The following is a 230,686-nucleotide window of genomic DNA, read 5'->3' as shown; positions in this document are numbered from 1 at the left end:
GCATTCTAACCAACTGAACTACCGGACCATATTGCGGGGGCAGGATTTGAACCTGCGACCTTCGGGTTATGAGCCCGACGAGCTACCGAACTGCTCCACCCCGCGATAATAAAAATAATACTAAGTCACTATGCTCCATATTTGCATGGACTGTATCAATCTCAGTAAGCATATTCAAGCAGCGGTTCGATTGATACAACTCGCAGTTTTTTCATTGAAGCAACGCTCGTTGCTCCACCCCGCGATAATAAAATAAAAAGTATAAAAATTATGGAGGAGGAAGAGGGATTCGAACCCCCGCGCGGTGTTACCCGCCTGTCGGTTTTCAAGACCGATCCCTTCAGCCAGACTTGGGTATTCCTCCAATATTACAAACAATAATATATTTTTGGTAGCGGCGGAGGGGATCGAACCCCCGACCTTACGGGTATGAACCGTACGCTCTAGCCAGCTGAGCTACACCGCCAAAATGAATATTATTGTATTTTCTTAAAAATGGTCGGGAAGACAGGATTCGAACCTGCGACCCCTTGGTCCCAAACCAAGTGCTCTACCAAGCTGAGCTACTTCCCGTAAAATGCGCCCTGAGAGATTCGAACTCCCGACCTTTTGATTCGTAGTCAAACACTCTATCCAGCTGAGCTAAGGGCGCAAAATAACTTAATTAATATGGTGGAGGATGACGGGATCGAACCGCCGACCCTCTGCTTGTAAGGCAGATGCTCTCCCAGCTGAGCTAATCCTCCATATGGTGACCCCTACGGGACTCGAACCCGTGTTACCTCCGTGAAAGGGAGGTGTCTTAACCGCTTGACCAAGGGGCCGTCATTTAATTTCGGCAAAATAATAGCCCCATAGGGGCTTAGCCTGGCAACGTCCTACTCTCACAGGGACGCGTGTCCCAACTACCATCGGCGCTGAGAAGCTTAACTTCCGTGTTCGGTATGGGAACGGGTGTGACCTTCTCGCCTTAATTACCAGACTATTTAATTAGAGGTTCATTCCCTCAAAACTAGATAATGCAGAAGAAGTTTTAAAAAATCGAGTTCACCTAATATAAATGGTTAAGTCCTCGAACGATTAGTATCAGTCAGCTCCACATGTCGCCACGCTTCCACCTCTGACCTATCAACCTGATCATCTTTCAGGGTTCTTACTAGCTTGACGCTATGGGAAATCTCATCTTGAGGGGGGCTTCATGCTTAGATGCTTTCAGCACTTATCCCGTCCGCACATAGCTACCCAGCGATGCCTTTGGCAAGACAACTGGTACACCAGCGGTGCGTCCATCCCGGTCCTCTCGTACTAAGGACAGCTCCTCTCAAATTTCCTGCGCCCACGACGGATAGGGACCGAACTGTCTCACGACGTTCTGAACCCAGCTCGCGTACCGCTTTAATGGGCGAACAGCCCAACCCTTGGGACCGACTACAGCCCCAGGATGCGATGAGCCGACATCGAGGTGCCAAACCTCCCCGTCGATGTGGACTCTTGGGGGAGATAAGCCTGTTATCCCCGGGGTAGCTTTTATCCGTTGAGCGATGGCCCTTCCATGCGGAACCACCGGATCACTAAGCCCGACTTTCGTCCCTGCTCGACTTGTAGGTCTCGCAGTCAAGCTCCCTTGTGCCTTTACACTCTACGAATGATTTCCAACCATTCTGAGGGAACCTTTGGGCGCCTCCGTTACTCTTTAGGAGGCGACCGCCCCAGTCAAACTGCCCACCTGACACTGTCTCCCACCCCGATAAGGGGTGCGGGTTAGAATTTCAATACAGCCAGGGTAGTATCCCACCGACGCCTCCACCGAAGCTAGCGCTCCGGCTTCTCAGGCTCCTACCTATCCTGTACAAGCTGTACCAAAATTCAATATCAGGCTACAGTAAAGCTCCACGGGGTCTTTCCGTCCTGTCGCGGGTAACCTGCATCTTCACAGGTACTATAATTTCACCGAGTCTCTCGTTGAGACAGTGCCCAGATCGTTACGCCTTTCGTGCGGGTCGGAACTTACCCGACAAGGAATTTCGCTACCTTAGGACCGTTATAGTTACGGCCGCCGTTTACTGGGGCTTCGATTCAGAGCTTCGCTTGCGCTAACCCCTCCTCTTAACCTTCCAGCACCGGGCAGGCGTCAGCCCCTATACTTCGCCTTGCGGCTTCGCAGAGACCTGTGTTTTTGCTAAACAGTCGCCTGGGCCTATTCACTGCGGCTCTTCGAGGCTATGAACCTCAAAGAGCACCCCTTCTCCCGAAGTTACGGGGTCATTTTGCCGAGTTCCTTAACGAGAGTTCTCTCGCTCACCTTAGGATTCTCTCCTCGCCTACCTGTGTCGGTTTGCGGTACGGGCACCTTTTATCTCGCTAGAGGCTTTTCTTGGCAGTGTGGAATCAGGAACTTCGGTACTAAATTTCCCTCGCTGTCACAGCTCAGCCTTCACGGTGAACGGATTTTCCTATTCACCAGCCTAACTGCTTAGACGCGCATATCCAACAGCGCGCTTACCCTATCCTCCTGCGTCCCCCCATCACTCAAACGATAAAGAGGTGGTACAGGAATATCAACCTGTTGTCCATCGCCTACGCCTTTCGGCCTCGGCTTAGGTCCCGACTAACCCTGAGCGGACGAGCCTTCCTCAGGAAACCTTAGGCATTCGGTGGATGAGATTCTCACTCATCTTTCGCTACTCATACCGGCATTCTCACTTCTAAGCGCTCCACCAGTCCTTACGGTCTAGCTTCAACGCCCTTAGAACGCTCTCCTACCACTGACACCTGATGGTGTCAATCCACAGCTTCGGTGATACGTTTAGCCCCGGTACATTTTCGGCGCAGAGTCACTCGACCAGTGAGCTATTACGCACTCTTTAAATGGTGGCTGCTTCTAAGCCAACATCCTGGTTGTCTAAGCAACTCCACATCCTTTTCCACTTAACGTATACTTTGGGACCTTAGCTGGTGGTCTGGGCTGTTTCCCTTTTGACTACGGATCTTATCACTCGCAGTCTGACTCCCACGGATAAGTCTTTGGCATTCGGAGTTTGTCTGAATTCGGTAACCCGATGAGGGCCCCTAGTCCAAACAGTGCTCTACCTCCAAGACTCTTACTACGTGAGGCTAGCCCTAAAGCTATTTCGGAGAGAACCAGCTATCTCCAAGTTCGATTGGAATTTCTCCGCTACCCACACCTCATCCCCGCACTTTTCAACGTGCGTGGGTTCGGGCCTCCATCCAGTGTTACCTGGACTTCACCCTGGACATGGGTAGATCACCTGGTTTCGGGTCTACGACCACATACTCAATTCGCCCTATTCAGACTCGCTTTCGCTGCGGCTCCGTCTTTTCAACTTAACCTTGCATGGGATCGTAACTCGCCGGTTCATTCTACAAAAGGCACGCTATCACCCATTAACGGGCTCTAACTACTTGTAGGCACACGGTTTCAGGAACTATTTCACTCCCCTTCCGGGGTGCTTTTCACCTTTCCCTCACGGTACTGGTTCACTATCGGTCACTAGGGAGTATTTAGCCTTGGGAGATGGTCCTCCCTGCTTCCGACCGGATTTCTCGTGTCCGGCCGTACTCAGGATCCACTCAGGAGGGAACGAAGTTTCAACTACAGGGTTTTTACCTTCTATGACGGACCTTTCCAGATCGCTTCATTTACCCCGTTCCTTTGTAACTCCATGTTGAGTGTCCTACAACCCCAAGAGGCAAGCCTCTTGGTTTGGGCTATGTCCCGTTTCGCTCGCCGCTACTCAGGGAATCGCGTTTGCTTTCTCTTCCTCCGGGTACTTAGATGTTTCAGTTCCCCGGGTATGCCATCAATACCCTATGTATTCAGGTAAAGATACTGCTCCATTACGAGCAGTGGGTTCCCCCATTCGGAAATCTCCGGATCAAAGCTTACTTACAGCTCCCCGAAGCATATCGGTGTTAGTCCCGTCCTTCATCGGCTCCTAGTGCCAAGGCATTCACCGTGCGCCCTTTCTAACTTAACCTAAAAGGTTATTTCTCTTAATTACTTAAGAGAGAAAACTAAAATGGCGATTACTCGATGTTTTCTTGCTTCTTCTTACGATTATCTAGTTTTCAAAGAACGAATGTTGTGCATTGAGAGAATTGCTCCCTCAAAACTAAACAAACAAAAAGCGGTCAACTTTTATCAGTCCACAAGGACTGCATATTCCTTAGAAAGGAGGTGATCCAGCCGCACCTTCCGATACGGCTACCTTGTTACGACTTCACCCCAATCATCTGTCCCACCTTAGGCGGCTGGCTCCTTACGGTTACCCCACCGACTTCGGGTGTTACAAACTCTCGTGGTGTGACGGGCGGTGTGTACAAGGCCCGGGAACGTATTCACCGCGGCATGCTGATCCGCGATTACTAGCGATTCCGGCTTCATGTAGGCGAGTTGCAGCCTACAATCCGAACTGAGAATGGTTTTATGGGATTGGCTAGGCCTCGCGGCTTTGCTGCCCTTTGTACCATCCATTGTAGCACGTGTGTAGCCCAGGTCATAAGGGGCATGATGATTTGACGTCATCCCCACCTTCCTCCGGTTTGTCACCGGCAGTCTCCTTAGAGTGCCCAACTGAATGCTGGCAACTAAGAACAAGGGTTGCGCTCGTTGCGGGACTTAACCCAACATCTCACGACACGAGCTGACGACAACCATGCACCACCTGTCACTCTGTCCCCCGAAGGGGAACGTCCTATCTCTAGGAGTGTCAGAGGATGTCAAGACCTGGTAAGGTTCTTCGCGTTGCTTCGAATTAAACCACATGCTCCACCGCTTGTGCGGGCCCCCGTCAATTCCTTTGAGTTTCAGCCTTGCGGCCGTACTCCCCAGGCGGAGTGCTTAATGCGTTAGCTGCAGCACTAAGGGGCGGAAACCCCCTAACACTTAGCACTCATCGTTTACGGCGTGGACTACCAGGGTATCTAATCCTGTTTGCTCCCCACGCTTTCGCGCCTCAGCGTCAGTTACAGACCAGAAAGCCGCCTTCGCCACTGGTGTTCCTCCACATCTCTACGCATTTCACCGCTACACGTGGAATTCCGCTTTCCTCTTCTGCACTCAAGTCCCCCAGTTTCCAATGACCCTCCACGGTTGAGCCGTGGGCTTTCACATCAGACTTAAAGGACCGCCTGCGCGCGCTTTACGCCCAATAATTCCGGACAACGCTTGCCACCTACGTATTACCGCGGCTGCTGGCACGTAGTTAGCCGTGGCTTTCTGGTTAGGTACCGTCAAGGTACCGGCAGTTACTCCGGTACTTGTTCTTCCCTAACAACAGAGCTTTACGACCCGAAGGCCTTCATCGCTCACGCGGCGTTGCTCCATCAGACTTTCGTCCATTGTGGAAGATTCCCTACTGCTGCCTCCCGTAGGAGTCTGGGCCGTGTCTCAGTCCCAGTGTGGCCGATCACCCTCTCAGGTCGGCTACGCATCGTCGCCTTGGTGAGCCGTTACCTCACCAACTAGCTAATGCGCCGCGGGCCCATCTGTAAGTGTCAGCGTAAACCGACTTTCAGCTTTTCCTCATGAGAGGAAAAGGATTATCCGGTATTAGCATCGGTTTCCCGATGTTATCCCAGTCTTACAGGCAGGTTGCCCACGTGTTACTCACCCGTCCGCCGCTAACTCTCAAAAGCAAGCTTTTGAAAGTCCGCTCGACTTGCATGTATTAGGCACGCCGCCAGCGTTCGTCCTGAGCCAGGATCAAACTCTCCGAGAAAGTTGATTTAGCTCATTTTGTTACGTTGGCTTAGTTTCATACGAAACTAATATTATTGTTTGTTGACGTTTTTGTTTGTTTAGTTTTCAAAGAACAATTTTTCAATCGCTCAAAAGCGACTTTATTAATATACCATCTCAACACTAGAAAGTCAAACATTATTTTAAAATATTTTATTTCGTTTGAGACGAGAATATTAGTCTATCATATAAAATGATTTCTGTAAATCACTTCATATGATATTCCTAGTTTTGGAGATGCATTTTTCATCATCTCCCTCACCAGGATTATTATATTACTATTATATTTTCAACTTGTCAACACTTTAAATCATTCCCTTAAAGTATTGGCACCTTAACCGTAAAAGTACTTCCTTTTCCCAATACACTTGATACTTGTATCGTTCCTTTATGGGTTTCAACAATCCATTTAGCAATAGACAATCCTAAGCCATGCCCTCCCATTTGCCGCGATCGAGATTTATCAGCCCGATAAAAGCGCTCAAAAATCTGTTGAAAATCCTCTTTTTTAATTCCAATCCCCGTGTCTTGAACCATTATTTTGATCAAGTGTGCTTCTTTAGAAAGGGATAACTTAACCTCTCCGCCGTTTGGAGTATATTTAATCGCATTATCTAAAAGGATATATACTAACTGAGCCAGCCTTTGAGAATCGCCCATAACGATTAGGCTGGCAGGCGCAATTAATTCTAGCGATATTTGTTTAGTTGCTGCAAGAGGATGTAGTGAATCAATCGTTTTTTCTGCTAATGGCCGGAAGTCAAATCGTTCATTTCTCAGTTCAATCGTATTCGAATCTGATCGAGCCAATGTTAACAAATCGCTGACCAAATGGGTCATTCGCTTTACTTCTTCTCTCATATTAGAGAGTAATTTTCCTGCCATATCTTCCTTTTCTGTATCGATGGTCATTTCCAGTGCATCCACAGACGATAACAAGACACTTAATGGCGTCCGCAATTCATGTGAAGCATCTCCAACAAATTCACGCTGTCTTGTAAAGGCAGCGCTAATCGGAACCATGGCCCTTTTCGACATGCCCATGCTAATAAACAAAGCGACACCGACAAATACAATGCCTAAAATAATGAGGATGATCAGAATCCAATGAAATAATTGATAAGTAAATGTGACATCTTTGCCGACATATAGTTGACCAATGAATTGACCATTATTATAAATTGACTGGCCGGCTATCATCAGATGAATATCTTGGGAAACACCGGGAGGACGAAATTCCCCCTTTTTCCCTCTGCCCTTTACATTTTCATCCATTCGTAATGTTTCTTTACCTATATTTCTACTATATTGTCCTCTGCCCTTCACGAGATTCAGCAAATTCATCCGTAAACGAGGATTGGTTTCATACCCCATCAGCACTTCACCATTAGGACCTATCACATAATAAAAAAATTGGTTAACACCAGCAAATACCACTTCTTGATTCTGGATTCTCTGTAAATCACTTTGGCCATTTTTTATCATATAATTCTCTATAAAACCAGCCTCTTGATTGACGAGTGTTTGCAGTTCCCGTTCTTGATTATTGAGGATAACAAAATAAAGAACAGAATACACAATGATAATAAACAAACTGAGAAAGAGGATCAGAAGTCCAGTAAAGTTACGGGTCAATCGGTTTTGGGTATTTTTAAAAACATCCTTCTCGAAGGGATTCGTAAAAAAATGAAAAAATGGAACAAGTTTAGAGTTCAAATTTATAACCTACCCCCCTGATGCTTTGCAGGCTTTCTTGTTTTTTTAATAATTGTAATTTCTTACGTATTAATTTAATCGTTGCATCGATTGTTTTTAACGCGACATCGGTTTCAAGGCCCCATACCCGTTCAAGTATAACTTCTCTTGGCAATACCTGCCCTTTATTTTTCACGAGTAAATCTAATAATTGAAATTCCCGCGGGCTTAATTGAATTTCTACTTTCCCCGCGCGGACCACATGACTCATTCGATTCAAAATGAGATCATCTATCTCAATTTCCTCTTCTAAAATAGGGGCATAGTTGCGACGGGAAAGTGCCCGCAGCCGCGCTAATAGTTCGTCTATTTCGAACGGTTTTACAAGATAATCATCCGCTCCGGAATCGAGACCTTCAATTCGGTCTATTACCGTATCTTTAGCTGTTAACATCAGGATGGCGCCTGAATACCCTTGTTTTCTTAATCGACGGCATACATCGACCCCACTTCCATTGGGCATCATCCAGTCCATGATGATCACATCATAGTGAGCAGAGTTTGCATAGTAGTAGGCATCTTCGCCTTCCATTACCCATTCTACATTGCAGCCGCCTTTCTTCTTTAACATGTATACGATTAAATCACCCAGACGGGAATCATCTTCAGCTAGTAGGATATTCATTCATCATGAGCTCCTTTAGATTAAATTCTTTTTGTACAATCATTTACCTACTTGATCCTACCAGCTGATTCTTAAAATTTACTTAAATACAAAAAAGAAGCACCCAAACGTTTGAAGGTGTGCTTCCTTATAAAATGATTCTCTAAATTAGCAAATACCTTTATGCGATTTCCCTTTCCATTTTGCCTTTTTTCCTCATTTTACCCGCAAATAGTACCTTCAACGATAAATAGATTCCTGAACCCGTTAAGAAAATCATGGCAATGGCGGTAAGGTCGATTAACCACTTAACATTCGTGGTGCCTATTCTACCCTCATGAAGCCCTTTAATAATACTCATAAAAGAACCTTGTGAGGCTCCCTCACCACCGAAGCCTCCTTGTCCCCTTTGAAATCCTTGACTTGGAACTTGCCCATTTGGGTTGGTTCCATTTGGGCCTTGGTTTTGATTGCTCGGGTTCGCTTGATTGTTTGACTGACTTTGTTCGCCCACCTGCCCTTGAACCTGTCCCGCTGTTTGGCTTGGGTCGGTTGTAGTTCCTTGCTGTTGTCCAGGCCCCATGCCCATTTGCCTTGGCTGAAAGTTCCCTTTTTGTACCATCTGTGATTGCCCAATAAGCCATGGTTCATTCATGATTAACCCTGTAATGGACTCCATTAAGATAAAAATAGAGCAAATTAGCCCAATCCATAAGTGTGCTTTCCTTGTTTTCTTCATATTAAGATTCTCCTCTACTTTTTTTAATTTCCGGTTTTACCACTCGGGGCTCCTTGTCCACCACCGTTTGGAGGCATACCTCCGCCAGTCATTCCGCCGCCCATCCCTTGCATCATCCTGCCTTGTTGAGATGAGGAGGAGCTCCCCGAAGTTAGCTGCGGTAATTGGATCGTTTCCCCTTCTGTTACGCCTTCGGTTATCTCCACATATTCATCAGTTGATAGACCTGTTTTCACCGTTTTTTGCTCTGTAGTACCAGTGGAAGATTCTCCATTTGCAGCAGTGGCAATTACATATTTTTCAGTATTGTTTGTGTAGATGGCATCCACTGGAACATAGAGTGCCTCATCCTTGCTAGCCGTTAGAATACTTGCTTCTGTACTCATCCCCACTTTTAGGCTGGTCGGCTTGTCGATATGAATCGTTACCGCAAACGTTGATGATCCACTTTCTGACGATCCTTCTTCGGCAACTTCCGTTACTTTTCCTGAATAGGTTTGATCAGGATAGGCACTGACAGTTAAGCTTACTGTCTGGTCCTTTTTAACTTGAGGAATGTCTAATTCTTCCACTTGAACGACTGTTTGTAAATCTTCATAATTGGTCAAATGAGCCACAACCATTCCATTTGTTACACGTTCCCCAGCTTTCACTTCTATAGTTGTAATCGTTCCATCATAAGCTGCTCTAATCGGGTCACTATCATCGGTAAAAGTGACTAATTCGTCCCCCTCACTTACTTTGTCACCGACAGCCACTAACACTTCATCGATTTCGTTATTGTCATCGGTTGCTTTAATATCTTCGCTTATGACTGGTTCGATGGTTCCTGAACCACTAATTTTTACTTCTAACTTTCCTTTTTGTACCGTCGCTGTTCTAACTTGTGAGGAAACCTCAGTAGTACTGTAATTGGCGTTATACCACTGATATCCGACAAATCCTACAACGGCCACAATAATCAGCACCCAAATCCACTTTTTCATTTGTTCAAACTCCTTTTGTCCCATAGAATAGTCCGGACCTATACCATGGTGTTTTTTCTTCCTTGAGCCTATTATCATGTGGAACCCTTAACTTATCCTTAAAATGAATAAAAAAAGTGCCTGACACCCGATGCGGTTAAGCATCGGGTGTCAGGCACCAATATTACATATAAGACGTTAGTTAATTTATATAGTGTTTTAACTTTGCTTTTGTCTCTTCATCCGCAAAGGCCGCTTCTACACTATTAAGATAAATTTGTTTATAATCCGCTTCAATGATCGGAAATTCCTCAGAAACAATGGCACATTCCTTGGTCATCGTGGTATCAGAGACCGTTCGATTGTCCGTGTTGACCGTTACCTTTATCCCATCTTGATGAAATTGATAGATAGGATGCTCACCCAAACCGCTTACTGCTTTTGTTTGAACATTACTTGTTGGACACATTTCAAGGACGATTTGCTTATCTTTCACGATTTTATATGCCTCTGGACAATCCTTAATAAACACCCCATGCCCAATTCTTTCAGCACCCAACAGTTCGACCGCTTCCAGCACATTTTTCCCGATTCCGGTTTCACCTGCATGAATGGTGACTCTGTAGCCATACTCTCTTGCAAGCCTAATCGGTTCAACGTATTTGTGAGAAAAACCTTCTGCTTCAGAGGCACATAAATCGATTGCGACCACTCCTTTACCAAGGAATTCTCTCCCTTTTTCGACCACAACAAAAGCATTTTCTGCTGACATCGTTCGCATACATGACAAGATAATATTCCCTTTTATATCGAACGCCGCCTCCGCTTCCTTCATTCCATCAATCACACTTTGGATCACTTCTTCGATGGTTAAGCCCTTGGCCACATGGAGTAACGGGGCAAAGCGAACCTCCATATACTTTACTTGTTCCTTAGCAGCATCTTCAAAAAGTTCAAAGGAGATTCTTTTTAAATTCTCTTTTGATTGCATAACGAGATTTGGCAGCGCAAAACGTTGCAAATATTCATCCAGGGATTCACATTCTGCTGGCGCAATCAATTCTTTTAGTAATTCTTCCTTATCCATCGAGGGTATGGAAATTCCCTCTCTCTTTGCGATATCGATAATTGTTTCTGGTCTAAGGCTTCCGTCTAAATGGCAGTGCAGTTCAATTTTCGGTAGTCCCGTAAAATTCATTGTTGTCATCCCCCATTCAAGTAAATTTAATAAAAAAAAATTCCTGATTACGAAGAAAATACACATCAAATGTACCTTCTTCGTAATCAGGAATTATAGGTTCCTGGTAGAGACCTCCAAACCATATCTTTGGAGTTATACGAATACGCTTTTATTACTATGCTATTGATAAATAGGATAGTAAAATTTACTCTTTTTGTCAATAGAGGTCTGACAACTGAACCAGTCTCTATACTTTTAAAGAGGAACTATTATACAATTAGTGTAGGATTTTCAAAAAAGTGTGGTGAATCAATTGTTTAAATTATTATTAATTGAAGATGATGTCACGTTGTTTAACGAAGTGAAGGATCGGTTAACTGGGTGGTCTTATGATGTTTATGGGATAAAGGATTTTAGCCAGGTCATGCAGGAATTCACGGCAATAAAACCCGATTTAGTCCTAATTGATATCCAACTGCCCAAATTTGACGGCTTTCATTGGTGCCGGATGATCCGTTCTCATTCCAATGTTCCGATTCTTTTTTTATCATCACGTGATCATCCTACAGATATGGTGATGTCAATGCAGCTTGGAGCGGATGATTTTATTCAAAAGCCGTTTCATTTTGATGTATTAATTGCCAAAATCCAAGCAATCCTCCGCCGTGTTTATAACTACAACACCGAGCAAATCACCCTTAAAACGTGGTGCGGGGCGACAGTGGATTATGAAAAAAATACCGTCAGCCATTCAGCTGGCACCGTTGACCTTACCAAAAACGAAACGTTTATTTTAAAAAAGCTGATTGAGCAAAAAAACAAGATTGTCAGCCGCGAAGATTTAATCAAAAGTCTGTGGGAAGATGAACGATTTGTCAGCGATAACACCTTAACAGTCAACGTGAATCGTTTGCGAAAAAAGCTGGACGAGCTTGGCTTAGGAAGCTATATCGAAACAAAGGTAGGGCAAGGATACATCGCTATTGAAGAGGCGAATGAGTATGATTAAAGCCTATATAATAGAAAGGCGCAGTTGGATTGGTTTGTTCATCTTTTTGCAGGCGCTTATCTTATTTGTCTCGTTTATTGATTCGGCCATCCCATTCCTGCCGCTCCTTTATATTGTATTCTTATCGACCCTAATCTTTATCATTTTTTTCATATTTCGTTATCATCGAGAGACGAAATTCTTTACTAGTTTAAATGAACGTGAAAACAATCTAGATTTATCCACTCTTATCGAAGCAGATCGTCCCTTTGAAAAAATAGTCGAGAATAGCATGGTGAGCCAAACGGAGCTGCTGAAGCAAACGTTTACGAAAAATCTGGTGGACCTGGAGCAGGAAAAAGATGATTTATTAGCGTGGATTCACGAAGTCAAAACACCTTTGACGGCCATGCATTTAATGATTGATCGCTTAGAGGATGGAGTCACGAAAGCACAATTAGAGCACGAATGGCTAAGAATCCACCTACTGCTTGATACACAGCTTCACCAAAAGCGAATTCCCTTTATCGAGAATGATTTATATATAGAAGAAACGGATGTAAAATCTCTACTTTTTAAAGAAATTAAGACCTTACAATCTTGGTGTATGCAAAAAGGAATTGGCTTTGATATTGATTTAGAAGTGGCCACCGTTTTAACAGATGCCAAATGGCTCGCCTTTATGATCAGGCAGCTATTAACGAATGCGGTGAAATACAGCGAAGCCTCGGATATTATTATTCATTCTTATCATCATGGGGGTCGGACCAAATTGAGTGTACAGGATTTTGGGCGGGGAATTGACCCTAAGGATCTACCCCGCATTTTTGAAAAAGGCTTTACCTCCACAACCACACACCATGACAACGCCGCGACAGGGATGGGATTATATTTAACTAAAAAAATTGCTAAGCCACTCTTCATTCATATCGACGTGTGCTCGGAACTGGGATCTGGCACAAGGTTTACATTAACCTTTCCAAAACATAATGAGTTTGGCCGAATTACAGGCATGTGACAACATTGTCACATGCTTTTGCTATTTGTTAGACTAATCGAAGGAAAGGACTTCCAGAGGCTTTTATAATGAAGGTATCGAAATAAGGAGTGTGGATGGTCATGACGATATTAGCAGCCCATAAAATTCATAAAAGCTTTGGAAACAAGTTAAATAAACAAGAAGTTTTAAAAGGAATCGACCTTACTGTAGAGGAAGGGGAATTCGTGAGTATCATGGGGGCATCCGGTTCTGGAAAAACAACCTTACTCAATGTTCTTTCTTCTATTGATAAAGTTAGCGGTGGAACCATTTCAATTGAAGGCAAGGAAATGACAGCGATGAAGGATCGTCAGCTCGCGGAATTCCGCAAGCAGCATCTCGGATTTATTTTTCAAGATTATAACCTCTTAGATACATTAACCGTCAAAGAAAATATCCTCTTGCCATTATCGATTACCAAGGTTTCTAAAAAGGAAGCCGATGAAAAATTTCGAGCCGTGGCGGATGAGCTTGGGATTTATGAAATAAAGGATAAGTATCCAAATGAAATTTCTGGCGGACAAAAACAGCGAACCTCTGCGGCACGAGCATTTATTCATGGACCAAGTATCATTTTCGCTGATGAGCCGACTGGTGCACTCGATTCAAAATCGGCCTCTGATTTGTTAAACAAATTAAGCGAATTAAATCAAAATCGAAAAGCCACGATCGTGATGGTGACACATGATCCCGTGGCAGCAAGCTTTAGCAGCAGAGTGGTCTTTATTAAAGATGGGCAAGTTTATACGCAACTAAATAAAGGCGAGCAATCCAGACAGATCTTTTTTAAGGACATTATGAAAACGCAAGGTGTATTAGGTGGTGTTCCTTATGAGCATTAACCAACTGATTTTTCGAAACTTGAAAAAGAATATAAAAAACTATTATCTTTATGTGTTTGCGCTCATCTTTAGTGCTGCCCTTTACTTCGCCTTTGTCACCTTGCAATATGACCCGGCAATGGAGGAAACAAAGGATGGAATAAAAGGTGCGGCGTCCATTCGGGCGGCATCTGTCCTGCTTGTTGCGATTGTATCGATCTTTTTGCTCTATGCTAACAGCATTTTTATTAAACGACGCAGCAAGGAAATCGGCTTATTTCAATTAATCGGGATGACCAAGAATCGAATTTTCAATATCCTAACTGCTGAGAATTTTATTCTCTATTTTGGTTCTTTAGTAATCGGGATATTGATTGGCTTTTCTGTATCGCGATTGATTATAATGATTCTCTTTAAAATTACTGGGATTGATGCGATTGCCGGCCTGCACTTTTCTACAACAGCCCTTGTTCAGACGCTGATTGTTTTTAGTGTCATCTACTTGTTGATTATGCTAATGAACTTTATGTTTATCAAAAGGCAAACGATTCTTTCTTTATTTAGAGTCGTTTCCTCAACAGAAGAAAAAGTCAAAAAAATGTCTGTGGTTGAAATCATTATCGGGATTATTGGATTAATATTGATTGTTTCAGGCTATTATATTTCATCTAAATTATTCGAGGGTTCCTTTACATCAATGGCAGAACTGTTTCTAGCGATGATCTTTATTCTTGCTTCTGTCATTATCGGCACCTACCTATTTTATAAAGGGTCTGTTAGTTTCATTTTCAACATCATTCGGAAAAAGAAGGATGGGTATTTATCCATTAACCAGGTTTTATCCCTGTCTTCAATCATGTTTCGGATGAAATCAAATGCCTTATTATTAACCATTATTACAACCATATCAGCATTGGCGATTGGTTTATTGTCCTTAAGCTATATCTCCTATTATTCAGCTGAAAAGATGGCTGAAAATCAGGTGGCTGCAGATTTTTCGATAAACAATGAAGATGATGCAACAAAATTCACGAAAGCATTAGCGGCGAATAGTATTGCTTTTAATGAGAAAAGGATTGAGGTCATTCAAGTAGCTGCAAATCTTAAAAATATTTTAGATACAAACCTAGAGGGGGTCATGGTTGACCCTAAGGCGCTAACCCTGCCAATGGTTAGTGACCGCGATATTAAGAATATGGATGTGTCAGCAGAGGATACCGTGTTTACTGGTTACAATGATCTGCTGCAGAAGTTTATGAAACTTAAAGATTCTGGTGAGATTGAACTAAAAGGTAAACACGAAACAATCCCCCTCGCTTACTTAGGGCTGAAAAAGGATTTCGTCATTTCCGGTAATTTCACTAACGGCGGCCAGCCGATTGCGATTGTTGATGAGACTGTATTTGAGCGGTTAAAAAAGGATATTAATCCGGCTATTCAGAAGGACACCTCTCTCTTTATTGGGATAACGTTAAAAGATGACTCCCAACTTGAAAAGGCAGATCACCTTTTTAACGAATTGACCCTAAATGAAAAGGAACAGAATGCGTCTCGTTTAGACATCAGCAGTCACCAGAAAAAAACGATGGGGCTCATCATGTTCATCGTCGGCTTTTTAGGACTTACCTTTTTGATTACATCAGGCTGTATTCTTTATTTTAAGCAAATGGGTGAGAGTGAAGAAGAAAAGCCCAATTATACGATTTTACGAAAGCTTGGGTTTACCCAGAGTGATCTGTTAAAAGGCATCCAGGCCAAACAGTTATTCAACTTCGGTATCCCCTTAGTGGTTGGACTATTCCACAGTTATTTCGCCGTTCAGTCAGGATGGTTCCTATTCGGGACAGAAGTATGGACCCCTATGATTCTTGTCATGGTCATCTATACAGGATTGTATTCTATCTTCGGAATCCTCTCTGTTCTTTACTATAAAAAGGTAATAAAAGCGGCATTATAACACTATAGAACAAAAAGAAGCAGCCGTTTTTCACGGCTGCTTCTTTTCGTTTCTTTTCTTTTCTACTCACCATATAGTAATAATGGTGCCTGACACCCTTACTACTATATTAGACTTAGTTATGCTTCTTTTGAGATTTCTTGCCCCGCCTGCCCTATTTGCTTTGAGTCTTGTTTCCTTACAAGATGGACTAGCCCATAGACTAGTGGCGTTGTTAGAATTGAGGCAAGAAACTTAAATATATATTGAGTCAGAATGAGGCTGCCTAGGATAGCCAGTGGCATGGTTCCGTAGAAAGCAATTGTAATAAAGATGGTGGTATCAATTAATTGGCTCAGCATGGTGGACGCATTGTTACGTAACCACAGCTTTTTTGACCCATGAACACTCTTTAATTTATTAAACACAAACACATCCAAGTTTTGACTAACAGCATAGGATATTAAACTTGCAATAATAACACGGAAACTTCCATTTAAGATGGTTTCGAATGCCTTTTGCTCTTGGAAGACTGGCGCTGCCGGTAAATGAATCGAAATCGTAATGAAGATGAGAGCAAGGACTTGGGTAACCAGCCCTGCATTCACTGTTCTGCGCCCTTCCTTTTTTCCATAAACCTCTACAATGACATCAATTAGCGGATATGTAAAAATATAAACAACCACCGCAGCCGGAAGCATCGCCCATTCCCCAATGCTAAATAACTTAACAGCTACGATATTAGCTAAAATTAATAACCCTACAAAAATTCCATTCAAATAAAATATCATTTCTTTCTTCCTTCCCCTAACATTTATCGATTGTCGACCTTTTCTGGATAAAGGTCATGGTTCATCAAGCGATAATGAGCCATTTCCTCGTATTTGGTACCTGGCTTCCCGTAATTGCACCAAGGGTCAATCGAAATTCCGCCACGCGGTGTGAATTTTCCCCAAACCTCAATATAGCGGGGATCGAGCAAGTTAATTAAGTCATTCATGATGATATTCACACAATCCTCATGGAAATCTCCATGATTCCTAAAGCTAAACAAATATAATTTTAACGATTTGCTTTCTACAATCTTTTGATTCGGGACATATGAAATATACATCGTCGCAAAATCAGGCTGACGGGTCAGCGGGCACAAACTCGTAAACTCCGGACAATTAAATTTTACAAAATAATCTCGTTCCGGATGGAGGTTATCCACTGCCTCCAATACCTCCGGTGCATATTCAAATGAATAGGTCGTCCCTTGATTACCTAAAAGTGTTAAATCCTTTAATCCTTCTGTAGGCTTACGGCCAGACATAAAAAAACCCCCTGTAAAATGTGTCCCCACACTTTTTTCAAGAGAGTCTCTACTGATAATTCTATACAAACATTAGGGATAAAAAACAAAAAGGCCACGTCCAATATGGACATGGCCGACTAGTCATGTATCCATAGTTTTTTATAGAGGGTATCAGCTATGAACCTCTCCCGTTCAAGTACGGGTATGATTTTCTTCTTCCTATCTTAAAGAACTGATTGAAAAACGTCAAATAAAAGTTTTAGGTATTTTCATTTAAGCTGTTCGTTTAAAACATTTTCTTCTAAGACAGAAAATTTATCGCCATATACTTTGGTGATATGGTTTTCTCCCCAGGTACATAATGCACTTAATATACTTTCTAGGCTCCACCCATAGTCACTTAATTCATACTCTACTTTCGGCGGGACTTGATTGTATACAATTCTATTTATAACACCATCTTCCTCTAATTCCCGTAATTGCTGGGTTAACATCTTTTGAGTGATGTCTGGCATGAGGCGTTTTAATTCGCTTGTCCGTTTTTTGCCATGCGTCAAATGACAGAGAATCACGCATTTCCACTTTCCTCCGATTACCTCAAGTGTAGCCTCTACCGATATATTGTATTTCTTTTTTTTCATATGAACTCCTCCATTTTTGAAGGCACAAAAAAGTAACTATATAACTTATAGGTACCTATATCACTTTAAAGTGCGTACTTCCTATTTAATTACCTATATCCCATAATAACATTTGCCGGTTGGAATTTCTTGTATTTAATAGTCTGTTATAAATCACGCCCCTTCATTCAAGGGACAATATTTAGGAGGAGATAATCAAATGTCAATAGATCAACGTAGAAGTACCTTCGCGCTGCTCGCGTTAGCCGTGAGTGCGTTTGCCATTGGAACCACTGAATTTATCAGTGTCGGATTATTACCGCTAATAGCGGGAGATTTACACATATCTGTAACAACAGCCGGCTTAACGGTTTCTTTATATGCTTTAGGAGTAACATTTGGGGCGCCAATTTTAACAGCTGTTACATCCCGGATGTCCCGAAAGGCCTTATTACTTTGGATTATGGTTATTTTTATCATCGGAAACAGTCTTGCAGCTAGTGCAGGAAGCATTGGGGTTTTATTAGCCGCCCGAGTGATTTCTGCCTTTTCACATGGTGTCTTTATGTCAATCGGCTCGACGATTGCGGCAGATTTAGTGCCCGAAAACAAGAGAGCTAGTGCAATCTCCATTATGTTTTCAGGATTAACGGTTGCGACTGTGACAGGAGTACCTTTTGGTACCTTCATTGGACAGCAATTCGGCTGGAGAATGGCATTTATCATCATTATTATTATTGGAGTTATCGCTTTTTTTGCCAACAGCATCCTTGTTCCCTCTGATTTACAAAAAGCGAATCGAGCCACGTTTCGTGATCAAGTGAAGTTGGTAACGAATGGACGGTTATTACTTTTATTTATTATTACTGCGTTGGGTTATGGAGGGACGTTTGTGGTCTTCACTTATTTGTCGCCGATCCTGCAGGATGTAACAGGATTTAAAGAAGGAACTGTGGCCTTGATTCTGCTTGTTTACGGCATTGCCATTGCCATTGGGAATATGGTTGGCGGAAAGCTGTCAAATCATAATCCAATTAGAGCATTGTTTTATATGTTCATAGTCCAAGCAGTTGTCTTATTTGTCCTGCAATTTACCGCTCCCTTTAAAATCGCAGGATTAATCACGATTATCTTTATGGGTCTCTTGGCGTTTATGAATGTTCCTGGACTGCAGGTGTATGTCGTCATGTTAGCAGAGCGGTTTGTGCCTACGGCGGTGGATGTAGCTTCCGCTATTAATATTGCTGCCTTTAATGCTGGTATTGCGATTGGCTCCTACTTAGGCGGCATCATCACGAATTCTATTGGACTGATTCACACTACTTGGATTGGGGCATTGATGGTTCTAGGTGCGGTCATCCTTACAGGCTGGAGTCGGATTCTTGAAAGATCGGATTCTCGAAAGAAAAGACAGTAATTAGGTGGTGTCAGGCACCAATAAATGGGTTATCACGGTGGCAGAGTTACGAAGGGTGTCAGGCACCAATAAAGGCACCAGTAAGTAAGATTGCAAAGGGTGGAACCCTTTGCAATCAATTATTTATTTCCTTACTTACCTTGTTACTTCCTTTAATTTATCCCTTTTAAAAAAAGGAAGCTTTGTTTCTGATATGATAATAGCACTTAGAATGAGGATGGCACCAAATAGCATTTTGATGGTCAGCACTTCGTGTAAAATAATAACGGAAAATACCATGCCCCAAAATGATTCTGTTGAAAGAATAATGGCAGCCTTTGTTTCTGAAATCCATTTTTGCGCAACGGATTGCAACAAAAAGGCAATCGTTGTCGAAAAGATCCCAAGGTATAGTAGTGACAACATCCCATCCATCTCGACTGCATGGAAGGTTTCTCCTTTGAAAAAGACAACCACAAATCCAATGACAGCCGCGGTCATCATTTGGATAAGCGTTAAAAGAATCGGATCTGAATCTTTCACAAATTTGGCCGTATAGAATATGTGGAAGGCAAAGCCTACCGCACAGCCTAATGTCAGCAAATCCCCCATATTGATTTCAGAGGATAGTTTCAGTGATAACACACCGACGCCAACCATTGCCAATATTGCCCCTGTCAGTTCGTAGTAGTCCATTTTTCTTTTATACAATAGCAAGCCAATCAGCGGAACAATGACGACATTTACAGCTGTTAAAAAAGCATTTTTAGATGGCGTCGTAAATTGAAGTCCGACTGTTTGCAGTGCAAACGCCAAATATAAAAAGATCCCCAATATCGATCCTTTGATGATTGTACTTTTATTAATCACTTTTAATCTTTTATGAAAAATAATGCTTAAAATGACAGCTCCAACTAAAAATCTTCCAGCTAAAATCTGATATGGAGTAAAGTACTCCAATGAGATGGCGCTCGCTACAAAGCCGCTTCCCCAAATAATTGCTGTAATCGTAAGAGCAAGTTCCCCCATGTACTTGCGCATTTAATCCCCCCTGATATTACACATAAACTCATTTTAATCTATACCTATTCTAAATGTAATCATTTTTTCTTTAACCGCTTATTATTGGAAAGGGCAGGCTGAGACAGTGTAACTTGGCCGCATAGAAATAGCTGACTTAAAAAGCTTTAATGTGAAAAATAAATGAAGAAAAGTCCTTTTTAATAAGCGGCATGGATAATCCAATCTTCATTAATTCGTCTCCCACGTACGGATTCTGACTGCTGTTTATTTTGTAATTAACGTTTGGATTCAGCCCGCGTAGTTTAAGACGTAGAAAAGGCGGATTGGGTGTTGCCAGTGTCTTGTAGTAAAAAACAACCGCCTGCTCTTGATTTTCCGCTACATACATCCAGGCCGTGTCCATTCCGTCAAATGGACTTAGCAGCCTATACTGGTCACCAAACAGCACAATATTCTTTATGTTATGATAAAGACTGATTTGCTGGCGCACAACTGTTTTATCATCAATACTGAGTTTATCGACATTTAGTTCGAATCCTAAATTGGCTGCCATCGCCACATGACACCTCATTTGAAGAGGTGTTATTCTTCCTGTCTGATGGTTCGGCACAGCTGAAACATGCGCCCCCATCGTGATCGCCGGATAAACAAGGCTTGTTCCATATTGGATTTTCAGCCTCTCAACAGCATCTGTATTATCACTCGTCCACGTTTGAGGCATGTAATAAAGCATCCCTGGATCAAATCGGCCGCCACCGCCCGAGCAGCTTTCAAACAAAATCTTAGGAAAGCACTGGGTTACTTTTTCTAAAACTCGATACAGACCCAGCATATAGCGATGTGCAGTTTCCTTTTGCCTTTCTGGTGGCAGTGCTGCAGATCCCACCTCTGTCATATTTCGGTTCATATCCCATTTCACATAGCTAATCGGAGCACTCTGGAAGAGATTTATCAGCGTTTCGATAAGCCATTCACACACGTCCTCCCGACTTAAATCCAGGACGAGCTGGTTCCGCGATAAGGTCCGATTTCTCCCCTTCACATGAAGACACCAATCAGGATGCTTGCGGTACAATTCACTGTCGGGGGAAACCATTTCCGGTTCGACCCACAGTCCAAATCGCATCCCCTTCTGGTTGACGTAATCAGCTAATCCCTTTAAGCCGTGCGGCAGTTTGGTTCGATTAACAACCCAATCACCTAGGGAGCTTTTATCATTATCGCGATGCCCGAACCAGCCGTCATCCAGAACAAAAAGCTCAATCCCCAGGCCTTTCGCTGCATCAGCGATGTCTTTTAATTTTTTTTCATTAAAATTAAAGTAGGTTGCTTCCCAATTATTAATAAGAACGGGACGTGCTTGGTCACGAAAGGGGCCCCGGCACACTCTTTTCCGCAATAGTTGATGAAACGTTCTCGACATTCCGCCAAGCCCTTCAGCAGAATACACCATGATGGCTTCAGGTGTCTGGAACGTTTCCCTGGGCAGAAGCAGCCAGGCAAAGTCAAATGGATTCAGTCCGATACTGAGTCTTGCTGTGTCAAAAGGATCCACCTCGATGGATGCTTGGAAATTCCCACTATAGACAAGACTAATGCCATAAACATCGCCATACTCTTCGTTAGCAGCTTTTGACAGCAAGGCTATAAAGGGATTATGCTGATGGCTGCTAGCCCCTCTAGCAGAGGAAATCATTTGAACTCCATGCTGTAAGGATGACCGTTCCATATGGCGCTCTCGTGCCCACGCACCGTGGAGATGGAGCCAGTCCCAATGGGAACTATGGAAATCAACCGACATGCTCATGCATTTTTGAATTTCTACTTTATGACTGCCAAGGTTCTCAACCTGAACTGATCTAGTAATTACCGCAAAGTCGCGAAATATCGTATAACTTAGATTCAGTCCCACGCCAAGAAGTGAGTCTACTAATGTGATTACAAGTGTATCTGCTTCTGCCTCATCTTCCACATAGGCCGATGGCAGTCCCTGTAACGGACGTTTTCCTTTATATATTTCATAGGAATCATACACAAACTCTGTAATAGTCGATCCATCATCTGATCGCAGCTGATAGGCAGGAGCACGAAAATCTCCGTTTCCAAAAGCAGGGTATTCCTGCGGTAGTGTATCTAGCGAGAACTGGGGGTCGGCTGCTAGATTGGAAGGCGAAAAAGCTCTTCCCTTAAATGCTAGAATCTTTGATGGCTGGAGAACGTGCACCCGCTCCCCCCAATATAAATGGGCCAAATACTTCCCATGAACAAGCTGAATCATATAACTCATCGTATGGTTATATAAATGAAAAACCTGATCTGCCACATTAAACTCAATCGGCATAAATATCCCCCTCCAACCTCCTAAAGACCTCTTTCCACTATATTCACACCCAATATAAAAAATGGGTGTCAGGCACCGAATAAAGTTATCAAATATGTAAATGATAACAATGAAAAATTTTCTTTCTGGTTTTTCCAGATTTGATGAGGGTGTACGGTAATGGATCATTTGAATCAGTTGATTGAGCAGTTTGGTTATCTGGGCATTACGTTGGCTTTAATGGGCGGGATTATTGGATTACCGATTCCAGATGAGTTCATGCTCACCTATGTGGGCTATACGGTTTTTGCAGGTAATCTGGCATACTTTCCTTCTCTTTTATGTGCCTATATCGGGTCAAGTATTGGTATAACCGTCAGCTTTATATTAGGTCTTAAATTAGGCATACCGTTTTTACATAAGTTTGGTCCCAAATTGCACATTAGTGTAGCAAGGATTGAACAAACTAGGAAATTATTTAACAAATTCGGTCCATTTCTTCTTGTCATCGGCTTTTTTATTCCTGGTGTCCGGCACATCACAGCGTATCTTGCCGGCATCAACAATTATTCCTATAAAAAGTTTGCCTTATTTGCCTATGTTGGAGCAACGATCTGGTGTTTTACGTTTATCACGTTGGGAAGAGTGCTTGGAGGAAATTGGGTGTATGTTGGCAGTTATCTTTCAAGGTACAGTGTTTATTTCATCCTTCTATTTCTATTTGGAATTATTTTTTATTTTTCCTATCGCAGGAAAAGACGAGTGGTGAAAGACATTTCTTAATGAGCAGAAAAAAGATGCCCTCCACATGAGAGCATCTTTCTTATTTGAGTCCCGATAACCCATTTTACCAGCCGCGGCTGGCACCGCCTCCGCCAGACGAGCCGCCTCCGCCTCCACGAGAACCACCGCCTCCGCCTCTGCCGCCGCCACGGCCAATGATGGAGAGAAGCAGATAGGTAAGAGTTCCGCCAAAAAACTTAAAGTCTAGAAAGACCACTACGAGGACCACAATAATCAAGAGCCAAGAAGGAATCCCTATTCCTTCATCCGACGGCACAGCTTGATTAGGGGCTGGGGCTGGTGTTGTTTCCTGGCCGCCCTCGATTCCATATTCGGCGAATACTTCATTAGACAATGCTTTAAAGGTCTCTGTGACTGCTTTATTCGGCTGTTGGTTTTTCAAATAGGGAATAGCATATTCATCCAAAATCCGGCCCGCTTTGGCATCAGGAATTCTCCCCTCAAGCCCATAGCCAACCTCGATTCTCACCTTACGTTCATTCATGGCTAAAACGAGCAAGACCCCGTTATCTTTCTCTTTGCTGCCAATTCCATATTGCCGAAATGCCTTATTGGCATAGTCTTCGATTGCTTGGTCACCAATGGTTGGTACGGTTAAAACAGCCACTTGCGCTGTTGTTTGATCTTCAATGCTTCTGCCTAGGTTGATTAGTTCAGCTTTTTCTGTTTCAGTTAAAACATTGGCAAAATCCTGTACATAAATATCTCCCACTGGAGCAGGAATTTTGATATCCTCAGCCAGTGCATTTGCTGCACCCAGAAAAAAAGTGAAAAACATCAATAAGGAGCTGAAGACCTTCTTAGCGTCCATTACCCGTTGCCCCCAAAATCAACTTTTGGAGCTTGTTGGGCTTGAGGATCCGCTTTGAAATATTCCTTTTGATCAAAACCGCCAATACCGGCAATAATGGAACCTGGAAATCTCTTTACCTTTTTATTAAAGACTGCAACCTGTTCGTTGTAATCCTTTCGCGCGACAGCGATTCTATTTTCTGTTCCCGCCAGTTCATCCATTAATTGGGTAAATTGTTGGTCTGCTTTAAGGTTTGGGTAATTTTCCACCACCACGAGTAATCGGCTTAATGCACCAGACAATTCAGCGTTAGCCGTTGCTTCCTCCTCAGGCGTTTTCGCACCAGCTAACCGTGCTCGCGCATCTGATATAGAAGCAATGACTTCCTTTTCATGTGAAGCATAACCTTTTACGGTGTTTACTAAGTTCGGGATTAAATCCAGCCTTCTTTGCAGCTGATTTTCAATTTGAGCATGTGACTGGTTCACGTCTTCTTCGAGATTAACAAAACCGTTATAGCTGGACATGAACATGAGGCCGAAAATAACAATGATGGCGACCACAATTCCTATTCCTAACCACCCTTTTTTCATTCTAACCACGCTCCTTTCTCACCTTATAGTATATATCACTTGATATATAAGTTCCCATTATCAGCAATAAAAAAACAACAGCGAGTTAATCAAACGTTTGATTAGTTTTTTCCTGAAGTATAATTCCGTTGAAAACCTTATCTATCAACGGTTAAGCCCTATTTAATCAAACGTTTAATTAGTTTTTCACCCACGATGATTTTTTTAATCAAACGTTTGGTTAGTTTTTGAAAGTCAGTCTCAGCATACTCTCATGCTCATTTAATCAAACGTTTGATTAGTTTTTTTGTAAAAAAACTCCATAATTATAACTTAATCATATATTGTTGTTCTTTGACCCCTTCACTTGAAAAGACCCGTTCCATATATTTGATTTCTTTATCTGACATCAATAAGACAGTGGAGCTTCTCGTTCCATAATCCTTACTCTTGATAAACAGTGGGGAAAGCATCCTTTCCACATCTAGAGAAACTCCCGTGTTCGGAAGCAAATCATCTGGGGCTGGGTCAGCCTGTTGAAGAAGTGCAAATAGCTCTTCCGCTAGATTCTCCTGTTTCCCGCTTATTATCGTTAAAATACCCTCCTTACCTTTTTGTACCTTTGGCCAACTGGTATTTAATAAATGATTGCTGACACCGTGAATTCCCGGTCCAATCTTTACTAATTCCTGGCCGATATTTGAAACATAATATAACTCTTTAGCGTCGCCTGCTAAAAGATTATAACCAGGGTATAAATCCTTACAACTCCCCAGTCGTTCCATATAATTCTTTATATCCCCCTTATATGTAAGGGCACCAGCCACTAACTCTCCGCGTGATTGTTTTCCAACAGATGTCTCTTTAGGGTTTCGATAATTAGTCAATGCAGCAAATCGTCCACCCGTCGTCACACCCATCCAAGTTCCCATTTTTTCTAAATCACGTCCCGCTAATATGTTGGGCTGGTCATCCCAATAATGAACAGGAGCAGTTGGCCGTTGATAGGCCTCATCACGATTTGCAGCTACGATGAGCTTATATTCTTTATGAACTTGGTGGGCAAACAGGATTAAACACACGAAAAATCACGACCTTTAGTTAAAATTTAAAGCAGGGGTTCTCCTATTTTACTGGAAAAGCCTTCCTCCCATATTCTTTATTCGGCACATTCTTAACAAAACCTCTATTAAACAATACGTAAGACGTAATATTGGTGTCAGGCACCCGAATTATTTTCCCCGTTTCGAAGAAAATAATATTGTTGTTATTTTTACCTTGCAGTTTGTTATGTGGTAGGCATGATTTTATGATTTATCTGACGACTGGTTGGGATTTATGGTAAACTAGGCCACGACTTGTATTAGAATTTAGAATCATAATGGAGTGGTTGTATGGGTAATGCTAAAGGGAAAAGTGGAACAGGCAGAGGAACTGGAAAGAAGGGGTGGAATCGCTGGAAAGCTAGTGCCAATAAAGCAAAAAGTGCGAAACCCTATGTCAGTAAGAGTGGGAAAAAACCAGCTGCATCTGACAACAACGAATAATGAACAGAAACACCATAGCGAGATGTAGTTTAAGATGGCAAACATTATAATGAGGAGGTCCTCTCATGTCAGAATTAGAGCCTTTAGAATATGAAACGGGTACTGCTATTCGTGATTATGACATTATTTCGATTAATCAAACCACAGATGGTTACGAAGTACTTCTGGATGTAAATCTTGACAGTGGCTACTCTCTTGCAAGAACAAAGTTAGAAATTTCAAACGAGGACTTAACAGGTTATGAAACCAATGAAATAGAAGAAGGTATTAAGTTTGCCTTGGGTTTTTTTTAACTAATACCCGTAATAGGATTGCATGCGTAAGGCCCCAAACCCTGTGAATGGATTTGAGGCCTTTTTCTGTCACCTAACATCTTATAAAACCACTAAACGGATTTGATTGCCTGATGGATCATTGGTTACGTAAAACTCTGCTTCCTGGCTAACCGGCGCCCCTAATTGCTCTAGTTGTTTAATAACACTCTCTCTTGCTGCTTGATCTGGGAACACAAGTGTATACCAATTTAGCCCTACACTATTTTTCGGTGGAACCGGTGCTCCCACTCCCTGCCATGTATTGATGGCAATATGGTGATGATATCCTCCAGTAGATAGAAACGCCGCCTGAGGATAGTAGCTAACTACGTCAAAGCCAAGCCCTTTTGTGTAAAATTCTTCTGCTTTTTTTAGATCCCCTACGTGAAGATGAATATGCCCCATTACTGTCCCAGCTGGCAGCCCGGTCCATTCGGCATTACTTTCCGCAAGAATTCCTTCTGCATCAATCTGTTCCGTTGCCATGTCCACTAAACCGTTTTTCCATGTCCACTCTGAAGATGGCCGGTCACGATAAACTTCAATCCCATTCCCATCAGGATCATTAAGGTATAAGGCCTCACTCACATAATGATCCCCCGCTCCTAATGGATAACCTGTTTGAAGGATATGCCGTAAAAATACCGATAAATCTGCGCGGGATGGCAGCAAAATAGCAAAGTGGTACAACCCTGATGTTTTTTCTGTCTTAGGAATCACATCAATCGGCTCATCAATCGTTAATAATGGTGTTTTTCCATCCGTAGTTAGTACAGCTTTCCGCTCCGTTTTTTCCAATAATTTAAGACCAAGGATTTGTTGATAAAAAGTTAGTGAATACTCCAGATTTTTTACCTTAATATTTACCTCACCGACATACACATTTGGTTCCTGATGAAATTTTTCCATACCTCTCACTACCCTTCTTATATTCTTAATATGGTTAGATTTTTTAAAATCATTTATGTTAAAAAGCGAATTCCAAATTCACCTGCGACTGATTTGCTATGTTTAGAGTGTAACTTATTTTTATCTCGAATTCAAGTATTTTAAATTTAAAGTATTTTTACAAAGACTCTCATGATTATAACTACACACAGTCTTTACACTCTCTTTACACCAGGTTAAGAAAAAATCCATCAATAACTAATACAATGAAAGTAACAAACACACTGGAGGGATTGGATGAAGGTAACTGTTGCTGGAGCAGGATATGTAGGAGTGGTTACAAGTGCTTGTTTAGCAGAATTAGGGCATCAGGTGACGTGTATTGACATTCAACAAGAGAAAATAAACCTGCTTCAATCTGGCCATTCTACGATTTATGAACCAGGCCTAGATACTCTTTTAGAAAAAAATCTACGAAAAAAACAGTTACATTTTACCACCAATCCGCATCACGCCTACGCGGAGGCTGAACTAATTTTCATTGCTGTAGGAACACCCGCAACGCACGATGGATCAGCGGACTTAAAATACATACATGTGGCTGCCCACACCATCGCCAACTACATTCAGCGAGATGTGATTATCTGTACAAAAAGTACAGTGCCGGTCGGTACGAATGACCTCATTCAACAAATCATTGACAGTAGGAAACCTCCAAATCTGCAGGCAGAAGTGGCGGCCAATCCTGAATTTCTGCGGGAGGGCCGGGCTGTTCTTGATTTTTTCCATGGAGACCGAATTGTGATTGGAACCAGCTCACCTGAAACAGCTGCCTTTTTGGAACAATTTTATCAGCCTCTGGAAATCCCAATTATGAAAACCGACATTAGAAGTGCAGAAATGATTAAATACGCAGCAAATGCATTTTTAGCAACAAAAATTAGTTTTATCAATGAGATTGCAAATATTTGTGAAACGGTGGGAGCAAACATAGATGAAGTGGCCTTTGGCATTGGACAGGATAAACGGATTGGACCGCACTTCCTCAAAGCTGGCATTGGTTATGGCGGCTCCTGTTTTCCAAAGGATACAAAGGCACTAGTACAGCTCGGAGGAAATAAAAAGAAGTCCTTGCGCTTGCTTGAAGCCGTCATTGAAGTAAATAATCTTCAGCAATCACTGCCCGTTTTAATGGCACGGGAAACGGTTGGCACGTTAGAAGGGAAAAAAATTGCCTTACTCGGTTTAGCTTTTAAAGCTGATACAGATGACGTCAGGGAGTCAGCCGCACTAACCATTGTAAAAGATTTATTGGATGAAGGAGCAGTTGTTACCGCCTATGACCCCATTGCCATTCCGAACGCCAGGAAAATCTTAGGAAACACAATAGAATACACAGAAGATCTCAGACAGGCACTCTTTGATGCAGACCTTGCCATTATCGCAACGGAGTGGGATCAAATTAAGTATCTTCCATTGGGGGAATACGTTAATCAAATGAAGCGCCCCATTGTCATTGACGGACGAAATTGTTACTCACCTACCGAGATGCGTAATTTTCCTATTACGTATCGGTCGGTAGGCAGACCCATTTTTGTTCATGAATATATTTAAAGGGGGACAGGACAATGATGAGATTCATTCATGCGTTTTATGGATTCGATTGCCGGTTGCTGCAACAGGTGAATCGTCATTTTGACAAGAAGTTATTAAATTTCTTTTTCCGAACTGTCACACATTTGGGCGGAGCAGACATTACCATCGCTGCTTCTTTTCTCCTGATTGTCTTATCTTCAGGAGAGCCAAAATTGACAGCCATTGCGAGTGGCCTCGCCTTATCAGCCAGTCATTTACCTGTCCATGTTTTAAAGCAGCTGTTTCCACGAAAAAGGCCTTATTTGATGATTGAAGAAACTAAGTTTCCTGCTAATCCATTACAAGATTATTCTTTTCCATCTGGCCATACAACCGCTATTTTCGCCGTTGTGACCCCTTATATTTTGTTTATCCCGCAGCTTTCATTTGTTCTTATTCCTTTAGGACTGTTGGTGGGAATTTCAAGAATTTATTTAGGGCTACACTATCCTTCAGACGTCCTTGCGGGAGGAATACTGGGCTCCATTACTGGAATTTTATGTTTCATTTTATTATGCATATAAGTAATTTGTTAGGAGGGATCGATCATATGCGGATTGCTATTTTCACTGACACCTTTTATCCTGACATCAACGGTGTTGCTCGAACACTCAAACGATTAACGAATTTTTTAGAGGGTCAAAGTATTACTTATAAACTATTTATTCCAGACACAGAGGCAAGTGATTATGCTTCTAGCCATATGTACAGATTTAAGAGTCTTCCTTTTTTCTTATATCCAGAATGCCGGTTAGCCTTACCAAACCTTCAGCAGACCAAAGCAGAGTTACGGCGTTTTTCACCAGATTTAATCCATGTGGCTACCCCTTTTAATGTCGGCCTTTGTGGTGTGTACTTTTCAAAAAAGCTAAACATCCCGCTAGTTGCATCGTATCACACCAATTTTGATGATTATCTTCACTACTATAATCTTCCTTTTCTTTCAAAGATGCATTGGAAATACATGCACTGGTTCCATCGGACCTGTAAGAAAATTTTTGTTCCTTCCCCAGCAACATACCACTTATTAAAACAGCACGGATTTACTAATCTTGAACTTTGGCCAAGAGGCGTGGATTGTCAGCTGTTCCATCCTTTTTATGATCAGGCAGCAGTAAAAAAACAATATTGCCAACCCCAGGAAACGTATCTGTTAACATACGTCGGCAGATTGGCGCCCGAGAAGGACTTACACACCCTTCTAGCTGCGGCCCGGTCCTTGCCACCCGAACTAAATAAACAAATACAGTGGTTAATCATTGGTGACGGTCCATTGCGTGCAGAACTGGAAGCGCAAGCGCCTGTTAATATGACCTTTTCCGGCTATTTAAGCGGGCTTCCATTAGCGGAGGCATATGCGGCGTCTGATTTATTTGTTTTTCCCTCACCAACTGAAACATTTGGAAACGTTGTCCTTGAAGCTCTTGCCAGCGGGACTCCTGTGATTGGGGCAAGAGCTGGCGGAGTTCAGAATATTATTAAACCGGAGTCCACGGGATTATTGTGTAAACCCGGAAATGTAGAGGAATTTTCGGAAGCTATTCAGCACCTGTTAACCCATGAGCCATTACGGAAACAAATGGGAATGGCCGGCAGGGAATATGCGTTAACACAAAGTTGGAACCATAAATTAGAAAACCTAGTCTGCCACTACACCCATGTAGTAGAGGAAAAAAATCAGCAAAAATACGCTTAAATAGATGGTAAAGTTAAAAAGGGTGTCAGGCACCAGCCGTGGACAAAGTCCACGGCTGGTGCCTGACACCCTTATGACTAATCCAAACTTGCTAATGGGAGCAAAATCTCGACGGTTGTTCCTTCTTTAGGTTTACTTTTATAGGTGATGCTTCCATGATGGAGCTTAAGGATTTTATTACAGATCATGATGCCTAATCCTGTGCCTTTTTCTTTCAAGCTATAAAAGGGCTCGCCTAGACGTGGAAGTACTTCTTCCGGAATGCCGCACCCTTGATCTTGAAACGTAATCACGCATTCATCATTTAAACTCTTGCTAAGGTTAATGTTAATGTCCCCGCCATGCGGCATTGCCTCAATTGCATTTTTCACCACATTAAGAAATACTTGTTTTAATTGATTTCGCTCACCAATAATGACGAAAGGTGTCTCTACTTTCTCAAACTCAAGTATAAATTGCACATTTTTCATAAGTGCCTGTGGAGCCAATATTTCCAACGTATTTTCAATTAACTCTCTTACATTAATTTGATTCAGTGTAACCGCTTGTGGTTTCCCCAATGTGAGAAGCTCACTCGTAATGGTTTCAATCCGCTCTAATTCACTTAAAAGTAAATCATTATATTTAACCGTGCTATATTCAGCCTTATAAAGTTGAACAAAGCCCTTAATGGTAGTAAGCGGGTTACGGATTTCATGTGCTACCCCTGCCGCCAATTCTCCGACAATGGAAAGCTTTTCTGATTGCAGCAATAGTTCTTCTGACTTCTTCCGCTCCGAAATATCACGGCTAATAATAACAATATTCTCAATAAGATCATCATCGCCGCGCACCGGCATACTTCGGGATTCAAATTCAATCCACTTGCCTTCCTTATGTTTTAATCGAAATTCCATGGTTTGGGACTCTTTCAATTCATACATTTTTGTTATATTATTTTTAAACATTACTTCATCGTCCGGATGAAGTAAGTTAAGTAATTTACCCTTTTCAAGCTCACAGCAGTCATATCCTAACACAAGCTCATGTGATGGAGAGAAATAAATAACGGACTCGACTTGATCCGCCACTAATATAAGATCTGAGGTATTCTCAGCAATAAGACGATATTTTGATTCACTAGCTTCCACTCTTTGATACATGTCAATTAACCGTTGATTTAAGCGATGAAGTTTAAAATAGGATTCAATCAGAAGAACACCAATAGTAACACCTAACATCACAAATATTAGGTATTGAAGATGAAAGAAGGGCCGGTCTCTAAACGCATGGAAAATGATTGGAACCATGACCACGTAGATGACTAAATAGGCACTAAAAAAAATAACACACCTTTTCACAGGAGTAAGCATTTTTGTATACAAATGGATGAGAGAAAAACCAATCATAATCACAGACCAGCCAATAATAGCTGGAGGCCATTGACCACTGTTAATCAATCTAATTATCAAGGCGAATCCGCCCGTAATCAAGCCTGGACCTGGTCCCAGATAAGCAAACATCAAAATAATGGGTGCATAGCGAATATCATAGGAATATCCTTGCTGCTGAAAAGATAACTCAACTAGGACCACAGATACTAATCCCCCATATATTCCAACCCAATATTTTACCTGTCGCAACGGCTTTTTGTTGAAAAAAGATCCAATCACTAACGGTGTACTAACCAATAGTGAAAAAATTGAGAGATTTATAATGTAGTCTAAAAGAACCAATGGACTCCCACCCAAACGTTGTTAAATTTTCAATATTCCCTCTTATATTAAACTAGAGTCATCACTTTTACCACAAGAAAAATAGACTTTTAAGCGGTACTTTCGTCCAATAGATTAGAGCCATTTTGCGAGGGATGATTACTGCTTAGTAGTAGCTATCCTTTATAAAAAAAACCTATTCGAAATCGAATAGGTTTTTTTGAAGAAATACTTATTGGGCTGTATAACCGCCATCAAGAATAACAGCTTGACCTGTAATCCCTCTTCCTTTATCACTTGCCAAGAAGACCGCATAATCAGCAATTTCCGAAACAGATAAAAGCCGTTTTTGCGGAACGAGCGATAGCAGCACATCATCTATTACACTATCTAAGCTAACATTTCTTGTTTCTGCTAAATCTTTTAATTGGTTTCTAACGAGCGGAGTATCCACGTAGCCAGGACATAACGCGTTGACAGTGATTCCACTTGTTGCTCCTTCCAAGGCAGCAACCTTCGTTAATCCGATCACGCCATGTTTTGCACTGTTATAAGCTGCTTTTCCAGCAAAGCCAATCACACCATTAATGGAAGCCATATTAATAACGCGGCCAAAGCCTTGTTCCTTCATGATTGGGAATACCGTTTTAATTCCGATAAACGGTGCGGTTAACATGATTTTTACGAGCAATTCAAATTTTTCCGTAGGGAATTCTTCAATAGGTGAAACATATTGCATTCCTGCATTGTTAACAAGTATATCGAGACTTCCAAATGTATCACGAGCTTGATGAAGACTGTTCTTGAAGGCTTCCTCATTTGTTACGTCACATGGAGCTGAAATGGCTTCAAATCCTTGCTCTCTTAATTCTAAAGCCACTTGATCACTTTTCTCCGCGTTTAAATCGGAAATAACCACCTTTGCCCCTTCAAGCGCGAAAGTCTTTGCGATTTCTAAGCCAATCCCACTGGCAGACCCTGTAATAAATGCTGTTTTTCCTTCTAATGCTTTATTCATGTTAGTACCTCCTAATAGTGAAGACAATTTTACTGATAGACTCGCAATTAAATTATTCCAAAGAATGTGTAAAGAGCAATGACAACAAATACTGCAGCTGTTTTAATTAACGTCACCATAAAGATATCTTTGTAAGACTGCTTGTGCGTTAAGCCGGTAACTGCAAGCAGCGTAATAACGGCTCCGTTGTGCGGAAGTGTATCCATACCGCCTGACGCCATTGCGACAACACGGTGCATGACTTCTGGTGGAATATTTGCTGCAGCAATTGCTTGATTATATTTATCTGCCATCGCACCTAAAGCAATCCCCATACCGCCTGAAGCAGAACCCGTCATCCCCGCAAGTGCACTTGTTGTCACCGCACCGTTTACGAGCGGATTCGTGAAGGTGCCGGAAATTCCATCACTGATTTTTGCGAATCCTGGAAGGGCTGCGATAATCCCGCCAAATCCATACTCAGCACCAGTGTTCATGGTTGCAAGCAGTGACCCGCCAATCGCAGTATTCAGACCTTCTTTAAAGCCCTTTGTTACTCGTTTCCAATCGTATAAAAATGATGCAATGATTCCCACGACAAGGGCCATAATAATTGCCCAAATAGATGCAACAGCAGTTACGTCGACTGTATAGGCTTTCAAACCAATTGCTGAAAAATCAAAGCCGTTGGGATACCATTTAGGAATATTGGTGATAAATATTTTATTCGCTACTCCTACAAGAATAAGCGGCACAAAAGCAAAGATCTGTCTCACAATTGTTTGCTCTGAAGTTAAATCAGGCCCTGCAACGGTACTCTCTTCAAGACGAGCCTTTTCAAGTGCAGCTGCATTTTCAGCGCCAAACCCGTAATACCCTTCACCAGCTTTTTCTGCTTTCTTTCTTCTTGTTTCTAAGTAAAATAAACCTGCTCCTAAGACAATGACCGCGCCGATAATACCAAGCGTTGGAGCCGCATAAATATCAGTTTTAAAGAAGGCAATCGGTATAACATTTTGAATTTGCGGTGTACCTGGCAGTGCATCCATTGTGAATGTGAACGCACCGAGTGCAATCGTACCCGGAATTAGACGTTTAGGAATATTTGCCTGTCTAAACATTTGAGCAGCAAATGGATAAATGGCAAATACGGCAACGAATAAGCTAACTCCGCTATAAGTTAAAATGGCACCAAGTAAAACAATCGTTAACATCGCACGTTTTGCACCAAGCAATTTAACAATTGTCTTGGCAATCGATTCGGCAATCCCTGACATTTCAACTACTTTACCGAAAATAGCACCTAGTAAAAAGACGGCGAAATAAGATTTAATGAATCCAACCATCTTTTCCATGAATACCCCGGAAAAGAAGGGTAAAACATGACTTGGATCAATTAACAATACGGCTAAGAGTGCGCAGATTGGCGCGAATAAAATAACTGAGAAGCCGCGGTAAGCTACAAATATTAATAGCCCTAATGCAAATAAAATAACTAATAATTCCATGTAAATCCCCCTTATTATTTTTTGTGCTCTAGCCTACCCCCCGACAGGTAAGCGTTTGCAAAAATAAACTTACACTTTTATAGTTGCAAGGATCGTGCCAAAACTATTAATTATTGGACAAAACTAATCATTTTTTTACTAGCCTCATAAATACTAAAGTTGAACATTCTATGACAATATAAACATTATATCATTCTAGTAGTTTGGAAATTGTCTATTCCGCAATTCTGGAAAAATCACCATGAAAACGTTTCCGCAAAAACGGAATTTTCCGTTTTTGCGGAATAATCATTTCTAGATTGCAATTATTTTTCCATTTCCACTACTGTAGCAATTCCCATACCGCCGCCGATACAAAGGGTGGCTAATCCGTACCGCGAACCTTGGCGCTGCATTTCATGTAATAAGGTAACAAGAATTCGTGCGCCGCTGGCCCCAATTGGATGACCAAGGGCAACCGCACCGCCATTAACATTTAGTTTTTCTCTTGGAACATGTAAATCACGACCAACAGCAAGAGATTGCGCCGCAAACGCTTCATTTGCTTCAACAAGATCCATATCTTCAATCGTTAATCCTGATTTTTCGAACGCCTTCTTCGTTGCTGGAACAGGACCAATCCCCATGATACTCGGATCCACACCAGCCGTTCCGTTGCCACGTATTACGGCCATCGGCTTAATGCCTAATTCGTCAGCCTTTTCTCTGCTCATAAGGACAAGGGCAGCAGCACCATCATTAATACCAGAAGCATTGCCTGCAGTAACGGTCCCATCCTTTTTAAATGCCGGCTTTAATTTACTAAGTTTTTCTGCTGTCACGCCTGCACGCGGGAATTCATCTGTATCAAAAATGATTGGCTCGCCTTTCCGCTGCGGAATGATAACCGGAACGATCTCTTCTTTAAACTTTCCTTCTTTGATGGCAGTTTCAGCCTTCTGCTGACTCCAAGCAGAAAACTCGTCTTGTTCTTCGCGTGTTAATCCATATTTTTCAGCCACATTTTCAGCTGTTACCCCCATATGGTAAGAATTAATGGCACATTGCAGGCCATCTTCAATCATACTGTCGATAATTTTCCCATCGCCCATTCGGTAACCTGTACGGCCCTTTGGTAACAAATAAGGTGCTAGACTCATATTTTCCATTCCACCAGCAACAACAATCTCCGCTTCCCCTGTTTGAATCGCTTGTGCAGCAAGGTGAACGGCTTTTAGTCCCGAGCCGCATAGTTTATTTATGGCCATGGATGGAACTTCAATCGGTAAGCCTGCTTGCAGCGCTGCTTGACGTGCAGGGCCTTGGCCTAGTCCTGCTTGAAGAACATTCCCCATAATTACTTCATCTATTTGATCTCCTGTAATTCCGGCACGGTTTACTGCTTCCTTAATGACAATGGCCCCTAATTCGGTTGCCGGAGTGTTGCTTAAAGTCCCCATGAAACTACCAATTGCTGTACGTACAGCACTTACAATGACTACATCACGCATGTATTTTTCCTCCAATTTAATTATTGTTTACAAGCATGCTAATTTCCTATAAAAGTGCAGGGTTAACCGTGTAGAACGCCTCTGTTTTTGCCTTCACTGTCTCTAAATCAACGCCATCTTGCAGTTCTTCTAACACTAAGCCTTGATTCGTTACATGGAAAACCGCCAGGTCCGTAACGATGACGTCCACTACCCCTTTACCTGTCAATGGCAGACGGCATTGTTCTAGAATTTTTGATGATCCATTTTTGGCAACATGCTCCATGGCCACAATAACTTTCTTGGCGCCTGTTACTAAATCCATGGCACCGCCCATACCAGGTACCATTTTTCCCGGAACCATCCAGTTGGCTAGATTTCCTTCGACATCCACTTCTAATCCGCCAAGAACCGTTACATCCACATGGCCGCCACGGATTAACTCGAATGAAAATAAGCTGTCAAAGAAGGCACCGCCAGGGATAATTCCGGCAGGCTGTCCTCCTGCATTAACGAGGTCTGGATCCACTTCCCCATTCACTGGCCCGAGTCCAATGTAGCCATTTTCAGATTGCAGGATAACGTTGACTCCTTCAGGCAAATAGTTAGGTACCATCGTTGGGAGACCAATACCCAAATTTACCACGTCTCCATCTTTCATTTCCTTTGCTACTCGAGCTGCGATAATTTGTTTTGGATTCATTAGTGTTGTAGTCATTATTAACAGCCTCCTTGAACGTAAATTTTATCTACGAGGATTCCAGGAGTCATTACTTCATCTGGATCAATGTCCCCGACTTCCACGATTTCCTCTACTTGAACAATAACTGTATCAGCCGCCAATGCCATTAAGGGATTAAAGTTCCGTGCCGAGCGGTGATAAATTAAATTTCCTGCTTTATCAGCTTTATATGCCTTAAGAAGTGCAACTTCGGCACGCAGCGGTTTTTCAAGCAAATATTCGCGGCCGTCCACCGTAATCTTCTCTTTTCCTTCTTCTACAACTGTTCCTACACCTGTTGGCGTCAATACTCCACCCAGACCTGATCCGCCGGCACGGACACGTTCAGCAAGTGTTCCTTGAGGAACTAGTTCTACGTCCATTTCACCCGCAATCATTTGTCTGCCTGTTTCCGGGTTAGTCCCAATATGGGAAGCGATAACCTTTTTGACTCGTTTATTTACAATTAATGGCCCTACGCCAGTTTCAATGAAAGCGGTATCATTTGCTATCAGGGTAATATCCTTTACCTTTGCTTCTAACATTGCGGAAACAAGCTCTTGTGGTGTACCTACACCCATAAATCCCCCTGCCATTACGGTCATCCCATCTGTGAAAAATGATGAAACTTCTTCTCTTGAAATTAATTTATTCACTTAAACGCACCTCCCAAAAATATAAGTGAAGTTATTTGTCCTCACACTTATTTAATATGCAAGATTCGTGCCAACACAAAAAGGAGTCTGGCTCCTCCCGCTTTAAAGCTTTACAGCGGTGGCGAGCTGACCCCTTTTTGGCACTTATTCAACTGCTTTTATGTAGCCTATCTTTTCAACCAATTGCTGGCCTTGTGGGCCGCGCATCCATTCTAAAAAAGGCTGAATGGTCTGTTTCGGGTTATCTTTTATTGTGATCGCATATAAGGATGCCGTGAAAGGGTATTTGCCGCTGGCAATATTTTCAGGATTAGGTTCGATTCCGTTAATCTTTAGTAGTTTAATATCTGGATTTGCTTTCATGCCAGTGGCAAAAAATCGGAACGAAAAGCCAATTGAATTGTCATAATTTCGGTAGTCGGCCACCTGTTCAATAATTCCGCCCATTCCCTCCGGAACATCCTCCTTAAGCGGCTTCATGATGGGTGTTCCACCCATGATTTTTTCCAAAAGAGTTTGACTTCCGGAATTTTCTGGTCTCTGGAAGGCGATGATTCTTTCATTGCTTCCATTAAGTTCAGACCATCTTTTCACTTTGCCTGAATAGATGCTTTTAATCTCATCAACTGTTAAGCTATCCACTTTATTGCTAGGATTAACAAAGAAAACAAATGCTTCCTTACCAATCGGCGTCATGACTAGTTCTTTTCCTTCTGAAGCTGCCATAGCCTGTTGCTCCTTCGATGGCTCTGCTCCAAAATAAATATCCACTTCCCCTGACAGGAGGCGTTCATAGGCATAAATGGTGTTGGTAAAGGTGACCACTTCTTTCGTTTCTCCCATTACTTTTTGAATATTTTCATAAACTGTATTAGCAAAGGCTGAATAAACTGGATATGCCGCCTCTGCACCATCTAATACGGGCATCTCACTGGGGTTCTCAATCGTATACGTTGGGGTTGTCTTCAATTGTGGCAGTTTATTATCTGGATTGGTAACTTCGTAGGGGGATAAATCCGTGCTAGAGTATCCGCCCCCATACTCAAAACCATAAGATGGCAGCACTGTTTTACTTCTGTTCCATTGAACGGCCAGACCGGTACCCATTCCAAGAACAAATATAATCAAAATAGATGACAGCTGCTTTTTATTTAAACTTGGTCGTACGTTTCTAATTAAAACTGTAATAATGGCACCTAAAACAACCGACAACTCATAGGTTAAAGGAGCCCATAAAAAAACTCTCCCCTCTCCTATAAACATCGCCAAAAAGTATAAGGGTGCGAGTCCTATATGAAAAATGCCATAATACATCCATCCTTCAGCACCATAAAATCCGCCAGTGATTAGCATAAATATGGCCCATAGTACTGCGGTATAGGCAATAGGGAAAATGATGAGGATGATTAGGCCATTCAGATTATCGGGTTGTTTAAGTTTCTTTATGATTAAAAAGCCAACAAAACACCCTCCAACTAGCAGGGGAAGCAGCGTAACAATCATTGTATCGTCGATCTTCTCCATTAAAGGAAATGAGAGAAAGGAAATCCCGAACGGTATCAAACAAAAATAGACGAATAAAAACCCCAGTTTTTTGCTCAAGTTAATAACCCCCTTTTAAGTAATAAAATTCCCACTTTTTAGATTTAGTGTAATTTTACACTTTTATTGCCGTTTTTTCAATTGTCTTTTAGCTAGCTCCACGCAAAAAACTTTTTCTCCATATGAAGGAGAAAAAGTTTTGGATTTATCTGCTTATTTCGTTTTTGTAGAATAACTCTAATATTTGTAGAATCCGTTCCTGTTTTTGTAGAATAACTCTAATATTTGTAGAATCCGTTCCTGTTTTTGTAGAATAACTCTAATATTTGTAGAATCCGTTCCTGTTTTTGTAGAATTTCTTCCCATGAAAACAAGTTTATTTTGCTAATAAAGTAAGCACCGTATCTAAAATTACGTTGACCCCTTTTTCACAGTCCTCCCATGTGGTTAGTTCTTCTTCACAATGACTTTTTCCGTTAATGCTTGGGACAAACAGCATTGCGGTCGGAACATAGGTGGCAATAAATTGCGCATCATGACCTGCGCCACTGACCATTCTCTTATGGGAATATCCGAAGGACTGAGCAGACTCTTCTAAATGCTGACAAAGCTCTTGTTCAAACCAAACGGTATCCCGGTCCCATAATTTAGTGGTCTTCACTTCACATCCTTCGCTGACCCCTAAGTATGGAAGTCCTTGAATGAAGTCTTTGACAGCATTGACTATGTCCATATCTTTATGCCGTGCCTCTAGGGTAAAGACCACCTTATTTGGAATAACCGTGTGAATGCTCGGATACACATTCACCCTGCCGATGGTAAAGACTAACTCCTCGTCTAACGCACCCAGGTGTTTTCGAATTTCGTTGATTAAGTTATTAGTTGTAAACAAGGCATCCTTTCTCATCTTCATCGGTGTCGTACCGGCATGATCGGATTCACCAGTCACTTCAATTTCATAACAAGCCATCCCGACCACACATTCAACCACGCCAATGGTAAGTGCCTCTTTTTCGAGGATAGGTCCTTGCTCAATATGCAATTCTAGAAAGGCTGTTGCTTCTTTTAAACGATTCTCTACTTCCCCTTCATAGCCACTCGCCTTTAAGGCCTCCTCAAAAGTAACTCCCTCTGAATCTACCTTTTTCAACATTACCGATTTATCAAATTTCCCCGAAAGAACACCGGAAGCCATCATTGACGGCTCAAATCTAGCGCCTTCTTCATTTGTAAAATTAACGATCGTAATGGGAATTTGCGGTTTAATTTTGTTCTCCACTAATGTCCGCACCACTTCCAACCCAGTTAAAACTCCTAGAACGCCATCAAATCGGCCGCCCTTTTTAACAGAATCCAGATGTGAGCCAATTAATATCGGTGGTTTATTTTCAACGCCGGCTAGCGTAGCATACATACAGCCCATATCATCTACCTTAACCGTCATTCCTAATTCTTCGCAGCAGGTTCGAAAATAATCTCTGACCCGGCAGTCTTCCTTAGATAAGGACAAACGGGTAACCCCATTGTTTTCCGTCCGTCCATATTCAGCAAATCGCTCTAATTCCTGTTTCAATCTTTCTCCATTAATTACTAACTTTTGCCGTTGCTGCATGATTAAACACTCCCCTTTTAAAAAACTACCTTTAATAAGTACGTTTTCTTAAATGTTGAATGCATTTATTACTATAGTTATACGAATATTCTGTTAACACCTTAATTATACACCCCTGCTTAGGCCTGTCATTAGACAGAACATAAAATCTTCCATACAAATTGTTTTATAGTTTGTATGATTATTAGAAAAGCGGAAGCGCCCTGGTCAGCGGCGTATGGCCAGGATCGCTCCAACTGAGATAAGGTGAAACTTCAAGCAGCGTGCGTTTTTCTCGCTGGTTGTTAGTTGAACCCATCGGGTTCTTACGGGCAGTTGAGAATCTACTGCCCGTTAAACGCGATAAAGGAAACACGAAGAGCCAGAGGCGATTCGATGTTGACTTATCGTAGGGCGGAGAGCGAAGGACACTAGCCGCTTGGGCGCTGGAGCTGGACATTTCTCAAAGATAAAATTAATTAATTTTTATAAAGAAAAAAAGGTAAAATGTCAGGAACAGCCCTGACATTTTACCTTTAATTTGTTCTTACTTACGGATTAACTTTAGTGTTAAATACTTGCTTACCGTCTTTATATTCTAAAACAGTGGCAGATTTAATCGGGTTGTGGTCTTTGTCAACCGTTACAATACCTGTAACAAGCGACAAATCTTTCGTTTTCTCTAAGGCTTCTTTTATTTTAGTTGAATCCGTACTGCCAGCACGCTTGATGGCATCGGCTAATAGGTAAACTGTATCATAGCCAAGTGCATTAAAAGCGTTTGGTGAGTTTCCATCGTTCTTTTCCTTAAATGTGCTTACAAACGTTTGAATCTTTTTATCTGGGTCTTCAGAAGAATAGTGATTGGTGATAAAGGTATTATTTAACGCATCTGCACCAGCTAATTCTACTAATTTTGGTGAATCCCAGCCATCTGCACCCATTAATGGAGCTGTTATGCCTAATTCACGAGCTTGTTTGACAATTAAACCAACTTCTTCGTAGTATCCCGGGATAAAAATGAACTCTGGATTTTTAGATTTGATTCTTGTTAAGGTAGCACGGAAATCCGTATCCTTCCCTACATAGGCTTCTTCGGCAATAACTTTTCCTCCAGCCTTTTCAAATGTTTCCTTAAAGGAAGCAGCTAAACCTTTGGCATAATCACTGGCACTGTCTGCAAAAATGGCCACATTTTTTACTTTTAGTTCTTTAGCCGCGAAATTGGCAGCAACCGTTCCTTGGAATGGATCAATGAAGGATGTACGGAAAACATACTCGTTCAATTTCCCCTTATCATTGACGGTTACATTTGGAGCCGTTCCTGATGGAGTTAACAAGACAGTTTTATTGCCATCTGCGATTTCAACCTGTGCCACCGTATCCCCACTAGTGGCTGCACCTATAATGGCGGTTACCTTATCTTGGCTTGTTAACTTAATGGCACCATTGGTAGCCTCGGCTGCCTCTGACTTGTTATCTACCTTCACAAGTTCAAACTTCTTACCATCCACTCCACCCTTTTTATTAATCTCGTCAACTGCAAGATTAACGCCTGCGGCAAGTGACTCCCCATAAGAAGCGACACTACCCGATAGTTCTAAGTTAACCCCTACTTTAATGGTATCACTGCTGCTGCCTGAACTTTCTTTTGCCCCTCCGCATCCAGCTAATACGCCGGCTAATAATGTCGACGCCATAAACATTTTCGCAAAATTTTTCTTCTTCATCATGGTAACTCCTCTATTATTTGATTTTTCTGATATCAACAAACATGAATTAAGATCTTTGCCTAGCAAGAATGGGTATTTGTCGAATTGTCGAAATCTTTGATAAATAGTATTCTAATACTATTTTTATCTTTCGTCTAGTATATTTTTTATTAATTTTAATATTTCTGAAATCATTGACTTTTCAACAGTTAAACTTCACCACCACGAAAGATTAAATAATAACTTTTGTTCATATTATTATTCAAAACCATAACCTTATATAAAACCACAGCGAAAACAAAAAAGGCAGCCCACTAGAGGTGACTGCCCTTTTGCTTGAACTAGGTTTTTATTTTTTCTTTGCATGTTTGCGCATGTCGAAGGCTACAGCAACGATAATGATTAAGCCTTTTACGATGAACTGAATATAGGGGCTTACGCCTAGGAAAGCTAGACCATAGTTGATTACTTGAAAAATTAATACCCCCGTGACAACACCAGGCACTGTTCCGATACCACCTGATAATGAAACACCACCGACTACGCAGGCAGCGATCGCATCTAATTCGTACATGTTTCCTGTGTTATTGGTTGCACTACCAACACGTCCTGCTTCAAGTGTACCGGTTAATCCATAAAGAAGACCTGCAATCGTGTAAATGATGATAAGATTTCTTGCGACGTTTACACCTGAAACTTTTGCAGCTTCTGGGTTTCCACCAATGGCATACATATTTTTACCCAGTTGTGTTTTATTCCAGATTACCCAAATGATAAGTGAAACGATAATTGCATAGAAAATAAGATATGGAAATTCATATTGGCCAATTTTTATTCCACGCTGTGCAAAAGTTGTAAAAGCATGGCTTAATCCACCAATTGGCTGAGCTCCATATGGCGGGCGGTCAAAGTAAATCGATGTTAATCCGTACACGCCAATCATCATCCCTAAAGTAGCAATGAATGGAGGAACGTGTAATTTGGCCACAATCACACCGTTTAGGGCAGCAATTAGACCGGTTGCCAACATCGCAATAACAATTGGAACAAAAAGCGGCAGCTCCGGCAGGTTGGGATACATACGATAAGCATAATCCCCTGCTTGAAGCATGGATGCGGAGATGACGGCTGCCAGTCCGACCATCCGTCCAGCAGAAAGGTCTGTCCCCGCTGTAATTAAGATCCCAGCAACCCCAAGGGCAATAATAATCCGGGATGAGGATTGACTTAAGATATTAATTAAGTTTGTTATAGATAAAAAGTCCGGTGAAGCAGCAACGATCCCAACAACAAGAAGAATTAAAACAACATAAATGACGTTATCAACTAGCCATTTTGATACGTTTGATTTTTTTGAAGCCTTAGAATTCATATTTATTCCTCCTAATACAAAGCTGCTAATTTCATTATTTCTTCTTGCGAGGTTGTTTGGGTTTCAACAATTCCCGCTGCCTTTCCATTACTCATTACTAAAATTCGATCAGTTACTCCCAAAAGTTCTGGCATTTCAGAAGAAATCATGATAATTCCCTTTCCATCAGCAGCTAATTGGTTGATAAGTTGATAGATTTCAAACTTTGCCCCTACATCAATACCCCTAGTTGGTTCATCCAGCAATAAAATATCTGGTTTTGTTAACAACCAACGGCCAATGATAACCTTCTGTTGATTACCACCTGATAAACTACCAATAGATGTTTTTTGGGAAGGAGTTTTTACTTTCATCGAATCGATAACCCACTGAGTATCGTCAGCTACTTTGGTGTTTGATAAGAATCCACCTTTTGTTTTATACTGCTTCATGTTAGAAATAATAGAGTTAAAGCTAATGCTTAGTGATGGGAAAATGCCAGTTGATCTTCTTTCTTCCGTAACAAGAGCAAAGCCATTTTTAATGGCATGCTGCGGCGAATGGTTTTGAACCACCTTGCTGTTTAATTCAATAGTTCCAGATGATAACGCTCTAATACCAAATAATGCTTCCACCACCTCAGTGCGCTTCGAACCAACCAGTCCAGCAATGCCAAGGATTTCCCCTTTTCTTAACTCAAAACTCACATTTGAAAAAGAAGGTTGAGATTCTGCAGTTAAGTCAGATACTTTCAATATTAATTCTCCTGGCTTATTTATTTTTTCAGGGAATCGTTGAGAAAGATCACGGCCTACCATCAACTTGATAATTTCATCTGTTGTTAATTCCTTTGAGCATTTTGTGGCAATATATTGACCATCACGCATAATCGTTACTTCATCGGAAATTTTCAGGATTTCCTCCATTTTGTGCGAAATATAGATAATAGCCACATTTTCACTTTGAAGCCTTTTAATGATTTTGAACAGATGATTTACTTCTGTCTCTGTTAGAGAGGATGTTGGTTCATCCATTACAATAATTTTAGAATGGTAGGAAACAGCTTTTGCAATTTCTACCATCTGCATTTCGGAAACAGATAGCGTACTAACTTTACTGCGTGGATCAATACCTATATCCAAGCTTTTAAAAATAGCTGTTGTATCTTCATACATTTTCTTTTCATCGATGAAAATGCCTTTTTTCGGATATCGCCCCAGCCAGATATTATCCATAACATTCTGTTGACGAACCTGATTGAGTTCTTGGTGAACCATTGAAACTCCGTTTTCAAGTGCTTGCTTAGAATTGGAAAAGGAAACCTCTTTTCCGTTAAAAAGAATTTTCCCTTCATCCATCGAATAAATACCGAACAAACATTTCATTAACGTCGATTTTCCGGCACCGTTTTCACCCATTAAGGCGTGGACCGAGCCAGGCTTTACTTTAAGGGAAACATTGTCTAATGCTAGTACACCAGGAAACCTTTTTGTTATATTAAGCATTTCGAGCAAATTTGTAGTACTTGCTTCTGACATCTAGCAAACCTCCTCTTTAAACCATTTAAAAAAATATGAGTTGCTCGTTTAGATACTACTCATATTTTTAAAGAGAGTAATTATTTTTTTGCGGTATCCAGCTCCAACTAGTTGAAGTCTTGCCCCGAACGAAGGAAAAGCAGCTGCTTTCCCTTTGTTCGAGGAGCGCCATGGGGGCTTAAGAACTTCCCCCTGGATTGGCGCTGCTGTTTTTCTTACTTATAAGCGTCTCTACCAACTTGGATATTGTCTTTTGTTACTTCGATGTAAGGAACACGAACGGCCTTTTTATCATCAAGTTTCCACTCTGTTCCATCTAATACGTCTTTACCATTTGCTGCATTTGCAGAAAGTTCAATCGTTGCTTTTCCTTGGTTTTTCGCATCATTTAAAATGGATCCAACCATCTTACCTTTTTCAATCATTTCAAGTGCCTCTGGGATTGCGTCAACTCCTACTACCGGAACGAATTTGTCGCCAGAGAAGTAACCTGCTTTTTCAAGCGAGGAAATTGCACCTAATGCCATTCCATCATTGTTAGCAATAACGAATTCAATTTTGTCGTTGTATTTAGAAACCCAAGCATCCATTTTTTCTGTTGCTTTGGTTGCATCCCACATAGCTGTATCCATTGCTAATTCTTCTACTTGGATACCTTTTTCCTTTACAGTCTCAATAGCATATTTAGTACGCGCTTCTGCATCCGGATGTCCTGGTTCACCTTTAAGTAATACATATTGAAGCTTGCCATCTTTATTTTTATCATATTTATCTTTGTTCGCTTCCCAAGCCTTAGCAATTAATTCACCTTGCAGGATTCCTGATTCTGAAGATGTTGTTCCCACGTAATAAGCTTTATCGTAGCCTTTTAATACGCTTTCATCTGGCTCTTTGTTAAAGAAGATAACCGGAATATTTTTTGCTTTCGCTTTGTCGACAATTGTTTGTGCTGCTTTTGGGTCAACAAGGTTGATGGCTAGAGACTTTGCCCCTTTAGCGATAAGGGTATCAACCTGTTCAATTTGTTTTGCCTGGTCATTTTGTGAGTCATTCAACATAAGGTTAACCTTTCCTTTTGCTGAAGTTTCCATCGCACGACGCACATATGACATGAAGTTATCATCAAACTTGTAAATGGTTGCACCTACAGCTGGAAGGTCCCCGCCCTTGCTTTTTCCAGAATCCCCAGACCCGCTTGTGGAGCTAGAGCTGCTGCAGCCTGCTGCCAATAGAATACTAGAAGCAATTGTTAAAGATAGAATCATGCCTTTTTTCTTTTTCACCATGTCATCAATCTCCCTTTCATTTTGTAAAGACTCTGGTAAGTTGCTGTATATCCCATCTACTCACCCTTATGTAAGCCCTTACAAATATGTTAGCATTGTGACACCGTTTTCAATAGGTCAAAAGTATAGCACTAATTTGTGATTTTCTAGATTATCTTGCAATTTTTGTAATAACTATGTGATATTCCTACTAATTTACCAATTAAAAAAGACCAATTCGAATGAAAATTGGTCGTATGCTAACACTTTATTCACTTGCTGTTACCTTTCGAAACTCTGTTGGAGATTGTCCAGTCATCTTTTTAAATACCCGGCTGAAATAGTTGGGATCTTTATAGCCGACAGAATAGCATATTTCCTTTAAGCTTTTTCCTTGATCGACCATTTCCACTTTCGCCTTTTTAATTCTAATCTCCGTTAAGTAGTCAATAAACGTCATTCCAAACCGATCTTTAAATAATTTACTAAAATAAAAGGGGCTTAGTTCAACAAAGTCAGCAACTTGTTCTAATGTTAGGGATTCAGAAAAGTGATTTTCAATATACTCTTTCGCCTGATGAAGCAATCCTTTAGCATGATGGTTACGCCAAACTTGAACCTGCTGGACAATCGATAATAGATGGGATTTTCCCTTTTCTACTATATCAATGACTTCTTCTGAATCGTCAATAACCATTGTTGGCTGTGTGCCGATCCCTAGATCATGAAGCATCCGCGAAATAAGGATTAACAACTCATCCAATGACTTTTTTAGATTAGGTGCTTTCATATCATTACTATCCACAAGAATCTTTATGTATGATTCGAAAATCAATAGAACTTGATTAACATCCCCTTGTCGAATTGCATCTAGAAGCATTTTTTCAACTTCAATGACCTCCGTTGGGGTGGGGATTTCAGGGACGCTTTGTTTGTCTGCTATTAAGGCGCGTTGATTGTGAGTTTTGGCAAGTTTCTCTAACGATCTAAATGCTTCATGATACGATTGATTTAATTCATAAGCATGATGGTAGGGAAGACCAACCCCAACACGTAGTTCGCAAGCAAAGGTTTCTTTTTGAAAAAGTTTAAACAGACTATCCAGATTGGCTTGGACACTTGTTTTAAAATGAATCCTTTCCGATGTTTTTTGGCATAGGATTAACACGGGGACATGGTTTTCCGTCATAGGCCCCATCATAATTTCCTTCTTTTTCACTACTGATTTAAGGGCATTTTTAAGCCACACCACCCATTCTTGCTTTTCACTAGCGGAGGGGATGGTTTCACTTTTAGGCAAAAAAGAAAAAAGAACGATATATCCAGAAGTAATTTCAACACCTAGCAGCTGTCCCCATTCATCAAAGGTGATATCTTGAACTTGGTTTACTAATAGGGAGGATACCCATTCCTTTTGGGCTATCGAAATGGCTCGGCTATAGTTTTCCTTTAAGTTTTGGTGTTCCTCTTGCTGCTTTCGTTCTTCTCTAATTTCAGCTGTTACTCTCTGTAAACCTGCTAATATATCTTGTTTCCTGCTTGGCTTTAGGATATACTCCTTTACTCCCTGCTGCATCACTTCTTTTGCATATTCGAATGTATTAAACGCTGAAACCATAATAAATCGAATTCCTGGGTTAACTCTTTTAATTTCCTTTACAGCCTGAACACCATCAATACCAGGCATTTTTATATCCATAAAAATAATATCTGGCCGATGTTCTTTTGCCATTTCAATCGCTATTCTGCCATTTGGGGCCTCGCCAATCACCTTAACATGTTCTGCAGAGCTGTTTATGATCTTAGTTAATGCCTTTCGTTCTAAAACCTCATCATCTACAACTAATATTTTCATAAAATGACACTCCCCTCTTTTGAAGCGACAGGAATAATGAGCCTGAAATTGGTACCCTTTTGTAACCCTGATTCAATTTCCACAATATCATTCCGATGATAATAGAGTTGCAGTCTTCTAATCACATTTTTAACCCCTATGCCGTTTGATTGACTCTTTATTTTTTCAGGGCGGAATGCCTCTTCGTTGTGGTCAACTTTATCTAAATAATGTAGGAGCCTTTTCTTCGTAATCTCATCCATTCCAACACCATTATCGATGACTTCTACATGGATACGGTCAAAGTGCCGATAAATCCGCAGGCGTATTTCCCCATTTTCTTCAAAGGACTCAACCCCATGAATGAAGGCGTTCTCAATTAGTGGCTGCAAAATTAAACAAGGTATTTTGACATCCAAACAATCTTCCTCAATGTCTGTTATGAATTGAATTCTCTCTCCAAATCTTGTTTTCTGTATAAAAAAGTACTCTTTCACAATTCTCACTTCATCCCTTAAGGTGGATGCTTGATTAATATCACCGAGATTGTAGCGCAGCAGTGCTGCAACTGCCTCAATTAATCGGGAAGTTTGATCCGCTTCTTCTAAATAGGCCATTTTGGAAACCGTATTTAATGTATTAAATAGGAAATGGGGATTCATTTGATTTTGTAGACTCTTCAACTCTAATTCTTTTAGTAATTGATCTAATTCGGACTTCTGCTTTATTTCTGTTACCAATTGCCTTAGGTTGGCGCGCATTTGATTAAAGGTTTCCGTTAACGGCTTTAATTCGTCTTTAGTTGTGATTCTAATATCTTCTCCTTCTAGGTTTCCTTTTGAGATTTGCTCTGCTGCTTCTGATAACCTTCGGATTGGTTTAGTAATGCCTCCTGATATCCATAATGCTAGTAAGGTGCTAAGGAAAAAAGCCGCAGCAAAAAGAAAAATAGACATTAGTTTATAATAATAGTTTTGTTGTTCCATTTGACCATAGAATTTTTGATAGGCGGTCAGCTTATTATTTAATTGCGCCAGTGTACTTTCTTGGATAAATCCGTTGATCTTCAATACCTCATTAAAATGATTAGAATATTGATTTATTTCGTCTTTGCTAAAAGCTCCAAGTGTTGCATCACACTCATCTAAAAAGCTGTCTATCATATATTTATAATTAATTAGATTAATATCATTTTTGTTTAGAACAGGATAAAGTTTGCTTTGATCCCGAATCAACTTTATTTTTTCCTTTTTATAGTCTTGTAGATCTGTTTCATCCTTATCTAAGATATAGGCATGAAGCTTTTCCGTCATTAGATTCGTTCTTTGTGAGATATCATTTAGTAATAGAAAACGTTCAAAACTATCATCATACTCCGTTACGAGTTTTTCACTGCTGTTATAAAAAAAGAAGCCAACAGATGTCAATAGAACCACAAGGACAATGAAATAGAGAAGCAATTTGGATCTAATCCGAAACAACATCACTGGCTCTCCTCCATCCCCGCTAGTTTGCTAACAGGCAAATCTCCTACTCTCAAAATTCGTGTATTTGTATGAACGATTGGCGGAACTTTGTTCCCTTCAATGAGATCAATCATCATTTTTACTGCTCCATAACCCATTTCATAAGGTTCCTGAACGACCGTTGCTTTAATCGTTCCCTTCCGAATATAATTCAGTGTTTCTGGTAATGTATCAAATCCGACAATGTATATTTGATTTTGTTTATGATATTTTTCAACCACTTGGGCAATTTCAATTCCATCTAAAGCACTTGTCCCAAAAAACGCATTTACTTCTGGATGTTCTTGGATGATTTGATTGGCCTTTTCTGCAGCTTTTACGCGGCTGATTTCAGATTCTTCTACGGCTACAATGTGAATTCCTTTTTCTGCTTTTACAGCATCCTGAAATCCCTTCACCCGTTGGACCTGATGGTTATTTTTGAAACTCCCGGTAATTATGGCTACATTTGCTTGGCCCTTTGTGTCAGTGATCAGAGCTTTTCCCGCCAAATATCCCGAGTAATAATTATCTGTACCAATATAGGCAAGCCGTCTGCTATTGGCAGCATCTGTATCGACAGTAATCACAGGTATTCCTTTTTCCACGACCCGGTTGATGAGCGGAGTAAATTGTTCATCGCTTAACCCCTGTGTCATGATGCCGTCCGCTTTTGAGGCAACGGACATTTCAATTGTTTTTACATGATCATCAATATTCGCTTGTTTAGGGCCGACATATTCGAGCAGGACACCATACTTTTTCGCTGCTGCCCTTGCCCCTTTTTCGACGAGTCTCCAATACTCATTATCTTGCTCTTCTGGAACTAGGACAAAATGGTAGTTATACTTTTCTACTGTTTTTACTTCTCTAGGTAAATCATGGGTAATAACCTGATATCCATAAAATATTGAGAATGTAAAGCTAACTAAAAAAAGCATGATGCCTAATGTATACGCGGTGATAGAAAGCTTACTCATGATACATCTCCATTCCTAACCCACCACCATGTAACCGTTATCATGGTTGATAAAAACATTATACGTAACATTGTAATATTCGACAACGACCTTTTGGTGTCAGGCACCAAAATAAAAAAGGCTCACCAAGTTTGGTGAGCTTAACTAAAGACTGCTATTTCGAATGATTAGTTTGGTAGCAATGAAGATTTTCTTTGCTGTCTTTCTACCTTCGATTCGTTCCAAAAGGGTATCTACTGCTGTCTCCCCCATCAGTTCCGTATATACTTTAACCGTGCTTAAGCTTGGAAAAACATATTTCGAAATGCTGATATCATTGACCCCGATAATGTTAACCCGGTCAGGCACAGCGATGCCTTCCTCCAGTAAGGCCCTTAAAGCCCCGATGGCAATCGAATCATTTCCAGCAAAAAAGGCTGTAGGCAAATGGGCGCCATGATCACGAATAGCCTGCTTCATTAACGCATGGCCATCTTCCGACGAAAATTTCCCATTATACATAAAGTCCTTATTAAATATCCCTTTTTCAGTTAAATAGCGCTTAAAGGTTTCTTCTCTTGCATCCTCGATAGCAGCGGTTTTATCTGTAAATTCCTCTTTGCCGCCAATGTAGCCAATCTGATTATGGCCCTTAACCATAAAATGATCCAGCACCTTTTTCGTTGCCTTCTCAAAATCGATGACAATTGAATCAAACTGTTCTTCATCTGGTGAAGTGTCCACAAACACAATACTCTTAGTAATCGACCTTAGTTCCTTTACTTGCTTACGGCTAAACTTGCCAATCGCAATCAGCCCTTGCAGTTCTTCCTCTTCTTTCAGTTCTTCATAGTTATCCTGAAAATACTTTACAAGTTGAAGGCCTTGTTGTCGGCAGCGATTTTCAACCCCGAGCCTTATCGACATATAATAAAGATCTTCAAGTTCTTCCTTTTCGGTATACCACTGGAGGACGGCAATTCTTCCTGAATTCTGTCGACGGGCTGGTTTCTTCTTGTAGGACAGCTCCTCCGCCGCCTCAAAAATCTTCTTTTTCGTTTCATCACTGACAGAAAGCGTTGTATCATAATTCAATACCCGCGAAACCGTCGCAATTGAAACGCCTGCTAACTGAGCAATATCTTTGATTGTAGCCATCGTTATTCACCTATCATCTGGGTCAAGAAACGATACGAGGTCGAAGTACGGTAAACATCCTCTGGATTTAACGTGACCTGCGGAAAGTTCGGATGATGGATGGCATCCGGCAGCCCCTGCGTTTCTAAACAAACACCCAAATAATTTCTAGCCTGCACTCCAGAAATCTCAAACGAACCAGCTAATTGATTGGATGTATAAAGAACCACGCAGGGCTGATCTGTTGTCATTTCCAACACCCGGCCGCTTTTTTCCTCACTTAGGATAATCTTATTTTCCCCTTTTTTTGTAAAAACAAGCGGGTGGTCATATCCATTTCCAACTAAAACATTTTGTGGATAGGAAGACTCCATTCCGTCCTTTAATCTTCTTGCCTTTGAAAAATCAAATGGGGTGTTCACGGACGAAAGGATCTCCCCCGTCGGTATAAGATTTGGAGCCAATTCTAAAAAGCGGTCACTATTCACTTGAAGTTTATGTTCCGAACAATCACGCTTGGCATTCCCGCTTAAATTAAAATAAGTGTGATTCGTTAAGTTTACTAATGTCTTTTTATCCGTTCTTGCTTCATAGGTTAATTTCAGCTCATTCTCATTAGTAAGCAAATAAGTCACCGTTGTTTCCAAATTTCCTGGATAGCCTTCTTCTCCATCCACACTGCGATAAACGAATTTCAACCCAACAGCGCATTCCGCTTCGATCTTTTCTGCTTTCCAAATAACGGCGTTAAATCCCTTAACACCCCCATGTAGATGATGGGGTGCCTCATTTTGCTTAAGAACATATTCCTGTCCATCAAGCTCAAAACTCGCACCTTTAATTCTTCCCGCGACCCGGCCGCAAACAGCCCCAAAATACGGTGACCATTTCAGATAATCTTCAAACTTGTCAAAACCAAGAACCACATTTTCTACCTTTCCCTCGCGGTCAGGTACCAATATTTTAGTGATCACACAACCGAAATTCAAAGCAGTGACCCTCATACTAGAATCATTGCTAAGCGTATACTCAATCACATCTGTGCCTTCATAACGGCCAACTACTCGTTCCTCTATCTGCATGCATTTCCACTTCCCTTTTACCAGTAAAGGTCTTATTATAAACTATCGATAAATCGCCAGAATCCTGCTTTTCCGGCTTCATTCCGCTTAAACACCCCAGCATCTTCTAATACTCTTAAAAACTTTTTGCCTACTTCTTCTCTAACCAGCTTTTCCACATTGTCTACATTAGCAGCCGTTCCATAACGGACCTTTAATTCCTTTGCCCATTCCAGATGATAGTCCGCCACCGTATCTGTTTGACTAAGGAGGAAATCCTCTACCTCTTCTAACTCTCCCTTAAGACGTGCAGGCAGTACCGCCAAACCCATCACCTCGATCAGACCGATGTTTTCCTTCTTAATATGATGAACGTCTGCATGCGGATGAAAAATGCCTAGTGGATGCTCTTCACTCGTCCGGTTATTGCGAAGAACCAAGTCTAGCTCGAACAAGTCACCATTTTTGCGGGCAATCGGGGTAACCGTGTTATGCGGTGTTTCACCTGTCCGTGCCAAAATTCCAGCCTCTTCATCACTGTAAGCCTTCCACTTCTCAAGAATATGGGCTCCCGCTTCCACAAGCGCACCTGTATTTACAGACCGTAACCGAATAACTGACAAAGGCCATTTGACAACGGAACATTCCACATCCGAAAAACTTTCTATTGCAAAAGTCCAATCAGGCTCTGCCTTTGCCATCGCAAATTGATAATTTCCGCCTTGATAATGCTCATGTGATAAAATCGAGCCGCCCACAATGGGAATATCCGCATTGGATCCTAAAAAGTAATGCGGAAATTGTTCAACAAATCTAAAAAGACGTTTGAACGTCAGCGGACTGATTTTCATATCGGTATGCGTTTCGGATAATACAATACAATGCTCGTTATAGTACACATAAGGGGAATATTGCAGATACCAATTTTCATTCGCCAAGTTCATGCGGATCATTCGATGATTGGAGCGGGCCGGATGCCCAATTCTGCCGGCATACCCTTCATTCTCAATACAGAGCAGGCATTTAGGATAACTTGATTTTGGGGCTGATTTTTCAAGCTCAATACTTTTTGGATCCTTTTCCGGCTTTGATAAGTTTATCGTTATATCCAACTCACCATATTCTGTCGGGACCTTATACTCGATATTTTGACGGATTCGCTTCATTTGGATATAGTTACTGTTTTTACTTAAATCATAGAAATATTGTGTTGCCTGTTGAGGACTTTGGTTGTAGTATTCATTAAACTGTGCATTAATGCTCGATGGCCGCGCAATAAAGCAATTCATGATGTTAGTTGAAAAGATATCTTTTACATCAAAAATATCTTCGATTATTCCTTGTTCAACGGCATATTTAACAATCAATTCAAGTAAGTCCGGAATTTCTGGAATGCTATCCTGTATCTCAGGTTCCTGATAGTCCTCTACTTGCAGAAGTGCAAGAACTTGATTTCGTGCATATAGTACATCTTCCTGCTCGATTAGTTGAGTGGAAAGTGCTTGATGGACTAATTGTTGGACTAGTTGAAAAATCATATTCATCCCCACCTGTTCTTCTTCACTATTTGGTTGTTGCAAACCCCAACTCCTTTGCCCCGTCACCAATGCTGGCAACGTAAAAATCAGCTTCATAGCCAATCTTGTCAGCATATGCGGCGCCAACATTCTTAATAAAATCTTCAACCTGGTCATTTTCAACAATGGCAATCGCACAGCCGCCAAAGCCTGCTCCTGTCATTCTTGCACCTAAGACACCTGGCTGATTCCAAGCAGCTTCTACTAAACTATCAAGCTCTACTCCGGTCACTTCATAATCCTCTTTTAGTGAGATATGCGATTGGTTTATTAATTGCCCAAATACCTCTAAATTTCCAGCCCTTAATTCATCCAGTGCCTTCACTGTTCTAGCATTTTCATAGACGGCATGTTTTGCCCGTCTACGCACTATTTCATTAGTAATCAAGAATTGGTTTTTATCAAACTCTGCTTCGGATAACTGGCCAAGCGCCTCGATTGGAAGCTTTTTCTGCAGTTGTGCCAGCGCCTCTTCACATTCCCCTCTGCGCTCGTTATATTTAGAGTCTGCTAACTCTCTGCGTTTGTTTGTATTCATAATGATAATTTTGTGATTTTCAAGTTCAATGGGTGCATATTCATATTGAAGCGTTTGGCAATCAAGTAAAATACCCGCATCTTTCCTCCCCATCCCAATCGCAAATTGATCCATAATCCCGCTGTTCACACCAATAAATTGATTTTCGACTTGCTTGCCAATTTTAATGAGTTCAAGCCGGGGTATATCTAAGCTGAACAAACTGGCGGCCAGAACCCCTGTTAAAAGTTCAATCGAAGCGGAAGATGAAAGCCCTGCGCCGTTTGGGATATTTCCTTCGATGACACATTCAAATCCACTACGGATCTGGTAACCTGCCTCGATGATGTAGCGGATCATCCCTTTTGGGTAATTAGCCCAATTGTGTTCTTTATCATAGTCTAGTTGATTTAAAGTAAATTCAATTATTCCTTTTTCAGGGAAGTTCATGGAATACAAACGAACTAGATTGTCGTCCCGCTTTCTTGCTGCCGCATACGTTCCATATGTGATGGCACAGGGAAACACATGACCGCCATTATAATCCGTATGTTCACCAATTAAATTAATCCTGCCTGGAGCAAAAAACAATTTTTCAGGTAACACCTGATATAATTCCTCGAATATTGATTGTAATTTTGTTTCAATCATTAAACTTCCTCCGCCCATAGGGATTATTATAAAACGCTTACAAGTGTATTTTATTATGAAGAGTAAAACTTTTCAAATGTTTTACTAAAAATTTTACTTAAGTTTAGTAAAAAAATATTCTATACGCCTTCATCTTTCTGAGCAAACGTTTAAATTCTATTAACCATAAACTCAAATTGCCTATCCAAATCAGCTGGAAAGTTATATAGTCTATTAAAACGTTTTCAATCCCCAGTTAGTTAAAGCCTGTTTGTGCAAAAATAAGAGCACCCACATTCTAAAAAAAGTAGTCGTTTTATTAAAAAAAGTTATGTAAAATAGATATAACATTCATTGGAAACTCAGAAACTATAATAGATTAGCGCTTGGATTTAACTTGTTATTTTTCAAGAAGGGATTTAACTATGATGCTAAAAGCAAGGTTATACGATATTTCACTTTTTCTCATTGCCTTGGTACTAGCTTTTGGTTCATCAAGGTTAATGGTGGATCACACCACTTATATCAAAGCTTTAATTGTGTTCTGGTTTTTTGCAAGTCTATATTTTCGACTAAGAGTATTCTACAAAAACGGCAGTACGAATATTGAATATGGAATTAGTTATGATTTAGCCATGGTTCTTTTTGCTGGACCAATGGGGTTATTTTTATATGAAACGATTTATCGATTTTCTATTTATGTTTATCGAAAATGGACCCGGGCAGCTGATCCCACCGAGTTTACAGATACTCTCTATAATATCGGCTGTTTTGTTATTACTAACTCGCTTGCCTATTTTTTGTACCAAATCCTTTCTCCCATTTTTCAGCCGTTCCCTTTAGGTTACTGGATTCTGTTATTCTTATTGATTTGTTTTACCTCTTATTTATCTGGTACGTTCATGGTTATTGTCTTTATGATTTTAGGAGAGCTAAAATCATTTAAAGAAGCAAATGAGTTTATTTTTAAAGGCATCAGTCTACTTGATTATGGAAAAGTAGCTATTACGAACGGTCTCTTGCTTATTTTCCTCCAAAATGGAAAATGGGATATGTTGTTGAGCGTTTTCCTTTTAAACTATATTGTTAGCCGTTCGTTCTATTCAAAGTCGCAAAGTATTCAAAATAAGCTTGAACGGGATAAGTTTGAGCAATTGGCCTATACCGATTTTCTGACCGGTGTTTTTAATCGTACCTTTATGGATAAAAAATTGAGCGAGCTCAATCAATCGAATGAATACATTGGAATTGTTGTTTGTGACATTGATAAATTTAAAAGAATTAATGACAGCTACAATCATGCCGTGGGTGATAAGGTCATTCAACACTTTGCCGCAACATTAAAAAGCTACCTTGAACAAGAGGACTATTTGTTTCGAAGTGGCGGGGAGGAATTCACCCTTTATCTAAGGAAAAGAAGCTTTGAGGAAACAGCGGCTTTAATAAACAGGATTGCAAAGGGCATTGAAAACCATTCGGTTTCAGCCGAATTCCAAGGTGACGTCATTTCCATTTCCTACACCGCCTCATTTGGGCTTTACTTCTACAAAGTAAATGAACACGTATCAATGGAAAAAGCTTATATCATAGCGGACCAGCTCATGTTCCAATCCAAGCAGCTCGGCAAGAACAGAGTATCCATCATAAACGGCTTATTAAACAAAGAAATCGTCTGATTGATGATAATGGTGTTATTGGTGTCAGGCACCACAAAAAGACACTGTCCACGATAGGTGGACAGTGTCTTTTTATGGCCTTTTATGATTTTATGAAACACGTTTTATATTTTTGAATTGGCCTTTTGATAATACTGATTTTTCAAGGCGATGGGCCATCATTCCGGCCAGTACCGCTAAGATGATATCTTTTGGCAGTGGAGCGGCCATCCACAGCCAAGCCATTTTATAGGTAAATCCTTCTGGCGCAGCTGCCCAAAGTTTATAAGCAAAATACATCCAGTTCGTTCCGAAAAGATAGTTGACTGCCATTCCAATAATAGAGGCAACAATAAAGGTCGTCATACTTTTGTTTTTCTCGATTATTTTCCCAATAATATAGGCTGTAAAGATATAGGAAATAATAAAGCCGAAGGTTGGTCTGATAATGATCGAGACCCCTCCATAAAAATCAGCAAAGACGGGAACCCCCACTAATCCAACTAACATATAAACCACCATGGCGATTGACCCTAAACGACTTCCCAAAATAGCGCCTGCTAAAATAGCAAAAAAAGTCTGTAAGGTAATGGGAACTCCGCCAACATGCATAAACGGTGCAATTGAAGTAATATTGGCGCCGATTGCCATAAGTGCAACAAACATCCCCGCTAATGTTATATCCAGTGCCGTAAACTTCCTCATTATAATTCTCCCATCCCATCCATATAAATGTTCTTATTATTAAGATAATGGGTGTAGGTATTTATTGTCAACCTAAAAATAAATCAGGTTAACAATAAAATTTAATTATTGGTGTCAGGCACCATTGGAGGACATAGGAGATTTATTTATCCCGACAGTTTTTGCAGACTTTGATGGTTTGGTTGGCTTCAGTCTTATGTGAATAGAGCAGCTTTATACCTGTTCGTTTGCATAGAGGGCATGTCCCCCGTCCATTGGAAGGCAGGCTGCTGATCGTTTTCCCGCGGTTTCTTTTTGCCATTCTCATCATTCCTTCATAAAGTAATCTTGTTGTTTTATTTAATGATGGACTGGCACAAATATTGTTAGGCATTTAATTGTTTTTTACATACTTATTCAAAAAATTTTGACAATCTAACAGGTTCTAAACCACGTTATTCCTCGCTGCTAGTTCATCATCCAAACTAGCTTCATTCTCCAGCAGACGGCGAACCTCATCAGGTACCGTGACTTTTTTTCTTGTCTGACGGTTGATGGTTGTAAAAACAACCTCAGCCGATACCATCAGTTCCTCATCCACATTAGTCATCATTTGCTTCAGAGTAAAGCTCGTGTTCCCCACCCGATCAAGTGTGGTACGAATCAATAATCTGTCATTATTGAAAACTTCCTTTTTATAATCAACACCAATATGTACAGCGACAGCTTCAACGCCTTGCAAGATGCAATAGCGATACCAGACGCTTCTTCCCTGGTCTAAATAATCAAATAGCTTCACATTGCTTACATGTCCTTTATTGGTTTCTGCCACAATAGAATATTCCGAATATGTCATGCTTTTAAATCCTCCCACCTTTGCAAAGTTCCATAGAATATACATAGGTATTCGCTATTCACTTAATTGATACCTTCACAACAAAGCAGCCTGGCTCAAATAGTTGAACCAGGCTGCTTGTTTGTTTTATTTTTCAAAAATAGTATTGGATAACAGTCGGAACAGGTAATCCGTATGGTCACGGAAGCCAGCTTCTAAGCCGATTAAGGTCACATCCTTATCCTGCTCTTTGACGATTACCGCCTGTCCCTTCGCGCTGCTGTTATTTCTCCAATGGCCTGCCACAAAGAAGTCAGCCGAATCTGCTAGACTTGCCACTACCTCATCATTTTCTGTACCGGTATACCAAACTGGGCGGTACACAAAACCTAGGTCATCCGAGTCATAACCTGCCGTTAATCCGGTTCCTTCATAGTTTACTTTCACAATTCCATTACTGTTAGAACCACCCGTATTAATAGTATCATCCGTTAGGCCAAGTGTTTTCGTGGCTCGTGAAGAACCAGCACCTACCGCAATATACTTGCCGCCTTTGCTGACAAAACTCGTCACATTCGCCTTGAATGCAGCAAACTGGTCAGCAGTTTGGAAACCAAACTCTTTATTTGCGGCAGATAGATTAGTAGAAATCAGACTTTCCGTCGCGCTGTAAACGAACACATCAAAACCATTCAATCCCTTTTCAGCGACTTCTACAGGCGTTACTTCCTTTACCTCAAAACCTAGCCGTTTCAAGGCTAGCTTTGTACCACTATGAGACTGTACTTTGCCCATACCGCCGTCCTTCAAAATGGCCACTTTCAAGCTGGATAAGGCCACTGCCTCTTCAGGTATTTTAGCAGTTGAAGTAACCTGCAACCCTGAGGCTTTCACAGCTGCTGAAATGGCAGCCGCTGGAGCTTCTGTGTAGAAGTTACCTTCCTCATCCCGCTTTATTTGTACACCTTGTTGTAACAAAGTATTTACTAGATTCACAGCTTTAACAGAACTGTTTGGGATCAAAAATGGTCCTTTTCCAGTTACCGCCCCTTGCTCCATTACTTTGTTTACCTTTGTAGTCGTCACTTCAACCGGACTTTGCGTAGCTACTGCTTCAAAGCCCCAAAGCTCCGGAAGACTCCATGCTGAAATATCATACATGGAAGATGTATCGTTAGAAATGTCCTCCCCATCCCACAGCATCGTGTTAGCTAATCCAGCCTTCGCTTGGTCCATGTTGACCAAATAGGTTCCTTTTGGATACGACTTTCCATCGACAGTAAATGCTTTTGCTGCCTGCACCACATCAATATCATTATTAAGTAAATGATTGACCGCTTTATCTGTTACCGTTGGATCCTGTTGATTAACCGGAAGGATATAGGCTTTCGGGAAAAATCCGTCCTGGTGGAATGGATGATCAAAGTTAATGCCGCGTTTAAACATTTCAATTTGGTCCGTAATCATCGATTGTTTATTCTCTGTAGCAAAGTTTAATGCACCAATAATGGCGTTATACATCCAACGAACGCCATCCCAATCATTCGTTGGGGTTTCAAGCGTGTGTCCATAAGCTCCATGGTACATGGCATACATTGGCGTGAAAATTGGCGGATAATCATCCCATCCTTCTGCATCATTGCGTTGTGGAATATAGACGCCTTCCATATTCTGATACAGACCGCCGGAGAAATTTGCTTTATCTTTCATGATGCTTGCTTCCATCGCTTCTGCCTGCTTATAGGCCCATTTATTATAAAGGTCGTATTCATAGTTCGGATTATGCGGCGGTGTACATGGTTCAATTAAGCCTTGGCGGTTAGGAGCATAATTTTTCACATATCCATGGGTATCAAGAAATATCATCGGATTCCACTCTTTAAGAAGCTCCACCGTTTCTTTAGTTTCTGGCTGCGATTGCGTAATAAAATCACGGTTTAAGTCGATTCCTTCTCCATTGAAACGGGTAGCATTTACACGTCCGTCCGGGTTTTGTACAACATTAAAAATAAGAATATTATTCGCTAAAATGTTCTTCGTCTCAGCGTCATTTTGGGTCGCAAATCTTTCAATCAATTGAAGTACCGCATCACTTCCTGCAAATTCTGTACCATGAATGGAACCGTTAATCATAATCGGCACCTTAAAATCAGGGTTCTCGGCAATCCAATCCTGAGCCTTTTGTGGATTTTTAAACATCTGCTTCCGCAGTGATTGGATTTTACCAAATTTCCCTTGTGTCGTTGGATCCGCAACGGTGACAACATAAAGAGGATTTCCATCTGCAGATGTTCCGCGGACTTCCACTTTAATTCGATTAGATTGCTTTTCAATTGCTTTTAACTTTGTACCTATTTGCGAGAACTTCACAAAGTCGTAGTTTTCACTATTAAACTTGCTTCCATCTTGCTCCTCAAATACATTGACGTTTGTCCATTTTGGTCCTTCTGCAAACCCAACTGACCATGGCAGTGCCGTTAGCAGACTTACAGACAAAATACCAGCAGCCGCCGCTTTGGTTTTCTTTTTCTTCATTATTCCCACTCCCTTTTATGCATTTTTATTAAAAAATATGTATTTTTATTAACTAAGGTTAGTTTATTATGAATTCTTCTAAATTACTATCCTACCTTTCACCCAAAGCATCTAGGTAAATAAAATTCCTACTAGGACAATGGTAATAATACCCAATATCCCACCTTGTCATTACTAGACATGCACGCTGCATTTTTTCTATGTTTTTCTCATACACTTTAAAAAATCAAATACCATCACAGGCGGCACGACTATAAGCCATTTTCCATAAGATATGAATAAGAAGTGAGACTAACCTTCTGATGGAAGGGAAAGATGTGGTGCTTCAAAATGAAAAACTACCCAGCCTATCACCATTCATTTCAAAATCTTCAGGAGAATGGACTTTCGTTCGAGCAGGTCTTTGAGCGAATTGTGGCATTCATGAACATACATCCCAATGGCAACTACCGCCTTATGGTGGGGACAGATTCACAAGTACACAAATCCCATACTGTTTTTATTACTGGAATTGTCATTCAAAACGAGGGAAATGGCGTGTGGGCCTGTATAAGGAAAGTAACAATTCCTAGGAAAATGATCCAGTTACATGAGCGAATTTCATTAGAATTGTCCTTAACTGAGGAAATTGTTTCGATGTTCACAGAAGAGAGAAAGAATGAATTAATTTCGATTGTTCTTCCCCATTTATACAAAGGTGCCACCTTCACGATGGAAGGTCACATTGATATTGGGGCAGGTAAACGAAATAAAACTAGGGAGTTCGTCCAAGAAATGGTCACCCGAATGGAATCAATGGGAGTGGAACCTAAAATCAAACCAGATGCCTTCGTTGCCTCGAGTTATGCCAATCGATACACAAAATAAAAGGATGTCCCAACATAGAGTCAGCTCCTCGACTAAGTATGTAGTAATAATAAGCAGCTACATGACATTGAGCGAGGTATCAAACCCTAGTGGGACATCCTATTATATACAAGCTAACTCAACCTTTACGGTGGTTCCTTTTCCGAGTTGGCTTTCAATTTTCATAGTTCCATTATGTTCTTGGATAATTTTGTTACTAACCGTTAAACCCAGCCCAATGCCTTTATCTTTCGTGGTGTAAAAGGGAGTTCCGAGTAAATCCATCACCTTTGAGTCTATTCCGAATCCTTCGTCAGAAAAACTAATCTCGACCCTATTCCCCTCTAGTTCATGAACCTCAATATGGACAATGCCGCCGTCCTGCATCGCTTCAATGGCATTTTTTATGAAATTGACAAACACTTGTTTTAATTGATTGGGGCTGCACAATAAGGTGATATCATTTGATTGATAATGGGTGACGATTTGTACATTATGTAATAAGGCTTGCGGGTGAAGAATGTTTACTGTACTTTCTAGAATGTTCTTTAAGCTTTCTCGCTCAAATTGAATAGCTTGCGGTTTCGCTAACGACATAAATTCATTGACAATCCTATCAATCCGGTCCAGCTCATCCATGATGATGGAAAGGTAATTCCCCTGTCGATCATGGTCTGTTGTACCTTTTAGCAGCTTGGTGAATCCTTTTAGTGAGGTTAACGGATTTCTAATTTCATGAGCAACACCCGCTGCTAATTGTCCAATAATCGATAGGCGATCTAAATTACGAAGGGCATCATCATTTTTTATTCGATCTGTTATATTTCTGCCAACCGTTACATAGGACTCCACCTCATTTTGATCATTAAAGATAGGCGTAATGGTTGTCTCAGATTCTATCGTCTCATGATTACCGCATACCACTTTGGTTTGAAACAATTGGGGCTCTCCCGTTTCTACTAGTGTTTGATAGACTTTCTCAAGTTTTTCATGGTCTTCTAAATCGATCACATCATAAGCCGTTTTTCCTATTAATTGCTCTGGAGTTAACCCAATTCCATTTTTATGTGATGGGGAAGCATAGATGATAGTCTTGTCTTTCGAATAAAGCTTTATCATATCTGTTGTATTTTCGGTAATTAACTTATACAACTCTTGGGTCTTTTTTAATTCTCGCTCAGTATTTTTATATTGAGTAATATTACGATAAATCGCGATCATGGCGATAATTTCTCCTGCCTTGTTTCGAAAAGGAGAATAAGAGACCGCAATATCTAGCAGATTCCCATTTTTATGATAACGTTGTGTCACAATATCATGGAAAAATTCCCCTTCTTTAATTGCCTGCAAAACCCCAATCAATTGATCTGGATTAGGAAATTTTTCGTATATCTTTCCCAAAACATCTTCTTCCGTATAGCCAAAAATTTCCGTAAACATATGATTGATCCGAATGACCCGATCTTCCACATCGATTATACATATTCCATCTGCTGTGCAGTCAAGGAATAGATTGATAAATTCATGATCATAAAAGGCAGACTCAGATTCATTATTAAAAGCAGGGAAGCCCTTCGCCATAGTATTCTCTCCAAACACTTTAGACTCTTACTCCTTATTTTACAGAATCTTACGATAAAAGGAAGCGAAATTTTCACTGGTGTCAGGCACCAAAAACGCTTGGTCACATAAAGTGGCCAAGCGTTTTTTCAAGTTAATAGATTATAAGGCTGCCTCAATTTCTTTTGCCATGGATTTAATAGATTTTAAACCGCCGCCGCTCAAATACCAAGTATCGGAATTAAGGTAGACAACTTTATCATTTTTGTAGGCATTCGTTTTTTGAACGAGTTCGTTTTCAACGATTTCTTTCGCGCCAATTTCTCCGCCCACTGCAGTAGCACGGTCAATGACAAATAATACGTCAGGGTTTTTCTCCATAATATATTCAAACGTAATACTTTGACCATGTGTGGATACCTCAATATCCTTATCCGCAGCACCAAAGCCAAACACATCATGGATTAAACCAAAGCGGGAATTAGGTCCGTATGCACTCACCTTGCCCTCATTTGCTAAGATAATCAGGCCTTTACTATCAAGAGCAGACGCCTTTTTGTGCACTTCTTCGACATTTGCTTTAACGTCCTTTAACTCGCTGGCAATTTGATCTTCTTTGCCAAAGATTTCACCAATGAGATTCATATTTTTCTCAAACGATTCCATGTACTTTGTATAATCAAAGTCTATGTAAACGGTTGGCGCGATTTCAGCGAATTGATCATATAATTCGGCTTGACGGGCTGAAATGAAAATTACATCGGGGTTCATCGCATGAATGGCTTCAAAGTCAGGTTCTTTTAAGCTGCCGACATTTGTATATTTTTTATCTTCATATTTCTTCAAATAAGAAGGTACCACTGTTTGTGGAACACCTGTTACTTCAATACCTAACTCATCTAAGGTATCTAAAACACCAAAATCAAATACGACTATTTTTTTAGGGTTCTTTTCCAGCTCTGTTTTACCATATTTATGTTCAATCGTTATTTTCTCTGTTGTTGTCTTACTAGTAGATGCTGTTTTCGATTGACCTTCTTCCTTGGAGGTTCCTCCACAAGCAGCTAAAACAAGAATTATTGAAAAAATTAAACCAAATAGACTCCACTTTTTCATCATGATCTCTCCCTTTTAAGAATTAAAATAAACACAAATTCTGCAGTTGTTCATTTCTTGAATCGGTATATCCATATCATAAATTTCATTTAATGCTTCGGATTGGATAATCTCTTCTGTTGGTCCATCTTTGACCACTCTGCCATCCTTCATGGCCACGATCCAATCGGAATAAACAGAAGCAAAGTTAATATCATGAAGCACAATAACAACGGTTTTTCCAAGTTCATCGACCAAACGGCGCAATATTTTCATGATCTGAACGGAATGTTTCATATCCAAATTGTTCAGTGGTTCATCGAGCAAAATATACTCGGTGTCTTGAGCAATGACCATCGCAATAAAGGCACGCTGCCGTTGTCCTCCGGATAATTCATCTAAAAATTGGTCCTCCATTTCAGTTAGATGCATGTACGCTAGAGATTGGTCAACAATCCGCTCATCTTCATCCGTTAACCGCCCTTTGGAGTAAGGAAACCGGCCAAACGAAACCAGTTCACGGATCGTGAGCCTTACATTCATGTAATTCGACTGTTTTAAAATCGAGACACATTTAGCAAAATCATTCGATTTCATTTTGCGGACATCCGACTGATCGACGAGCACTTCACCTGTATCAGCATCAAGCAGACGGCTGACCATGGACAACAGTGTTGATTTCCCCGCACCATTCGGCCCAATAAAAGAAGTGATTTTACCGCGTTGAATATTGACAGTTACATCCTCCACAACCGCTTTCTTACCATAAAATTTCGATAAAGACTTGACCTGGATCATGCTGATTTCCTCTCCTTCAGTAATAAATAGATGAAATAAACACCGCCGATAAAGTTAATAATCACACTCAGTGTGGTCGAGAAGGTAAAGACTCGTTCGACTACCCATTGCCCGCCGACTAGAGCGATCACACTCATCGTCATCGCACCGCTTATCAAAACCTTATGTTTGTAGGTTTTAAAAAATTGATAGGAAAGATTAGCCACAATTAAGCCGAAAAAGGTAATCGGGCCAACCAGCGCAGTGGAGATCGATATAAAAACCGCTACAATGACCAGCATCTGTTTCACGACGGAATCGTAAGGGACGCCTAGATTAATAGCCACCTCTCGGCCGAGCGATAAAACATCGAGATATTTCACAAAGCGCCAGGCATATACCATCACGATAGCGACAATAATCAGTGCCAGCCACACTAAGTCGGAATTGACATTATTAAAACTAGCAAACATCCGGTCTTGAACAATTTGAAATTCATTCGGATCAATTAACACTTGAAAAAAGGTAGAGATACTTGAGAAAAAAGTACCGACAATAATTCCAACCAACAGTAAAAAGTAAACCGACTGACCGCCTTTTTTAAAAAGAAATTTATAAAGTAACAGGGCAAATAGGATCATAACAGCGACTGAAAGTAGAAAGTTTACTTGTTTATCCACAACAATCATATGGTCAGATCCCAAAAAGAAGATTATGACCGTTTGTAAGAGCAAATAAAGAGCATCGAGCCCCATAATGCTTGGTGTCAAAATACGATTATGGGTGATAGTTTGAAATACAACGGTTGCATAGGCAATCGTGAACCCTGTAATGACCATGGCAATCACTTTAATGGCCCGGCGTGGCAAGGCATAATCAAAACTTCCATTTAAATCATGGAATAAATAGGCTGCACAGCAGACCGCTGCAAGCAGGACAAGGATAGTCATTCTTATGGAGTTACGCATAGGTCTTCCTCCCAAACAAAAGGTATAGGAAAATCCCGCTGCCGATCACGCCAACCATGAGACTAATGGAAATCTCATATGGATAAATAATTAACCTTCCTAAAATATCGCAAACCAGCAAAAAGTTAGCGCCTAATAGGGCTGTATGCGGCAATGTTTTTTGTAAATGATCCCCTTTAAAAATAGAAATGATATTAGGAATAATCAGACCTAGGAAGGGAATCATGCCGACGGTCAGGACGACTGTTGCCGTAATTAGCGCAACAAGGATCAGACCAATATTGACGACCCTGCGATAAGACAAGCCTAAATTTTTCGAAAAATCTTCACCCATTCCGGCTACGGTAAATCGATTTGCATAGAAATAGGCGATAATCAAGATTGGAATGCTTATGTATAGGAGTTCATACCGTCCTTTCATAATCATTGAAAAATCACCTTGCAGCCAAGCTGACATATTTTGAATGACATCTGCTCTATAGGCAAAAAAGGTGGTCACGGAAGATAAAATATTCCCGAACATTAAGCCTACAAGCGGAATGAAAATAGCATCCTTAAATTTAATTCGATCTAGTATTTGCATGAACAAAAATGTCCCGGCCAGTGCAAAAGCAAAGGCAACAGCCATTTTCTCCAGCATAGAGGCGTTTGCAAACACTAACATTGACACCAAAATCCCAAGCCTGGTTGCATCCAAAGTCCCCGCCGTAGTTGGCGAGACAAACTTATTTCGGCTAAGCTGCTGCATGATGAGGCCGGCGATACTCATCCCTGCCCCTGCTAATAAAATCGCTACTAACCGCGGAACTCGACTGATCAAGAAAATCTGCGTTTCTTCAGAATCGAAGTTTAATAGGTCCATCGGTGAAAGATTACTAACACCCACAAACAATGACACTCCAGATAAAATAATTAAAGCCAAACCTAAATATCGTTTTTTCATCGCTGTCCCCTACAGTTCAATTAATAGGTGATATTGAAAATCATTATCATTTGTTTATATGTTCAATTATAACATTGCATGCTGCTAGGCTGTCAATTAGTAAATGAGAATTTCTATCAATTATGTAGAGGAAAATTTTTGCTTTTCGCCACTGAAGACCGTTTTTTAAATGTGATGGGAATATAACTCTTTTTTTCCATCCTCTAACATAATGGACTTCCACTCTCACATAAATTGTGCTTAGGAGGTGATGGTTTGAAAAAAAGGCTGTTTGCATTGATAATCCCGTTCATTTTTTTATTGTCAGGCTGCTTTGGCGATCCAATCCAAGATGACCTGCTGAATTATTTAAACAAGGAAATGAAGGATGCGGGTAAATTAGAGGCTGCGGCTGTTTCTGCCTATGAAGGTGTATCTGGGGCAAATTATAAAGATGACCAAACCATGTACGATGCCTTAACCACAGATGTGATCCCAAATTATAATGAATTTATTCAAGAATTAGATTCAGTCCAGATTGAGACAGAGGAATTACAGAAAATTCACGAGATCTATATCGAAGGTGCTGACATTCAATACAATGCCTTTGTGAAAATTAAGCAGGCTTTAGAAGATCAGGATGCGGGGTTAATACAGGAAGCGAACGATATGCTGGCAGATGCTAGAAAACATATTCGTGATTATAAATCTAAGCTGAACAAACTTGCCAAAGAACATGATGTGAAAATTGAACAGGAATAATGATATGAGAAGAGTAGTGACAGTCCCGTTACAGGCTGTCACTGTTTCTTTATAGTGAGGATTGATGCTTCCGTACGATTTTCCTTTTTTCGCATCGGCGGTACTTGTAAGTAGGTCAAGGCCCGCCACACCCACTCTAAAGGGCCATAATGAAAAAAGTGCAGCCAAATGGAACTGAACGTCAATTGGATGATGTAAATGGATACACATACAGCTAGTGATTGGATATAGGTGATGTGATTCGTTACATCCCATATCCTGCCGGTCAGCAGGATTAAGGCTGTTTGAGCAAGATAATTGGTGCAGGCCATCCTGCCATACCTTTTTAAAGGAGATAATATTTTACGAATAAAGGGTAGTTGCAAAAGTAAAATCATACTCCCTGCATAAAAGGCAGAAACAATTGGGCCAATTGCGATGCCAATTGTAATAAACCGATGAATCTTCAAGTAACTGGCACTTGGCACCTCGCCAAATATAAATGGTACAAATTGATATTGATAGATAAGGCCAGCAATACTCAGGATCAACATAAGGACTGTAAAAACGATGATTTTTTTGATGTGGTCGGTGGTATGTTCAAATATCCGATATTGACCCGCCGCGATTCCTAGTAACATAAGTGGAATTACCATCAATATTTTAACTGCAAAGATACTCAAAACAATTAACAGGGCGATGCCAGCCACTAGGTTAACTATTTTATTTACTTTATAAAATGGCAGGAGAATCAACCCAGCAATCGCATAAACGGTTAATGCCTCACCTGGATGAAACCTCATATGGACTAAACCGAAGATAAATAGGACGAGCAATCTCCGCAAAAATAACACATAACCATTTTTTCCCTTCGCGTTGGCACGAGTAATGAAAATATAAAACCCAACACCAAACAAGAAGGTGAAAATCGTATAAAAGCGCCCTTCCACAAATAAGTATAAAAACCGCCAGTAAGAGGCATCCAGCGAATTGGGCTGTGGCGGGACAGCCATCAACAATGGACCAATGTTAACCAATATAATTCCAAGCAGCGCAAAACCGCGCAAATAATCCAGCGTCTCAATTCGTTCTGTTACCTCTACTGATTTCATTGCAATCTCCTTACTGGTACTGTCACCCATTTTACTATTATCTTTATTATATACTGTAAACCAATACCATGAAGCATCCTTTACATTGTCCATCAATGGTGGAAACCTGTCCACGTTTAGTGCCTGACACCCTTAGAAATTTATTGATAGTTATGAACATAGTTACACTTTCAATCATAATTTATATATATAAGGTTATGTAAATGAACCGTGGCTTCCCATAAACCACGGCTTGATAAATTTGATAGGCAATCGACTTACTAATCCATCCTTTGTCGGCCAAACAAGGTTGGATTGTTTTTTTGCTGTTTGTTTCTGTCCATTCGGAACACCTTTCTTATTAGAAATCCTCAGGGCAAACTTACTCGTTATGGTACATAAATGGTTTTAACATGCTCGAGATTTTGATAGACGATGTCCCCCATTGCGGTGATGACTGTCAGCTGGTTGTCTTGTACATCTCCTAGAACCCCGATTTTCTGACTGCTCTCTCCCCCATCAATGATCACAAATTGATTGATTACCTTTTTACATTGCTCCGTAAAGGATCGGGCCAATGGAACTGTACTTGTTTTTAGAAGCAGTGACTCACTACTTTGAGAAAAAGGGGTAACATTATCTGGATAAGGAATTAACCATTTTACATGGTGCATTGAAATATACATTGATTTGTATACTGGTGAGTTAAAAACAAGGTAATCATTCATGATACTCGTTACATAGCCATGGATGGGTTTATTTCCTGTTACATAGAGTTCAACAAATCGTCCTCGGGCGTTAGTAAGAATCTTTCGAAATGAAATGGTCATAGAATCCGATTTAATAGGCTTTTCACCAGGTAAATCATATACTTCATCATCCTCTAGCGTTATTTCTTTCCACCATTGAATGTGGACTGCCGGAATATATAGGAAGGATTGGGTCTTCCCCACATACAAAACCACAATGTCCAGCCCAAAATCAACTAAGATTCCTTTATAATAGTGTCCTCCTGAAATCTCAAGCTCAACATTTTTTCCCACTAAGTCTTGAAAATGATTCATGTTAACCTCTCCTTACCTTCTTTTTATTGAAGTACTCCACCAAAAATTCCTGAAACCCAATAATATAAAACGACTAACGTAAACAAGGTAGCCGGCGGTATCACCACAGCTGTAATTTTCACATACTCCCACCACGAAAATTTGACTTTCCCTTTCCTGATAATATGCATCCACATCAAGGTTGCCAATGTTCCCATTGGAAGCAGGAGCGAGCCCATGTCACTGCCGATAACGTTAGCTAAATAAGCTACTTTTAAGGTAAGCAGTGGTAAATCCATATTTGTTAATGTCAGAGTTCCCACCATGAGGGCCGGGTGATTGTTAAAGATATTGGAGAGAACCGATAATAGTGCCCCCATCAACACACTCGCATTGAGCAAGCTGCCCGATACCATCGGCCGCATGAATCCGATTAACCAGTGGGTTAGTCCAATATTATTCAGACCATAAATAATGACATACATACTAAACGCGAAGACGAGAATATACCATGGAGTCTTTTTGATCATATCGGTTGGCGGTATTTTTAAATAAGCCCATCTCCAGCCTAAAAGGACAAGAGAACCAAATACAGCCATCGCTGAAACGGGAATCCCTATATAGGAAGCAACAAACAGGCTGACACGGACAGCGAAGACAAACAGCAGGACATTGCGCATAAACTTGGATCGTTCTTTTTCAGAGGAATACTGTGGTTTTAGTGGATGATAGGATGAGAATGATAATCCAGCTACTTTAGTTGGTATTGTCTTTGGTAAAACCTTTTTAAAGCGCAAATAGAGTAGAAAAACTAAGAACAGAAGCCCGAGGGTTGCTGGAACGAACATCATCGCTGTATGCAAATACAAACTCATATGAACGATTTTCAAAGCGATAAGGTTTACAATATTACTTACTCCAATTGGTGCACTTGAAGCTGTGGCGATTAATCCCCCTGACAATAAATAGGGAATCTTTTGGTGATTTTTTAACCCCATGTTGTTAAGCAGCATGACCAATATAGGGGTTGTAATCAAAATACTTCCATCATTATTAAAAAACAGGGTCATGAGAAAGCATAGTAGATTGACATACCAGAATAAGCGAATTCCCGATCCCTTTGCCTTAGCTGCCAGCTTTTCTGCCACCCAGTTAAAGAATCCAAAACTTTCTAAGACAATCGCCATAACGATGGTGGCAATTATCGTAATCGCGGCACCACTTATCGTTTCCGTAATGACCCCGAGGTCGGACAGTGAAACGCTGCCGCTTAGTAAAACAAAGATGGCACCAATTGTTGCAGGAATTGCTTCGTTTACTCCTCTTGGCCTCCAAAGAATAAAAATGAGTGTAGCGACAAAAGACAATATGGTAATCCAAACCATTGGTTGTAAAGACATGTTGATCTCCTTTCAATCTAGGTAGTGATTCATGATGTAATCATGAGACGACACTGCCTCCTCCACCGAGTTTGTCCGCTCCTGTCCCCCCCTTCCATTTATCTCTCTGTATGGTTGTACTTCATTTATATGTAACCCAAATCAGACAGGCTCTAGGTTTGTACCCTTTTCCCGATAAATCCACAATCATCTAGATAATAAAAAGGGTGACAGGCACCACGGATGGACAAATGTCCATCCATGGTGCCTGTCACCCTTACTCCTCTTAGCACAATGTATATAATTTCATTAATGTATTCCCTAATGATAGGTATTTGTAGTTTCCACCTAACACTCAATCGAATAGATCAAAAACCGTTCATTGGGATTATGCTCCGAAACAAATGGGACGAGCACTTCCTTTTTTAACCTAAAAGCAGTGTCATTTTCTAAGAAGAAGATATACTCCGGGGACGGGTAGTACAAAACAAGCTCAGCCTCCCGCGGTGATTTTTCTAAGGAAAGCAATATATTGTTAATAATTTTCCGGAAGATTTGAATAGAAAAGGGATTGAAAAAGTAAAAACGATTATCTAGTTCCCCTATCTTATAGTCTTCTGCCAAGCAGCAAAGAAACTGAATTTTATCTTTATAATTCTTTTTTGCATACGTCTGTTGATTATGGAGTGCCTCTTTATAGAGAGATTCATTCATCTCAATCCCTACTACATTTGCATCATAATAATAATGAAGATAAAAGTTCAGCCGCCCTTTCCCGCATCCAAAGTCAACAATATGATCACTGCTTTTCACCTCATAATGATGAAATAACTCTTCCAGTGCACTATAGGGTGTGGGCTCATAGCGATGATAGTGCAGAGACTTGTTAAAGCCTTGCTGGTCACCACGGGTTTTAATGTTAAGTAATTTATCAAACTGATATTCTTTCATCGATAACTCCTTCATGATAATCAAAGTTACCTCTATTATGACATTATTTTAAAAAAACTGGAGCCTCTGCCCCCATAGTAAACTAAACAACAATAAAAAAACACTTAGACTACTAAATCGGCCTAAGTGTTTCCTTTGTTCTTATTTTTTATTACGAATTTTCTTGACCTCATCCGCTACAAATTGAACATTGGTCCCTACAATGACCTGAATGCTTTGTGGCCCAACGATGTTAATCCCTGGTACACCAGTAGATTTGATTTTCTTCTGGTCGACCGCATTCATATCTTTCACTTCAAGTCTTAACCGTGTGACACAGTTATCAACGGAAACCACATTTGCGTCGCCGCCTAACCCTTCATAGATTGTGGCTGCCATTGAAGCAAATTTACTGTCTCCTTTGGCACCTTCAACCTCTTCATCTTCATCATCTTCTTCACGACCTGGAGTCATTAAGTTAAACTTCACAATAATGAAACGGAATAAGAAATAATAAATCACTGCAAACACTAACCCTTGGACAATTAACATGTATGGCTGATTCGCAATTGGATTTCGCAAACTTAGGAAAAAGTCAATAAATCCTCCGCTGAAAGCGAATCCAGCCGTCCAATGGAAAAGTGAGGCAATCATCAATGAAAGGCCTGTTAAGATAGCATGAACAAGATAAAGCATTGGAGCCAAGAACATGAAAGCGAATTCAATTGGTTCTGTAACTCCTGTAAAAAACGCCGCGAAACCTGCTGCTAACATTAAGGAAGCGACTTGTTTTTTCTTCTTCGTTTTTGCTGTATGCACCATGGCCAATGCCGCTGCAGGTAATCCGAACATCATAATCGGGAAGAATCCAGCCTGATACATACCTGTAACGCCCTTTTCTCCCTTACCGGCCAAGAAGTTACCAATATCATTGATACCTGCAACATCAAACCAAAACACCGAGTTTAAGGCGTGGTGTAATCCTGTTGGAATTAATAATCGATTGAAGAAACCGTATAGGCCAGCACCTAAAGCACCTAAATCACTGATTGTTTTACCAAATGCAACTAATGCTGTATAGATTACAGGCCAGAGAAAGAATAATATGCCGGATACTACCAGCATGGACAATGCCGTCATAATCGGTACTGATCGTTTCCCACTAAAGAAGGCCAGTGCATCATGTAATTTCACATGTGAGAAGCGGTTGTACATCATAGAAGCTATAATACCAGAAATGATCCCGACAAAGGCATTATCGATTTTCCCAAACGCTGGGTCCACCTTGGCAGGGTCAATACCTTCTAGTAAGGAAACCGTGCCCGTTGAAAGCAATGTAGTCACAACGAGGAAGGCAACCAATCCACTCAAAGCTGCTGAACCGTCTTTCTCTTTCGCCATCCCTAAGGCGACCCCTACGGCAAAAAGAACCGGGATATGATCAATAATGGATGATCCTGCTTTAATTAAAAAGGCTGCTAATGGACTGTCCGCCCCCCAGCCTGTTGGGTCAATCCAATAACCTATACCCATCAAAATGGCAGCAGCCGGCAATACCGCTACTGGTAACATTAAGGATGTTCCAAGTCTCTGAAAATACTTCTTCATGGTCCTACCTCCAATTTAAGTTATATTCTTGCAAGCAAAACAACAATTTTCTAAAAAACAACGATAAAATAATTTCTATAAACATTGCTGTTTTGCATGTCTTCGTTTAAATGTACACCTCCTTAAGATGTAACTTAGTATTATCATACGGTCTTGTACCTGTTACTATTACATTATCTTATATTAAAATTAGAGATACTAGGGTAAATTGTCGGTTTTTTACATAAAAAGAAAAAAACAGATGGAATACCAGGATTAGTTTAATCCCAGGTATACCATCTGCTTTTTAATGTGAATATTTTTCCCCTCTACTTTTCCGAATAGAATGGATAATAAATGTAATAACAAAGGCAAGGATCATCACGATAATAAAAATCTCATTTGGAATTTCGATATCGATGAGTGTCAGCCCCATTTTAAAAGCAATAAAAGTAATTAAAACATAAGCCGTTGTTTCAAGCTCGGGAACTCTGTTCATTAAACTAATAAAGAATGTCGCGACTCCCCGCATTAACAGAATTCCAATCATACCGCCCAGTAAGACCACCCAGACTTCATCTGAAACCGCTAAAGCAGTCAGAATACTATCAACTGAAAAGGCTAAGTCCATTAGCTCGACACTGATAACTGTTGCCCAGAATACACCAAAAGTTGTTGTTAACCAACCCGTTGGCTTACGTTCTTCTTCCTCTTCTTCGCCTTCTTTACTTTTATACTTGTCAATAAAGAACTTGACGGACAAATAGAGCAAATAGAGCGCCCCAATTAATTTAATAAACCAAAGTTTAATCAAGAATGTCCCGAGGCCAATAAAAATAAATCGGAATACATACGCACCCCATAATCCATAGACCAATGCCTTCTTTTGCTGTTTCTTCGGCAATGGTTTGACAAACGCAGATAAAACCAAGGCATTATCTGCAGAAAGAATACATTCTAGTACTGCCAATGATAAAATGAGTCCCCACGATTTTGGGTCGCTCAACACTTCTGCCCACATATGCCAATCCAGCATCGAAGCAAAGGTCGATGAAATCTCTTGTAACATGATCATGTCTCCTTTAATATTACACGCTTGTTTCTAAGTTAGCTTGAAATGATTTATTCTATACTAAAACAGTATAGTATTTTCATCTTATTTTCAAATATCCTGCTAGACTGATCAATTTTCATTAGCATAAAAATAGCCGGCTCTAGTGGAAACATCCACTTAAGCCGGCTTGGCATCATACTTATTCCTTTGCTTTCCCACCATAATACTGTTCCAACCGGGCAGGAATCGTTAACATAGTCACATCTAAAATTTGAACTAAGTAAAAGTGTTGTTTTAGCGGCAGGGTGGCGGCCGAAAACTCCCGCATTAAGATCTGAATAAAACCTTGGGCCATGATTAACCAAAAGCACCGCAGGTCAACCCGATTGGATGGAGCTACGGTGCTTTTTAACGCGTCTATATAGAACACTTATTTATTACCAAAAGAAGAACGGAAAAAAACCAAATCCAACAAACGGGAAAAATACTGGCCCTCTAAAAAACGGCCTCGGCCCCCAAAAACCATACCCGTAACCGCTACTAGAGCCGGATGGGCTTAATTCCTCAATCTCAAGACCCTCTTTTGTAACCTTAGTCACTTTACCAATTGCCCATTCTCCTTGCTTATTTTTGAACTGAATCATCTTACCCTTTAAACGCAGTGCTTGATTATAATCTAATTGCATGTAAAATCTTCCTCTCATAATGGACTTACTTTAAAATATGGAGAGAGGTCTTTTTGTGGAAAGGCTAGCAACCCAACATGTCCTATTATTTTTTAAGAACATCAAAAAAACTGCGAACAACGTGTTTATACTACCGACGACCACAGTAAAAAGTTGTATCAAGATTTAAAAATATTTTTCATTCCAGTACAATGAACATGATAATAGGAGTTAATCTGCAAGATCTGATTGAAGTGAAGAAAACAAAACATGAATGGTGTGCTGTTATCTTGTAATTAAGGAGGTTTACCTAATGACATTAGGCTATAAGCCAGCTGTCCATTTTAACCATGTCAATTATTCAGTTGATGGTACCCATATATTAAGAAATATTACCGGGTCCTTTCCGGAAGGCTTTATCACCACTTTAGTCGGCCCCTCAGGAGCTGGAAAAACAACCTTGCTTAAATTATGCAATGGACTGCACTCGCCACATTCAGGAGAGATTTCAATTAAAGGGAAACTGATTAATGATTATGAACCGGTGGATCTGCGCCGGCTGGTGGGAATTGCCCTTCAAAGTGCACCCATGATAAGCGGAAGTGTTTTAAAAAATCTCAACCTACCATTAGCCTTGCAAGGAAAGCAACTAGCCGAACATGATGCTAACCATTTACTGCAAGATGTGGGCTTGGGAGAGGAATATTTGCATCGGCCGATCCGAGATTTATCAGGCGGACAACGTCAAAAGGTATCAATTGCTCGGACATTGGTCAATCATCCACAAATTTTATTGTTGGATGAAATCACTTCTTCGCTTGACCGTGTGTCCCAGCAAGAAATTGAAGAACTGATTGTAAAAATTAATCAAAAATACGGGACCACGATTATCTGGATTACTCATAATTTACAGCAGGCCATGACGATTGGTCACTATACATGGGTCATGATGCATGGAGAATTGATTGAAACCGGAAAAAGCGAGCTGCTTCGCTCACCAGTTCATGAGAAAGTGCGGCTCTTCGTAAAGGGGGAAGTGGAATGAGTTTTCTCCAACTAGCAATCGCTCTTATTTTTGTTATCCTTCCGCTCATTTTATCTAAAACGCTTCACCTAGGGCTGGAAAAGGACACGTTTATCGCCGTAGTCCGTTCGATCATTCAATTACTGGTCGTAGGCTATATTCTTAAATTTGTGTTTGATTCTGAACATATCTTGTATATTTTTTTAATGGTGACGATTATGATTGCGGCGGCCACGCAAAATGCCCGTAAAAAGGGCGTTTCAATTAAAGGGATTACATGGAAAGTAACGGTCACATTGGTCGTGATTGAGGTACTGACGCAGAGTATTTTACTTGGATTTCAAATCACACCTGCAACCGCCCAATATATCATCCCAATTAGCGGCATGGTGATTGGAAATTCAATGGTGCTGGCGATTCTCTTTCTCAACCGATTCACTTCGGAGGTAGAAACACATCAGGATGAAACCGAGCTCATTCTATCCCTGGGTGGAACACCTAAACAAGCGATACATAGCCAGCTTATTACCTCTATCAAGGCAAGCATGATTCCAACCATCGAAAGCCAAAAAACCATCGGTCTTGTCCAGCTGCCGGGAATGATGAGCGGCCAAATTATTGCAGGAGCCGATCCCTTGCAAGCGGTGCAATTTCAATTGCTCATCCTTTTTCTATTGCTAACAACGGCTGCTGTTACAAGCGCTATGCTTGGATATTTATCGTATCCAACACTTTTCAATCAGCGGATGCAGCTTGTAAGGACAAAAGCGGGGAATTAAAAAATGAGGAGCTAATCCGGGAGAGTAATTCCCCTTATTAGCTCCTCATTCTTTTTCTATAAAGCTTTTGCGGGTATCGAGGAGAGTTTCATGGATAACGGAAAGGCGATTAGCAGTAAACAAAAAATTAAGCCAATGACGCCACCCCAGCCAAAATGTGACCAAAAGAAGCCGCCTGCTGTCCCTGCCACGCTTGATCCAGAGTAATAAAAAAACAAGTACAACGAAGATGCCTGAGCCTTTGCTGTTTGCGCTCTTCTCCCCACCCAGCTTGAGGCGATGGAATGAGCCCCAAAAAAGCCAAAGGTGAAAATGGCGATACCGATTATTTTTAAAACTAACGGTTCAACAAGTGTGGTCAACGCTCCCGTTAACATAATTAGCAAACCAATCCATAAAACCTTTCTGCGTCCTAGTTTATCGGAGAGCTTTCCCATCCAGGTTGAACTAAAGGTACCCGTAATGTACACGATAAAGATCCAGCCGACAATCGTCTGACTTAAATGATATGGCGGGGCCAGCAATTGAAAGCCGATATAATTATATAAAGTGACAAAGCTTCCCATTAAAATAAAGGCAATACAGAACAAACATAATAGGGCCGGGTCTTTTAGATGACCTAGCAAGGATTTTAATAAACTTTTTAGGTTCAAGGGCTTCGGTGTGAAATAGTTGGAGTTCGGCAGATGGAACCAAAACCAAAGACTCAGCAGTAAGCTGATTACACCAATACTCCCCATAGCAATACGCCAAGAAAAAAGATCCGTAATGGAACCGGTTATAATTCTTCCCGCCATGCCGCCAATCGAATTCCCACTAATATAAATCCCCATCGCGATCCCGAGGCTGTTCGGTTCCACCTCTTCCCCGAGATAAGCCATAGCGATCGCGGGAAGACCTGCTAATACAAGACCCTGCAGAACACGGAAGATGATCAACGACCCAAAAGTCGGACTAAAAGCGGTTAACATGACAATAAGGGAAGAAAGAATTAACGAAACGGCCATGATTGGTTTCCGTCCCCATGCTTCAGACAAAGAACTGGTAAACAGCATCGCAACGGCCAACGTGAACGTCGTTACTGATAAGGTTAAACTACCCGTTGCCGCCGTAACATGAAACTCTTGGGTGAAAATAGGCATTAACGGCTGTACATCGTAAAGAATCGAAAACGTAATAAATCCCCCAGCAAAAAGGGCAAAATTAGCCTTACGAAAGGCAGATGTTCCTTGCTGCAGCTTACTCAACGAAAAAACCTTCTCTCCTCTTTCATTCTTACTTTTTTATTATACTACTGTACCGCTCTACTCCAGGAAACTCAAATAAAAAATGGTGTCAGGCACCACGAAAGGACATTTGTCCATTTGTGGTGCCTGACACCAATAACTACTTATTTATCGTACTTAGATAACTTTGATGTTATGGATCCTGATTTTCTTTCTTGTGGCCGAGCTTTTAGGTTGGAGGCCCAGGAGATTTTGGATTCATATTTTTGGGTATGTTCCTTTTTGACCAGGTTTTGTAATCTTTCTTTGTTCTTCTCAAGGGTTTCCTCTAACGCATGCAGGCGCCGTGAAGGAAAGGCAAGCCCTGCCAGAATCGTCGTGATGGTAGGATCTGATTCTGAGATATAGGTTCCCTCGAATAGTTCTAAAGGTTCGCCCACTCTCTCAAAAATGGATGGGACATTAATTAATTTTGCCATATTCTCCGGACCATCATAAATTAATCCCGCCCGAATGACGCCTGTCGATTCAATTGGGCAGAAGATAGATTTCACCCATGATTGTTGGATTTTGCTTGCTACATCTGTAGTGGTCTTCGCATCTGTGATCGCGGTTGATGATATTATCGTGACACCTCTTGTCCCGAGAATATTCATTAAATCGGTTTCATCAAAATTCCCATAAAATGAACTCTTTTTCGTTACTTGCAGCACACTTTTAATAGCTTCCATGACTTGATGATTGGAAGAAAGGTATATTTGGTGCTTGCTGGATTGCGGGTTTAACTTACGCATCTGATCATTGTCCACCAGGAACACAGAGGAAAGTGAATCTATTTTGGAAATTTGCTCAATACACTCCGCCGCATTGATGCGATTCCCTGCCAATACATTGCGATCTGGTACAACCGCAATCGCACCAATGCTGATACCAGGCAGTTGGTCTAATAATAGGTCCATGATCAGAGGACTCATCCCTGACCCCGTGCCACCGTCAGTAGAGAAAGCCACTAATAACAGTCTTATGTTTTTAAAGGAACGCTGAACAAAGTCAATTATCTCCCGATAATGTTCATTAACAGCTCGTAATCCTATCGACCTGTCCTGACCGGCACCATTATATCCTGGAATAAAGAACTTCTTTTCCACCTTTGTATTCACTAAACCATCACGCTGATTTGTATTGATCAGCGCAGCTTGGAAACCCATCGTCGCTGCAATTTCTGCGATATTGCCCCCTGCTTGACCTACCCCTAATATCCCAACAGATTTCATCACATCGCCTCCTTCTCTTTCTAAAATCATACTCCCATTTTTAAAAATTAGACTTTTCCATTTTAAAATGTTTAAAAAATTGGTGAAAAAGGAAAGATTATCTTGTCACTAGTATTAAAAAATTTATTTGAAAAAATTTCTATATTATACTAGATAATAGGACGAAATAAGGAGTGGATATGGTTGGATATTGAAATCGATGCTGGGGCAAAAGATTGGTTAGAATCTAAAGGAAATCAGTTAACAGTAAAAACACTAGACGTTAAAGCTTGCTGCGGCCCTGGCGTACAGGAACTGGTTGCCGTACCGGGAAAGCCGAAGGCTTTGACCCACTATCATGAAATTTCAATCGATAATCTCTATATATATGTACAAAAAAATATCAGAGCAAAAGAAAAACTCATTTTAAAGCTATCGGGGTTTAGTTTTTTAAAATCAATCTCCGCAAAAATTAGTTAAATGAACACTTGATTTTTATCTATTAGTGACAGCCATTCATCTTTTTCCAAGTAACTTTCATTTGCATCATTAATTCTCAATTAATATTAAAAAACATTACGGAATTCTTTTTTAACAGAGTCTAACTCAAAAAGGCATAATCCTAGAAAAAATGTAATCATTCCTATACAATTAATATGTACTGTAAATAATCAATGTTTAATTATAATAATTATTATATAGTTGTTGACAAAAATAATAACTCCTATATAATAATTAATATAAATAAGTAAAAATTATAGATAACTTATTAAATAGTAAAAATTGGACAAGCTATCTATGGTTTAATAAAACATATCTTAGGAGGAATTTTATAATGTCTTTAATTGGAAAAGAAGTACAACCATTCACAGCCCAAGCTTTCAAAAATGGAGAATTCATCGAAGTTTCAGATCAAGATTTCAGAGGTCATTGGACTGTTGTTTGCTTCTACCCAGCAGACTTTACATTCGTTTGCCCAACTGAGTTAGAGGATCTTCAAGACCAGTATCCAACTCTACAACAATTAGGAGTTGAAGTGTTCTCTGTTTCTAGAGATTCTCATTTCACACACAAAGCATGGCACGAAACTTCAGAAGCAATTGGAAAAGTTACCTACGGCATGATTGGTGACCCTGCACACGTTCTTTCTCGTCAGTTTGACGTATTAAGAGAAGAAGAAGGTGCTGCTGACCGTGGTACATTTATCATCGATCCAGACGGAATCATCCAAGCTGTTGAAATTAATGCAGACGGTATTGGCCGTGATGCAAGCCAGTTGATTGACAAAATTAAAGCAGCACAATATGTTCGTACAAATCCAGGTGAAGTTTGCCCAGCAAAATGGAAAGAAGGCGCTGCAACACTTAAGCCAAGCCTTGATCTTGTAGGAAAAATCTAAGGAGCACGATTCAAATGATACTAGATGCAGATATAAAAGCACAATTAGCCCAGTACCTTCAACTATTAGAAGGTGATGTGCTGCTCAAAGTTAGTGCAGGTTCAGATGAAGTTTCTCGTGACATGGTGGCTCTAGTGGATGAATTAGCCACCATGTCATCCAAAATAAAAGTTGAAAAAACAGAATTACAGAGAACACCAAGTTTTAGTGTCAATCGTATCGGTGAAGACACTGGGGTAACCTTTGCTGGGATCCCTCTTGGACACGAATTTACTTCATTCGTGCTGGCTCTCTTACAGGTAAGCGGAAGACCTCCAAAAGTCGATCAAAAGGTAATTGATCAGGTGAGAAGTATTAAGGGTGAATACCATTTTGAAACATACGTATCCCTAACTTGTCATAACTGTCCTGATGTTGTACAGGCATTGAACATCATGAGTGTTCTTAACCCTAATATTACCCATACGATGATTGAAGGCGGCGCTTATAAAGAAGAAGTAGAAAGCAAAGGGATCATGGCAGTTCCAACTGCTTTTCTAAATGGAGAACCATTTGGAAGCGGCCGTATGACCTTGGAAGAAATCCTTGGTAAGATGGGTAGTGCTCCTGATGCCTCTGAGCTTTCTAATAAGGAACCTTATGATGTACTTGTGGTCGGCGGCGGCCCTGCTGGTGCCAGTGCAGCGATTTATGCTGCCCGCAAAGGCATTCGTACGGGTATTGTGGCCGAACGCTTTGGTGGTCAAATTCTTGATACACTAGGCATTGAAAACTTTATTGGTACGAAATATACAGAAGGTCCTAAGCTAGCAGCAAGTCTTGAAGAGCATGTCAAAGAATATAATGTTGATATCATGAATTCCCAGCGTGCGAAATACCTGGAAAAGAAAGACTTTGTTGAAGTTGAATTGGAAAGCGGTGCTGTTCTAAAGAGCAAGACTGTCATTCTATCAACTGGTGCCCGCTGGCGCAATGTCGGCGTCCCTGGCGAAGAAGAGTTCAAGAACAAGGGTGTGGCATACTGCCCGCACTGTGATGGTCCATTATTTGCAGGAAAAGACGTAGCTGTTATTGGCGGCGGTAATTCCGGTATTGAAGCAGCCATTGACCTTGCAGGGATTGTGAAACATGTAACGGTTATTGAGTTTGCACCAGAGTTAAAAGCTGATTCTGTTCTGCAAGACCGTCTTTACAGTCTTCCCAATGTAACGGTTGTAATGAACGCTCAAACAAAAGAAATTACCGGTACCGATAAAGTAAACGGTATTACCTACGTAGACCGCGACACACAAGAAGAACATCATATTGAATTACAAGGTGTGTTTGTTCAGATTGGTCTTGTTCCAAATACGGATTGGTTAGATGGAACAGTTGAAAAGACAAGAATGGGCGAAATCATCATCGATAATCATGGGGCAACCACTATTCCTGGTGTGTTTGCTGCTGGTGACTGTACAAATAGTCCATATAAACAAATCATTATCTCTATGGGATCAGGGGCAACTGCAGCTCTAGGTGCATTTGATTACCTAATCCGCAACTAATGATCTTCATATAAGTAAAACAGCACCCATTCAATTTAATGAATGGGTGCTGTTTATGTTAAGCCACTTCTTTTTCAGAATTCTTCACTAAGACATCTTGAGGAATTTTCCATAACTTCGTCCATTTAGCAATCGATGTAACCATGATGACAATTCCAAGGACTAACATAATAATAGAAAGTACTCCATTTAATACGTTATAACCAGGATTAGCTGCATTCCAGTACACATTTTTCACCATCCAATATCCTGCTACCATGACGGTTACAAATAGGTAGGCAAGCGGCACTAGACATGTCAGCATGTACCAACGCTTTTCGGAAATTTTAAGCACAACAGTGGCACCCACAATAAGTCCGATTGACGCCATCAATTGATTGGATACACCAAACAATGCCCAGACGGAACTAATGTCACCAGAGAACAACAGATATCCCCAGACGAAGCAGGCTAATGCACTGGCCACGATATTGGCTCCTACAGAATCTGTCCGTTTTAACGGTTTAATAAAATCTCCTAAGAAATCTTGAATAAGGTAACGAGCTACCCGTGTTCCTGAGTCGATCGCTGTTAAGATAAACACAGCTTCAAATAGAATAACAAATTGATAGAAATAAGATGCTAACTTTGCAAAGAATGGCACGGCCGCAAAGATGTAAGTCATTCCGACCGCAAGTGTAACCGCTCCACCCGTTCTTCCCTCAAGGTCCATTCCAACTTCTTTACTTAATTCATCTAAGTGAACCGTTTCCATTCCAAGTGCGGCAAATTTCTCTGGTGTTGAGTTGATAGCAAAATAATCACCAGGCTGCAGTGATACCGCAGCAATCAATGCCATAATCGCTACTAAACATTCAACAAGCATTGCTCCGAAAGCTACCCCTTTTACATCGCTCCACCGGTTGATCATCTTCGGTGTCGTACCTGATCCTACGAATGCGTGGAAACCTGAAATGGCACCGCATGCAATGGTAATCGAGATAAATGGCCAAACTGGACCTGCTATGACTGGACCCCCGCCATTCAAGAATTCTGTAAATGCTGGAAATTGAACTTCAGGGTTAACAATAAATACCCCAATAATTAACGCTGCAAATACCCCAATTTTCATAAACGTACTTAAATAATCTCGCGGTGCCAATAACAGCCAAACTGGCAATGCCGCTGCAAAAAATGCATAGATTGGAAGAATAAGTGCTAATGTGCTTTTTTCAAGTGTTAAGGCATCACCCAACCATGTTCCTTGGATGCTTGGTCCTAAGAGGATTGCAGCCATAATTAACGCAAAGCCAACAATCGTTGCTAATTTTAAGTTTCCAGTCTTTTTATGATATAATCCTACTCCCATTGCGATTGGAATGGTAATTCCCACCGCAAAAGTACCCCATGGATTTCTTTCAAGTGCACCAAGAACAACCATTGATAATCCGGCCATGGTAATCGTAATAATAAATAACATCGCTAAACCTGTACAGAAGCCTGCCACCGGTCCAAGTTCTTCCTTTGCTACTTCTGATAACGATTTCCCATCTCTGCGCATGGAAGCAAATAGAACAACCGTATCATGGACGGCTCCGCCAATGACGGCACCGATTAATAGCCAAAGCAGTCCAGGTAAATATCCAAATTGAGCTGCCAGAATAGGACCAACTAATGGGCCTGCTGCGGCAATCGCTGCAAAGTGGTGACCAAAGACTACCCATTTGTTGGTTGGGACATAATCCCGTCCATCTTCAAACTTTTGAGCGGGCGTTGGTTTTGAATCATTAAGCTTCAAAACTTTCGCTGCCATGAACGTACCATATAAACGATAAACAATTAAAAGAATACAGATCGATCCGATAACAATTGTAATCGCATTCATTTTTTATTTCCCCCTCTACCTTCTATCTACATCCTTCATCTTACAGAATGAAAGTCAATTTATTTTATTTTCAAAATAAAATGCACAAATAGAAGGTTGAGTTGCAGAAATGGTGATATGAAATGCAACTGATTTTAAAAGCCGAGTTGCTGCTTCAATTCCTTTACATAGGTTCGGCTCACAGGAACTTGAGAGCCATCTTTCATATGTAAATTATAGGTGGAATTAAACCATGGTTCTATTTCTGTAATATGATTCACGTTCACGATAAAACTCCGGTGAACACGTAAAAATTTTGCTTGTGACAGTTTTTTCTCTAAAACAACAAGTGCTTCTGCCACCTTGTAAGTTTGATTCGTGGTAACAATATGGCACTTCCCTTCACTCGATTCTAAATAAAGAATATCTGCCAAGGTGAGGAGAATTATTTTTTCATCAACGACAACTGCTATTTTTCCATTACTGTTTTGGTTCATGATGGAATGTTTAGGGCTAGGCTCATTCCCCAGATTTTGCATCTTTTTAATTTTTTCCAACGTCTTTTGTATTCGTCCTTCATCAAACGGTTTTAGGATATAGTCCACTGCATTTAATTCAAAGGCCTGCATTGCATACTCATCATAAGCAGTGGCAAAGACAATCGCTGGAGGCTGCTCTAATGCCTCTAATTGTCTCGCCAAATTCAACCCATTATCGTCTGTCAATTCAATATCCAAGAAGACTAAATCTGGTTTTAAAACAGGGATGGCTGTAACTGCATCCTCGACACAATCACCTTCTCCGACTATTTTCACTTGTTCACTTCGAATCAGCAGATATTTTAATTCATCACGTGCTAATGGTTCATCATCCAATATATAGGCCTTCAACATTTTGATTTAAAACTCCTTTATGATCAAGCGGAATAGAAATGTTTATCGTTGCACCCTTGTCGACTTTACTTGATAAGGTGAAACTGGCTTGTCCATTATAGATTCCTTTTAGACGTTCACTAATATTAAAAAGGGCCGTGCCATTTCCTTTTTTAGACTCCACAACTTGTTTGCCGAGCACATTCATTTGGTCTTCAGGTATTCCTTTGCCATTATCGGCCACCATAATTTGCAATTGATTATTAATCGAACAAATCGATATTGTAATTTCCCCAACTGCTTTGCTTCGAGGAAACCCATAATGAATAGCATTTTCAACTAATGGCTGCAAGATAAAGGGCGGAATGAGTACCTCCTCGAGGTCTGGTTCTATTTGAAAAATGATGTTGTATTTGTTAGGAAAACGAGTCTGTTCCAATGAAAGGTAAGCCCTCACATTGGCTAATTCTTTTTCCAATGGGATAAGCATCTGTCTCGCTCCTTGGAGGTTGCCACGGAAAAAGGCACTTAGTTCCAATAGTAGTTTTCTAGCTTTATCTGCATCTGTCCGGCACAGTGCTGAAATGGTGTTAATACTATTAAATAAAAAATGCGGATGAATCTGTGCCTGCAATGCTTTAATTTCGGCATCCTTAAGCAGCTTTGTCTGTGTCTCAGCCTCGGCAAGCTCGAGCTGCGTCGAAAAGAGATTGGCCAGCCCTTCCGCTAATTCCTGCTGAACCGTATCCAATTTATCAGGCTTCGTATAGTACATTTTTAATGTACCTGTGGTTTTGTTCTTTACCTTTAATGGTAGAACAATCGCTGCTGATAATGGACAAGGGTGATGGATACAGGAGATTTCTTCCTTCGATCGTGCAATTGAAATCCTGCCGTTTTCGAGTACTTTTCTCGTCAAGCCTGTCTCAGGTTTAATCATAGGGACATGGTGGTCTGAAGCGGCACCAACATGTGCTAAAACCTGTTCGTTATCCGTAATGGCTACTGCATCAGCATTTGTCAGTTTCAACATAATCGCTGCTATCTCTTTACTAGAATGAATGTTTAGACCTTGACGGAAATATGGCAGGGTTTGATCAGCAATGTGAAAGGCAAGATTTGTTTGATTAGCACGTGCACGTTCTTCATCCCTTTTGATGATTTGAATAATCAGCATAAACAGCAATGTACCTAACCCATTACCGAAAATCATCGGAAAGCCAATCAGCTGAACGAGTTCCCATGCATAGTTAAACGGTTTTGCCACAAATAATATGATTACCATTTGAACCGTCTCTAAGGCCATTCCGATAAGGACAGCAAAGCCGGGGGTAATTTGTTTCCCCTTCAGTTTTTGTTTTTTACCAAAGTATCCAGCGACCATACCAGCTAGAATAGTAGAAAGAGCACACGAAAGAGCCGTAAAACCGCCAAGAGTATAGCGATGAATTCCGGCAATGATTCCGGCACCGATCCCTACCACTGGTCCTCCTAATAACCCGCCAATCACAATCCCCATTACTCGTGTATTGGCTAGAGCACTCTCCTGGTCCATTTCTGAAAGCCATTCCGGTCTGCCAATGGTATGATGATGGACTTCAATACCTGTATAGTTACTAATAATACCAAAGGTACCAAAAAGGATAATAAGCATGATTTTTTCATTTGTACTATGTTTCTCATGAATAACCTGGCGAAAAGATCGTATTTGCGAAAGTAAAAATGCGACAATGACAATGATTCCAACCTTTTCAAGCATCAATGGTGCTAAATCGAGCATTGTCCTCCTCCTTAAAAATACTTGTTGCAATAGAGATATAAACTACTACTTCCTATAATAATTTTATCATAGAAAACGATTACACGTTTAAATTATGGTAGAGAAACGATAGAGAAGGAGCACCACGCCTAGTGGTGCTCCCCTCCTACTGAATTATACTACAGCTACTTTTTCACTCTTCAACTTTTCTATTTCCTTATTTAACTCTTCTTCGCTCACATAGCTATCGTACGAAGCATCAAACTGAGCTAACGGAGCCGCAAACTGATTGCCGGCTTGAGCTTCAGCCTCCATCATTAAAATCCTTTCCTCCGCACGGGCTACTCCTCTTGCAATATCATTCGTATCGAAGGAAATGGTTGCTTTCTGTACTTGTTTGATCGTTTGAGCCACGTTCGCACGGGACGCTAACAACACTTTCCTTTGCAGTAGTTGGTTATACGTTTCCTTTAGCTCGTCCAATTTTTCGCTCAGAATTTGAGTTTGTTCCTTAACAGCCTTTAATTGCTCCTGATAAAGTTGTAACTGCTTTTCTTGGTTGAGCTTTTCTTGCACAGCCAATTTTGCGATTGCCTCATCACCTTGTTCAATCGCCAGTTTAGCCTGTCGGATACGCTTGTCCACCAATGATTTGGTTTGAGAGATCAGTCCCTCTTGTTTTTTCTCTACAAAAATCTGACGGGCTAACGCTTTCTGTCCTTTTACAATTTCTTGTTCCATTTCCCTTGAATACTCATTTAACATCGCAATTGGATCTTCAATACCATCTAATAGCCCATTAATATCCGCTTTTGCAATTGTCTTTACTCTTTTAAATATACCCATTTTATTCATTCTCCTTTTTCGTTAATAGATTTTTTTCCCATTGATCCAAAACGTTAGCATTTTGGTTAGTTACCGGTAAATGTGTACCTGCTAGAGTGGTGTCAATAAACTGGTTCATAAAGGAAGCCTTTGATTTCTTTCTTAGCCATCTCACTACTAGAACTAGAACTGCTAGTCCAATAATAAGGAAAAGCCACGGAAATCCTCCGTCATGATGAGGACCATTCATCATTTGGCGGCCCCAAAGTCCGCCGCCATGGCCCATACCACCAGGACCATGACCACCATGTGGACCTCTGGCAAATGCGCTGCCGCCTCCTAATAACAAGTGGAGTACGTTAATAACTACTACAGTAGAAGCAACGATGACTCCCCAGAAAATACTCTTTTTCACTTTTGTATTCATTTCTTTATCTCCTTTCTTTACTTGATGTAATGAATATTAATAGAGAATGGTGAAAACTTGGTGAAAGGAAAGATATATTTTCTAATAAATTTTAAATGTAATCACGGTCACAAGCAGGAGGCGCATCCGTGGGATGTAAGAAGAAAAGAAAGCGCATTAATGAAGAAAGTATGTTATAATTTGCCGAGAGATATATCTATATGAAAATAACAAATATCCTAAAGAAGTAACCGAAAATTTAAACGGGAAGGTACGTGATAGAATGAGCAACGGAATTTTCAAAATCCCAACACCTACAAATGAGCCTGGCCATACCTATGCGCCAGGTACAAAAGAACGGGAAACATTAAAAGCAGAATTAAAGCGCCAATCTGATATCGTAGTTGATATTCCTGTGATAATTAATGGAGAAAATATTAAGACAGATACAGTAAAGCAAGTGGTGATGCCGCATGATCATCACCATGTGTTAGCAAACTATTCCGAGGCTTCCGAAAAAGAGCTGCGTGAGTCGATTGAAGCGGCGATGGCGGCAAAAGAGGCATGGGCAAACATGCCATGGGAACACCGTGCATCTATTTTCTTAAAGGCTGCTGACTTAATCTCTGGTCCATACCGTGATGTCATCAATGCTTCTACTATGTTAGGACAATCTAAAACAGCTTATCAATCAGAAATTGATGCTGCACAAGAATTAGTGGATTTCTTGCGATATGACGTGGATTGCGCTAATCAAATCTATCAAATTCAACCAAGCAGTATGAAGAATATCTGGAACCGGACCGATTACCGTCCATTAGATGGCTTTGTGTTAGCCATTTCTCCATTTAACTTCACTTCAATTGGGGGAAATTTACCTGTAGCTCCTGCCATTATGGGGAACGTAGTCGTATGGAAACCTGCAACCACTTCTCTTCTATCAAACTATTACTTTATGCGTGTCTTAGAAGAAGCAGGATTACCAAAAGGGGTCATTAACTTTGTACCTTCTCGCGGTTCACAAGTATCCGAAGTAGTATTAACAGACCCTCGTATGTCTGGATTCCACTTTACTGGATCGACAAATACGTTCCAAACCATTTGGAAAACAGTCGGGGAAAACATTGCAAACTATAAATCCTATCCTCGTTTAATTGGGGAAACAGGCGGTAAGGACTTTGTATTTGTTCACGAAACTGCACAAGCAGACAAAGTCGTAGCGGGCCTCGTTCGTGGTGCTTTTGAATACCAAGGACAAAAATGTTCTGCGGCCTCTCGTGCTTACATTCCAGCCAGCATATGGGAATCAGTAAAGGCTGGTTTAATGGTAGAAACTGCGAAGCTTAAAGTAGGCGATATTCAAGACTTTACAAACTTTATGGGTGCTGTCATTGATCAAGCTGCTTTTGATTCAATTACAAGTTATATCGATTATGCTGCTGCTTCTGAAGAAGCGGAAATTATTGCTGGTGGTACTTATGATGATTCAGTCGGCTATTTTGTTCAACCGACCATCATAGTGACAACCAATCCAAACTTCAAAACAATGGTAGAAGAAATATTCGGACCAGTATTAACGATTTATGTATATGAAAATGATAAATTAGAAGAAACGCTGGATGCAGTCGATACAGCGTCCATCTATGCCTTAACTGGCGCTATCTTTGCTCAAGATCGTGAAGCCATTATTCACTTAGAACAAAGGCTTTCTGGCGCAGCTGGAAACTTCTATATCAATGATAAACCAACTGGTGCCATGATTGACCAGCAGCCATTTGGCGGTTCTCGTGGTTCTGGTACAAACGATAAAGCAGGTTCTGTCTTTAACATGATTCGTTGGACCAGTCCTCGTGTAATCAAAGAAAACTTTGCACCAACTGCAGATATTGCTTATCCATTTATGGATGCTGAATAAAAAGTAAAAAGTGCCTGTCACCGCCCGAATTATGTCGAGTTGAATTCGACAAATGCCGGGTAGTGACAGGCACGGTTTTTATTTCAAGGAAATCCTTATAACATTATCCAAGTATTTTGTTGTATTGTATCCAAAAATATCCAGCCTTTTAGGAATTCCTTTTTCTCCCGTGTTAATACTCTGTAACTTCATCCTTTGAACTGTAACAAAATAACGAGGCTGCTCGATTTTGTCATATGCGGCAGCGGCTTCATTCATACCGTATTCAACTCCATTTTTATCAACAATCACTCCTTCAGAATCCATCTCCGCTGAAATCGGGTCATTTTCATCCTCCCCTACAAAATTAAGTTGAAGCATCTCATATGCTCGATCCTTAACTTCATGATTACTTATAACAATGTTGGTAGTCTGTCCCACTTCCAGGTTATCAATCGATATGGTACTGCCTGCATAGTCAAAAGCTTGCGGATATTTCATAGCAGCATCCAGTTCGATAGTTTTTTTATCTTCAACCGTTAAATATCCAGATTTAAACTGGACTTTAATCTCTTTTGGTTCTTCTCCAAAAAGAGGGTCAAAGTTTGTTTGAAAAGTATACCAATTCACGTCTTGTTGTGAATCCACAAAGGAGCTGCCGCCATACATATCGGCTTTCACCTTTTTATTGTTCACTACTAGATTGTCAAAATTAAGAGCCTCAAGCCGCTTCTCTAGCTTTTCATTATTAATTCCATACTGGAGAATCGTTGCGGTGGGAGCAATCGTTAGTTTATCAAATCGTACTGGAATCCCCTCGACTTCGGTTTCTTCATCCAATGCATATTCGTTGGAAGGCTGTTTTGTTACAGGGATCTCGAATTCCCACTTCCCTGTTTTTAATTCCATGTTTTGGAAGTCCCCAAACCTATTCCGTCCGGAGGAATCACGAATCCATTTCTGGAGTTTGGTAACTTTTAGCTTGATGGTCCCATTTTCCTTAGAGAGTGGCAGCAGACTAATCTTCCCATGATACACGTTTTTTTCTTTATTTTTTACATTCGATTCAAGTGCCGGTGGATAGTATCTTGGATTTGCTTCTCTACTCATAATTTCATGTTGATTCTCCACAAAAACCCCATCATTATTATTCATCACATATTGATTGTCTTCTTCTGTATCTTCTACTTCATAAAAAACAAGCGTTTGAACATCATCCGCAATTGCACTCTTGATCGTAATTTTTACTCCATTGCTCTCCGCCTCCAGGTTCAGCCTTTCACCCAGGTCCTGTTGAAGATAGGCACGTAATTGTTGATCGTCTTCTGTCCATCCGTAGTAGAGATTGGTAAACGCGCCTGTAAAAAAATCAATCCCGATTAACAATGCGAATACTCCTGCAACAAGAAGCCCTACCCGTTTTCGCTTCTTGTTCTTTTGTTGTCTTTGCCTCTCTTTTTCTGCCAGTCTATCATTGACGTTCTCCATGAACCCCGCCGGCACATGAAAGTCTTCCATCCGATCCGTAAGATTTATCAAGGTTAACATGACTTCCTGAAAGGCAGACAGATCTTTCTGGCACTCTTGACAATGATAGATATGTATCTCTAAATCAATCTTTCTAGGACGCTCCATAGCTCCTTCTAAATAATCGATGTAATGCTTATGATACTCCTTACAGCCATTAAAACTTGCTTTGTACCCCATTTCTTTTCTCAATGACTTGATTCCGGAAAACAGAAGTTCTTTCACTTTTTCCACTGGGACTTGGAGTAGTTGTCCTGCTTCCTCATGAGAGCATCCTTTTATATAAGTAAGAACCACTGCTTCTCTCTCGTCCACTTGCAATTGATCAAGTGCTTTAAATATACCCTGCCGTAATTCATTCTCCTCTGTACCTTGTAAACTTTTATCACTAGAAAGCTCACGGCAAATATGTATAAAAATAGATGTAACCCACATTTCGTATGATATTTCATTTTTAAATCGAGGCAATTCCTTTTGGACTTTAATAATTGAACGGTAGAAAAGTTCTTCCATTTGCTGCTGATTACTAAGATAGGACCAGCCAAGTGTATAGAACGTTTGTTTATGCAGAGCGAACCAATCGACGATGGATTCCACGCCTTTTTCTCTTATTCTAGTTATAGATATGGAATCTATCTTTGCTGGGATATTATTCAATGATTCCCCTCCTTTAAAAGATTGCACGACAAAATAGCATTTTTTGGATTTTGGTGTCTGATCAACTCCATTATACCAAATATAGGGGGTTTTTCTTTCGATATTTTACAAACAATTCCCATTTATTCGACTTTTCTTTCGTTCCACACTGCCTCATTCCTTCAACCCACTTATTGGGAAAACAATCGTGGATACATACCATGAAACACCAACTAGGTCCTTCACCCTATTTTATTTTGAAAATTCTTAAAATAAAATTAACAACAGCTTAACATTATTGAAATAGTATGAAGTTGACGGAATTTGCAAGTATTAATCAATTTATAGGGGGTATTTTATGAAGAGAGGTTGGAAGGGTCGTTTTTTGCCGATGACACTGTCGATTGCGTTGGCGGGCAGTGTCATTTCACCAGATTTAACGTCGGCTTTAGGGAGCTTTGATTTAAGCTCAGCCATTGTCCAGACGCCGATTAATGAATACCGGGCAGCTATTGCTCCAGGCGCAGTGGAAAAGCACTATAGTTTTGAAGGAAAAGACGGAAAAAAGATTGAGAGTTTTGTAGTGGATGTGGATGTACATAATCCGAGTATTGCCATCGAAGCAGGGACACCTAATGATGGAACAGCGTTTGGGCTTCAGCCCGTTAGGCAGCAAGCAGCTGCAGCTGATCGCGAGAATCATAAGGTCGTTGCCGCTGTGAATGCAGATTTTTATAATATGGCGACAGGCCAGCCGCTCGGGATCGTTTACAAAGATGGTCAAGCTGTGAAAGAACAGTACTCACCCTCACAGGAGTTCTTCGGGATGACAAAATCAGGCGAGGCTGTGATTGGCGACGGAGCACTCTTTGAGGGGATAAAGGATCAGCTCCAAGAGGCACTTGGCGGCAATGCGATACTCGTAAAAAATGGTCAAATCTATCAAACTCCACAAACCGGAGCCGATAAAGAACCACGGACCGCAGTTGGCATTAAGGCCGACGGTGATGTCTTTTTTGCCATAATCGACGGGAGGCAGGAGCCCTATTCAGCCGGGATTTCCATGCCGGACTTAGCTCAATTAATGATTGATTTAGGTGCCGTTTCAGCACTGAATCTGGACGGTGGCGGGTCCTCCACCTTCACGACACGCGAACTGGGCGGAGATAACCTAGAGCTCGACAACTCCCCTTCTGACCGTTCCGAACGAAGTGTCGCGAACTCTTGGCTGGTTGTTTCAAAAGAACCATCCGACCATGTTTTTGCATCGGCCTATATCGAACCTTATGATCGTTCATTTACTCCTGGCTCTACCATTCCATTTACTGCCAAGGGCAGGGACAAATCAATGGCCTCTGCTGCATTGCCATCCTCCGGTTTAACTTGGGAAATTTCTGATTCATCCTTCGGCACGATTGACGTAAATGGAACATTTTCATCCAACGGAAAAACGGGCCAGTTCGATGTCATCCTGAAATATCAAGGCAATGAGGTTGGAAAGAGTATCATCGAAGTCGCCCAGCCAGATAAGATGTACTTTACTTCATCAGAGCTAACGGCCGCGAAAAACAGCGAAACCGATTTGAACTTAATCACGGAATTCCAAAAAAGAGACGTAACGTGGAACTTAGAAGATTTCGAGTTTGACATCCCGGAAGGCATGGGAACCATCGATGAATCCGGCGTGCTTCATACAGGAGATAAGACGGTGTCAGGCACCATTACAGCAAAAATGAAAAACACTAACCTGCAAGCACAAATTAAAGTGTCTGTCGGTAAGCTGCCAGAAGTATTGTTTGATTTTGAAAACGGACTTGGCGGCTGGAAACCCACCGTTGTTGGCCGCGGGGAAAAGGCATCACTTGGTTTGTCCTCCTATCCGGAACCTGTCCGTTTTGGGAATCAATCGTTAAAATTGGATTTCGATTTGACCAACGCCCAAACAGGAACCACACTTGGAGCTTATGCAGGCCCAGGCTCAAACATCGCCATTCCAGATAATCCTACAGGCATTGGAATGTGGGTGTATGCCACACCGGAAGCACAAGGCTACTGGCTGCGGATGAACCTTGTCGATGGAAGTGGCAAAACGCAGACGATTAATCTTACAGCGGAAAGTCCAGGGATCGATTGGACAGGCTGGAAATATATCGAGGCTGAGGTTCCCGCCACCTTTACCGGTCCGTTCAAGCTTTCTGGAACTCAGACGTTCCGATTAATGTCGACCAAATCCGGCACCACTGGGCCGATGACCAAAGGCACCGTGTTTGTCGATAACATCCGTGCCGTCTATGGTGAAAAAGTGGATGACCTATACGCTCCAGAAATTCAATCGATTAACGTCGACGGGAAAGCCTTCACGACAAACGGGATCGATTTGAAAGCAAATGTGAAAGAATATGAGAACGATCCGTTTAAAACAGGAATTGATTGGGAAAAAATTAGAATTTTTGCGGATGGCAAAGACTATTCCCAAGCACCTGGCCACTTCTCCTTTGACATGGATGGTTCCGTTTCACTAACAGGATATAAATGGGCAGATGGCACCCATCAAGTCACCTTTATGGTCCCGGATAAATTCGGAAACCAAGCCATTAAAACCGTTTATTTTACCGTCAACACTGGTGCAGCCAAGATTGATATGGTTAAAAAACAAGAACATGCCTTGCTCGGCGACGTGTTTGAGCTTGTCGTAAAGGCAACCAACCCAGCTGAAATTTCCGAATCTACTATGAAAATTCAAGTGGATAAAAACTACCTGGTTGAGGATGTTCATTTTTCAAATGGATTTAATACTAGCAGCTTCAACTATAATGAGACAACAGGGATTCTCACGCTTCATCTGGTGAATAGTGGTGAGACAGCATCCGTTGCAGATGCTGCTGCTATTCAGATTCGCATCCCCGAATCTACCAAAGAAGGCAGCAAAGTAGCATTTGAAATGCTGGAAGCAAGCTTAACCTATACTTCACCTAAGGAAGCCAACTTTGTTTCAACCTATTCAATGGTTCCAGCCAGTGTGGATGTCATTAGCGCCTTCAACCTTACAGCAGAACCGATTTTACTTGGGAAACCGACTGTAATAACAGTGAAGGATACGAATAATCAGCCGGTTGCTGATGCTGACATTTTCGCTGTCATCAATGGCAGCAAGGAGGCCATCTTATTAGGAAAAACAGCGGGCAACGGTACACTTCAGGTAGATAAAATTACTGATGAAGTGAAGAATATCGCTTTATTTGCTGTGAAGGATGGAAAGTATTCGTTTAAAGTGAATACGCAGACATATCCGCCGCTTGCGGCTAAGACGGAAATCAAGAACATAATCTCAACTCCAGCTGATGATCCTTATAAAGAAAAAGGATTCACCTGGATGTCGAGTCCTCTAGCAAAAGAAGACACAGTCATTCAATACGCACGTAAACAGGATTATGACCGAGCCGGAGAACAGGCACTGAAAACGTCCAGCGGCATCTCCAGCAATCAGGTTTTCTCGGGTGAACAGGACCCGGCGAAGAATGGAATCGTCCGTGTCAATGAAGTCAAATTGACGAAGCTGCAGCAAAATACAACCTATGTATATCGTGTCGGGGATGGTGAGAATTGGTCCGAGTGGCAGGAGTTTAAAACCTTGGGACGAAAGCAGAGCTTTGAATTTGCGGTGTTAGGCGATACCCAATCTCCGTCCGATTTGAGTGATTTCACAAAAATTCTTGGCAATCTGGAGAAAAAGGACCTGGCGTTCATGATTCATGTAGGCGATTTAATTGATGAATCGGCCAAGTTTAAACAATGGGATGACACCCTGAACGTGTTAAACGGATACAGCAAGATTCGTTCCACTAACCTGGTGGCGACGCTCGGAAATCATGAATACATGGGCGATGCGGATGCAAGCCTTGCTAAGTCGATCTTTAACTCGCCGGAAAACGGTCCTAAGGCAGACATTGGCGGAACGTATTCGGTGGACTACAATAACATGCATATCAGCGTGCTCGGCTATACGGATAGTGCAGAAGTACTCGATGAGCAGCTCGAATGGCTTAAACAGGATGTTGCAGCTACCGACAAGCCATGGAAAATCCTTGTGACTCACAAACCGCCATATTTCACAAATCCGTTTGGCGGCAATGAAATCATAAAGGAAAAACTGCCGCCGGTCGTCGATGAATTGGGGATTGACATCGTGTTCTCCGGACATGATCACTCATACGGCAGAACGAAAAAGTTGAAAGCGGGTGTAGAGGATCCGCACGGAACCGTCTACGTCGTTTCCGGCACAACTGGTAAAAAACACTACGATGCCGTCGCTGACGAAAAATTTGACTTCGTCAATATGGAAAACATCGCCGTTTCCCTACAGGCCCAGGTCAAAAAAGACAAAATCACCATCACTACTGTTACTTCCGACGGCGAAACCATCGATCAATTTACGGTCGTAAATGAAGATTATTTCGAGGAGTGATTATTTTTCCAATTTTACTATGAAAGTACAACATTAGTAAAAAAGAGTCTATTTCTATTTTTGAAATAGACTCTTTCTTATTTTCATCCTACTTTTGCTGCAGGTGGATATTTGTTAGTTGGTTGTTTCAGTATTACCTTCCTCATTAAAGATGGATTTTGATAAACTATGAATTATATCTCCTCGGCTTATGATCCCTACAACTCTGCCGGCTCCATTTACGACAGGAATCTTTTTAAAATGATGCTTGGATATTAAACGAATGGCACTCTCAAAGTCATCATCAGGTGCTATTGTCTTAATATTTTTCTTGACCATAATTTCCTCAATCGGAGTATTCATTTTTTCTCTTAATACATCCTCTATTTTTTGAGCTTCTTCTAGATAGGTAATATAGTAAGCTAAATATAATTTCTCTTTATGGGGGGAAAGAAACCGTACGATATCCCCGTCTGAAACAATGCCCACTAAATTCCCTTGATCATCAACCACTGGTACACCGCCAATTCGATTCGTTTCTAAAATAGAAATTAATTCTTTGACAGTAGTTGACTGCTTAGCTGTAATTACTTTTCGAATCATAAAATCACGTACTTGCATGTAGATCTTTCTCCTTTCTAGTACCTTTCTTTAAGGGAAATACAATCTACCTTAATTATACTCTTCTACTGCCCGGCGTTCCTCTCTTTTCTTCCCGCTTGCTAAAGAAAAATAAGCAATACCTCCTACGACAATAAGGACTATTCCAGAGATATAAACACTGCTATAACCGAATGATTTCGCCGCAATTCCCAGCACAAATGCACCAATCGCCATTCACACAAAAATCCTAACCTATACAAAAATATAAACGGCCTTGGCCCTATGGAAAACTGGGCTAAGGCCTCTTCGATTGTTTTATTATTTCCACTATCCATTTGACAGGGTGTATTTATAAAAAGCTCTGAGCTATATCCCATTTATCGGCGTAATAAATTTAGTACGAGAGATTAATACTCTAGCTAATCGGTAATCACTTAATTATTTGTCTAGTATTCGGATTTAAGAAGCAGTGTCAACATTATTTCCATTAGAATTTACCTGTTTATCAACTGGGACTACACAGGCAGCCAAAGCAGCTTCTACTTCCAGAGCATAGTTGCTTTGCTCCTGCTCCGTCCAGTTAAAACGAGCCGCCATGTAAGCAATAACCTGTTTCCTCCATTTCCGGACGTTGTCGATGTGAAACAATAAATCCCCCGTCCGCCGGTTTAGGAAATCAATGGGAGCTGCTGCCATTTCCTCCTCAATCGCATAAACAAGCCGCGCGAATAAATTCAGTGGCAGATTATACTTTTTGGCATCTTCTTTATGTGCAGCCAACAGGGCGAAAACACGGTCGACATTGGAGCCATATGTTTTTGCCAGCTTTTCCGCTTCTTGCTTTGAGAGACCGACTTCCATTCCCTTTTGAAGATGATCCAAAATAAACTTTTTAAAATTATCCGCTCCCCCCACATTCCCTCCCGAAATGGGCATATTCTTGGTCTGACAAGTTAGAAACACCCTTTCTGCTTCAATGTGGAATTTCTCCGCTAACAAATCTGTAACCAGTTCAGCCATTTTCCGATAACCGGTCAATTTTCCGCCTGCAATGGTAATCAATCCGGAATCCGATACCCAAATTTCATCTTTCCGTGAGATTTCCGAAGCGCTTTTTCCTTCTTCAAAAATAAGCGGACGAACTCCTGCCCAGCTCGATTCGATGTCCGCCTCACAAATGTTTACTCCGGGGAACATGTAATTAATTGCCTTAATGATATAACTGCGGTCACCTTGGGTCATATAAGGGGTAATCGGGTCTTCATTATAAAAGGTATCTGTCGTGCCAACATAGGTTTTGCCATCTCTTGGAATGGCAAACACCATCCTTTTGTCCGGTGTATCAAAGTAAACCGCCTGTTGCAGCGGAAACCGGGATTGATCAATAACTAGGTGTACCCCTTTAGAAAGCTGAAGGGTTTTCCCCCTTTTGGATTGATCCAGCTCCCGAATTCGGTCTACCCATGGTCCAGCAGCATTGACAATTTTTTCTGCACGGATTTCATATTCTTCTCCGGTTAATTGGTCTTTTATCGCTGCTCCTACTACTTTTTGATTTTCATAGACGAGCTTAATTACCTTTGAGTAATTTAGGGCAACTGCACCTTTGGCCGCCGCCTGTTTCATTACCTCGATGGTTAATCTGGCATCATCGGTACGATATTCCACGTAATACCCTCCTCCCTTCAGACCATCCCTTTTAATCAGCGGTTCTTTAGCCAATGTTTCACCGGCTGACAGCATGGTCCGGCGCTCGGACCTCTTGACACCGGCGAGGAAATCATAAACTCGGAGACCGATAGAGGTAGAAAATTTGCCAAATGTCCCACCTTTATGCAGGGGCAGAAGCATCCATTCCGGTGTGGTGACATGCGGGCCGTTCTCATAGACTATAGCTCTTTCTTTACCGACTTCAGCTACCATTTTCACCTCAAATTGCTTTAAATAACGGAGACCGCCATGCACTAATTTGGTCGATCTGCTCGAAGTGCCCGCAGCAAAATCTTGCATCTCAACGAGTGCTGTCTTCATGCCTCGGGTCTGTGCATCCAATGCAATGCCCGCCCCCGAGATTCCGCCTCCAATGACCAACACATCATATTGTTCATTTTTAAGTTTTTGCACAACGTCTCTTCGATGTAAATTTGTAAATTTCATTTTCAGTACCTCCCGATTGTCGAAGCCGTATTATTGTATGCTTCCTATTTTTTTAGGGAAATAAAAAGAGACCACAAAAAGCATTATCATTCTAGATAATGTTTTGTGGTCTCTCTGAATTCTCCCGACAATTTATGAAATTATTGTAATTATATCATAAAGAATCCAAGGTGGGTACAACATGATATTGAAATTTTAATTAAAGGAAAAAAACATTTTTTATAGAATAGTAATATATACTATTATTCCATAGTTATAACGTGAAAAAATCAAGGGGCTGTTGTATTTGAATATTGTCGATCTTGTTCAGTCACAAGTTATTGCGTCCATAAAAAGCGAAGAGGATATTGAAAAAGCGATAGCAAGTAATAGTAATATTGTTTTCCTATTAACAGGAAATCTATTAAATATGAAGGATTATCTTGATCGTTTAAAACAAGCAAAGAAGCATATTTTTATTCACATTGATTTTATTGAAGGCCTTTCCAACACAAGAAGTGCGATTAAATACATTGCCCAAAGTTGGAAGCCAACAGGAATTATTACAACGAAGAACACTCTCATTAAATTTGCAAAAGAAGAAAAACTAATGACCATTCAGCGCATTTTTCTAATTGATCGATCTGCAATCCAAAAAGGGATTGATATGTGCAAAACTTCTAGTCCGGATGCAATCGAGATCTTGCCTGGTTTAATGCCTAATATCATTGATCAGCTTACCAGGCAAGTCAATCTTCCTATCATTGCCGGCGGCTTAATCAGTACCAAAGATGAGATCCTGCAAGGTTTAGAAGCTGGTGCCCTGGCAATTTCCTCAGGGGATCCTTCCCTTTGGAACTTCGATATTTAACATTGCCATATCATTTACTACGTGATATTATTAAAATAATCAGATAATTAAAACGCTTTCTTGGGTAGAGATATGGAGAACCCTGTGAACCGTCAGATATACTACAAAATATGTAGTATATTTGACGACCACAGGGTTTTTTATTTTGTTTCATTATATTAGCTAGTATTCTATCGTGTGGAAAACGCCCTTGCAAAAATCTGATTGTTTTAAAGATCACCAAATGAAGGAGTGGAGAACGAATGACGAGTAGTAAGTCACACAAATGGGGAGTGTACCTTGTTGCACTTATTTTGGCACTAGGAAACATCTTGGTGTTCAATACTTCCAAATCAAAGGCAAGTGAAAATGAGGTACCAAAGCTGTTGATTACAGAGGTTATTCCAGATACAGATAACTACGCTGGTTATGATGCCTATGAGTTTGTAGAAATCTATAATAATAGCGACAATGAGGTCGACTTACAAGGGTATCATCTTAAATCCAGCAGCTGGAATGCAGTAATTCAGCAGCCTGCCAAAATTGCCCCATGGGATACGATGCTTTTTTGGACAAGGAGGCAAGAAATTCAGTCTCTCAGTTTGGAAGGATTTAACCACTTCTATTTTTCATCCTATAACAGCAAATATGTGGATGAAAATCGTGTACAAAGGCTAGAAAATATCGGCGGCTTAGTGAATAGCAGCCAGCAGACTGTATCCCTTACCACCCCAAATGGTCAGGAAGTTGTTAAAGCCACTTATAAAGGTGAGAATGTCGCCGCCAATAAATCCATCACCTTTGGATTTCCGCAAGACGGCAGCCACACGATGCAAATTCTTTCAGGCAATCAAAAACCGACACCCGGCTGGATCCTTTCGAATCAGGCACCCCCTAGACCTAAGCTGGATGAGGTTGCACCGCAAATTCCAGCCAATATTAATGCAGCAGCCAAAAACGGTGAAGTTACATTAACTTGGGATCAAAATCCAGAGTCCGACATCTACCTATATAATATTTATAAAGATGGAGAAATAGAGTTCTCAGTGCCCGCTTCCAAGCATGAGTTTACCATTTCTCTGCTTACCGGGAATTTGGATTATCATCTTCAAATGACCGCCGTTGATACTTCGGGAAATGAGTCGGCAAAATCAGCCATTTTCAAAGTTAGACCAGGACATCAGCTCATTACACAGGTCGAAAGGTCCGAAAACAATAAAGATCCGAATTATCAAGCTCTTTGGGATATTAGCAGGGACGGTCCGGTAATCCCGGGACTAGCACAGGATTTAGTGCCGCAAGGGCTGGGTTATTATAAGAAAAAGGACTGGTTATTTACCATCAACTATTTGGATGACGGCAGGCCGGGAACTTTATGTGTAATTGATGCAACTACCGAAAAATTAATTAAATCCATCGAATTGTACAATCCAGATGGCACACCTTACAGAGGACACGCAGGCGGTGTTGCCGTAAGCAAGGAACATGTTTGGGTTTCTTCGGAAAAATATCTTTTCACATTAAATATTAGTGATATTGTCGAAGCGCAAAATAATGATGAGATTAAATTTACGAATCAGATTCCTGTTCCTGTCGAAGCAGCCTATGATGTATATGACGATGATTACGGCATCCTTTGGGTAGGGGAGTTTTACGAGCCAAGCAGTTATCCTACAGACCCATCCCATCACTTGGTTAATCGGGCCGGTGAAAAGCAATATGCCTGGATGGTCGGATATAAGATTAAAAGCAGCACGGATATGCTTTCAAGTGAACAATGGAACGAAAATTCAGAGCAGCCTGCCACTCCTGATTATGTGTTATCGACCACAGGAAAAGTACAAGGAGCCATTGTTCAAAAGAAAGGAATATCGTTAGTTACCTCCTATGGCAGGGCAAATGACAGTGTTTTATACCGTTATAATGATCCGCTTAAAGAGGAGCCTCATCAATATGTAAAGATAGGCGAAAAACAGGTGCCGCTCTGGTTCTTAGATGGACAAACAGCAAAACCGGTGCAAAGTATTGTGGCCATTCCAATGAAAGAAGGAGCCGTATTAGTAAAAAGTGATCTCTATGTCTCCTTTGAATCTGGAGCCAACAAGTACCGTTATACTGGAAGATACCCTACGGACCGGATGCTAAAAATTGATATGAAGACATTAATGAAGGACGACCATGATGTAGAAAAGGAAGAGAGAAAAACTAATTAAAATGAATAGAGATAAAGGGGAACGGCAGATAGCCGTTCCCCTTTATGTTAAGTTAGATCCAGAAGCGGCCAGTCAAAATTGCCTTAGCAACAAATTTTCAACCATTACCCGCTAATCTCCGGCCGATATACCTCGTCTATTTTCGCAATGCTATTATAGAAGTCATAAATATCTTCGCGGTAGTTCACCCTTACTTTTAAATGGAGCAAGTAAGTGGAATCCGCCAATTCCTTTATGTGAAAATGATCAATTTTCATTTGATACTCCTTTAATTCGTTGATTACTTCCGGAATATCTCTTCTATTTTTTAAAGTAAGTTTTAAAGAAAGTTCCTTTGCGTGGAGTTTTCTTAAGCCGATCATCTTAATAAGACTAGGAATCAGTTCTACACTAATGATTAATAAGACGACCCCTGCGATGGCTTCTATATAAAACCCTGCTCCGGTAGCTATTCCAATACCGGCAGCGCCCCAAACCATAGCGGCAGTCGTTAAGCCTGAAATCGTATCATCCTCTTTCCTAAGGATAACCCCTGCACCTAAAAAACCAATACCGGACACGATTTGCGCTGCCAATCTTAATGGATCCATTTGAATTTTGACAAAGTCGGAAGCCGGAAAAAGATAGGATGATTGTATGGAAACAATGGTTAACAAGCAGCTAACAATCGATATCACCAAGCTTGTTTTTAACCCCAAGGGTTTCCTCTTTAATTCACGTTCCAAACCGATAGCCAAGCCTAAGACAGCAGATACCGTGAGTTTCACCAACATTTCCATATCAAAGTTTTTCATGATATCAATCATTTTCATCCCCTCCTTTCCTGTGCCTAGACTGAGGACTAAAGCGCTGCAACAATTTCCTTTATTGCCGTAATATCCTTAATGCTTTCCAGTATAAAATCAGGCCTATAAGCCGAATCCTTTACCATGTCTATAGTGGTAATTCCTGTTAATACCAACACGGTTTGCAAATTATTTTCATATCCCATTCGTATATCCGTCTCCAAACGATCCCCCACCATAAAGCATTGTTCCGGTTGTAATTGTAATATTTCCTTTACAACAAAATCAGCAGCCAGCCTTGACGGCTTTCCCATAATATGATCAATTGGCTGGCCAGTTGACCCTTCAAACGCTCCAATCATAGCTGCGCAATCAGGAAGCTGACCGTCTGCAGTAGGACAAGTACGGTCTGGATTCGTTGCAAGAATAATAGCTTTATTTTTTGCCCAAGCCTGATAGGCATTATTTAGCTTTTCATAGGTAAATTGCCGGTCCCACCCCAATACGACATAGGTGGCCTGTTGTGGATCCTTGGTGATTCTAATATTTTCCCGCTTGAGTTCTTCAAACAATGCTGCTTCTCCAATGACATAAACGGAATCTGTGCTTATCATATTCTGTTTTAAATAGTTCGCTGTAATATAGTTTGAGTTTATGATTTCATCAAGAGTTGTTCTAATGCCAAGTTTGTTTAATTTCTTAACATACTCCTCACGGGTCGATATTGATTTATTTGTAAAAAAAACTACCTTATGGCCTCCTTTACGTAAATAATCAATTGCTTCTGCTGCCCCGTCAATCATCTGATTATCCAAATAAATCGTTCCGTCTAAATCGAAAATAAAACCTTTAACCATTTACATACCTCCAAAACGTTCTTCCAATACGTTATGAATAAAAAAACCCCCAGCTAAAGAACCTTTAATAAGGTTCTTAATAGCTGGGGGTTTCTCTTATTCTCTACCCGTTTGTATTATATTTTTTAAAGTGCTATTCTATTAAACTATTTCCCTTACCTTTGAGAGATGGGTGATAATATCTTTTAAAGAATATTTATAAGGATTAATTTCATAAACCACAGGTCCGCTGAAGTTCTGCTTTTGTAAATATTCGAATAGTCCGTTTGATAAATTATTCCCCTCTCCTGGAAGCAGGTGGAGGTCAGATTTCGCATCATTATCAGATAAATGCACGGCTCCTAAGGATCCTCCCAGTCTATTAATGGCTTCTTCCAAACTGGTCCCCATTACAGCCAAATGGCCAATATCCAAGCAAGCTTTAATATTGGAGGAATTAACCAATTGAATCCATTCTTCCATATTCGAAGCAATGTGATGACAATAGTTTAATCTGTCCGGGATAAGATTTTCCAGCAGCAATTCAATTCCATTTTCATCGGCTGCCTTTTTCAGCCTTAAAATTCTCTCATTTACTCTTACTACGGATTCATCGCGTTCTTCAGATGACCAAGCATAGCCGCCATGAAAAGTCGCGTGCTTAGCTCCATATTTTGCCACCGTTTCAATCCATTCGGTTAACACTTGAATGGTTCTTTCTGCTACTGCAGGATCCGGAGTTGCCAAATTCAAATCGTGAAATGGCAAATGAACTCCTACTTTTAAATTGGATCGATGGGCAAATTCCAAGTATTCCTTTGCTCTCAGTTGTTCAGCCCAGATTTCAACCCCGTCAAATCCGCCCATTTTAATTTCCTTAAATTCGTTAATCGTACCCGACTGGCCAATAGACCAAAGACTAAGCCATGTTTCCATGATTACACTCCCACTGTTGTTTTATTGTTTGTATTAACTGGTAGATCTGCGTTTAGTTCCTCTAGGTTTTTACCTTTTGTTTCTGGTGCCAGAATAGCAGAAATGATGAGTCCTAGCAAACTAATAACGGCAAAGAACCATAACGCTTTGCTATTTCCCCAGGCGGCAACTAAATTTGGAAATACAAGTATTCCCATGATGGAACCAATCCGGCTAACGCCTGTAGCCAACCCGGAAGCACTTGCACGGATTCCGGTCGGGAATAACTCAGTAGGATAAACAAAGTTCAGGATTCCCCCGCCCATATTTGCGAATAAAACTGCCAAGCTAAAGAGAATAACTAAGAATTGCAGACTTGGAGCTGGATTGAGAGCTAAAATGATTAAAGCAATTGACAACCCTGTAAATGAAGTGATAATGAGCGGTCTTCTTCCAATTCTTTCAACAAGATTTAATCCTATAATGGCTCCTAAAAGTCCTAATACGCTAACAGTTCCTGAACCTAGATAAACTAATATTTGCGAACCATTGGTAAACGGTTTTAAGATTGACGGCGTATACATGGAGATGCCATAATACGCTACCGCATAACAAAACCAAAATCCACAAACAAAGAAGGTGCGGCGGAAGAATGTCTTAGAGAAGACATCCGCTAATTTTTGTTTTGGTTTGGTACTTGGTGGAATGATCACCTTTTGGCCGGTAATCTTCAGCATAATTTCTTCCGCTTCTTTTTCACGGCCTCTGGACGCTAACCATCTAGGGGATTCCGGCAGTGTCACTCTGAAGAAGAAAACGATTAGGGCAAATACAGCACCGACTAAAAGCATGTATCTCCAAGCATTATCTCCCAGCGGCAATAACAGGATTCCCACAATATAAGCAAAAACGGCCCCGACAAACCACATAGCTCCTAAAAAGGTACTGTATTTTCCGCGCTCTTTAGTAGGACTGAACTCCGACACCAGAGTGGCCGAAATCGGATAATCCGCCCCGATTCCAATTCCTAATAAGAACCGAAATAAAATCAGCTGCCAAGGAGCTTGTGCAAAAGCAGTTAATGCTGCAAATACAACAAATGCTAATAAGTCAACTACATACATCGCTTTCCGACCAAACTTATCGGTCAAGTTTCCCAGCCATAACGCCCCGATTAATGAGCCGATAACAGCTGAAGAGGTAATCATGGCTTGAACACCAGGTCCAAACCCCCACTGACTTAAAATTAACGGCATGGCAACGGCAATGACCGTTAGATCAAAGCCATCCAGGAATGTTCCTGCTGCTGACAGCAGCGTAACCTTTTTTTGGAAACGCTTTAATTTTGGTGAATCCAAATGCTCAAAACTCATAAAATTTCTCCCCTCTCTCATCTTGTCCACATAACCCATGAGTAAATAAAAGAAGCCATAGCCAAAAGAAACATGAAATCCATGTTTTTTCTGACTATGGCTTCTCTTCATCTCCGGCCATATGGTTAAACAAATTAATACTATTTGTAAGTTATTTATATAATATTTAAATTAGTCTGTCAATATCTTTTTGGACTGAACTTTCTACTTATTATTTCTAACATTCCGTAAATACTTCTTAAAATTGAGTAGATGCCAACTTGGTAAGAGAATGAAGATGACTCAAATTATTTTAACATGGTTGCTTGGAGGAATTCTTTTGTACGTTCCTCTTTTGGATGATCAAAGAATTCATCTGGACGATCTCTTTCAATAATTCTCCCATCGTCCATGAAGACAATCCAATCAGCTACCTCACGAGCGAACCCCATTTCATGGGTCACCACTACCATGGTCATTCCTTCATCGGCTAACTCCTTCATGGTCGCCAATACCTCACCAACAAGCTGTGGATCAAGGGCAGATGTCGGTTCATCAAAAAGCATGATATCCGGCTTCATGGCCAGCGACCTAGCAATGGCCACGCGCTGCTTTTGACCGCCTGATAATTTGCTAGGGTAAACATCCGCCTTATCAAGAAGACCCACCTTTTGAAGCAGCTCTTTGGCTTCGGCAATGGCCTGGTCTTTAGGGATTTTCTTTACCATGGTCGGTGCTTCAATCACATTTTCAAGGACAGTTTTATGTGGGAATAGATTAAAGTGCTGGAAAACCATCCCAACTGTTTGGCGGACTTGGTTAATATCGTGGGTTTCCTTGCCAATTTCTTCCCCGCGGATTGAAATTTTCCCGCCATCCCTTCTTTCTAAAAAGTTAAGGCATCGAAGCAGCGTACTTTTACCAGAGCCAGATGCCCCAACCAAGCAGACCACTTCACTTTCATACACGGACATACTTATATCTTTTAAGACATGTAAACTGCCATAAGATTTATGTAAGTTTTCTATTTTTATCATTTCTCGTTCATTCACTTTATCTTCCTCCTATCGATCACTAACTGCCATTCTTTTTTCGAACAAGCTTACCGCCGCTGTTAATACGGCAACAAGTACTAGATAATAAACGGCTACGATTAACAAGTAGGTCATTTCATCGAAATTATTGGAACCCAGCGTCGTCGAGACATTGAACAGTTCGTTCATGGAAATAAAGGCTGCCAGAGATGAATCTTTAAGTCCAATAATAAATTGGTTTCCAAGCGGAGGCAGTGCCCTCTTAAAAGCCTGTGGAAGAATGATCCGGCGCATGGCTAGAATCCTCGTCATACCGAGAGACCGTGCCGCCTCCATTTGCCCTTTATCAATGGACTGAATTGTCCCCCGGAAAATTTCTGCAATATAGGCACCGTTATGGAAGGCGAGCGCAAGAGCCGCTGCCCAAAAATCAGGAATAAGGAAAATTCCGCTGAAGCCAAAATACAGAATGAAAATCTGGACAATGAGTGGAGTTCCCCTTACAAGGAATACATACGCATTTGAAATATAGCCCAATACTTTAATCCTTGAAATTTTTAAAAGAGCAAAAAATAATCCGAATAAAATTCCAATTAAAATGGAGACAACCGTAAGTTTTAAGGTCAACAGCGCTGCATCGATAAAAAGGTTTTTGCTGCTGATAAACGTATGTAAAAAGTGCGAAAAACTAGGCAAAATAACGACATCCTTTCTTTCTAATAATTAATCTATTATTCTGGTTTTTTTGTAATATCCTCACCAAAATACTTTTTACTGATTCGGGATAGTGTTCCATCGTCACGAAGTCTTTGAAGTGCGTCATTAACCCGCTTGAGTAAGAGTGGATTATCCTTCGGAATAACAATCGCCTGCTCGCTTCGTTCAATTAACTGCTGCCCCTGAATTTTGAATCCTTCCTTTTTTGCACTTTTACCAGTGACAAAATCGGTAATAACGGCGTCATGCCGGCCAATACTTAGTGCTTTTAATGCCGTAATATCACTATCATACATTTTAATATTGCTAGTATACTTTTGGGCTGTATCCGCATAGGTGGAGCCCTTAGCTACGGCAACTTCTTTTCCTTTTAAGTCATCTACTGTTTTAATTTTGCTGCCAGGTCTTGTGAAGATCTGTGGCCCCGAGTAATAGTAGGGTGTGGAAAAATCAACTTGCTTGGCGCGTTGGGGGTTAATGGTGTGGCTGGCAACGGCTGCGTCTGCCCGTCCCGTTTTAATGCCCTCGATGAGTCCTTTGAATTTCATCCTCTTTTGAACTGGTTCAAGACCCAGTTCTTTTCCGACTGCGTTTCCTACCTCAACATCGAATCCAGTCATCGATAAATCATCATTTTTAACATAGCTAAAGGGCTTAAATTCACCTGAAGCAGCAAAAATAAATTTCTGCTTATCTATCAGCTTTGTTCCATCTGCCAGCTGGTCCTTTTCAATACAACCAGTCAGCATCCCCATCAGAAACAAGCACGATAGAATCATTATGTATTGTTTTTTCATGCTTGATTTTCTCCTCTCTCATTCAAGCTATACCTTTCCTCGCATTGATGAAAAGGACTGTTCTTCTGCTTTTAAAATCAGAAGAACAGTCCCCACGTTTCATTCACGAAACTCGAAAGGTTTTCTAGTTTATTACCCCTCTCTAGGTTGGTTGAAACAAGATCTTTCTACCAACTTTCAAAGATAAATTAAAAAAAGTGGTCATTCGCCCGTTACATTAAAGTATTGGGGGACTGACCACAATGTCGTTTAGATGTTAAATTGTTTTTTAAATTCGAAAATCTCTTCAACAGCCTGCTGATATCCACCCGATTGTTGAAAGGATTCTTTCATTTTTTCTGCCTCTTTATGGAATGATGGCTGATTCAACAAATGATCAGCGGATTCACGTAATTGATTTGCCGTCAATCCTTTCATTTCTAATTGAATACCTGCTCCGATAGCAGCAACTTGCCCGGCAATAACCGGCTGATCCGCGCCTTGAGGTATGACAATGAGCGGAACCCCGTAATAGAGACTCTCGTGAACACTGTTCATTCCACCATGTGTAATGAATAATTTCGTGTATTTCAGTATCTCCGTTTGCGGAACATAATTTTTCACAATAAAGTTTTCAGGTATCTTTCCCATATCAGCTAATGAAGTTTTTTCGCCAATCGACATGACCACGGTATGATCCGTGTTACCAAATGCCTCAAAACAAAGCTTATAAAAGTCAATTGCTTGGTTAAAGACAGTACCCAGGGATATGTAAATTAGGCGTTCTTCCTTGATCATAGTCAAGTCAAAGTTTTCATGCATCTTTCTTGAATGGATGGAAGGGCCTATAAATTTATAGGATTGGTCGAATTCATCTCCAAACGGTTGAAACTGCCTTGTTGTATAAACGATAGTAAGTGGGGCAGGATTACAAAATACTTCATAAGGAGAATGGATTTCCACTCCATATTTCTCTTTCACCCTCGTCGTCAGCCTTTTATATTCAGCATTAGTTTCTGTAGGAATTTTTTTAGACTGCTGTTCGAACATGTTATCGAATGAGCTTTTTGTCTGCGCAAAAGAACTACATGAATTGACCGCCGGAAGCTTAAGGATTTGAGCAATTAATTGCCCACAGCCAAACATCGAATCGTGGATGATGTAATCAAAATGCTCTCCTTTGATTTTCTCCAAAACACTAGGGACCATAATATCTGCGGTACACAAAAGGCCATTGATTCTTTCGAGTAAATTATTTCTTCCGCCTGAGATAAAGGCTTTTATAAATTTTTGAACATCAAAGGTCCTCACTGTCGCCCCTGTTTTCTCAATTCGCTCTCGAAAATCCTCGATGGTAAAATATACGACCTCTTCGCCGCGCTTTATCAGCTCTTGCACCACAGCGATTGTTGGATTAACATGTCCTTCCGATCCGCCATTTATAAATAAAACTCGTGCCATAATAACGACTCCTAATAAAAAATGTTTATTAACCGAAGATGACAATTGATGGGTGGGGTTTCACATCAGAAATTTAGACCCTAAGCGAGCCACGAAATCCCCTGGCCGCATAGTAGGATTCTGCTCCATTGTGGTATACAAAGACCGTGTCATAGCGGCGATCACAAAAAATGGCTCCACCAAGTTTTCTAATATTGGCAGGGGTTTTCACCCAGCTTGATGTTTTCATATCAAAATTCCCAAGTTTCTGCAGCCCCCGGTATTGTTCTTCCGTTAAAATCTCAATACCCATGTCAGCAGCCATACCCATGGCACTATTTTTGGGTTTATGTTCTTTCCTTGACTCCAATGCTTCACGATCGTAACAAACACTTCTGCGGCCTTTAGGACTTTCCGCTGAACAATCATAAAAAATGTATTCATCCGACTTATTATCATGAATAATTACATCTGGTTCACCGCCAGTATTTTCCATTTCATGAAGTGACCACAGCTTTTCAAGATTGGCTTCTAGTTTCGCTTGGACTTTCTCCCATTCCATTCCTATATGGCGGTTCATATTTTTCTCAAAACGAGTCTTCAATTTTCCGAGTATTTCTTCTCGTTGTTCTAGTGACAACTTCCTATTTTCATTTCCCATACAAAAACCTCTTCGCATAATAAATTTAGAACTACTTTTTAACAATATCCACAAAACTCAACCTTATTAAACGATAAAAATTGTTTCTCTGACCTAAGTCACAAAAACCAATCTAGTTAATTATAGCCTGTAATCCTTGAATTTCACTATTATTATCATTCCAGCAGGGTAATTGCTTCAACATAGCTCGGATGTTGAAGCAGAAAAACAATGGTGAATGTTCTTGTTGTAATTGTACTTTTTAGCGCCAAAAAGCCAGGAGCTTATCTTTAACTCCTGACTCTATGGGACGAGGAACCATGTCCACTAGACCTCTAAAAGTCTCGCTTTCTTTGTAGTATTTCTTTCTTTTTCTGTAAAGGTAAATCCAGTGATTCCATATATAAACGTGAAGATCGGAGTAATCAAGGCTAAGAAACAGAATGGAATGTAGACGATAGGTGACATACCCAGTGCTGCGGATGTAAAAATACCGCTGGCGGTCCATGGAACGAGCGAGCAGCTTTGGGTCGCTGTGTCTTCTATAATTCTTGATAAATTCTCTGGACGCAGGTTAAATTTTTCATATAATGGTTTCATTAATGTACCTGTCATGACTGCCGAGAATGTGAAAGCTCCACCAATTGCCAATCCAAAGTAAGAAACAAGAATGGTTACGAACACTAGTAATCCTCTGCTTTTAATTCGACTAGTAATAGACAAAATAAGCGTTTCTAACACTCCTGATCTTTGTAACAATCCGCCTAATCCCAGGGCAAATAAGAATAACGCCACTAAAGGGAACATACTTAGTAATCCTCCCCGGTTAAGCAAGGTATTCGCCATATCAACGTTCGATTCCTTATAAAAGCCGTTATAAAAGACATTCAAGATTTCGCTAAATGAAACTCCTTGATAAAAGAATGCAACTACCGCACCTGCTAAAGCACCAAGAAACACGGATGTAATGGCTGGTTTCTTCGAGATGAGTAAGCCGACTAATACAAAAATTGGAAGAATAGATATAAAACCTAATTGAAAGTTTTCCGATAAATAGCCAGTCAATGCTGCGACATCTGCCGAATTAGTAGAGGTTTCACCATAATTCAAGCCAATGACGGTGAAAATGATCGCTGTCAAAAAATAGGCCGGCGTCGTTGTCCACAACATATGTTTAATATGGGTCATTAAATCTGTGCCGACGATAGTAGCTGATAAATTCGTACTGTCGGATAACGGTGACAATTTATCGCCAAAATAAGCACCACTAATAATCGCACCAGCCGTCAACCCAACTGGAATTCCTAAGCTGTGGCCGACTCCCATCATAGCAATCCCTGCGGTACCTAACGTGGCCCAAGAGGATCCTGTCGCCAGCGAAACAAGTGAACAAAATAGAAGAGTAGTGACTAAGAAGAACTTTGGAGAAATGGTTTGAATCCCGTAGAAGATTAAAGCAGGAACGGTTCAGAAGCCATCCAAGCCCCAATCAAAATGCCCACAGCCAATAAAATCATACAAGATTGTAATGCTTTAAGCATCGATAAAAAGATTTGTTTTTCCAGGGTTTGATAAGAGTACCCTAGTTTCATCACAAAAGGGATGACGGCGATAAGCGCCATAAATAACATTATCTGTATCGAGGCTCCCAATACGAGCATCCCCGTTGATATAATCACAATCACCATAGCTAATAAGATTAACGAATATCCTAACGACGGTTTCTTTATTTGATTTTGCACCCAAACACTCCTAATGATTAGATTTTGGTCCATCCTCATTTTTCATCGAAAGCTTTCCTTTTTTATAAAAATAAAGTGTTTTGACACAACTTTCCCTTGAGAACCACTTTTCTCTTATAAAAAATAAAGCAATCTTCTGTGATGAATGTTGTTCTTAAAATGAAATAAAGCCTTGATTAAAAAATGAGAAATGGTTTTTCGGAAATTGGTGAAAAGCAGGAGAACTCCGTAGTAAATAAATGTATTAATTCTAGAGGTACCTAAGTAACGCTTTCCAATTGGATACTAAAATTATAACAAGGTGAAAAATTATTGTAAAATTCTGTATTTATCTCTAAGAGGCCATCTCGTACTCTATAACGACCTTACCCCATGCCTATCAACTGAATCCCCACAATTCTTTACCAATGCTCCTGAATCCTCTCCAATGCTTCATATGGAGAAGTGAAAATGTGAAGGCGGCTTTATAATAAAAAGAAGCCTGTCACAACCCTAATACTGTCGAGATAAATTCGACAAATTACGGGAGTGACAGGCACCTCCTTTATGAAAAGTTATCGAGCAACGCTCGTACTTCATCTGTTGATTTCGTGTTCATCAATTGATTTCTTAATTCAGCAGCTCCAGGAAATCCTTTGACATAAATCTTGAAAAATCGATGAAGTCCTGTGATTGAACGTGGTACTTCTTCCGCATATTGATCTTGAAGATCAAGCTGTAGTCTTAAAAGGTCAAGGTATTCTTGACTGCTATGCTCTTTTGGCTCTTTTTCAAAAGCAAAAGGATTTTTAAAAATACCTCGCCCGATCATAACGCCATCAATACCATATTGTTCAGCAAGCTGCAGCCCTATTTGACGGTCAGGAATGTCTCCATTGATTGTTAGCAGCGTATTTGGGGCGATACGGTCACGTAATTTTTTGACTTCCGGAATTAGCTCCCAATGTGCATCTACTTTGCTCATTTCCTCTCTTGTACGTAAATGAATAGAAAGGTTCGCAATATCCTGTTTTAAAATATGCGTTAGCCACTCCTCCCACTCCTGAACTTCCTTATAGCCAAGTCGTGTTTTCACGCTGACAGGCAGTCCGCCTGCTTTTGCTGCTTGAATAAGTTCTGCGGCAACATCTGGACGCGGTATAAGGCCGCTTCCCTTCCCTCTCGATGCCACATTAGGTACAGGGCAGCCCATATTAATATCGATGCCTTTAAATCCCAGCTCTGCCATACCGATACTCATTTGACGGAAATATTCGGGATTATCCCCCCAAATATGTGCCACCATGGGTTGTTCATCTTCTGTAAAAGTCAATCGGCCGCGCACACTTTTCATGCCTTCGGGATGACAATAGCTATCCGAGTTGGTGAACTCTGTGAAAAATACATCTGGTCGACCGGCTTTACTTACTACATGACGGAAAACAACATCCGTCACATCTTCCATTGGTGCCAATATAAAAAAAGGTCGTGGTAAATCACGCCAAAAGTTATCTATCATATTAAATTCAAATCCTCTCATAATGGGATACTAGACCAACCCTTTTCCCAAAATTAACAAGCAGAATGTCCCTGCTCCCTTTATACTTATACCATGCTCAAGCACTTTTTATCAAACGGATTGGAACTGTTTGATCTAGACTTACATACAAAATAGACCGGCTTTTGGACTGGGCCAGTTTGGTATAATTTAATTTAATACAAGTTTGAGCTCCACCCCGACCTGCGTAGAGTGTATGTAGCAGCACATGAGGTGTTGATGAGTTTACACTGTTTTTAAAAAGCTCTAACTAAGAACTCAACCAATTATTTCCTATTTTATACATTCATTTCCACATGAGAATAACTCATTTCTTACCTCTAGGTTCGGTTGTATAATAGACTCCTATCCAATTGTTATACGCCTAAGTAAATATAATTCAATAATCTCATTTGATTAAGATCGGGCAGACTTCGATTTAGCCCAATAAATCGAAGTACATTTTTCACAAAAAATAACTTCAATATAGAAAACGCAGCCAAAATCTAGTAAGATATCCACATGTGATATTAGATAAGGGGTTAAAAAATGAGTGTATTAAACGTACAAAATTTAAGTCACGGTTTCGGTGATCGTGCGATTTTTAATGATGTGTCTTTTCGACTTTTAAAAGGAGAGCATGTTGGTCTAGTTGGAGCAAATGGTGAAGGTAAATCTACTTTCATGAATATTGTTACCGGGAAGCTGCAACCCGACGAGGGGAAAGTGGAGTGGTCACGAAAAGTTCGTGTTGGTTATTTAGACCAGCATGCTGTACTTCAAAAAGGTACTACGATGCGTGACGCTTTAAGTACTGCTTTTCAATATCTGTTTGATGCCGAATCAGAAATCAATGAACTTTATGCAAAAATGGGTGATGAAGGCGCCGATATCGATGCATTACTTGCAGAAGTTGGAGAGCTGCAAGAAACTTTAGATAGTAATGATTTCTATCGAATTAATTCAAAAGTTGAGGAAGTTGCTCGTGGTCTGGGATTAGATGATGTTGGACTCGATCGAGATGTAGATGATCTTAGCGGTGGGCAACGTACGAAAGTTTTACTAGCTAAGCTTTTACTAGAAAAGCCTGAAATACTATTACTAGACGAGCCTACGAACTATTTGGATGAGCAGCATATCGAATGGTTGAAGCGCTATTTACAGGAATATGAGAATGCATTTATCTTGATTTCACATGATATTCCATTCTTGAACAATGTTGTTAACTTGATCTATCACATGGAAAACCAAGAGTTGAATCGCTATGTTGGAGACTATGATAACTTCTTAAAGATTCATGAAATGAAAAAGCAACAGCTAGAGTCCGCTTACAAGCGTCAACAACAAGAAATTGCTGATTTAAAAGATTTCGTTGCTCGTAATAAGGCAAGTGTGGCGACTCGTAATATGGCGATGTCTCGTCAGAAGAAACTCGACAAAATGGAAGTTATTGAATTGGGAAGAGAGAAGCCGAAACCAGAGTTTAACTTCAAAGAAGCTCGTGCAGCTAGCCGTTATATTTTCACGGCTGAAGATCTTGTTATTGGTTACAATGAACCACTTTCCCGCCCTCTGAATTTGAAAATGGAACGCGGACAAAAAATTGCATTCGTAGGTGCAAACGGTATTGGTAAGTCTACTCTTTTAAAAAGTATTCTTGGGCTGATTGATCCAATTTCCGGTAAAGTGGAACGTGGTGAGTATCAACACATCGGTTACTTCGAGCAAGAAGTTAAACAGTCCAACTACAACACTTGTATTGAAGAGATTTGGAGCGAGTTCCCAGGTATGAATCAGGCTGAAGTCCGTGCTGCTCTTGCAAAATGTGGATTAACGACGAAACATATTGAAAGTAAAATCGAAGTCCTTTCTGGCGGCGAAAAAGCAAAAGTTCGATTGTGTAAAATATTAAACACAGAAACGAATTTATTAATTCTAGACGAACCTACCAATCACTTGGATGTGGACGCAAAAGAAGAATTGAAGCGTGCTTTAAAGGCGTATCGCGGAAGTATTTTGATGGTATCCCACGAACCTGATTTCTATCGTGAAATTGCGACTGATATTTGGAATTGTGAGGATTGGACTACTAAGGTGTTTTAAATAAGAATAAGGGGTACCCAATGAATAAAAATTCACATGGGTACCCCTTTTTATAAACCATCCAAATTTTTAATCTTTCCCCTTGGGGTAGATTTCGCCTTCTATTTAATAATTACTGTAAATAATTATTCAGAAGACTATTGATTGAGTTATTTATTTCATTTATGTTAGCATTTTCTACTTTTGCATCGTTAATGCTATATTTCTTTTTAAGTTTAATAATTCTCTCTATACTTTCATTTAATCTTTGTTCTGAAATTTCCCCATTTTGAACTGCAGTTTTTAGAGAAGAGGTAATCTTCACAACATTATTATAGTCATGCCCTATCAAAATAATATCGCTCCCAGCCTTTACTGATTCTACCGCTGCACTGCCAATATCAAAATGATCTGTAATGGCCCCCATTGTCATATCGTCAGTTATGATGACTCCCGTGAAACTAAGTTGTTTTCTAAGAATATCCGTCATGACAGCTTTTGACATGGACGCTGGATTAGTTTTATCTAATTGAGGCAATAAGATATGGGCGACCATCACAACATCAGCTCCATGATCAATCGCACGTTGAAACGGAATTAACTCTAGTTTCTTAAGCTCTTCAAGGCTCTTATTTACAATTGGGAGTTCAAGATGGGAATCAACCGACGTATCTCCGTGACCAGGAAAATGCTTAACGGTAGGAATGACGTTTTGCGACTGAATCCCTTTCATTGTTTGAATCCCAAGTTCACTTACTATTTCCGAATTATTTCCAAAGGATCGATCACCGATAACGGGGTTATTGGGATTGCTGTTAATATCAAGAACAGGTGCAAAATCGAGATTTAAACCAAATTCTTTTAATTCATGACCTAAAAGTGTTCCGACTTTATAAGAAAACTCAGGATTATTCACCTTTCCAATCTGTTCATTTGGAGGGAAGTTAACAAGACCACCTGGCAATCTTGTTACTCTTCCTCCCTCTTGGTCAATGCCTAAAAGAAGCGGTAGACTCGAACTATTTCCCGTTTTCAGTTGATTCATAAGTTGAACGGTTTGTGCAGGGGCTTCTAAATTATTTTTGTAAAAAATAATTCCTCCGACATGGAATTGGCTTATTAATTTTTTTGTGTTTGTATCCATTGTTGTCCCGGAAATCCCAGTAAGAATCATCTGGCCAATTTTATCTTCTATGCTCATTTTAGAAATTACTTCTGAATTGGTTTGATTTTCTTGTTGATTTGGTGCCTTTTCAAGCTGTGTAAAGAGTGAGATATGGTCAACTTTAGGATTTGGCTCCTGTTCTGTTTTTATTGGTAAAACCCATAATAAATCAGTAGAAGTCGTTGCATGATAGACAAGTATCATTTGGTCATAAGTTGAATCTTTAAAGTATCGAATGGCATCGGGTTCTCCACCAGTTTTCTTAATTTCATTTAAAGAAATATTTTGTAGTTCTGAATCATAAGATCGTATATCATTCACAGTATTATTGGCATAGCCGATTGTAGCATGATGACTTTCGTATTCCTCATACCTGCCTTTAGCAGTTTCCGAAATATGGTCTGATTTTCCCCACTCTTGATTTACTTCCTTCCATTCTGTTTTACCGGAAACGAAGGAAATGTTCGGAACCTTACCTTCCTTAGACAAAGAAAACGTTTCCTCTACTAATTTCTCAAGACTTGAAATCTGTTCCTTCTTCGAATCCACTGTTTTTTTATCGGAAGGTTTAGTTATAATTGGGCTTTCTTTAACTGGTGTCTGTTCATTATCATTTTCTATGATCGCATAATAAACTCCAATGATTAAGGCAAATATTAAAAATAGAATCGTAAAAATAAGTAGCTTATTTCGAGAATTCCTTTGTCTTTTCAAATCCCACTCCCCTTTCTAACTCTTTTATGGTACGGTTAGGGTTTATATTTTAGCTTAAATTTATCGTAACGCCAATTAATATAAAGATCAAAAGTAAAAATTGGACTTATCAGTACAATTATTTCCTTTTTTATAAGAAAAAGGGAAATTTAAGGAAGGACAGAATTGACAACGGATAGATAGAGAGGTAATGAAAAATATTGAATTGCTAAGACCATTTATAGCCTATATTATTGCTTGCGCATCCACTTTTTGAACTCTAAATATTTCTGATAGGATCTTTCATCATTGACCTTTTTCATCCCTGAACAATCGGGTTTTGTATTCACTTCAATAAACCATATCTTCCCCTTCTTATCGATCCCCATGTCTAATCCCATAAGTAACAGCGGTAGCTGAGATCCCAGAATATAGGCAATTTGATGCGATATATCTGTTAACTGACGTAATGTATGCATAGGATTCAATTCTTGATCATTCTTTTGTAAAACTTCCTCTACTGAAAACTCCCCACTAGCGCGATTCGTTACGACTGCATTCTCTGTACTTGCGACTATGCCAGACATGATCGAAAGCTGCCAGCGATTCATCGGTTTCTGCATCACAACCCGTATGTGAAAAGGGCGCTTATCATAGGTAGCCAAATCAATACCTTCTTGTACAAGGTATGATTTAGCAGGATCAAGATGACTGACTAACTCCTTTATGGCCTTTGAGAATGAGAGTTGTTTAGAGGTATTTTCGAAGGAAAGTTCACATATTGAGTCACTGAGGAGCTTTAGTCTGTGGACACCTAACCCTTTTCTACCTTTATCTGGTTTAACATACACTACGGAATGAGATTGGAGCATTCTTTCTAGCTGATCCTCACTAAACCAATTGGTTTCAGGAACATGCCTGCAAAGAATGGGATCGTTTAACAAAGGCACAGTTTTCTTCATTTTGCTTTTGATTATTCTGTGTTCGTTCAATCTGTACGCCCCCTTTATTCTCTATATTATGAATTATTAAAATAGTGGTTTGTATGCACACAATGGAATAGCTAAATACTTGGGAGAAATTTAGCCGATATTACTATGAACCTATGAAAAAAATTTCATTTGTGTTATGGGGAATTTCTTTTAATGGGAATTCACTTATACATACTATTATTCTTTTAAGATATTCAAATAACCAAGTGCCTCATTCTTATAATCATTATAGAGCGCGACTATATTTTTGAAATGATTAAAAGCAGATTTCAGTGATTGGAACATAGGAAAACCCGAATAGCGGACTTTATTAATAGTGTCCATCATTCGGGTAAAAGTTCATAATCCTAGGAAAACTTTTTAATAAAGGATAAAGGTTAAGCTTAGCTGGGTTCCCCTATTGAGATTGTGATTTTAATTTTCTAAAGCTTTTTTCGTTATTTTACGAATTTGTAAATCTTTACTTTTTATCTCTTTATATATTCGTTGATCTCCTAATTTACGAAACATCGCATGATCGGGTGATGTATTTGCTTCAATAAACCAAATGTGTCCATTCTTATCAATAGCCATATCAAGACCCACTTTACAAAAAGAAAAGTGAGAATCATAAACCGAACATATCTTGTAACATATTTCGTTTAATTCATTTAGAGCTTTTTTATAATCAAAATTACTTTTATTAGCTGCTAATGCTTGTTCTGCGGAAATGATTATACCTCCTCTAGCATGATTAGTCACAACCATTTTAGGGGGTGAAATTTTTGCACACCAGCCCGATTTTTCCCACTTTCCATTGAATTTATGCAGGACAACTCGAAAATCAAACGGACGTTCGAGAACCGTGGCAAGATCAATGCCCTGTTGAATTAGATACCTTTTTGATGGAATTAACTTTTTTTTCAAAGCTGCTAATGCCTGGTCAATTGTCTTATATTTTTCAGCCTTATCTTGATAGTGAACTTCATACTGAGAGTCTCCTATCCGTCTTAAACGCATGACTCCTATACCTATTCTTCCTTTATTGGGTTTAATAAACAGACTAGGGTAGGTTTGTATCATTTCTTTTGCCTTTCGTTCAGTGAACCAATCCGTCATCGGAATATAATCCTTAACTTGGGGATCATTGAGTAATACTAAGGTTTTTCTCATTTTATTGTTAAATGGTCTATGAATATCCATAGATGACTCCTTTCCAGTAAAACTAGGGATTTTAATCAGTATATACTTGCTACACCTAATGGTTTTCTGTTGAATATGTCCTACCGCCTAAATATCGTGACCCCTAGATAATGAATTAATATCTTATAAACTATGAATTTAATAAATTCAGGTATAGTTAATTAACCAAGTTTGATTTCCCATTTTTTATTGAATTAAGCTGTGGGTGCGCTTCACTATTTTAGGATTTTTTTAACTATTGTCGACTTAACATGGATATGTGCATATAAACTGTTGCTTTAAATTTAGGCTATTTAGCAATCGTTCGCAAATATCGAATTTTTTCATATAACGTCTGATCGGTTAAGAGCTTGAAGTTCCCACGAATCAAGGGCTCATTGTTTACTTCGTAAATCCAAACTCGCTTATCAGTATCCAATCCTATATCCACGGCAAACTCCCAGTTACGTGGGTATAAGGGACTTACCACGTTTACAGCATTTAAAATACATTCATGTAGCTTTTCCATAGTTTGGTCTTGATCCTCTATAGAATAATTAAGAAAATCTGTAAATAACGAATCCAATAAAATAGGAGTCCCTCCCATATGGGAGGTTGTTACGATATTTCCAGGTGAGCCCAACCGTACACAAATCCCACCTACTATCCACTCTCCATTAATTCGTAGCGCATGGCATCGAAGGTCAAAATATCGATTATCTTTTGTGACACTATTTATTCCCTGCTGGATCACATATCGAGTTGGGGATTTCCAATCACGTACAGACGACCATAGTGATAGCTTGCTATCGAAAGTATATTCCAATTCCTCATTACTCTTTCGTAATAAATACAACCCCTCCTTTCGACGAATTCGAATGATACCTTTTGATTTTCTTCCTCTATCGGGTTTTAAATAGACGGTTTCATGTTTTTCTAACATTTCCTCAAAAGAGCGTTGATTAAGTACTTCTATATCTGGTAGATAGATGTTGGTTTTATCATGAGACTGGAGAATATAAGCTACCATAATCTTACTTTTTGCTTGAGACTTAGTTATAGGCATAATTTCACCCTTCAGCTACTTTATATTTATTCGTATATAACTATGTCGTGGAGGCTTATTTGGTACATTTAGCAGCCTGCTTTTTATAAAAAGATGCCCGCCTATTACTGATTTATACGATTTAACATTTATGTACTCAGAAGAACTTTTTTTCCTTAAACACATATCATGCTAAATGTAATCATATGGGAGGGCAAAAAAGTTGAGTACTTTAAAACGGCCAATTATAGGTGTCTTCGTTGATCACTCAGTCATCAAAAACCTAAATAAACAAATTGAGGAATTTAAAAGCTATCCCCGAATTTTAGAACTTGCAAAATCAAGTAGAGAAGCTCGGGTGACCCTATATTTCTTCTCAATTAATAACTTTGATTTTAAGCAGAGGTTAATCTTTGGTACTTATTTCGATAAGGATTCGAAGAAATGGAAGCAAAAGTATTACCCTCTTCCTGATGTTCTCTATAATCGCTGTGCAGGTGGAGGAGCAAGTAAACTAATTTCAGAACATATATTAGATATACTTGATGAACATCAAGTGATAAAGGTTAATTCAAAATCATACTTTGATAAATGGGAAGTATATCAAGATCTAAGTCAAATTCCCGAGGTTAACAAATACCTTCCTTATTCGGTCATGTATAAAGAGGAAGGCGATTTAAAAAATTTTTTGAATCAGAATAATGAGGCATATTTAAAAGGGGTGAGAGGAGGGCGTGGGAAATGGATTTTCCGTATCCGTAAGCAGCCAAATGATTACTTCGAATATGGCTATCATGGAAAAAAGATGGTTAACGTCGAAGGAAAAAAGTGGGATGATTTAGTCAAAAAAATCCAAAAGTTTTATGGCAAGAGAAAATTTATAATCCAGAAAGCTATTAATCTAATAACATTGCAGGATAGTAAAATTGATTTCCGTGCAGAATTACAGCGAGACCGCAAAGGGGAGCTAAAAATTATTGGAGTTTGTGCAAGAATGGGGAAAGGGAACTCACCTATTACCATTCATTCCTCAGCATATCCGATTGAATATTTTTTCAGGGAATTCCTTCACTATTCTGAGGAAAAGGTAAATGAATTAATGGGAAGAATTAATGAATTTCTTGTTACAATTTATCATGCCTTAGAAAAAGTGTATGGGTTATTTGGAGAAATTGGTATTGACTTTGGGATTGATCAAGATGGGGAGATATGGTTTATTGAACCAAATTCCAAATCAGCCAAAGTCTCCCTTATGAAAGCCTATGATAAGGAGACGTTTCATAAAGCTTTCCTCAACCCCATGTTATTTTCCAAATACCTTTATAGGAAAAAAAAGAGAAAATTTTAGAAAAAAATTCGTCAGATTCAAAGTCCGACACAGAGATTACGGCCGAGATCTCCACAGAGAGGATGGTTAATGATGGTGAAACCTAAATACATTACGAATATTAATGAAATTAAAAACTTGAGTGAAGAAGAAAAAAAAATACTCCAGACCGTTTCTGAGAAGTTTGTCTTCCGCTTAAATGAATACTACTTAAACCTTATTGACTGGTCTGATCCACAAGACCCACTTCGAAAGCTAGTAATACCGGCATCCGAGGAATTATTGGAATACGGTCGATGGGATGCATCTGATGAGGATACCAACTATGTCGTACAAGGCTGCCAGCATAAATACTCTACTACCGCTCTACTTTTGGTTTCTGAAGTCTGCGGAGCCTACTGCAGATATTGTTTTCGAAAGCGCTTGTTTCGTTCAGATGTAAAAGAAGCGGTGTTAGATGTGGCAGATGGGCTTGAATATATTAAAAAAACACCAGAGATTAATAATGTTCTTCTCACTGGCGGAGACCCTTTGATGCTAGGAACTCCAAAGTTACGCTGGATTATTGAAAATTTACGGAATATTGACCATGTGCAAATTATTAGGATTGGTTCAAAGATGCCTGTATTTAACCCTATGAGAATATATGAAGATAAAGAACTATTAGCCTTATTACGAGAACACTCTTCTGTGCATAAAAAGATATATGTAATGTCTCATATTAATCATCCACGTGAAATTACATCTGACGCACTTAAAGCGATTGAAGCTCTACATGAAGCGGGAGTAATCATTGTCAATCAGACTCCTGTTCTAAGGGGAATAAACGATGATCCAACTGTTCTCGGTAATTTGTTAGATAAACTATCTTGGGCAGGCGTGACTCCTTACTATTTTTTTGTAAATCGTCCTGTAGCCGGAAACGGTTCGTTTGTTCTACCATTGGAACAGGTATATAATATCGTGGAGGAAGCGAAGGCTAGAACCTCTGGGCTCGGCAAACGAGTCAAATTAGTAATGAGTCATACTTCTGGAAAAATTGAAATTCTGGGGATTGAGAATGGAAAGGCATACCTTAAATATCACCAATCGCGTGATGGCGATTATGGAAAGTTAATGGTCCTGGACTGTCCACCAACTGCAGCCTGGTTTGATGACTTACCAAATAACGAGCAATTTTGGGAAAAACCAACTAAAAAGACGGATAGTGTTGTCTCCGTGAATGAGTTACCTTCTATCCCCTCAAAAAAACGTCACTAATGATAAAAAATTTTTATTATTTATATTTTCTCAGAAAAAGAGAGCCTCTCCATTGGAAAGGCTCTTTACTCATTATTACATCTTATTTAAATCTTTTCTTACAAGTAGTGAACAGCACTCCACATGTGTGGAGTGTATGTGGCAACACATGGGGTGCTGGTGAAATTTCAAATATAGTATCCATTACTAAACAGCACAAATGAGATAAATTGTACTCGAATTGAAATTTAATAAAAATTTTTTATTTATAGTGGTGATTTTTAAGATAATTTCAGTTGCCCATGTCTCTTATAAAATATAAAGAACTTTTGCACTCTATAATATCACCATACGACCCGTTCTGAATGTTTTCTAACTCCATCCTGTAACCATCTCGCTGTCAATGTTTCTGCATTTAACATCTCTTCTGGTGTGCCTTCGAATATAATTTGTCCGCCTTGTTTTCCTCCTCCTGGACCCAATTCTATTACCCAGTCACTCGTCGCTATCAAGTCTAGTTTATGTTCGATTATTATTACAGAATTACCTCTGTTTACAAGATTTTGAAATACATCTAAGAGTTTTTCATTATCTTCTGAGTGCAGTCCTGAGGATGGCTCGTCTAACAGATAGATTTGGACCTCTTTTTGTAGGTGGCTTGCCAGTTTTAGACGTTGAATTTCTCCTCCGCTTAGGGAACTTGTCGTCTGCCCTAAGGTCAGATAACTTAATCCTACGTCTTTTAGCGTGTGCACTCTTTTTATGATTTTTGGCGCTTTAAAATAATTTATGGCCTCGTCTATTGTTAAATCTAAAATCTCTACTATATTTTTATCTTGATAGCGATAACTAAGCGCTTCGTCTGAGTATCTCGTACCGCCACATGCCTCACAAGGGATCGTCACTGGATCTGCAAATGCTACTTCTGGCGTTAGGACTCCTTTTCCTTTGCAGACAGGACATGCTCCTAAGGAGTTAAAGCTAAACAATCCTGCCGGTTGTCCTGTTGCTTTTGAAAATATTGCGCGAATATCATCCATTATTCCCATATAGGTAGCCATAGTTGAACGATTGGAAATTCCTATACCGCCATGTCCTACCGTAATGGATTCTGGATACTTTTTCGTGAAGGCTTCCAATATTAAGGAGCTCTTACCTGAACCAGATACTCCACAAACAGAGACTAAGACATTTTTAGGAATATTAACGCTTATATTTTTTAAGTTATTGTTACTTGCTCTCCTTATTGTAAAATAACCTTTTATTTCCCTTGGGTTTTTATTTTCTTTTAGCTGGTGCTTTAAGGCTGTTGCGGTGGGAGAGTTTTTTAGTCCTTCTAATTTTCCTTGATAGACAACTTTTCCTCCATTTACACCTGCTCCTGGTCCCATCTCAATTATTTCATCCGCAGCTTTTATTACTGATAGATCGTGTTCGATTACGATTACGGTATTATGTTGGTCTTTTATTCTTTTTAGCATCTGTATTAACATATCCACTTCTTCTGGATGGAGTCCCGCACTTGGTTCATCAAAAATATAGGTGATATTGTTTAGACTGCTTCCTAAATGACGAGCGATTTTTACCCTTTGAGCTTCACCGCCGGACAGGGTGCCCATTTTTCTTGACAGACTCAAATATCCCAGTCCCATGTCGACTAGTTGTTTTACATACGGGATTGCCTGTTGTGCTATCGATTTCCCCATAGGATCTTTTATATTCTTTAGTTCTTCTAGCATTTCTGGCAGCTCTAATTGGTCGTATTCTGCAATATTTAGGCCATTTATGTTGCACTCTAATACCTTGGGGTTTAAGCCTGAACCTTTACATGTTGGGCATAATGAATGGGTTGACACTGCTAAAACGTCATCTTGGGATACTTGTTTTAGTTTTGAGATGTCTCTATTTATATAAACACGCGTAAATCTAGGTAATAACCCATCCCACTCTGCATTATGGGGTCCATTTTTTGTGTGAAACGGCGCATAGGCTCTTTCACCTTCTCGTGGACCATATAAGAACAGGTGGAGTTCTTCTTCTGCGTAGTCCTTTAATGGTTTATCTGGATCGAATAATCCGCAGGTCATCATCCATTGACCTTGCCAGCCCGATGGAGATAATGGCTTAAATTTAACAGCATACTCTCGGAGAGATTTATCGAAATCGATAAGCTTATTTATGTCCGGCCTAATGACTTCCCCAAATCCTCCACATTCAGGACATCTGCCAAAGGAACTTTGGCTTGAAAAATCAGTGGCAGAACCTATCGGCGGATTTCCTATTCTCGAGAACAAAAGCCTGATTAATGGATCGATATCCATATAGGTGCCCACTGTTGAACGGGAGTTGCCACCTATAGGTCTTTGTTCTACCACTACAACCGGGCTTAAGTTTTGCATAAGATCGGCGTGGGGTCGCTCATACCTTGGCATTTGATTTCTGACATAAAGTGGATAGTTCAAAGTCATTTGTCTTCTACTTTCTGTTGCTAATGTATCAAAAACGACTGAGCTCTTTCCTGAACCTGAAAGACCAGTAATTACGATGATTTTTTCTTTTGGTATGTTTAGATCTACATTTTTTAAATTATTTTCTTTAAGCCCTCTTAAAATGATTTCATCTTTTATTTCTGACATTTTATCATCCTTTCTAATTTCATCTACTAAGAAGGCGCCTTCAACACTATAGACACCGGCAATCAGTCGTAGATTGCTGGCTTCTGGCTTCTTTCAGTTTACTACAAGTCTAGCCAGCCCTTACAAGGGGAATACCTTTGAATTTCTATCGCCTCTCTGGCTAAATAAGGGTATTAGGGTATTGAAAAGACCTCGAAATCGCAAAAGATTTTTTTAACGAATTCAAGGCCGCAGTAGCGAGTGATTATTTTCACTAGCAAATAGCAAATGTTTATTTTAAGGTTAATTTTTGTATCGTCATAATATAGTTTTCTTACAAAATACTATTTACCCATTTTTTCACAAGGGCGGGATTGATTTTAGATTGCTGTCCTTTACTTACTAGTAGCGAACGAGCACTCTACATAAAACCCTCAAAAACATTGATTGTTCAGTGTTTTTGAGGGTAGATATTACTATTCTCTTACCAGAAGCACGACCGCCTCGACGTGTGTGGACTGCAGACTGTAGAATTTTTACGTGGCGACTTTACATTCGCACTAAAAATATTAAAGACCTTCTTGCCTCCAATGGTATTAACATTTCTAATTAATGTTTATTTTTTTGTGGAAGAGCATTTTGAGAATTCTATTAAAAACCGTCTTCGAAGGTTTATCCTTTGTTGATAGGGTTACTAGATATATATAAATAAATTAAAAGGGAGGCGGGAGGTAATGGACCGGTTACATAATATTTTTAACAGTATTATGGAAGACTCTGACAAGATTATTAAGGAAAGTCAGGATGCAGAAAATCCATTGGCAATTCTTTTTAGGACGGTATTGCAAGAACAAAGGGATACTTGTGAGAACCTAATTGAAATTTCAAAAAGGAAGGAACAGGATTTTAAAACGTATAAAAAGGATCTCTCTATTTTATACCATGACGATTCGGTTGCCGATTCTACCTTTCGGGCCTGGGGAAGAGCGATAACATGGCAGGATGAAAACAATGCCCAACATGTTAATGATTTGGATTTACTATTCCAAGGGATTAAAAAGAGCCTCAAAGAAGGTGCCAAAGAGTTGGCAGTTCAATTTGGTCCTGAGAAAATTAAATATGTTGTACCAGAGTTATATTTGCCTAAGACACTAAGAGAAGGTGGAAAATAATGGCTTGGGAAACGGAGCGTACCGATATAAATGTATACAGTCAGGGAGATGTCGATAAATGGGTATACAGTACTTGTAATATCTGTTCTGTCGGCTGTGGATGCCACATAGCCGTTAAAGATCATAAGATTGTGGGGATAAAGGGTAATACGAAGCATCCTATAAATAGAGGTAGATTAGGCCCAAAGGGTGAAAACCAATGGCAAGCAAACAACAGTCCGGACAGGCTTTTGACCCCAATGGTCCGGGATGCGTTTGGACAGCTTGTTCCAGCCTCCTGGGACGTGGCGATGGAACTAATTGTTAAAAAGGCACGGGAAACCATAAAAAATAAGGGCAGAAATGGAATCGCCATCTATTCAACGGGACAGGGATTTCTAGAAGACTATTATACGATAGCTAAAATAGGCAGAGCGGGAATTGGAACTCATTTGTTAGATGCCAATACAAGGCTTTGTACAGCTACTACTGAATTTTGCCTGCTTCAGTCCTTCGGTGCGGATGGTGTTCCTGCCTCATTTGACGATGTTGATAAAGCAGATACACTTTTAATGTTCGGTCATAATCCTGCCGAAACGGGAACTGTTTTATTTGAAAGAATTATAGAAAGAAAAAATAGAACCGGAAAGCCGTATATTATCGTTGTAGACCCAAGGAAAACAGCTACAGCCCGTATGGCCGATATGCATCTTCAATTATATCCAGGAAGCAATGTTGCTTTATTAAATGGACTGCAGCGCCTTATCGTAGAGAATGGAAGACTGGATGAACAATTTATAAAAAACAATACTGTCGGTTTTGAAAAAATGGCAGAGGCTCTTGGAGAGTGGGATCTAGAACACACAAGCGAGGTTACTGGAATACCAGCAGCATTGATTAAGGAGGCTGCAGAAATTCTTGGTAATACTGAGACGCTTGTGACCACTACTCTCCAGGGTACGTATCAAAGTGCGGATGCCACAACAGCATGCGTTGCTATTAATAATATTCACTTAATTAGAGGGCTGATTGGCAAGCCAGGCTGTGGGCCGCTTCATATGGCCGGGCAGCCAAGTTCCTCAGCTAACCGTACAGCAGGTGGAGTAGGAAGTTATCCGGCAAATAGAAATCCAAATAATCCTGACCATATTCGTGAAATGGCCGAGCTATGGAACGTGGAAGAAAAGAACCTTCCAGTAGGTCCAGAAAAAGGGATAGAAGAACAGATTGATATGATTGAAAATGGAGAAATCAGCTTTTTTTGGAACATTGGAACAAATCCTATGGTATCTCTTCCTAATCGGGCAAGAGCTCGAAAGGCTCTGGAAGAAGTTTTTGTAGTAGTGCAGGACCCATTTTTAACAGAAACAGCAGTTGTTGCAGATGTTGTCCTTCCAGCAGCTTTATGGGGAGAAAAAGAAGGGACTATGGAAAATGCCGATAGAACTATTAATTTATTAAGAAAGGCAGTAGACCCTCCTGAGGGAGTTAAATCTGACTTTGAGATACTGCTCGATTTTGCAACCAGGATGGATTTTCGTGACAAGGATGGAAATCCATTGATCCAATATTCAACTCCAGAAGAATGTTTTGAGGAATGGAAAAAAGTATCAAAAGGAAGACCTTCTGACATGACCGGCATTACTTATGAAAAACTTGAAAAATATAATGGGTTAAGATGGCCGGTCAATGATAAAGCACCGGAAGGAACTACCCGGCTTTATTCGGATGGCCGTTTTGCGACAGAAACAAATTATACTCAATCGTTTATGAAGGACCAGTTTACTGGAAGACCGCTGTCTAAAGAAGAGTTTGAAGAATTAAATTTAAATGGGAGAGCGATGCTCCATCCAACTAGGTATCTGCCTCCTGTGGAGCAGCCAAACAAGGAATACCCTTTATGGGTTACTACTGGAAGACTGGTTTGGCATTGGCATACAAGGACCAAAACCGCACGTTCTCCATACCTTCAGGCGGCTGCTCCTAATGGGTATGCGGAAATTAATACCGCAGATGCATTGGAACTAGGGCTGATCGAGGGCGAGAAGGTGAGAATTATTTCCGCAAGAGGGGAAATCGAAGTCCCAGTAAGAATTGGTGAGTCCGTACAAAAAGGATTAATTTTTGTGCCATTTCATTTTGGAAGCTGGCATAAAAAGGAGGCTGCAAATGATTTGACTGCAGATTTTACCGATCCTTTATCGAAGCAGCCAACCTTTAAGCAGTCCGCATGTAGAATCGAGAAATTGAGAAAAACCCATATAGTAGGAGAGAAGGATACTCTCGGTACAATTGCTGAACAATTTGGTACAAGTATTGAAGCCCTTCAAAAAGTGAATAAGCTTGTATCTCCTTATGACCTTCAAATGGGAATTAAGCTGGAAATACCTCTTTCGGTAACCCATGTACCGCTGCCAGAATATCTGCCCTATAAATAAAAATAAAATGCAAGAAACATTTAGGCTTCACAAAAATAAAATACAAAAAAACCGAATAAGGGACATTTTTTAAGTGTCCGTTATTCGGGTTATAGTTTATAACAGAGAGGTTTCTTTTTTACACACGGCCACAACTTTTTATTTCAAAACCAGTAGCGAACAGCACTCCACATGGCTTGAATGGTGATGGCAGATAGAATGTTGTAGTGGTGTTTACCTATTTATTTAATAACTAATCAAAAATTGCTCCCGTTTATTAATTACACTTTTTCTATTGAACAGTATATTTGTACTACGAAGTAAATGACTTTGTTTTGTTATTCTTCTTACACATAAGCTCCCGTTTACTTTAGGTACATTCTTACACAGTGTGTACTATAGCTTACGAATTGAATCTATCACTATTCACCATACTAAACCAAGCTACCTTGCTCAAATAATTCCTCGTCGTTTATATACTTGAACGTTTCAAGCGTTTCTTTAAACGTAGATTCTAATATCTCCGTTTTTGTGTTTGGTTCATAGTTGTAAACGTTACTATATACAACAGGAAATTTACTGATGATACGTGGAGTATCATGTGCCGTTAGACAGATTAATTGAATATTATTCTTCTTAGCTGTTTCAAGAATCGGATCAACAACATGATCGTTGGATGCCTTACCGAAAGGATTGTCCACAATTATGGTGAATGGCTCCCGATCTCTTCCCGCTTCAGCTCGTCTAACATGCATAATATATACCATGAACATCGTCATATAAACGGTATATTGTTCTCCACCACTCCACTTAACAGCTATTTCCCAAGGCGCATACTCGATTCTTTTATTCTTGTCTCTCATAACTTGTTCTTTTTTGGGTTTATATATTTCAATTTGACACTGATGGAATGGCGCGTAGCATTTCATTAATTCCCTTGTGTCTAACTGTGAATGAATATATCGTTGAATTTCTTCTTGACTAGCACCTTCAATCAACCTTCTATTTATATCTTCCACCACATCTACAATATGACGGGACATATGATTTTTAGCATCATCATCTAACATTCTATCCCACTTTAACCTAATGGCCTGTAATTCTCTACCGTATAAACTTAACCTTGAACTTTTTGGCATTTCTGTAATTCGATCATAGATAGCTCCAACCCTGTTTAAAGCCATTTCTATTAGTTCTTCCCTATCTTTTTCTACCTCAACTTTAGTCTGTTCCAGCTGCTCCTTGTAAATGTTGCTTGCTTCCAAAACTCTTGTGAATTTGTCAATTACATAGTTAGAATCAAACAACCTTTCCTCTGCCAACAACAAGTCAAATTGCTTGGCTAATTGTTTAATTTTGCTGTTGTCTGTATCTTCAAGGAGAACCTTGAAATTAGTAAATTTACTCTTAACTAAGTCCTCAGATTTTCTTAAACCAGTCAACAATCCCTTAAATTCAGATATTTGTTGATTGGTAAAGGAAATTAACTGTTCAACTTCACAATCAAAGGTTTCAAACGGCGCAACTATACCTGCAACTATTTCTGGGATGTTACTTTTCAACACTTCATATGACTTATCGTATGCGGTTTCTTTTTTCTCGAAAGCACCAATTGCCTCAACCAAAACTCCTCGCTTATCCTCTAACTCACCTTTCAAGAAAACAAACTTATGGTATTCGCTGTCATCTGTATATCTATGAGCTTCTTTATCATACTTATCTTTTATATATTTCAAATTGTTTTCGAGAGCACCTTCTAGTTTATTTAATTTCCCGTTAGTACCGCTTACTCGTTGTTCTAATGGTTCGATTTTGTCTTTGTACCTTCTTTCTAATTCTCTTGCTTTTGCAATTTCATCATATGTTACATTGTGCTTGTTAGATTCTAACCAGGAGTATTCGATTTCACTTTCTTTTATATCGTCCTCTTCTCGTTCAATTCCCTTGTTGCAGTCTTCCAGAGAATCTTGAAGCCCTTTTAGCTCTTTGTACTCTCTATTTAAATCTTCCCTACTAGATTCATACAACCCTTTAGCAAGTTGATAACCCATTGAAGGCCCATAAATTTGTTTTCCCTTCCAGCCAAACTTTTTCTGATCGTCATTATGCTGCTGCCTTTCTATTACAAAATGATTCTCTTGTTTATTTAGTTTAGTTATCTTGTCAGATATCTTTTGCAAATGATCTTTTATATCGCGTTTTTCCTTTTCTATAGCACTATCTCTAACTGCAATCTCTTTTAATTGACGAGAATGCTTATGTTCATCAGCGGATTTATCGACAAACTCTTTCACTTTCCTTTGTTTGTCCTCAGCATCTTTTAGTTCGGATTCAACACCCTCCAACTTTTCTTTCCATTGTTCAATGTTGTCACTTAAAGTATCAAGAGAAACATTCAGACTTTCAATACCTTCTTTTAACGCAGAACGTTTCTCTTTTAATTGATTTAGTACATTGACTGAAGACGCTTCATACTCAAAGGAATAACTAGAAAAGAAGTCTTCAGTTACCTCAATTGCTTTTCGGCAATTTGAGTGTTTTCCTTTAACTGCTTTAACTACATTTTGAGCACGAATCAACAGTTCTTCGTTCCGTTCAATAAGCTCTTGAATTTTATCTTTGCCGACAAAAAAGTTCACATCAATACTTTGGTATACCCATGTGTTTTTATGGGATGTTACTAAATTTAAGTTTTCTATATAATTATCTGTTTCTTGCGCTCTCAGTAGTTCTTCTTTATCAATAAAAATGATAGGAGATGAGCTTTTCCATTCTACTCTGTTCATCTCTTTGGGGATATCTTTTATTTGTGAGCTTTCAACTAGTACTGAATACGGAAGAAGTGGGAGCTTATTTAGTATTTCCGTTTTCTCAGATTCACTTAAATCTTGATCAGAAAGCCATTCACTTCCAAGCACCACAAAGATATTCCTTTTATCAAGGTAACGCTTAACACCCTCTATTTGATTATTTGGTACGAAGTAAGGGGTTTCCTTTAAGCGTAATAGATCTTCTTCTATTACTCTAACTTGATTACTGTATTTTTCCAGCTCAATTTCTTTATCTGCTAATTCATTCCGCAGACTCATTAACACTTCATCTAATTCATTTTGGTTAGAGGGTACTCGCGAACCGAAAGACGATAACAATGACGATAATTTATCTTTATGAATATAATATTCACCTAACTTATTATCCTCAACTTCAATACTATTTTCAGTATCAATTTTCTCTAATTTTCTATCATTAAGCTCGTCCTTTAAGTTGCCAATTTTTTCATGACCACTGTTTATGTCGTTGGAGTATCTCTTTTTTCTTTCCAATAAAGCTACTAGTTCCTCCTGCGATTTATCTAGACACTCTTGGGGATTTAATAATTCCCATTCATCAAACCAAGAAAGTAAAATTTCTCTAAATTTCTGTAGTTCTTCTAACCGAACTTCAATTCTTGCTTTCTTTTCAGCTAGCTTTTTGGCTTCATAACTAAGCTCTTCATTTTTACATTCTTGATTTTTTAGTTCATCTGAAAGTGATAACAACTCATTGTTGACCTTTTCTATTTTTTGTTTTAAATCTTTCTCATGAATGATCCAAGAGTAGGATGCTTCTTCATGCCTTTGTTCTACTAACCCCTTTAATTCAACATCCTTTTTTTCTAGGTTTTCAATACTAGACAACAAACTTTTACGTTTTATCACAAGCTCTGCTTGACGTATATATGCACGCATTGCTTTCAATTCCCGCATTTTTCTATTCGCTTCGTCCTTTGAAGTTTTAAGGAGTTCCAACTCTTCCTTCAAATCGGCCAAATCTTTTTTTACATTAATTATTTCTGCTTTTTGTTGAAACGATTCAAAGCTTTCTATCTTCCAGTCAAGATCAGCAGCTTCTTTGTTAAGTTCACTCAACTCCCGCTGTTTTAGCAAGATTGCTTCCTTAGCCGTTTGAATTAAGTGATTAAATGTTTCGGATAACTTTAATAGATAATTCTTCTTTTCATTCTTTTCTTTTTTTGCTGACTCATATTTTTCTACAGATTGAATAACTCCCTCGACATTATCCTCAACAACTGCAAAATCCTTAATGTTTTTTTGGATTTCCGGTATTTTTAATAAGTTCTCTTGGAATTTGTAAAATGCATCTGTTAAAGTGCTTCCATTTTTATCTTCTGAAAACATAGCTTTTTCTAATGAAGGAATGAATAAACGGTCTAGTAATTTAGGAACTGTATCAGTTTTTTCAAAAAACGCATCTGCTGCCCCTTCTGATACATTTATTTTCTTGATATTCTCCCATTCCTCAGGTATCACACCTTGTTCTCTCAAGACTGCTTGATATTCTTTAACCATTTTGGAGTTGTATACTGTTGTAGGAACCTTAGTAATGTTCTTTACTTTGTCTCTGAACACTTCATAAGAAGTGACGTATTTTCTGCCGTTTTCTTCTGAATACACAGGAAGCTCATTTATTGAAAATCTACCCCTCGGATATTCAATTGTATAGGTGTAAAATCTTAGAGATGACTTTCCTGAACCTGCCTCTTTTCTGTTTTCAAAAGAAAATCCTGTAATTAGCCGCTGCTCCCCTTTATAATCTAGTTTCCATTCCACTATAATGAACCCATTTTTACCTTGCTCCAAGGTTTCATCTAAACTTCTTTTCCCGCTCGAAGTGTTCGGCAAAACTACTTGTAATAGTAAATGAATAAACGTTGTTTTCCCTCCACCGTTCTCTAAGATAAACAACGATTGTAAACCTTTAAAGCTGAAAGTGTTATAAGGGATTAGTTTATCCCCTCCATCAATGTTGATATTGCATAACTTTATCGCATTAATCGTTGCCATAATTATCGTCCCTCTTCATTGAAAATATTGAGCTGTTTAAGAATTTAAATAACTGTTCACGCCTTGAATCGTTGAAGTAGTAGCGAATAATTAACGCATCCATTTTGGGAGTTAACTTTATTTCATCACCTATTTGCAGTAGTAAATCTTCTTTCTCTAAATTTTTCAGAATTCGATTAATTAAACCTATTTTTCCACTAGGCGCTTTATCTGGGCTTTTTGCCGTTTCAACCACCAGTGCTCGGTTATTCCAAACATCCAAAATGCTTTTTAAATCAAGTTCAAGCTCTTCTGAATACTGTTCAACCGCTTTTTCGCCTATTTCATTTAATTTGCTCATATAATGATTTATAGCTTTTGAAAATTCACCTAAAGACACGGATGTTCTATCTGATAACCTCTGTGTAGATGAATTATAAAACATACTCAAAAGTATTAGCATTGAAAATTGACCAGCATACAATTCTGCATTGTCCTTTAAGCTCCACAATTCTCTAAGTTCTTTATTATTATATTGATGATATTCATTATCAAAAGACGGGATTATATAGATGGTCTGACAAGGATCTAGTTGAACAAACTTCACCTTTGTTTGCACTTCAATAACATCCTCCAATACCTCTCTTACTTCTTCATCCTTATAAAGATTGAATAAATGTCGTTCGCTTGGCTCAACCTTACCCTTAATTTTGATGGACTCATAGAACTCTAAAGCTTCTGCAAAGATCCTTTTACTCTCAATATTAATCATCATAATTTCTCCTAACAATAAAATTAGAAATTTCTTTTCCGAGTGGTTTAAGCACAATAAATTCATCCATTTTCAATTTTATCGAAGCACTAGAACAAACTTTATTTATTTCACTTTCGTTTATAAATTCCAATAAAGCTTGTGTAAATTCGTCAAGGTGAGGTTGTAACTCTGGTTTAATAGGCTTAAAGCTGATATATCTTCGTTGATGCATCTGTATTAACGCTATATAAAACTCGTCTTGAATCGTAACTTCTTCTGGTATGGACTGTATATATCCGTTCATCTCATAGGACTCATTATTTAATAATGGCTTGAATATCCATTCAAATACAATCTTCGCTTTAGCAATTTTCAACTGGGTTCTTTTCCTGTCCTCTGCCTCTTTTAATCTCTTTTGCTCAGGAGTAAGCTCTGGAATAGCTTCCTTTATCTTTTCATATTCTTTTTTCATTTTTTGCGGTTCGAAGAATACACCAGGATGAAATAGCCGCGAAGGTTTTATAGGATTTAAAGGTTTTAATATTTTTCTCATGCCCTCTAAATCAATAAGGTTATCTATTGCAAGTGACAATACCTCTTTTTCAAAATTAATTACAGTTTGAAAGGAATTAAATATTAAGTTCTCAATGTTATCAGTAAAAGTCTTTTGTAAATCCTGCTTCAAAGAGAAAAGTACTTCATGAGCTTGCATCGCTTCACTCCACCTACGCTGAACCTTCCTAATTGACTGTATAGCCTTTGCTTCTCTTTCTGTCCACTCACCATCACCTTTATAGTATTTATCTAGTGTATATTCAACCAATTGTTTTAGTTTCGCAAATGCCTCTTTTTCACTTCTTAAGGTTTCGTCGTATCGTTGTTTTGTTTTTTCGAATTCTTTTTCTCTTGCAACCTGTAAAACGTCCTTTGCAATTGTTTTAATCAGATTTTTCATTTCATTATGACGGTTCCTTAGTACGAATATAATTTCTTCTACCGTTCTAATAGCTCCATCAAACACACCTCTATCTATCTGCTGCCTGAAGTACATTTGCATGATTGTAACTTGCATTTCTTGAAACATTTCTTTAGTTTTAAAAAGTCCTTCTATTGCTTCCGCTGTTAATACAAATGATTCATTTTGTTTTGATGCAGCTGATACGTCAAAATTCTCTTCAAAATCTATCAAATGAAATGTTTTAGAATTAAATCTACTTTTCTCAAAATCAAAATAGTCATATACAAACGGTTGACCGTTATTTCTTAAATATTCTCTGACTATTAAAATAGCTTTTTCTTGAGCCTCAGGAAAGCTCATATCATAATCCACATTTTCCTTAAGTAATCTTTGTAGAAACTTCGCTATATCCTTGTAGGTATTGTTCTTTTTGTAATGAAGCATATTATCAATCATAAACAGCAGAATGCTCAGACCGATTGATGAAAGAGCGATATTTGCTATACGTTCTTTTCGATCTAGTTCCATTAGCGGTTTGTATATCATGATAGACTCTAACCTTGTACCAAAGCCTTTAAAAATATCATTGTTATACATGATTTAATTCCTTTCAGCCATTGACCTTAAAATACTCTTATTTAAACCCTCTTGTGGCAAATAATATTCTTGGATGATCTCAAAAAAAGCATCTTTTATTGAACCGGATAGGTAAGAAGCGAATTCTTCCGCAATATCTACTTTATACTTTTGTTTCTTTTTTCTTTTAAGCCGTGTTGTTTTATATATTGATAGCAACTCTTCATAAAAAGCAGCCATAGGTTCTAAAGAAATCTCATTTTTCCTCATTAACGATAGACAAATCTCTATTCCAATGGGATCTATATCACCAAAATAATACCCTTGAATATCCTTTGAATCAGTTCCGTCAATATCCCAAATTGATTCAATACTGCTTATGATTTTTTCGCCTTCTCCGTAAATTAAAAAATCAAATTTTACTCCAGCAAATGTCGTAATTCCCTCTTTAAATAACTCTTTAAAAGAACCGTAAGTATCCTTGTTCTCAACAATTAAAACATTGCTTTGAGTAAGCTCTCTCCAAGAAGGTATTGCGAAGTAAAAAAAGGGTTCAAATATTTGCGAACATCTTAAATCAGATAAAGATAATCCCACCTTCTTCAACAAGGACATGCCGTTTCCAGATAACCATTTTTCATCCTGAACCAACTGAAATGACCTCTCATTAACCGTTAACCAATCTTGTGAATCTGAATTCAAGAACTGATTTATGTTAATTAAGAAATGGCGGTCTTCAGCGTATTGTTTAGGTTGCTGAATATAAAACGAAACTTTCATTTTCACATGATACATTGTTAATATTTCTTTTTTAAATACATCTGAGACTACTTCATGCACTTTTACCTTGTGATATCTTTTATAAAGTTTAAGCTCTTGCCGATGGTGGTGACTTTCACCACTAGATATAACAGGTTCAATAATATCCTGTTCTACTAATCTTTTAATTGAACCTACAAAGTCTGTATAGACAAAATCACCATGAATTTGCAATGAACTTTGGATATCCCAAGTTTCTATATTGACTTTCTGATGATTATTAATATACTCAAGTACTTTCCTATACATAAATACCTCCGTTTTCTCTAACCCAGTATCTATTCTTTAAAGTCAGCCGACTCACCATAAAGTCCACTTTCAATTAGATCGCTTCATTTCTAAAATATCAGTTATTACTAGTTCCATTATAACCAATATTTAGTAATCTTTTAATGACAATCAGAGTAATGCATACTAATTGAACATTATGAAGGCAATAAAGAAGACGGCCACCCTAAAAGGTAACCGTCTCCAATCGCTTAATCTACTACTTAGTATTCTTGTACTGCGCAGTTAAACAACTTTACTTTGTTGTTGTTCTTCATCAAAATAAGCACATGATTGTATCATTAGTAATAGCTTTACTCCGCTTTTCTAATAAATCTTGATTATCATTTTGTTATTTCATCTATAAGCTCTTTAGAAAATGTAATTTGAACATCTAGATTGGCCACTTCCGGCTCACTTGTATGTGGATTCATAAAATTTAGCTTAACTATTATTATATCTATCTTTATCAATTATTATTGACTCAGCTTTTTGCCTTTCATCATCGCTTAAATAATCCTTTGACATCAACATTTGCATTTCGTTATTACCCTCAGTTATTAAGAGGTACTTTTTCATTAAATGTTTATATAATAAAGAAATGTCTAATACTAGTTCTTTGATATCTTTAGCTGTTTCCAAATTCACATCTTGGTAAGTAAATGCTGGTGTTGCTAAATTTTTTTGCGTATATTCATCTTGTTCATGTTGAGTACGTTGACCTTGTAGTTTATCATGCATAATCATTAAATTTTCAAAGAAGTATTTAGAAATTACTTCTTCAATCGGCATTTCACTATCTACTCCTTGGATAGATATTGGTATCGGCATTGGTGTAATAAATGGGAATATTGGTGAAAAACCATGTTTTAGCTTATTATACATATCATAATAGGTCATATCTTCTTTTGTATTTCTAACAATAGAAGAAGATATAATCTCAAATTTTTCAACAATTAGGTCTGATGACTTTTGAACAACTTTCCATAACAAGTCAGTTTCTGCGATATTTAAATTTTTAAATATTTTGTTTAATTCACCCTTTGATTCTGGTATATTAAAAATTTGTTTAATTTTCCTTTTTCCTTTTTTAGACTTAATAGATTCATAAAAACTAATAGGGTCTGAGTATGCTAAAAAGGTTTTTGCTATATCCAAACCATTTACTTGATACTCTCTACAAGCAAAGCACATACCAGCGAAATCTTCAAGTACCGTACCTAATTTCATTATCATATCCGAATAAAGAACTTGAAGAGTCAAAAAGTCATCTATATCCTTTTTCCCTTTAGTAATAAGATCCTCGAATGTATTATAAAGGACTTCAAACATCTGACATCTATGGTTTATACCAAAATAATATTTACTTCGCAAAAGCTGAAGGGTTTCATAGCTAAATACTTTTAATCCTTTATTAAATTTTACTAGTTCATCAGGATAAGGTAATATAACCAATTCCGTAGTATTATTCTCACTGTTTGTATTATTTTTATATCCAAAAGGAACCCCTAACACTTGCATTTGTTGTAGCTCTTTCAAATCTAGCAAACCTTTTTCTACCATACAACCACCTCATTCATCACTAAACTTTTATCCTTATATCAAGTTTTCAAGACTAATCATAACCAACTTGTACAGGTGATAATATAAACATTCAAATAAAACCAAAAGAATATGTCCCTCTAATAAACAGAATGGATTAAAACCGTTGTCTAGTCAACAAAATCAAGATATAGAGGAAATTAACAGCCTAGCATCACGTCTTGAACATTGTTCTAAAAAATTGGAAGCAAGGAATAATGGGATATTTTTTAAATTTGAATAACTCCCTATTAATGATGTATTAAAAGGCAGTTAGGCTATTATCATGCTTTTTTTAGACTATTGATAGGATAAACCAAAAAGAGCCCACATCAATGAGCTCTTTTCTAGTACTTCCGATTATTTTGTCAATTCCAACAACGTAACATTTTCAATGTGGCTTGAGTGGTGTTGGCAGATACATTGGTGTAGCAGTGTTTACCTAAGCCCATAACAAGGTTATATTTGTGGAAGTTATGCCCACTATGGTAAAAAGGCTTGCAGTAATCATGTCATTCGAGAGGACTTACTCAGAATTACAGTTCTAACTGACATCCAAAGAGTTAGTGAAACAAATTGATAAAGAGCAGTATTTAAAGAAGTTAGAAGCTCAATCAAAAAAATCGAAACAAAGCCTTCAAAAACAACTCGAGAAAATAGACAAGCAACTCGAGATCATAAAAGGCCGAAAAAGAAAATACATCAATATGTTAGCCGAAGAAATCATTACTCATGAGGAATATCGTGAAAATGTCGAAGCTAATAATATTGAAATTAACGAGTTAGCGGAAAAGAAGCGATCTTTTAACAGTAATGGAAAGTGAACAAACGGTGGATAACATCGAGAAGTTAAAACAAGAATTACTTCAATTTCTAAACTTTGATGAATTAACACCAGAAATCTTGCATCGCTTAATCAATTGAATTGAAGTAACCTCTGATGGAATCCCTGTCATTCACTATCGTTTTTCAGCTCCAATAAAGGAATAAAACACAGCAGAATCCCCTATTTGGGATCTGCTGCTTCTTTTAAAACTATCTGCGACACGCATTCAACATGTGTGGACTGTAATTGACAACACAAAGGGATGTTGGTGGGTTTATCAACATTCTTAAGACCTTTTTTCTCAGAAAACACACTTGTTAAACTAACGTACCCGTTTAAGTAGAATAATTCACAATCTCTAAATAGTAAATTTCTACTAAAATGAGTGAATTTATACATAACGACTTTTTGTTTTAGGATTAATGAACTCATTAAGTCTAGAGAGTTTCTCTGCCACATCAAAATCAAAAATTGAACAAATGTCTCTGTAATCACCTTCTAAACTATTCGTATAAAGCTTTCCTTGCTCATCACTGAATATATAGCCACTAACCCTATCGCTATATTTAAATTTTTCAATCTTAAATTTCTTATCTTCCTTATCTAAAAAAGTTAAAGCACTGTCAAAATCGTCGTTATGTATTTCAAACATATCTTTGTTCTTTCTGGCAACAGATAAAGGGAAAAACTGATATATACTCCAACTATCTATATTTTCAAACTTCATTAAATATCTATATATATCATAAATAGATTCTCTATTTTGTTTTGTTAATATCGTATTTATTTTAATCCTGGTTTTTGACTCTTTTAATGTTTGAAGAACAGTATTTACCTTAGTAAATAAATTTTTTGATTTCCTCATATAATTATGAGTCTCCCCTATTCCATCTATGGAGATTCCAATTAAATCTACATAATTTTCGATAAAGGAAAAATCACTATGAGTAATTGAAGTACCATTTGTATCTACTTGAGTAAATAACCCATTTTCTTTTGCTAGTTTACACGATTTTCTGAAACTACTTTTACTAAAAGAATCACCACCACCAAAGGTAATCACGTCGAAATCCAATGATATCGCTCTTTTTACAACATCATATGTTTTGTCTTCTATTTTTTGATGGTGAAAATTCACATAACAAAAATCACAGGTTAAATTACAGCTTTGATTGTAGGTGAGTATTATTCTTTTCATTTTTCTACAACCTGTTCGAGTGATTCAGAAAGTTTCCAACAATTATCAAAGTGACTTTTTAATATATTATAATTTCGGTTATCACGCTTGAATTCTATAGCAAGAAAATTGTTTTCAATCCGATCTGATGTTTTACCCAAATGATATGGGTCATAAATCACATATTTATCTGTAAAAAATAGTGAACAATAAACCTGGTCAGTAAACCTAATTTCTAAGTTCTCATATTTATTATTTAAAGTTACCAGACCTTCGATATCTAACTTTCGATCAACTCCATCAGCATTATTTAGGTTATTTCTAAATTGTTTATTTGTGCAGTAGGGATCAATAAGTAGAACTTTAAAAGGTACTCCTCTATTTAATCTTTCTTTTATATTCTTCCAATGTCTATCTGTTGGTATATCCAAGTATGATTTGCCTGTTTCGGCAAGTAGAAACATTTCGTTTGCCTCGTCGATGGCTTTAGCAGTTTCTGAATTTCTTTTATTTTTAGATTCATAATCATCCATAAAGTAATGATTTGTAATGCCACATCTCTCAATTTCTTTGTTTTTTTGCTCTCTAGCAATTGCTAATTTAATTATTGGGTTATACTCTTTATTTTTAATAAAAATCTCAAGTAATATAATTACGATTGAAGTTATTAATACCCACCAATATAAATTTTTACTTAATAGAAAATTAATAGCAACTACTGAAAGGCCAAATAAAATTATTTCTAAAATCCTGTTATCATTATAAAGTTTACTCATATTTGACCTCACTTTCTTGTTTTTAAAAATAATTTTACCATTGTATAGGTTCTACTCTGCATTTTTAGAGTTTTATAAGCATTACTTAATCAATTGAAATTTATGAGTTAAATTGTTGAATTAAGTTGTTAAGCCTATCACGTTCGGCAATCATATTTCTCTTAACTTCCTTTTCATATTCTTCTCGCTTTGACCATACTATTTCAATATTATTTGGTTTGGTTATTTTTAACCGATTCTCAGTTTTATAAGTCGTTGCTTGCCCTCCAAGGTTTAGTATATCATCCATATGTATTAGCTTTTTGAGCTGCTCTAACGTAAAACCAACGTTTTTTGGAACAAAAACTACTAGATCTTGGCTGTCTCTTGTAACCGTAAACTCTAGGCCATATCTATTTGAAGTACATTCTTCTTTTAGTCTTACACTTTTAACTATAACTTCTTGATTAATAAACGAACCTAAACTTCCAATTTCAGTTTCATCTAGTTCTTGCTTGGATACCAAGTTTAAGCAATTTATGTCATCTAGAGAATCATATCAAAGAATATTATAAAAGTATTTCTTCTAACTCAAGCAATGCTGCTAAGTTTTTCAACATTGCTGGTTTCAACATTTATTTATTAAACAGCTATGGAAACACCATTATTTAACTGAGACTCAAGCACTCTTCTAACAGCTTGTTTATTTCTAGTGATACCGATTCATATTCATCTTCTTGAAGTAAACTATATTGGGTCTTTAGTTCAATTATTTTACCTTCAAAATCCACATCCTTATCCATCTCTCTCACTCCCAAAATAATTTGAGAGTTCTTTGGCTGCTCTCCCAAAATAACGTTAATCATTTTGCTCAAGTTTTCCGGAGACTGGTCCTGTTGATTTGGTGAGTCAATCACAATAGGACAAAAGGTTGCAGTCGAGTATTTATTTACTACTTTTAAAAAGCTGTAATAATAAGCTAATAATGCTCTTGGCAAACCACTACCTGTTTCCTTAATTACAGAATCAATGGCTTTATATGATTTTTGTGACATCGTATGCACATCTAATTTTAAAAGCAGGTCAGTCATCGTATCTGTATATAGGCTCTTTATTTCCGTTTGTCTTTCTTTATCATCATAGAATTTTAGATTATCCTTTAGACGGTCAATCTCTTCAATATTTTCTACAATATCTTTAGTCAAACGACTAATATCAGAGTCTAATATAACTCTAAGTTCTTTTTTTCCTTCGTTTTGAATTAAGTCTCTCAGCGTAATTTCCCCTTGTTTCTTATCTAAGATTTCTTTAATTCTTTCAATTTTAGTATTGTTCTGATAAAAGGATAGATACTGAGTAGCAATTGACTCTTCTAACTCTTTTAATTCTAGTTCCTTTTCAATCAATAACTCCTGACAACGATCTTCGTCCTTCGCAATATTAAACCTTTCCGCAAATGAGTTCTCATAGATATTCCCACAAGTTGGACAAGAAACTGTCTCATCTTCTTTCAATGCAAATTGATAATCCAGATTTAATTCTGTCATTGTATTCTTAATGATTGAAATATGGGATTGAAGTCTTATCTTTTCATTATTAAGCTCTACAATTTTTTCTTGTAATGTATCACCATTTTCTTGTAAAGAATGATAAAGCATCACTAAATCGTTTATTTCCTTTTTAAAAACTTCTATATCTATATCCAAATGCACTCTATTGAATTGCTCTATCAGTTTTTTCGATACATCTTGTGTAAATTTTTTTTCAGATTCTAAACTAGAAACTATTGCGTTATATTTTTGGATTTCAGCCTTCGTTTCATAATACTCATTTGGTTTAATACCCGAATGATAATTTGCCATATCTTTCTTCCAAGTACCTTTAAGATGAAACAACTTGTCGAATGATGACCAATTTGCTTTCCATCCTGCATCCTGATCGACATAGAATGGAAGCAAATAATATGCCGGTGGTGGTGTAATTAAATCTCCTTGCTTGTTGTTCAACTTAATCTTAAAACCCAATATCTTAGATAAGCAAGGACCTAAGCCTTTTGTGACACTATTAAATGTCTCAAAGGATTTTGTGACGTGGTTAAAAACTGCATAAAATTTATCTTTTCTTAGAATCGTGTAATCTTGGTTATCAACTCTGAACTTAACAGCACTTATCACATCCGCATTTTGCCACTTAGGATGAACAATTTTTGGAGTTGCTCCAAATGTAGAATAGATACTTTTAAGTAAAGAAGACTTTCCTGTATGATTAGTCCCCTTTATTATGGTTATCTTTGGATGAAACTGAACCCTCTTTGCTTTTCTCTCTATTTTTGAAAGCAATAGTATCTCTTTTATTATTAACCTCTTCATAATTCCTCGTCCTTAAATTTCGAATTAGTTTTCTAAAGTTTTCACTCATAAGCTATAATACTCCATTAGAATCATTGCCTTTATAAAAAATTCATCATATATACAGTTTTGTTCCATAGACAAAAAATCTTTATAAGTTGGATCTAATATTCCTTCGTAAAGGTTAGCAATGGTCGTATCTTCAATATAGGGTTCAAGAGCTCTTTTAACTTTGTCTTTCATCAATAATAAATACTGATTAGATAAGTCCATTTTTTGAATTTCATACTTGTCCCAAGAGCTTTTGAGATTAAGTCTTATCCTAATTGGAATACCTTCAGACAACAGCTGTCTCTCTGACATATTCCAAAATTCTTCATATTTATTCTCAATATCAACATTTCCTAGAATATGTTCAAATATGGAACGTCCAACAGACTTGTGTTTAATAAGATCCTCAAACTGGTCTAAATCATATTCGTAGTTATTTTTTCTTTTTACCTCATCAAAGATAGATTTATATATCAAGCCTACTCGAAATTTACCATTGGGATTTAATTCTTCTAAAAAAACCCCTAACTTTCCTCTTACATAAGTCTCACGATCATTTACATTCAAATCAGATACTTCCAAGAAAGTGATATCTATTAAGTCTGGATCATCATCCAATCTAAATTCTTGTTTTATTTTCTTTACTACCTTTTCTACTTCACTAGAAGAAAGCTGATTAAAACAAATCTTTCTTTTGTCAATTCCCTTCTCATCTGATGATTTTAACTCTACATTAAATAGAGCATTTGAAACAAAGTGAATTGATAATGTATGATTTGGAAATTTCAAATGGCAATCGTACAGTTTACCTAATATGGAAGGCAACTTTCCACTTTTTCCGGAACTTTGTCTAGTTAAATCTGTAGTAGACCACGTACCAGGCTGCTTCGTTTTTAACTGATAAAATGACATTTGACTCGGTTCTTTTTCGCTATCAAGAACAACGACATCATCGTGATAGTCTAGTAGGATTAAATAATCTACGTTTGCTTTATGTAATTCTAAAATCTTGCAAATCACCCAATCCTGTTGATAAGCAAAACGATTAGCAGACCTAGAGCCACTTTTTTCTCTCGGTTTTATATTTACAATTAAATCTTTAAGTTCCATCTGATCCATCCTTAAAAATGGTTAATAATACATATTTCGACATAACTTACAATTTCCCTTTAATACCATTTAATTGAAATAAAAAAAAGACCCATTTTATAAGATAGGTCTTTTCTAGTATAACCGCTCTAGCGGTCTCTTTAATTTACTAACAAAAGCTGAATATTAAATATTTTAATATTCAGCTTTTGAGTCAAAATTAAGATAACACCATACCCCTTTGAAACATTCGATATTTAACCATATTTTTCTCAAAAAATAATAAAACAAGATCAATTTTATGAAGATCTATACAATATGGTTAAATTAGCTAGTAAATTAGTTAGAATCAAGAATCAACTTTTCTTAATTCAATAGCTGCTGTTAGACCGTGTCTTATTATTTTATCGTTAGGATATAATTTTCTTAAGAGATAATATATTGCATCTTCAACTAGCTGTATGTATTCCGCAGCATCTTGATATGAAATATTTAAGTCTTCAGGTCGATGAATAAGTTTATTTCTCTTTGTCGCACCATCCCCTAGTTTATTGTAATGAGGGTATGCTTCACCTGTATAATGTTTTAATATTTTACCATATAAAGTTCCTAAGAAGGGGGAAGGCATTTCCAAAAGCAAATACTCAATATCTGGCTTGAATCGGATTAAGAATTCTTTAATCGCCAGTTCAGCAGCAATAGTAGCTTCAATCCACATATGGCGGGGAGTATTATCCTTTCTAGCTCTATGTAAGTGCCTTAATGCAATAAAGGGCTCAATTCCATTTCGAATATTTTCTTGAATTACTGTTGCAGTTTCTTCGTTAAGAACTTTGGGTGAATATGAAGGTCCTGTAACTAATTCCCTTTGAGAAGGAATTTCACTCCACTCAATCTGGTCAAAAGAAATGTATGATGATTTTAATCTAATTAAATTTTCATTTATTAATTGTTCATTTAAAGAATATTTAAGAATATCCATTAAACGTATAGCCGACTGATGCATTGTAATATTTTTTTGTAAGATTGTATTCTTTAACTCTTTATTAAAATCCCCGTAAGTTCTATTACCAACATCTTCCTCAATCTCAATGTTAGCTCGGACAATCAAACCCCTGTTCGAGTTATTGATTTCCAAAATGTAACTTTGTTCATTATTTATCATTTCAAACTCAAATGTTTTTCCTGCTGGATTTGAATTAAAGTGTCCCAGAATTTCATATTCCTTTTTTAAAAAAATTATCAAATCTCTCACACCCCTTTATAATTTACATTTATCTTTTAATTACCTAAATAGTACCAAAAATATAAATAAATTTCATTAAGGCCTCTCCATTTAAACAATATATTCTTGCCAATTAGTTTACTTATTTAATCCTTGATTTATCAAGTATAGAATCGACTACTTTGTTTTGAGTTTTATTTTTTATCTAATCAACCGGATATTAGAAGGATTAACTTAATTAAAAAATAGTCCTTTTAATTATTTTTCTTAAAATGGCAAGTAAAAGGAAATTAGTGTAATCTATCTTTATATTTATGAAAAAGGAGAATGTTATGTTTATACCAACAGTTAATGAAAAAGCAATGAAGATAACTTAGTAAGTTTACTTGAATCAGAGGACAATAATGAATTAGCAAATTTAATAAGGATGTCTAAAATAGTCTACGCTCCCCAATGGGAATTTTCTGAAGTAGTTTCTAATCAACGAAAACTATATGTTGAGATAAAGGTTCCTGTTAACCTAAAAAAGTATGCAAAAGATAATGTGAAGCTGCTCTCGAAATGTTGTATTGAAATTTATGAAAATGATGATGATTATGCTTGTTGTGGAGTTACTATTGGAACTAGAGCAATTATAGCAGAAGAGGTTGAATATGAAGATAAAGTTATTTTATTAGAGAAAGACTCTGTATACACAAATTTCATTAAATATCTTTCTGCGGATAATAAAGTTGACTCGTTACAAAAAAAATATTTATACGAAGCTTGTACAACAGGAAACGAAGGAAATATTCTTGCAGCCAGTGTTATGTTAGGGTGTGCGGCAGAAATATTATTAAAAAAATTATGTGATTCATTTTATTTGTATTATATAAATAATCATACTGAAAAAGAGCAAAATTTGTTTGAGCAGAAAGTAATTAAAGCTAAATCTGCTTATAGCAGACTAGATGAATTTACTAAAAGAGCAGAGGTTAATGCAGAATTATTTAAAGGGTTGGGTTTCGAAAACCTGAAATTAAACTTTAATTTTCTTGATATAATACGTCAAACAAGAAATGATGCGGGGCATCCAACTGGTAAAAAATTGGATGAGACAGAGTTTAAAACAATGTTAGGTAATTATCAATTAATATTAGGCAAATACATAACTGCAATGGAAAAATTACCAAATATTACCTTTTTAGATTAGAAGAGATTCGAATCTTTGATTTGCGGCGCCTGTCACGACCTGAAGTTTGCTAGATTTTGTCGAAAGTACAACATTCCTCAAAAAGAGCCCATTTCTATTTTTGAAATGGGCTCTTTGAATTATTTTAATACTACTTTTGCTACACACTCCACGTGCGTCGTATGTGGAAACATATCAACAGGCTGTACCTCAATGGTTTTGTAGCCCCCATCTTCCAAGATCCTTAAATCCCTTGCCAACGTTGCTGGATTGCAGGAGACATAGACCACTTTTTTGGGCTTCATTTTAATGATGGTTTGCAGTAAAGCTTCATCACAGCCCTTGCGCGGCGGGTCAACGACTAACACGTCGGCAGCATTACCTTCTTTATACCAATTAGGAATCACAACCTCGGCTTCGCCAGCTGCAAACTCTGCATTGTTAAGACCATTCAAAGCTGCATTTCGCTTGGCATCTTCAATGGCTTCCGGTACAACTTCTACACCAAAAACCTTTTTCGCCTTTTGCGCTAAAAACAGCGAAATCGTCCCAATCCCACAATACGCATCAATAACCGTTTCCTCACCGCTTAAGTTTGCATACTGGAGTGCTTGATCATAAAGGACCTTTGTCTGGACAGGATTCACTTGATAAAATGATAATGCTGAAATAGCAAATTTCACATCTCCGATATAGTCATAAATAACCTCATTACCCCATATGACCTTGGTTTTTTCACCAAGAATAACATTGGTGCGTTTCGAATTTACATTATGGACAATCGATTTCACCTTTGGCAGGCGTGCCATAATTTCCTCGATTAGCTTTTCTTTTTGTGGAAGTTCAGCTGTCCGTGTGATAACCACCACCATTAGCTCACCAGTCTGCTTGCCGTACCGGGCCATAATGTGGCGGAGCACGCCTTTATGACTTTCCTCATGATAGGCAGGAATGCCAAGCTCTCTAGCAATCTCCTTCACAGCTTGTACAGCTTCATTTACTTCCGGCAGTTGAATCAAACTTTCATCCGTATCGACAATTTCATGGCTTCTTGGTTTAAAAAAACCAGCTATTAACTTTCCGTCTTTTTCCCCAACAGGCACTTGGGCTTTATTCCGATAATGCCAAGGATTGTCCATCCCTAAAATCGGATGCACAATCACATCCTCCAATTTTCCGATTCGGGTCAGCACTTGCCGTACTTGATTTTCCTTGAATTTCAGCTGACCTTCATAACTAATATGCTCAAGCTGGCAGCCGCCGTACTTTGGCCGGTCGCTGCTAGCAATCTCCACGCGGTACGGGCTCTTTTCATAAAGCTCAATTAATCGGCCAAAGCCATAGCCTTTACCCGTCTTAATGACTTTTATTTTTGCCCTTTCACCTGGCAGTGCGTTTGGAACGAATAATGGATAGCCCTCAATCTTCGCTACGCCTGATCCATCATGGGTTAAATCTTCAAAAACTACCTCTATATAATCATTTTTATTTACTGGTATTGTTTTGTTCATCTAATTCTTCCTTTACTCCGGATTAACTAGAGAAATTGTAACACATTCCCGTTGAGATTACGAAATACCTCAACTGGCTTGAAAAATCTTTTCCATGCCTTTTTTATATTCCTAAGAAAAAACAATCGTTTTGTTTTCATGAACAATAATTCGGTCTTCTAAATGCCATTTTACGGCCCGGGCCAGCACACTTCGTTCAATTGAACGTCCGCTCTTTTTTAAATCCTCAATGTGATCACGGTGATCGACACGTTTGATATCCTGCTCAATAATTGGCCCTTCGTCTAGATCATTTGTTACATAATGGGACGTGGCACCGATGATCTTCACCCCGCGTTGATAGGCACGATCATAGGGCCTTGCCCCAACAAAAGCAGGCAGGAAGGAATGGTGAATATTGATAATCTTAAATGGCTGCGCCTCAACAAAGGCCGGCGTTAATATTTGCATATACCTTGCTAAGATGGTGACATCCACTTCAAATTCTTTTAACAGCTGCAGCTGCTTTTCTTCTACTTCCTTCCGATTTTCTTTACTGGCTGGGATATAAAAGAAAGGAATGTTCAGCGATTCCACAATCTCTCGTCCTTCCTCATGGTTACTGATGACAAGGGCAATGTCCGTCAGTAAATCCCCATTCTGCCATTCCCATAAAAGCTCCCTTAAGCAATGAAGCTCCTTTGAGACAAAAATCGCTGTTCTCTTCAGGTCATGGACAAACGAAAGTTTCCATTCCATCGAAAACGTATCGGCAACGCCTTGGAACTGATTCTTAAATGTCTCTTTTTTGGTTAATAACCCAGGGCATTCAAACTCAACACGCATGAAAAAGTTGCCGCCTTCAGGATTGGTTGTATATTGACTGGATTCAATAATATTTGCACCATGATTCCATAAAAATGTGGACACCGCGGCTACAATCCCTGGTTGATCTGGGCAATTAATCAGTATTCTCCCTCTGTTTTTTCTACTTTCTCTAAATGCCTGTAACTGACTTTGGTAAGCAACACTCATATAAATCTCCCTCGTTTTTTATTAATTAACATTATTCTGATTTTATAATAAATTCTTTGATAATGCTTTAATTATTAATAAAAAATATCCAATTAGCATGCATTGTTTGCAATTACTCCGCTCTTGTCCATCGCCCTGCTTACTCTTTTCCTAGTAATTGCATAGAAAGAAAATGCCTGTCACTCGCCGAATTCTGTCGAAAACACGACATGAATTGGTCAGTTACAGGCACTTTTTTATCATTATGCTTTTGTCTCTATTAAAAATAAACCGTTACTTCCTTAAACAGTTTGAACCACAAGAATTTCTTCAATAGTCGGGATCTCTCTTTTTAAGATATTTAAAAGTCCTTCGTCAACAGGTTTATCGACTTCGCAAATCGTAATGGCAGGACCTTGGATTTTTGAACGTTCATTTGCCATACGAGCGATGTTGAACCCTGTTACTTGAAGTACCTTTGATAGTTCCGCAATTACACCTCTTTTATCATAATGGCGGATCACAAGGGTTGGCCGATCACCGCTGAATTTTAACGGATAATCTTCAAATTCCTGAACTTCCACTTTACCCCCGCCTAAAGAGCTGGCCAATACCTTAACTTTATGCGATTCCCCTGCTAATTCAATCAAAACGGTGTTCGGATGGTAGCTTCCAAGAACGCGTTTTGTAAATTCATATTTTAAGCCATTTTTTTCAGCTACTTCTTTCGCATTCGGAATGTCATCATCCATTGTTGTCAGCCCAAGAACGCCAGCCAACAGAGCTAAATCTGTTCCGTGTCCCTGATAAGTTTCAGCAAATGATCCCATCAGAGTGAACTTTGCATATTGAGGTTTTTCGTTTAAAAGCTGATAAGCAATATTGCCAATCCGGACAGCTCCGGCTGTATGAGAACTCGAAGGACCCACCATGATAGGGCCAATGATATCATAAGCGCTTTGGAACTTTGCCGGTCCGGTATCACCTGATTTTCCGCCTAGGATCTTCTCTTTCAATTTTTGCCCGGTTGGAGTTCCAGCCAAGCCCCCTATTCCCGTTTCTCTCAACGATTCGGGCATTTGCTGTCCGACTTCATGCATCACTTGAATGACCTCATCTGGAGGGATGATGCTGACCACTCCGGCTAACGCCATATCTGCCGCAGCTTGAGCGGTAAGGGCATGTAAACCGTTGCGATAGATGCAAGGAATTTCCACCAGCCCAGCAACAGGATCACAAACCAAGCCCAAGGAATTTTTTAATGCAATCCCGACTGCATTTCCCACCTGCCTCGGTGTTCCGCCTGCCAGTTCCACCAATGTACCTGCAGCCATTGCTGTTGCTGAACCAATCTCAGCCTGGCAGCCGCCTTCAGCCCCTGATATCGATGCTTTATTGGCAATCACCAAGCCAAGTGCGGAAGCTGTGAAGATTGACTGGATAATCTGATTACGGGTAAATCTTCCGCTGTCCAAGGCATGAATAAGTACTGCTGGCAAAATTCCCGCCGAACCAGCTGTTGGTGTCGCAATAATTCTCCCCATCGCCGCATTTACTTCTGATACGCCAAGTGCATTGGCTGATACATTTAAAGTTGTAGCATCGACAAAGGAGTTCCCTTTTTTAGCATATTCATAAAGGCGGTTTCCATCTCCCCCGGTTAAACCAGTACGAGACATGACTGGACTTTGGGTTCCCCTGCGGACAGCCTCCTCCATGACCGTAAATTGTTCCAACATTTTTTCAAAAATCGTTTCTCTCGATAAACCTTTCTGTACCATTTCTGCATTTATCATTAATTCTGAAAGGGTTGTATTCTCCCTCTCAGCCATTTCAATTAATTCCTGCAAATTTTTAAAAGACATTTTTATCACTCCTTTAAACTAATAGCAGATGTCGTAAAAAGACATACCACTGCATTTGAGAACTTTTGCAAAACCATATTGACAGGGATGAACAGAGCATCCAATAGCCGAATACTGTATGATTGGAATGTCCTGTTCATCTGTCTTAATACCTTCAAATACTCTAGAGATACACCGGACCCCGCATATATGGAGCAAATTTATTAGAAAATTGATTTAATGCTTGCCAAGACAGTCAGTACGCCCACAATAATGACAAAAGCATTGCTCATTTTCCCTCTGTATTTAGCTAATACAGGAACTTTACGGATGGCATACATTGGCAATACACATAGGATAGCTGCAACTAAAGGACCGCTGAGGGAATCTATCAGTCCAAGGATGCTTGGATTTGCATAGGCAACATACCAGCAAGTCAATACGACAAAAGCAAGGATCGTTGTCTTAACTGTTTTTTCTTTAATGTCTTTTCCGTGTGCTCTGCCGGACTCGACAATCATGTCGCGCATTACTTCATATGCTCCTACATAATGGCCAAGGAAAGACTTTGTTATGGCAACGAGAGCGATGATAGGTGCCGCAATCTTAATAATCGGCGAATTAATATGATTAGCAAGATAGGATAGAATTGACAAGTTTTGTTCTTTTGCCATTGCAAGATCATTTGGAGTCAAACTCAAGACACTGCTCCAAACAAAGAACATTACCACACCAAACGTCAGGATATAACAAACTTTTTGTATTTGAGCACATTTGGCGTCAGTAGCTTCTATTCCATAAGTTGCTCTTTGTTTCACAACAAACGACGAAATAATAGGAGAATGATTGAATGAGAATACAATAATTGGCAAGATTAACCATATCATTCCTAAATAACCTGTCCATGATGAAGCAGTAGGAACACTTGACAAGCTAAGCATAGACGTATTCCATTTTGGAATCAAAGATATTGCGATAAAAAGCAGAGAAACGATAAAAGGATAGACTAGCATGCTCATTACCTTTACAGTAATGTCTTGGCCAAAATTCAGTATACCGATAAGCCCGAGTACCAATACGAGCGATAAAATGGCTCTTGGCGGCTCACTCATGTGCAATTGATTCACGATAAAACTGCTAGCAGTATTGGTTAAGGCAACCGAATACATCAGCACGATTGTATAAATTGAGATGAAATACACTATGTTAAAAATTTTACTGGCCTTATTTCCGAAATAATCCCTTATTGCACCTGTAATTCCCTCTTCAGCAGAATCGGAAGCGTAGATCATTTTTGCCAGCGCCCTATGCGAAAAATACATGACAGGAAATCCAAGCAGGGTGATGAGTAGTAATGTTATTATTCCTCCTACTCCTGCATTAATAGGTAAAAACAGGACTCCAGCACCAATCGCCGTTCCAAAAAGGCTCAACGCCCAGGTAGTATCCTGTTTATGCCATTTTTTAGGATTTGGCGATTTATCATTTTTTTCTATAGTATTTTCTACTTCTAGTTTTCTAGCTGTATTTCCATACATGTTAGTATTCCTCCTGTATGCCAATTATTTAATCTAGTTGCTCTTCTCCTAAAATTCAATTCTTAATACAAATTCCTGGCAGGATTCGCTGCTTCCTATCAGCTTGAGCCAGGGTACAGCAGTAACAAATATTGTATAAAGGCTTGCTGCGTAAGGGCTTTCATTTTTAAGCAAAAAAAAAGGTTCCCTTTTACTTGAAGTACTAATTTACGATTCTAAGAGATTAATTGATGATATGAAAAATGTGTTGAATGACATTCCTGTTTGTTTGGTCAAATACACCACCTATGCATAATTTAGAAAAACCTCAGGTGCGCAGACTGCTCTAGAAAGATTCTTAACATCTTTCCCATAGCTGTTTTAACCCGTGGGCCCGTGAGTGTAAAAACTTTTAATAGACTGTTTTAAAAAAGTCATTTTAGAAATTTTTAGGAATAATTTATTATAATAATTATTTTTTATTACTATATGAACAAATTATCACATGTGCAGTAAACATGTCAACCGTAGTAATAATAAATTATTTTTATAAAAATTTTTTATTGCAACTTGGATTGTTATAAAAGTCTGATATAATTTTAGTATCAAAAGATTCGTTTAATTGAGAAAAATCATTATGATTCCAAGTGTGTGTTTAACGATCTAAATCTATAAAGACCAATGATTCTCTATTGAAGGAAGTTGTCTCGCAGAGGGAGGTATACGTAATTGGATAATGAATTATTTCGGCACTATCAAAATATAATGAATTATTTTGGGGAAATTTTGGGACCAAATTATGAATTTGTATTACATGTTTTAAATCCTGATGGGGGTTCCCATATCGGTCACATAGTCAATGGAGACTTAAGTGGAAGGTCTTTAAGCGGCGGCCCGTTAACCAACTATGCTAAAGAGTTAATCAATGACAAAGTATATTTAAATAAAAACCACGTTGTTAATTATGTGGGAGAAGGGCCAAGAGGCAAGAAATTCCGTTCATCAACGTTATTTATTAAAGATGGCCAAGGTCAATTGCAAGGCCTGCTATGTATAAACTTTGATGCAGATGCCTATTGGAAAGTAGCAAAGGATGTATTGAAGTTGGCCAATCTAAGCTTAGATATAAAGCAAATTGAAATGAACAATGATCAAGAACACCCTGTTGAAAAACTTACCGGTAATGTTCGTGATATCATCGATACAGTAATTGATAAAGATATATTGGAATCAGGCGCCCAACTATCGCCTGAACAGAAGAAACTGGCTATAGGCAAATTGAAGGAATATGGAGTATTTGATGTTAAAGGAACAATAAATGAAGTTGCAGATATAATGGGAATGTCGGAATCAAGCGTCTATCGTTATCTTCAAATGATATCACGCAACGTAAAATCAAAAGCTTTTTAACCTAATAAAAGTGCCTTGCACTCACCGAATTCCGTCGAAAATTTGACGGAAAATGGTAGTTGCAGGCACTTTCTATAATTATTCTCTTGTCTATTCTAATACCAGCTGCCCGCGCATTCAACGTGCGTTGTCTTCGGAAACATATCCACCGGCTGCATTACCTTAATGGTCTGCTCAGTATGTTCTTCCTTTACTCATTTTGACTAGCTAAAGATTGGATTACAATGCACAGCAATTGCTAAACTCCTAAACAGGAGCCCCTTTTTAAAAAAAATAATCAAGAATATTGTCAGAATATTTTTGTTTTCAAATATAATAAAAGTGTATATGATTAAAACTAACTCATTGGAAGGAGTGGATACTTATCAAATTATTTAAGGCCCTTTCCATTCCATTACTGCTTGTCTTCCTTACCTTCAGCTTTTCACAGCTCGGTGTCAAAACCCCCCACACGAATTCTCAGCTAAAAGCCGTCATAAACTTGGATGATTGGAAGGTAAAGACTCAAACAGACGATGAGAAAAAGCAGCCTATCACCCTTCAAATGCTCTTCATACTTACTCTTATCCTAGTAACTGCAGTGACTACCATCACTAACTTATCAAGAATCCCAGACAGGAAGTATACATTTCTCATCCCAATTTTTCACCAATCCAATTACGTGATCCCCTTTCCTCTCTAAAAACTTTTAAAAATAAAGGGAGGAATTAAATATGTGGATTCGCTTTGTAATGATTGGGTTATTTTCAATATCAGCAGCAGGAATGCTGACTTATCAAGGAATAGAAATCTTCCATGCGTTTATGGAGTTTTTTAAACAAAAATAAGAAAGCAGGGTATCATAGCTGAGTATTTAAGTTTTAAATTAGAAGAACTAAATTATTTCTGTATTTTTAGTCCAATTTCAATTGAATTGGACTATTTATTTTTGTTGCTATACCAAGGTTTGTATGGAAGTATATCTAAACTAGAAATAAAAAATAAGGTGGACGATTTTTGATTGATGCTCAAAACATCAAACGGGCAGTAGTGTCTGAAAATAGGGAGGAGCTGGACAGTTTGAGACTAATTTTCTTCTGACCTGTCCGAAGCCGTGGTGTCTTCGGACACAAGGTGGCTCTTTTTCTTCTGCTCTGTCCGAACTCGAGGCATCTTTGGACACAAGGTGGCTCTTTTTCTTCTGCTCTGTCCGAACTCGAGGCATCTTTGGACACAAGGTGGCTCTTTTTCTTCTGCTCTGTCCGAACTCGAGGCATCTTCGGACACAAGATGGCTCTTTTTCTTCTGCTCCGTCCGAACTCGAGGCATCTTCGGACACATGGTGGCTCTTTTTCCTCTGCTCTGTCCGAACTCGAGGCATCTTCGGACACATGGTGGCTCTTTTTCTTCTGCTCTGTCCGAACTCGAGGCATCTTCGGACACAAGATGGCTAATTTTCTTCTGCTCTGTCCGAAGCCGAGGCATCTTCGGACACATGGTGGCTCTTTTTCTTCTGCTCTGTCCGAAGCCGAGGCATCTTCGGACACAAGATGGCTTATTTTCTTCTGCTCTGTCCGAAGCCGAGGCATCTTCGGACACTAGGTGGCTCTTTTTCTTCTGCCCTGTCCGAAGCCGAGGCATCTTCGGACACAAGGTGACTCTTTTTCTTCTGCTCTGTCTGAACTCGAGGCATCTTCGGACACATGGTGGCTCTTTTTCTTCTGCTCTGTCCGAAGCCGAGGCATCTTCGGACACTAGGTGGCTCTTTTTCTTCTGCTCTGTCCGAACTCGAGGCATCTTCGGACACAGAATGGCAAAATTCCTTTTGCCCTGTTCGAAGCCGAGTCATCATCGAATAACGGTACCTGCTCCCCAGCACTCTTTGGCCAATTTTACATATTCCTCCACATTATATCTGGTTCTAGTTTGACTTTAGTAACAATTTTTAATCATTTTATTAGCCCCTATTCCAATTAATTGTATATCCAAAAACCTGATAAATGACATTAAAAAACCGGGCATCCATGCCCGGTTTTTCTGTGCTTATTCCTTCATCGCCGCAACTTTTTCCTTTACTTCTTCAATGTTCTTCATTTTGTTATCCCAGCATTTTTGGCTCAAGTCGACAGGATATTCTGCCGGATTCATAATCCGCTTGTATTCATCCCAAAGGGCATCTAAATTCTGCTTTAAGTAGTCGCGCGCTTCTTCCAAACAAGGTGCCTCATAAACAAGCTCTCCATTTTGAAAAATATCCTCATGAAGTTCTTTTGCAGTAAAATTGGTGACAATCTTATTCAAAAACGTATGAGTTGGATGGAACATACGCAGCCGTTTTTCTGGGAGTTTTTCATCTTCCATCGCAATATAATCACCTTCGGCATGATGATTGGTATTATTAATAATCCTGTAGATTTTCTTCATTCCAGGAGTGGTCACTTTTTCCGGATTGGAGGAGATTTTAATCGTATCCACTAATGCTCCCTTATCATCTTCAATCGCCACAATTTTATAGACGGCACCGAGTGCTGCCTGGTCATAAGCAGTAATTAACTTTGTTCCAATTCCCCAGCTATCAATCTTAGCTCCTTGAGACTTCAAGCTCATGATCGTATATTCATCCAAGTCACTGGAGGCGACAATCTTAGCATCAGTAAAGCCAGCCTCATCAAGCATTTTGCGAGCTTCTTTAGAAAGGTAGGCAAGGTCACCGCTATCAAGGCGGATCCCGATAAAATTAATTTTATCACCCAACTCCTTCGCTACTTTAATCGCATTAGGGACGCCGAGACGCAATGTATCATAGGTATCCACTAAAAAGACACAGTCCTTATGGGTTTCAGCATATTTATGGAAGGCGGTGTATTCATCCTTATAGGCTTGAACCATAGAGTGGGCATGTGTTCCGGAAACGGGAACCCCAAACAGTTTACCGGCCCGTACATTACTAGTTGAGTCAAAGCCCGCCAAATAGGCCGCTCTTGTTCCCCAAATAGCAGCATCCATTTCCTGTGCCCTTCTTGTTCCAAACTCCGCCGCTATCTCATTCCCGACCACCTGTTTAATTCTAGAGGCCTTTGTTGCAATTAAGGTTTGGTAGTTCACGATATTAAGCAGCGCCGTTTCAACCAATTGTGCTTCGGCAAGCGGTGCTTCGACCCGGAGAATGGCCTCATTGCCAAAGACAAGCTCGCCCTCTTTCATGGCGCGAATGGAGCCAGTAAAACGGATATTTTTCAAGTATTCAAGGAAATCATCGTGGTAACCCACTTCATTTTTCAAATAATCAAGATCTTCCTCACTAAAACGAAAGCCTTGGATAAACTGAATGACTTTTTCTAACCCTGCGAAAACAGCGTAGCCATTTCCAAACGGTAACTTTCGGAAAAATAATTCGAAAACCGCCCGTTTATTATGTATACCATCTCTCCAATATGTCTCTGTCATATTAATCTGATATAAATCAGTATGAAGTGCTAAACTATCGTCATGATATATATGTTTCATCATTAGACCTCCGGAATTTACAGCTTTTCAACATTATAGCCAAACTTATCATTAAAAAATCTATTTCACCACGGCTCCAAGCGATTGTTCGAAATGGCCAAGCGCCCACTCATGTCCCGCTTGATTAAAGGAGGCCACAGCGTCCTTGTAAACCACAATCTTAAAACCTTTATTATAGGCATCAACAGCCGTGTGAAGCACACAAATATCGGTACAAACACCTACAAGGTGTACCTCCGTAACTCCTCGTTCACGCAATTTAATCTCGAGGTCTGTGCCTGCAAAAGCCGAATAACGTGTTTTATCCATATAAGCAACATTATCACGATGTTTATTTTCTTCATAAACTCCTTGAAGTCCGCCAAATAAATCCCGGCCAGCTGTCCCTCTAAGGTTATGCGGTGGGAATAATTTCGTTTCGGGATGGTAGTGATCATCCTTGTCGTGTACATCAATCGCAAAAACAACATAGTCATTATTCTGGATAAATCTTTTGGTCAGCTCAATAATCTTCTCCTCAATCGCTTGACCAGGTACTCCACAGGTTAATGCCCCCGCATCCGCAACAAAATCATATGTATAATCGATATTAATGAATGCCCTCATACCCTTTACCCCCTCATCGTCTTTCATTTATTATACACATTTACCGAACGGCTCGAAAGTATAAGAGTATAAGGCAAGCAGAGGGCGTATAAAAAATAAAGCTCGTCCCATATGGAACGAACTCGTTTTTAACTATATCTTGTCCCTGGTACCCAGTCTGTCGGCCGATCATTCGGACGAATATCATCAAGGGGAACAAATACTTCTAAATGCCGGTAAAGATTCTCAAACTCTGCCGGCAGCAAGCCCCCAAATTCTCCATCTAGGTTTAACTGGACCTTCTCTTCGGAATAGACCTTAATCCGATTGGCCTGCGTATAAATGACATTCGGGTCATTCACATGTTCACCGCGAATCGCTAAAGTGGCAATTCGGACAAATTCCGCAAGGTTAACCTTTTTTAATATTAATAAAGAAAATAAGCCATCATTAATGGAAGCGTCAGGTGCAAGTCGTTCAAAGCCGCCAATGGAATTGGTCAGGCCGACTAGGAACATCATCGCTTCTCCTTCAAAAAGTTTTCCATCATATTCAATCCGGAGGTCTGATGCTTTAATCGAAGGAAGCATCTCCATCCCTTTTAAATAGTAGGCTAGTTGGCCAAGCATCGTCTTTAATTTGCTTGGTACTTCGTATGTAAGCTCGGTGATTCGCCCGCCGCCAGCAATATTTATGAAGTATCGATCATTAATTTGACCAATATCGACAGGAATTAATTCCCCTCTTGTAATGATGTCAACTGCAGAGCCTACATCTCTGGGAATATGAAGGGCCCGCGCAAAATCATTTGTGGTTCCTGCCGGAATAATTCCTAACTTTGGGCGGAACTCCTGCCCCGCGAGACCGTTTACGACTTCATTAATCGTACCGTCCCCACCAGCTGCAATCACCACATCATACTTGCGTTCAACGGCTAATAGTGCGGCGTTCGTCGCATCACCCGCACCAGTAGTTGCATGACAAGAGGCTTCATATCCCGCAACCTCTAATTTTTCAAGGATTTCAGGTAGATTCTTCTTTAACACTTCTCGACCCGAAGTTGGGTTGTAAATTAGTCTTGCTCTTTTCATCATCATCATCCTAATTTTTAAATACCAATTGGCTTCCTAATTCTCTATTCTACCAATTTTCTCCAATACTAACAAATATAATTACAAATCATAAAGACTATTATGTCCCTTAATATCCATTTACTATCATACCGCCAAATTATTTTTTTGCAATTAAAAAGCGGGCGGGCGTTGTCTTTTAAAGTCAGGGAAGTCATAGCTGAATTTGACTTTGTGGGTTACTGCCATGAAAAATCAGTGGGAGAACCCCCCCACTGATCTATCAGTTTGTATTGAGTCTAACATCGTAGGCATTGGTAATATGGATAGAATATTTACCTTCCCCTGATTGATAAACAGCGGTTTTGGACGTTACATTTTGCTCATTAGCTGGATCATCCTGCTGCTTTGACACCTGCCACTCGCCGTCTTTCCCTCTTATATTTTCAACTCCAACTGTGGCAACTTTTAGATTGCTATTCTTGTCGACATTTACCACAACGGATGATGAGTTGCTCTCAATATTCCAATCGTTCACAAGAGTACGAGGTTTTAAGGTGAGTGAATCATTGCTGCCGATTACCTCAAGCTCTACATTATTTGGTACTAGGAGGGTTGCCGCAACAATCCCTTGTGTATCGAACGGTCCAATTTCAGCTGGCAGCATCTTAAAGTTCAAATATAAGGTATCTCCCTTTTGATTGGCGACAATGATATCATCGGCGCTTTTTAGCAATTCCGCCCTTTTTGCCGTTTGGACACGGTATGTACCAAACATAGAAACCTCTTTGTCTGTTGTCGCTTCCACTGTCATGTCATAACCAACAGTCTTAACGACTACCCGTTTAATGGTATCATCGGTTTTATAGGAGAAGTCAGGCAATTCAAATGAACGAGTTTCCCGTGCCATTACCTCTTCCACCTTGCCCAAGACCCCCGTGGAACTTACGATGGCAAAGGCAATTCCAACCATGCCGAGCAGTCCCACAAAAAAAATACTCAAAAAATCATAGGTTAACATTGGTTTTTCCTGTCGAGATAGGAACAAGTAGAGGAGAATTTCAATTCCCAAAACGACTAATAAGATCGGCCACCATGCCATCATTATTTCAATCAGACTTAAGTTAAGAAATTTTGAAAAGAAGAGTAAAAGACCAAGAAAGACGAGGGAGGCCCCCATTGAAAATGTTCCAACACGCCAAGTTCTCATTAGTTTGACGCCTCCCTTCTTTTTCTAAAAAGGAACCCAATTCCTGCACCAATTAAGACGATACCCGCCATCTTGCTTCGCCATTTACTCATGGTTCTTCGCCTCCTTTTTTTGTTTACTTCCCGATAGCAGCTTGATTCCGCCGCCTATTAATAAGACACAAACGATTCCCGTCTGTAAATATCCCTGAACCCAATACATGATATCAACATTGATCAATCGATTTAAGATCGGTGATAAAGCCGGCAGCAAGACGTTCGTGATTAAATAATAAATGCCAAGCAGGATTAGCCCAATCCCAACCCATCTTTGATGATTAAGGAAGTAAGCGATAATTGGTTCATCTTCCAACTGTTCTTTCCCATACCTTGAAACCTTTTGCATCGCGTCGAAAAAGCTATAAAACCAGATAATCGGAATTAAAAACAAGAAAATCCCGAGTCGTAAAATATCTAAGATATAAATCGAGAAGAGAAACGCTGCCATCAATTGAATACCACGCCGTTGTAAGCCTAGATATAAGTGACCTGCTCCCGGGAAAATCGATAGGAAGGTAGCAATGGACTTACTCTTTTTCCCATCTTCCCTGCGCATTTCAAAATCCTCAAAAATGGTTCGATCGACTAATTCTTCACCACGCTGCTTTTTATTTACCTGTTGGACGGCGTCAAAGAATCCATAAACCCAGATAATCGGAAGTGCGGCCAAAAAGACCAGAAATTCACTGCGGCTGGAAAGGGCTGTCACAAAGATCACCATGACTGCCAGCCCTAAGAAAGAGGCCAGTAATGTTAGGCCCCGGTTCATGAGACCAATTTGAAAGTGGCCAAGTCCCGGAATAAACGACAAGACAATTGTGTAAAAGCGTTCAGAATCCTGGGTCGGTTTGGGATTAAGCGGATCAGGATTTGCCTCAAGCAGTTCTTTCTTTTGTTTGGATATTTGTACACCCATATCGATGAAACTAATCAGGTAAATGAAGATACCTAATAAAAAGGTTAAAATGGCTATCTCTGGATCATTGGTCATTAAACCTATAATCGTGACAAAGGCTAAGCCAACTACCAATAATAAATACAACACCCCGCGAAAAATCTTTCCGAAATAAATATGACCGAGGCCTGGAAAAAGGGATAATGTTAATGCCTTCGTCGAACTTTTCATTTCTTAATTGCCTCCTTTTTTTCTAGGGAATCCACCCATGCAAATGTTTTATTAATAACACCTTCCGTCACCGAAGACTTCTTTTCCTGAACTATCGGACCTTCCAATGAATTGGCATAGGTTGCCAGAGATTGGAACACCCCGCTAAACATTAATAAAATCGTCGCAGCCGCCGCCAGCAAATAATGGAACAACGCCTGCTGATAAAACGGCTTTTTCCTCGCGGTGTCAGGCACCGAAGCCACTACTGGCATAGTGCTAAGAGTTCGAATGGTGTCAGGCACCGATGGAACGGTTGACATGGTGTGTAGAGTGCTAACGGTGTCAGGCACTCTTTCCATGACGAGGTCGGTGAAGTTGCTTTCGCTTGAAAGGGTTGGAAGGGATGATTCATTTGCTGCTATTGCTTGCAGGTATTCCTCAAGGCATTGGTCACACGTATATAAATGACTTTCAAGTTCTTCGCGAATAGGATCACTAATTTCGTTTCTAACATATTGCTGCCATTCATCGTAACTGTAATGCATCATGAAAAATCGTCCTCCTTCCAATTCTTTTTCATCCAGCTCCGGGCCCGGTATAGCTTTGTCTCAATCGTCTTGACTTGGACATTTTGTTCCTCCGCCATTTGCTGATAGCTTTTTTCGGCTATATAGAAGCCGTAGATTACTTCGCGGTAATTTTCTGGTACTTCATTCAGTTTTTGGCGAACGAGCTGGCGCTCTTCCTGCTCTATAATTTTCTTTTCCACACTGTCCTTTGGTGTCCCTGCCCCTAAGACTTGAGTTTCAAGTGCGTCCACAACGTCCTCTCTTCTTCTTGCCTGTTTTCGTTTGACATCTATTGCATGGTTAACGGCAATTCGCGTTATCCACGTTTTAAAACCTTGATTTTCATATTGGGAGAGAGACGTGTATATTTTTATAAACACTTCCTGTGCCGCATCTTCTGCTTCCTTTTGATCGCGAAGAACAGCAAAGACGGTCCGGAACACATCATTGCGGTACTTCTCCACCAAAAGGCGAAAGGCATGTTCATTGCCCTCCAGCACTTTTTCAATTAAGGCTGTGTCACTAATGGTTCTCTCCCCCTTTCTTTTTAAGCTTTCACATGAATAGACGAACGATTTAAGAGATACCCCTACACTTTATAAAAAAGTTTTTATTTTTTTATCATACCATGCAACACACCACTAATTTGGTCATGATCTTAATCAATAAAAAAACGTGCGAGATATCCTCGCACGGTTCATCACTTATCTATTAATCTTAATATACAAACATTGCAGTCATGTGGAATCTCGAAAGGTTCTTCCGCTGCTAGAGTATCAACTAACTCTTGTAACGCTTCCTTACGAAGCTTCTCATCCACCCCTGCCAGCCAGGATAGCGATTCTACCCGGTCGACCCATTCCTGTTTCGAAAAACTGACTGTGTAATATAGCTTATAAAAGTCTCTTAGTTCAAATCCATTACTCTGCCACTCCTCGAACCATTCAACTGGAAATCCATTAATACGCTGCTTCGAGTCGGCCTTTGAACCCGCTGGTGTTAAGCCGCCTTCTACGTATTTATCTATAATGGTCAAGGTTTTTTTCACAACTACGGAATCTGATACAAAACCTGAATCGATCACAAGTAACGTGCCATTTTCCTTTAAGATCCGCCGCGTTTCTTGAATGGCCTGCAACCGGTCAAACCAATGCCATGCCCTCATAACCGTTACGATATCATAATATGAATCTTCTAACCCTGTTGTACTAGCCGTTCCTTGTAGATAGGGAATCTGAAAATTTTTAATAACATTCAGGTCCTTCGCTTGTGCGAGTAATTCAGGTGAAGGCTCAACGCCCACGATATCGGCTTTTCGCATCGCAATTTTCCTCGTTAACGCGCCCGTACCAGAACCGATATCTGCTACTTTTTTCCCTTCAAAAAAAATATTGCGCAGCCGCAGGCTATCCATTAAAGTGACAGGAATATCTTCTCTTGAACGCGCATAGCTATTAGCAACTTGACCGAAATCTATTTGTTTCATGTTGAGCGCTCCCTTTTCTTCCTTTTAGTGTTAATTCAACAAAATAATACCACTTAACTATGATAGAATGCTAATATTAAAATATCTTATTAAGGGATTGATGGATATGATTTGGTCGTTACTCCTGGCTTCTTACTTAATCGGAAGCGTCCCCACCGCCTTAATTGTGGGCAAGCTTATATTTGGTGTGGACATTCGCGAGCTTGGCAGTAAAAATCCTGGTGCCACAAACACCCTAAGGGTGCTTGGTAAAAAATCAGCCCTGTTCGTGCTGCTGATTGATCTTGCCAAAGGTGCCTTTGCAACATACCTGCCCATCCACTTTAACCTGGATGTCGAACCGCTTTACTTTGGGTTAATCGCTATTGTTGGCCATTGCTTTCCGATATTTGCAGGCTTTCGAGGAGGAAAAGCGATCGCCACCACCGCCGGAGCGTTGTTAATTGCTAATATCCCATTGCTGATCATTACGTATGTGACCTTTTTTGTTATCATCTTTTTGACGAAATACGTATTTTTCGGATCCATTTCTGTCGGTGTAACCATGCTTACTTATGCTTTCATTTCCCCAAAACTAGAATTAGAAATCATTTTTCTCTTATTTACGTTATTCCTAATTTACCTGCACCGTTCCAACATTCGTAATTTCATCTTAGGCATCGAACCAAAAATAAACGATAAAAATCTAATTAATGACCGCATCCCTCCCAAAAATGGCAATATTAAAATGTAAGAAGACCCTGGCAGAAAATCTACCAGGGTTTTGATCTGTTTATAGAAGAATATCTTTAATACTATCAGCAACCGTTTGCCAAATCGCTGCATCCTTTTGATAAGTTGCCCCCAACTCCTTATACATTTCCATTTGCTTCGCTTGGAAATCCTCAGAATCCTGGGCCGGCAAGGCCGCACGTTTTTCCATCACAAGTTCCTGGATTTTCGGTGCCCTTGGCCCCCACACCCCTGCCTCTTTTCCTTCTTGATTGATAAAAATAAAAATAGGAATCGCTCGAGACGTGCCGTTCGTTAAGTATTGGTCCATTAACTCGAGATTTTGATCACGGAGCACAAAACGCAGTTCTATTCCCGCCGCCTCGGCAATCCTCATCAAAATGGGGTTATTGAGCAACGCGTCACCACACCAATCTTCTGTTAGAACAATTGCACGCAGTTGCTGCGGTCTTAGAGACTCCAGCTGGCTCTTGTCTTCATCCGTTAGGTGAAACTTCTCATAAATGGATACCATCTCATCCTTATTTCGTGTCATTCCATTTATATACTCATCCGCCGTCAGGCCTTTTTGAAACCAATCATTCAATTCCATTCACCATGCACCCCTATCATTTTCTTTCATCATAAATGTTTCCGCCATAGGTTACAAAGAAACTGCACCTTTAATTTTCTTTTATTATTCTACAGTTATTCTTTCCTATCTAAAAAAAACATCTAATGGCACTACCAATAGAGTTAGATAATTGATAGAATATTTTTTATATATGGAATATTATTTTTTTACAATAAAATAGGGGGTTAAAACAATGTCCAATGAATCACTACAACTTGTTTCGATTGGAATCTACATCGCCATGATGTTATTCATCGGATGGTACTCTTATCGAAAGACTAGCAATCTGACAGATTATATGCTCGGAGGAAGATCACTAGGACCAGCCGTAACTGCCTTAAGTGCCGGGGCAGCGGATATGAGCGGCTGGCTTTTAATGGGGCTGCCCGGGGGAATTTATGTAAGCGGATTAGCTGACGCATGGATTGCTGTCGGTTTAACAATTGGAGCTTACCTAAACTGGCTCTTGGTTGCACCACGCCTTCGCTCTTATACTCAGGTGGCGAATGATTCGATTACGATTCCCAGCTACCTTGAAAACCGCTTTAAAGACAAAACCAAACTTCTCCGTATCGTTTCAGGTATTGTCATTTTACTTTTCTTTACTTTTTATGTTTCCTCGGGGATGGTTTCCGGCGCTGTTTTCTTTAAAAGCTCATTTGGAACTGATTATCATACGGGCCTTTATATTGTAGGCGGTGTAGTGGTGGCCTACACCCTATTCGGCGGGTTCCTGGCTGTCAGCTATACCGACTTTATCCAGGGGTTAATGATGCTGATTGCCCTGTTGCTTGTACCAGCCATTGGGTTTTTCCATACGGGCGGTCCAGCCGAAACGTTTGACACGATTCGTTCCATTGATGCTACAAAACTAGATTTATTAAAAGGAACATCCTTTATTGGTGTTGTTTCAGCCTTGGCATGGGGGCTTGGTTATTTTGGCCAGCCGCATATCATTGTTCGTTTTATGGCCATCAAAACCATAAAGGAAACAAAGAGCGCACGCCGGATCGGAATGGCGTGGATGATTCTTTCCTTGTTAGGCACTATTTTTACAGCCCTTATCGGAATTGCCTTTTTTAAACAAAATCCGCAATTCACCTTAGACGACCCTGAAGCCGTCTTCATTCAACTAGGGCAAATCTTATTTCATCCTATCTTCGCCGGCTTTGTTTTAGCAGCCATTTTAGCAGCCATTATGAGCACCATCTCTTCCCAATTAATTGTTACCTCCAGTGCCCTTGTGGAAGACTTGTATAAAATGGTCATGAACAAAAATGCGAAGGATAACCAGCTTGTATTTTTAGGAAGAATGGCCGTTCTCCTCGTCGCTGTCATTGCAGCAGCGCTGGCATTTAAACAAGACAATACCATATTAGATCTTGTTGCCTATGCATGGGCAGGCTTCGGAGCCTCCTTTGGTCCCATTATTCTATTAAGTTTATTTTGGAAAAAGATTACGAATTGGGGCGCTTTATTCGGAATGATTGTCGGAGCAGTGACCGTCATTATTTGGAAGAATGCTGACCTTGGAAAAATCCTCTTTGGTGAATCGCTGTACGAAATCGTCCCTGGCTTTGTGCTCAACTTACTTGTAGCCGTTATTGTCAGCTTACTCACCTATAAAAAAAATGAGGCAATTGAAAAAGAATTTAATGAAAGTGTCCGCATGTTAAAACAAGAATAGAAATGAAGAAATGCCCGGATTTTTGGGAAATCCGGGCGTTTTTTTATTGGGCCATTTCTTTTGCTAATGTCTGTAATTTTATGACCGTTTTCCAGTTCCGTACGGTTGCCGGTACACCTAACTTTGGAAGCTGTGCCGCTAATTTAGAATCCCTGATACTCTGGCGAAAAAATATATAAACATCTTTTCCATTAATTTTATATTCATCAGAATCGCTTTTATAAGATTCCAAGTAACTGACCCCTTCCTTAGAAGGCTTACCAGCTAGAAAGGCTATTTGCACACTTTCCCCTTCGTTTAACGAATCAGACGAGAATGGGCAATTTCGAATGACACTTTCGTACTCTTCAGCCGTCCTTAGCACAACTGGTACTGGAAAACCGAAACGCCTGCCAATTTCCTCTTCCATCCGCTCACTGAGATGGTTTGCATCATCCACTGATTCGAATAAAACATTCCCACTCTGAATATATGTTTTTACTTTCTGTAAACCCATCGATTCTAATAGAATCTTCAGTTCTGCCATTTTGATTTTATGATGCCCGCCCACATTTATGCCCCTTAACAAGGCTATATAAATCGTCATTTCTTTCCCTCACTTTATATTCAGCATCTTCTACACTAAATCTTACCATTTTCCTCTCAACCTAAACTAGTTTTTCAAGAAGGATAAACAACAGCAGGTGAAGAAATGATAAAGAAATAGAAAACTCATATTGAAGGGGGAAAAATTATGGTTCCACAAAGAATATCGTTGCTTACAATCGGTGCCTTCAACTTACCCGCACTTCGTACCTTCTACAAATCGTTAGGTTGGGAGGAAACGGAGTCCAGCTCCGATCAATACGCTGTTTTCAAAACTGCGGGTGTCCTCTTATCCTTATTTCCAATTGCGGAGCTGGCAAAGGATGCTGGGGTTGAGATACCGCAATCACCTGAAAGCTTCCGACCCGTAACATTTGCCATAAACGTTGACCAACCTGAACAAGTGGATTCCACTATTGAAGAAATCCGTGCTGCCAGCGGAAAAATTTTAAGGGAGCCGAGTGACGCCTTTTGGGGAGGACGTACTGCCTATTTTGCTGATCCTGAAAATAACCTCTGGGAAGTGGCTTGGAATCCACATTCTATCTTTGATGAACGCGGTGCGATGATATCTTTTTAAGCATAACCGAATTGCCAGACTAATTCTAAGTCTGGTTTTTTTATGCCCACCCAATTCGACAATCTTTTTATTAAGTTTTATATAAAAAAGCTTTTACAGCAAAGACCGTTAACTTTTTAATCAAACGTTTGGTTAGATAAAAATAAACTAACCAAACGTTTGATTAAATTTGAATTATAGACTAGTAATAAAGGAATTTCATCCCATGGATGTTAAGAACCTTGTCGAAACTAAGGAGTTTTTCCTGATTGTTAGTGACTAACTCTGTCGGAAAACAGCTTCTCTCCACTTATTTTACAACCTTCGACACATCCTCCTAAACTTCCTTATCAACCAAACGTTTGATTAGTTATGTAATGGGCCCTTAAAACTAAAGGACTCTTTCCCGGGAAATGGTGTGAGGTATGTCGAAATTTTTTCGACTTTTATTGCAAAGATAAAGCTGACAGAGGAGTCCCCTGCCAGCCAATTTTCTTTTATCGTTTTTGCAATTCTTGCTGTAATAATTTATTAACCATTTGTGGATTTGCCTGACCCTTTGTTGCTTTCATCAGCTGCCCAACAAGGAAGCCTACGGCTTTATTTTTACCATTTTTAAAATCTTCAATTGATTGCGGATTGGCATCGAGCACCTCTGCAATAATCTTAAGAAGTGTCCCTTCATCAGAAATTTGCACAAGTCCCTTTTCCTTGACGATTTTTTCAGCATCGCCGCCCTGCTCAATCAACTCTTTAAACACGGTTTTAGCAATTTTAGAAGAAATGGTGCCATTTTCAATCAATTTAATCATACTTGCTAAGCCCTCTGGGGTTAACGCCACTTGATCCAATTCTTTCGACTCGGCATTCAAATAGGCAGAAACATCACCCATGATCCAGTTTGAAGCAAGCTTGGCATCTGCCCCGCCCTGAACGGTTGCTTCAAAGAAATCGGCCATTTCTTTTGTTACGGTCAAGACCTTTGCATCATATTCAGGTAGGCCAAGGTCTTCGACATAGCGCTTTTGGCGTTGATCGGGAAGCTCTGGGATTTCTGAACGAATTCGGGCCTTCCAATCCGCATCAATATATAAGTCAAGTAAATCCGGCTCAGGGAAATAGCGATAATCATCCGAGCCCTCTTTCACCCTCATCAAGATCGTGGTTCCTGTTGCTTCATCAAAGCGGCGGGTTTCCTGATCAATCTTTCCACCTGCAGACACCACTTCGCGCTGACGCTTTTCCTCATATTCAAGACCTTTACGAACAAAGTTGAATGAGTTCAGGTTTTTCAACTCTGTTTTCGTCCCGAATTCTTCTTGTCCAACCGGGCGAATCGAGATATTGGCATCACAGCGCAGTGAGCCTTCCTCCATTTTACAGTCAGAAACGCCTGTATATTGGATAATTGATTTTAACTTTTCAAGATAGGCATAGGCTTCGTCCGGTGTACGAATATCCGGCTCGGAGACGATTTCGACAAGCGGCGTTCCCTGACGGTTATAATCACATAGGGAGTAGCCCTTTTCATGATTAAGTTTCCCAGCATCCTCTTCTAAATGAATTCTGGTAATCCCAATCTTTTTCGTATAGCCGTTTACTTCAATTTCAATCCAGCCATGCTCGCCGATGGGCTGGTCAAATTGGGAGATTTGATAAGCCTTTGGATTGTCCGGATAAAAATAGTTCTTACGGTCAAATTTCGTATTGGTGGCTACTTCACAATTCAAGGCCATCGCTGCCTTCATCCCGTATTCAACCGCTTTTTTATTCAAGACAGGCAATACTCCTGGATAACCAAGGTCTATCACACTTGTATTCGTATTTGGCTCAGCCCCAAATTTATTTGGGCTCGCTGAGAAAATTTTTGATTCCGTTTTTAGTTCCACATGGACTTCAAGTCCGATCACTGTTTCGAATTCCATTGTTCCCACCCCCTACAATTCTGGCTTCTGTTTATGAAAGTCTGTTGCCTGCTCGAACGCATGGGCAACGCGATAAATAGTCGCTTCATCAAAATGCTTGCCAATGATTTGCAATCCAAGCGGCAGACCTGCATCAAAGCCGCATGGAACGGAGATCCCTGGTACGCCTGCAAGGTTAACTGGAATCGTCAAAATATCATTGATATACATGGTTAATGGATCATCAATCTTTTCACCAAGTTTAAAAGCTGGCGTAGGCGTTGTTGGTCCCACAATCACATCATAATTAGCAAAAACATCTTCAAAGTCCTTCTTAATTAACGTCCGAACCTGCTGTGCCTTTTTATAATAAGCATCATAGTAACCGGAGCTAAGAGCAAACGTTCCAAGCATAATCCGGCGTTTTACTTCGTCACCGAAGCCTTCTGCCCGGGTCTTTTTATATAGTTCTATTAAACTTTCTGCATCCTGCGCCCGATAACCATAGCGCACACCGTCAAAGCGGGCGAGGTTGGCGGAAGCTTCTGATGAAGACAATAAGTAGTAGGCAGCTAAGGCGTATTTAGAATGCGGCAGGGAAACCTCTTCCCATACAGCACCGAGTCCTTCGAGAACCTTTAAAGCATCCATGACAGACTTACGCACAGCTTCTGTAACCCCTTCGCCTAAATATTCTTTTGGCACGGCGATTTTGAGGCCTTTAATATCACCTGTTAAGGACGATGTAAAGTTAGGTACATCCACATTGGCTGAAGTCGAATCCATTGGGTCTAATCCAGAAATCGCTTGTAACAGGTAGGCATTGTCCTCCACCGTTCTCGTAATCGGACCGATTTGATCAAGCGATGAGGCAAAGGCAACGAGACCGAAACGGGAAACACGGCCATAGGTTGGCTTCATTCCAACAACACCACAGTAAGAAGCAGGCATTCTGATGGAACCGCCGGTATCCGAACCAAGTGAAAAAAGGACTTCTCCTGCTGCAACAGAGGCTGCTGAGCCGCCTGAAGAACCACCTGGTACCCTGTCAAGATTCCATGGATTGTGTGTCTTTTGATAATGGGAGTTTTCGTTTGAGGAGCCCATCGCAAACTCGTCCATATTTAATTTACCAATCGTAATCGTTTCCGCTTGCTGCAACTTTTGAACAACCGTTGCATCATAAATAGGGTCAAAGTTTTCAAGAATTTTACTCGCACAAGTGGTCCGTAATCCCTTGGTAACAATGTTATCTTTGACGCCAATCGGCATCCCGAATAACAATCCTTTTTGATTACTAGCAGTCAACTTTTCATCTTGTGATTTTGCCGTTTGCCGAGCTCTTTCTTCATCTAATGTTAAAAATGCTTGTACCTTGTCCTCAACTTGGCTAATTCGCTTAAACGATTCATCAACAAGGTCTGTTACAGTTACTTCTTTCTTATGTAAAAGTTCATGAAGATCTGAAACTTTATAATCAAATAAACTCACTATACTCACTCCCTACTCTCCCAAAATCGATGGTACCTTAATTTGTCCGTCCTGGTGCTCAGGGGCATTTTTAAGGACTTCTTCACGCGGCAGCCCCTTTTGTGGGATGTCTTCGCGCAATACATTTTTCATATCAAGCACGTGATAGGTTGGCTTAACATTTTCTGTATCTAGTTCATTTAACTGCTCTGCAAATGTAATAATCTGATCAAGCTGTTTCGTTAACTTTTCTACCTCTTCTTCTGTAATCGCAAGTCGTGCCAAGTTGGCAACGTGTTTAACCTGTTCATTGGAAATTCGTGACATCGCTTGTTCCCTCCCAACCCAATTTATCAGTTATTTTATTATTGATGATACCAAACTTTTCCGCTTTACCGCAATGATTCCTTTTTCAGTATTAACAAACGAAGGACGTTTTAGATAATTGTCATCATGAATTTAACAAATTTTAAACATTTAAGGCCAGACAGTTTCGAAAGCTTCCCTTATAATAATCAAAGAGAAATGGAATGGGAGAATAACGAATGAAAAAACGGAGACGAAAGAAAGTCAAAACCTTTTTCATGTTGATTTTGCTTTTTTTCGGGCTGGCGCTGTTTCAAACTTATTTTCAACAAAAACAGATGGCGCCTCCGATAGCAAAAGACGATCCCTTTGCTGAGGTAAAAAAATATACCCCTCTTCTTCAAGCGGAATTAGCTAAATATCATTTAGAAGATCAAACTTCCGTTCTAGTTGCCTTAATGCAGCAGGAAAGCCACGGGCAAGGCGGCGATCCGATGCAGGCCTCAGAATCAGCTGGATTAGCAAGAAACACAATTTCAGATCCGAAACAAAGTATTAAAGTGGGCGTACAACATTTTCAACGGGTTTTTTCGTATGGAAATCAGCAAAAGGTAGATTTTTCAACAATCATTCAGGCATACAACATGGGAATAGGTTATATCGACTTTGTGGCACAGCGTGGTGGAAAACATAGTGAGGCACTTGCGAAAGAATTTTCACTCCTTCGAGTAAAAGAAAAGCCAACCGTTTATACGTGTGGCGGTGATAAGAATAATTTCCGCTATCCTTATTGCTATGGTGATTTTACCTATAGCACGAAGGTAACCAAAAATATACGTTTATTAGTAGATAGTTTTCCTGTGACAAACGACCAAAAAACAACCAATGGATCTTTTTAGGAAAATCATTGGTTGTTTTTCTTGTTTACGATCATAAGATAGAGTTTCACCGGAATATACCCCAGTATTCCTCCAAAAGTATTAAGAATCAAATCATCCACATCAAAACTGCCAAATTCGAATACTAATTGAAGAATTTCAAACGATAGACTCAGAAAAAAGGTAGCAGCTGTGACAATGCTAAGTTTTTGAAACTTTTTAGTGAGCAGTGGTAAGATAAACCCAAATGGGACAAATCCAATAACATTGCCTACTAAGTTCTGGATGCGAATACTTAGATTAATATCTGCTAAGTACAGATAAAAGTAGATGGTTTTAAAGGGAATAAAGTTATTATCCCGCCAATGATATTCATCATACGTAAAATTAAAATGCTGAATAATTTCAGATAAAGGGATATATTTAAACAAAATTAATTTTGATAGAATCGCTATGTATACACCAAGAATAAGTATCAGGACGCCTTTTTTCAAGATTTTCATTCATTCACTGCTCCATTTTTAACATATCAAAATTAACCATACCATATTTACCAGAAAATGTGGGGATAAAACTTAAATTGGAGGAAATTAGCATGACGGAACACCACTTTCATTTAAAAGCAAACTGGCCGGGATTACGGAATGATGTTGGAGAAATTGCAACAGGCCATTTACAAACAAAGATTTCCATCCCTCCGGAAATGGATGGCCCAGGTGTGGGAACCAATCCAGATGAGATGCTGCTAGGTGCCGCTGCAACGTGTTATATTATTACGCTGGCTGCCATGATGGAAAGAAGCGGATTAGAGAAGGAGTCCTTGACGATGGAATCGGAGGGGATTGTTGATGTCACTAAAGGCGTTTTTACGTATAAAAAAATCATTCACCGCCCGCATGTAGTTTTGAAAAAAGAGGCCACAGAAAAGGATGTTGCTTTGGCTGAGAAGCTGGCTAGCAAGGCAGAGGCATCCTGCATGATTAGCCGCGCGATTCAAGGGAACGTGGAATTGGAACTGCAGGCGAGGGTGGAAGTAGCTGGCTAGAGGAGATGGGATGATGGGTGGCTTCAAGAGGAAAAGTGCGAGTGCTTTTTGGTTACTGTCCTCATGAACGCTCCATGTGGACACGTTTGCCTCTCGCTCGGTGTTTTTGTCCTCATGAAAAACCCTCTTTACGTATAAAACTCCATATGACCTTTTTCCTGCGCATAATAATCCAGCCGATCCTGTAAGGTACCCGTGTGAAATTCAAATTTATGACCATCAGGGTCGGTAAAATAGATTGATTTTTTATCCTTTGTGTCTCTTGAGCGGCCTGGCAGTATATTAACGTTCAACTCCCTAAGCTTCTCGTACATTTTTGTAAAATCTGCCTCATCAATTGAAAAAGCAATATGCGTATAGGAATGATTTATCTCATTACGAGGGATGTCTTTTTCGACATTTAGAGCAAGCCACAGTCCATTGAGATCAAAATAAGCCGTACTTCTCCCCTTCACAAGCAGCCGAGCATCAAATACCTTTTCATAAAAGTCTATCGATCTATCTAAGTCTGCTACTGAAAATAACAAATGGTTGATCCCTTTTATTGACATAGACTCACCTTCTAGTTTGTTTTAATTTATATTTTACATGAAAAAGGTAGGTGATTTGGATAAAATCACCTACCTTTTTTTAAAACCTCACCTTTTAAAAAGCTTCGCAAAAAAACCCTTTTTGACTTGTTGAGGTTCTGGTACTTGCACCTTCTTTGTAATAAAAATGTCTTCCTTATCGATCGCTTGACTCATTGCTAGAACTAATCCAATTTCTGTATCATGCTCTTTGTTGGTTACAATTTTGTGTTCAATCTTATTTTTAGCTGCCATTTTTACATACTTTGATAATTCCTCATAGCTCATGTTGCCATTTAGTAACAGATGTGCCCCCGGGTATTCCTTCATCGCTTGCTCCACTTGAGGATACACATGATCCTCTGCTACCTGACTTTTGTTTAGGGCAACAACGATTCGTTCACGCAGTGTTCCTAAGTATCTGCGCCGTTCATCCGGTTTAGTCTCTAGATGTCCATACATGCCTTGCTGCAAGACCTCGTCAACGGTTGTCTTTCTCAAACAAATCAACTCCATATAACAGGCTATTATTATGTATGATGATACCCTAAAAAGCGTTCCGTTCCAAAAAACTGTTACTGAGGAGAGCAATTGTATGTTATCCGAGAGTTTTCCCACCTTATCCGAGAGTAAGTGCGTGCTATCCGAGAGTTTTCTCACCTTATCCGAGAGTAAGTGCATGCTATCCGAGAGTATGCATTCTCGCCGCCAGTTAGCACGCTACACCCTCTGCACCTTAACCCCATAAAAAAACCCTCCCCTCCAAATAGGAGAGAAGGATTTACCACGTTGTCTTATTCTTTTGTTGAACCAGTAAACTGTGCTTCTTCTGTAGACCCCTTTAGGGCTGTTGTGGAAGAAGTACCGCCTGTAATGACCATGGAAACTTGGTCAAAGTAACCTGTACCTACCTCACGTTGGTGACGGGTTGCTGTGTAACCGTATTGTTCGCTGTCGAATTCAGCTTGCTGTAGTTCTGAGTATGCTGCCATACCGCGCTCTTTATAGCCGCGGGCAAGCTCGAACATGCCATGGTTCAGTGCATGGAAACCAGCAAGTGTAACGAACTGGAATTTGTATCCCATTTTGCCTAGCTCTTCTTGGAAATTGGCAATCGTCTCTTGGTCAAGTTTCTTTTTCCAGTTGAATGATGGTGAACAATTATAGGCTAATAGTTTGCCAGGGAATTGCTCATGGATTGCTTCAGCAAATTGTCTTGCTTCGTCAATATTGGGCTCGGACGTTTCACACCAAATAAGGTCGGCATATGGTGCATACGCTAATCCGCGAGCAATTGCTTGATCAATCCCAGCCTTAACACGGAAGAACCCCTCACCTGTCCTTTCTCCTGTAATAAACGGCGCATCATTCATATCGATATCGCTTGTAATTAAATCAGCAGCGTTAGCATCAGTACGCGCCACTAATACAGTTGAGACACCCATTACGTCGGCAGCTAAGCGGGCAGCAATCAAGTTTCGAACAGCAGTTTGGGTTGGCAGTAATACTTTACCACCTAGGTGACCGCATTTTTTCTCAGACGAAAGTTGGTCCTCGAAGTGAACGCCTGAAGCACCGGCTTCAATCATCCCCTTCATTAATTCGAAGCAGTTTAGCTGTCCGCCAAAGCCGGCCTCAGCATCGGCCACAATCGGTGCGAACCAGTCGATTGAATCGTCACCTTCTGAATGGGTAATTTGGTCAGCCCGTTGCAGCGCTTGGTTAATCCGTTTGACAACACTTGGTACACTGTTAGCTGGGTATAAGCTTTGGTCTGGGTACATATGCCCAGAAAGGTTGGCATCGGCTGCTACCTGCCAGCCGCTTAAGTAAATGGCTTTCAGACCTGCTTTGACTTGCTGAACAGCCTGATTACCGGTTAGCGCTCCAAGGGCATTAATGTAATCCTCTTCGTTTAAAAGCTTCCAAAGCTTTTCCGAACCTTTACGAGCTAATGTATGTTCAATATCAATCGAACCGCGCAGCTTGATGACATCCTCAGCCGTATACGGTCTTGTAATCCCTTTCCAACGGCTATCCATTTCCCAGTTTTCTTGTAATTGCGCTACTCTAGAATCTGTCATTTTAATATTCCTCCTATTAATCTATTAGATTTATTTTTTACTAGTAAAAACTTACAACTGTTTATATCCAGGCAAGGTTAAAAAATCGATAAATTCATCATTTAGGATTAACTGATCGAACAGTTGAACGGCTTCAGCAAACCGGCCTGATTCATAGCGTTCCGCCCCGATTTCCTGTTTGATTTTTTCCAATTCCTCATCCTTTAATTTCTCATACATTTCGGCGGTTACTTTTCGCCCGTCGTTTAAAATTCCTTTTGGATGACGAATCCATTGCCACAGCTGGGCTCGTGAAATTTCCGCTGTCGCCGCATCCTCCATTAAGTTATGGATTGGCGCTGCCCCTCTGCCGTCTAACCAAGAGGCCACATATTGAATGCCTACGTTAATGTTGGTGCGGACGCCCTCTTCTGTAATTGTGCCGCCCGGTACCTCCAGCAAGTCTTGGGCAGTAATCGTAATTTTTTGCTGTTTTGCTGTATGAATTTGATTCGGTGCTGGCATTTCTCGATTGAATACTTCCAATGCTACTGGCACTAATCCAGGATGTGCTACCCATGTACCATCGTGCCCGTCCCGAGCCTCACGCTCTTTATCGGCACGGACCTTTGCGAAGGCCTCCTCATTGGCCTGAGGGTTGTTTTTGACTGGAATTTGCGCTGCCATCCCACCCATCGCTGGTGCTTTACGGCGATGACAGGTTTGGATACATAATAACGAGTAAGATCGCATAAACGGAGATGTCATCGTGACTTGAGAGCGATCCGGTAAAATCACATCTTTTTGGTTACGCAGCTTTTTGATATAGCTGAAGATATAATCCCAACGGCCGCAGTTTAGACCGGCTGAGTGCTCCTTTAACTCATACAGAATCTCATCCATCTCAAACGATGCGAGAATCGTTTCAATTAGCACCGTTGCTTTGATGGTTCCTTGTGGAATTCCGAGTTTTTCCTGTGTATAAACAAATACATCATTCCAAAGCCGTGCTTCTAAATGGCTTTCAAGCTTTGGCAGGTAAAAATAAGGACCTGAGCCATTTGCCAGCAGTGTGTTCACATTATGGAAAAAGTACACTCCAAAATCGAAAAAGCTTCCCGAGATAGGCTTGCCATTTAAATGAACATGTTTTTCTTCAAGGTGTAGTCCACGTGGTCTCACTATGAGAACCGCCGTTTCATCATTTAGTACATATTTTTTGCCATTCGCGTTTTCGTAGGAAATCGTTCGATTGATAGCATCTCTTAAGTTGATTTGTCCTTCGATAATACTCTCCCATGTCGGTGAAGTGGCATCCTCAAAGTCTGCCATGAATAATTTTGCCCCTGAGTTCAATGCATTAATGACCATTTTCCGGTCTGTTGGTCCTGTGATTTCGACCCGGCGATCTTGAAGGTCCTTTGGCAGCGGCGCCACCGTCCAATCCCCATTACGAATATGCTTCGTTTCAGTCAGAAAATCTGGAAGTTTGCCAGTATTGATTTCCTCCTGGCGTTTCCCCCTGTACTGTAACAGTTCTACTCTCCGCTGCCCGAACTTTTGTTCTAATTCTTCAATCAAATTTAATGCCTCGGGTGTTAAAATCTCATCATACTGGGCTTTCAAAGCCCCAACCACTTCAATACCTGTCGTTTGCGTTGACATGAACTAGATCACCTCTTTGTTATAATACAGAACTTATCTACGTTTTGTATTATATAACACACTTCTTAAAAAAGGAACCACTTTTCTGAAAATTTTTATAAAATAGGTAAAAATATCCTGTCCACTAAATCAGTTTTATTTTCATTCACAGTAAACCCCTTGTTATTACTAACTTTCTCCACATAGGAATTATTACCTATACAAAAAACGGATACCCTAAAAAGGCATCCGCTTTTACATAATCTCATCATATAAACGCCAAAAATCTTCAGCTCGCGTTTGGCTGTTCAGAAATTCATGACTGACAATAGCTGTTAATAACTTGCTTTTTAAAGAAGTGTCTTTTACCTCTTTTAGAATCCATTGCCTTGTTGTAAAGAGAAAATCAAGGTAGTCCTCATACTTTTCATCAAATTGTTGCTCTAACTGCTTGCAAATCGTCTGAGCAAGCTTTGGGCTTGCCCCTCCAGTTGAAATTGTAATGCTCAAACGGCCGCGCTTAAAATGGGCGGGGAGGTGGAAATTTGAGCCAACAGGGTCATCGGCAATCGACACCAGCTGATGTGGTGCTGCTGATGATTTTACCGCATGATTAATCTCTGTGTCGTTGGTTGCAGCAAAAACCATGAAAGCCTCCTGTATGTCTCCTTCGGAAAAAGGTTTCTGAAGCCACTGAATTTCGCCATCCTGTGACAGTCTTTGAAGGGCAGCTGTGGCCTCTGGACTAACAACCGATATAGACGCTCCAGTGCTAAGGAGGCCGTTTACCTTCCGTTCAGCAACCTTGCCGCCGCCAATGACCACTACCTTTTTCCCTTCAAGCTGTAACATAATTGGATAATTTCCGCTCATATTCCACCTCCATTTTATATTTCATTTATAGAGTTTCCAGCTAAATAGTTGATTAAAGCCTCTCTTGTTGGGTTTTCCGGCATTTCAATAGTGCGAATCCCGGATTTTGCTGCAGCAGCGAGTGTTTGTTTCCCCATTCCAATTACCTGTAAATTCCGGGCAAACTCTACGGCGTCTAAATTACACTGTGCTAAGGCGTTTATAAACGGTACAACCGAAGCGCTGCTTGGAAATATGAGTGTATTTACATCAGCTTCCTCCATCATTCTTTGAAAAATAGGCAAAAATGATTGGTCAACTTCCCGCTTGCTTGTCACCAACATCTCTGCAAACTGATAATTATTCTCTAATAGACGATCGTCACCGACAAGGAGCAAACTCTCGGAGTCTGGCAGGTCCATCGCCATCGCAGCGATGAAGCCACGTTCCCGTAAAACTTTGATGGTTTTACTAGAGATTCCGAAGAAATCGGCGTTAATTTTTCGAATATCGATCCCCTTTTCACTCACAGCAGCGAAAAATTCAACCACACTTTCTGGTGAAGTAAATAGAATCTTTTCATAGGTTGATACTTTTGCTAGGTCTACCGGGAGGATTGTTTTTTTCCACTTTGGAAATTCAATCACATCCGCCCCCTGTGTCATTAACCCCTTCGCCAATTCACTAAGGCCTTCACTTGTGCGGGCTAACAGAATTTGCCGGCCATATAACGGCTTCTTCTCGAACCAGCTGATTTTTTCACGAAGAGAAATCACTTCACCTACTAAAATGATCGAGGGATTGCTGAACTTCGCCTCTATAACCTTCTCGGATATATCAGCTAGAGTACCTTGTAATGTTTTTTGCCGGCCAAACGTACCCCATTGAATTAAAATGACCGGGGTGGACGCAGGCTTTCCATGTTTGACGAGATTTTCGCAAATATACGGTAAATTCGCAACCCCCATGTAAAAGGCAATCGTATCGACGCCGCGGGCAAGGCCTTGCCAATCCAGGAGCGGCTTACCTTCTTGTGACTTGTCATGGGCGGTGACCACTGCAAAGGATTCGGCATGTTCACGGTGAGTGACAGGAATTCCGGCATAAAGAGGCGCGGCAATCCCCGATGAAATGCCAGGAACAATTTCAAAGGGAATTTGGTACTCAGCCAGGGCTGCTGCTTCCTCACCAACTCGGCCAAAAACACCAGGATCGCCGCCTTTTAGGCGGATGACTACTTTACCCAATAACGCCTTTTCTACCAATAAATCGTTGATATTTTCTTGGCGCAAGATATGACGGTCCGGCAATTTCCCGCAATAGATCAGCTCACAATTGCTTCCGGCATATTCTAATAGTTTGGGATTGGCCAGCCTGTCATAAAGGATGACTTCGGCTTGTTTAATAGCTTCCATGCCCTTAACTGTGATCAACCCTACGTCTCCCGGCCCTGCTCCTACTAAAAATACTTTTCCTGTTTTCATCGTGAAGCCATCCTTCCAGTGTTGTCCGATTATAGAATAATAAAAATAATATCGTCTTTCACTTCTACAGCATACGTCTTTACATGACCTTCGTCTGGTGCTTGTACCATACCATCTACTAATGAAATTTTCCAGTCATAAACGGGACAATATACATATTCGCCGCTGATAAGTCCTTCAGAAAGGACTCCTCCTTTTGGGTGAGGGCTGTGGTTTTCTAGTGCATATACCTCACCAGTTGATCGCTTAAAAAGGACTATGTCTTTGTCATCAATTTTAATAGAATAGCCGGCTCGTTCTTTAACATTGGTATAGTGTGCCACAGGTATACGGGTAATCGTTTCTATCATTTTAGTTCACTCCCAACTGTGATGGTGTGTCTAGTATAATATTTATCTTTAATTTCTTCTTTTTCAATGGCTTCATTCCATGGCTCAATGTATTTTTTCAAAGTTTGATTCATCCGCTCATTCAATGCTTTACGTGTATTCTCGTCGGCCAGCACTTCCTTCACATGCTCGAGACCCATTCGTACTACCCATTTAGAGGTACGCTCCAAATAATTGGCTGTTTCCCGGTAGTATTGCAGATAAGCACCGGTCATTTCCATGACATCCTCTTCGGTTTTCACCGTACATAGTAAATCGCCAGGGCGAAGATCGACACCGCCATTACCGGCAACGTAAATCTCCCAGCCGCCATCAATGCCGACGAAACCAATATCTTTAATGCCTGCTTCAGAGCAGTTTCTTGGACAGGCCGATACGCCCATTTTTACTTTATGTGGAGTATCCAGGCGTTCAAATTTCTTTTCAAGCTGAATGCCAAGTGCCATCGAATCCTGCGTGCCGTAACGGCAGAATTGGGCACCGACACATGTTTTCACCGTGCGCAAGGTTTTTCCATATGCATAACCTGATGGCATATCAAGCTCTTCCCACATGCCTGGCAGGTCCTCTTTCTTGACTCCAAAGAGGCCAATTCTCTGTCCACCTGTTAATTTTACTAATGGAACATTGTATTTTTCAGCTACTTCGGCTATTTTTTTCAAATCAGCTGCTGTTGTAACACCGCCATACATTCTTGGAACCACTGAGTACGTTCCGTCTTTTTGGATATTCGCATGCATTTTTTCGTTAACGAGACGGGAATCGCGGTCATCTTTATATTCATCCATGTAAATCATGCCAAGGTAATAGTTGATAGCTGGACGGCATTTCGTACAGCCTTCTTCATGGTTCCACTCCAGGACGTTCATGACCTCTTTCACACTGGTTAAACCCTTAGCCTTAATTTCTGCCACCAATTCTTCCCGGCTTAAGGTCGTACAGCCGCAAATACTTGTCTTTTGGGCAGCAGCCGCATCAAATAGATCCCCTAGTGTATAGCCAAGAATATTGCTCACCATTGGTTTGCAGCGTCCGCAGGAGCGTCCTGCATTGGTGCAATGGCTGACTTGATCAAGAGTGGTTAGCCCTTGTGTTTGAATCGCTTCAACAATTGCCCCTTTTGTCACGCCATTACAACCACAAATCAATTCATCATCCGGCATGGAGGCAATATCGTCACTGCCGCTTTCTCCCGTGCATTCCGTATGAAAAATGGAAACGCCGCTGATATCTTCTTTTTTCGTCAACATCCGATATAAGCGGGTGCTGTCTTTTGTATCACCATAAAGGACAATCCCAACAATCATGTTATTTCTTGTCAGAACCCGTTTGTAGACCCCTTCATATTCATTGTAAATCATAATGGATTTGGTTGTACCATCTTCAAAAATTTCTCCTGCAGAAAAAAGGTCAACACCCGCCACTTTCAATTGTGTTCCCGTAACCGAACCTTGATAAGGTTCTCCTACTAATCCACTAATACGAGCAGCGAGAACTTTACCTTGCTCGTACAATGGTGCCACTAAGCCATACACAATTTCTCTATGTTCAGCACACTCGCCGACCGCGTAAACGTGAGGAACACTCGTTTCCATAAAATCATTGACAACAATTCCACGATTGACATAGATGCCACTGTTTTTAGCCACGATTGTGTTGGACTTAATCCCAATCGCCATGACTACTAGATCGGCTTTGACTTCTGAACCGTCTTTAAAACGCAAACCTGTGACGCGTTCATCCCCAAGGATTCCGACGGTTTCCTTCTCCATTAAAAAGTTCATACCTTGAGATTCTAATTCTGTTTTAAGCAGTGAGGAAGCAATTGGATCCAACTGGCGTTCCATGAGATGCGGCATTAGGTGAACGACATCCACCTTCATCCCTAAGTTTAGCAAGCCTCTTGCTGCCTCAAGACCTAAGAGCCCGCCGCCAATGACGATTGCCTTTTTATATTGCTGTGCTGACTTGATCATCATTTCACAATCTTTAATATCACGAAACCCTGTTACGCCTATTTTGTCTGCACCAGGAATGGGAAGAATAAAAGAATTTGATCCGGTTGCAATGATTAACTCATCATACTCAACTTCACGACCTTGGTCGCTGATGACACGTTTCGCTTCCACATCAATTCTTTCAATCGATTCATCCGTAAATAATTGAATTCCGTTTTCTTTGTACCAATCAATTGGATTAATAATAATCTCATCAAATTTTGTGTCACCTTGGAGAATATTAGATAGCTTAATACGGTTGTAGTTTGGATAGGGCTCTTGTCCAAAGATGGTTATCTCAAATTGGCCTGGTGCCAGTTTAAGTACCTCTTCAATCGTCCTCACGCCAGCCATTCCGTTCCCAATCATCACTAATTTTTTCATATGTGATCGCTCCTATATATTGATTGACATAATTAAAGGTTTAATAAGGTTTTCTCTATATTTAGATTGTAAAACTTAGCGGAGGATATGTTTGTGAAGTTCGTCACATCCACAATAACAATGTGAACACATTCACAATATTGTCAAAAACGAAAAGCCTAAGCGCCCTGGTCAGCGGCGTATGGCCTGGAGCACTCCAACTGAGATAAAGGAAACACGAAGAGCCGGAGGCGATTCGATGTTGACTTATCGTAGGGCGGAGAGCGAAGGACACTAGCCGCTAGGGCGCTGAAGCTAGACAAAATAAAAAAGGGTGTCAGGCACCCTTTTTACGTTATGCAGGTTGTTTAGTGTTTTTAATGGCTGGTTTGGGTTTGATTAGTGCGTTAAGGACTGGCGCAAATGTGCCAACGATAGCAACTGGGATGAGCTCCCACCATTCTAATGGCGGGGTGATGAGCCAGCCTGACTTATGGATGGCCATGATGGCAAGGAAATAGGCTATGCTGCCAATCAGCCCAGACAGCCAGTTGGTTTTTCTAAACAAGAAGAAAACGATCGGGATGAATATCAGTGTCATCGGGACATAGGAAGTTGGATACCCTACCGCAGCGAAAACGGCTTTACCAATAAATCGCAGTAAAATGTAAAGGACTGCACCCATCACCGGAATCGTATAATCTCGACAGATTCGAATGGTTATCGCTGTAAGCAAAGTTACCATTAGTACAGTATAAATTGGATAAACATATTCCGGAATGCCACCGAAAATTTGCGATGCGGGATCCGAGATTAATTCGAGAATCTCCTGTGAGGCAATCGATTTTCCATGAATGTACTGATCATAGGAAATCGCTCCATTCTCCTGCTGCATGTTCGGAAACATTAAGCATTCGAGGAGAAACATCGCGTACCACGTATGCATCGACTTCCAAGTCGGCTGAACATCTCTAGTATATAGAAAATAGCCGCGCCAAACTCCAAAGATCATAATCCCCGTCCCAATATAATAAATAAAATGGGTCGGACTCCAAGTGGTTAAATCAATTCCGTACGCAATATGATAAGTAAAATCTAATGGAATTCCAATTAGGAATAATACATAGCCGATTGTAATCAGATTTCGTGAAAATCCGTCCATATATTGGGAACGGCGCCACTCCTGTATTAACAAAACACCTCCTAATGCAAAACCAAGGGTATTGACGATATGGGGAATCGAGTACTCTTCAAATAAATATTTAAAGTGATAGGATGCATCCCAAGCAGACCCAATAAATTTTAATAAAAAGGCAATGACCCATAAACGGTAATATTTCATACTTCATCTCCTCTCAATATGTTTTAACCTTTATTCAGAGTAGTTTGCTTTCCTTACCCTAACAGGTCAAATGGATCACCAAAAATAGCAATTAGAATATAATTAATGGCTAAAGCAATTCCAAAGACGATTCCCGTATTTCGAACCTTTTTTTGCGTAAAAAGCTTATACATAAACGAAATACCTGACGCAACCACAAAAACGTTGCAGGTTAAAAAGGTCCAAAGCAGACTTTCACTGTGCGCTACTGCAGTAACATGGAACAAATATAATGGGATCAAAGGCATTATTCCTCCATGGATAACTTTTTGTTTATTAGGTCGATGGACCCTATTTCAATTTAAAAAGTACTTCTATATACATGACGAATTTCTTTTGAAAAATGTTTCCATTTCTTCTTGCTTTCTTAATCATATTAGCATGGAGGTAAGATAATTTACACATAATTCTTGCATTGGTCAAATTAGGTAATGTAGAGTTAAGAAATGAGCCATGCTTTGAAAGGAGAATGTCCTTTGAAACACTTTATTCTGTTGATACTCTTGTGCTGCTTATTGTTTCTATCTGCTTGTAATTCAATAAAAGTCCCAAAATCAACTATGGATCATAAAATGAGTGCTGCACCAACAAATGTGGTACCGACAAATGCAGAATGGACAATCCCATCCAACCCTCTCGCAAACGAGCAAATTCCGATTTCCATTTTAGTAAAAAATAAATCTAATCAACCCATCAAGTCCTTTGAAACGGTTCATGAGAAAAAAATGCATTTACTTATTGTTAGTAAAGATTTATCTTATTTTTCTCATATTCACCCAAAATATAAAGGAAACGGTATATTTCATATAACCACCGCCTTCCCAGCAGGTGGAGACTACAAACTATTCTCTGACTTTACCCCAAAGGGCGGTGGGGATAGTAGTTTAGAAACTCATTGGCAGCATGTTGAAGGCGAGACGGCGAAGTCAGTACCTCTTGTTCCAGATCAAACACTTAAAAAAGTAGTCGATGGAAAAATGGTGTCACTCTCCTTTGACCGTCTATTGACAAGAAAGGTTGTCCATTTGACGTTCACCATTAAGGATGCCGCCACAAACAAGCCTATTAAAAATTTCCAGCCTTATTTAGGTGCAATGGGCCATACTGTTGCGATTAGTGCTGATGCAAAAAAGTACTTACACATCCATCCGATGGCAACAGATGGAAATGGGCCGAAGGTTGTCTTTATGACTATTTTTCCTAAAGAGGGCGTTTATAAAATTTGGGGGCAATTTAAAATTGAAGGGAAGATTATAACCGTTCCGTTTGTTATTAACATACCGAAATCATCAGTAAAGTAATTACTATCCTGTTATCAAAACTTTCATGCGGACTAAAAAAAAGACCTGGCATCACTGCCAGATCTTATTGATAAATATGAACAAACGGTTCTGTATCATTAGCCTTTTTAACAATCAATGCCTCAGGTCCATCCACAGATGTTACACTTACCGAAACCGAGAGGTACTCAGGAAAATGTTCCATTACGAGGCCTGTGACATATTGTGTAAATCCAATCCCTTCTGTTTTTCCATAGAATTGGATTGGAATAGTAATATTTAAATCCTGTAGCTGATCACCAATATAAAAGGCCCTGCCAATCACACCGTTATAATTTGGAAAATATTCTTCCACATCCTGCTTAAAGTTGAGAAAGGCGATTGAATCATCACGATGATCATTTTGTGCATCAGTTGACGGAAATAAGTAGTATTTTTCGTCTACCTTTTTCCAATCATTTAAATTGGAGCTGCCTTTATCAACGGTTGTATACGTGACAAATCGGCCCGGCACCACTGATGATTTGCTTTCTTGTTCAAATAAAGCAATCGTAATGGGAACGTCACTTAAACTCTTGATATTACGGGCACGTTTGATCACTTCTTCAGCCATTTTCTTGCCTTCCTGCTCCATCTCTGCAAAAGGAATCTTTTTCTCAAACGTATCTCCGCCAGCTTCTAACTTGTAATAATAAATTGAATTCAGGGCCAGACCAATCGTCACACCACCGAGAGTTACATTTCCCTTATCATCTTTTGTTAAGTAGTCATGTTCTAAAATATGGGCCAAATAGATAGGTGTGGATGGATCATCGCCTTCAGGAGCTGTATTTACAGGATTTAATCCAATATTATCTTCCGGCTTCACGTCTTTTTCCTTTAGCTGCGCATCTGTATATTTACGGTTTAACCACTGTTTAATCGTCTTTGATTTAATTTCCTGACCTTCTTGGAAAAAATACTTTTCTGTATCAAAACTATTCTGTGCAATTCTCATTAAGCCCATTTCAAATTCGTTCAAATCATATCTTGTATTGATATTGTTGACGACCAGCCCGCGTGCTTCCCCTGGTTTAAATGGCAGGATGGTCCGGTAATATTTGTCCGAGATATTATATTTAGGAATAATCGCCTTCCCTGTTGCTTTCTCCTTTGTTTGGACCGTTTCATTTTGCTTTTGAAAGTTTGGTGCACAGGCACTAAGCAAAAAGACAAGGGAGAGAGCGAGCAATGAGAGCTTTCTCACGTCGTTCCACCTCTTATTTATTTAATTCTACTAAAAGTTTCTCCTCGTCCCATACTTCAATTCCCAGTTCTTGTGCCTTCGTTAACTTGGAACCCGCATCTTCTCCTGCAATGACGAGATGTGTTTTTTTACTGACACTGCCGGCCACATTTCCGCCAAGCGCCTCAATCTTTTCTTTCGCTTCATTTCGCGAAAGTTGTTCTAGTTTACCGGTCAAAACGACCGTTTTTCCAGCAAATATGCTGTCGGATTCTTCTGCCGAAACAGGTCTAGCCCCTTTATATTCCATATTTACTCCAACTGCAACAAGTTCATGAAGGAGTTCAGCTGCTTCTTCTTGCTCAAAGAAGGAAACAATCGAGTCAGCCATTTTATCGCCAATTTCATTAATGGTGATTAACTCCTCTTTCGAAGCCTTAGCTAATTGATCCATTGTCCCAAAATGCTGGGCCAAAATTTTAGCGGCCTTGGCTCCAACATGGCGAATCCCTAATCCGAATAATAGCTTTTCTAAGGAGTTTCCCTTAGATGCTTCGATCGCTTTTAGAAGGTTCGTGACTGATTTTTCACCCATTCTTTCAAGAGCGATAAGTTGTTCATAGGTAAGTTTATAAATATCAGCCACATCACCAATTAACTTTTCCGCAAAAAGTTGGCTGATAACCTTTTCTCCAAGTCCATCAATATTCATGGCATCACGGGAGACAAAGTGTATCAAGCCTTCACGAATCTGCGCAGGACATTTTGGATTAATACAGCGTAAGGCTACTTCCCCTTCCAGACGGACAAGTTCACTTTCACATTCCGGACAATGAGTTGGCATATAGAAGTCCACTTCATTGCCAGTTCGTTGATCAGCCAGAACATTGACTACCTCTGGAATGATATCGCCAGCTTTTTTTACGACCACTTTATCGCCAATTTTTATGTCTTTTTCACGTATTAAATCTTCATTGTGTAAAGAGGCCCGCTGTACTGTTGTTCCTGCCACTTTCACAGGTGTCAGAAGTGCTGTTGGCGTAATCACACCCGTTCTGCCGACACTTAATTCGATATCCAGCAGGGTTGTCACTACTTCTTCAGCTGGAAATTTGTAGGCAATGGCCCAGCGCGGACTTTTGGCTGTTGTGCCAAGTTCGGCCTGCTGTTCTAGCGAGTCCACTTTAATCACAATGCCATCAATTTCATATGGCAGATGGGGGCGTTTTTCAACCCAACCGTTCACAAACTCAATGACTTCTTCGATGGATTGGGCTTTTCTTCGCTCTTTATTTGTTTTAAAGCCAAGCCGGTCTAGGTAATCGAGACCTTCGCTATGCGAAACCACACCACTTTCACCTATGTCACCAATTCCATATAAAAAGACATCCAGCCTTCTCGATGCTGCGATTTTTGGATCAAGCTGCCGAAGTGATCCGGCCGCTGCATTTCTAGGGTTGGCAAATAACTCCTCACCGCGCTCTTCTCTTGCTTTGTTCAATGCTTCAAACGAGCGTTTTGGCATATAAGCCTCACCGCGGACTTCAATGGAGACATTCTCTCGTAAGCGCAGTGGAATTGCTTTGATGGTTTTCAGATTAGCAGTGATATCCTCGCCAATCGTACCATCTCCACGGGTTGCCCCTTGAACAAATAAACCATTTTCATATCTTAATGATACAGCCAGTCCATCAATCTTTAATTCACAAACATACGAATAGTTATCACCTACTGCTTGACAAACCCTGCGGTCAAAATCTCTTAAGTCTTGTTCATTAAACGCATTACCCAAACTTAACAACGGGATTCTGTGTTCAACCTTTTCAAACAAATCAAGCACCGCACCGCCCACACGTACAGTAGGTGAATCAGGCGTTTTTAGTTCTGGAAATTGTTCCTCAAGCTGTACCAGCTCTTGCATTAACTTATCATATTCAGCATCTGGTACTGATGGATTGTCCAATACATAATATTCATAGCCATACAAATTTAAAAGGCTTCTTATTTCATCCACTTTTCTCTCAGCATTTTGCAGATCCATATATCCAGCCCTTTCTTAAAGGTAATATCTTCACTGTCATCTCCGACCGCTCTTATGCTTTGGTTATCGGTGCGAATTTGGCCAATAAGCGTTTGATTCCAACTGGACTAGGAAAGGCGATATCCAGCTCTGTGCCTTCACCCTGTCCTTTTACACTGACAACGGTGCCGACTCCCCATTTACCATGCTGGGCCTTATCGCCAACCCTCCAACCCATTTCATCGCCGCCAGTTGTTGCAGCAACTGGGCGCATAACTGGTTTTCTCGGTGTAGTTGGAGCAGTAAATGTAGTTTGGGATGTTCCAAATGAAGATCTTGTTGATGTTGAGCCAAAGGTTCTTGAACCAGAGCCAAATGAAGTGTTCATACGCTGCTCTGCAGGTTCAACGGTTTCAATAAGGTCCTCTGGTATCTCACGAATAAATCTGGAAGCAGGGTTCATATTAGTTCTTCCAAATAAGGTTCGCATTTGCGCATTTGTTATGAACAACGTTTGCTCCGCCCTTGTAATTCCCACATAGGCAAGACGGCGTTCTTCCTCCATCTCTGCTTCTTCCATAAGGGATCGGCTATGCGGAAACACCCCTTCTTCCAAGCCAATCAAGAAAACGACTGGAAATTCTAATCCTTTTGCTGAATGCAGGGTCATAAGCGTAATGGAATCTGTCTTTTCCCCATCATCATCGAGTGAGTCAATATCAGCGACTAGAGCCAAGTCTGTTAAGAAAGCAATTAAGGTTTTATCTTCGCTGGAATCTTCAAAGTTTTTCGTTACGGATAGTAATTCCTCTAAGTTTTCAAGCCGGCTTTGGGCTTCAATGGACTTCTCAGCCTTAAGCATTTCCCGGTAGCCAGTCTTTTCAAGGACTTCTTCCACCAATTCCGTAACAGATAGAAATTCTTGCATATTCGTATAATTATGAATTAAATCCCTAAATCCTGCTGCTGCTTTGGTCGTTTTTGGACTTAGGCCCAACAGTTCCACGGATTCTAAGGCTTGATACATAGACATATCATGAATCGCTGCAAAGTTAGCTATTTTATCTATGGAAGTAGAACCTATCCCACGTTTTGGAACATTAATGACACGCTGCAGACTGATATCATCATCAGGATTTGAGATTAACCGCAGATATGCCAGCATATCCTTAATTTCTTTTCTGTCATAGAACTTCGTGCCGCCAACGATGGCGTATTCAATATTGGATTTAAGTAAAACTTCCTCCATTACACGGGACTGTGCATTTGTCCGGTAAAGTATCGCAATTTCGGAAAGCTTGTACTTATTTTCACGGGTTAATTCTTTAATTTTACCTGCCACGAATTGGGCTTCGCCTTGCTCACTATCGGCACGATAATAAACTAATTTGTTTCCTTCAGGATTTTCCGTCCAAAGATTTTTTGCCTTCCGATTTAAATTGTTCTCAATCACTTTATTCGCGGCAAGGAGAATTCTTTTGGTTGAACGGTAATTTTGTTCAAGGAGAATAACCGTTGCATTTGGGTAGTCCTTTTCAAACGAAAGGATATTGGCAATATCCGCGCCGCGCCACCTATAGATGGACTGGTCGGAATCCCCAACGACACAAAGATTACGGAACCGGCTGGCCAGCATTTTGACTAACATATACTGGGCGCGGTTCGTATCCTGATACTCGTCAACGTGTATATATTGAAACTTACGCTGATAATATTCCAGTACTTCGGGTACCCGCTGGAACAATTGAATTGTCATCATAATGAGGTCATCAAAATCGAGCGCCTGATTCTTCCGCAAACGCTTTTGATATTCCTTGTATACATCACTGACAGTCTGTTCATAATAACCGCCCGCTGTCTTCTCATATTCTTCTGGGGTAATGAGTTCGTTCTTAGCCGAACTAATGGAGCCTAAAATAGCACGTGGGTCATTCTTTTTCGGGTCAAGATTTTTATCTTTGAGGATCCCTTTTATCACGGATTGCTGATCGCCGGTATCAAGAATGGTAAAGTTCCGATTAAACCCAAGTCGATCAATGTCACGGCGTAAAATCCGCACACACATGGAGTGAAAAGTGGAAATCCAGATTTCCTCGGCAGCCCCGCCCATCATTCTGCCGATCCGCTCTTTCATTTCTCTAGCCGCCTTATTTGTAAAGGTAATGGCTAGAATGTTATAGGGATTTACGCGTTTTTCGACAATTAAATAGGCAATACGATGTGTTAATACTCTTGTTTTACCACTGCCGGCACCTGCCATGAGCAGAAGTGGACCGTCAGTTGCTTTAACGGCACTTTGTTGTTCTGGATTAAGTCCATTTAAAAGCTTATCTGTTAAAAATTGCACTTCATACACCACCATTTACAAACATTTGTTCTTATTTTTATAATACCGTTCTTATCATACAGAAGCAAATTCTATCTAACTGATTTTACCGTTTCCAAGGCCTGGTCAAAATTCTCATAAATACTATTGCCAACCACAATCACATCAGCATGCTTGGCCATTTCCGCTGCTTGTTCAACTGTCGAAATACCGCCGCCATAGAAAAGGGTTGTTTTTTCGAGCGTTTTTTTAACTTCTGCGACTACGGCTGGGTCCCCGAATTTCCCGCTATACTCTAAATAAAAAATTGGAAGCTGAAACATTTTTTCAGCCATCATTGCATAGGCCTTCACATCTTCGATTGTTAAGTTCGCATTGGCAGAAGTGAGCTTTGCTGCCTTACAATCTCCATTTAGAATACAGTAACCTTCCATCGAAAACTCTTCCCAATTCATTATTTCCCCAAATTCCTTTACGGCCTGATGATGGAGGCCGGTAATCCAATTTGCATCACTGCTATTTAAGATCGTCGGGATAAAATAAAGGTCAAATCCAGGTGTAACGGTCTCAATACTAGACACTTCCAACACACATGGTATCGTATAACGGCGGACTCTTGCCATTAGGTCGAGTACATTCTCTAAGGTTACTCCGTCTGTTCCGCCTACAATTACCGCATCGGTCCCTGATTCGCAAATTTTTTCCAGTTGATCGTCATTTATCTCTTTATTTGGATCGAGTTTAAACACATGGCGCCACTCGCGAAAATCATACATCTAAAAGAATCCTCCCATTCTTTCTTTCCATTTCACCATTATAGCATTTGAGGGAATGATTAAAAACAAAACAGTCATTCTAATTCTAGAAATGTTATCCATAATGAAATGCGGAAGCACCCTGGTCAGCGGCGTATGGCCTGGAGCGCTCCAACTGAGATAAAGGAAACACGAAGAGCCGGAGGCGATTCGATGTTGACTTATCGTAGGGCGGAGAGCGAAGGACACTAGCCGCTAGGGTGCTGGAGCTGGACAATGTCCAAAGCAAACACCTATAAATCCTTATCTCCATAAAAAAACCGGAAGAGTCATCCTCCCCGGTTTGATTAAACTTCTTCAGTTGTGCTGTTTTCATTTTTTATGCGCTCAAGTACCATCTCATACGTATCGTTGCCAAAATTCAAACAGCGTTTTACGCGGGAAATGGTTGCCGTGCTTGCACCTGTTTCTGTTTCGATTTTATGATAAGTATTTCCTTCACGAAGCATTCTCGCCACGTCTAAACGCTGTGACAACGATTGAATTTCATTAATCGTACATAAGTCGTCAAAAAAGCGGTAGCATTCTTCTAAATCCTTTAGTGATAAGATGGCTTGAAATAATTGGTCGAGTTCTTTGCCTCGTAATTTATTTATTTGCATATACTTTACTCCTTTTCAAGTTAAATTAGCTATTCTCCATTAAAAGAGACACTTGTTTGCATTCCTGGGTTGGTTGGAACGATATTTACCCATGTCCGTCCCTGTACAAACGGAACCAATTCTCCATTCTTGATGGGGACTAGGACCCCATTTCGATTTTCCCACTCGACTTCGTTTACCTTACCCATTTGTATTAAATAGGCTTTTCCGCCCGACTTGAGATCAATATCTCTTCGTCCGACTGAATCAATGACTTTGTGGACCGCTTCGATGATAAAGATATTATCAATCAATAGAGGTTCTTTTGTATCTAAATCAACCGATTGTTCTCCTCCTGAAAAACGAGTATATTTTCCGAGGGCACTGTCGTATTTGAGCATCGAATCAGATATTCCACCTTTAGAATACGTGATTTTTACCGAAGAAGCCTCGTTCCCTGTCAGGCTTTTTCTGTCTTCTTCCGACATAAAGGTAAAACTTGGCGTGCTGCCTTCCATTGAATACTTCTTTTGTTTAGCACCTTTTAAGATATTTTCATACGTAATATAGGAGTTATGCGGTGCTTTCCGCGCTTTTGACCGTTGAAAAAGTGTTCCATCATAAACGATGCCATTTATGTTGTCGACATAATTTCCTTCCAGCATCTTTTTCGCTTCTTCACTCCATCCATGGGCAATATAAAGAGCATCAAATCCTTTCGCTAGCTCAATATAATAGTCCCGTGCACTCCGAACCGGCCCGATATTTGTTGGCTTTTCACTTTGAAATACAGCAAGGAAGCGAGTAATATCACCCTCTGCGAGAATTTCATACACGATATCAGCCTTATTTAAACCTGATTGCGGTCTTGCTTTTGGATGGTTATTAACCATAACTGCTATGGATCTGTCATTTGTCTTTGTATCAGTTCCAATACCGGTTAGTGGAAAAAAATAAGGATCAACACCTTTATCCTCTTTTTCTTTTTCAGGTGTAACAACTGGTTTCTCCTTCTTAACCGGTTCTTTTACGGTTTCTTTACTGCTGCACCCTGAGAGTAGTAAAAGGATAGCTGCTATTGCAACAGCCCATTTTTTCATTAGTGAACCCCCTGATTATCCCTTACTTATTATTACTATACACTTTCACACTTTAACTCATTACTTATTTACAGTTTAACGCATTATTGACGGAAAGAGTACTGTTTTGTTCATAACATCATACATACCTTGCTGTGTTATACGAATATATGGTAAATGGGTTGCCGAGAAAAAAGCTAAACTATAGATTGGATCAGAAAATTTATAGCCCCGTTCTCTCAATTCTACGAATAAAGTTTTTTCTAACTCTATTAATTTCTCAATCGGAAGATCTGACATAATCCCCGTTAAGTGTAAAGGAAGTTCACATATAACCTGAGAATCCTCAATGAGGACAATGCCTCCACCTATTTCTTTCATTCTATTAAAAGCATTCAGCATGTCGCGTTTGTTTTTCCCAATTAGTATGATATCGCCGGTTGTCGAATACGAACTTGCCATTGCCGATAATGTTGTGGCAAAGCCTTTTAAGAGTGTATTGGTTCTCCATTTACCATTTCGATCAACTAATGTAAAAAAGCATTCATCATGGTCCATCGATAATTCATCATCTGAGGCATCAATCGAGATGGAATATGGCTTGGTGAGAACTGAATTCTCCATTTTAATTCCGAATGGCATAGAAAATTGTAAGTCATCCATCGATAAATCCCAATTCATTTCGAGCGGCTTTAATCCATATTGCTCCCAGTTCAGCTGTTGATAGGCTTCAACAACTTTCTTGCCTGCTCGCTTTACCCATTTCCCTTTGGCCAAAACAGATACGGGAGTAGGATTTTCAAGGTCTGATAAAAAATTAATATTAGCGACTCGGCCCGTAGCAATTTGACCATGCAGATGGTCAATATTGTAATACCTCGCAATATTGATGGTTGCCATATTATAGGCATCTATCAGCGGCACTCCTTTTTCAATGGCAATCCGAATCATTTGGTCGTTTATGCCCTGCTCATAAAAAGTAGGCGAAGAACCATCCGTATTAAACATGAATCGATCATAAGCCTCGATACCCAACCGTTTGATGTCATCTAACAACTGCGGCAAATCTGGCCGAATAGATGAATGGCGTAATGACACCATATAGCCTTGCATCAGCCGTTTATAAACCTCTTCACCTGTCATTGCTTCATGATCACAGTCAGCCCCTAACAGCAGCATTTTGGCTAACGTTTTTTCTGAGGCTCCAGGAAAATGCCCTTCGATCTGCTTGCGCATCCGTTTTGCCTCTTGAATCCAATGGAGCATCATATCATCCCCATCAAGCAGCTGCGGCCAGCCCGTTAATTCTCCTCCTTGCAGGACAGCATCATGCTCAAGCCAAGACTTAACATTACTATGTGAAAAGATTTCTTCTTCATTCAAAATTTCTGTTTGCCCATCAAAGCGGCACCACCAATACATAGTGGTTGGGATGGAACGTAATTCCCCTAATAATGAAAACGCTTCCTTTTTATCTAAATGTAAAATGAGCGCCAAACTGTCATTCATAATAGTGGTGGTGCCAAATTGGGATGCATAGGCAGCCAATGACAGGGGATTATATAATTGAGATGGATGTGCATGTGGCTCTATATAACCTGGTACAAGAATCTCATCTGTACAATCAATGACTTCACAATTTTCCATAAATGTTGGCATATTTTCACCAACATAAACTATCCGATCTTCATAAATCCAAATATTTGCTCTCATTAATTTACGAAATGTCGGATTTAAATACTGTGCATTTTTTAGTAAAATGGTTGGCGATGCCTTTCCATCTAATACGGATACATGCATGCGTAAGTGTTTATTTTTCCAGCGGTAGCGTTGTTCCAGCATACCATGTCCCTCCCTTTAATTACTATCTATATAATAACAAGTTGATTTATCAGCAAAGAAAGCCCTTACAAAATTAATGTTGTAACTATGGTATCATATTTTATTGATTAAAGCAGTAAAGTATTTGTAAAAATTATTAAATATTTGTGAAGGAGTGAACAAATTGATGATCAAACCTAACATTGGGATTATTAACGCCTTAATACGAATTACCTTTGGCTTCACTGTTCTTGCTTGGAGTACAGCCAAACTTGTTAAGCACCCCTGGCGAGATTCCTATTTGTTTGCTGCCATTTGTGGTGCGATGAAAGTTGCAGAGGGAATTGTGCGCTATTGCCCTGTCACTGCAATATGTGAGCGTTTCGGGGATATGATCCAAGAGCATAATCATGCAATGGAATCAATGGATGGCATGGAAGGGCTCACCAACATGGATGAAGATTCGTTAGTGCCTTATAATCCGACTTGAAAGGTTGACTAGCTTCGAGGTTTATAAAAAATGTCCTCAAGAGTAACTCTTGAGGACAAAGCTCTTCTTAAAAACAAAAGTCGCTGCATTTCTGTTGGAACTGTCTTCAATGAGGCTTCTTAAAGACAAAAGTTGCTGCATTTCTGTTGGAACTGTCTTCAATGAGGCTTCTTAAAGACAAAAGTCGCTGCATTTCTGTTGGAACTGTCTTCAATGAGGCCTTCTTAAAGACAAAAGTTGCTGCATTTCTGTTGGAACTGTCTTCAATGAGGCCTTCTTAAAGACAAAAGTCGCTGCATTTCTGTTGGAACTGTCTTCAATGAGGCTTCTTAAAGACAAAAGTCGCTGCATTTCTGTTGGAACTATCTTCAATGAAGCTTCTTAAAGACAAAAGTCGCTGCTCTTCTCTCAGAGCTGTCCTTAATAAGGCTTCTTAAAGACAAATATCATCGCATTTCTCCCAGAGCTGTCCTCAATAAGGCCTCTTAAAGACAAAAGTCGCTGCTCTTCTCCCAGAGCTGTCCTTAATAAGGCTTCTTAAAGACAAATATCATCGGAATTCTCTTCGTACTGTCCTCAACAAACGTTCTTAAAGACAAATCTTTCCTCTACAAATAAATTTTGTCCTCAAGAGGAACCCTCTCTTAAAATCTTGCAAATGCTTGAATACCCTTAGCCCCGATATCCTTCCGATAAAAGACACCATCACAAGTTAAGTTTCCAAGCTCTTGATATACTTTTTCTTGAGCCTCACCGAGCGTTTCTGCCTTGGCCGCAACAAGCAGCACCCGGCCGCCTGCTGTGGTAAACTCACCTGATTCATTTTTAACGGTTCCGGCATGAAAGGTATATACATCCTTAGAGAACTCCGTTAATCCCGTCAAGACGGCACCTTTTTCGTAAATCTCCGGATACCCTTTTGCGGCTACAACGACACCGACCATAGCCTGGGAATCCCACACTAACTCAGGCTGCTTCCCATCCAACAGCTCTAAGATAACCTCTACTAAATCAGATTTCAACCTTGGCAAAATCACCTGTGTTTCAGGGTCGCCTAAGCGGGCATTAAATTCAATCACTTTTGGCCCAACCGCCGTTTTAATCAACCCTGCATATAAAATCCCGCAAAAGCTCCGATTCTCTTGTACCATTGCTTTTGCTGCTGGAAGAAGGACTGTCTCTACAGCAAGCTGAATGGTCTCTTCTCCGATTTGTGGGACCGGCGAATAAGCACCCATTCCACCTGTATTAGGACCGTTATCACCATCATAGGCACGCTTATGATCTTGAGCAATCTCAAGGGGGACGACTACTTCGCCATTCACAAACGCCATGAGTGAGAATTCCTCACCGCTTAAAAATTCTTCAATCACCACACGGGAAGAGGCATCACCAAATTTTGCACCAACAAGCATCTCTTCCACACTCGCAAGTGCTTCCTCTATGGTCATAGCCACCGTAACACCCTTGCCTGCTGCTAAGCCATCCGCTTTTATAACAATGGGTGCCCCTTTTTCTTCGATATAACTGCGGGCATCCTCAACATTGGTGAAAACGGCATAATCCGCCGTAGGAATTTGATACTTTTTCATTAATTCTTTTGCAAAAGATTTACTGCCCTCAATCTCTGCGGCCGATTTACGGGGACCGAACACGGCCAAACCTGCTGCCTCAAATTGATCCGCCAGCCCTTCAAGGAGAGGGACTTCTGGACCGATGATTGTTAAGCCAACCCTTTCATCTTTAGCAAATTGAATTAGTTGGTCGTGCTGTGATTCTTCAAGTGAAATAAGCTCCGCCACATCTGTCATACCAGCATTACCAGGTGCCACAAATACTTTTTCCACTAGCGCGCTTTCGCAGACCTTCCGGCAGATAGCATGCTCTCTCCCGCCGCGGCCAATGATTAGTACCTTCATCCCTTTCACCTCGTTTTAATGTTTAAAGTGTCTTACGCCCGTAAATACCATGGCAATCCCGTAGTCGTCTGCTTTTTTTATCGAATCTTTATCTTTAATCGATCCACCAGGCTGAATGATCGCGGTAATTCCCGCTTTCGCAGCCGCTTCAACTGTATCATCCATAGGGAAGAATGCATCTGAAGCGAGGGCGGCACCATTTGCCCTTTCTCCTGCTTGTTTCAAAGCAATTTCAGCAGAACCGACACGGTTCATTTGACCGGCCCCAATTCCAAGTGTCATGTCTTTATCTGAAACAACGATGGCATTTGACTTCACATGCTTGACCACTCTCCAGCCAAGTTTAAGCGCCTCCCACTCTTCCTCTGTTGGCTGTCGCTTAGTCGGAATCGTAATGGCAGCATCCTCTAATGTGTAACGGTCTTGCTCCTGAACTAACAAACCGCCTTGAATCGTGGTCATTTTCAATTCAGCTTTTTTCGCTGCTTCAAACGAAAGGGTGAGCAATCGCAAATTCTTTTTACTAGTTAGAATCGCTAACGCTTCTTCCGAGAAAGATGGAGCAATAATAATTTCTAAGAATATTTCATGTAGCTTTGTTGCGGTTTCTGCGTCCACTTCTTGGTTAAAGGCAATAATGCCGCCAAAAATAGACACGGGGTCAGCAGCAAACGCCTTGGTAAAAGCTTCGTATACATTTTTCCCAGTACCTACACCACATGGATTCATATGCTTCACGGCCACTGCCGCTGGTTCTGAAAATTCTCTCACAATCTGGAGTGCCGCATCAGCATCATTAATATTGTTATAGGAAAGCTCTTTACCATGTAACTGCTCGGCATAAGCAATCGAGAAAACAGAACCAAGTGGCTTTTTATAAAAAGCAGCTTGTTGATGCGGGTTTTCCCCGTATCGTAAGGATTGTTTTAATTCATATGTAACGGTTAACTTTTCAGGTTTTTCTTCCCCGGTAAGATTAGTCATGTATTCTGCAATCAAGGCATCATAGGCCGCTGTATGGCGGAACACTTTAGCCGCTAATTTTCTTCTTGTTTCAAGCGTCGTTTCACCTGACTCCGCTAACTCTGCAAGCACCTTATCATAATCAGCGGGATCGACGACAACTGTGACATATTGATGATTTTTTGCAGAAGCCCGGAGCATGGTCGGTCCACCGATGTCGATATTTTCAATCGCATCTTCCACGGTTACATCCGGCTTTTCAATCGTTTGCTGGAACGGATATAGATTGACGCAGACAAGCTGAATCGGCTGAATTTCATGTTCCGCTAATTGTTGTTGGTGCAGGGGATCGTCATGCTTGGCAAGCAGGCCGCCATGGATAAAAGGATTTAATGTTTTTACACGGCCCTCTAAAATCTCCGGAAAGCCGGTCACATCACTTACACTTAAAACAGGAATCCCCTGGTTTTGAAGAGCCTTTTTCGTGCCCCCCGTAGAAATGAGTTCATAGCCCAAGTTGACTAGGCCTTTTGCAAACTCCGTAATTCCATTTTTATCAGAAACACTAATAAGTGCGCGTTTTGTTGTTGTCATCAAGTACATCTCCTCGTGTTAATAGCATTTGCAGGACTTCTGGATAAAGTTTGTGCTCAATCTTCTGGATTTTCCGCTGCAGACTTTCTCTTGTTTCTTGTTCATCCAATCCGACTCGTTCTTGGATAATAACGGGTCCTGTATCCATTCCTTCATCCACAAAATGAATGGTTACCCCACTCCACTTTGCCTTAGCCGCAAGCGCCTGGCCAATCGCATCTTTGCCAGGAAAAGCAGGAAGCAGCGATGGGTGAATATTAATAATCCTGCCTTGATAGGCTTCTAGCAAGGTCGAACCAATCAATCGCATGTATCCGGCAAGGACAATGAATTCCACCTCATAAATCTTTAATTGTGCTAAAATAGCTTGCTCATAATTTTCCTTACTGACATAATCCTTCGCATTAAAAACAAAGCTGGGGATTCTGGCAGCCCTCGCTCGCTCAATCGCAAGGGCCCCCGGCTTATCGCAAACTAATAAGGCTAGATCTGCTTCAAGTCCTCTGGTTTGGACACAATCAATGATGGCTTGAAAATTACTTCCGTTCCCTGAGGCAAACACTGCTATTTTTTTCATTGCAAGCCACCGGACCTCTTGATGTGGACGCCAGCAGACTCCGTCACCATGCCAATTTCGTAGGCAGTTTCCCCACATTCTCTAAAATGCTGAAGCAAACCTGCCGCATGGTTTCGATCAACAGCGATGACCATTCCAATACCCATGTTAAAAATATTATACATCTCTTGGTAACTGATTTGTCCATGAGAAGAAATTAGTTGAAAGACAGGTGGAACTCCCCAGCTTTTTTCATCAAGCTCTGCTCCAAGACCTTCAGGCAGCATGCGGGGAATGTTTTCAATAAAACCGCCACCGGTAATATGGGCCATTCCTTTAATGGGGAACTTTTTCAACGCTGACAAAATTGGTTTCACATAAATTTTTGTAGGCTTAAGTAACTCTTCCCCTAATGTGCATCCAAGTTCATCAACGAAATCTAGCAATGACCAATTATTAAACACTTTTCTGACAAGAGAGTAGCCATTACTGTGGATTCCACTCGAAGCTAAGCCAATTAAGACATCGCCGGATTCGATATGTTCACCCGTAATAATCTGCGATTTCTCAGAAGCCCCTACTGAAAACCCAGCGAGGTCGTACTCATTTTCACTGTACAATCCCGGCATTTCAGCAGTTTCTCCGCCAATCAGTGCACAGCCCGCTTGCTCACAGCCATCCGCAATGCCCTTTACAATTGCTTCTATTTTCTCAGGAACAGCTTTTCCACAAGCAATATAATCTAGAAAGAACAACGGCTCTGCTCCTTGGACGACAATGTCATTGACACACATCGCCACGGCATCAATCCCAATCGTATCATGCTGGTCCATCCAAAAAGCAATCATCAATTTTGTGCCAACCCCATCGGTGCCTGACACCAAAACGGGCTCCTTTAATTGTAAGGCGGATAGATCAAACATGCCGCCAAATCCGCCCAAACCGCCTAGGACGCCTGCCCTGGCTGTCTTTTGGACATGTTTTTTCATCCGCTCTACCGCTTCATAGCCTGCTTCAATATTCACGCCTGCTTGCTTATACGCATTTGCCATGGTGGTCACCCCTTTTGATAATAATATTGAAGTGTATCAGGATAGATTTCCGTTGGATAATTCCCAGTGAAACAGCCCAGACAATATCCATTTGTGCCTTCCTGGCCAAGAGCCTTCATCATGCCTCCTACGCTGATAAAGGTTAAGGAATCCGCTCCAATCAGTTCTCTTATCTCTTCAACTGATTTATCAGATGCGATTAACTCCTCCTTCGAAGAGGTGTCAATCCCATAAAAACAAGGATTTTTAATCGGCGGTGAACTAATGACGACATGCACTTCTGTTGCTCCCGCGTCTTTTAGCATCCTCACGATTCTTCGACTGGTTGTTCCGCGCACGATCGAATCATCGACCATCACTACCCGTTTGCCTTCGACTACACCCCGGACAGCGGATAATTTCATTTTTACCCCTTGTTCCCTTAACGTTTGTGAAGGCTGGATAAACGTCCTGCCGACATATTTATTCTTAATCAAACCCATTTCATAGGGAATCCCTGTTGCTTCCGCATAGCCAATCGCGGCTGAAATACTGGAATCTGGAACCCCGGTAACAACATCTGCTTCAATCGGTGCTTCCATCGCTAATTGTTTTCCCATGTTTTTGCGGGCCGTATGCACATTGATGCCATGAATGTTACTATCCGGTCTTGAAAAATAAATATATTCCATCGTACAAACAGCTTTGGTCGTACTCAAGGCAAATCGTTCAGACGTTAGACCGTTATCATTAATAATTAATAACTCGCCTGGCATAATGTCGCGGATGTATTCTGCCCCGATCACATCAAACGCACATGTTTCAGACGCAACAACATAAGCATCACCCAAACAGCCGAGTGACAAAGGTCTTAAGCCATGGGGGTCAAGTGCCACCATTAACTCATTTTCCGTCATAATTAGATAGGCATAGGCCCCCTTTAACATGGAAAGGGCATTTTTAACTTGATCATTAAAATGGGGATAGCCGCTTCTTCTAATTAAATGGGCCAAAACTTCCGTATCAGAGCTTGTTTGAAAAATACTTCCCTGTCCTTCGAGCTGGTATTTCAAGGAATTAGCGTTAACGAGATTTCCATTATGAGCAAGAGCAAGACTGCCAGTTTGCGAATGGAACAAGAGCGGCTGGACGTTTTCATATCCTCCCCCGCCTGCGGTTGCATAGCGAACGTGTCCAATCGCTGAATTTCCGGTTAGTTCTTTCATCACATTGGCAGTAAAGATCTCGGTCACCAGTCCTTCACCCTTTACCACTTTAAGGGCCTTCCCGTCATTGACGACGATGCCAGTTCCCTCTTGGCCGCGATGCTGCAAGCTATGCAGTCCGTAATACGTTAATTGGGCAGCATCTTTATGTCCCCAGACACCAAAAATGCCGCACTCTTCATTTAATCCCTTTATTTCAGGAAGCATGGGATAGCTCCTTTCCAGGCAGCTTTCAATTCTTCAATGGAAGCTTCCAGTACGGTTGACTCACCGTTTGTAATTTGTAACTTCGCTGTATCAGTAACAGAGCCGATTTGAGCTGCATCTACTAACCTTTCAAACTCATGCTGATGTTCTTTTTTCACTGTTAATAGAAACCGAGATTGTGTTTCACTGAATAAAGCGGAGACAGGGCTTCCGTCAATTGCCACGTTCGCTCCCAGCTGTTTATTTGCAAACAGACACTCGGCTAATGCCACGGATAAGCCGCCTTCTGAAAGGTCATGTGCTGATTGCACCAAACCGGCACGAATCGCTGCTAAAACTTGATTTTGTCTTTCTTTTTCAATCTCGATATTTAATTCAGGGGCTTTACCAAAGACCCGTCCGTTCAATAGCTTTTGGAGCTCACTTCCGCCGAATTCATCCTTGGTGTCTCCCACTAAATAAATGAGGTCGCCCGCCTGTTTAAAGTACTGCGTTGTGATATGGTCTATGTCGGTTACTAAACCAACCATTCCGACAACAGGTGTTGGGTAAATAGCTGTTCCGCTCGTTTCATTGTATAAAGACACGTTTCCGCCAATTACTGGAGTTTCCAGGACACGGCAGGCTTCACTCATGCCATCAGCCGCTTTTTCAATCTGCCAGAACACTTCTGGTTTTTCCGGATTGCCAAAATTGAGGTTATCTGTAATCGCTAACGGTTCTGCACCAGAACAAACAATATTCCGGGCCGCCTCGGCGACAGCGATTTTTCCGCCCACTTCTGGATCTAAATAGACATAACGGGAATTACAATCCGTTGTCATTGCTAACGCTTTACGTGTACCGCGAATCCTTACAACGGCAGCATCAGATCCCGGGGAAACAACCGTATTTGTACGAACCATATAGTCATACTGCTCATAAACCCATTCTTTGCTAGCTACCGTAGGCTGGCTTAAAAGTCTTACTAATGTTTCCTTCAAATCATCCACTTGTGGAACAACATTCTCCATGGTCTGGAATTCTGCAAAATAACCTGGCTCTTTTGATGGTTTGTGGTAAACCGGTGCATCCTCGGCTAGTACATCAGCGGGAACATCAGCCACGATTTCTCCTTTATGGAAAAGGCGCACTTGTTTATCACTCGTAACTGTTCCAATCCCTACAGCTTCTAAGCCGTATTTTTCAAAAAGCTCCACGATTTCCTGTTCTCTTCCTTTTTTCACGACAATCAGCATTCGCTCTTGGGATTCCGACAACATCATTTCATAAGCGGTCATCCCTGTTTCACGCTGTGGAACTAAGTCTAAATTCATCTCAAGGCCCATTCCGGCTTTACTAGCCATTTCTGCAGATGAACTAATCAGTCCCGCTGCCCCCATATCTTGAATCCCAACCAGGGCATCGTAATGAATCAATTCTAAGCATGCCTCCAGCAGTAATTTTTCCATAAATGGGTCGCCTACTTGCACGGCAGGACGATCCTCGCTTGATTGTTCGGTTAATTCTTCTGAAGCAAAAGTGGCCCCATGAATACCGTCTCGGCCTGTTTTTGCCCCGACATACATCACCGTATTGCCCTCCCCATGGGCCTGACCCTTCTTGATATCCTTATGGTCGATGAGGCCGACACACATGGCATTCACAAGTGGATTTCCTTCATAGCATGGGTCGAACTGGATTTCGCCGCCAACCGTCGGAATGCCGATACAGTTCCCATAACCGGCGATCCCAGCAACAATTTCTTTAAATAAATAGCGGACGCGGGCCGAATCAAGTTCCCCAAAACGAAGCGAGTTTAACATCGCAATCGGCCTAGCCCCCATTGAAAATACATCACGGATAATCCCGCCTACACCAGTTGCCGCGCCTTGATAAGGCTCAATTGCCGAGGGATGGTTATGACTTTCGATTTTAAAAACCACTGCCTGCTCATCGCCAATATCAACGATTCCCGCGCCTTCGCCAGGTCCTTGCAGAACACGGGATCCTGTAACAGGGAATTTTTTTAAGATTGGCTTAGAATTTTTATAGCTGCAATGCTCCGACCACATAACGGAGAAAAGGCCTGTTTCGGTATAGTTTGGTGTACGTCCTAGAATGTTTTCAATCAGTGCGAATTCCTCGTCGGACAAACCCATCTGCTGATATATTTTGTCTGCTTTAATCTGATTCGGATTTGGTTCAAGCGTTAACAACATGTGCTTCCCTCCACATTTTCACAATCGATTGGAACATCTTTAGTCCGTCGGCACCGCCCAAAAGTTGATCCACTGCCCGCTCAGGGTGTGGCATCATCCCAAGGACATTACCCTTTTCATTGATAATCCCCGCAATATCTTCTAAACTGCCATTCGGATTTTGCTGATACGTAAAGACAATTTGATGATTCGCTTTTAGTTTCGCAAGCGTTTCTTCATCGCAATAATAATTTCCCTCACCGTGTGCAACAGGAATGGTGATGGTCTGCCCTTGTTGGTATTCAGCCGTAAACATGGTTTCGTTTGTTTCTACCTTAAGTTCAACAGGCTTGCAAATAAATGAAAGACTTTCATTCCGCCGCATGGCACCTGGCAGCAATCCTGCCTCTAGGAGAATTTGGAATCCATTGCAGACACCTAGAACCGGTTTTCCTGCTTCTGCCGCCTTGACAACCTCTTTCATCACTTTGCTGAACCGGGCAATGGCCCCCGTACGCAAGTAATCTCCATAAGAAAATCCGCCCGGAAGTAAAATAGCGTCAAACTCATCTAAATGATCCGTATCATGCCAAACATACTCCACATCTTCGCCAAGTTCGTCCTTAATGGCGTGGTACATATCAACATCGCAATTGGATCCCGGAAACACGATGACAGCAAACTTCACTGTGTAACACACTCCTCTACTTCGTATCGGTAGTCCTCAATAACAGGATTTGCAAGAAGATTAGTACAAATTTCATTGACTACTTCGTTTATATCACGGTCAGATTCTTCAATTGTCAGCTCCATATATTTACCGATGCGAACATCTGCCACTTGTGGGTAGTTTAAGGAATGTAAGGAATGGGTAACAGCCTTCCCTTGTGGATCCAACACACTTTCCCTTAATGTTACAAATACCTTAACTTTATACATGCTGATGTCCTCCTAATCTCGCTAAAATATTTTCATATGCATCTGTTAAACTACCTAAATCCCGGCGGAATACATCCTTATCGAGCTTTTCATTCGTGGCCTGGTCCCATAGCCGGCAAGTATCTGGAGAGATTTCATCTGCCAATAAAATTCGGCCTTCACTGTCCTTGCCAAACTCTAATTTAAAATCTATAAGGCGAATGCCTAGGTCATTGAAAAAGCTGGATAAAACTGCATTAATTTGAAGTGCCTTTTCACGTAAAATGGCTGCTTCCTCAGCGGTAGCCACTTGTAGTTCTAAGATGTGGTCAATTGTAAGGAGCGGGTCACCAAGTGCATCATCTTTTAAGTAAAACTCCACGATAGGTGTGGATAATGGATTTCCTTCTTCAATTCCCAATCTTTTTGAAAAGCTCCCTGCAGCAACGTTGCGAACAACCACTTCAAGCGGAATAATTGTTACCCTTTTTACGAGTTGCTCTGTTTCAGAAATTCGTTTGATAAAATGTGACTCGATTCCCTGTTCTTTAAGCTTTAAAAATAGCAAACTAGTAATTTCGTTATTGAGACGGCCTTTGCCCGTAATTTCTGCCTTTTTCTCGCCGTTAAAAGCGGTGGCGGAATCTTTGTACTTAACGAGAACTTCTTCTTCCGTGTTTGTTGCGTAAATACATTTCGCTTTTCCTTCATAAAGTAATTCTTTCATCGTGAACCGCTCCTTATTCGGAATATTGGGAATTTTCGAGATAGCAGAGGGGAAGGAATGAATGATGCCCCTCTGTTTTTGGGGAAAACTAGGTCATCGGCCACTTGAACCTCTCTTAGCGACCGTAGGCTCTTTTTTTTCTCGGCTGCGGTCGCTTAGGACCTCTCTTAGCGACCGACTACCCTCTTTTTCATCGGCTTCGGTCGCTTAGGACCTCTCTTAACGACCGACTACCCTCTTTTTCATCGGCTTCGGTCGCTTAGGACCTCCCTTAGCGACCGTACCTCTTCCAGCACATAAAATCTTATTCATTCAACCCTAACCGCTCAAATATCATATCGACATGTTTGAGGTGATAGTTATAGTCAAAGCAATAGGCGATTTCCGCCGGTGAAAGTAATGAGGTGATTTTTTCTTCCGCTTCGATCAAGCTGCGGAATGGTACTTGTTTCTCCCATGCCTCCATCGCCTTTGGCTGAACAGTATCATAGGATTCTTCGCGGGATAGTCCTTTATCAATCAGTGCAAGCAGAACACGTTGCGAGTAAATTAACCCTAGGGTACGGTCCATGTTGCGCTTCATATTTTCTGGATAAACGGTAAGGTTCTTCACTATATTTCCGAAGCGGTTCAACATATAATTCAAAGCAATTGTCGCATCCGGTAAAATAATCCGTTCTGCCGAAGAATGAGAGATATCACGTTCGTGCCAAAGCGGCACATTTTCGTAGGCTGTCAGCATGTAACCGCGAATCACGCGGGCCATCCCCGTCATATTTTCCGAGCCAATTGGATTCCGCTTATGCGGCATCGCGGATGAACCTTTTTGTCCTTTTGCAAAAAACTCCTCGACCTCACGGGTTTCACTTTTTTGCAAACTACGGACTTCAACGGCAAACTTTTCAATCGATGTCGCAATCAAGGCAATCGTTGACATATAGTGAGCATGGCGATCGCGTTGTAAAGTTTGGGTTGAAATAGGCGCTGCGCCAAGACCTAATTTTTCGCACACATACTGTTCGACAAATGGATCAATATTAGCATAGGTGCCGACTGCACCAGAAATTTTTCCAAACTCCACACCCGCTGCTGCCTGTTTAAACCGATCTAGGTTGCGTTTCATTTCTTCATACCATAAAGCCATTTTCAAACCAAAAGTGGTTGGCTCAGCATGCACACCATGTGTCCGACCCATCATTACCGTCAGTTTGTTTTCTTTTGCTTTATTTTTTAATATCTCGATAAAGTTCTCGATGTCTTTGATTAAAATGGCATTGGCTTGTTTCAACACATAAGATAATGCCGTGTCAACAACATCTGTTGAGGTTAAGCCGTAATGAACCCATTTCCGCTCTTCACCCAATGTTTCCGACACCGCGCGGGTAAAGGCAACGACATCGTGTCTGGTTTCTTCTTCAATTTCTTTAATCCGGTCAATATTAAAAGAAGCATTTTCACGGAGTCTTCTAACATCTTCTTTTGGAATTTCCCCTAGCTCGGCCCATGCTTCACATGCAAGAATTTCTACCTCGAGCCAGGCATTAAAGCGGTTTTCCTCCGTCCAAATAGCACCCATTTCCGGGCGTGTATAGCGATCAATCATGTTTTATCCCCCATCTTTTCTTTATTCTGTATCCCAGATACGGCTTTCTTTGACTTCTGCAAGTGCTGTCTCCACGTTCTCTCGTAAAATCGTCACATGACCCATTTTTCGTTTGGTCTTTGCCTCTTTTTTACCATATAAATGAATCTTCCAGTCATTCGTAGTCGGAATTTCTTTATAGAGTGTTTCAAGATGCTCACCTAATAGGTTGACCATAACGGCTGGTTTTAATAGCTCCGTACTTCCTAGCGGCCAATTGCAAATAGCGCGGATATGCTGCTCAAACTGGGACGTTTCGCAAGCTTCAATCGTATAATGCCCAGAATTATGCGGCCGTGGGGCCAATTCATTTATATAAATGGTTCCGTCACCACAAAGGAACATCTCGACAGCAAGCGTCCCGACTAATTGTAACGAATCCGCCAGCTTCTTTGCCAGCTGGACAGCTTCAGTTTGCAAAACTTGTGGAATTCGGGCCGGTACAATCGTTTTATCTAAAATATTATCTCGGTGAATGTTTTCCGCCACTGGGAAAAAGGCTGTTTCTCCATCAAGCTTTCGAGTTACGATAACGGATATTTCTTTTTCAAACGGGATCCATTTTTCCAAAACACATGGACCATGTTTTAAAAGGGGGTCAGCCTTGGCTAAATCCTGCTTTTCCCTAATTACGAGTTGTCCCTTGCCATCATAGCCGCCTCTCGCCGTTTTCAAAACAGCCGGGTAACCGATGGTGTTTATTTTTAAAAATAAATCCTCACTACTGCTTACAACTTCATAAGGTGCAACTTCCACACCTGCTTCTTGAATGGATGCTTTTTCCTTAATCCTGTCTTGTGTAATGGTTAGCAGCTTCGGTCCTTGTGGGACATATGCCTGTTCACACAGCCAGCATAATGTTTCGGCATCAATGTTTTCAAATTCATACGTAATCACATCACTGAGTTCAGCCAAATTGCTGATCGCTTCTCGGTCATCATAAGCACCGATCACCTCGAAATCCGCGACCTGACCGCACGGTGAATCTGCCGTTGGTTCTAACACTGCAATTCGGAAGCCTTGGGCCTTTGCCGCCAATGCCATCATTCTGCCAAGCTGGCCGCCGCCGATAATTCCTATCATTGCTCCTGGTAATATCGTTTGGCTAGGCAAGTTGATCACTACTTTCCAACACTTCTAGTTTAGTTGCTTCTCTTCGTGCTTCAATTTTTCCAGCAAGTTCGTCGTCACTTATTGCTAGAATCTGTGCTGCAAGTAATCCTGCATTCACCGCACCCGCTTTGCCAATTGCGACCGTCGCTACAGGTACACCGCCAGGCATTTGCACGATTGACAGCAATGAGTCTAACCCCTTAAGGGATTGTGATTGTACTGGGACGCCGATGACAGGCAAAGTTGTTTGCGACGCTGTCATCCCTGGAAGATGGGCCGCACCGCCTGCCCCAGCAATAATTACCTTTATACCTCTATCTCTTGCTTCCTTTGCATATGTAAACATCAAATCAGGTGTTCGATGAGCCGATACTACTTTTTTTTCATAAGCAATCTCCAATTGGTCTAGAACGTCACATGTGTGTTTCATGGTTTCCCAATCCGATTTACTTCCCATGATAACGCCAACAAGAATGGACATTTAAATCCCCCTTTTTTTCCAAAATAAAATACCCGAACAAATAGCTTCTCGCGAAAGAGAAAGCCATTTGTTCGGGCATGTTTAAATAAAGTAAGGGGCGACCCCTTTTATAATTGCCGAACATATTGACTTTCCCTCATAGTCCAATAATTTACGGTTATTGGGTAGAAACTTATGGGCCATATCCCCATGGATATACGAGGGTAAAAATAAACTGGTTGTTCATCTGATAGTCTTATCATACCAACCAACTCGTTTGGCTGTCAACCAATATGTCGAACAATTATTTTTATATAACACTATATTGTTCGTGTTTTACTCAATTACCTTTGCTTCAAACACTATTTGCCGGCCGATTGGCTCATAAACGGTCTCGCCAGCTTTTTTCACCTCTTGAAAAATAGGCTTTTCCGTTCGGCGGACAGGAGCATATCCTTGCTGTTTCATTCTATTCAAACACTCCTCAATACTTTCATTTTCCTGCACCTCAAATTGCAGCTTTTTTTTGCTCATGAAAATAACTTCCCTCTTTTCACTGATTTGACCCAAAAGCCGCCATGAATCGATTTTGGTTCATAGGAAATGATGAATGCTTTTGGATCCAAGGTTTTAATTTTATCGTATAATTTTAATTCAAATTTTCTAGGCGTTAAGATTTGCAGTGCCATTCGATTGCCTTCAAGCCCGTGTGCCGCCCAGTCTGTAACACCATAGCCCTCTTCCCGCAGCTCCTTCGGTAAATTTTTATCATATTCAGCCGTAATCACATTAACGGTAATATATCCCAATGCGAGCTTTTCTTCAATTTTCATACCGACAATTACGCCAATGCCATACCCCACCGCATAGGCAATCAGATTTTGAATTTCATTGAGGTTGTTTAAGACAAGGCCAAGGCCCAATACATAAATAACCACCTCAATCATACTCAATCCTGCGGCCAAGTAACGCTGTCCTTTTAAAGTTAAGATCATTCTGATTGTAAAAAAGGATACATAAACAATGTTGATGATCAGAATAATGGCTACCATCATAAAGCTATTCTCTAACATAAGAATTCCTCCTTTCACACACTCCCACCACTGTAGCACTTTTTATTTGGGAATTCATGATGATTCTATATTATTTGTATAAACTAAAACAACTACTTCTAGGAAAAAAGGATGGTTACGATGCTGAAAAAACCCATTTTTATTATTATTCTTCTTATTACATTACCCATTTTGTCCCCATCTATAGCCTTAGCTGATAATTCCTCCAATAACCTGAAAGCTGCCTTTATCCGAAATGATGATTTATGGATGAAAACGGGAAACAAGGAACGCCAATTAACACATGGAGAAAAGGTACGGTACCCCAAGTGGTCGAACGATAGCAATTGGATTGCCTACTTAAAGGGAGGGGACGAGCTGTCCTACAGTGGAGATTTGTGGTTATACAATGTTAAAATGAACAACCATATGAAAATTAAAACAAATGTAAATCCAAATTTCCAATGGGCACCGCTAGATAATAGAATTAGTTTTTTGATAAACAAACAGTTATATGTTGTCAATTTGGACCCGGCTATTCCATTCTTAGTAACTTCCCTGGCACCAAACATTGAAAATTTCTCTTGGCTCCCTGATGGTAAAGGATTAATTGCCTCTTCAAGAGAACGGGAGGAACTACATTCAGATATTATTTTGAAAAAAATAACCGTTAACAGGCACAAGCCAACTGTTAAGCACTTTTTCACGATTCCGGTTGGAGAAGATGAATTCTATGTTAGCACCAGTCAGTTTAAATGGTCCCATGACCAGAAATGGCTTAGTTTCCTATTAATCCCGACTGCATCGTTATCAGCAGATGCAAATACGCTTTGTCTGCTATCTGAGGATGGCCGAGCTTTTAAAAGGCTGGGTGACATGTTAAACGATGAGGACTGGTTCCGCTGGGCACCTACAAAAGGCGTTCTCGGCTATATTGCTGGGGTTGGCAGAGAGGCTCTGAAGAATAAACAATTAAAGACGGTCACTGTCCCATCCTTTCAAGTGGGGGATTTATCTCCCATTGGGTATGCTGACCGGGATTTCTTTTGGAAAAATAATGCGCATATTTATGTTTCACGTTCCAAAGAAGGTGAATTAACTGAGGTAAATACACGGCCACTGCCAAGTATCTTTGACCTAAATATTTTAACGAAGAACCTGCGTCAGCTGACTTTCCCCCCTAAAAATGCAGGAGACTTTATTCCACAATTTACAGGCCGGCAACTCGTGTGGATAAGGACCAACAGACATAAGGCGGATGTTCTTGTTTCTAAGCCCGATGATCGTATGAAGGAAAGATTTTGGATTAAACAGATTGATTTAGGAACTTGGTATTACGAGAAGTGGAATTGGGATGAGGTGTTTAGTTTATATAAGGCGCGCCTCTAGTTCTGTCTTCAAGGCGACTTCTTAAAGACACTTTGGCCTGCGATCCAGCTGGTTTTGTCCTCAAGAAAGCTTCTTAAAGACATTTTGGCCTTCGGTCCAGCTGGTTTTGTCCTCAAGACAGCTTCTTAAAGACACTTTAGCCTTCGGTCCAGCTGGTTTTGTCCTCAAGACAGCTTCTTAAAGACACTTTAGCCTTCGGTCCAACTGGTTTTGTCCTCAAGACGGCTTCTTAAAGACACTTTAGCCTTCGGTCCAGCTGGTTTTGTCCTCAAGATAGCTTCTTAAAGACATTTTGATTAGCTAAAACATAAAGTTTGTCTTTAAGAAAGAGATGCCCCTATAAATAGCACCATCCTCATACGATTTTAGATTGTTTCTGACGCAAAAAAGACAACCCATTACAGGTTGTCTTTTGTGTGCCTGGCAACGTCCTACTCTCACAGGGACGCGTGTCCCAACTACCATCGGCGCTGAGAAGCTTAACTTCCGTGTTCGGTATGGGAACGGGTGTGACCTTCTCGCCTTAATTACCAGACTATTTAATTAGAGGTTCATTCCCTCAAAACTAGATAATGCAGAAGAAGTTTGTAAACAAGAGTAATAATTGTCCAGCTCCAGCGTCCAGCAACTAGTGTCCTTCGGTCTTCTCCCTACGATAAGTCAACATCGAATCGCTTACGCTCTTCGTGTTTCCTTTATCTCAGTCAAAGTCCTCCAGGCCATACGTTGCTAGGCGGACGCTTCCGCTTTTCGTTTGGTTAAGTCCTCGAACGATTAGTATCAGTCAGCTCCACATGTCGCCATGCTTCCACCTCTGACCTATCAACCTGATCATCTTTCAGGGTTCTTACTAGCTTGACGCTATGGGAAATCTCATCTTGAGGGGGGCTTCATGCTTAGATGCTTTCAGCACTTATCCCGTCCGCACATAGCTACCCAGCGATGCCTTTGGCAAGACAACTGGTACACCAGCGGTGCGTCCATCCCGGTCCTCTCGTACTAAGGACAGCTCCTCTCAAATTTCCTGCGCCCACGACGGATAGGGACCGAACTGTCTCACGACGTTCTGAACCCAGCTCGCGTACCGCTTTAATGGGCGAACAGCCCAACCCTTGGGACCGACTACAGCCCCAGGATGCGATGAGCCGACATCGAGGTGCCAAACCTCCCCGTCGATGTGGACTCTTGGGGGAGATAAGCCTGTTATCCCCGGGGTAGCTTTTATCCGTTGAGCGATGGCCCTTCCATGCGGAACCACCGGATCACTAAGCCCGACTTTCGTCCCTGCTCGACTTGTAGGTCTCGCAGTCAAGCTCCCTTGTGCCTTTACACTCTACGAATGATTTCCAACCATTCTGAGGGAACCTTTGGGCGCCTCCGTTACTCTTTAGGAGGCGACCGCCCCAGTCAAACTGCCCACCTGACACTGTCTCCCACCCCGATAAGGGGTGCGGGTTAGAATTTCAATACAGCCAGGGTAGTATCCCACCGACGCCTCCACCGAAGCTAGCGCTCCGGCTTCTCAGGCTCCTACCTATCCTGTACAAGCTGTACCAAAATTCAATATCAGGCTACAGTAAAGCTCCACGGGGTCTTTCCGTCCTGTCGCGGGTAACCTGCATCTTCACAGGTACTATAATTTCACCGAGTCTCTCGTTGAGACAGTGCCCAGATCGTTACGCCTTTCGTGCGGGTCGGAACTTACCCGACAAGGAATTTCGCTACCTTAGGACCGTTATAGTTACGGCCGCCGTTTACTGGGGCTTCGATTCAGAGCTTCGCTTGCGCTAACCCCTCCTCTTAACCTTCCAGCACCGGGCAGGCGTCAGCCCCTATACTTCGCCTTGCGGCTTCGCAGAGACCTGTGTTTTTGCTAAACAGTCGCCTGGGCCTATTCACTGCGGCTCTTCGAGGCTATGAACCTCAAAGAGCACCCCTTCTCCCGAAGTTACGGGGTCATTTTGCCGAGTTCCTTAACGAGAGTTCTCTCGCTCACCTTAGGATTCTCTCCTCGCCTACCTGTGTCGGTTTGCGGTACGGGCACCTTTTATCTCGCTAGAGGCTTTTCTTGGCAGTGTGGAATCAGGAACTTCGGTACTAAATTTCCCTCGCTGTCACAGCTCAGCCTTCACAGTGAACGGATTTTCCTATTCACCAGCCTAACTGCTTAGACGCGCATATCCAACAGCGCGCTTACCCTATCCTCCTGCGTCCCCCCATCACTCAAACGATAAAGAGGTGGTACAGGAATATCAACCTGTTGTCCATCGCCTACGCCTTTCGGCCTCGGCTTAGGTCCCGACTAACCCTGAGCGGACGAGCCTTCCTCAGGAAACCTTAGGCATTCGGTGGATGAGATTCTCACTCATCTTTCGCTACTCATACCGGCATTCTCACTTCTAAGCGCTCCACCAGTCCTTACGGTCTAGCTTCAACGCCCTTAGAACGCTCTCCTACCACTGACACCTGATGGTGTCAATCCACAGCTTCGGTGATACGTTTAGCCCCGGTACATTTTCGGCGCAGAGTCACTCGACCAGTGAGCTATTACGCACTCTTTAAATGGTGGCTGCTTCTAAGCCAACATCCTGGTTGTCTAAGCAACTCCACATCCTTTTCCACTTAACGTATACTTTGGGACCTTAGCTGGTGGTCTGGGCTGTTTCCCTTTTGACTACGGATCTTATCACTCGCAGTCTGACTCCCACGGATAAGTCTTTGGCATTCGGAGTTTGTCTGAATTCGGTAACCCGATGAGGGCCCCTAGTCCAAACAGTGCTCTACCTCCAAGACTCTTACTACGTGAGGCTAGCCCTAAAGCTATTTCGGAGAGAACCAGCTATCTCCAAGTTCGATTGGAATTTCTCCGCTACCCACACCTCATCCCCGCACTTTTCAACGTGCGTGGGTTCGGGCCTCCATCCAGTGTTACCTGGACTTCACCCTGGACATGGGTAGATCACCTGGTTTCGGGTCTACGACCACATACTCATTCGCCCTATTCAGACTCGCTTTCGCTGCGGCTCCGTCTTTTCAACTTAACCTTGCATGGGATCGTAACTCGCCGGTTCATTCTACAAAAGGCACGCCATCACCCATGAACGGGCTCTGACTACTTGTAGGCACACGGTTTCAGGAACTATTTCACTCCCCTTCCGGGGTGCTTTTCACCTTTCCCTCACGGTACTGGTTCACTATCGGTCACTAGGGAGTATTTAGCCTTGGGAGATGGTCCTCCCTGCTTCCGACCGGATTTCTCGTGTCCGGCCGTACTCAGGATCCACTCAGGAGGGAACGAAGTTTCAACTACAGGGTTTTTACCTTCTATGACGGACCTTTCCAGATCGCTTCATTTACCCCGTTCCTTTGTAACTCCATGTTGAGTGTCCTACAACCCCAAGAGGCAAGCCTCTTGGTTTGGGCTATGTCCCGTTTCGCTCGCCGCTACTCAGGGAATCGCGTTTGCTTTCTCTTCCTCCGGGTACTTAGATGTTTCAGTTCCCCGGGTATGCCATCAATACCCTATGTATTCAGGTAAAGATACTGCTCCATTACGAGCAGTGGGTTCCCCCATTCGGAAATCTCCGGATCAAAGCTTACTTACAGCTCCCCGAAGCATATCGGTGTTAGTCCCGTCCTTCATCGGCTCCTAGTGCCAAGGCATTCACCGTGCGCCCTTTCTAACTTAACCTAAAAGGTTATTTCTCTTAATTACTTAAGAGAGAAAACTAAAATGGCGATTACTCGATGTTTTCTTGCTTCTTCTTACGATTATCTAGTTTTCAAGGAACAAGGCTACTGACTTCAATCACATCGTGAATGAACTTCAGAGCGTTACTTCATGCTGCCTTGCGACGAGCTGAGGGATTACTTCCTCGAGCTACTGCGGCGCAGGAGCAATTGAATTGAGAGATTGCACTCTCAAAACTAAACAAACAAAAAGCGGTCAACTTTTATCAGTCCACAAGGACTGCATATTCCTTAGAAAGGAGGTGATCCAGCCGCACCTTCCGATACGGCTACCTTGTTACGACTTCACCCCAATCATCTGTCCCACCTTAGGCGGCTGGCTCCTTACGGTTACCCCACCGACTTCGGGTGTTACAAACTCTCGTGGTGTGACGGGCGGTGTGTACAAGGCCCGGGAACGTATTCACCGCGGCATGCTGATCCGCGATTACTAGCGATTCCGGCTTCATGTAGGCGAGTTGCAGCCTACAATCCGAACTGAGAATGGTTTTATGGGATTGGCTAGGCCTCGCGGCTTTGCTGCCCTTTGTACCATCCATTGTAGCACGTGTGTAGCCCAGGTCATAAGGGGCATGATGATTTGACGTCATCCCCACCTTCCTCCGGTTTGTCACCGGCAGTCTCCTTAGAGTGCCCAACTGAATGCTGGCAACTAAGAACAAGGGTTGCGCTCGTTGCGGGACTTAACCCAACATCTCACGACACGAGCTGACGACAACCATGCACCACCTGTCACTCTGTCCCCCGAAGGGGAACGTCCTATCTCTAGGAGTGTCAGAGGATGTCAAGACCTGGTAAGGTTCTTCGCGTTGCTTCGAATTAAACCACATGCTCCACCGCTTGTGCGGGCCCCCGTCAATTCCTTTGAGTTTCAGCCTTGCGGCCGTACTCCCCAGGCGGAGTGCTTAATGCGTTAGCTGCAGCACTAAGGGGCGGAAACCCCCTAACACTTAGCACTCATCGTTTACGGCGTGGACTACCAGGGTATCTAATCCTGTTTGCTCCCCACGCTTTCGCGCCTCAGCGTCAGTTACAGACCAGAAAGCCGCCTTCGCCACTGGTGTTCCTCCACATCTCTACGCATTTCACCGCTACACGTGGAATTCCGCTTTCCTCTTCTGCACTCAAGTCCCCCAGTTTCCAATGACCCTCCACGGTTGAGCCGTGGGCTTTCACATCAGACTTAAAGGACCGCCTGCGCGCGCTTTACGCCCAATAATTCCGGACAACGCTTGCCACCTACGTATTACCGCGGCTGCTGGCACGTAGTTAGCCGTGGCTTTCTGGTTAGGTACCGTCAAGGTACCGGCAGTTACTCCGGTACTTGTTCTTCCCTAACAACAGAGCTTTACGACCCGAAGGCCTTCATCGCTCACGCGGCGTTGCTCCATCAGACTTTCGTCCATTGTGGAAGATTCCCTACTGCTGCCTCCCGTAGGAGTCTGGGCCGTGTCTCAGTCCCAGTGTGGCCGATCACCCTCTCAGGTCGGCTACGCATCGTCGCCTTGGTGAGCCGTTACCTCACCAACTAGCTAATGCGCCGCGGGCCCATCTGTAAGTGTCAGCGTAAACCGACTTTCAGCTTTTCCTCATGAGAGGAAAAGGGTTATCCGGTATTAGCATCGGTTTCCCGATGTTATCCCAGTCTTACAGGCAGGTTGCCCACGTGTTACTCACCCGTCCGCCGCTAACTTTTAAAAGCAAGCTTTTAAAAGTCCGCTCGACTTGCATGTATTAGGCACGCCGCCAGCGTTCGTCCTGAGCCAGGATCAAACTCTCCGAGAAAGTTGATTTAGCTCATTTTGTTACGTTGGCTTAGTTTCAAATGAAACTAATATTATTGTTTGTTGACGTTTTTGTTTGTTTAGTTTTCAAAGAACAATTTCACCGCTGTTGAAGCGACAAGATATATAATACCATGTTCACTACGCTTATGTCAACACATAACTTTTAATTAATTATGTTTGACCTCCTCGCGAAGCAACTTTATTATCTTACCAGCTATGACGATATAATTCCACATGTAATAATTCCCATTTTTAAAATAACCGAATCAACTAGGTTTTTTGAACTGCCATTCCACATATTCCTTCCAGCACTCTCATAAAATGGACAAGGAAGGATTGTCCTAAGGAGGGATTGAACTTGGAAATTACCTTAAGCTATCATAGGATTATTGACGCTATCTTATGAAAAAAACATTGTTAACCTATTTCTGTTTGCTTTTTGGAGCCACCTTGCAAGGCATGTCTATGTCCTTATTTTTATTTCCTCACTCCATTCCTTCTGGCGGGGCTGCCGGAATCGCCATTTTAATGAATCATTGGTTTCATTTTTCTCTAGGATTATCTTTGTGGATGGCCAATATCGTGTTTTTATTTTTTGCGATACATTACTTTGGCTATACTTGGACATTCAGAACGATACTGTCTGTTGCGATTACTTCAACAACCGTCAACATCCTCACCGCGTATGTCCCCCATCTGCATGTCCATTTATTAGTTGATATTGCGGCTGGAAGTGTATGTTTTGGTATAGGGGTTGGACTCTTGATTCGCGCAGGAGCCTCGAGCGGCGGCATGGTGATTCCAGCCTTAATGATTGCTGCCTATAAGGATTGGAGTCCTGGTAAGGTGATGATGGGAATTAACTTTTTAATTTTCTTATTAACCGCACTTGTTATCGATTATAAAATTGTCCTTTTCGCTATCATTTGTCAGTTTTTCTCTACCAACATCATTGATTATATTTACGAGCTAAAGTTTCACAAAATACGGATTTTAACCACTAATTGGCGAAGAAGATAGGAAGACCTAGTAAAGGATCTTCCTATCTTTCATATAGGCTAACACTTTTTTTACAGACTGTTCAATTGTCATTTTGTCAGAGTCAATGATGATTTCTGGATCTAATGGTGCCTCATACGGGGAAGAAATCCCGGTAAATTCAGCTATTTCTCCATTACGGGCTTTTTTATATAAACCTTTGGGATCACGATCCTCACAAACTCGGATCGGACAATTTACATATATTTCAATAAATTCATCCGCCTCAAACATTTTACGAACTAATTCTCGATCCTCAAGAAAAGGGGAAATAAAAGCCGAGGAAACGATTAGTCCACTGTCTACAAATAGTTTCGCCACTTCCCCAATTCTACGGATATTTTCCTTACGATCTTCTGCTCCAAAGCTTAAATCACGGTTTAATCCATGACGAATGTTATCACCATCCAAGACGTAGCTTCGATAATGTTCTTGAAAAAGCGTATGGTCCACCGCATTAGCCAGCGTTGACTTTCCTGACCCTGATAATCCCGTAAACCAAAGAACGCAGCTTTTATGACCATTCAAGAGATGGCGTTTTTTTTTGGTAATCGTTGTGTGATGCCAAGTGATGTTTGCCCTTTTATTCATTTTCTACACCCTTTTGCCTAACCAGATTTAAGAAAAGTCACGATGTCCCCACAAAAAAGCCTAACCAATCGTTGTGTTTTTATTTTTAGATAGCTCCTGCAACCCTTGTATAAGCGTAGCAGCTACTTCGGGACGGCTAAATTCTTTGGGCGGCTGTACCCCGCTTTTTAACATGCCGCGAACGGCCGTACCCGATAATGTAACATGGTCTTTCCGATCATGTGGACATGTTTTTTCAGACGCCATGTTTTCACACTTTCTACAATAAAAACTGTTTTCAAAAAACAGTGGTTTAATCCCTAATTCTTCTTCGGTAAAGTGACTGAATATTTTTTGAGCATCGTAGGTTCCATAATAGTTTCCTACTCCTGCATGATCTCTTCCAACAATGAAATGGGTACATCCATAATTTTTGCGGACAATCGCATGGAAAATCGCCTCACGGGGGCCCGCGTAACGCATGGCAGCAGGAAAAACAGATAGAAATACCCGATCTTGCGGATAATAATTTTCTAGTAAGACTTGATAACTCTTCATGCGGATATCACCGGGAATATCATCTGACTTTGTTTCTCCTACTAACGGATTTAAAAACAAACCATCGACTGTTTCTAATGCTGACTTTTGGATGTACTCATGTGCGCGATGTACGGGATTTCTTGTTTGAAAGCCAACAACAGTTTCCCAGCCTAACGATTTAAACTTTTCCCTTGTTTGAACGGGGTCCAGATAAAAGGCTTCAAAATTACTTATTTCAGGTCTTTTAACAAGGGTAATCGGCCCAGCCAGATAAATTTCAGGCCGGTCGAACAGCTTTTTAACCCCTGGATGATGTAAATCAGTTGTTTTATAAACTTTTTCGGCCTCAACGTACTTATCAGGACGATATATTTCCTTTACCTTCATAACTCCATACACGACGCCATTATGAATAAGGTTAATTGTTTCCCCGATTTTCAGCTGTTTCGCTTTCATATAATCAACGGCGAGTGTAATCGGAATAGACCAGGGAAGTCCGCCCGTAAGCCTCATTGTTTGTACGACCGATTCATAATCTTCTTTTCCCATAAATCCCTCTAGGGGGCTATAGGCACCATTAGCAATGAGCTCTAAATCACTTAATTCTAATTTATCGAGTTCAATCGTATGTCGAATATTTTCTTTCGTATAGTTAATATCCATCCGATTGATCAATTTGCCTCCATGCGGCCTGTTTTCACCCATCATTATTTCCTCCCTCTCATGACACGGTTCTCCTCCATTACCCCTCATGAATGCCGCATTCTGTTTTTGCGGTTCCAACCCATCTTCCTGAACGTTGATCCCCAGGATTCGTAACGGCATGGGTACATGGGGCACAGCCGATACTCGGATACCCTTGATCGTGCAATGGATTATAGGGCAGCTTGTTCAAATGAATATAGGTCATGATCTCTTCCCATGACCAATGAATAAGAGGACAAATTTTAACCTTTTGAAACTTTTCATCCTTATTTATATATTGGGTTTTGCTTCTTGAAGGGGATTGCTCTCTTCTTAAACCAGATATCCATGCTGATACGTTTGCCAGCGCTTCTTTTAATGGGACAACTTTTCTCATGTGGCAGCAAAGATTAGGATTATCAAACCATAATTCTTCTCCATACCATTTTGCTTGGTCTTCTAAATTATGTTTTGGTTTTAGCATGGTTATTTGCAAGGTGGGGTATCGTTCCTTTACCTTGTCAATTAATTCATAGGTCTCAGCAAAATGAAGTCCTGTATCAAGAAAGATTATCTTTGCCTGTTTATTGACCTTATGAATTAAGTCAATTAACACAATTCCTTCCGCACCAAAGCTGCAGGAATAAACGATATCGTCTTGATACTCCTGATAGGCCCATTTTAAGGCATCCAAGAAATCTGGTTTACAATCCATAAATTCTGCTATTTTTTTCTCATCCCAATGTTCATAGGTTAGCTTTGCCGTCAATCCTCACCCCTCCGTTTCTCTCTCATTACCCTTTGTTCTTTACTTCTAGGGTCACACAGGCATTATTTTCTACCTGAATGGTATTCATTTTATTGATATTGCCATGGTGTAAATAAGAAATTAGCGCTCTAATCCATGATCCGTGTCCAAATACTAAAATATGGCTTTTGCTTTTGTACTTATCTAAAAACTGCAAAATTCTTTTTTCTAAATTCTTTATACTCTCCCCAAGAACTAAATCCCGTGGGTTTTCCAACCACTGAACGCCATATTTTTTAATTAACTTTTCCTTTGGAACCCCCTCAAAGGGGCCAAAATCAAGCTCATCTAATAATCCTTCTGTTTCTGCAGCAAAACCATAAAGCAAAGCTGTCTGGTGTGTCCGTTTTAAGGTACTTGCCAATACGATCTCCACTGGCGGCAGTTGATTAAGGAGCTGCAAATTCTGCGTAATTTTCGTTTGAAATTCCTCCGTTACGGGAGAGAGCTCTATATCCTTTCTTCCCTGAAGCCATGTCTTTTTGTTCCATTCAGTGGGGAGATGCCGTATTAAGGTTATGATCATTCTTACGCCTCCAAGAAAAATGTTTCACTTCTCAACCCACGGCGCTGTGATTCTAAGACTAATACATCGTTTATTTTCACATTGCCCAAATTGACATTGGGACCGATTTCCTTGATAAAGTACATTTGATGTTTAGCCGATGGTGCTTCAAAGATGATTTTTCGGCAATCTAAATCTTGTAATAATTCCCTAATTAAATCAGATTTAATATCACCGCATTTTTGATAAATTCCAGATGTTCCAGAGTCCCTGCCTTCTGTAATTACATAATCACACCCAGCATCTAAAAGAAGCTTCATTTCTTCTTTCCATTCTGAAATTGGCATGTCACTATTAGAATCTTTCGAACCAACCTCTGCGATGACATGAAAATCATTCTTTATTTGTGATATTAGGTTGAGTCGTTCCTTAAGAGGTATATCTAACGTTCCGTTTGATATTTCCATCCATTCAATTCCTAATCCCTGCAAAAAGGATAAATATTCTGGGATTTTTCTTTGGTAAAAGCATTTCTCAAACAACGTACCACCACAATAAGGCTTAATCTGAAAATCCTGATAAAGCTGCACTTTTTCCTTTAAGTTTGGGGTAACATAGGCTGAACCTATTCCAATCTTGGCAATATCAATGAGGTCGGCAAAATCAGATAATATATTCCTTAATTCCCCGATTGGGGTGCCAAAATCGATTACCGAAGTTAAACCGTAGGACCTATTTCCAGTTGTCCTTTCCGGTAATGTTAAAAAATCCATAGGCAATGGCCTCCTTATTTTTCTAGGATAGATTATTCAAAAAGTTGCCTATGGTGAAAGCTTTGGGCTTTTACCCTTAGAATTAGGCATTTGTCATGCATAAACATCCCTATTAGGCCAAACAATAATAGAGCTTAATTTCAAAGTTAGGGGTGTACATTCAATTGCCAAAGCAAAAACATAAAGGCATGACTATACTCGCAATCGGTTCGATCCCGCTTATTTTAGTGTTAGGAAACTCAATGTTAATCCCAATTCTTCCGAAAATGAAAACAGAACTACATGTTACACAATTTCAAACGAGTTTAATCATTTCTGTATTTTCCATTGCAGCGGCAATCTCAATCCCTGTATTAGGATATTTATCAGATCGATTTTCTCGAAAGGCAGTCATAATTCCTGCTCTAATTTTGTATGGGAGCGGTGGTTTATTAGCAGGAGCCGCAGCAGCATGGTTTTCTAGTTCCTATACTTGGATTCTTGCAGGCAGGATTATGCAGGGAATCGGTGCTGCAGGCACGGCCCCTATTGCCATGGCGTTGGCAGGAGATTTATTCAAAGGCGCTGAACAAAGTAAGGTCTTGGGGTTAGTGGAAGCCTCCAATGGATTCGGAAAAGTCATAAGCCCGATCATTGGTTCTCTATTAGCTCTTCTATTTTGGTACGCTGCATTTTTTGCTTTCCCTATCTTTTGTTTAGCCTCCGTTTTATTAACAATCTTTTTTATCAAAGAGAAGAAAGCGGAGAAAGAACCACCTCCTGTTGGAAAGTATGTAAAAGGATTAGTGTCCGTGTTTAAAACGGAAGGGCGCTGGCTATTTGCAGCCTATTTAACTGGTGCATCCTGTCTCTTTACCCTGTTCGGCATTTTGTTTTATATATCCGACATCCTTGAGAAGGATCATCATATTGACGGATTGTTAAAAGGAGCCATTTTAGCCATACCGCTTTTATTCATGACTTCCACTTCCTATTTAACAGGCAGTCATATAGGAAAAAAAATGAAGCTGATGAAATCATTAATTGTGATTGGCTGTCTTCTTATGACAGCATCCTTTGCCTCACTAGTATTTTTCACCAAGTTACTGCCGTTTTTTTCGGTACTTGTCGTCAGCAGTGTTGGGACAGGTCTTGTTCTCCCTTGTATTAACAGCTTTATTACCGGCTCCGTGCCGTCAGATCGCAGGGGATTCGTTACCTCATTATATGGCTCTGTCCGATTTTTAGGGGTTGCCATTGGACCGCCCATTTTTAGTACCTTAATGGAATGGTCGCGAACTGGAATGTTCTTGTCGACGGCAGGTTTGACCTTGTTATGTGCCTTATTGAGCCTCATGTTGATTCATGTCGCTAAAAAGGAACCTGCAAAAGAAGAAAATGACTCACTGTTTGAAAAACTCTCTTTTAGTTAGCGCGAAAAATACGCTAAACGAAAGCACTAGACCTGGACAGGAAGGAGGAGGTACACATGCAAATTTATTTTTCACCTGAAGTCATCACACCAGAATATCAAGTTTTAAATGTGGTGGATACAAAAAACAAGGGAGTCGGCAATGTAGCCTTTTTATTTGACGAAAAAAAGCTGTATGTATATGGAATCTTAGAAGAGGACGAAGTAGGAGCTGACTTTAAAGATTTAATCACTCCCTATGTTAAAGGCTTAGCGAAAGCAAAGCCGGGTTTGGATATTTTCTCCTGTATATATGTGGGCTGTAAAAAAATAACACTGAATGATGAGGAGCAGAAATAACTCAAATGGGTGACTTAATCAAGTCACCTATTTTTTTGGGCATACAAGTCATGGCACAAGGCATGTAACTACTTCATATTTTATTGTGGTAAGTCTATTCTATGGAGTGTTGCCTAATGAGCATGGGGATTATTGTCATGGGTTTAATCATTGGTTTTATGGTGGGGCTGACAGGTGTAGGCGGCGCGGCATTGTTAACACCCATTTTAATATTATTGGGGATTAATCCATCAATTGCTGTAGGAACAGATCTTGTTTACAACTCCATCACTAAGCTCTTTGGTTCTATTCAGCATTGGAGACAAAAAACGATAAATTTTAAACTAGTGAAATACCTTGCGATCGGAAGTATTCCCAGTGCCATTTGTGCCGTAGGAATCCTCCATCTATTTGATTCCTTTTTTCACAATCAAGAATTAGTCATAAAACATGCACTTGGTTACGTACTGATTTTAGTGGCACTGTCTACTCTGATTAAAACATTTGTAAAAAATAAAGCAGGCCTCAATCAATTGCAAAAAAAGTCCATAGAGGAAAAGAGGCTTTTAACTATTGGGTTAGGAGCTGTATTAGGCTTTATTGTCGGTTTGACATCGATTGGATCCGGTTCATTATTTGCACTCGCGATGATCTATTTGTATAAGATGAGTCCTTCCGAGGTGGTGGGAACTGATATTGCCCACGCATTTTTATTGGTTTCCGCCGCAGGAATGATGCATGCGGGAATTGGCAATGTTGATTATATGTTAATGGTGAACCTTCTACTCGGGTCCATTCCAGGTGTCGTGATTGGAAGTACTATGTCATCCAAATTCCCCGAGAAACCTTTAAGAACCATTATGGCGTTAATGATTTTAATTAGTGGGATTAAATTGATTTAATCTCTTTGATTTAAAAAAACATGTCCTTCTCTTGAGAAAACCAACATATAATGTGATGAAATGGGCTTATCAGGAGGTAGCTATGTTTATTATTTTAGAAAAAGCGGTATTAGGGATGGCATTTTTAAGATTATTATCTGGTAGTATCGAGATATTTGCGGCAATTTTAATGTTAAAATTTAATTCAGTCGAAAAAGCTCTTATGATTAACTCCTCACTTGCCCTAGTTGGACCGATTATTCTCATCCTAACTACCACTATCGGCCTCTTGGGGATTGTTGGGGATATATCCATTATGAAAATTGTATGGATCTTTCTTGGAATAACGTTAATTTTTGTAGGTGTAAGGTCATAATTAAAGATCCTAATAGAGGAAAAAAGGGATGCCCCAAAAAGTGTTGTGTACCCCCTATCGTGTTTTCGTGAGAGGTCAAGCTCAACTCTTTTTGGGACATCCTCTTAATCAATGTCTTGTCTTGTTTTATCCTGCGGATTAAGCATATTGCCGCGAAAATTGATATACGGCACAGGGGACCGGAAAAGGACCAATTTAATATCATGTGGATTAAACGGAATAAAGGGGTACAAATAAGGAATTTTCATACTCGATGTATGAACCAGTAACAAGATCCATAACGTAATTCCAATAACGAGTCCAGGTACTTGAAGGATGGCTACCATCAGTAAAAAGAAAACCCGCATGATCCGATTGGCCAAGCTTAATTCATAACTAGGTGTCGCAAAAGTTCCTATTGCAGCAACAGCAACATAGAGAACCACCTCATGGGTGAAAATCCCAACCTGGACAGCAACATCACCAATGATAATGGCTGATACGATACCAAGTGCGGTCGCAAGGGCATTAGGCGTATGAATGGCAGCCATCCGCAATATCTCTATCCCGACTTCAGCGATGAGAAACTGCCAAATCAATCCTATTTCCCCATGATCCTTTACCCCGATGAATTTCCATCGTTCAGAAAGCAGCTGTTCATTAGTTGCATAGGTGTACCAAAGTGGTAAAAGGAATAGGGAAGCCGTTACTGCAATAAATCGAGCCCATCTTAAAAATGCCCCTACCAATGGCTTCTGACGATACTCCTCCGCATGTTGGAGGTGATGCCAGTATGTGGTAGGACAAATCATTACGCTTGGCGATCCATCTACAACAATGAGGACATGACCTTCCATTAAATGAACCGAGCTTGTATCTGCTCTTTCAGTATAACGGACTAATGGATAGGGATTATAGTTTCGGCCAAAAACAAATTCCTCGATTGTCTTTTCACCCATGGAAACTCCATCAATAGAAATTCCCTCGAGTTTTTCTCTTAACATTCTTACATTTTCTAAATCCGCAATACTATCTATGTATACAAGTGCTACATCTGTTTTTGATCGTTTTCCTACTTGAACATATTCCATTACAAGTGAACGGTCACGTACTCTTCGGCGAATTAATGCCAAATTAAACACGATTGTTTCAACAAATCCATCACGCGGCCCACGAACCACTCGTTCAATGTCAGGTTCCTGCGGGGAACGAATCGGATATTCACGGGAGTCAATCATGATGACTTGTTGACCATGTTCCACCACCAAAGCCGTTTGACCGGCTAGGACTTGAGCAATTACCTCTTCTAAATCGGTAGTGGTATTAACCTCTACATGTGGAATAAAGGTTTTTACAAGCTCGTTTATTGGGTCATTTTTATAGTCCTCTGGTTTACGCTTTTCAATCTCTTTCATAATTAGCAGTAAGAGATTAGCTGACGCGAAACCATCAATTAAGAACATACTCATCCTATGTCCGCCATACTCTAGCTTGCGGTGAATGATATCAAAGTTTCTCCCAATTCGCAGCTCTTCTTTTAAGTAATCTATATTATCCTCGTATCTTTCCTTTACTGGTATTTGAGTTCCCTTTTTTCCCAAACGTGCCAACTCCTAGAATTATCATTAAGGATATTTTGCGGTATAGGAAGTGATTCTATACCCATAATTTGAAGTACATCTCGTAAGCCGCATGGAGGAGAGCTTTTTGGATAGGTCTATTGTTTATTGTTGGTGTATTTACTTTGAAGGTTGTCCTGTAGTCGGAGCACTAAAGACATTCTGAACTAGTTGTCGGTGAGTTTTGTCCTTAAGATAGCTTCTTAAAGACATTTTGAGGAGACTCGTGAGTGATTTTGTCCTTTAGATGGGTTCTTAAAGACATTTTGAGCAGTCCTTCGGAGAGTTTTGTCCTTAACGCGGCCTCTTAAAGACATTTTGAGCAGTCCTTCGGAGAGTTTTGTCCTTAACGCGACCTCTTAAAGACATTTTAAGCAGTGCATCGAAGAGTTTTGTCCTTAAGCCGGTATCTTAAAGACAATTTGAATGGCTAAGACATAAAGTTTGTCTTTAAGTAAGAGATGCCCCTATAAATAGCACCATCCTCATACGATTTTAGATCGTTTTCTGACGCAAAAAAGACAACCCATTACAGGTTGTCTTTTGTGTGCCTGGCAACGTCCTACTCTCACAGGGACGCGTGTCCCAACTACCATCGGCGCTGAGAAGCTTAACTTCCGTGTTCGGTATGGGAACGGGTGTGACCTTCTCGCCTTAATTACCAGACTATTTAATTGAGGCTCATTCCCTCAAAACTAGATAATGCAGAAGAAGTTTGTAAACAAGAGTAATCATTGTCCAGCTCCAGCGTCCAGCAACTAGTGTCCTTCGGTCTTCTCCCTGCGATAAGTCAACATCGAATCGCTTACGCTCTTCGTGTTTCCTTTATCTCAGTCGAAGCCCTCCAGGCCATACGTTGCTAAGCGGACGCTTCCGCTTTTCTTGGTTAAGTCCTCGAACGATTAGTATCAGTCAGCTCCACATGTCGCCACGCTTCCACCTCTGACCTATCAACCTGATCATCTTTCAGGGTTCTTACTAGCTTGACGCTATGGGAAATCTCATCTTGAGGGGGGCTTCATGCTTAGATGCTTTCAGCACTTATCCCGTCCGCACATAGCTACCCAG

Annotated in this window: 189 protein-coding genes, 8 tRNA genes, 8 rRNA genes and 3 riboswitches (2 of these 208 only partly in view); of the genes, 45 read left to right on the top strand and 160 right to left on the bottom strand. The window is 40.4% G+C overall.

Going from position 1 to position 230,686, the window contains the following annotated elements:
• The 16 genes from AC4E8C_RS02880 to add all read right to left on the bottom strand — a co-directional run.
• Positions 1-28, bottom strand: a tRNA-Asp gene (locus AC4E8C_RS02880); it reaches 49 nt to the left of the window's first position.
• 3 nt (positions 29-31) lie between these two features.
• Positions 32-105: transfer RNA gene (locus AC4E8C_RS02875), tRNA-Met, on the bottom strand.
• Positions 106-271: 166 nt separating this feature from the next.
• Positions 272-364: transfer RNA gene (locus AC4E8C_RS02870), tRNA-Ser, on the bottom strand.
• 25 nt (positions 365-389) lie between these two features.
• A tRNA-Met gene (locus AC4E8C_RS02865) sits at positions 390-466 on the bottom strand.
• A 30-nt stretch (positions 467-496) separates the two neighbouring features.
• A tRNA-Pro gene (locus AC4E8C_RS02860) sits at positions 497-573 on the bottom strand.
• A 5-nt stretch (positions 574-578) separates the two neighbouring features.
• A tRNA-Arg gene (locus AC4E8C_RS02855) sits at positions 579-652 on the bottom strand.
• Positions 653-670: 18 nt separating this feature from the next.
• A tRNA-Val gene (locus AC4E8C_RS02850) sits at positions 671-746 on the bottom strand.
• Between the two features lie 3 nt (positions 747-749).
• Positions 750-824: transfer RNA gene (locus tag AC4E8C_RS02845), tRNA-Glu, on the bottom strand.
• Between the two features lie 41 nt (positions 825-865).
• Positions 866-982, bottom strand: a 5S ribosomal RNA gene (rrf, locus tag AC4E8C_RS02840).
• Positions 983-1,060: 78 nt separating this feature from the next.
• A 23S ribosomal RNA gene (locus AC4E8C_RS02835) occupies positions 1,061-3,998 on the bottom strand.
• A gap of 193 nt (positions 3,999-4,191) precedes the next feature.
• Positions 4,192-5,741, bottom strand: a 16S ribosomal RNA gene (locus tag AC4E8C_RS02830).
• The 16S, 23S and 5S rRNA genes sit together here with 8 tRNA genes alongside, the layout of an rRNA operon.
• A gap of 338 nt (positions 5,742-6,079) precedes the next feature.
• Complete coding sequence (locus AC4E8C_RS02825) at positions 6,080-7,477, bottom strand: sensor histidine kinase (RefSeq protein ID WP_490210098.1); 1,398 nt, start codon at positions 7,475-7,477, stop codon at positions 6,080-6,082.
• Complete coding sequence (locus AC4E8C_RS02820) at positions 7,467-8,141, bottom strand: response regulator transcription factor (protein ID WP_490210096.1); 675 nt, start codon at positions 8,139-8,141, stop codon at positions 7,467-7,469. The genes AC4E8C_RS02825 and AC4E8C_RS02820 overlap by 11 nt, the downstream gene beginning before the upstream one ends.
• A gap of 160 nt (positions 8,142-8,301) precedes the next feature.
• Complete coding sequence (locus AC4E8C_RS02815; protein ID WP_490210094.1) at positions 8,302-8,859, bottom strand: PepSY-associated TM helix domain-containing protein; 558 nt, start codon at positions 8,857-8,859, stop codon at positions 8,302-8,304.
• A gap of 23 nt (positions 8,860-8,882) precedes the next feature.
• Complete coding sequence (locus AC4E8C_RS02810) at positions 8,883-9,845, bottom strand: efflux RND transporter periplasmic adaptor subunit (RefSeq protein ID WP_490210093.1); 963 nt, start codon at positions 9,843-9,845, stop codon at positions 8,883-8,885.
• 181 nt (positions 9,846-10,026) lie between these two features.
• Positions 10,027-11,022, bottom strand: coding sequence for an adenosine deaminase (gene add / locus AC4E8C_RS02805; protein ID WP_490210091.1), 996 nt, complete (start codon positions 11,020-11,022; stop codon positions 10,027-10,029).
• A gap of 63 nt (positions 11,023-11,085) precedes the next feature.
• Positions 11,086-11,185: riboswitch (purine riboswitch) on the bottom strand.
• A gap of 132 nt (positions 11,186-11,317) precedes the next feature.
• On the opposite strand from add, the gene AC4E8C_RS02800 reads away from it, so the two are divergent.
• The 4 genes from AC4E8C_RS02800 (at position 11,318) to AC4E8C_RS02785 (ending at position 15,809) form a co-directional block, all read left to right on the top strand.
• The gene (locus AC4E8C_RS02800; protein ID WP_490210089.1) at positions 11,318-12,013 is read left to right on the top strand and encodes a response regulator transcription factor; all 696 of its coding nucleotides are present in this window, start codon (positions 11,318-11,320) and stop codon (positions 12,011-12,013) included.
• A complete protein-coding gene (locus tag AC4E8C_RS02795; RefSeq protein WP_490210088.1) occupies positions 12,006-13,010 on the top strand; it encodes a sensor histidine kinase in 1,005 nt (334 codons plus the stop codon). Before AC4E8C_RS02800 ends, AC4E8C_RS02795 begins: the two co-directional genes overlap by 8 nt.
• 101 nt (positions 13,011-13,111) lie before the next feature.
• Positions 13,112-13,873, top strand: coding sequence for an ABC transporter ATP-binding protein (locus tag AC4E8C_RS02790; protein ID WP_490210086.1), 762 nt, complete (start codon positions 13,112-13,114; stop codon positions 13,871-13,873).
• Positions 13,863-15,809: an FtsX-like permease family protein gene (locus AC4E8C_RS02785; RefSeq protein WP_490210084.1), complete on the top strand. Its 1,947-nt coding sequence runs from the start codon at positions 13,863-13,865 to the stop codon at positions 15,807-15,809. Before AC4E8C_RS02790 ends, AC4E8C_RS02785 begins: the two co-directional genes overlap by 11 nt.
• Positions 15,810-15,928: 119 nt before the next feature.
• Here the strand turns inward: AC4E8C_RS02785 and AC4E8C_RS02780 are convergent, their stop codons facing one another.
• The 3 genes from AC4E8C_RS02780 to AC4E8C_RS02770 all read right to left on the bottom strand — a co-directional run bounded on the left by AC4E8C_RS02780 (position 15,929) and on the right by AC4E8C_RS02770 (position 17,726).
• Entirely contained in the window at positions 15,929-16,579 is a 651-nt protein-coding gene (locus AC4E8C_RS02780; protein WP_490210082.1) for a queuosine precursor transporter, read from the bottom strand.
• Positions 16,580-16,602: 23 nt separating this feature from the next.
• Entirely contained in the window at positions 16,603-17,103 is a 501-nt protein-coding gene (gene queF, locus AC4E8C_RS02775) for a preQ(1) synthase (RefSeq protein WP_490210081.1), read from the bottom strand.
• Between the two features lie 127 nt (positions 17,104-17,230).
• Positions 17,231-17,277, bottom strand: a riboswitch (PreQ1 riboswitch).
• Between the two features lie 77 nt (positions 17,278-17,354).
• Positions 17,355-17,726 (bottom strand): winged helix-turn-helix transcriptional regulator, encoded by a 372-nt coding sequence (locus AC4E8C_RS02770; protein ID WP_490210079.1) that lies wholly within the window; start codon positions 17,724-17,726, stop codon positions 17,355-17,357.
• 199 nt (positions 17,727-17,925) lie between these two features.
• Here AC4E8C_RS02770 and AC4E8C_RS02765 point away from each other — a divergent pair, with 199 nt between their 5' ends.
• Entirely contained in the window at positions 17,926-19,122 is a 1,197-nt protein-coding gene (locus tag AC4E8C_RS02765) for an MFS transporter (RefSeq protein ID WP_490210077.1), read from the top strand.
• Positions 19,123-19,257: 135 nt separating this feature from the next.
• Here the strand turns inward: AC4E8C_RS02765 and AC4E8C_RS02760 are convergent, their stop codons facing one another.
• A complete protein-coding gene (locus AC4E8C_RS02760) occupies positions 19,258-20,142 on the bottom strand; it encodes a DMT family transporter (RefSeq protein ID WP_490210075.1) in 885 nt (294 codons plus the stop codon).
• Between the two features lie 136 nt (positions 20,143-20,278).
• Positions 20,279-22,465, bottom strand: coding sequence for an alpha-galactosidase (locus AC4E8C_RS02755; RefSeq protein WP_490210073.1), 2,187 nt, complete (start codon positions 22,463-22,465; stop codon positions 20,279-20,281).
• Positions 22,466-22,624: 159 nt separating this feature from the next.
• Here AC4E8C_RS02755 and AC4E8C_RS02750 point away from each other — a divergent pair, with 159 nt between their 5' ends.
• The gene (locus AC4E8C_RS02750; protein ID WP_490210072.1) at positions 22,625-23,227 is read left to right on the top strand and encodes a DedA family protein; all 603 of its coding nucleotides are present in this window, start codon (positions 22,625-22,627) and stop codon (positions 23,225-23,227) included.
• 64 nt (positions 23,228-23,291) lie between these two features.
• Here AC4E8C_RS02750 and AC4E8C_RS02745 read toward each other — a convergent pair whose 3' ends face one another.
• The 3 genes from AC4E8C_RS02745 to AC4E8C_RS02735 form a co-directional block, all read right to left on the bottom strand.
• Complete coding sequence (locus AC4E8C_RS02745) at positions 23,292-24,059, bottom strand: TPM domain-containing protein (RefSeq protein ID WP_490210070.1); 768 nt, start codon at positions 24,057-24,059, stop codon at positions 23,292-23,294.
• Complete coding sequence (locus AC4E8C_RS02740; protein ID WP_490210068.1) at positions 24,059-24,634, bottom strand: LemA family protein; 576 nt, start codon at positions 24,632-24,634, stop codon at positions 24,059-24,061. The genes AC4E8C_RS02745 and AC4E8C_RS02740 overlap by 1 nt, the downstream gene beginning before the upstream one ends.
• A gap of 305 nt (positions 24,635-24,939) precedes the next feature.
• Positions 24,940-25,695, bottom strand: a complete 756-nt coding sequence (locus tag AC4E8C_RS02735; protein ID WP_490210067.1) for an NRDE family protein — start codon at positions 25,693-25,695, stop codon at positions 24,940-24,942.
• A gap of 312 nt (positions 25,696-26,007) precedes the next feature.
• Here AC4E8C_RS02735 and AC4E8C_RS02730 point away from each other — a divergent pair, with 312 nt between their 5' ends.
• Together AC4E8C_RS02730 and AC4E8C_RS02725 are read left to right on the top strand one after the other, a co-directional pair.
• On the top strand, positions 26,008-26,160 hold the full coding sequence (locus tag AC4E8C_RS02730; protein ID WP_490210065.1) for a DUF3934 family protein: 153 nt from the start codon (positions 26,008-26,010) through the stop codon (positions 26,158-26,160).
• 65 nt (positions 26,161-26,225) lie between these two features.
• Positions 26,226-26,453, top strand: a complete 228-nt coding sequence (locus AC4E8C_RS02725) for a hypothetical protein (RefSeq protein ID WP_490210063.1) — start codon at positions 26,226-26,228, stop codon at positions 26,451-26,453.
• 81 nt (positions 26,454-26,534) lie between these two features.
• On the opposite strand, the gene AC4E8C_RS02720 is transcribed toward AC4E8C_RS02725, so the two are convergent.
• Positions 26,535-27,383 (bottom strand): VOC family protein, encoded by an 849-nt coding sequence (locus AC4E8C_RS02720; protein ID WP_490210061.1) that lies wholly within the window; start codon positions 27,381-27,383, stop codon positions 26,535-26,537.
• Positions 27,384-27,659: 276 nt separating this feature from the next.
• Here AC4E8C_RS02720 and AC4E8C_RS02715 point away from each other — a divergent pair, with 276 nt between their 5' ends.
• Genes AC4E8C_RS02715 through AC4E8C_RS02705 form a run of 3 tightly spaced genes read left to right on the top strand, consistent with a single transcriptional unit; the run spans position 27,660 to position 30,693 of the window.
• Positions 27,660-28,976 carry a UDP-glucose dehydrogenase family protein gene (locus AC4E8C_RS02715; RefSeq protein ID WP_490210060.1) on the top strand — a complete coding sequence of 439 codons (1,317 nt, stop codon included), beginning with the start codon at positions 27,660-27,662 and terminating at the stop codon, positions 28,974-28,976.
• A 14-nt stretch (positions 28,977-28,990) separates the two neighbouring features.
• Positions 28,991-29,521, top strand: coding sequence for a phosphatase PAP2 family protein (locus AC4E8C_RS02710; RefSeq protein ID WP_490210058.1), 531 nt, complete (start codon positions 28,991-28,993; stop codon positions 29,519-29,521).
• Positions 29,522-29,547: 26 nt separating this feature from the next.
• The gene (locus tag AC4E8C_RS02705; RefSeq protein WP_490210056.1) at positions 29,548-30,693 is read left to right on the top strand and encodes a glycosyltransferase family 4 protein; all 1,146 of its coding nucleotides are present in this window, start codon (positions 29,548-29,550) and stop codon (positions 30,691-30,693) included.
• Between the two features lie 77 nt (positions 30,694-30,770).
• Here the strand turns inward: AC4E8C_RS02705 and AC4E8C_RS02700 are convergent, their stop codons facing one another.
• The 19 genes from AC4E8C_RS02700 to AC4E8C_RS02610 form a co-directional block, all read right to left on the bottom strand.
• Positions 30,771-32,267, bottom strand: coding sequence for an ATP-binding protein (locus AC4E8C_RS02700; RefSeq protein WP_490210055.1), 1,497 nt, complete (start codon positions 32,265-32,267; stop codon positions 30,771-30,773).
• 352 nt (positions 32,268-32,619) lie between these two features.
• Entirely contained in the window at positions 32,620-33,405 is a 786-nt protein-coding gene (locus tag AC4E8C_RS02695; protein WP_490210053.1) for a 3-hydroxybutyrate dehydrogenase, read from the bottom strand.
• Between the two features lie 47 nt (positions 33,406-33,452).
• Positions 33,453-34,892 (bottom strand): GntP family permease, encoded by a 1,440-nt coding sequence (locus tag AC4E8C_RS02690; protein WP_490210051.1) that lies wholly within the window; start codon positions 34,890-34,892, stop codon positions 33,453-33,455.
• Between the two features lie 305 nt (positions 34,893-35,197).
• Complete coding sequence (locus AC4E8C_RS02685) at positions 35,198-36,382, bottom strand: acetyl-CoA C-acetyltransferase (protein ID WP_490210049.1); 1,185 nt, start codon at positions 36,380-36,382, stop codon at positions 35,198-35,200.
• Positions 36,383-36,428: 46 nt separating this feature from the next.
• Positions 36,429-37,064: a 3-oxoacid CoA-transferase subunit B gene (locus AC4E8C_RS02680; protein WP_490212451.1), complete on the bottom strand. Its 636-nt coding sequence runs from the start codon at positions 37,062-37,064 to the stop codon at positions 36,429-36,431.
• A 17-nt stretch (positions 37,065-37,081) separates the two neighbouring features.
• Positions 37,082-37,738 (bottom strand): acetate CoA-transferase subunit alpha, encoded by a 657-nt coding sequence (gene atoD / locus AC4E8C_RS02675; RefSeq protein ID WP_490210047.1) that lies wholly within the window; start codon positions 37,736-37,738, stop codon positions 37,082-37,084.
• Positions 37,739-37,882: 144 nt separating this feature from the next.
• Positions 37,883-39,340, bottom strand: a complete 1,458-nt coding sequence (locus AC4E8C_RS02670) for a PstS family phosphate ABC transporter substrate-binding protein (RefSeq protein WP_490210045.1) — start codon at positions 39,338-39,340, stop codon at positions 37,883-37,885.
• A gap of 316 nt (positions 39,341-39,656) precedes the next feature.
• On the bottom strand, positions 39,657-40,892 hold the full coding sequence (locus tag AC4E8C_RS02665; RefSeq protein WP_490210043.1) for a Zn-dependent hydrolase: 1,236 nt from the start codon (positions 40,890-40,892) through the stop codon (positions 39,657-39,659).
• Between the two features lie 530 nt (positions 40,893-41,422).
• Complete coding sequence (locus AC4E8C_RS02660) at positions 41,423-42,601, bottom strand: ABC transporter substrate-binding protein (RefSeq protein ID WP_490212450.1); 1,179 nt, start codon at positions 42,599-42,601, stop codon at positions 41,423-41,425.
• Between the two features lie 331 nt (positions 42,602-42,932).
• Entirely contained in the window at positions 42,933-43,955 is a 1,023-nt protein-coding gene (gene mglC, locus AC4E8C_RS02655; RefSeq protein ID WP_490210042.1) for a galactose/methyl galactoside ABC transporter permease MglC, read from the bottom strand.
• Positions 43,956-43,966: 11 nt separating this feature from the next.
• Complete coding sequence (gene mglA, locus AC4E8C_RS02650) at positions 43,967-45,472, bottom strand: galactose/methyl galactoside ABC transporter ATP-binding protein MglA (protein WP_490210040.1); 1,506 nt, start codon at positions 45,470-45,472, stop codon at positions 43,967-43,969.
• Positions 45,473-45,687: 215 nt separating this feature from the next.
• Positions 45,688-46,758 (bottom strand): galactose/glucose ABC transporter substrate-binding protein MglB, encoded by a 1,071-nt coding sequence (gene mglB, locus AC4E8C_RS02645; RefSeq protein ID WP_490210038.1) that lies wholly within the window; start codon positions 46,756-46,758, stop codon positions 45,688-45,690.
• Positions 46,759-47,005: 247 nt separating this feature from the next.
• Complete coding sequence (locus tag AC4E8C_RS02640) at positions 47,006-48,592, bottom strand: response regulator (RefSeq protein WP_490210037.1); 1,587 nt, start codon at positions 48,590-48,592, stop codon at positions 47,006-47,008.
• Entirely contained in the window at positions 48,589-50,055 is a 1,467-nt protein-coding gene (locus tag AC4E8C_RS02635; RefSeq protein WP_490210035.1) for a sensor histidine kinase, read from the bottom strand. The genes AC4E8C_RS02640 and AC4E8C_RS02635 overlap by 4 nt, the downstream gene beginning before the upstream one ends.
• Positions 50,055-51,056 (bottom strand): sugar-binding protein, encoded by a 1,002-nt coding sequence (locus tag AC4E8C_RS02630; protein WP_490210034.1) that lies wholly within the window; start codon positions 51,054-51,056, stop codon positions 50,055-50,057. The genes AC4E8C_RS02635 and AC4E8C_RS02630 overlap by 1 nt, the downstream gene beginning before the upstream one ends.
• Before the next feature lie 144 nt (positions 51,057-51,200).
• Positions 51,201-52,193, bottom strand: a complete 993-nt coding sequence (locus tag AC4E8C_RS02625) for a LacI family DNA-binding transcriptional regulator (RefSeq protein ID WP_490210032.1) — start codon at positions 52,191-52,193, stop codon at positions 51,201-51,203.
• Positions 52,194-52,195: 2 nt separating this feature from the next.
• Positions 52,196-53,254, bottom strand: coding sequence for an aldose epimerase family protein (locus AC4E8C_RS02620; RefSeq protein WP_490210031.1), 1,059 nt, complete (start codon positions 53,252-53,254; stop codon positions 52,196-52,198).
• Between the two features lie 35 nt (positions 53,255-53,289).
• Entirely contained in the window at positions 53,290-54,771 is a 1,482-nt protein-coding gene (gene galT, locus AC4E8C_RS02615; RefSeq protein ID WP_490212449.1) for a UDP-glucose--hexose-1-phosphate uridylyltransferase, read from the bottom strand.
• 25 nt (positions 54,772-54,796) lie between these two features.
• Positions 54,797-55,978, bottom strand: a complete 1,182-nt coding sequence (locus AC4E8C_RS02610; protein WP_490210029.1) for a galactokinase — start codon at positions 55,976-55,978, stop codon at positions 54,797-54,799.
• A 404-nt stretch (positions 55,979-56,382) separates the two neighbouring features.
• On the opposite strand from AC4E8C_RS02610, the gene AC4E8C_RS02605 reads away from it, so the two are divergent.
• Positions 56,383-57,633, top strand: coding sequence for a GGDEF domain-containing protein (locus AC4E8C_RS02605; RefSeq protein WP_490210028.1), 1,251 nt, complete (start codon positions 56,383-56,385; stop codon positions 57,631-57,633).
• Between the two features lie 90 nt (positions 57,634-57,723).
• On the opposite strand, the gene AC4E8C_RS02600 is transcribed toward AC4E8C_RS02605, so the two are convergent.
• The 4 genes from AC4E8C_RS02600 to AC4E8C_RS02585 all read right to left on the bottom strand — a co-directional run bounded on the left by AC4E8C_RS02600 (position 57,724) and on the right by AC4E8C_RS02585 (position 61,666).
• The gene (locus AC4E8C_RS02600; RefSeq protein ID WP_490210026.1) at positions 57,724-58,317 is read right to left on the bottom strand and encodes a biotin transporter BioY; all 594 of its coding nucleotides are present in this window, start codon (positions 58,315-58,317) and stop codon (positions 57,724-57,726) included.
• Between the two features lie 142 nt (positions 58,318-58,459).
• Positions 58,460-58,618: a hypothetical protein gene (locus AC4E8C_RS02595; protein WP_490212448.1), complete on the bottom strand. Its 159-nt coding sequence runs from the start codon at positions 58,616-58,618 to the stop codon at positions 58,460-58,462.
• Between the two features lie 123 nt (positions 58,619-58,741).
• The gene (locus tag AC4E8C_RS02590) at positions 58,742-59,152 is read right to left on the bottom strand and encodes an acyl-CoA thioesterase (protein WP_490210024.1); all 411 of its coding nucleotides are present in this window, start codon (positions 59,150-59,152) and stop codon (positions 58,742-58,744) included.
• A 126-nt stretch (positions 59,153-59,278) separates the two neighbouring features.
• Complete coding sequence (locus tag AC4E8C_RS02585) at positions 59,279-61,666, bottom strand: M14 family zinc carboxypeptidase (RefSeq protein ID WP_490210022.1); 2,388 nt, start codon at positions 61,664-61,666, stop codon at positions 59,279-59,281.
• Between the two features lie 330 nt (positions 61,667-61,996).
• Here AC4E8C_RS02585 and AC4E8C_RS02580 point away from each other — a divergent pair, with 330 nt between their 5' ends.
• Entirely contained in the window at positions 61,997-62,533 is a 537-nt protein-coding gene (locus AC4E8C_RS02580; RefSeq protein ID WP_490210021.1) for a ribonuclease H-like YkuK family protein, read from the top strand.
• A gap of 102 nt (positions 62,534-62,635) precedes the next feature.
• On the opposite strand, the gene AC4E8C_RS02575 is transcribed toward AC4E8C_RS02580, so the two are convergent.
• The 5 genes from AC4E8C_RS02575 to AC4E8C_RS02555 form a co-directional block, all read right to left on the bottom strand.
• Positions 62,636-64,093 carry a PAS domain-containing sensor histidine kinase gene (locus AC4E8C_RS02575; RefSeq protein ID WP_490210019.1) on the bottom strand — a complete coding sequence of 486 codons (1,458 nt, stop codon included), beginning with the start codon at positions 64,091-64,093 and terminating at the stop codon, positions 62,636-62,638.
• A 141-nt stretch (positions 64,094-64,234) separates the two neighbouring features.
• Positions 64,235-65,188: a siderophore ABC transporter substrate-binding protein gene (locus AC4E8C_RS02570; protein WP_490212447.1), complete on the bottom strand. Its 954-nt coding sequence runs from the start codon at positions 65,186-65,188 to the stop codon at positions 64,235-64,237.
• Positions 65,189-65,203: 15 nt separating this feature from the next.
• Positions 65,204-65,965, bottom strand: coding sequence for an iron ABC transporter ATP-binding protein (locus AC4E8C_RS02565; RefSeq protein ID WP_490210017.1), 762 nt, complete (start codon positions 65,963-65,965; stop codon positions 65,204-65,206).
• Positions 65,962-66,912 carry an iron chelate uptake ABC transporter family permease subunit gene (locus tag AC4E8C_RS02560; RefSeq protein WP_490210016.1) on the bottom strand — a complete coding sequence of 317 codons (951 nt, stop codon included), beginning with the start codon at positions 66,910-66,912 and terminating at the stop codon, positions 65,962-65,964. The genes AC4E8C_RS02565 and AC4E8C_RS02560 overlap by 4 nt, the downstream gene beginning before the upstream one ends.
• On the bottom strand, positions 66,905-67,855 hold the full coding sequence (locus AC4E8C_RS02555; protein WP_490210014.1) for an ABC transporter permease: 951 nt from the start codon (positions 67,853-67,855) through the stop codon (positions 66,905-66,907). Before AC4E8C_RS02555 ends, AC4E8C_RS02560 begins: the two co-directional genes overlap by 8 nt.
• 255 nt (positions 67,856-68,110) lie before the next feature.
• Here AC4E8C_RS02555 and AC4E8C_RS02550 point away from each other — a divergent pair, with 255 nt between their 5' ends.
• Entirely contained in the window at positions 68,111-68,596 is a 486-nt protein-coding gene (locus AC4E8C_RS02550) for a hypothetical protein (protein ID WP_490210012.1), read from the top strand.
• 38 nt (positions 68,597-68,634) lie between these two features.
• On the opposite strand, the gene AC4E8C_RS02545 is transcribed toward AC4E8C_RS02550, so the two are convergent.
• From AC4E8C_RS02545 to AC4E8C_RS02515, 7 genes are all read right to left on the bottom strand, one after another.
• Positions 68,635-69,687, bottom strand: coding sequence for a DUF418 domain-containing protein (locus tag AC4E8C_RS02545; protein ID WP_490212446.1), 1,053 nt, complete (start codon positions 69,685-69,687; stop codon positions 68,635-68,637).
• Between the two features lie 368 nt (positions 69,688-70,055).
• Positions 70,056-70,730 carry a DUF2642 domain-containing protein gene (locus AC4E8C_RS02540; RefSeq protein WP_490210010.1) on the bottom strand — a complete coding sequence of 225 codons (675 nt, stop codon included), beginning with the start codon at positions 70,728-70,730 and terminating at the stop codon, positions 70,056-70,058.
• Positions 70,731-70,753: 23 nt separating this feature from the next.
• Positions 70,754-72,109: an arsenic transporter gene (locus AC4E8C_RS02535; RefSeq protein ID WP_490210008.1), complete on the bottom strand. Its 1,356-nt coding sequence runs from the start codon at positions 72,107-72,109 to the stop codon at positions 70,754-70,756.
• A 327-nt stretch (positions 72,110-72,436) separates the two neighbouring features.
• A complete protein-coding gene (locus tag AC4E8C_RS02530; protein ID WP_490210006.1) occupies positions 72,437-73,039 on the bottom strand; it encodes an SAM-dependent methyltransferase in 603 nt (200 codons plus the stop codon).
• Between the two features lie 141 nt (positions 73,040-73,180).
• Complete coding sequence (gene nagE, locus AC4E8C_RS02525; RefSeq protein ID WP_490210004.1) at positions 73,181-74,626, bottom strand: N-acetylglucosamine-specific PTS transporter subunit IIBC; 1,446 nt, start codon at positions 74,624-74,626, stop codon at positions 73,181-73,183.
• 286 nt (positions 74,627-74,912) lie between these two features.
• Positions 74,913-75,680, bottom strand: a complete 768-nt coding sequence (locus tag AC4E8C_RS02520) for a TerC family protein (protein ID WP_490210002.1) — start codon at positions 75,678-75,680, stop codon at positions 74,913-74,915.
• A gap of 416 nt (positions 75,681-76,096) precedes the next feature.
• A complete protein-coding gene (locus tag AC4E8C_RS02515) occupies positions 76,097-76,345 on the bottom strand; it encodes a hypothetical protein (RefSeq protein ID WP_490210001.1) in 249 nt (82 codons plus the stop codon).
• Positions 76,346-76,637: 292 nt separating this feature from the next.
• Between AC4E8C_RS02515 and AC4E8C_RS02510 the strand changes: the two genes are divergently transcribed.
• Both AC4E8C_RS02510 and AC4E8C_RS02505 read left to right on the top strand, forming a co-directional pair.
• Positions 76,638-77,369 carry an ABC transporter ATP-binding protein gene (locus AC4E8C_RS02510; protein ID WP_490209999.1) on the top strand — a complete coding sequence of 244 codons (732 nt, stop codon included), beginning with the start codon at positions 76,638-76,640 and terminating at the stop codon, positions 77,367-77,369.
• A complete protein-coding gene (locus tag AC4E8C_RS02505) occupies positions 77,366-78,127 on the top strand; it encodes an ABC transporter permease (protein ID WP_490209997.1) in 762 nt (253 codons plus the stop codon). The genes AC4E8C_RS02510 and AC4E8C_RS02505 overlap by 4 nt, the downstream gene beginning before the upstream one ends.
• A gap of 56 nt (positions 78,128-78,183) precedes the next feature.
• Here the strand turns inward: AC4E8C_RS02505 and AC4E8C_RS02500 are convergent, their stop codons facing one another.
• Positions 78,184-79,374, bottom strand: a complete 1,191-nt coding sequence (locus tag AC4E8C_RS02500) for an MFS transporter (protein ID WP_490209995.1) — start codon at positions 79,372-79,374, stop codon at positions 78,184-78,186.
• A 143-nt stretch (positions 79,375-79,517) separates the two neighbouring features.
• Complete coding sequence (locus AC4E8C_RS02495) at positions 79,518-80,627, bottom strand: FtsZ/tubulin family protein (RefSeq protein ID WP_490209993.1); 1,110 nt, start codon at positions 80,625-80,627, stop codon at positions 79,518-79,520.
• 183 nt (positions 80,628-80,810) lie between these two features.
• On the opposite strand from AC4E8C_RS02495, the gene AC4E8C_RS02490 reads away from it, so the two are divergent.
• The 3 genes from AC4E8C_RS02490 (at position 80,811) to ahpF (ending at position 83,549) form a co-directional block, all read left to right on the top strand.
• Positions 80,811-81,086 carry a CC/Se motif family (seleno)protein gene (locus tag AC4E8C_RS02490; RefSeq protein WP_490209991.1) on the top strand — a complete coding sequence of 92 codons (276 nt, stop codon included), beginning with the start codon at positions 80,811-80,813 and terminating at the stop codon, positions 81,084-81,086.
• 355 nt (positions 81,087-81,441) lie between these two features.
• Positions 81,442-82,005: an alkyl hydroperoxide reductase subunit C gene (ahpC, locus tag AC4E8C_RS02485; RefSeq protein WP_490209989.1), complete on the top strand. Its 564-nt coding sequence runs from the start codon at positions 81,442-81,444 to the stop codon at positions 82,003-82,005.
• Positions 82,006-82,019: 14 nt separating this feature from the next.
• Positions 82,020-83,549 (top strand): alkyl hydroperoxide reductase subunit F, encoded by a 1,530-nt coding sequence (gene ahpF, locus AC4E8C_RS02480; protein WP_490209988.1) that lies wholly within the window; start codon positions 82,020-82,022, stop codon positions 83,547-83,549.
• A 58-nt stretch (positions 83,550-83,607) separates the two neighbouring features.
• Here the strand turns inward: ahpF and AC4E8C_RS02475 are convergent, their stop codons facing one another.
• The 5 genes from AC4E8C_RS02475 to AC4E8C_RS02455 form a co-directional block, all read right to left on the bottom strand.
• Positions 83,608-85,413, bottom strand: a complete 1,806-nt coding sequence (locus AC4E8C_RS02475; protein WP_490209986.1) for a carbon starvation CstA family protein — start codon at positions 85,411-85,413, stop codon at positions 83,608-83,610.
• 134 nt (positions 85,414-85,547) lie between these two features.
• Positions 85,548-86,285: a LytR/AlgR family response regulator transcription factor gene (locus AC4E8C_RS02470; protein ID WP_490209985.1), complete on the bottom strand. Its 738-nt coding sequence runs from the start codon at positions 86,283-86,285 to the stop codon at positions 85,548-85,550.
• On the bottom strand, positions 86,260-88,044 hold the full coding sequence (locus tag AC4E8C_RS02465) for a LytS/YhcK type 5TM receptor domain-containing protein (RefSeq protein ID WP_490209983.1): 1,785 nt from the start codon (positions 88,042-88,044) through the stop codon (positions 86,260-86,262). The genes AC4E8C_RS02470 and AC4E8C_RS02465 overlap by 26 nt, the downstream gene beginning before the upstream one ends.
• Before the next feature lie 153 nt (positions 88,045-88,197).
• Entirely contained in the window at positions 88,198-88,869 is a 672-nt protein-coding gene (locus tag AC4E8C_RS02460; RefSeq protein ID WP_490209982.1) for a PspA/IM30 family protein, read from the bottom strand.
• Between the two features lies 1 nt (position 88,870).
• On the bottom strand, positions 88,871-89,275 hold the full coding sequence (locus tag AC4E8C_RS02455; RefSeq protein ID WP_490209980.1) for a hypothetical protein: 405 nt from the start codon (positions 89,273-89,275) through the stop codon (positions 88,871-88,873).
• Positions 89,276-89,537: 262 nt separating this feature from the next.
• Between AC4E8C_RS02455 and pruA the strand changes: the two genes are divergently transcribed.
• Entirely contained in the window at positions 89,538-91,169 is a 1,632-nt protein-coding gene (pruA, locus tag AC4E8C_RS02450; protein WP_490209978.1) for an L-glutamate gamma-semialdehyde dehydrogenase, read from the top strand.
• 78 nt (positions 91,170-91,247) lie between these two features.
• On the opposite strand, the gene AC4E8C_RS02445 is transcribed toward pruA, so the two are convergent.
• On the bottom strand, positions 91,248-93,332 hold the full coding sequence (locus AC4E8C_RS02445) for a sigma-70 family RNA polymerase sigma factor (protein WP_490209976.1): 2,085 nt from the start codon (positions 93,330-93,332) through the stop codon (positions 91,248-91,250).
• Positions 93,333-93,669: 337 nt separating this feature from the next.
• Here AC4E8C_RS02445 and AC4E8C_RS02440 point away from each other — a divergent pair, with 337 nt between their 5' ends.
• Complete coding sequence (locus AC4E8C_RS02440) at positions 93,670-97,776, top strand: phosphodiester glycosidase family protein (protein WP_490209975.1); 4,107 nt, start codon at positions 93,670-93,672, stop codon at positions 97,774-97,776.
• A 114-nt stretch (positions 97,777-97,890) separates the two neighbouring features.
• On the opposite strand, the gene AC4E8C_RS02435 is transcribed toward AC4E8C_RS02440, so the two are convergent.
• The 3 genes from AC4E8C_RS02435 to AC4E8C_RS02425 all read right to left on the bottom strand — a co-directional run bounded on the left by AC4E8C_RS02435 (position 97,891) and on the right by AC4E8C_RS02425 (position 100,515).
• Positions 97,891-98,376 (bottom strand): CBS domain-containing protein, encoded by a 486-nt coding sequence (locus tag AC4E8C_RS02435; protein WP_490209973.1) that lies wholly within the window; start codon positions 98,374-98,376, stop codon positions 97,891-97,893.
• Between the two features lie 51 nt (positions 98,377-98,427).
• Positions 98,428-98,592, bottom strand: a complete 165-nt coding sequence (locus AC4E8C_RS02430) for a hypothetical protein (protein WP_490209971.1) — start codon at positions 98,590-98,592, stop codon at positions 98,428-98,430.
• A 225-nt stretch (positions 98,593-98,817) separates the two neighbouring features.
• The gene (locus AC4E8C_RS02425; protein ID WP_490209970.1) at positions 98,818-100,515 is read right to left on the bottom strand and encodes a glycerol-3-phosphate dehydrogenase/oxidase; all 1,698 of its coding nucleotides are present in this window, start codon (positions 100,513-100,515) and stop codon (positions 98,818-98,820) included.
• Positions 100,516-100,801: 286 nt separating this feature from the next.
• On the opposite strand from AC4E8C_RS02425, the gene AC4E8C_RS02420 reads away from it, so the two are divergent.
• The gene (locus AC4E8C_RS02420; RefSeq protein WP_490209968.1) at positions 100,802-101,365 is read left to right on the top strand and encodes a glycerol-3-phosphate responsive antiterminator; all 564 of its coding nucleotides are present in this window, start codon (positions 100,802-100,804) and stop codon (positions 101,363-101,365) included.
• A 242-nt stretch (positions 101,366-101,607) separates the two neighbouring features.
• Positions 101,608-103,557: a lamin tail domain-containing protein gene (locus AC4E8C_RS02415; protein WP_490209966.1), complete on the top strand. Its 1,950-nt coding sequence runs from the start codon at positions 101,608-101,610 to the stop codon at positions 103,555-103,557.
• Positions 103,558-103,661: 104 nt separating this feature from the next.
• On the opposite strand, the gene AC4E8C_RS02410 is transcribed toward AC4E8C_RS02415, so the two are convergent.
• The 12 genes from AC4E8C_RS02410 to AC4E8C_RS02355 form a co-directional block, all read right to left on the bottom strand.
• Complete coding sequence (locus AC4E8C_RS02410) at positions 103,662-104,351, bottom strand: MgtC/SapB family protein (protein WP_490212445.1); 690 nt, start codon at positions 104,349-104,351, stop codon at positions 103,662-103,664.
• A gap of 47 nt (positions 104,352-104,398) precedes the next feature.
• Positions 104,399-105,199 (bottom strand): HAD-IIA family hydrolase, encoded by an 801-nt coding sequence (locus tag AC4E8C_RS02405; RefSeq protein WP_490209965.1) that lies wholly within the window; start codon positions 105,197-105,199, stop codon positions 104,399-104,401.
• Positions 105,200-105,340: 141 nt separating this feature from the next.
• The gene (locus AC4E8C_RS02400) at positions 105,341-106,114 is read right to left on the bottom strand and encodes a sugar phosphate isomerase/epimerase family protein (RefSeq protein ID WP_490209963.1); all 774 of its coding nucleotides are present in this window, start codon (positions 106,112-106,114) and stop codon (positions 105,341-105,343) included.
• Positions 106,115-106,116: 2 nt separating this feature from the next.
• The gene (locus AC4E8C_RS02395) at positions 106,117-107,466 is read right to left on the bottom strand and encodes an MFS transporter (RefSeq protein WP_490209961.1); all 1,350 of its coding nucleotides are present in this window, start codon (positions 107,464-107,466) and stop codon (positions 106,117-106,119) included.
• Between the two features lie 287 nt (positions 107,467-107,753).
• Positions 107,754-108,497, bottom strand: a complete 744-nt coding sequence (locus AC4E8C_RS02390) for an amino acid ABC transporter ATP-binding protein (protein ID WP_490209959.1) — start codon at positions 108,495-108,497, stop codon at positions 107,754-107,756.
• A gap of 12 nt (positions 108,498-108,509) precedes the next feature.
• A complete protein-coding gene (locus AC4E8C_RS02385; RefSeq protein ID WP_490209957.1) occupies positions 108,510-109,175 on the bottom strand; it encodes an amino acid ABC transporter permease in 666 nt (221 codons plus the stop codon).
• A 35-nt stretch (positions 109,176-109,210) separates the two neighbouring features.
• Positions 109,211-109,993 (bottom strand): transporter substrate-binding domain-containing protein, encoded by a 783-nt coding sequence (locus AC4E8C_RS02380; RefSeq protein ID WP_490209955.1) that lies wholly within the window; start codon positions 109,991-109,993, stop codon positions 109,211-109,213.
• A gap of 249 nt (positions 109,994-110,242) precedes the next feature.
• Positions 110,243-111,433 (bottom strand): macrolide family glycosyltransferase, encoded by a 1,191-nt coding sequence (locus AC4E8C_RS02375; RefSeq protein ID WP_490209953.1) that lies wholly within the window; start codon positions 111,431-111,433, stop codon positions 110,243-110,245.
• 73 nt (positions 111,434-111,506) lie between these two features.
• The gene (locus AC4E8C_RS02370; protein WP_490209951.1) at positions 111,507-112,073 is read right to left on the bottom strand and encodes a DUF4256 domain-containing protein; all 567 of its coding nucleotides are present in this window, start codon (positions 112,071-112,073) and stop codon (positions 111,507-111,509) included.
• A gap of 306 nt (positions 112,074-112,379) precedes the next feature.
• On the bottom strand, positions 112,380-113,483 hold the full coding sequence (locus tag AC4E8C_RS02365) for a Na+/H+ antiporter NhaC family protein (RefSeq protein WP_490212444.1): 1,104 nt from the start codon (positions 113,481-113,483) through the stop codon (positions 112,380-112,382).
• 20 nt (positions 113,484-113,503) lie between these two features.
• Positions 113,504-113,794, bottom strand: a complete 291-nt coding sequence (locus AC4E8C_RS02360; protein ID WP_490209949.1) for a hypothetical protein — start codon at positions 113,792-113,794, stop codon at positions 113,504-113,506.
• A 544-nt stretch (positions 113,795-114,338) separates the two neighbouring features.
• The gene (locus tag AC4E8C_RS02355) at positions 114,339-115,313 is read right to left on the bottom strand and encodes a tRNA dihydrouridine synthase (RefSeq protein ID WP_490209947.1); all 975 of its coding nucleotides are present in this window, start codon (positions 115,311-115,313) and stop codon (positions 114,339-114,341) included.
• A 546-nt stretch (positions 115,314-115,859) separates the two neighbouring features.
• Between AC4E8C_RS02355 and AC4E8C_RS02350 the strand changes: the two genes are divergently transcribed.
• On the top strand, positions 115,860-117,413 hold the full coding sequence (locus AC4E8C_RS02350; protein WP_490209945.1) for an ABC-F family ATP-binding cassette domain-containing protein: 1,554 nt from the start codon (positions 115,860-115,862) through the stop codon (positions 117,411-117,413).
• Between the two features lie 112 nt (positions 117,414-117,525).
• Here the strand turns inward: AC4E8C_RS02350 and nagZ are convergent, their stop codons facing one another.
• From nagZ to AC4E8C_RS02330, 4 genes are all read right to left on the bottom strand, one after another.
• Positions 117,526-119,271 carry a beta-N-acetylhexosaminidase gene (gene nagZ / locus AC4E8C_RS02345; protein WP_490209943.1) on the bottom strand — a complete coding sequence of 582 codons (1,746 nt, stop codon included), beginning with the start codon at positions 119,269-119,271 and terminating at the stop codon, positions 117,526-117,528.
• Positions 119,272-119,501: 230 nt separating this feature from the next.
• A complete protein-coding gene (locus AC4E8C_RS02340) occupies positions 119,502-120,242 on the bottom strand; it encodes a YheC/YheD family protein (RefSeq protein WP_490209942.1) in 741 nt (246 codons plus the stop codon).
• A gap of 414 nt (positions 120,243-120,656) precedes the next feature.
• Positions 120,657-121,424 carry a YheC/YheD family protein gene (locus AC4E8C_RS02335; RefSeq protein ID WP_490209940.1) on the bottom strand — a complete coding sequence of 256 codons (768 nt, stop codon included), beginning with the start codon at positions 121,422-121,424 and terminating at the stop codon, positions 120,657-120,659.
• Between the two features lie 289 nt (positions 121,425-121,713).
• Complete coding sequence (locus AC4E8C_RS02330; protein ID WP_490209938.1) at positions 121,714-122,469, bottom strand: YheC/YheD family protein; 756 nt, start codon at positions 122,467-122,469, stop codon at positions 121,714-121,716.
• A 202-nt stretch (positions 122,470-122,671) separates the two neighbouring features.
• On the opposite strand from AC4E8C_RS02330, the gene AC4E8C_RS02325 reads away from it, so the two are divergent.
• Entirely contained in the window at positions 122,672-123,796 is a 1,125-nt protein-coding gene (locus AC4E8C_RS02325) for a YheC/YheD family endospore coat-associated protein (protein ID WP_490209936.1), read from the top strand.
• Positions 123,797-123,868: 72 nt separating this feature from the next.
• Positions 123,869-125,035 carry a KamA family radical SAM protein gene (locus tag AC4E8C_RS02320; RefSeq protein WP_490212443.1) on the top strand — a complete coding sequence of 389 codons (1,167 nt, stop codon included), beginning with the start codon at positions 123,869-123,871 and terminating at the stop codon, positions 125,033-125,035.
• Positions 125,036-125,358: 323 nt separating this feature from the next.
• On the opposite strand, the gene AC4E8C_RS02315 is transcribed toward AC4E8C_RS02320, so the two are convergent.
• The gene (locus AC4E8C_RS02315; protein ID WP_490209935.1) at positions 125,359-127,650 is read right to left on the bottom strand and encodes an ATP-binding cassette domain-containing protein; all 2,292 of its coding nucleotides are present in this window, start codon (positions 127,648-127,650) and stop codon (positions 125,359-125,361) included.
• Positions 127,651-128,363: 713 nt separating this feature from the next.
• Here AC4E8C_RS02315 and AC4E8C_RS02310 point away from each other — a divergent pair.
• Both AC4E8C_RS02310 and AC4E8C_RS02305 read left to right on the top strand, forming a co-directional pair.
• A complete protein-coding gene (locus AC4E8C_RS02310) occupies positions 128,364-128,801 on the top strand; it encodes a hypothetical protein (protein ID WP_490209933.1) in 438 nt (145 codons plus the stop codon).
• On the top strand, positions 128,801-131,218 hold the full coding sequence (locus AC4E8C_RS02305; protein WP_490209932.1) for a molybdopterin-dependent oxidoreductase: 2,418 nt from the start codon (positions 128,801-128,803) through the stop codon (positions 131,216-131,218). The genes AC4E8C_RS02310 and AC4E8C_RS02305 overlap by 1 nt, the downstream gene beginning before the upstream one ends.
• 413 nt (positions 131,219-131,631) lie before the next feature.
• Here AC4E8C_RS02305 and AC4E8C_RS02300 read toward each other — a convergent pair whose 3' ends face one another.
• From AC4E8C_RS02300 to AC4E8C_RS02280, 5 genes are all read right to left on the bottom strand, one after another.
• Complete coding sequence (locus tag AC4E8C_RS02300; protein ID WP_490209930.1) at positions 131,632-136,041, bottom strand: coiled-coil domain-containing protein; 4,410 nt, start codon at positions 136,039-136,041, stop codon at positions 131,632-131,634.
• On the bottom strand, positions 136,028-136,795 hold the full coding sequence (locus AC4E8C_RS02295) for a DUF6063 family protein (protein ID WP_490209929.1): 768 nt from the start codon (positions 136,793-136,795) through the stop codon (positions 136,028-136,030). Before AC4E8C_RS02295 ends, AC4E8C_RS02300 begins: the two co-directional genes overlap by 14 nt.
• Positions 136,785-138,329 (bottom strand): hypothetical protein, encoded by a 1,545-nt coding sequence (locus tag AC4E8C_RS02290; protein ID WP_490209927.1) that lies wholly within the window; start codon positions 138,327-138,329, stop codon positions 136,785-136,787. Before AC4E8C_RS02290 ends, AC4E8C_RS02295 begins: the two co-directional genes overlap by 11 nt.
• Positions 138,330-138,332: 3 nt before the next feature.
• A complete protein-coding gene (locus AC4E8C_RS02285) occupies positions 138,333-139,376 on the bottom strand; it encodes a Wadjet anti-phage system protein JetD domain-containing protein (protein WP_490209926.1) in 1,044 nt (347 codons plus the stop codon).
• Positions 139,377-139,838: 462 nt separating this feature from the next.
• Positions 139,839-140,957, bottom strand: a complete 1,119-nt coding sequence (locus tag AC4E8C_RS02280) for a hypothetical protein (protein WP_490209924.1) — start codon at positions 140,955-140,957, stop codon at positions 139,839-139,841.
• A gap of 481 nt (positions 140,958-141,438) precedes the next feature.
• Here AC4E8C_RS02280 and AC4E8C_RS02275 point away from each other — a divergent pair, with 481 nt between their 5' ends.
• Both AC4E8C_RS02275 and AC4E8C_RS02270 read left to right on the top strand, forming a co-directional pair.
• Entirely contained in the window at positions 141,439-141,555 is a 117-nt protein-coding gene (locus AC4E8C_RS02275) for a hypothetical protein (protein ID WP_490212442.1), read from the top strand.
• Entirely contained in the window at positions 141,542-141,799 is a 258-nt protein-coding gene (locus tag AC4E8C_RS02270; protein WP_490209922.1) for a hypothetical protein, read from the top strand. Before AC4E8C_RS02275 ends, AC4E8C_RS02270 begins: the two co-directional genes overlap by 14 nt.
• 393 nt (positions 141,800-142,192) lie before the next feature.
• Here the strand turns inward: AC4E8C_RS02270 and AC4E8C_RS02265 are convergent, their stop codons facing one another.
• From AC4E8C_RS02265 to AC4E8C_RS02240, 6 genes are all read right to left on the bottom strand, one after another.
• Positions 142,193-142,999 (bottom strand): radical SAM protein, encoded by an 807-nt coding sequence (locus AC4E8C_RS02265; RefSeq protein WP_490209920.1) that lies wholly within the window; start codon positions 142,997-142,999, stop codon positions 142,193-142,195.
• Positions 142,996-143,754 (bottom strand): hypothetical protein, encoded by a 759-nt coding sequence (locus AC4E8C_RS02260; RefSeq protein ID WP_490209918.1) that lies wholly within the window; start codon positions 143,752-143,754, stop codon positions 142,996-142,998. Before AC4E8C_RS02260 ends, AC4E8C_RS02265 begins: the two co-directional genes overlap by 4 nt.
• A gap of 100 nt (positions 143,755-143,854) precedes the next feature.
• Complete coding sequence (locus tag AC4E8C_RS02255; RefSeq protein ID WP_490209917.1) at positions 143,855-144,259, bottom strand: hypothetical protein; 405 nt, start codon at positions 144,257-144,259, stop codon at positions 143,855-143,857.
• Between the two features lie 142 nt (positions 144,260-144,401).
• Entirely contained in the window at positions 144,402-146,102 is a 1,701-nt protein-coding gene (locus AC4E8C_RS02250) for a hypothetical protein (protein ID WP_490209915.1), read from the bottom strand.
• A gap of 45 nt (positions 146,103-146,147) precedes the next feature.
• On the bottom strand, positions 146,148-147,242 hold the full coding sequence (locus AC4E8C_RS02245) for a DUF4297 domain-containing protein (protein WP_490209914.1): 1,095 nt from the start codon (positions 147,240-147,242) through the stop codon (positions 146,148-146,150).
• A gap of 328 nt (positions 147,243-147,570) precedes the next feature.
• A complete protein-coding gene (locus AC4E8C_RS02240) occupies positions 147,571-148,467 on the bottom strand; it encodes a hypothetical protein (protein WP_490209913.1) in 897 nt (298 codons plus the stop codon).
• Positions 148,468-148,873: 406 nt separating this feature from the next.
• On the opposite strand from AC4E8C_RS02240, the gene AC4E8C_RS02235 reads away from it, so the two are divergent.
• Entirely contained in the window at positions 148,874-149,638 is a 765-nt protein-coding gene (locus AC4E8C_RS02235) for a hypothetical protein (protein ID WP_490209911.1), read from the top strand.
• Between the two features lie 119 nt (positions 149,639-149,757).
• Here the strand turns inward: AC4E8C_RS02235 and rlmD are convergent, their stop codons facing one another.
• The 4 genes from rlmD to AC4E8C_RS02215 form a co-directional block, all read right to left on the bottom strand.
• A complete protein-coding gene (rlmD, locus tag AC4E8C_RS02230; protein ID WP_490209909.1) occupies positions 149,758-151,128 on the bottom strand; it encodes a 23S rRNA (uracil(1939)-C(5))-methyltransferase RlmD in 1,371 nt (456 codons plus the stop codon).
• A 111-nt stretch (positions 151,129-151,239) separates the two neighbouring features.
• Positions 151,240-152,142 carry a formyltetrahydrofolate deformylase gene (gene purU / locus AC4E8C_RS02225; RefSeq protein ID WP_490209907.1) on the bottom strand — a complete coding sequence of 301 codons (903 nt, stop codon included), beginning with the start codon at positions 152,140-152,142 and terminating at the stop codon, positions 151,240-151,242.
• Positions 152,143-152,423: 281 nt separating this feature from the next.
• A complete protein-coding gene (gene sdaAA, locus AC4E8C_RS02220; RefSeq protein WP_490209905.1) occupies positions 152,424-153,986 on the bottom strand; it encodes an L-serine ammonia-lyase, iron-sulfur-dependent, subunit alpha in 1,563 nt (520 codons plus the stop codon).
• Between the two features lie 203 nt (positions 153,987-154,189).
• Positions 154,190-155,503, bottom strand: a complete 1,314-nt coding sequence (locus AC4E8C_RS02215; RefSeq protein ID WP_490209903.1) for an aromatic amino acid transport family protein — start codon at positions 155,501-155,503, stop codon at positions 154,190-154,192.
• Positions 155,504-156,211: 708 nt separating this feature from the next.
• Here AC4E8C_RS02215 and AC4E8C_RS02210 point away from each other — a divergent pair.
• Positions 156,212-156,892 (top strand): helix-turn-helix transcriptional regulator, encoded by a 681-nt coding sequence (locus tag AC4E8C_RS02210; protein ID WP_490209902.1) that lies wholly within the window; start codon positions 156,212-156,214, stop codon positions 156,890-156,892.
• Positions 156,893-158,914: 2,022 nt separating this feature from the next.
• On the opposite strand, the gene AC4E8C_RS02205 is transcribed toward AC4E8C_RS02210, so the two are convergent.
• From AC4E8C_RS02205 to AC4E8C_RS02165, 9 genes are all read right to left on the bottom strand, one after another.
• Positions 158,915-160,378, bottom strand: coding sequence for a nicotinate phosphoribosyltransferase (locus AC4E8C_RS02205; RefSeq protein WP_490212441.1), 1,464 nt, complete (start codon positions 160,376-160,378; stop codon positions 158,915-158,917).
• A 60-nt stretch (positions 160,379-160,438) separates the two neighbouring features.
• Entirely contained in the window at positions 160,439-160,984 is a 546-nt protein-coding gene (locus AC4E8C_RS02200; protein WP_490209900.1) for a cysteine hydrolase family protein, read from the bottom strand.
• Positions 160,985-161,112: 128 nt separating this feature from the next.
• Positions 161,113-162,054 (bottom strand): diacylglycerol kinase, encoded by a 942-nt coding sequence (locus AC4E8C_RS02195; RefSeq protein WP_490209898.1) that lies wholly within the window; start codon positions 162,052-162,054, stop codon positions 161,113-161,115.
• A gap of 262 nt (positions 162,055-162,316) precedes the next feature.
• The gene (locus AC4E8C_RS02190) at positions 162,317-163,243 is read right to left on the bottom strand and encodes a hypothetical protein (RefSeq protein WP_490209897.1); all 927 of its coding nucleotides are present in this window, start codon (positions 163,241-163,243) and stop codon (positions 162,317-162,319) included.
• Positions 163,243-163,335: an LPXTG cell wall anchor domain-containing protein gene (locus AC4E8C_RS02185; protein WP_490209895.1), complete on the bottom strand. Its 93-nt coding sequence runs from the start codon at positions 163,333-163,335 to the stop codon at positions 163,243-163,245. The genes AC4E8C_RS02190 and AC4E8C_RS02185 overlap by 1 nt, the downstream gene beginning before the upstream one ends.
• Positions 163,328-164,407 carry a hypothetical protein gene (locus tag AC4E8C_RS02180; protein ID WP_490209894.1) on the bottom strand — a complete coding sequence of 360 codons (1,080 nt, stop codon included), beginning with the start codon at positions 164,405-164,407 and terminating at the stop codon, positions 163,328-163,330. Before AC4E8C_RS02180 ends, AC4E8C_RS02185 begins: the two co-directional genes overlap by 8 nt.
• Positions 164,404-164,937 carry an anti-sigma factor family protein gene (locus AC4E8C_RS02175; protein WP_490209892.1) on the bottom strand — a complete coding sequence of 178 codons (534 nt, stop codon included), beginning with the start codon at positions 164,935-164,937 and terminating at the stop codon, positions 164,404-164,406. Before AC4E8C_RS02175 ends, AC4E8C_RS02180 begins: the two co-directional genes overlap by 4 nt.
• On the bottom strand, positions 164,934-165,485 hold the full coding sequence (locus tag AC4E8C_RS02170) for an RNA polymerase sigma factor (RefSeq protein WP_490212440.1): 552 nt from the start codon (positions 165,483-165,485) through the stop codon (positions 164,934-164,936). Before AC4E8C_RS02170 ends, AC4E8C_RS02175 begins: the two co-directional genes overlap by 4 nt.
• 173 nt (positions 165,486-165,658) lie before the next feature.
• On the bottom strand, positions 165,659-166,444 hold the full coding sequence (locus AC4E8C_RS02165; RefSeq protein WP_490209890.1) for a class I SAM-dependent methyltransferase: 786 nt from the start codon (positions 166,442-166,444) through the stop codon (positions 165,659-165,661).
• Between the two features lie 106 nt (positions 166,445-166,550).
• Between AC4E8C_RS02165 and plsY the strand changes: the two genes are divergently transcribed.
• Positions 166,551-167,177 (top strand): glycerol-3-phosphate 1-O-acyltransferase PlsY, encoded by a 627-nt coding sequence (plsY, locus tag AC4E8C_RS02160; protein WP_490209888.1) that lies wholly within the window; start codon positions 166,551-166,553, stop codon positions 167,175-167,177.
• 39 nt (positions 167,178-167,216) lie between these two features.
• On the opposite strand, the gene AC4E8C_RS02155 is transcribed toward plsY, so the two are convergent.
• Positions 167,217-167,768: a thioredoxin family protein gene (locus AC4E8C_RS02155; RefSeq protein WP_490209887.1), complete on the bottom strand. Its 552-nt coding sequence runs from the start codon at positions 167,766-167,768 to the stop codon at positions 167,217-167,219.
• A gap of 214 nt (positions 167,769-167,982) precedes the next feature.
• Between AC4E8C_RS02155 and putP the strand changes: the two genes are divergently transcribed.
• Positions 167,983-169,476, top strand: a complete 1,494-nt coding sequence (gene putP / locus AC4E8C_RS02150) for a sodium/proline symporter PutP (protein ID WP_490209886.1) — start codon at positions 167,983-167,985, stop codon at positions 169,474-169,476.
• Between the two features lie 43 nt (positions 169,477-169,519).
• Here the strand turns inward: putP and AC4E8C_RS02145 are convergent, their stop codons facing one another.
• Positions 169,520-170,062 (bottom strand): DUF1697 domain-containing protein, encoded by a 543-nt coding sequence (locus tag AC4E8C_RS02145; protein ID WP_490209884.1) that lies wholly within the window; start codon positions 170,060-170,062, stop codon positions 169,520-169,522.
• A 147-nt stretch (positions 170,063-170,209) separates the two neighbouring features.
• Between AC4E8C_RS02145 and AC4E8C_RS02140 the strand changes: the two genes are divergently transcribed.
• On the top strand, positions 170,210-170,641 hold the full coding sequence (locus tag AC4E8C_RS02140; protein WP_490209882.1) for a VOC family protein: 432 nt from the start codon (positions 170,210-170,212) through the stop codon (positions 170,639-170,641).
• Positions 170,642-171,117: 476 nt separating this feature from the next.
• Here AC4E8C_RS02140 and gatB read toward each other — a convergent pair whose 3' ends face one another.
• Genes gatB through gatC form a run of 3 tightly spaced genes read right to left on the bottom strand, consistent with a single transcriptional unit; the run spans position 171,118 to position 174,321 of the window.
• Positions 171,118-172,545, bottom strand: a complete 1,428-nt coding sequence (gatB, locus tag AC4E8C_RS02135) for an Asp-tRNA(Asn)/Glu-tRNA(Gln) amidotransferase subunit GatB (RefSeq protein ID WP_490209880.1) — start codon at positions 172,543-172,545, stop codon at positions 171,118-171,120.
• A 12-nt stretch (positions 172,546-172,557) separates the two neighbouring features.
• Positions 172,558-174,015 carry an Asp-tRNA(Asn)/Glu-tRNA(Gln) amidotransferase subunit GatA gene (gatA, locus tag AC4E8C_RS02130; protein ID WP_490212439.1) on the bottom strand — a complete coding sequence of 486 codons (1,458 nt, stop codon included), beginning with the start codon at positions 174,013-174,015 and terminating at the stop codon, positions 172,558-172,560.
• A gap of 12 nt (positions 174,016-174,027) precedes the next feature.
• Positions 174,028-174,321, bottom strand: a complete 294-nt coding sequence (gene gatC, locus AC4E8C_RS02125; RefSeq protein ID WP_490209878.1) for an Asp-tRNA(Asn)/Glu-tRNA(Gln) amidotransferase subunit GatC — start codon at positions 174,319-174,321, stop codon at positions 174,028-174,030.
• A 218-nt stretch (positions 174,322-174,539) separates the two neighbouring features.
• On the opposite strand from gatC, the gene AC4E8C_RS02120 reads away from it, so the two are divergent.
• Complete coding sequence (locus AC4E8C_RS02120) at positions 174,540-175,199, top strand: lysozyme family protein (RefSeq protein ID WP_490209876.1); 660 nt, start codon at positions 174,540-174,542, stop codon at positions 175,197-175,199.
• Positions 175,200-175,204: 5 nt separating this feature from the next.
• On the opposite strand, the gene AC4E8C_RS02115 is transcribed toward AC4E8C_RS02120, so the two are convergent.
• A complete protein-coding gene (locus AC4E8C_RS02115; RefSeq protein ID WP_490209874.1) occupies positions 175,205-175,681 on the bottom strand; it encodes a VanZ family protein in 477 nt (158 codons plus the stop codon).
• A gap of 92 nt (positions 175,682-175,773) precedes the next feature.
• Here AC4E8C_RS02115 and AC4E8C_RS02110 point away from each other — a divergent pair, with 92 nt between their 5' ends.
• Positions 175,774-176,223 (top strand): OsmC family protein, encoded by a 450-nt coding sequence (locus AC4E8C_RS02110; RefSeq protein WP_490209872.1) that lies wholly within the window; start codon positions 175,774-175,776, stop codon positions 176,221-176,223.
• A gap of 128 nt (positions 176,224-176,351) precedes the next feature.
• On the opposite strand, the gene fosM is transcribed toward AC4E8C_RS02110, so the two are convergent.
• The 10 genes from fosM to AC4E8C_RS02060 all read right to left on the bottom strand — a co-directional run bounded on the left by fosM (position 176,352) and on the right by AC4E8C_RS02060 (position 187,213).
• A complete protein-coding gene (fosM, locus tag AC4E8C_RS02105) occupies positions 176,352-176,774 on the bottom strand; it encodes a FosM family fosfomycin resistance protein (RefSeq protein WP_490209871.1) in 423 nt (140 codons plus the stop codon).
• Positions 176,775-176,861: 87 nt separating this feature from the next.
• On the bottom strand, positions 176,862-177,293 hold the full coding sequence (locus AC4E8C_RS02100) for a YueI family protein (protein WP_490209869.1): 432 nt from the start codon (positions 177,291-177,293) through the stop codon (positions 176,862-176,864).
• A gap of 293 nt (positions 177,294-177,586) precedes the next feature.
• Positions 177,587-178,876 (bottom strand): isocitrate lyase, encoded by a 1,290-nt coding sequence (gene aceA / locus AC4E8C_RS02095; protein ID WP_490209868.1) that lies wholly within the window; start codon positions 178,874-178,876, stop codon positions 177,587-177,589.
• Positions 178,877-178,927: 51 nt separating this feature from the next.
• Positions 178,928-180,520, bottom strand: a complete 1,593-nt coding sequence (gene aceB, locus AC4E8C_RS02090) for a malate synthase A (protein WP_490209867.1) — start codon at positions 180,518-180,520, stop codon at positions 178,928-178,930.
• Between the two features lie 234 nt (positions 180,521-180,754).
• Positions 180,755-181,372 carry an NAD(P)-binding protein gene (locus AC4E8C_RS02085; protein WP_490209865.1) on the bottom strand — a complete coding sequence of 206 codons (618 nt, stop codon included), beginning with the start codon at positions 181,370-181,372 and terminating at the stop codon, positions 180,755-180,757.
• A gap of 14 nt (positions 181,373-181,386) precedes the next feature.
• Positions 181,387-182,835, bottom strand: a complete 1,449-nt coding sequence (cobA, locus tag AC4E8C_RS02080) for a uroporphyrinogen-III C-methyltransferase (RefSeq protein ID WP_490209863.1) — start codon at positions 182,833-182,835, stop codon at positions 181,387-181,389.
• Between the two features lie 29 nt (positions 182,836-182,864).
• Positions 182,865-183,185, bottom strand: coding sequence for a nitrite reductase small subunit NirD (gene nirD / locus AC4E8C_RS02075; RefSeq protein ID WP_490209861.1), 321 nt, complete (start codon positions 183,183-183,185; stop codon positions 182,865-182,867).
• Positions 183,182-185,605 carry a nitrite reductase large subunit NirB gene (gene nirB / locus AC4E8C_RS02070; protein WP_490209859.1) on the bottom strand — a complete coding sequence of 808 codons (2,424 nt, stop codon included), beginning with the start codon at positions 185,603-185,605 and terminating at the stop codon, positions 183,182-183,184. The genes nirD and nirB overlap by 4 nt, the downstream gene beginning before the upstream one ends.
• A gap of 334 nt (positions 185,606-185,939) precedes the next feature.
• Positions 185,940-186,926 (bottom strand): hypothetical protein, encoded by a 987-nt coding sequence (locus AC4E8C_RS02065; RefSeq protein WP_490209858.1) that lies wholly within the window; start codon positions 186,924-186,926, stop codon positions 185,940-185,942.
• A 53-nt stretch (positions 186,927-186,979) separates the two neighbouring features.
• Positions 186,980-187,213: a hypothetical protein gene (locus AC4E8C_RS02060; protein WP_490209856.1), complete on the bottom strand. Its 234-nt coding sequence runs from the start codon at positions 187,211-187,213 to the stop codon at positions 186,980-186,982.
• 228 nt (positions 187,214-187,441) lie between these two features.
• Between AC4E8C_RS02060 and AC4E8C_RS02055 the strand changes: the two genes are divergently transcribed.
• On the top strand, positions 187,442-188,266 hold the full coding sequence (locus tag AC4E8C_RS02055; RefSeq protein ID WP_490209854.1) for a DUF8832 domain-containing protein: 825 nt from the start codon (positions 187,442-187,444) through the stop codon (positions 188,264-188,266).
• Between the two features lie 64 nt (positions 188,267-188,330).
• Here AC4E8C_RS02055 and AC4E8C_RS02050 read toward each other — a convergent pair whose 3' ends face one another.
• The 7 genes from AC4E8C_RS02050 to AC4E8C_RS02020 form a co-directional block, all read right to left on the bottom strand.
• Positions 188,331-189,491: a CamS family sex pheromone protein gene (locus AC4E8C_RS02050; protein WP_490209853.1), complete on the bottom strand. Its 1,161-nt coding sequence runs from the start codon at positions 189,489-189,491 to the stop codon at positions 188,331-188,333.
• Positions 189,492-189,504: 13 nt separating this feature from the next.
• A complete protein-coding gene (gene ligA / locus AC4E8C_RS02045; RefSeq protein ID WP_490209852.1) occupies positions 189,505-191,511 on the bottom strand; it encodes an NAD-dependent DNA ligase LigA in 2,007 nt (668 codons plus the stop codon).
• A 52-nt stretch (positions 191,512-191,563) separates the two neighbouring features.
• A complete protein-coding gene (gene pcrA / locus AC4E8C_RS02040; RefSeq protein WP_490209851.1) occupies positions 191,564-193,837 on the bottom strand; it encodes a DNA helicase PcrA in 2,274 nt (757 codons plus the stop codon).
• A gap of 71 nt (positions 193,838-193,908) precedes the next feature.
• Positions 193,909-194,592 (bottom strand): heptaprenylglyceryl phosphate synthase, encoded by a 684-nt coding sequence (gene pcrB / locus AC4E8C_RS02035; RefSeq protein WP_490209849.1) that lies wholly within the window; start codon positions 194,590-194,592, stop codon positions 193,909-193,911.
• 326 nt (positions 194,593-194,918) lie between these two features.
• Complete coding sequence (locus AC4E8C_RS02030) at positions 194,919-195,233, bottom strand: YerC/YecD family TrpR-related protein (protein ID WP_490209848.1); 315 nt, start codon at positions 195,231-195,233, stop codon at positions 194,919-194,921.
• Positions 195,234-195,262: 29 nt separating this feature from the next.
• The gene (locus AC4E8C_RS02025) at positions 195,263-196,312 is read right to left on the bottom strand and encodes a DUF3048 domain-containing protein (protein WP_490209846.1); all 1,050 of its coding nucleotides are present in this window, start codon (positions 196,310-196,312) and stop codon (positions 195,263-195,265) included.
• A 75-nt stretch (positions 196,313-196,387) separates the two neighbouring features.
• On the bottom strand, positions 196,388-198,133 hold the full coding sequence (locus AC4E8C_RS02020) for an adenine deaminase C-terminal domain-containing protein (protein WP_490209844.1): 1,746 nt from the start codon (positions 198,131-198,133) through the stop codon (positions 196,388-196,390).
• Between the two features lie 163 nt (positions 198,134-198,296).
• Between AC4E8C_RS02020 and AC4E8C_RS02015 the strand changes: the two genes are divergently transcribed.
• Positions 198,297-198,602, top strand: a complete 306-nt coding sequence (locus tag AC4E8C_RS02015) for a YgaP family membrane protein (protein WP_490209843.1) — start codon at positions 198,297-198,299, stop codon at positions 198,600-198,602.
• A 644-nt stretch (positions 198,603-199,246) separates the two neighbouring features.
• Here AC4E8C_RS02015 and purD read toward each other — a convergent pair.
• The 14 genes from purD to AC4E8C_RS01945 form a co-directional block, all read right to left on the bottom strand.
• On the bottom strand, positions 199,247-200,521 hold the full coding sequence (purD, locus tag AC4E8C_RS02010) for a phosphoribosylamine--glycine ligase (protein WP_490209841.1): 1,275 nt from the start codon (positions 200,519-200,521) through the stop codon (positions 199,247-199,249).
• Between the two features lie 15 nt (positions 200,522-200,536).
• Positions 200,537-202,078: a bifunctional phosphoribosylaminoimidazolecarboxamide formyltransferase/IMP cyclohydrolase gene (purH, locus tag AC4E8C_RS02005; RefSeq protein WP_490209840.1), complete on the bottom strand. Its 1,542-nt coding sequence runs from the start codon at positions 202,076-202,078 to the stop codon at positions 200,537-200,539.
• A complete protein-coding gene (gene purN / locus AC4E8C_RS02000; RefSeq protein ID WP_490209839.1) occupies positions 202,050-202,655 on the bottom strand; it encodes a phosphoribosylglycinamide formyltransferase in 606 nt (201 codons plus the stop codon). The genes purH and purN overlap by 29 nt, the downstream gene beginning before the upstream one ends.
• Entirely contained in the window at positions 202,652-203,686 is a 1,035-nt protein-coding gene (gene purM, locus AC4E8C_RS01995; protein ID WP_490209837.1) for a phosphoribosylformylglycinamidine cyclo-ligase, read from the bottom strand. Before purM ends, purN begins: the two co-directional genes overlap by 4 nt.
• Positions 203,687-203,691: 5 nt before the next feature.
• The gene (gene purF / locus AC4E8C_RS01990; RefSeq protein WP_490209835.1) at positions 203,692-205,098 is read right to left on the bottom strand and encodes an amidophosphoribosyltransferase; all 1,407 of its coding nucleotides are present in this window, start codon (positions 205,096-205,098) and stop codon (positions 203,692-203,694) included.
• Entirely contained in the window at positions 205,083-207,299 is a 2,217-nt protein-coding gene (gene purL, locus AC4E8C_RS01985) for a phosphoribosylformylglycinamidine synthase subunit PurL (protein WP_490209833.1), read from the bottom strand. Before purL ends, purF begins: the two co-directional genes overlap by 16 nt.
• Complete coding sequence (purQ, locus tag AC4E8C_RS01980) at positions 207,283-207,966, bottom strand: phosphoribosylformylglycinamidine synthase subunit PurQ (protein WP_490209832.1); 684 nt, start codon at positions 207,964-207,966, stop codon at positions 207,283-207,285. Before purQ ends, purL begins: the two co-directional genes overlap by 17 nt.
• A complete protein-coding gene (gene purS, locus AC4E8C_RS01975; protein WP_490209830.1) occupies positions 207,963-208,217 on the bottom strand; it encodes a phosphoribosylformylglycinamidine synthase subunit PurS in 255 nt (84 codons plus the stop codon). Before purS ends, purQ begins: the two co-directional genes overlap by 4 nt.
• Positions 208,210-208,923, bottom strand: a complete 714-nt coding sequence (gene purC, locus AC4E8C_RS01970; protein ID WP_490209828.1) for a phosphoribosylaminoimidazolesuccinocarboxamide synthase — start codon at positions 208,921-208,923, stop codon at positions 208,210-208,212. Before purC ends, purS begins: the two co-directional genes overlap by 8 nt.
• 304 nt (positions 208,924-209,227) lie before the next feature.
• Positions 209,228-210,526, bottom strand: a complete 1,299-nt coding sequence (gene purB, locus AC4E8C_RS01965) for an adenylosuccinate lyase (RefSeq protein WP_490209826.1) — start codon at positions 210,524-210,526, stop codon at positions 209,228-209,230.
• Between the two features lie 21 nt (positions 210,527-210,547).
• Entirely contained in the window at positions 210,548-211,678 is a 1,131-nt protein-coding gene (gene purK, locus AC4E8C_RS01960) for a 5-(carboxyamino)imidazole ribonucleotide synthase (protein ID WP_490209824.1), read from the bottom strand.
• The gene (purE, locus tag AC4E8C_RS01955; RefSeq protein ID WP_490209822.1) at positions 211,671-212,159 is read right to left on the bottom strand and encodes a 5-(carboxyamino)imidazole ribonucleotide mutase; all 489 of its coding nucleotides are present in this window, start codon (positions 212,157-212,159) and stop codon (positions 211,671-211,673) included. The genes purK and purE overlap by 8 nt, the downstream gene beginning before the upstream one ends.
• A 119-nt stretch (positions 212,160-212,278) precedes the next feature.
• Positions 212,279-212,380, bottom strand: a riboswitch (purine riboswitch).
• Positions 212,381-212,474: 94 nt separating this feature from the next.
• Entirely contained in the window at positions 212,475-212,672 is a 198-nt protein-coding gene (locus AC4E8C_RS01950; RefSeq protein WP_490209820.1) for an NETI motif-containing protein, read from the bottom strand.
• Positions 212,669-213,211 carry a DUF2179 domain-containing protein gene (locus AC4E8C_RS01945; protein WP_490209818.1) on the bottom strand — a complete coding sequence of 181 codons (543 nt, stop codon included), beginning with the start codon at positions 213,209-213,211 and terminating at the stop codon, positions 212,669-212,671. The genes AC4E8C_RS01950 and AC4E8C_RS01945 overlap by 4 nt, the downstream gene beginning before the upstream one ends.
• 120 nt (positions 213,212-213,331) lie before the next feature.
• On the opposite strand from AC4E8C_RS01945, the gene AC4E8C_RS01940 reads away from it, so the two are divergent.
• The gene (locus AC4E8C_RS01940) at positions 213,332-214,579 is read left to right on the top strand and encodes a TolB family protein (protein ID WP_490209816.1); all 1,248 of its coding nucleotides are present in this window, start codon (positions 213,332-213,334) and stop codon (positions 214,577-214,579) included.
• 418 nt (positions 214,580-214,997) lie between these two features.
• Here the strand turns inward: AC4E8C_RS01940 and rrf (AC4E8C_RS01935) are convergent.
• The 3 genes from rrf (AC4E8C_RS01935) to AC4E8C_RS01925 all read right to left on the bottom strand — a co-directional run bounded on the left by rrf (AC4E8C_RS01935) (position 214,998) and on the right by AC4E8C_RS01925 (position 220,114).
• Positions 214,998-215,114 (bottom strand): 5S ribosomal RNA (gene rrf, locus AC4E8C_RS01935).
• A gap of 219 nt (positions 215,115-215,333) precedes the next feature.
• Positions 215,334-218,270, bottom strand: a 23S ribosomal RNA gene (locus AC4E8C_RS01930).
• A 294-nt stretch (positions 218,271-218,564) separates the two neighbouring features.
• Positions 218,565-220,114, bottom strand: a 16S ribosomal RNA gene (locus AC4E8C_RS01925).
• Positions 220,115-220,518: 404 nt separating this feature from the next.
• Here AC4E8C_RS01925 and AC4E8C_RS01920 point away from each other — a divergent pair.
• On the top strand, positions 220,519-221,136 hold the full coding sequence (locus tag AC4E8C_RS01920) for a YitT family protein (protein ID WP_490209815.1): 618 nt from the start codon (positions 220,519-220,521) through the stop codon (positions 221,134-221,136).
• Between the two features lie 6 nt (positions 221,137-221,142).
• On the opposite strand, the gene cysC is transcribed toward AC4E8C_RS01920, so the two are convergent.
• The 5 genes from cysC to AC4E8C_RS01895 form a co-directional block, all read right to left on the bottom strand.
• Positions 221,143-221,745, bottom strand: coding sequence for an adenylyl-sulfate kinase (gene cysC, locus AC4E8C_RS01915; protein WP_490209813.1), 603 nt, complete (start codon positions 221,743-221,745; stop codon positions 221,143-221,145).
• 60 nt (positions 221,746-221,805) lie between these two features.
• Positions 221,806-222,969, bottom strand: a complete 1,164-nt coding sequence (gene sat, locus AC4E8C_RS01910; RefSeq protein ID WP_490212438.1) for a sulfate adenylyltransferase — start codon at positions 222,967-222,969, stop codon at positions 221,806-221,808.
• Positions 222,970-223,006: 37 nt separating this feature from the next.
• Positions 223,007-223,663 carry a phosphoadenylyl-sulfate reductase gene (locus tag AC4E8C_RS01905; protein WP_490212437.1) on the bottom strand — a complete coding sequence of 219 codons (657 nt, stop codon included), beginning with the start codon at positions 223,661-223,663 and terminating at the stop codon, positions 223,007-223,009.
• 79 nt (positions 223,664-223,742) lie between these two features.
• Entirely contained in the window at positions 223,743-224,282 is a 540-nt protein-coding gene (locus AC4E8C_RS01900; RefSeq protein ID WP_490209812.1) for a histidine phosphatase family protein, read from the bottom strand.
• A 2-nt stretch (positions 224,283-224,284) separates the two neighbouring features.
• Positions 224,285-225,034 (bottom strand): phosphosulfolactate synthase, encoded by a 750-nt coding sequence (locus AC4E8C_RS01895; RefSeq protein ID WP_490209811.1) that lies wholly within the window; start codon positions 225,032-225,034, stop codon positions 224,285-224,287.
• A 188-nt stretch (positions 225,035-225,222) separates the two neighbouring features.
• On the opposite strand from AC4E8C_RS01895, the gene AC4E8C_RS01890 reads away from it, so the two are divergent.
• The 4 genes from AC4E8C_RS01890 to AC4E8C_RS01875 all read left to right on the top strand — a co-directional run bounded on the left by AC4E8C_RS01890 (position 225,223) and on the right by AC4E8C_RS01875 (position 228,020).
• Complete coding sequence (locus AC4E8C_RS01890; RefSeq protein ID WP_490212436.1) at positions 225,223-226,446, top strand: MFS transporter; 1,224 nt, start codon at positions 225,223-225,225, stop codon at positions 226,444-226,446.
• Between the two features lie 56 nt (positions 226,447-226,502).
• On the top strand, positions 226,503-226,784 hold the full coding sequence (locus AC4E8C_RS01885) for a hypothetical protein (RefSeq protein ID WP_490209809.1): 282 nt from the start codon (positions 226,503-226,505) through the stop codon (positions 226,782-226,784).
• Positions 226,785-226,900: 116 nt separating this feature from the next.
• Entirely contained in the window at positions 226,901-227,665 is a 765-nt protein-coding gene (locus AC4E8C_RS01880) for a sulfite exporter TauE/SafE family protein (protein ID WP_490209808.1), read from the top strand.
• 82 nt (positions 227,666-227,747) lie between these two features.
• A complete protein-coding gene (locus AC4E8C_RS01875; RefSeq protein ID WP_490209807.1) occupies positions 227,748-228,020 on the top strand; it encodes a YqhV family protein in 273 nt (90 codons plus the stop codon).
• Between the two features lie 104 nt (positions 228,021-228,124).
• Here AC4E8C_RS01875 and AC4E8C_RS01870 read toward each other — a convergent pair whose 3' ends face one another.
• The 3 genes from AC4E8C_RS01870 to AC4E8C_RS01860 form a co-directional block, all read right to left on the bottom strand.
• Positions 228,125-229,600 (bottom strand): spore germination protein, encoded by a 1,476-nt coding sequence (locus tag AC4E8C_RS01870; RefSeq protein WP_490209805.1) that lies wholly within the window; start codon positions 229,598-229,600, stop codon positions 228,125-228,127.
• A 567-nt stretch (positions 229,601-230,167) separates the two neighbouring features.
• Positions 230,168-230,284, bottom strand: a 5S ribosomal RNA gene (gene rrf, locus AC4E8C_RS01865).
• A 216-nt stretch (positions 230,285-230,500) separates the two neighbouring features.
• A 23S ribosomal RNA gene (locus AC4E8C_RS01860) occupies positions 230,501-230,686 on the bottom strand; it runs 2,752 nt beyond the window's last position.

The sequence above is a fragment of the Neobacillus sp. SRL179 genome (genome assembly GCF_984799095.1).
The sequence above is the reverse complement of the archived record's forward strand: the minus strand, read 5'-3'. Positions and strand labels throughout refer to the sequence as shown.

What these genes read in the sequence shown, in the direction of transcription:
- AC4E8C_RS02380 (WP_490209955.1), bottom strand. Translation starts at nt 109,993, where the DNA reads ATGAAAAAACAATACATAATGATTCTATCGTGCTTGTTTCTGATGGGG.
- AC4E8C_RS02590 (WP_490210024.1), bottom strand. Translation starts at nt 59,152, where the DNA reads ATGACATATTCGGAATATTCTATTGTGGCAGAAACCAATAAAGGACAT.
- AC4E8C_RS02635 (WP_490210035.1), bottom strand. Translation starts at nt 50,055, where the DNA reads ATGTTGTTTCGGATTAGATCCAAATTGCTTCTCTATTTCATTGTCCTT.
- AC4E8C_RS02680 (WP_490212451.1), bottom strand. Translation starts at nt 37,064, where the DNA reads ATGAATCCAAAACAAATTATCGCAGCTCGAGTAGCAAAGGAAATGAAA.
- AC4E8C_RS02430 (WP_490209971.1), bottom strand. Translation starts at nt 98,592, where the DNA reads ATGGCGATTGGTGCATTTGTGCTGGGAATTGCGGCGAAATCATTCGGT.
- AC4E8C_RS01880 (WP_490209808.1), top strand. Translation starts at nt 226,901, where the DNA reads ATGAGCATGGGGATTATTGTCATGGGTTTAATCATTGGTTTTATGGTG.
- AC4E8C_RS01950 (WP_490209820.1), bottom strand. Translation starts at nt 212,672, where the DNA reads ATGAGCAAAAAAAAGCTGCAATTTGAGGTGCAGGAAAATGAAAGTATT.
- fosM (WP_490209871.1), bottom strand. Translation starts at nt 176,774, where the DNA reads ATGTCAATAAAAGGGATCAACCATTTGTTATTTTCAGTAGCAGACTTA.
- AC4E8C_RS02300 (WP_490209930.1), bottom strand. Translation starts at nt 136,041, where the DNA reads ATGGCAACGATTAATGCGATAAAGTTATGCAATATCAACATTGATGGA.
- purE (WP_490209822.1), bottom strand. Translation starts at nt 212,159, where the DNA reads ATGTCCATTCTTGTTGGCGTTATCATGGGAAGTAAATCGGATTGGGAA.
- AC4E8C_RS02375 (WP_490209953.1), bottom strand. Translation starts at nt 111,433, where the DNA reads ATGGCACGAGTTTTATTTATAAATGGCGGATCGGAAGGACATGTTAAT.
- AC4E8C_RS02520 (WP_490210002.1), bottom strand. Translation starts at nt 75,680, where the DNA reads ATGATCATGTTACAAGAGATTTCATCGACCTTTGCTTCGATGCTGGAT.
- AC4E8C_RS02285 (WP_490209926.1), bottom strand. Translation starts at nt 139,376, where the DNA reads ATGTATAGGAAAGTACTTGAGTATATTAATAATCATCAGAAAGTCAAT.
- AC4E8C_RS02305 (WP_490209932.1), top strand. Translation starts at nt 128,801, where the DNA reads ATGGCTTGGGAAACGGAGCGTACCGATATAAATGTATACAGTCAGGGA.
- AC4E8C_RS02740 (WP_490210068.1), bottom strand. Translation starts at nt 24,634, where the DNA reads ATGAAAAAAGGGTGGTTAGGAATAGGAATTGTGGTCGCCATCATTGTT.
- AC4E8C_RS02250 (WP_490209915.1), bottom strand. Translation starts at nt 146,102, where the DNA reads ATGAAGAGGTTAATAATAAAAGAGATACTATTGCTTTCAAAAATAGAG.
- purC (WP_490209828.1), bottom strand. Translation starts at nt 208,923, where the DNA reads ATGAAAGAATTACTTTATGAAGGAAAAGCGAAATGTATTTACGCAACA.
- AC4E8C_RS02715 (WP_490210060.1), top strand. Translation starts at nt 27,660, where the DNA reads ATGAAGGTAACTGTTGCTGGAGCAGGATATGTAGGAGTGGTTACAAGT.
- AC4E8C_RS02685 (WP_490210049.1), bottom strand. Translation starts at nt 36,382, where the DNA reads ATGCGTGATGTAGTCATTGTAAGTGCTGTACGTACAGCAATTGGTAGT.
- AC4E8C_RS02260 (WP_490209918.1), bottom strand. Translation starts at nt 143,754, where the DNA reads ATGAGTAAACTTTATAATGATAACAGGATTTTAGAAATAATTTTATTT.
- AC4E8C_RS02760 (WP_490210075.1), bottom strand. Translation starts at nt 20,142, where the DNA reads ATGCGCAAGTACATGGGGGAACTTGCTCTTACGATTACAGCAATTATT.
- AC4E8C_RS02235 (WP_490209911.1), top strand. Translation starts at nt 148,874, where the DNA reads ATGTCTAAAATAGTCTACGCTCCCCAATGGGAATTTTCTGAAGTAGTT.
- AC4E8C_RS02310 (WP_490209933.1), top strand. Translation starts at nt 128,364, where the DNA reads ATGGACCGGTTACATAATATTTTTAACAGTATTATGGAAGACTCTGAC.
- AC4E8C_RS02175 (WP_490209892.1), bottom strand. Translation starts at nt 164,937, where the DNA reads ATGATGCATTACAGTTACGATGAATGGCAGCAATATGTTAGAAACGAA.
- purN (WP_490209839.1), bottom strand. Translation starts at nt 202,655, where the DNA reads ATGAAAAAAATAGCAGTGTTTGCCTCAGGGAACGGAAGTAATTTTCAA.
- AC4E8C_RS02610 (WP_490210029.1), bottom strand. Translation starts at nt 55,978, where the DNA reads ATGATTGAAACAAAATTACAATCAATATTCGAGGAATTATATCAGGTG.
- AC4E8C_RS02395 (WP_490209961.1), bottom strand. Translation starts at nt 107,466, where the DNA reads ATGAGTTTTGAGCATTTGGATTCACCAAAATTAAAGCGTTTCCAAAAA.
- AC4E8C_RS02195 (WP_490209898.1), bottom strand. Translation starts at nt 162,054, where the DNA reads ATGAAAAGAGCAAGACTAATTTACAACCCAACTTCGGGTCGAGAAGTG.
- nirD (WP_490209861.1), bottom strand. Translation starts at nt 183,185, where the DNA reads ATGATAGAAACGATTACCCGTATACCTGTGGCACACTATACCAATGTT.
- gatB (WP_490209880.1), bottom strand. Translation starts at nt 172,545, where the DNA reads ATGGAATTCGAAACAGTGATCGGACTTGAAGTCCATGTGGAACTAAAA.
- AC4E8C_RS02545 (WP_490212446.1), bottom strand. Translation starts at nt 69,687, where the DNA reads ATGAAATCAGTAGAGGTAACAGAACGAATTGAGACGCTGGATTATTTG.
- AC4E8C_RS02295 (WP_490209929.1), bottom strand. Translation starts at nt 136,795, where the DNA reads ATGATGATTAATATTGAGAGTAAAAGGATCTTTGCAGAAGCTTTAGAG.
- AC4E8C_RS02625 (WP_490210032.1), bottom strand. Translation starts at nt 52,193, where the DNA reads ATGGCTACAATCAAAGATATTGCTCAGTTAGCAGGCGTTTCAATTGCG.
- ahpC (WP_490209989.1), top strand. Translation starts at nt 81,442, where the DNA reads ATGTCTTTAATTGGAAAAGAAGTACAACCATTCACAGCCCAAGCTTTC.
- AC4E8C_RS02405 (WP_490209965.1), bottom strand. Translation starts at nt 105,199, where the DNA reads ATGGTTAAAGGTTTTATTTTCGATTTAGACGGAACGATTTATTTGGAT.
- AC4E8C_RS02200 (WP_490209900.1), bottom strand. Translation starts at nt 160,984, where the DNA reads ATGAGGGCATTCATTAATATCGATTATACATATGATTTTGTTGCGGAT.
- AC4E8C_RS02530 (WP_490210006.1), bottom strand. Translation starts at nt 73,039, where the DNA reads ATGAAAGAATATCAGTTTGATAAATTACTTAACATTAAAACCCGTGGT.
- AC4E8C_RS01895 (WP_490209811.1), bottom strand. Translation starts at nt 225,034, where the DNA reads ATGGATTTTTTAACATTACCGGAAAGGACAACTGGAAATAGGTCCTAC.
- AC4E8C_RS02555 (WP_490210014.1), bottom strand. Translation starts at nt 67,855, where the DNA reads ATGAAAAAACGATATTTAGGTTTGGCTTTAATTATTTTATCTGGAGTG.
- AC4E8C_RS02575 (WP_490210019.1), bottom strand. Translation starts at nt 64,093, where the DNA reads ATGGCGAAGGGCTTCCCTGCTTTTAATAATGAATCTGAGTCTGCCTTT.
- AC4E8C_RS02415 (WP_490209966.1), top strand. Translation starts at nt 101,608, where the DNA reads ATGACGAGTAGTAAGTCACACAAATGGGGAGTGTACCTTGTTGCACTT.
- purS (WP_490209830.1), bottom strand. Translation starts at nt 208,217, where the DNA reads ATGTATAAAGTTAAGGTATTTGTAACATTAAGGGAAAGTGTGTTGGAT.
- purU (WP_490209907.1), bottom strand. Translation starts at nt 152,142, where the DNA reads ATGAGTGTTGCTTACCAAAGTCAGTTACAGGCATTTAGAGAAAGTAGA.
- AC4E8C_RS02140 (WP_490209882.1), top strand. Translation starts at nt 170,210, where the DNA reads ATGGTTCCACAAAGAATATCGTTGCTTACAATCGGTGCCTTCAACTTA.
- AC4E8C_RS02180 (WP_490209894.1), bottom strand. Translation starts at nt 164,407, where the DNA reads ATGAAAAGTTCGACGAAGGCATTAACATTATCCCTTTTTCCAGGCCTC.
- pcrB (WP_490209849.1), bottom strand. Translation starts at nt 194,592, where the DNA reads ATGTATGATTTTCGCGAGTGGCGCCATGTGTTTAAACTCGATCCAAAT.
- purD (WP_490209841.1), bottom strand. Translation starts at nt 200,521, where the DNA reads ATGAAGGTACTAATCATTGGCCGCGGCGGGAGAGAGCATGCTATCTGC.
- AC4E8C_RS02810 (WP_490210093.1), bottom strand. Translation starts at nt 9,845, where the DNA reads ATGAAAAAGTGGATTTGGGTGCTGATTATTGTGGCCGTTGTAGGATTT.
- AC4E8C_RS02475 (WP_490209986.1), bottom strand. Translation starts at nt 85,413, where the DNA reads ATGAATGCGATTACAATTGTTATCGGATCGATCTGTATTCTTTTAATT.
- AC4E8C_RS01940 (WP_490209816.1), top strand. Translation starts at nt 213,332, where the DNA reads ATGCTGAAAAAACCCATTTTTATTATTATTCTTCTTATTACATTACCC.
- AC4E8C_RS01885 (WP_490209809.1), top strand. Translation starts at nt 226,503, where the DNA reads ATGCAAATTTATTTTTCACCTGAAGTCATCACACCAGAATATCAAGTT.
- cobA (WP_490209863.1), bottom strand. Translation starts at nt 182,835, where the DNA reads ATGAAAACAGGAAAAGTATTTTTAGTAGGAGCAGGGCCGGGAGACGTA.
- AC4E8C_RS02790 (WP_490210086.1), top strand. Translation starts at nt 13,112, where the DNA reads ATGACGATATTAGCAGCCCATAAAATTCATAAAAGCTTTGGAAACAAG.
- AC4E8C_RS02725 (WP_490210063.1), top strand. Translation starts at nt 26,226, where the DNA reads ATGTCAGAATTAGAGCCTTTAGAATATGAAACGGGTACTGCTATTCGT.
- sdaAA (WP_490209905.1), bottom strand. Translation starts at nt 153,986, where the DNA reads ATGTCTTTTAAAAATTTGCAGGAATTAATTGAAATGGCTGAGAGGGAG.
- ahpF (WP_490209988.1), top strand. Translation starts at nt 82,020, where the DNA reads ATGATACTAGATGCAGATATAAAAGCACAATTAGCCCAGTACCTTCAA.
- AC4E8C_RS02265 (WP_490209920.1), bottom strand. Translation starts at nt 142,999, where the DNA reads ATGAAAAGAATAATACTCACCTACAATCAAAGCTGTAATTTAACCTGT.
- AC4E8C_RS02320 (WP_490212443.1), top strand. Translation starts at nt 123,869, where the DNA reads ATGGTGAAACCTAAATACATTACGAATATTAATGAAATTAAAAACTTG.
- AC4E8C_RS02290 (WP_490209927.1), bottom strand. Translation starts at nt 138,329, where the DNA reads ATGTATAACAATGATATTTTTAAAGGCTTTGGTACAAGGTTAGAGTCT.
- AC4E8C_RS02460 (WP_490209982.1), bottom strand. Translation starts at nt 88,869, where the DNA reads ATGGGTATATTTAAAAGAGTAAAGACAATTGCAAAAGCGGATATTAAT.
- AC4E8C_RS02025 (WP_490209846.1), bottom strand. Translation starts at nt 196,312, where the DNA reads ATGAAAAAATGGGCTGTTGCAATAGCAGCTATCCTTTTACTACTCTCA.
- aceB (WP_490209867.1), bottom strand. Translation starts at nt 180,520, where the DNA reads ATGTCAACGCAAACGACAGGTATTGAAGTGGTTGGGGCTTTGAAAGCC.
- AC4E8C_RS02605 (WP_490210028.1), top strand. Translation starts at nt 56,383, where the DNA reads ATGATGCTAAAAGCAAGGTTATACGATATTTCACTTTTTCTCATTGCC.
- AC4E8C_RS02205 (WP_490212441.1), bottom strand. Translation starts at nt 160,378, where the DNA reads ATGAAACATATATATCATGACGATAGTTTAGCACTTCATACTGATTTA.
- mglC (WP_490210042.1), bottom strand. Translation starts at nt 43,955, where the DNA reads ATGAATTCTAAGGCTTCAAAAAAATCAAACGTATCAAAATGGCTAGTT.
- AC4E8C_RS02155 (WP_490209887.1), bottom strand. Translation starts at nt 167,768, where the DNA reads ATGGAATTGAATGATTGGTTTCAAAAAGGCCTGACGGCGGATGAGTAT.
- AC4E8C_RS02030 (WP_490209848.1), bottom strand. Translation starts at nt 195,233, where the DNA reads ATGCAAATAAATAAATTACGAGGCAAAGAACTCGACCAATTATTTCAA.
- AC4E8C_RS02630 (WP_490210034.1), bottom strand. Translation starts at nt 51,056, where the DNA reads ATGAGTAAGCTTTCTATCACCGCGTATACATTAGGCATCATGCTTTTT.
- add (WP_490210091.1), bottom strand. Translation starts at nt 11,022, where the DNA reads ATGAATTTTACGGGACTACCGAAAATTGAACTGCACTGCCATTTAGAC.
- cysC (WP_490209813.1), bottom strand. Translation starts at nt 221,745, where the DNA reads ATGAATAAAAGGGCAAACATCACTTGGCATCACACAACGATTACCAAA.
- AC4E8C_RS02815 (WP_490210094.1), bottom strand. Translation starts at nt 8,859, where the DNA reads ATGAAGAAAACAAGGAAAGCACACTTATGGATTGGGCTAATTTGCTCT.
- AC4E8C_RS02595 (WP_490212448.1), bottom strand. Translation starts at nt 58,618, where the DNA reads ATGGCAAAAAGAAACCGCGGGAAAACGATCAGCAGCCTGCCTTCCAAT.
- AC4E8C_RS02245 (WP_490209914.1), bottom strand. Translation starts at nt 147,242, where the DNA reads ATGGAACTTAAAGATTTAATTGTAAATATAAAACCGAGAGAAAAAAGT.
- AC4E8C_RS02780 (WP_490210082.1), bottom strand. Translation starts at nt 16,579, where the DNA reads ATGATATTTTATTTGAATGGAATTTTTGTAGGGTTATTAATTTTAGCT.
- AC4E8C_RS02190 (WP_490209897.1), bottom strand. Translation starts at nt 163,243, where the DNA reads ATGAGAACTTGGCGTGTTGGAACATTTTCAATGGGGGCCTCCCTCGTC.
- AC4E8C_RS02565 (WP_490210017.1), bottom strand. Translation starts at nt 65,965, where the DNA reads ATGATCCAGGTCAAGTCTTTATCGAAATTTTATGGTAAGAAAGCGGTT.
- AC4E8C_RS02750 (WP_490210072.1), top strand. Translation starts at nt 22,625, where the DNA reads ATGGATCATTTGAATCAGTTGATTGAGCAGTTTGGTTATCTGGGCATT.
- AC4E8C_RS02585 (WP_490210022.1), bottom strand. Translation starts at nt 61,666, where the DNA reads ATGAAGAAAAAGAAAACCAAAGCGGCGGCTGCTGGTATTTTGTCTGTA.
- AC4E8C_RS02765 (WP_490210077.1), top strand. Translation starts at nt 17,926, where the DNA reads ATGTCAATAGATCAACGTAGAAGTACCTTCGCGCTGCTCGCGTTAGCC.
- AC4E8C_RS02020 (WP_490209844.1), bottom strand. Translation starts at nt 198,133, where the DNA reads ATGCTGGAACAACGCTACCGCTGGAAAAATAAACACTTACGCATGCAT.
- AC4E8C_RS02710 (WP_490210058.1), top strand. Translation starts at nt 28,991, where the DNA reads ATGATGAGATTCATTCATGCGTTTTATGGATTCGATTGCCGGTTGCTG.
- AC4E8C_RS02115 (WP_490209874.1), bottom strand. Translation starts at nt 175,681, where the DNA reads ATGAAAATCTTGAAAAAAGGCGTCCTGATACTTATTCTTGGTGTATAC.
- galT (WP_490212449.1), bottom strand. Translation starts at nt 54,771, where the DNA reads ATGATTTTTCAACTAGTCCAACAATTAGTCCATCAAGCACTTTCCACT.
- AC4E8C_RS02315 (WP_490209935.1), bottom strand. Translation starts at nt 127,650, where the DNA reads ATGTCAGAAATAAAAGATGAAATCATTTTAAGAGGGCTTAAAGAAAAT.
- AC4E8C_RS02110 (WP_490209872.1), top strand. Translation starts at nt 175,774, where the DNA reads ATGACGGAACACCACTTTCATTTAAAAGCAAACTGGCCGGGATTACGG.
- mglB (WP_490210038.1), bottom strand. Translation starts at nt 46,758, where the DNA reads ATGGTGAAAAAGAAAAAAGGCATGATTCTATCTTTAACAATTGCTTCT.
- AC4E8C_RS02540 (WP_490210010.1), bottom strand. Translation starts at nt 70,730, where the DNA reads ATGAATCATTTTCAAGACTTAGTGGGAAAAAATGTTGAGCTTGAGATT.
- rlmD (WP_490209909.1), bottom strand. Translation starts at nt 151,128, where the DNA reads ATGAACAAAACAATACCAGTAAATAAAAATGATTATATAGAGGTAGTT.
- purF (WP_490209835.1), bottom strand. Translation starts at nt 205,098, where the DNA reads ATGCTTCCTGAAATAAAGGGATTAAATGAAGAGTGCGGCATTTTTGGT.
- AC4E8C_RS02535 (WP_490210008.1), bottom strand. Translation starts at nt 72,109, where the DNA reads ATGTCTTTACAACCAATGGTTTGGATTACCATATTGTCTTTTGTCGCT.
- putP (WP_490209886.1), top strand. Translation starts at nt 167,983, where the DNA reads ATGTCCAATGAATCACTACAACTTGTTTCGATTGGAATCTACATCGCC.
- AC4E8C_RS01890 (WP_490212436.1), top strand. Translation starts at nt 225,223, where the DNA reads ATGACTATACTCGCAATCGGTTCGATCCCGCTTATTTTAGTGTTAGGA.
- queF (WP_490210081.1), bottom strand. Translation starts at nt 17,103, where the DNA reads ATGTCTGGCCGTAAGCCTACAGAAGGATTAAAGGATTTAACACTTTTA.
- AC4E8C_RS02695 (WP_490210053.1), bottom strand. Translation starts at nt 33,405, where the DNA reads ATGAATAAAGCATTAGAAGGAAAAACAGCATTTATTACAGGGTCTGCC.
- AC4E8C_RS02495 (WP_490209993.1), bottom strand. Translation starts at nt 80,627, where the DNA reads ATGAAATCTGTTGGGATATTAGGGGTAGGTCAAGCAGGGGGCAATATC.
- AC4E8C_RS02185 (WP_490209895.1), bottom strand. Translation starts at nt 163,335, where the DNA reads ATGAGTAAATGGCGAAGCAAGATGGCGGGTATCGTCTTAATTGGTGCA.
- AC4E8C_RS02060 (WP_490209856.1), bottom strand. Translation starts at nt 187,213, where the DNA reads ATGCCTTTGATCCCATTATATTTGTTCCATGTTACTGCAGTAGCGCAC.
- AC4E8C_RS02470 (WP_490209985.1), bottom strand. Translation starts at nt 86,285, where the DNA reads ATGTTGAAGGCCTATATATTGGATGATGAACCATTAGCACGTGATGAA.
- AC4E8C_RS02465 (WP_490209983.1), bottom strand. Translation starts at nt 88,044, where the DNA reads ATGCTCGATTTAGCACCATTGATGCTTGAAAAGGTTGGAATCATTGTC.
- AC4E8C_RS02820 (WP_490210096.1), bottom strand. Translation starts at nt 8,141, where the DNA reads ATGAATATCCTACTAGCTGAAGATGATTCCCGTCTGGGTGATTTAATC.
- AC4E8C_RS02690 (WP_490210051.1), bottom strand. Translation starts at nt 34,892, where the DNA reads ATGGAATTATTAGTTATTTTATTTGCATTAGGGCTATTAATATTTGTA.
- AC4E8C_RS02435 (WP_490209973.1), bottom strand. Translation starts at nt 98,376, where the DNA reads ATGCAAGTACGTGATTTTATGATTCGAAAAGTAATTACAGCTAAGCAG.
- AC4E8C_RS02400 (WP_490209963.1), bottom strand. Translation starts at nt 106,114, where the DNA reads ATGGAAACATGGCTTAGTCTTTGGTCTATTGGCCAGTCGGGTACGATT.
- purL (WP_490209833.1), bottom strand. Translation starts at nt 207,299, where the DNA reads ATGTTGTTAACGCTTGAACCAAATCCGAATCAGATTAAAGCAGACAAA.
- AC4E8C_RS02330 (WP_490209938.1), bottom strand. Translation starts at nt 122,469, where the DNA reads ATGCCTATAACTAAGTCTCAAGCAAAAAGTAAGATTATGGTAGCTTAT.
- AC4E8C_RS01920 (WP_490209815.1), top strand. Translation starts at nt 220,519, where the DNA reads ATGAAAAAAACATTGTTAACCTATTTCTGTTTGCTTTTTGGAGCCACC.
- AC4E8C_RS02730 (WP_490210065.1), top strand. Translation starts at nt 26,008, where the DNA reads ATGGGTAATGCTAAAGGGAAAAGTGGAACAGGCAGAGGAACTGGAAAG.
- pruA (WP_490209978.1), top strand. Translation starts at nt 89,538, where the DNA reads ATGAGCAACGGAATTTTCAAAATCCCAACACCTACAAATGAGCCTGGC.
- AC4E8C_RS02665 (WP_490210043.1), bottom strand. Translation starts at nt 40,892, where the DNA reads ATGCAGCAACGGCAAAAGTTAGTAATTAATGGAGAAAGATTGAAACAG.
- AC4E8C_RS02440 (WP_490209975.1), top strand. Translation starts at nt 93,670, where the DNA reads ATGAAGAGAGGTTGGAAGGGTCGTTTTTTGCCGATGACACTGTCGATT.
- AC4E8C_RS02795 (WP_490210088.1), top strand. Translation starts at nt 12,006, where the DNA reads ATGATTAAAGCCTATATAATAGAAAGGCGCAGTTGGATTGGTTTGTTC.
- AC4E8C_RS02770 (WP_490210079.1), bottom strand. Translation starts at nt 17,726, where the DNA reads ATGAAAAAAAAGAAATACAATATATCGGTAGAGGCTACACTTGAGGTA.
- AC4E8C_RS02065 (WP_490209858.1), bottom strand. Translation starts at nt 186,926, where the DNA reads ATGAAATATTACCGTTTATGGGTCATTGCCTTTTTATTAAAATTTATT.
- AC4E8C_RS02705 (WP_490210056.1), top strand. Translation starts at nt 29,548, where the DNA reads ATGCGGATTGCTATTTTCACTGACACCTTTTATCCTGACATCAACGGT.
- AC4E8C_RS02335 (WP_490209940.1), bottom strand. Translation starts at nt 121,424, where the DNA reads ATGGATATTCATAGACCATTTAACAATAAAATGAGAAAAACCTTAGTA.
- AC4E8C_RS02755 (WP_490210073.1), bottom strand. Translation starts at nt 22,465, where the DNA reads ATGCCGATTGAGTTTAATGTGGCAGATCAGGTTTTTCATTTATATAAC.
- AC4E8C_RS02145 (WP_490209884.1), bottom strand. Translation starts at nt 170,062, where the DNA reads ATGACGATTTATATAGCCTTGTTAAGGGGCATAAATGTGGGCGGGCAT.
- AC4E8C_RS02580 (WP_490210021.1), top strand. Translation starts at nt 61,997, where the DNA reads ATGAAAAACTACCCAGCCTATCACCATTCATTTCAAAATCTTCAGGAG.
- AC4E8C_RS02370 (WP_490209951.1), bottom strand. Translation starts at nt 112,073, where the DNA reads ATGGGAAATGAAAATAGGAAGTTGTCACTAGAACAACGAGAAGAAATA.
- mglA (WP_490210040.1), bottom strand. Translation starts at nt 45,472, where the DNA reads ATGTCAGAAGCAAGTACTACAAATTTGCTCGAAATGCTTAATATAACA.
- AC4E8C_RS02455 (WP_490209980.1), bottom strand. Translation starts at nt 89,275, where the DNA reads ATGAATACAAAAGTGAAAAAGAGTATTTTCTGGGGAGTCATCGTTGCT.
- AC4E8C_RS02600 (WP_490210026.1), bottom strand. Translation starts at nt 58,317, where the DNA reads ATGAGGAAGTTTACGGCACTGGATATAACATTAGCGGGGATGTTTGTT.
- AC4E8C_RS02085 (WP_490209865.1), bottom strand. Translation starts at nt 181,372, where the DNA reads ATGAGCGGAAATTATCCAATTATGTTACAGCTTGAAGGGAAAAAGGTA.
- nirB (WP_490209859.1), bottom strand. Translation starts at nt 185,605, where the DNA reads ATGAAAAAATTAGTGATGATTGGGAACGGAATGGCTGGCGTGAGGACG.
- nagE (WP_490210004.1), bottom strand. Translation starts at nt 74,626, where the DNA reads ATGAAGAAGTATTTTCAGAGACTTGGAACATCCTTAATGTTACCAGTA.
- AC4E8C_RS02640 (WP_490210037.1), bottom strand. Translation starts at nt 48,592, where the DNA reads ATGAAAATATTAGTTGTAGATGATGAGGTTTTAGAACGAAAGGCATTA.
- AC4E8C_RS02745 (WP_490210070.1), bottom strand. Translation starts at nt 24,059, where the DNA reads ATGGACGCTAAGAAGGTCTTCAGCTCCTTATTGATGTTTTTCACTTTT.
- sat (WP_490212438.1), bottom strand. Translation starts at nt 222,969, where the DNA reads ATGGGTGAAAACAGGCCGCATGGAGGCAAATTGATCAATCGGATGGAT.
- aceA (WP_490209868.1), bottom strand. Translation starts at nt 178,876, where the DNA reads ATGACAGATTCTAGAGTAGCGCAATTACAAGAAAACTGGGAAATGGAT.
- AC4E8C_RS01875 (WP_490209807.1), top strand. Translation starts at nt 227,748, where the DNA reads ATGTTTATTATTTTAGAAAAAGCGGTATTAGGGATGGCATTTTTAAGA.
- AC4E8C_RS02785 (WP_490210084.1), top strand. Translation starts at nt 13,863, where the DNA reads ATGAGCATTAACCAACTGATTTTTCGAAACTTGAAAAAGAATATAAAA.
- AC4E8C_RS02660 (WP_490212450.1), bottom strand. Translation starts at nt 42,601, where the DNA reads ATGAAGAAGAAAAATTTTGCGAAAATGTTTATGGCGTCGACATTATTA.
- gatC (WP_490209878.1), bottom strand. Translation starts at nt 174,321, where the DNA reads ATGTCACGAATTTCCAATGAACAGGTTAAACACGTTGCCAACTTGGCA.
- AC4E8C_RS02165 (WP_490209890.1), bottom strand. Translation starts at nt 166,444, where the DNA reads ATGAAACAAATAGATTTCGGTCAAGTTGCTAATAGCTATGCGCGTTCA.
- AC4E8C_RS02280 (WP_490209924.1), bottom strand. Translation starts at nt 140,957, where the DNA reads ATGGTAGAAAAAGGTTTGCTAGATTTGAAAGAGCTACAACAAATGCAA.
- AC4E8C_RS02355 (WP_490209947.1), bottom strand. Translation starts at nt 115,313, where the DNA reads ATGAGAGGATTTGAATTTAATATGATAGATAACTTTTGGCGTGATTTA.
- AC4E8C_RS01945 (WP_490209818.1), bottom strand. Translation starts at nt 213,211, where the DNA reads ATGTTAGAGAATAGCTTTATGATGGTAGCCATTATTCTGATCATCAAC.
- purM (WP_490209837.1), bottom strand. Translation starts at nt 203,686, where the DNA reads ATGGCAAATGCGTATAAGCAAGCAGGCGTGAATATTGAAGCAGGCTAT.
- AC4E8C_RS02620 (WP_490210031.1), bottom strand. Translation starts at nt 53,254, where the DNA reads ATGCAGATAGAGGAACGAGTAGTTGGCCGTTATGAAGGCACAGATGTG.
- AC4E8C_RS02425 (WP_490209970.1), bottom strand. Translation starts at nt 100,515, where the DNA reads ATGAAATTTACAAATTTACATCGAAGAGACGTTGTGCAAAAACTTAAA.
- AC4E8C_RS02570 (WP_490212447.1), bottom strand. Translation starts at nt 65,188, where the DNA reads ATGAAAAAGTGGAGTCTATTTGGTTTAATTTTTTCAATAATTCTTGTT.
- AC4E8C_RS02720 (WP_490210061.1), bottom strand. Translation starts at nt 27,383, where the DNA reads ATGGAAAAATTTCATCAGGAACCAAATGTGTATGTCGGTGAGGTAAAT.
- AC4E8C_RS02560 (WP_490210016.1), bottom strand. Translation starts at nt 66,912, where the DNA reads ATGCGTAACTCCATAAGAATGACTATCCTTGTCCTGCTTGCAGCGGTC.
- AC4E8C_RS02215 (WP_490209903.1), bottom strand. Translation starts at nt 155,503, where the DNA reads ATGTATGGAAATACAGCTAGAAAACTAGAAGTAGAAAATACTATAGAA.
- purB (WP_490209826.1), bottom strand. Translation starts at nt 210,526, where the DNA reads ATGATTGATCGCTATACACGCCCGGAAATGGGTGCTATTTGGACGGAG.
- AC4E8C_RS02350 (WP_490209945.1), top strand. Translation starts at nt 115,860, where the DNA reads ATGAGTGTATTAAACGTACAAAATTTAAGTCACGGTTTCGGTGATCGT.
- purH (WP_490209840.1), bottom strand. Translation starts at nt 202,078, where the DNA reads ATGACAACAACAAAACGCGCACTTATTAGTGTTTCTGATAAAAATGGA.
- AC4E8C_RS02120 (WP_490209876.1), top strand. Translation starts at nt 174,540, where the DNA reads ATGAAAAAACGGAGACGAAAGAAAGTCAAAACCTTTTTCATGTTGATT.
- AC4E8C_RS02515 (WP_490210001.1), bottom strand. Translation starts at nt 76,345, where the DNA reads ATGCAATTAGATTATAATCAAGCACTGCGTTTAAAGGGTAAGATGATT.
- plsY (WP_490209888.1), top strand. Translation starts at nt 166,551, where the DNA reads ATGATTTGGTCGTTACTCCTGGCTTCTTACTTAATCGGAAGCGTCCCC.
- AC4E8C_RS02505 (WP_490209997.1), top strand. Translation starts at nt 77,366, where the DNA reads ATGAGTTTTCTCCAACTAGCAATCGCTCTTATTTTTGTTATCCTTCCG.
- AC4E8C_RS01905 (WP_490212437.1), bottom strand. Translation starts at nt 223,663, where the DNA reads ATGGATTGTAAACCAGATTTCTTGGATGCCTTAAAATGGGCCTATCAG.
- ligA (WP_490209852.1), bottom strand. Translation starts at nt 191,511, where the DNA reads ATGGATCTGCAAAATGCTGAGAGAAAAGTGGATGAAATAAGAAGCCTT.
- AC4E8C_RS01900 (WP_490209812.1), bottom strand. Translation starts at nt 224,282, where the DNA reads ATGATCATAACCTTAATACGGCATCTCCCCACTGAATGGAACAAAAAG.
- AC4E8C_RS02410 (WP_490212445.1), bottom strand. Translation starts at nt 104,351, where the DNA reads ATGAAAAACTTTGATATGGAAATGTTGGTGAAACTCACGGTATCTGCT.
- AC4E8C_RS02510 (WP_490209999.1), top strand. Translation starts at nt 76,638, where the DNA reads ATGACATTAGGCTATAAGCCAGCTGTCCATTTTAACCATGTCAATTAT.